Below are 230686 nucleotides of genomic sequence, written 5' to 3'. Positions count from 1 at the left end.
AACTCCGTGACGCCCACGCACTGCCCGTACTGCGCCCTGCAGTGCGGCATGAACCTGACCCCCGCTCCGGACGGGACCGTCGAGGTGAGCGAGCGCGCGGATTTCCCGGTGAACCGGGGCGCGCTGTGCGGCAAGGGCCGTACGGCGCCCGCGGTGCTCTCGTCCCGGGTGCGCCTGACCTCCCCGTTGGTGCGCTCCGGGGGCACGCTGGTGCCCGCGACCTGGGACGAGGCCCTGGACCGGATCGCCGGGGAGTTGTCCCGCACGCGCACGGAGCATGGCCCGGACGCGTGCGGGGTCTTCGGCGGGGGCGGCCTCACCAACGAGAAGGCGTACACGCTCGGCAAGTTCGCCCGGGTCGTCCTCGGCACCTCGCAGATCGACTACAACGGGCGCTTCTGCATGTCGTCCGCGGCGGCCGGCGGCATGAAGGCCTTCGGTCTGGACCGCGGGCTGCCGTTCCCGCTGGAGGACATCCCGAAGTCCGGCTGTGTGATCCTGGTCGGCTCGAATCCCGCCGAGACCATGCCGCCGTCCCTGCGGTTCTTCACCGAACTGCGGGAGAACGGCGGCACGTTGATCGTCGTCGACCCGCGCCGCACCAAGACGGCCGAGCAGGCCGACCTGCATCTGATGCCCCGCCCCGGCACGGACCTGGCTCTCGCGCTCGGGCTGCTGCACCTGGTGGTGGCGGAAGGCCGCACGGACGAGGCGTACATCGCCGAGCGCACGGTCGGCTGGGAGGACGCGCGGGCCGCCGCGATGGCCCACTGGCCGGAGTACGTGGAACGGATCACCGGTGTGCCGGTGCCCCAACTGCGGGAGACCGTACGGCTGTTCTGCGAGCCCGAGTCCGCGATGGTGCTCACCGCGCGCGGGCCCGAGCAGCAGTCCAAGGGCACCGACACGGTGAGCGCGTGGATCAACCTGTGCCTGGCGACCGGGCGGGCGGGACGGCCGTTCAGCGGGTACGGCTGTCTGACCGGGCAGGGCAACGGGCAGGGCGGGCGCGAACACGGCCAGAAGGCCGACCAGTTGCCCGGCTACCGCAAGCTGGACGACCCGGCGGCGCGGGCGCATGTCGCCGAGGTGTGGGGCGTGGACCCCGACTCGCTGCCCGGACCGGGGCGCAGCGCCTACGAGTTGCTCGACGCGCTCGGCACGGACATCAGGTCGCTGCTGCTGATGGGGTCCAACCCGGTGGTGTCGGCGCCGCACGCCGCGCACATCGAGGAGCGCATCAAGTCCCTTGATTTCCTGGCGGTTTGTGACGTCGTCCTGTCGGAGACCGCGGCCCTCGCGGACGTCGTACTGCCGGTGACTCAGTGGGCCGAGGAGACGGGCACGACGACCAACCTGGAGGGCCGGGTGCTGCTGCGCCGGCGGGCGATCACCCCGCCGGACGGCATCCGCAGCGACCTGGAGGTCATGCACGAACTCGCCGACCGCCTCGGGGTGGAGAAGGGCTTCCCGACCGACCCCGAGGAGGTCTTCGAGGAGCTGCGCCGGGCGAGCGCGGGCGGTCCGGCCGACTACTCCGGGATCACCTACCGGCGGCTGGCCGAGGAGAACGGGATGTTCTGGCCCTGCCCGATGCCGGAGAAGGACGTACCGGCCGGTGCTGAGGACGTGCACCCCGGCACCCCGCGCCTCTTCCTGGACCGCTTCGCCACCCCCGACGGCCGCGCCCGCTTCGTCCCCGTCTCGCACCGGGCGATCGCCGAGGAGCCCGACGAGGAGTACCCGGTGCTGCTGACGACCGGCCGGGTCGTGGCCCAGTACCAGTCCGGCGCGCAGACCCGCCGCGTGGACGAGCTGAACGCCGCCGCGCCGGGCCCGTTCGTGGAGCTGCACCCGCGGCTCGCGGAGCGGCTGGGGGCGGCCGAGGGCGACCCGGTGGCCGTGGTCTCGCGGCGCGGGCGGGCCGTGGCACCGGCCCGCATCACGCTCGGCATCCGCCCGGACACGGTCTTCATGCCCTTCCACTGGTACGGCGAGGGCCGCGCCAACACCCTCACCAACCCGGCCCTCGACCCGACGTCACGGATGCCGGAGTTCAAGGCGTGCGCGGTGCGCTTGGAGACGGTGGAGCGGTAGGTCGCCCGAGCAGCCAGTCGCCGCTCTCGATGAGCCTGCCGCGGGCGCGCAGGCGGGCGGCGACGGATGGTGCCGCCACATAGACCCAGGCGCGCACGGGCGTGCCGTCGGCGGTGCGGATCACCTCGCGGGCGACCCGTTCGTACAGGTTGCGCGGGTCCCCGGGGCGGTACTCCTCCAACTCGTCGAGGGCGGCGAGCAGTTCGGCGTAGGCCTCGGCCCGCGGGGTGACGAGTTCCCCCGCGACCGTTCCGCCGGCCCCCTCGACGGCGTACGGGTAGCCGGGGCCGTCGTACAACAGCGCGCCGGGGAGTCGGCCCGGCTCCTCGGAGTGGATGCGGCCGCGCAGGAAGAGGTCGTGGTTGGCCTCGCCGGGGCGGAGGGTGCCGTAGACGAAGAAGGGGCGTCTCGCGGGGGTCACAGAAACGATTCTCTCCTCTCACATACCTGCACGTGACGCGGTATGGACACGGCTTGTCATGGCCTCTTAAATCATCGTCAACGTCCTCGCGCCCCCACCCCCCCACGCGCCCAGTTGGCGCCTTTCAGAGGAGACCGATGAGTCGGATACGGCCGTACGTCCGAGGTGCCCGTTCCCGTCGTCTTGCCACCGCCGGAGTCGCCGCCACCGCCGCCACTCTGCTGGCCGCCGCCCTCTCCCCCGCCGCCGGTGCGGCGGCCAGACCCACCAGGGCCACCGCGCTCGAGAACGCCGCGTCGGTCCTGGCCGACCACGCCTCGGCGCTGGGGCTCGGCTCGGCGCAGCACACGAAGGTCCGGGACGTGATCGTCGACCGCGACGGCACCCAGCACGTCCGCTACGACCGCACGTACCGCCAACTGCCCGTGCTGGGCGGTGACTTCGTGGTCCACCTGACGCCGGGCGGGGCGTACAAGGGCTCCTCGCGCGCCACGAGGAGCGCGCTATCCCTCTCCAGCGTCACCCCGGAACTGTCCGCCCCGAAGGCGGCCGACCTCGCGGCGAACGCCCTCAAGGCGGCCAACCTCGGCGAGACGCTGAAGAAGCTGACGGCCAAGCCTCGGCTGGTCGTCGACGCGCTGCACGGGGCGCCGAAGCTGGCCTGGCAGACCGACGCCGCGGCGCAGGACTCGCTCGGCAACCCGGTCGCGCGCACGGTCCTCACGGACGCCCGCACGGGTACGCAGATCGACGCGTGGGACAGCATCGAGCAGGCGGCCGGCGACGGGAAGTCGCTGTACAGCGGGACGGTCGGGCTGGAGACGACGCAGTCGGGGTCGACGTACCAGCTCAAGGACGCGACGCGCGGAAACACGTACACGGGCGACGCGGCCGACAAGACCGACCTGTGCTTCCTGAACATCTGCATCAGCCGGGCGCCCGCGACCCTGTTCACCGACGCCGACAACCACTGGGGCACGGGGGCGAGTGCGGACCGGGCCACGGCGGCGGTGGACGCGCAGTACGGCACCGACGTCACCTGGGACTACTACAAGAACGTCCACGGGCGGAACGGGATCGGCGGGGACGGCAAGGGCTCGTACAACCGCGTCCACTACGGGAACAAGTACAACAACGCGTTCTGGGACGACAGTTGTTTCTGCATGACGTACGGCGACGGTGACGGGACGCAGTTCGGCCCGCTGGTGTCGCTGGACGTGGCGGGCCACGAGATGTCCCACGGTGTGACGTCGAAGACGGCGGCGCTGACGTACTCGGGCGAGTCGGGCGGGCTCAACGAGGCGACCTCCGACATCTTCGGCACGCTGGTGGAGTTCTACGCGGGCAACTCCTCGGACGCCGGCGACTACCTGATCGGCGAGAAGATCGTCCGCTCCGGCTTCGGACGGGACGCCCTGCGCTACATGGACAAGCCCTCCAAGGACGGCAACTCGGCGGACTCCTGGAGCAGTTCGGTCGGCAACCTCGACGTCCACTACTCCTCCGGCGTGGCCAACCACTTCGCGTACCTGCTGGCGGAGGGCAGCGGCGCCAAGACCGTCAACGGCGTCAGCTACAACTCCCCCACCTCCAACGGCTCCACGGTCACCGGCATCGGCCGCGCCAAGCTGGGCGCCATCTGGTACCGGGCGCTGACGGTCTACATGACGTCCTCCACGAACTACGCGGGAGCGCGCACGGCCACCCTGAACGCGGCGAAGGACCTGTACGGCGCGGGCAGCACCGAGTACAACGCGGTGGGGGCGGCCTGGAGCGCGGTGAACGTGAACTGACGTCCACGGAACGCCGGATGCGCGACACGGCCGCCTCGGGGTTCCGGGGCGGCCGTACCCGTGCGAGGAGGGGGCCACCGTCGCCACCGGGTGCGGGCTGCGGGTGCCGTACGCCATGACCTCGCCGCGACCGGACCGGGTGACGTGCCTGGCCTGCCGCGAGCACGCCCGGTCCGAGCATCTGCGCTTCGCCGACGACATCGAGCGGCTGGGCGCCCTGCCGGGATCGTCCGTCACCCCCGCCGACGCCAGGCGGGCCGCCGAGCGTCATCGCGCGCTCGCCGAGGAGTTCTCCGGTTCACAGGGCTGACGCGGTCCTGAGTCGGTCGGCGGGGTGCGCCCAGTGGACCTAGCCGAAGTCCGGCAGCGTCACCGTGCCGTCCTCCGCGAGCGGGAAGCCCGGGTTGTACGCCACCTCCCAGGCGTGGCCGTCCGGGTCCGTGAAGGCGCTGGAGTAGAAGCCGATCTCGTTCACCGCGGCCGGTTTGGTGACGGTGCCGCCCGCCTCCGCCACGGTCGCGAGGAGGGCGTCGACCTCCGCCCGCGAGCGGACGTTGTGCGCGAGGGCGATACCCCCGAAGCCGTGCGCCGGCCCCGGCTCCAGTCCGCAGTCCTTCGCGAGCTCGTCCCGGCTCCACAGGACCAGGCCGAGGCCGCCCGCCTGGAAGAAGACCGTCTCCTCGACCTCCTGGCCGCGCCAGCCCAGGGCCTCGTAGAAGGCCTTGGAGCGGGCGAGGTCCGAGACGCCCAGGGTGATCAGGGTGATGCGCTGTTCCATGCCCATCACCGCACGGTAGTCCGAGGAGCCGGGCACCGGCACCTCACCGGGCGTAGGGCATCACCGCCCTGCCCTCCCTCAGCACCCTCCCCCACCACACCAACTGGTCCAGCATCGTCTTCGCCGCCGCGTCCGGGCCCGAGGGGTCCTTCAGGCGGCCGTCGGCGAACGAGCCTCCCGCGTTGTGGAAGCTCACGGTGTCCCGGACCGTCACGGCGTGGAGTTCGGCGAAGACCTGGCGGAGGTGCTCCACGGCGCGCAGGCCGCCGGAGATGCCGCCGTAGGAGACGAGGGCCACCGGCTTGGCCTGCCACTCCGTGAAGTGCCAGTCGACCAGGTTCTTCAGGCCGGCCGGGTAGGAGTGGTTGTACTCGGGGGTGAGGACGACGAAGGCGTCCGCCGAGGCGAGTTTGGGCGTCACCGAGGCGAGGGCGGCGGTCGTCTCGGGGGTCGGGGCCATGGACATGGGCAGGTCGGCCCCGGCCACGTCCACGACGTCCGGGACCAGGTCCTCCCGGTCGCGGAGACGGTCGAGGAGCCAGTCGGCCACGACGGGGCCGAAGCGGCCGTGGCGGTTGCTGCCGATGACCAGGGTGACCTTGAGAGGTGCGGTGTCTGTCTGCATGCAGGACAGCCTGGTACCTCGACCAAAGTTGAGGTCAAGCACGGATCGCGGACCCCGGGGTCACCCGTTCACACCCGCGCCCCGCGTCCTTCGGGTTCTCTTCCGCTACCTGCCCGCCGTACGCCGATGACCTGCTGAAACTCCGGCCGACCCGGCGCGGGGCACAGCGATCTGACACCCGTTCACCGCAATTCTGACGCCCTCTCAGGAAGCGGGCTCGGCCCACTGCCACTTACCTCGAAGGCACAGGGACTCATCCGAGAGCTCGAAGGAGCACCATGCGCCCCACCACCCGCCTGCTGACCGGCAGCGCGCTCGCCGTCGCCGCCGCGGGTCTCGTCTGCGCGCCCGCGTACGCCGGGGACACGGACGGGCTCGAGGTGTTCCCGTCCTCCGTGGTGCCGGGTGCGCAGGTCACCGTGAACACGGTGGCGTGCGGGGACGGCGGCACGGCGGCGGGGGACGCCAGCGCGGTGGGCGCGGGCGCCTTCACGCTGGCGCCCAGCACGCACGAGGGTGACGCGATCGGGCAGTTCCGGGTGCCGCCGAGCGCGCAGCCGGGGACGTACGAGATCGTCGCGACCTGCGCGAAGGGCGGCCGGCGGGTGACCGGTGACCTGGTGGTCGCGCTGACGTCCCAGCGTCAGCCGGTGCATCCCAGAGGAAGTGTCAAGACGGGGGTCGGTGGCGCTCTTGGCCCCGATCCCGTACAGACCGCGGCCGGCGTGGCGGCACTCGCCGTCGCCGCCGCGGGCGGTACCTGGCTCCTGCATCGCCGGGCGAGAGGCGACGGGATCTGACGGACACCCTCCGCTGTCCGTCCGCCGGTACCGCATGTCCCCTCCCCCTCCGGGTCCGACGCCCCTCGCGGCCCGGAGGGGGACGGGCAGTCCGGCCGTAGAGGAGGTACCTGTGCGCAACCGCAGCTTCGGCAACACCGCCATAGCGGGCGTCACCGTGGTGGCCCTGTGCACCGGCGCGTGGCTGCTGCGCAGCGGCGCCGAGACGCACGCCCCGCCGCAGCCGTCCGCCGCCCAGGCGCGCACGGCGGGCGACAGCGGGCGGGCCGCCGCGCCCGCGCTGCCGCCGTCCCCGCCCGACCGCGTCCGCATCCCCGCGATCCGTGTGGACGCGCCCCTGATGGCCCTGGCCCTCACCGCGGGCGGCAGCCTCGATGTGCCGCCGGCCTCGAAGAAGAACCTCGCCGGCTGGTACGAGGCGGGCACCGTCCCCGGTGAGACGGGCACCGCGATCGTCGCCGGGCACGTCGACAACGCCGAGGGCCCCGCCGTCTTCTACGACCTCGGTGCCCTGCGCAAGGGCAGCGCGATCGAGGTGGACCGGCGCGACGGAAGCGTCGCGGTGTTCACGGTGGACGCGGTCGAGGTGTACGACGCGAAGAACTTCCCCGACGAGAAGGTGTACGGGGCCGCGAAGAGGCCCGAGCTGCGGGTGATCACCTGCGGTGGCGGCTACTCGCGCTCGACCGGTTACCAGGGCAACGTGGTGGTGTTCGCGCACCTCACGGGGAGCCGCTGACGACCGCCTCGGCGATGGCGCGCGCGCAGTCCAGGGACTCGGTGCGGGTGGTGTCGACCTCGATGTCGTAGACCACGCCCTGGTGGACGATCTCCGCCTGCTTCTCGGCCATCCCCCGGGCCCGGTCGCCCCGGACGATCTCCCGGCCCGCGGCGACGGCGGGCTCACAGCGCACGCCGACCCACAGCACGTCGAGTCCGTCCAGCGACTTGCGCCACCGTTCCTGCGAGTGCGTACCGCCCAGGAACACGTCGTCGACGATCACCCGGGCTCCCGCCCAGGCCGTCGCGGCGACCCCCGCCCGCCAGGCCGCCTCCAGACGTGTGAACTCCTCCCCGACGCTCACGCCGCCGTCCGCCGCGAACTCGATGCCCGAGCCGGAGGACCGGAGGGCGGCGGGCAGCGAGTCGACGAACCCGTCGATCCCGAAGGCCAGCCACGGGTCCGGCAGGACCGCCTGAAGACACCGCACGATGCCGGACTTGCCGGAACTGGAACCGCCGTTGAGCACGATCACCTGAGTCGTCACGGCGCCACCGTAACGTCAGGGGAGTCACTGGTCGTACGCAATATTCGCGTCCGGCGCGGAGGCCGGACCCGAAGGGTGCGCCGAGGCCCGGGCCGCCGGCCACGGCGTCCACCCAGTCGGCCGCGAACGCGGTGAGGCGCAGGACGACGGCCATGGTCAGTGACAGGTCGGGCATGCTCGTGCCCCCGCGGGACGGCGTCCGTGCAGGTTGCACCCACCTGGGCGGTGTCCGGGGCCCGCGTCCTCACAGCGCGCCCCCGACCCCCGTGCCGAACCCTCACACCCACCCCCGGTCCCAGCTGAGGGCAGCGTTCCTCGCGGGAAACAGAGGTGATGCGGTCGGGTAACACCCGCAACGCACGCTCCTGGACATGACCTCGAATACGCGTGTGGTGGTGATCGGCGCCGGGCTCGCGGGCGTCCGGCTCGCCCGGCGGCTCGGAGAGCTCGGCACGCCCGTGACGCTGATCGGCGAGGAGGAGCACCGCCCGTACAACCGGGTGCTCCTCGCCGAGGTGCTGGCCGGGCGGTACACCCCCGACGTGATCGCGCTCCCGGCGCCGGCCGCGCTGACCCGTGCCCGGGTCACCGGCATCGACCGCGGGGCACGGACCGTCGAGTACGCGGACGGTTCGAAGATCGCCTACGACACGCTGGTCCTGGCCACCGGCTCCAACCCCGTCCTGCCACCGCTGCGCGGCCTGTTCACCCCCGACCACGTGCTGCCGGAGGGCGTCCACGCCTTCCGCACCATGGACGACTGCCTGGGTCTGTCCGCGGCGGTCCGGCCGGGGGTGAAGGCGGTCGTGATCGGCGGCGGGCTCCTCGGGGTCTCCGCGGCCCGCGCGCTCGCCCAGCGCGGTGCCCAGGTCATGCTGGCCCAGCAGTCCGAGCGGCTGATGGAGCGCCAGCTCGACCCGAGCGCGTCCAAGCTCGTCCGGCGCCACCTCGGGGACCTCGGCGTCGAGGTCCACACCGACCTGCGCGTGCGGGACGTGCGCTGTGTCGGCGGCGCGGTCCGCTCGGTCGAGATGGCCGACGGTTACGCCCTGGACGCCGAGATCGTGGTCCTGGCCTGCGGGGTCCACCCGCGTGTCGGTCTCGCGCAGACCGCGGGCCTGGAGGTGCGCAAGGGCATCGTCGTGGACGACGAACTGCGCACGTCCGACCCGCACATCCACGCCATCGGCGACTGCGCCCAGCACGACGGCAATGTCTACGGCCTCGCCACCCCGGCACTCGAACAGGCAGACGCACTTGCCGAGTTGCTGGCCGGAAGGACGAACGCCCGTTACACCGGCACCCGTTCGCTGACCCGGCTCACGCTCGCCGGGCAGACCGCCTTCGACCTGGCCGCGTTCGGCGAGACCGAGGCGCTCCCGGGCGACGACGTCGTCCAGCTCACGGACGCCACCCGCGGCACCTACCGCAAGGTCGTCGTCCGCGACGACCGCCTGGTCGGCGGGGTCCTCGTCGGCGAACTCGGCACCGTCGGCGCGCTCGCCCGCGCCTGGGAGGGAGCAGAGCCGCTCCCCGACAACGGCCCGCTGCTCCACCTGCTCACCAACGACGGAGGCTCCTGATGACCGCCACCCCGGAGGCCACGGAGGCCACCCCCACGATCGTCCTCGTCGGCCACGGCATGGTCGGCCAGCGCTTCCTCGAAGCCCTCGCCGAGCGGGGCATGACCGCCACGCACCGCGTGGTCGTGCTGTGCGAGGAGCCGCGTCCCGCGTACGACCGCGTCGCGCTCACCTCGTACTTCTCGGGGAAGACGCCCGAGGAACTCTCCCTGACGGACATGGGGTTCATCGACACGCACGGCATCGAGCTGTACGTCGGCGACCCGGCCGTGACGATCGACCGCGAGGCGAAGATGGTCACCGCGAAGTCCGGGCAGGTGTTCGCGTACGAGACCCTCGTCCTCGCCACCGGCTCCTACCCCTTCGTGCCGCCGGTCCCGAACAAGGACGCCGAGGGCTGTTTCGTCTACCGCACGATCGAGGACCTCCTCGCCATCGAGGAGTACGCGAAGACCCGCACCACCGGCGCGGTGGTCGGCGGCGGTCTGCTCGGTCTGGAGGCGGCCGGTGCCCTGAAGGGGCTCGGACTGACCTCGCACATCGTGGAGTTCGCGCCCCGGCTGATGCCGGTGCAGGTCGACGACGGCGGTGGCGCGGCGCTGCTGCGCACCATCGAGGAGATGGGCCTGAGCGTCCACACGGGCGTCGGCACGCAGGAGATCGTGGTCGACGAGGACGGCGCCGTCACCGGTATGAAGCTGTCCGACGGCAGCGAACTCGCCACCGGCCTGGTGGTGTTCAGCGCCGGTGTCCGCCCTCGCGACCAGCTGGCCCGCGACTGCGGTCTGACGGTCGGCGAGCGCGGCGGCATCACCGTCGACGCGCAGTGCCGTACGGTCGCCGACCCGCACGTGTTCGCGATCGGCGAGTGCGCGCTGGCCGCCGACGGCCGGGTGTACGGCCTGGTGGCCCCCGGCTATGAGCAGGCCGAGACGGCGGCGGCGACCATCGCCTCCGACGAGGCCGCCTTCCTGGGCGCCGACCTGTCCACCAAGCTGAAGCTGCTCGGCGTGGACGTGGCCTCCTTCGGTGACGCGCACGGCGCCACCGCGGACTGCCTGGACGTCGTCTACTCCGACTCCCGCGCGGGTCTGTACAAGAAGCTGGTCATCGGCCGGGACGGCACGCTGCTCGGCGGCATCCTGGTGGGCGACGCGGAGGCGTACGGCACGCTGAAGGCGTTCACCGGTTCGGTCCCGCCGGTCAAGCCCGAGTCGCTGGTGCTGCCGGCCGGTGCCGGGGAGTCGGTCCAGCTCGGCCCGACCGCGCTGCCGGACGACGCGATCATCTGCTCCTGCAACAACGTCCGCAAGGGCACGATCCGTGGAGCGGTCACCGAGCACAACTGCACCACCGTGCCCGAGGTGAAGAAGTGCACCAAGGCCGGTACCACGTGCGGCAGTTGCGTCAAGGTGCTGGGCCAGCTGGTCACCGCCGAGCTGGAGGCGTCCGGCGTCGAGGTCGACAAGGGCCTGTGCGGCTGCTTCTCGCAGACCCGCGAGGAGCTGTACGAGATCGTCCTCGCCCTGCGCATCAACACCTACCAGGAGCTGCTGGACCGCTACGGCCGCGACGGCGCCCGGGGCGGTGACGGCTGCGAGGTCTGCAAGCCGGCCGTCGGCTCGATCATCGCCTCCCTCGCCCCGACGATCGGCGCGAGCGGCTATGTCCTGGACGGCGAGCAGGCGGCCCTGCAGGACTCCAACGACCACTTCCTCGCCAACATCCAGAAGAACGGCTCCTACTCGGTCGTGCCGCGCATCCCCGGCGGTGAGATCACCCCCGAGGGCCTCATTGTGATCGGCGAGATCGCCCGCGACTTCGGCCTCTACACGAAGATCACCGGCGGTCAGCGGATCGACATGTTCGGCGCCCGCGTCGAACAACTGCCCCTCATCTGGACGCGGTTGGTGGACGCCGGCTTCGAGTCCGGGCACGCCTACGGCAAGTCCCTGCGCACGGTGAAGTCCTGCGTCGGCCAGACCTGGTGCCGCTACGGCGTCCAGGACTCGGTCCGCATGGCGATCGATCTGGAGCTGCGCTACCGGGGGCTCAGGTCGCCCCACAAGCTCAAGTCGGCGGTCTCCGGCTGCGCCCGCGAGTGCGCCGAGGCCCAGTCGAAGGACTTCGGCGTCATCGCCACCTCCAACGGCTGGAACCTCTACGTCGGCGGCAACGGCGGCGCGACCCCGCGCCACGCGGACCTGCTCGCCCAGGACCTCACCGACGCCGAACTGATCAAGCTCATCGACCGGTTCCTGATGTTCTACATCCGCACCGCGGACCGCCTGGAGCGCACCTCGACCTGGCTGGAGCGCATCCCCGGCGGCCTGGACCACGTCCGTGACGTGGTCGTGGAGGACTCCCTCGGCATCTGCGAGGAACTGGAGTCCCTGATGACGGCCCACGTCGCGCACTACGCCGACGAGTGGGCGACCACCATCAACGACCCGGAGAAGCTCGCCCGGTTCGTGTCCTTCGTGAACGCCCCGGACACCCCCGACCCGGTCGTGGGCTTCGTCCCCGAGCGCGAGCAGATCAAGCCCGACCTGCCGCTGCTGACCATCGGCCACCGTCCCCTGGAAGGAAGCGCCCAGCGATGACCCTGGCACCCGAGACCACCGACCTGAAGGTCGAACTCCAGCTGAACGGCGACTGGTTCGCGGTCTGCGAGCTGGCCCGGCTGCTCCCCGGCCGGGGAGTGGCGGCCCTGCTGCCCGACGGACGGCAGGCGGCCCTGTTCCGCGACCGCGCGGGCCAGTTGTACGCCGTCGACAACCGCGACCCCTTCGGCGGCGCGGCGGTCCTCTCCCGCGGCCTGACGGGCACCCACCAGGGGCGCCCGTTCGTGGCCTCGCCGCTTCTGAAGCAGCGGTTCGACCTGGAGACCGGGCAGTGCCTGGACGACGAGTCGGTGCGGATCGCCACGTACGAGGTGCGGGCGGCGTAACGAGGTTTCTTGACCGATCGTTCTCGATGGTCCTAGTCTCGCGTTCATGGCCAGGACCAAGGAGTTCGACCCCGAGGCCGCGCTGCAGGCAGCTCTGGAGCTGTTCTGGCGGCGCGGCTACGAGGCGACGTCGATGTCCGACCTGGTGGCACACCTCGGCATCGGACGGGCCAGCATCTACGCGACCTTCGGCAGCAAGCACGAGCTGTATCTGAGGGCGCTGGAGCGCTACCAGGAGTCCTGTGACCCGCAGCTGCTTCGGGAGCTGTCGCAGCCGGGCCCGGCGCTGCCGTCCGTGCGGGCGGTGGTCCGCCGTTTCGCGGCGGAGTCGGCCGACGCGGGCCGCCGCCTGAGCGGCTGTTTCGTGGTCAACACGGCCGCCGAACTCGCCGCGCACGACCCGGCCGCGGCCCGGCGGGTCGAGCACAGCTGGGACCACATCGAGACCCTGCTGCACTCGGCACTGGTCCGCGCGCAGGCGCAGGGCGAACTGCCGGCGGACCGCGATCCGCTGACCCTCGCCCGCATGCTGCTGGTGCTGCTCCAGGGACTGCGGGTCGTCGGCAAGGCGTCCGCGGACCCCGGCAGGGTGCGGGACGCGGCGGAACAGGCGTTGGCGTTGCTCGACTGAACCACTCGGGGCGGGCGGCGCCCTTTTCTTTTGCGGCCGTTCTTTGCCGCCATTCCTCTGTCGCCATACTTCTGTCGCCATACTGAACCGATCGGTCAAGAATCAGGGGAGATCATGACGCGTTTCATCGGCAGGACCGCTCTCGTCACCGGCGCGGGATCGGGGATCGGCCGTGCCGTCGCCCTGGCGTTGGCGGCGGAGGGCGCGCACGTGGTCGCGGCCGGACGCAGGCGGGAGCCGCTGACGGAGACCGTCCGGCTGATCGAGGAGGCGGGCGGCAAGGCGCTCGCGGTGACCGCGGACGTCTCGCGGGCCGCCGAGATCCAGGCCGTCGTGGATGCCGCCGTCGACCTCCCCCACCCTTCGGGCGGGGGGACCCCCATCGGCTCGCTCGACGTGGCCGTCAACAACGCGGGCGTGTTCCGGGGCGGGCAGCCCCTGGCCGACCTGTCGTCGGCCGACTGGCGGGAGCAGCTCGACATCAACCTCACCGGGGTCTTCCTGGCGCTCCGGGCCGAGATCCGCCAGATGCGCTCGCAGCCCTCCGGCGGCGCGATCGTGAACATCGCCTCCACCTTCGGCGCCCACACCCGGGCCCCCGGCGCCACCGGGTACGCCGCCACCAAGGCGGCCGTCTCCGCCCTCACCCGGGGCGCGGCCCTGGACCACATCCGCGACGGCGTCCGGATCAACGCGGTCAGTCCCGGCGCGGTGGACACCCCGATGTCCCTGCGCGCCGGCGAGACCGAGGCGGACCGCGCCGACCGCGCGAAGGCCACCCTCCCCCTGGGCCGGGTCTCGGCCACGTCCGAGATCGCCGCCGCCGTCCTGTACCTGGCCTCGGACGACGCCTCCTCGGTGGTGGGCACCGATCTGGTGGTGGACAGCGGGGCGACGGCCTGAGCGTGCGCCGCGAAAATCGGCTGGAGAGGGAAAGGGCCAGGTGCTTGCATGGGGGCATGGTTCCCACCGACCGTCTCCTCGCCTTCGCGGCCATGTCGTTCCTGCTGATCGTGGTCCCCGGACCCAGCGTGCTGTTCGTGATCGGCCGGGCGCTCGCACAGGGCCGGCGTGCCGCCCTGACCACGGTGGCCGGGAACACGGTCGGCGCCTACGTCCTGGTCCTCGCCGTGGCGTTCGGGGTCGGCTCGGTCGTGGAGCGCTCGGTGCTGGTCTTCACCACGCTGAAGCTCGCCGGTGCCGCCTACCTCGTCTACCTGGGCGTCAAGGCGTGGCGCGGGCGCGGGTCGCTGCGTGCGGTGTTCGCCGAGGACGTGTCGGCGGCCGCGGCGGGGCACGGCGGTCTGCGTACGTTCTGGGAGGGGTTCGCGGTCGGTGTGACCAACCCCAAGACGATCGTGTTCTTCGCCGCGGTACTGCCGCAGTTCGTGGACCGCGGCCAGGGCGGGGTGGCCGCGCAGATGCTGCTGCTCGGGCTGGTGTTCAACGTCATCGCGCTGGTCTCCGACGCCGTGTGGGGGCTGGTCGCGGCGACCGCGCGGGGCTGGTTCGCCCGCTCACCGCGCCGCCTCTCCGCGGTGGGCGGGGTCGGCGGACTGACCATGATCGGCCTGGGTGTGACGGTGGCGGTGACCGGCCGGAAGGACTGAGGGACCGGGGGTCGAGGGGACCGCAGGGACCCAGGAGTCAGACCTTCGGGACGCCGTACGCCACCCCCGTGAGCTCTTCCGAGGCGTCCCAAAGGAGTGAGGCCGCCCGGTCGTCGCGGGTCCAGGGGGCCCGCCAGGAGGAGGCCGGGGACCCGCGCCACCCCGCCAGGGACGGGCCGGTGAAGGAGTCGGGCGGCACCTCGGGGGCGGTGGCCGCGTAGAGGGTGGGGAGGGCCCCCGCCTCAGCGGACTGGGCGAAGAAGCGGTTGCCGACCCGCATGAAGCGTTCCGCTGCCCTGCGCCCGGCCATCTTCGCTCCCGCCGTCTGGAGGTTGGTGGCCGCGTACCCGGGGTGCGCCGCCGCGGCGGTCACGTCCGCGCCGTGGGCCGCCAGCCTGCGGGCCAGTTCGTGGACGAAGAGCAGGTTGGCGGTCTTGGAGCGGGCGTAGGCGACCCAACGCCGGTAGCGGCGCTCGCTGTTGAGGTCGTCGATGTCGATGTTGGCCAACGCGTGCGCCGTGCTGGAGACGGCCACGACGCGGGCGGCGGGGGTCGCGAGGATCGTCGGCAGCAGCAGGCCGGTCAGCGCGAAGTGGCCCAGGTGGTTCACCCCGAACTGCGTCTCGAACCCGTCCGCGGTCGTGCCGTACGGCAGCGCCATCACGCCCGCGTTGTCGACCAGCAGGTCGAGGCGGTCGTAGGGATACGTCGCCGCGAACTCCCTTACGGAGGCCAGGTCTCCGAGGTCCAGCCGGACGAACTCCGCGTCCGCACCCGGCACTTCGCCGACCAGTCGGTCCCGGGCCCCGACGCCCCGCGCCTCGCTCCGACAGGCGAGCAGCACGCGGGCGCCCCGACGGGCGAGTTCCCGCGCGGTGACGTACCCGATGCCGCTGTTGGCCCCGGTGACCACGGCCACGCGCCCGCTCTGGTCGGGGACGTCCTGGGCACTCCAGCCTGACATGGCGGGGCTCCCTCCGCAGACGGGGTGGGTCCAGCGTACGAGCGCGGCCACCGGATTCACCCAGCTCGTGCCGCCGCCGACGCGGACTTGCGGAGAGTTACCCTCCGGTCACGTCACGTTCGCATCACGGGTTCCTCATGTCGCCGACAGCGCATCCGCGCCTCACTAGGTTCGTCACCTCATATCCGGCTGATCGCCACTTCTTGATCACGCGCACGGATATCACCATGAACCTGGAGGGACCTGCTGTGAACCTGCTCCGCAAGCCCGGCGCCATCGTCGTCGCCGCGCTGGCGCTGGCCGTGCTGCCGGGCGCGGCCTCGGCACACGACGGTGACCACCCGTTCGAGAACTGCACCGAGGCGTACGCCGCCGGATACGCGAACATCCCCGAGGGCGACGAGCACTACGGCAGCCATCTCGACCGGGACGGCGACGGCATCGGCTGCGACCGGCCGCCCACGGACTTCAAGGCCCACGACGACCAGGCGGCGGCACCGGCCGGGGACACCGGCAAGAAGGGCACGCACCTCGCCGAGACCGGCGGCGGTGGCGACACCACCGTGTACCTCGCCGCCGCCGGCTCGGCCGTTCTGCTCACCGGCGGTGCGCTGGTGGCGTCGGCACGCAGGCGCCGCGCCGAGCGCTGAGGCGCGGGCACTCCCGGAATCCGGGGCGCGCGGCCCGGTCCCTCGTTCTCAGCCCAGTTGCTCGGCCAGTCCGACGATGACGCCCTCCGGGCCGCGGACGTAGCAGAGCAGATAGCTGTCCGCGAACCGGGCGATCCCGCCGAGGAGTTCGGCTCCGTGAGGGCGCAGGCGGGCGACGGTGTCCTCGATGTCGTCGACGGCGAACATGACGCGGTGCGTGCCCAGGATGTTGTGCGGCCGGTTGCGCGGCTCGGTGCCGATCGCCGCGGGGCTGCGGTACTTCGCCAGCTCGAGCCTGCTGTGACCGTCCGGGGTCCGGACCATCGCGATGTCGCAGTGGACGCCGTCGAGTCCGGTGCACTGGTCGGCGACAGGGCCCTCGACCTCGGCCCTGCCCTCCAGCTCCATACCGAGTTCCACGAAGAACGCGACAGCGGCGTCCAGGTCCTCGACGACGATGCCGACGTTGTCCATCCGCTGAATCGCCATGGCGGTCTCTCCCTCTTCCCGGTGCGGCCGGTGGTGGCCGCCGATGCCCCTGGGACGGAGCCGACCGAACGTTCTCGACATCCGCAGCACGGGTGGTCCGGTGAACCTCCCGGGCCCGGTCCACGTCTTCCCGCGCGACCATCCCCGCACGCGCAGGAGAACAGACCGTGACCAAGGACATCGAGCAGGCCGACGAGCGGGGTGACGGCCCCGGGCCCTGGTGGGCCGACCTCGGGACGTGGGGGGCCATCGCACTGATCGCCCTGGGGGCTCTCGCGGCCGCGTGGGTCTACTTCCGGCTGCCCGGCACCCCGGAGGAACTGGCGGTCGGCTACTACCAGTCCGCGAGGATCATCGCCATCGGCTTGGTGATCGTGGGATGCACCCTGCTGGGCCGCCGTCGCGACAGGGCCGCGGCCACAGAGGAGCCAGAGGAGCCGGAACGCGCCTGACAGCCGATGCACGAGAGGGCGGCACCCCCGCACAGGGTGCCGCCCTCTCTTCGTGCTCCGGAACCGCCGCCCATCGGATGAGGGTCGGGGACGGACAGCGGTTCCGGGGTCCCCATGGCCGTAGCCGTGGCCGTGGCCGTCGGTGGCCTACCGGTGGTCGCTTCCGTTCGCCGTGATCGCCGCGCGCCCCGCCTCAAGACGGGCGACCGGGATGCGGAACGGGGAGCAGGAGACGTAGTCCAGACCCACCTCGTGGAAGAAGTGGACCGACTCCGGGTCGCCGCCGTGCTCGCCGCAGACGCCGAGCTTGAGGTCCGGGCGGGTCCTGCGCCCCGCCTCCGCGGCCAGCTTCACCAGGGAGCCGACGCCGTCCTTGTCGATCGTCTCGAACGGCGACACCCCGAAGATGCCCTTCTCCAGGTAGGCGGTGAAGAAGGAGGCCTCCACGTCGTCCCGGCTGAAGCCCCACACCGTCTGGGTGAGGTCGTTCGTGCCGAAGGAGAAGAACTCCGCCGCCTCCGCGATCTGCCCGGCGGTCAGCGCGGCGCGCGGCAGCTCGATCATCGTGCCGATCGACAGCTTCAGCTCCACGCCCGTCGCCGCCTCGACCTCCGCGACGACCTGGTCGGCCTCCTCGCGGACGATCTCCAGCTCCTGGACGGTGCCGACGAGCGGGATCATGATCTCCGCGCGCGGGTCGCCCTTGGCGTTCTTGCGCTCGGCCGCGGCCTCGGCGATCGCGCGGACCTGCATGGTGAACAGGCCGGGGATGACCAGACCGAGGCGCACTCCGCGCAGGCCCAGCATCGGGTTCTGCTCGTGGAGGCGGTGCACGGCCTGCAGGAGACGCAGCTCGTTCTCGTGCGGCTCCTGGCGGGACTCCGCGAGGGCCACGCGGACCGACAGCTCGGTGATGTCGGGGAGGAACTCGTGCAGCGGCGGGTCCAGGAGGCGGACCGTCACCGGCAGGCCGTCCATCGCCGAGAAGAGCTCCACGAAGTCCTTCTTCTGGAGCGGGAGCAGCGCCTTCAGCGACTCCTCGCGCTCGTCCTCCGTGTCGGCCAGGATGAGCCGCTCGACCAGCTCACGGCGGTCGCCGAGGAACATGTGCTCGGTACGGCACAGCCCGATGCCCTGCGCGCCGAAGCGACGGGCGCGCAGCGCGTCCTCGGCGTTGTCCGCGTTGGCACGGACCCGCAGCCGGCGCTTGCGGTCCGCGAACGCCATGATCCGGTGCACGGCCTCGACCAGCTCGTCGGCGTCGTTGGCGCCCGCGTGCATCCGGCCCTCGAAGTACTCCACGACGGGAGACGGGACGACCGGAACCTCGCCCAGGTAGACCTTGCCGGACGACCCGTCGATGGAGATCAGGTCGCCCTCCTCCACGACATGCCCGCCCGGAACCGTCATCCGGCGCCGCTTGGTGTCGACCTCCAGCTCCTCGGCGCCGCAGACACAGGTCTTGCCCATGCCGCGCGCGACGACGGCCGCGTGGGAGGTCTTGCCGCCCCGGGAGGTCAGGATGCCCTCGGCCGCGATCATGCCATCCAGGTCGTCGGGGTTGGTCTCCCGGCGGACCAGGATGACCTTCTCGCCCGAACGGGACCACTTGACGGCGGTGTACGAGTCGAAGACCGCCTTGCCGACGGCCGCGCCCGGCGAGGCCGCGATGCCCCGGCCGACCTGCGCGACCTTGGTGTTCTCGTCGAAGCGCGGGAACATCAGCTGGGCCAGCTGGGCGCCGGTGACGCGCTGGAGCGCCTCGGCCTCGTCGATCAGGCCCTGGTCGACCAGCTGGGTGGCGATCCGGAAGGCCGCGCCCGCCGTGCGCTTGCCGACCCGGGTCTGGAGCATCCACAGCTGACCGCGCTCGATGGTGAACTCGATGTCGCAGAGGTCCTTGTAGTGGTTCTCCAGCGTCTCCATGATCTGCATCAGCTGGTCGTACGACTTCTTGTCGATCTGCTCCAGCTCCGCGAGCGGGACGGTGTTGCGGATGCCCGCGACGACGTCCTCGCCCTGGGCGTTCTGGAGGTAGTCGCCGTAGACGCCCTGGTGGCCGGAGGCGGGGTCGCGGGTGAAGGCGACGCCGGTGCCGGAGTCGGGGCCGAGGTTGCCGAAGACCATCGAGCAGACGTTGACCGCGGTGCCCAGGTCGCCGGGGATGCGCTCCTGGCGGCGGTAGAGCTTGGCGCGGTCGGTGTTCCAGGAGTCGAAGACCGCGTGGATGGCGAGGTCCATCTGCTCGCGCGCGTCCTGCGGGAAGTCCCGGCCGGCCTCCTTCTTGACGATCTTCTTGAAGGCGGTGACGAGCTTCTTGAGGTCGGCGGCCTCCAAGTCGGTGTCGACCGAGACCTTCTTGGCCTCCTTGGCCTTCTCCAGAGCCTCCTCGAAGAGGTCGCCGTCGACGCCGAGGACGGTCTTGCCGAACATCTGGATGAGGCGCCGGTAGGAGTCCCAGGCGAAGCGGTCGTCGCCGGCCTGCTTGGCGAGACCCTGGACCGACTTGTCGGAGAGGCCGATGTTCAGGACCGTGTCCATCATTCCCGGCATGGAGAACTTCGCGCCCGAGCGGACCGAGACCAGCAGCGGGTCGTCGGCCTGGCCGAGCTTCTTGCCCATGCGCTGCTCCAGCGCGTCGAGGTGCGCACTCACCTCGTCACGCAGTGCCGCCGGCTCCTCGCCGCTCTCCAGGTAGACCTTGCAGGCTTCGGTCGTGATGGTGAAGCCGGGGGGAACGGGGAGTCCCAGGTTGGTCATCTCGGCGAGGTTCGCGCCCTTGCCACCCAGGAGGTCCTTGAGGTCCTTGTTTCCCTCGGTGAAGTCGTAGACGAACTTCGCTACGTGGGGTTCTTTGTTTTCCGACACGGGTCTCGACTCCCTCGAGGACGCGGTGGCTGCCCTGACGGCGAGGAACATACCCAGATCGAAGGCGTCTGGGTACGTCTACTCGGGCGTCATACGCCCGTAACCAGCCGTCCGCCAGCGGATCGAAAGTCAAAGCTTGGCAAGCGACACGGGCCTGATGTTTTCACTTCTTGAACGCAATAACCCTCGCAAGCCGCCAGAATCGCTCATCTGAGCGGCATGCAGCACGCCTGATTTCGATCGATGAACGATCAAGGGGTGGCACTGAGTGCCACCCCTTGGAGAAGTGCAGTCGCCCAAGATCCGCTCATTCGAGCGCGACCCCTATCAAGCGTGGCGAGAATCACGCTGCCACAGCGCACCGGATTTCACCATGCGGACGAGTTTCGGGACCGCAACACGGACGTCATACGCCCATGGCCAGCAACCGCTCCTCGACCCGCTCGGGCGCGTACAGATGCTCCACGACCAGCGCACCCGCCCCGACCAGCCCGGCCCGCTCGCCCAGCCGCGAGGTCACGACCTCCAGGCCGGCGGTGGAGCGCGGCAGCGCCCGCTGGTACAGCAGCTCCCGGACACCGGTGAGGAAGGGAGTTCCGGCCAAATCTCCGGCGATCATCAGGACCCCGGGGTTCAGCAGGGTCACCACGGTCGCGAGTACGTCCCCGACGTGCCGTCCCGCCTCCCGCGCGAGCGCCGCCGCCTCGGGGTGCCCGGACGCCAGCAGGTCCCGCACGTCCGAGCCCGAGGCCGCGGGCACCCCGGCCGCCGCCAGCCGACGGGCCACGGCACCGCCGCTCGCGACGGCGGCGAGGCAGCCGTAGGAGCCGCACCGGCACAGCGCCTCCGCGCCGGCCGGCACCCGGATGTGGCCGAGGTCGCCCGCGCCGCCGTCGATGCCCCGGTAGACCGAGCCGTCGACCACGACTCCGGCGCCGATGCCGGTCGACACCTTGACCAGCACGAACGCCGAGCAGTCGGGGTGGGAGGTGCGCTGTTCGCCGTAGGCCATGAGGTTGGCGTCGTTGTCGACGAGCACCGGGACCGGGCCCGCGCCGGCGTGCTCGGTGAAGGCTCTGGCGAGGCGGCCTCGTATGTCGTAGCCGTCCCAGCCGGGCATGATCGGCGGCTGGACCACCCGGCCGCTCTCCAGGTCGACCGGGCCCGGCACGGCGAGCCCGATCCCGCAGACCTCCGCCGCCCGCTGCCCCGCCTTCTCCAGCAGCTCGGCGAACCAGTGGCCCAGCTCGCCGAGCACGGCGTCCGGGCCGTCCTCGATCACCAGGGTGCCGCTGTGCTCGGCGAGGATCTCGCCGGTCAGGGAGAGCACGGCCGCGCGCGCGTGGCGGGTCTCCAGATCGGCGGCGAGGACCACGGCGTGGGCGTCGTCGAACTCCAGGGTGATGGAGGGGCGGCCGCCCAGCGGGGAGTCCACGGGGCCTCCGGCACCCTCGCGCAGCCAGCCCGCGCGGAAGAGCCGGTCGAGGCGCTGGCCGACGGTCGCCCGGGACAGTCCGGTGGCCTGCTGGAGCGCACCGCGCGTGACGGCTCGCCCGCTGCGGACCAGTTCGAGCAGATCTCCGGCGCCGGTCTGACTCCGTCCACCCATGCGCACCCCCTTGTGTTTCTCAACTCTGCATTACATATTGAGTTTTGCGTGTTAAATAGACGTAACCCTACGGTAGCCCTGACCGAACCGGTCAGCCACACGTCTTTCGGGGAGCCCCGAGTGGATCGCACTGCCCAGCTCATCAGCCGTTCCGCGGAGCGCTCGATCGCATACGATCCGCCGGGTTCGCCGCCTTCCCTGCACGTGAGGGCGGCGCGGGTGCTGGAGGGCAACTGGACCGGCGCCTCGACGGTCCCCTCACGCGGTCTGTACCCGCACCAGTGGTCCTGGGACTCCGCCTTCATCGCGATCGGCCTGCGCCACCTCTCGCCGCTGCGCGCGCAGACGGAGCTGGAGACCCTGCTGACGGCCCAGTGGGGCGACGGGCGTGTCCCGCACATCGTCTTCAACCCCTCCGTACCGCTCGACGCCTACTTCCCGAGCCCCGACTTCTGGCGCTCCTCCACCGCGGGGCGCACGGCGGGCGCCCCGCGCACCGTACAGACGTCCGGCATCGTGCAGCCACCGGTCCACGCCCTGGCCGCGTGGCTGGTCCACCGCGCCGACCCCGGTCTGTCCCGGGCGCGCGGCTTCCTGGCCCGGGTGTACCCGCGTCTGGCCGCCTGGCACCGCTATCTCCTGCACCGCCGGGACCTGGGCGGCGGCGGCCTCGCGTCCGTCGTGCACCCCTGGGAACAGGGTATGGACAACAGCCCCGCCTGGGACCTCCCGCTCTCCCGCGTCACCCCGGCCCCGGCCCGCTCCTTCCGCCGCGCCGACCTCGACCACGGGGCGGCCGAGGACCGGCCGACGGATCTGGACTACGGACGGTACGTCCGGCTGGCGACGGACTACCGGGACGGCGGATACGCCGATGGCGCGGGCGGGTTCGCCGTCGAGGACCCGGCCTTCAACGCCTTGCTCATCGCCTCCGAGCACGCCCTCGCCCGGATCGCCGCCGAGCTGGGCGCACCCGGCACGGCCCGGCACGCGCGCGCGGAGCGGCTCACGGAGGCTCTGGTGGGGCGGCTGTGGGACCCGGCGAGCGGGATGTTCCTGTGCCGGGACCTCAGGGCCCCCGCCCCGGACGGCCGCGGCACCCTGATCCCCGAACGCGGTGTCTCCGGACTGATCCCGCTCCTCCTCCCCGGCCTCCCGCGGACCATCGTCTCGACCCTCCTGCACACCGCGTCCGGCCCCCACTTCGGCCTCGGCACCACCACCCGCCTCCTGCCCAGCTACGACCTCCTCGGCGAGGCCTTCGACCCGCACCGCTACTGGCGCGGCCCGGCCTGGTTCAACACCGCCTGGCTCGTGGAGCGCGGGCTGCGCACCCAGGGGGAGCTCCAACAGGCCGACGCGCTGCGGCAGTCGGTCCTCGAACTCGCCGAGGCGACCGACTTCGCGGAGTACGTCGACCCGTACACCGGCGAGGCCTGCGGGGCGACCGGCTTCAGCTGGACCGCCGCGCTCGCGCTCGACCTGCTGCACAGCGACACCACAGTCACGGCGGACATGGAACTCAAGGGAGGGAACCGGCGATGACGGACCGGCATCATCTGCTCGTGCACGGCGGGACGTTCGCAGCCGTGGGGGACAGCGGCGACATCAGCGGCGTCCGGAGCGCCGGCAGTTCCCCGGACGGGTTGTTCGTCCGCGACGCCCGGCACCTGAGCCGCTGGCAGCTCACGGTCGACGGCGCGGTACCGGAAGCCCTGTCGCCGGTGGCCGACGGCGACACCGCGCGCTGTGTCCTCGTCCCGCGAGGCGGCCGCCAGGAGCCCCCCGCGCACACCCTCTTCCGCGAACAGGCGGTGGGGGACGGCTCGTTCGTCGAATCCCTCCGGATCACCAGCAACCGCCCGGTACCGACGACGGTCCGGCTCGCGGTCACCGCGGACGCCGACTTCAAAGACCAGTTCGAACTCCGCTCCGACCACCGCACCTACACGAAGACCGGCGCGACCCGCACCCGCGAAGTCCTCGACGACGGCGTGGAGTTCGGCTATCAGCGCCGCGAATGGCGTTCCTGTACGACGGTGACGGCCGACCCGGCGCCGGACGGCGTCGAGGAGACGGGCACCGGAGCCAGGCGCCTGGTCTGGACCCTCGACCTGGAGCCGCACGGCACGGCCGAGCTGACCCTGCGCGTGATGGCTCGCCCGCACGGCGACCGGCGGACCCGCCGGGTACCGAGCTCCCCCGCTGCCCTGAACCGTCAACTCCTTGCGATGGAGGGCGAGTTCGTGGAGGGCGTGGCCTTTCCGACCGGCTGGCCCGAGCTGGCCGCCGCCTGCGCCCGCGGTCTCGCCGACCTCGCCTCGCTCCAGGTCCCGGCGACCGGCCCGGACGGCGAGGAGCTGCGCGTCCCGGCCGCGGGAGCTCCCTGGTTCCTCACCCTCCTCGGCCGCGACGCCCTGCTCACCGCGCTCTTCGCCCTCCCCTACCGCCCCCAGCTGGCCGCCGCGACCCTGCCCGCGCTCGCCGCGACCCAGGCCACCGAGGTCGGCGCGGCCTCCGTGGCCCAGCCCGGCAAGATCGTGCACGAGGTGCGGCACGGGGAGCTCGCGCACTTCGAGCAGGTGCCGTACGGCCGCTACTACGGCTCGGTCGACGCGACCCCGCTGTTCCTCGTCCTGCTCGGCGCCTACGTGGAACAGACCGGGGACGCCGCCCTCGCCCGGCGCCTGGAGTCCCATGCCCGCGCCGCGATCGGCTGGATGCTCGACCACGGCGGCCTCACCTCGCGCGGCTACCTCGTCTACCGCGCCGACCAGGGCGGCCTCGCCAACCAGAACTGGAAGGACTCCCCGGGCTCGATCTGCGGCGCCGACGGGACCCGCCCGACCGGCCCGGTGATGGCGGCGGGCGCCCAGGGGTACGCGTACGACGCGCTGCGCCGGACCGCGTGGGTCGCCCGCACGGTGTGGGAGGACGAGACGTACGCGGCCCTCCTCGAACAGGCCGCGGCGGATCTGCGGGACCGCTTCCAGCGGGACTTCTGGATGCCGGACCGCTCCTTCCCGGCCCTCGCACTGGACGGAGAGGGCGGCCAGGTCGACGCGCTGGCCTCCGACGCCGGGCATCTGCTGTGGTCCGGGCTGCTCGACAAGGAGTACGGCGAGCTGGTGGGCCGGCGCCTGCTGGAACCGGACTTCTTCTCCGGCTGGGGCGTACGCACCCTGGCCTCCGGCCAGCCGGCCTACCACCCGCTCTCCTACCACCGGGGCTCGGTCTGGCCGCACGACAACGCGCTGATCACGCTGGGCCTCGCCCGCTACGGCCTGCACGACGAGGCGCGGGCGGTGGCGCACGGGCTGGTGGACGCGGCGACGGCGACCGGGCACCGGTTGCCGGAGGTGCTGGCGGGGTACGGGCGGGAGTCGCACGGCGAGCCGGTGCCGTATCCGCACGCGTGCGTGCGGGAGTCGCGGTCCGCGGCGGCCCCTCTTGCCTTGCTGACGGCGGTCGGCGGCGCCTGATCGGAGGGGAGGACCTGTTGGCCAGGCGTTTGCCCGGTGTTTGCTCTGGCCGGTGAACTGTGGCTCGAAGTGGGCCGTACGGGACTGTGGCGGATCCGAGACCCCATATCGGGTCCGCCTTCCACCACGGACCGTACGGAAGGACCCTCGGGTGTCCGAGACCCTTGCAGAGAGCACGTCACCCGAGGTCGAGGCGGCCGACACGGACCAGCCGTCCCCGCGCGCGAGGTTCGTCCGGTGGCGGGAGGCCCACCCCACCGCCGTACGGAACGTGCGCTGGACCCTGAACATCCTGGCCGCCCTGCTCGTCCTCGGGGCCCTGCTCCTGCCGAACAAGATCGCCTACCTGCAGCCGCGGGCGTTCGTGCGGATTCCGGCCGAGGCGATCATCGGGGCGGCCGTGATGCTCGCGCTGCCGCGCTGGCCGCGGCTGGTGGTGGCCGTGGTGTCGGGCGCGGGGCTCGGCGTGATGACGATCCTGAACCTGCTCGACATGGGCTTCAACGACTACCTCGGGCGGCCCTTCAATCCCGTCCTCGACTGGGAGCTGCTCAACGACGCGCAGTCGTACGTGGCGGACTCGATGGGCGGGGCCGTGGCGGTCGCGGCCGTGATCGGCGTGGTCGTCCTCGTGCTCCTGGTGCCGGCCGTCATGACGCTGGCGATGGTCCGGCTGAGCGGTCTGCTGGTCCTGGACCGCCGGGCCGCCACCCGGGGCACCCTCCTCGCCGCCACCGTCTGGGTCACCTGTTCCGCCCTCGGCCTCCAGGTCCTCGGCATCCCGCTGGCCTCCGAACACACCGCAGCGCTCGCCGCGCTCCAGGCCAAGCGGGTGGTGTACACCGTGCGGGACGAGGCGGACTTCCAGAAGGTGGCCAAGGCCGACGCCTTCGGGAACACGCCGGGCGCCCAGTTGGTGCCCGACCTGCGCGGCAAGGACATGATCTTCACCTTCATCGAGAGCTACGGGCGCAGCGCCGTCGAGGACCCGGGCATCGCGCCCGGCGTCGACAAGACCCTCGACACGAGCACCGCGGCCCTCGCGAAGGCCGGCTTCCACGCGAAGAGCGGGTGGCTCACCTCGGCGACGTACGGCGGCAGCAGCTGGCTCGGCCACTCGACGACCCTCTCCGGCCTCTGGATCGACAACCAGCAGCGCTACCGCACGGTCATGGCCAGCGACCACCTCAGCCTCACCAAGGCCTTCAAGAAGACCGGCGACTGGGACACGGTCGGGGTGATGCCGGGCGTCCAGAAGGGCTGGCCGGAACAGAAGTACTACGGCCTCGACAAGGTCTACAACGCCTTCCAACTCGGCTACCAGGGACCCAAGTTCAGCTGGTCGACAATGCCCGACCAGTACGCCCTGGAGGCCTACCAGAAGCGGATCCACAGCAAGAAGCGCGACAAACCTTTGATGTCCGAGATCATCCTGACCTCCAGCCACCAGCCCTGGGCCCCCATCCCGAAGATGGTCGACTGGAACGACCTCGGCGACGGCTCGGTCTTCAAGGCCATCCAGAAGGCGGGCAACAAAGCCTCCGACATCATCGCCGACCCCACCCGCTCCAAGCAGGAGTACGGCAAGTCCATCTCCTACTCGGTCACTTCACTGACCCAGTGGCTGGAGCGCTACGGCAACGACGACACGGTCCTCGTCTTCCTCGGCGACCACCAGCCGATCGCCCGGGTCAGCGGCGAGAACGCCAGCCGTGACGTGCCGATCTCCATCGTCGCCAAGGACCCCAAGGTCCTCGACAAGATCACGCCCTGGAACTGGACAGACGGCCTCAGGCCGGCCCACAACGCCCCCGTCTGGAAAATGAGCTCCTTCCGAGACCGCTTCTTGAGGGCCTACGGCTCAACTCCGCACCCGTCCGAGGGGTGACGTGCCGGGTTCGGTTGTGGTGCGGCTGCGGGTCCGTCGTGGCTGGTCGCGCAGTTCCCCGCGCCCCTAGGGGGTTGCAGTCGCCCCGGTCAGGATGGGCCGTTCGACACCTTCCCCCGCCACGACCGCGCGCCGGGACGGGCCGGTAGCCGCGTACGGCGGCAAGGGGACGGGGTGGGGGGTGTCCGCCCGCAGCGGCCGGCGTCCGTTACCGAGCCCTGCTCAAGAAGCAGCTACCGCCGGACCGAGGACGGATACCCCCCACCCCGGCCCCGACTCACCCACCAAACCGCACGCGCTACACAAGCCTCCACCGGGGCCGCGCAGGCCGCCGCAGGCATCCAGGGGCGCGGGGAACTGCGCAAAAACGCCCGCCCCCACACACCCGACCCCGCCCCCGCCCCCTCAGCCCCCCGACGTCTCCAACTCCGCGTCCTCCCCAACCCCCGCACAGTCATACGGATCCTTCAACCACCCATCCGGCAGCACCACCCGGTTGTTGCCCGACGTACGCCCACGCGGCCCGTCCGCCCCCGTCGGCCACGGCTGGTCAAGGTCCAACTCATCCAGCCCCGACCGGAGTTCGGACAGCGACGACGTGATCGCCAGCCGCTTGCGCATCTCGCTGCCGACCGCGAACCCCTTCAGGTACCAGGCCACATGCTTACGGAAGTCGATCACCCCACGCGACTCGTCCCCGATCCACTCCCCCAGCAGCGTGGCGTGCCGGACCATGACGTCGGCCACCTCCCGCAGCGAAGGCCGCGCGATGTCGTCCGTACGCCCCTCGAACGCCGCCACCAGATCCGCGAACAGCCACGGCCGGCCAAGGCAGCCCCGCCCCACGACCACCCCGTCGCACCCCGTCTCCCGCACCATCCGCAGCGCGTCCGACGCCGACCAGATGTCCCCGTTGCCGAGCACGGGAATCTCCGGGACGTGCTCCTTCAGACGGGCGATCGCGTCCCAGTCCGCCGTGCCGCCGTAATGCTGCGCGGCCGTCCGCCCATGGAGCGCGATCGCCGTCACCCCCTCCTCGACCGCGATGCGCCCCGCGTCCAGATAGGTGAGGTGATCGTCGTCGATGCCCTTGCGCATCTTCATCGTGACGGGCAGGTCCCCCGCCCCGCTCACGGCCTCCCGCAGGATCGCCCGGAGCAGCGGGCGCTTGTACGGCAGCGCCGAGCCGCCGCCCTTGCGCGTGACCTTGGGGACCGGGCAGCCGAAGTTCAGGTCGATGTGGTCGGCGAGGTCCTCCTCCGCGATCATGCGGACGGCCTTGCCGACGGTGGCCGGGTCGACGCCGTACAGCTGGATCGAGCGCGGCTTCTCGCTCTCGTCGAAGTGGATCAGCTGCATGGTCTTCTCGTTGCGTTCGACCAGCGCCCGAGTCGTGATCATCTCGCTGACGAACAGGCCCTTGCCGCCACTGAACTCCCTGCACAGCGTGCGAAAGGGCGCGTTGGTGATCCCGGCCATGGGGGCGAGGACGACGGGGGGCTGGACGGGGTGCGGACCGATCTGCATTCCCCCATTGTCACGCATCCCTCGCGGCGGCCGACACGGATCGTGCACGGATCATGCATTAACCATTAGTTAGACGCACTATTGAAATCGGCGTACGATGGAGCGCATGCCCGAGCTCAGCCCTCGCCGACGCATGCTGGTCCTCGCGATCTGCTGTATGAGCCTCCTGATCGTGAGCCTCGACACCACGGCCCTCAATGTCGCCCTGCCCGCCATGCAGCGGGGCCTGGGCGCGAGCACCGCGGGCCTCCAATGGACGATCGACGCGTACACCCTGGTCCTCGCCTCCCTGCTGATGCTGGCCGGCTCCACGGCCGACCGGATCGGCCGCAAGCGCGTCTTCATGGCGGGCCTGATCGTCTTCACGATCGGCTCCGCGCTGTGCTCCGCCGCGCCGAACCTGGAGGCCCTGGTCGCCTTCCGGATGGTGCAGGCGGTCGGCGGCTCGATGCTCAACCCGGTCGCGATGTCGATCATCACCAACACCTTCACCGACCCGCGCGAGCGGGCGCGGGCGATCGGCGTGTGGGGCGCGGTCGTCGGCATCTCGATGGCCGCGGGACCGCTGGTCGGCGGGGTGCTCGTGGACTCGGTCGGCTGGCGCTCGATCTTCTGGGTCAACCTGCCGGTGGGGCTCGCGGCCCTGCTGCTCACCCTGCGGTACGTCCCCGAGTCCCGGGCGCCCAGGGCCCGCCGCCCCGACCCGGTCGGACAGCTCCTGGTGATCGCGCTGTTCGGCTCGCTGACGTACGCGATCATCGAGGCGCCGTCCTCGGGGTTCTCGTACGTCCTGCCCTTCGCCCTCGTGGCCGTCCTCGCGCTGGCCGGGCTCCTCTGGTACGAGCCCCGGCGTGACGAGCCCCTCATCGACCTGCGGTTCTTCGGGTCCGCGCCCTTCAGCGGGGCCACGGTGATCGCGATCAGCGCGTTCGCGGGTCTTGGCGGGTTCCTGTTCCTGTCGACGCTGTACCTCCAGAACGTCCGGGGGCTGGACGCGCTGCACGCAGGCCTGTGGATGCTGCCGATGGCGGTGCCGATGTTCCTGTGCGCGCCCCTCGCCGGGCGGCTGGTGGGGAGCCGGGGGCCGAGGCTGCCGTTGGTGGTCGCGGGGTTCGCCATGACGGTGAGCGGGGTGCTCTTCGCGGCCTTCGACGCGGAGACGTCCGACGTGACGCTGCTCCTCGGGTACCTGTTGTTCGGGATCGGGTTCGGGTTCGTCAACGCGCCGATCACGAACACCGCGGTCTCCGGGATGCCGCGCGCCCAGGCCGGGGTCGCGGCGGCCGTCGCCTCCACCAGCCGTCAGCTCGGGCAGACGCTCGGGGTCGCGGTGGTCGGAGCAGTGTTGGCGTCCGGGCTGAGCTCCTCGTCGTACAAGGAGAAGTTCGTGTCCGCCGCGGTGCCGGGGTGGTGGATTCTGGCCGGCTGTGGGCTCGCTGTACTGGTGCTCGGCACGGTGACCAGCGGGGCGTGGGCCCGGCGGACCGCTGAGCGGACGGCTGAGCGGCTGGAGTCGGCGGAGGTTCGCGAGGCGGCGGGGGTCAGCGCGTAGTTTGGCGGCTGACGGCCGGTGGGGGCTTGTCGCGCCCACGCGGCGGAGCCGCATATCGATGCAGCCCCGCGCCCCTGAGTCGGTGACCTCAGCCCAGTCGACTCAGTACCGTTCGCTCCACCGCGGGTACGAACCTCTGACCCGCCACCGCCAGCCCGATCGCCACCCCGACCCCCGCCCACGCCATCGGTCCCAGCGGGGTGCAGCCGAGCAGTTGGCTGACGCCCGGTGTCTCCACCACCGCGAACAGGACCGCCGCCGAACCCAGGGACGTCACGCGGACCAGGGGACTCTCCCGGCGGTCCGCGAGGGTCTGGGCCAGCTGCGTGCCCACCACCGCGCACAGGGCCATCGTCGTCGAGCGGCGGGCCGTGCCCGGGGTGAAGCGGCCGATCAGCCAGGCCACGGTGGCGCCCAGGCAGGTGGTGATCGCGCGGTCGCGGATCTGTCGGGTCAGAGCGGCGCCCAGGATCGCGTCGACCGAGGGCTCGTCCTCCGCCTCCGTGGGTTTCTCCGTCGGTGTCACCGCCACGGCCATCGCCGGGAACAGGTCGGTGAAGAGGTTCACCAGGAGCATCTGGCGGGTGGACAGGGGCGCCGCGCCCGACAGGAGGGTGCCGAGGATGCCGAAGCCCACCTCGCCCGCGTTGCCGCCGATCAGGATGGCGATGGCGTCGGCGACGGAGTGCCACAGGGCGCGGCCCTCGCGGACGGCCTCGATGAGGGCGGTGAGGTCGTCGCCAGTGAGGACGAGGTCGGCGGCGTTGCGGGCGGCGGCCGAGCCGCGGGCGTTGATGCCGACGCCGATGTCGGCGGCCCGGATGGCGGCCGCGTCGTTGGCGCCGTCGCCGACCATGCCCACGACCCGGCCCGCGTCCCTGAGAGCCTCGACGACCTGGAGTTTCTGCTCGGGCGCGACCCGGGCCACGACATCGGCGTCGCGCAGCATCCGGGAGCGGGCCGAGCGGTCGGCGGCGGCCAGTTCGTCGCCGGTGACGACCGTGGCGTCCTCGGGCCAGCCGAGGTCGGTGGCGATGGCGTGGGCGGTCTGCGGGTGGTCGCCGGTCAGCACGACCGGCCGTACGCCCGCCTCGCGCAGTCCGTGCACCAGGTCCGGGGAGGTGTCCCGGGCCACGTCGGCGAGGGCCAGCAGGCCCACGAACTCCAGGTCCCGCAAAGGCTCTTCGAGTACGGCCTCCCGGTCGCCGTCGCTGTCTCCGTCGCCGTCGCCGTCGCCGTCGCCGTCGAGCGGACGCCTGGCCACCGCCAGGACGCGCAGGCCGTCGCGGGCCAGCGACTGGGCCCGGTCGGAGGCGTCGGCGGGGAGGTCGGCGCAGGCGGGCAGGACGGTCTCCGGGGCTCCCTTGAGGACCAGTACCGGGGAGCCGTCGCCGGGGTGTCCGACCGCGGCGGCGTAACCGCGGCCGGCCTCGAAGGCGAGGCCCTCCAGCTGGGTCCACTCCTCGTCGGGGGCGGCCGCGTCCAGGACGGCCTCGTCGGTGGCGTGCGCCGGGCGCTGCCCGGAGTCGCCGTCGAGCTGGGGACAGGCGCGGGCCGCGATGCGCAGCGGGCCGTCCGCGCCGGGCTCGTCGGGGGTGTGGACCGTGCCGTCCGCGCCGGTGACCCGGACCAGGCGCAGCCGGTTCTCGGTGAGGGTGCCGGTCTTGTCGAAGCAGATGGTGTCCATGCGGCCCAGGGCTTCGAGGGTGCGCGGGGCGCGGACCAGGACACCGTGCGCGCTGAGCCGGCGGGCGGCCGCCAGCTGCGCGACCGTGGCCACCAGCGGCAGCCCTTCCGGTACGGCGGCCACCGCGACCGCGACCCCGCCGCTGACCGCCTGGCGCAGGGGTGTGCCGCGCACCAGGGCGAGCCCGGTGACGGCGGCGCCGCCCGCCATCGTCAACGGCAGTGCCTTGCGGGTGAGTTCCTGGAGCCGGGCCTGGACTCCGGCGGCCGCCGGGGTACGGGCGGCGAGCGCGACGGCGCGGGCGGCCTCGGTGCGGTCGCCGGTGTCCACGACGACCGCGCGGGCGTTCCCGGCCACCACGGTCGTCCCCTCGAAGACCATGCAGTGCCGTTCGGCGACGGGGGCGCGCGGGCTCGGGTCGGTGGACTTGTCCACCGGAAGGGACTCGCCGGTCAGCGCGGACTCGTCGACCTCCAGACCGTCCTCCCACAGCAGCCGGGCGTCGGCGGGCACGACGTCGTCCAGCGCGAGCTCGATGACGTCCCCCGGGCTCAGCCTGGCGGCGTCGACCACATGCGGTTCCGCGTCGTCCTCGTCCGCGACCCGGGCCTTCTGCTTCTGCTGGGCCAGCAGCCCGGACAGGGCCCGCTCGGCGCGCAGCCGCTGGAGGCCGCCGACGAGGGCGTTCAGGTCGAGGGCGCCGACCACCAGCAGCGCGTCCATCACGGACCCGAGGATCGCCGACGCGGCCGAGCCGACCGCCAGGACGGGGGTGAGCGGGTCGTCCAGCTCGCCGCGCACGGCCCGGGCGAGCTGCGCCGACCACCTGGCGGGGGCCAGCACGGGCAGTCGTACGACGGCGTCGCCGGCGGTGCGGACCCGTGCGGTCGTCTGCTCGACGAGCGTCGGCTCCGGGGGTGCCTCCTGTTCCAGCCGGTCGCGTACGTCGTCCGGGTGCAGGGCGTGCCAGGCCACCCGGGGACGCGGGTGCGGGAGGCTCGTGGCGGCCACCCGCAGGGCGGCGCGGGTGCCGGTGAACAGGGCGACAGCCGCGGCCGCGTCGACGGGTGCGTGCCGGAGGCCGGGGATGGCCGTACGGCGTCGGCCGCGGCCCGACTCGCCGACGGCGACGAGGAGTCCGGACAGGGCGGCGCCCGAGCGGGCCAGGGTCTGGGAGCGGTGGCCGACCGCGCGGGCCGCCGGTACGGCGGTCAACAGCCGCCAGACGTCGGGCAGTCCGTGCGGGGCGAGGACGTCGGCGCCCCAGGCGACCGCGCTGCCGCCGTCGGTGAGGGAGACGGCCACGTCGCCGCGGAGGAGTCCGGCGACGACGTCGGCGTCCTGGGGGCGGGCGATGGTGAGCACACCGCCTTCGCCATCGCGGAGTTGGTCGACGATGTCCCGCAACGGACGCCCCGCGTCCAGGACTTGGTCGGCGAGGCCGGTGAAGTCCGCCAGCGCGGGGTCGTCCGGGACGACGACGCGGAGTCCGGCGCGGCGGGCCGCGTCCAGCACCGGCTCGGCCCAGGCGTCGGCGCCCGCGCCCGGGGTGCGCAGGGCGCTCGGGTGCAGGAGGACGGTGCCGACGGTCTCCAGCTGCCGCAGCCGGTCCGGGTCGCGCACCAGGACGCCGGAACGCGACAGGGTCGCGCTCAGTACCGCGTGGAAGGCGGCGGGGCCGTAGCGCGCGGCCTTGGGGGAACCCGCGAGGACGGCCTCGGCGGCCTCGGTCACGTCGTGTTTGACGAGGAGCGCGGCGACGGCGCCGCCGAGGCTGCCGGCCGAGGCGTGGCCCGCGTACTCCTGGGCGGGCGAGGGGCGCGGGGGCGGGCGCAGGGCCTGGTCGGCGGGCACGCTGACCCGGTCGGGGACGCACAGGTCGTCGTGGACCGTCTCGAAGGCGGCCGTCCGCACCAGGGCCTCGGCCAGCTGGCAGGTGCGCAGGGTGCCGTCGAGCAGCAGGGAGGTGGGGCTCTGGCCGGCACCGTGCACGGCGGCGTTCACGGCGGCCAGCGCCACGTCCGTCCGCGCGCTCCCGAGTCGCTCCCGCAGCCGGCCTCTGAAGCGGGGGTTCTCCCGCAGCAGCATCGTCACCGCGGTCACCGGCCGCGGCGAGGCGGGCAGCCGCAGCGCGGACCCGGTGACCGCGGCGGCGGCTCCGACGGCGTCGGCGGCGAGCGTCAGGGCGGCGGTGCGCACCGAGCCTGGGTCACCGGGATGGGCGAGCTCCTCGACGTCCTGGTCGTCCGCCACAAGGCCGTACCGCTCGGCGAGCACCGAGACCCGCTTCTCGACGCGCTCGGTGGCCACCCCCTCCACCGCGGTCACGACGAGCCGCTCGAGGCCCTCGTCCCAGTAGGCCAGCGCGATGTCGGGATGTTCGGCGAGGGCGGTGACGAGACGGCGGGCACGGTGTTCGGTGGGGGTGGAGCGGGCGCGGTGCTCCCGACCGTCCCCTCCGTCCGCTCCGGCCGTTCCGTCCGTCTCCGCGCGCAGCGCCATGTGCACCCGGTGGCCCGCTCGCCAGTGCGGGGACGCTCCCGGGAGGGCCGAGCGGGCGGCCCTCGTGGTGCGGGCCGCGAAGTCCGCGGTGCGTACCCCGGCCCGTGCCGTTCCGGCCACCGCTCCGGCGGCCGCGCCGACCGCGGCCGGCGTACCCCGGGCGAGCAGGCGCGGGCCGGCCAGGACAAGGCCCGCGGCGGCTGTCGTGAGTCCTCGGTTCATCGTTCGTCCTCAGTCGCCGGAGCGGGCACGGCGCGCGGTGGAGCCCCCGGGGCCGCGTGGGCCGGCCGGTGCGGCCGTCTCGTGCGGAGGGAGCCTGTCGGAGGGCGTGCGCGACGCGGAGGAGGGTGCCCCGGACGCCTGGTGGGACGCGGTGCCCGGGGTGCCGTGGGACGAGGCCAGCACCCGGGGGGTGGGCCGGGCGTCGTCGACCGGCTCCTCCCGCTCCCCCGGCCTCGGCTGGGTCAGCCACGCCACCGCCGCCCCGGTGACCGCGACGGGCCACTCGACGACGCCCGCGACACCGAGCACCCCGGCCCCGGCGTACACCGCGAGCCGCCGGCCGCGTGGGGACACCGCCCCGACCCGGTCCAGCGCTCCTCCGGCCACCCGGCCCACCGTCCCGGCCCCGGGCACCTTCCCCAGGACCGACACGGCCGCCCGCAACGGCTGCGGAAGCCCCTGCGTCGACGACGGTGACGGTGCCGGTGATCCTGCTACCTGCTGCGACGACTTCTGCTCGGCCATGACTCGCCTCGCATGTGGGGGGGTTCTGTTCGGAATGCCCGAGTTCCCCCACTCCGGACGGTCATCCCCCACGACGACGACGCGTTGCGAGCCCGCTCACGTCCGCGCGGCCGGCATCCTCTCCAGGGCGATCGCGTGCAGCCGCTCCAGCCGTCGCCGGGACTCCTCGTCCGCGGGCGCGTAGGTCACCATGCGCGGGCCCGCCTCGGGACCGAGCCACAGGTCGGTGTGGTCGACGCTGACATGGCCGACGTAGCGGTTCATGAACTCCTTGCGGCGGCCCCGGTGTTCGATGACCTCGTGCCGGTCCCAGACCTCGCGGAACTCCGGGGACTCGGTACGCAGCCGCTTCAGGAGCATCTTCCAGCCGGGCTCCGCGAGGTGGCCGGCCATGATGGCGCGGAAGCGGGCGGCCATCAGGCGCTGCGCCTCCGCCAGGTGGATGATCGAGGAGCGCCAGTCGTCGTTGGTGTAGGAGAGGATCATGCCGTTGCGGTCCTCGGGCGGCACCGCGTCCAGGTCGCAGAGCAACAGGCCGTAGGTGCGGTTGTAGGCGAGGATGTCGTAGCGGCTGTTCTGCACACAGGCCGGGACCGGATCCAGCTGTTCGAGTACCTGCCGGATGGCGGGGGTGATCGACGGGCAGGCGGTGGCCGGTGTCGGGTCGACCGCGCCGGCGAGCTGGAAGAGGTGCGAGCGCTCGCTCGGGTCGAGCAGCAGCGCGCGGGCGAGGGCGTCCAGGACCTGCACGGAGACCTGGATGTCCCGGGCCTGCTCCAGCCAGGTGTACCAGGTGACGCCGACCGCGGAGAGCTGGGCGACCTCCTCCCGGCGCAGGCCCGGGGTGCGGCGTCGGCGACCGCGGGGCAGGCCGACCTGCTCGGGGGTGAGGTGCTCACGGCGGTGGCGCAGGAAGGCGGCGAGCTCATGGCGCCGGACCGCCGAGAGGGACGCGGAAGCGGTCGCCGGTACGGCTGCCTCCTGGGCCATCGTCGTCATGCCTCCAGCCTGCCTGCATCGGGACCCTGTTGCCAGGTGGTTCTTCTACCAGGATAGGAAGACTCTGGTACCCGTCTCGCGGTGGGCGCAGGCTCGACGACGTGACCACCGAAACCACGACTCCACGCCCCCTCCGCGCCGCCGCGCCGGCCGAGCTGGGCGGCCTCGGACTGTTCACGGTGCTGCTCGCCGCGGCACTGCCCCTCATCGACTTCTTCATCGTCAACGTCGCCCTGCCCAGCATCGGCGCGGACCTCTCCGCGAGCGAGTCGGTCCTCGAACTCGTCGTGGCGGGTTACGGGTTGGCGTACGCCGTCCTCCTCGTCCTCGGCGGCCGGCTCGGCGACCTCTTCGGGCGGCGCCGGCTCTTCCTGGGCGGCATGCTGGCGTTCGGGCTGACCTCGCTGGCGTGCGGGCTCGCGCCCACCGCCTGGACGCTGGTCGCGGCGCGGGTCTTGCAGGGCGCCGCGTCGGCGGCGATGCTGCCGCAGGTCCTCGCCACCATCCAGTCGGCGACGACCGGGTCCCGCCGGGCGCGCGCGATGGGTCTGTACGGCGCCACGGCGGGCCTCGCCATGGTGGCGGGCCAGATCCTCGGCGGGGTCCTGGTGGCCGCCGACATCGCGGGCACCAGTTGGCGGGCGGCGTTCCTGGTGAACGTCCCGGTCGTCGTGGTGGGCCTGGTCCTCGCGGTCCGTACGATCCCGGAGACCCGCTCCCCCCGCCCCGAGCCGGTGGACGGCCCGGGCACGGTCCTGCTGGCGGCGACCCTGCTGGCGCTGCTCGCCCCGCTGACCGAGGGCAGGGCGGGCGGGCTGGCCGCTGTGGACCTGGCTGTCGCTGGCGGCGTTCCCGTTCCTGGCGGGGGCGTTCTTCGCGGTGGAGCGCAGGGCGGACCGCGGGGGCCGTACGCCTCTCGTGCCCCCGAGCCTGTTCGCGCTGGTGTCGCTGCGCCGGGGCCTGCTGCTGATCCTGCCCTTCTCGATGGGCTTCGCCGGGTTCATGTTCGTGATCGCGGTGGCCCTTCAGGAGGGCGCGGGCCGCAGCCCCGTCCAGGCGGGTCTCGCGCTGGTCCCGCTCGCGGTGACGTTCCTGTTCACATCGATTGCCGGGCCGCGGCTGATCTCCCGCTTCGGCACCCGGGTGGTGACCGCGGGCGCGCTGATCCAGGGGGTCGGCCTGGGCCTGATGATCCTGGCGGCGCGCTCCTCGTGGCCGGACCTCGGTCTGCTGCCCCTCCTGCCCGGCGGCGCGATCGCCGGAGTGGGCCAGGCGCTCCAGTTGCCCGTGGTCTTCCGGATCGTCCTGTCCGAGGTGCCGCCCGCGCGGGCCGGGGTGGGCAGTGGTGTGATGGTCACCACCCAGCAGGCCTCTCTGGCCCTGGGCGTGGCCACGCTGGGCAGTCTCTTCCTCGCCCTGGTGCCGGGCATGGGCATGCGGGACGCCCTGGTGACGACGCTCCTGGTCCAGCTGGCCGGGGTGGCCCTGACCGGCGTCCTGAGCCTGCGGCTGCCGCGCACGATCGACTGACCGGACCCGACCGGGCTCAAGTCCTGGCGAACGCCCCGTGAAGATACTGCTGTTGATGTTGTTCTTGCTGCACACTCCTAGCCGGAGGCGAGGCACATGTTGCAGATCAACACGAGCAGGGTGAGCCGCTGGGACCAGCACGGCCGCGAACACGTGGTCCAAGTGCAGCGCAAGGGCGCGCAACGCACGATCAGATGTGACACCTGCGGCTGGCACAAGGGAGCGCAGTTCCTGCCCTGGCTGAAGGCGGAGGAGCACCTGGCGGAGGCGCACCAGGCGACGGTGGACCCGTCGCAGACGTAGCGCGGTCAGGCCTTGAGGCCGCGCACCAGCAGGTCCACCAGCGCCGTGAACTCCTCTTGGACGCCGGGCAGTTCCCACTCCCGGGCGTAGAAGGGGTCGTGGAAGCGGCCGGTGGCCTGGAAGAGGGCCCGGGCCGTGACGGCCGGGTCGGCGACGGTGAACGTGCCCGCGTCGATGCCGTCCTGGACGACGCGGGTCAGCTGGTCGGTGAGCTCGGTGAGGTGCTCGAGGACCGCCGCGACGCTCTCACCGGCCAGAACCGAGTAGGTCGCGAACAGCTCCGGATCGTCGCCCGCCTTGCGGCGCTTGGCCTCGAAGAGCGCGGCGAGCCAGTCCCGCAGCCGGGACTCCGGATCGCGGTCCGCCCCGGCGATCGCGGCCAGCACGCCCGTCGTCCGGTCCAGCCACCGCTTCGTCACCGCCTCCCGCAGCGCCGCCTTGGTCCGGAAGTGCCGGTAGACGCTGCCATGGCTGACGCCGAGCGCGCGGGCCACGTCGACCACGGTGGCCTTGGCCGGGCCGTGGCGGCGCAGCACCTCCTCGGTGGCTTCGAGGATGCGCTCGGCGGTCAGGGTCTCGATGGTCGGCGGCATGCCTAGACGGTACCTGGCACGGCGTTCACCGCTGGACGGGTACAGCTCGACCGGCCTGCACTGCACTCACCAAGGGGCGCGGGGAACTGCGCGACCAGCCCCCACCGGCCCGCAGCGACCTACGACAGCCGCCGGCGTCCGGCAGCACGACGTTCACCGCTCGCTGTCCAGCATCGCCATCATCGGCGCCGCATACCGCTCCCCGGCCGCCGCGTCCGCGGGTACGGCGTCCTCGATGGCGGCGAGGTCGGCGGGCTCCAGGGTCACGTCCAGGGCGCCCAGGGCCTCGGCGAGCCGTTCGCGGGTCCTGGCGCCGACCAGCGGCACGATGTCGTCGCCCCGGGAGGCCACCCAGGCGATGGCGATCTGCGCGACCGTGACGCCCTTCTGTTCGGCGATCTTGCGCAGCGACTCGACCAGCGCGAGGTTGTGCCGGAGGTTGTCGCCCTGGAAGCGGGGCGAGTGGGCCCGGAAGTCGTTCGCGGCGAGTCGCCGGTCGGCCGTGAGGTGGCCGGAGATCAGGCCACGGGAGAGCACTCCGTACGCGGTGACGGAGATGCCCAGTTCGCGCAGGGTGGGCAGGATCTCCCGCTCGGGGCCCCGGGATATGAGCGCGTACTCGATCTGGAGGTCGGCGATGGGGGCGGTGGCGGCGGCCCGGCGGATGGTGTCGGCGCCGACCTCGCTGAGCCCGATGTGCCGGACCCAGCCCTTCTCGACCAGTTCGGCGATCGCGCCGACGGTCTCCTCGATCGGCACCTGCGGGTCGAGCCGGGAGGGGCGGTAGACGTCGATGTGGTCGACGCCGAGGCGCTGGAGGGAGTACGCGGCGAAGTTCTTCACCGCGCCGGGGCGGCCGTCGAAGCCGGACCAGCCGCCGTCCGGGTCGCGCAGGGCGCCGAACTTCACGCTGAGCAGCGCGTTCTCGCGCAGGGCGGCCGGCGCGGTGCGCAGTGCCTCGCTGATCAGCAGTTCGTTGTGGCCCATGCCGTAGAAGTCGCCGGTGTCCAGCAGGGTGACACCGGCCTCCAGGGCGGCGTGGAGGGTCGCGATCGACTCGGCGCGGTCCGTCTCGCCGTACATGCCGGACATGCCCATGCAGCCGAGGCCGAGGGCGGAGACCTGGGGACCGGTGGTGCCGAGGTTTCGGGTTGGCATCGTCATGCCGCCCACCCTGCCATGACAGCTGACAGATTTCAATATCTGTCAGCTGTCACCCGCCATCGGCGCCCGTCACCGGCTTCCGTCATCCGTCAGTGGTGGCCAGCTTGGCCCCGAGCAGCACGAACGACCCCGCGAAACCCCGCCGCAGCCAGGCCATCACCCGGGGCCGTGCGATCACATGGCTGCGGACCGAGGCGGCGAGCACCCCGTACCCCGCGAAGACCACGAAGGTCGCCAGCATGAAGACCCCGCTCAGGGCCAGCATCCGGGGCAGCGCCCGCGGCTCGCCCGGGTCCACGAACTGCGGCAGGAAGGCGAAGAAGAAGATCGTCAGCTTCGGGTTGAGGAGGTTGATCAGCACTCCTCGGACGATCACGCGGCCCGCGGACCGGGGCGCGCCGTCCTGGTCGACGTCGATGACCTCCTTGTCCCGCACGGCCGCCCAGGCCATGTACAGGAGGTAGGCGACCCCGGCGTACTTGACCGCCTGGAAGGCCACGGCACTGGCGTTCAGCAGCGCGGCGAGCCCGGTGACGGTGGCCAGGACGTGCGGCACGATCCCGAGGGTGCAGGCGAACGCGGCGACGACGCTCGCGCGCGGACCGCGGGAGAGACCGGCGGCGAGCGTGTAGACGACCCCGGTGCCGGGAGTGGCGACCACGACCAGGGTGGTGAGGAGGAAGGCGAGGCTCATGCGGGCCACCCTGTCGTCGCCGTGGACCGGGATACAGGGCCAATCGCCCACCGGGCAACAGGACCAATGTGCGGTCCGCCGTTCCGTTCGACACGCTTCACGGCAGCCCGGAGAATAGATCCTGTCGGCGTGCAGTCATCCCGGCGGCGCCTGCCGTCGGCCGTGCGGTGATCCAGCGCCGCCCGGGGAGGCCGCGATGGCCGTCCGTATCGGCACCTTCAACACCGAGAACCTCTTCCGTCGTCCCTCCGTGTTCCGCCTTCCGGGCGCGACGGAGCGCAAGAACGTCCTCGACGATTTCGACGCCTTGGTCGCTCTCCTGGACAAGGAGACCTACACCGACGAGGACAAGCAGAAGATCTCGGAGCTCATCCTGAAGCACCGGGCGTACAGCAGCGACCCCGAGAACCCGCCGCTGATCTACGTCAACCAGAACCGCCCCGGGAAGAAGAGCGGGCTCTTCGACACGCCCCCGCCGGGGTCAGAGCCGACAGAGCTGCCGATCCTCGCCGGGGGCCGGGCGAAGTGGGCCGGCTGGGCCGAACTCGGCCAGGACGACCTGGACATGGCCGCGGTCAGCAACACCGGGCGGGTCATCAGAGAGGTGAACGCCGAAGTCCTCCTGACCCCCGAGGTCGAGGACCGGCTCACCCTGGACCGCTTCAACGAGCAGGTTCTGGGCCTGGGCGGGCAGCCGTACCCCGTCGATCTGCTGATCGACGGCAACGACCCGCGGGGCATCGACATCGGGGTCCTCAGCCGCTTCCCGGTCACATCCGTCCGTCCGCACCTCTTCGATCCGGACCCGGAAGACCCGACGAAGCACCTGTTCAGCCGTGACTGTCCCGAGTACGAGATCCAGCTCGGCCAGGAGAGCCTGGTGCTCCTCGGCAACCACCTCAAGAGCAAGTTCAACGACGACCCGGAGCTGCGCCTGCACCAGGCCGAGCGGGTCGCGGAGATCTACCGGGCCGCGCTGGAGCGCACCCCGAACGTCGTGGTCGCCGGAGACCTCAACGACACCCCGGACAGCAAGCCGGTCGAAACGCTGCTGGACGCCGGCCTGCGCGATGTGATGAGTCACCCCTCCTACCAGGGCGACGATCTCGGCACCCACGGCACCTGCAAGCGGGAACGCGACAAGCTCGACTACATCATGCTGTCGCCCGCGCTGTGGGAGAAGGTGCAGAACGTGGGCCTGGAGACGCGGGGCATCTTCGCCCACTCGAACCACTTCAACACCGTCAAGACGAAGATCGACGAGGCATCGGACCACGCCGCGCTCTACGTGGACGTGGCGATGTGACGAAAACGCCCGCCCTCCGGCCGACAGGGTCGGCCGGAGGGCGGGCCTGGAGCGAAGCGGACGTCAGCAGCCCAGCAGGCGCCCGGCCAGGTAGCCCTCGATCTGGTCGAGGGAGACGCGCTCCTGCTTCATGGAGTCGCGCTCGCGGACCGTCACCGCGTTGTCGTCGAGGGTGTCGAAGTCGACCGTCACGCAGTACGGCGTGCCGATCTCGTCCTGACGCCGGTAACGGCGGCCGATCGCGCCGGCGTCGTCGAACTCGATGTTCCAGTTCTGGCGCAGCGCCTGGGCGAGGCCCTTGGCCTTCGGCGACAGCTCGGCGTTGCGGGACAGCGGCAGGACCGCGACCTTCACCGGGGCGAGGCGGTGGTCGAGGCGCAGCACCGTGCGCTTCTCCAGCTTGCCCTTGGCGTTGGGCGCCTCGTCCTCGATGTAGGCGTCGAGCAGGAACGCCAGCATCGCGCGGCCGACACCGGCCGCGGGCTCGATGACGTACGGCGTCCAGCGCTCGCCGGCCTCCTGGTCGTAGAAGAAGAGGTCCTGGCCGGAGGCCTTGGAGTGGGCGGTGAGGTCGTAGTCGGTGCGGTTGGCCACACCCTCCAGCTCACCCCACTCGTTGCCGCCGAACTGGAAGCGGTACTCGATGTCGGCGGTGCGCTTGGAGTAGTGGGAGAGCTTCTCCGCCGGGTGGTCGTACCAGCGCATGTTCTCCTCGCGGAGACCCAGGCCGGTGTACCAGTTCCAGCGCTGCTCCATCCAGTACTCCTGCCACTTCTCGTCCTCGCCCGGCTTGACGAAGAACTCCATCTCCATCTGCTCGAACTCGCGGGTGCGGAAGATGAAGTTGCCGGGCGTGATCTCGTTGCGGAAGGACTTGCCCATCTGCGCGATGCCGAACGGCGGCTTCTTGCGCGAAGCGACCTGCACCTGGGCGAAGTTGGTGAAGATTCCCTGCGCGGTCTCGGGACGCAGGTAGGCCACGGAGCCGGAGTCCTGGGTCGGGCCGAGGTGGGTGGAGAGCAGACCCGAGAACTGCTTGGGCTCGGTGAACTGGCCCTTGTTGCCGCAGTTGGGGCAGTTCACGTCGGCGAGGCCGTTCTCCGGGGCGTGCCCCTTCTTGGCCTCGTAGGCCTCCTCCAGGTGGTCCGCGCGGAACCGCTTGTGGCAGGAGGTGCACTCGGTCAGCGGGTCGGTGAAGGTGGCCACGTGACCGGAGGCGACCCAGACCTCGGGGGCCAGGATCACGGACGAGTCGAGACCGACCACGTCCTCGCGCGACGTCACCATGTAACGCCACCACTGACGCTTCAGGTTCTCCTTGAGCTCGACACCCAGCGGTCCGTAGTCCCAGGCGGCCTTCTGGCCTCCGTAGATCTCACTACAGGGGAAAACGAAGCCCCGGCGCTTGCTCAGGCTGACGATGGTGTCGATCTTGTCGGCGGCCACGGTGCTCTCTTCATGACGAATGGACGGCAGCGAATGCCTCAGGTTACCGGCGCGGCCACCCCCGGTATCAAATCGGTGCGGGACCCGGACTTTGTTGACAACGGTTTCCATATTTGATGAAAATGACTGTCATGAACGTACGCCGACGCCTCATACCCCTGGTCGCTGCCGCAGGCGCCCTCTCCGCCCTCTCCGCCCTCTCCGCGTGCTCCACCGACAGCGCCGCCGCGGGGAACACCGGCAAGTTCGACGTCGTCGCGTCCTTCTACCCGATGGCCTTCCTCGCCGAGCAGATAGGCGGGGACCATGTGCACGTCACCAGCCTGACCGAGCCCGGCCAGGAGCCGCACGACCTGGAGATCAGCGCCAAGCAGACCGCGCAGCTCCAGGAGTCCGACGCGGTGCTCTACCTCAAGAACCTCCAGCCCTCCGTCGACGACGCGGTGAGCCAGTCCGAGATCAAGACCAAGATCGACGCCTCCTCCCTCACCAAGCTGGAGAAGCACGGCAACGAGGTCGGCGGCCACGCGGCCGAGCACGACGACCACGCCGACAGCGAACTCGCGGGTCTCGACCCGCACGTCTGGCTCGACCCGGTGCGCTACGCGCAGATCGCCGAGGGCGTCGGCAAGGCCTTCGAGAAGGCCGACCCGGACCACGCGGCCGCCTACAAGGCCAACACCGCGGCCCTGGTGAAGAAGCTCGACGCCCTGAACACGAAGTTCGAGAACGGCCTCAGGAACACCGGCACCAAGGTCTTCATCACCACCCACGCCGCCTTCGGCTACCTCGCCGAGCGCTACGGCCTCACCGAGGAGGCCATCAACGGCCTCGATCCCGAGTCGGAGCCCAGCGCCGACCGCGTCAAGGACCTTGAGAGGATGGCGAAGGCCGACGGCGTCACGACCGTGTTCTACGAGACGCTCGTCAGCGACAGGACCGCCAAGACCATCGCCTCCGACGCCGGGCTGAAGACGGACGTCCTCGACCCGATCGAGGGCATCACCGCCAAGTCCCGCGGCAAGGACTACTTCTCGGTCCAGGAAGCCAACCTGAAGGCGCTGCAGGGCGCCCTGGGAGCGAAATGACACCGGAGGACGGCATGAGCGAGTCCGTCATCGCGCTGCGCGGAGTCCGCGCCGACCTGGGCTCGCGGCCCGTCCTGCGCGGCATCGACCTCACCGTGCACCGCGGTGAGGTCGTCGCGCTGCTCGGCGCCAACGGCTCCGGCAAGTCCACCGCGATCCGCACGATCATCGGCCAAGTGCCCGTGTCCGCCGGGCAGATCGAGCTCTTCGGCACCCCGCGCGGGCGCTTCCGGGACTGGGCGCGGGTCGGGTACGTCCCGCAGCGCACCACCGCCGCGGGCGGCGTCCCCGCGACCGTCACGGAGATCGTCTCCTCGGGCCGGCTGTCCCGCGCCCGCTTCGGCATGCTCCGCAGGGCCGACCACGAGGCCGTACGCCGGGCCCTGGAGCTGGTCGGCATGGCGGACCGGGCCAAGGACTCCGTGAACGCCCTCTCCGGCGGCCAGCACCAGCGGGTGCTGATCGCCCGCGCGCTCGCCGCCGAGCCCGAACTCCTGATCATGGACGAGCCGATGGCGGGCGTGGACCTGGCGAGCCAGGAGGTGCTGGCGCGGACCCTGAAGGACCAGGTGGCACAGGGCACCACGGTCCTGCTCGTGCTGCACGAACTGGGCCCGCTGGAGCCCCTGATCGACCGGGCGGTCGTCCTGCGTGACGGCTGTGTCCAGCACGACGGTCCTCCCCCGCGCGCCGTCGGCCAGCACGCCCTGCCGGGACACGACCACGTCCACCCGCACTCCCCCGACCACGAGCCGATGCGCACAGGACTGCTGAGCTGATGGACTTCCTCGACTACGCCTTCATGCAGCGGGCCCTGCTCGCCGCCGTCCTGGTCGGCATCACCGCCCCCGCCGTCGGCATCTACCTCGTCCAGCGCCGCCAGGCCCTCATGGGCGACGGAATCGGCCATGTGGCGATGACCGGCGTCGGCCTCGGCTTCCTGCTCTCCTGGTCGCCGGTGTGGATGGCCACCCTCGTCTCGGTTCTCGGCGCGGTCCTCATGGAGCTGATCCGCTGGTACGGCAGGACGCGGGGTGACATCGCCCTCGCGATGCTCTTCTACGGCGGTATGGCCGGCGGCGTGATGTTCATCAACCTCGCGCCCGGCGGCTCCAACGCCAACCTGACGTCGTACCTCTTCGGTTCGCTCTCGACGGTCTCGCAGTCCGACGTGACCGCGATCTGCGTGCTGGCCGCGTTCGTGGTGCTCGTCACCCTCGGCCTGCGCCGGCAGCTCTTCGCGGTCAGCCAGGACGAGGAGTTCGCGCGGGTCACCGGTCTCCCGGTGCGCGCGCTCAACCTGCTGACCGCGGTCACGGCCGCGGTGACGGTGACCGTGGCGATGCGCGTGGTGGGACTGCTGCTGGTCAGCGCTCTGATGGTGGTGCCGGTGGCGGCGGCGCAGCAGCTCACCCGGAGCTTCGCGGCCACCTTCGCGATCGCGGTGGCGATCGGCGTGACGGTGACGATCGGCGGCACCGTGACCTCGTACTACCAGGACGTGCCGCCCGGTGCGACGATCGTGCTGCTGACCATCGGGGCGTTCATCGTGCTGACGGGTCTGGCCACCCCGCTGGCCAGGCGACGGGCCCGGGCGGCCGCCGCCGCGCAACCCGCCCCGGACCCCGCCGAGTGCGCGATTCCGGCCAGTCGGCAGGCGGACGGCCCGGTCGGCGTCTGACTGGGCACAGGCCGGGCTGGCACAATGGCCCGGCAGGCGCCGAACGAAGGAGGAACCCGTGACGACCGCAGGACCGCCCGTGAAGGGCCGCGCGACCCGGCAGCGGGCCGCCGTGGCGGCGGCCCTCGACGAGGTCGACGAGTTCCGCAGTGCCCAGGAACTGCACGACATGCTCAAGCACAAGGGCGACGCCGTCGGTCTGACCACGGTCTACCGCACCCTCCAGAACCTCGCCGACGCGGGCGAGGTCGACGTCCTGCGCACCTCCGACGGCGAGTCCGTGTACCGCCGCTGCTCCACCGGCGACCACCATCACCACCTGGTCTGCCGGGTCTGCGGCAAGGCCGTGGAGGTCGAGGGCCCGGCCGTCGAGAAGTGGGCCGACGCGATCGCCGCCGAGCACGGATACGTCAACGTGGCGCACACCGTGGAGATCTTCGGCACGTGCGCGGACTGCGCGGCCGCCGCCCAGGGCTGACCCCCTGGAAACACACAGCCGAGCCGAGGGATAACCCTTGGCTCGCACTCCTTTGCATGACATGGCCCGGACAACCATGCCACGCTCCCTCCAGCTCTCACGCAGTTCCCGCACGGCACCTCCACCCCGTCGTCGCAGTAGGAGCAGTAGGAGTACGAGTGAGACCCTCCCCACGAAGATCAGCCGTCGCCGCGTCCCTGGTGGCCGCCGCGTCCCTCCTCGCCGTAGGCGTCCAGACGGTGCCCGCCGCCGCGAAGCCCGCCTCCCCCCACCCCAGCCCCCTGCGCACCGGGGGCCTGGAAGCCAAGCTCTCCCCCGCCCAGCGCACCGCGCTGATCAAGAGCGCGTCCGGCAGGGCCGCCTCGACCGCCGGCTCCCTCGGCCTCGGCGCCAAGGAGAAGCTGGTCGTCAAGGACGTCGTCAAGGACAATGACGGCACCCTGCACACCCGCTACGAGCGCACCTACGACGGCCTGCCCGTCCTCGGCGGCGACCTGGTCGTGCACACGCCCCCGGCCGCACAGGCGAAGGGCACGCTCGGCGCGACCTTCAACAACAACCGCCGTACCGTCTCGGTGAAGTCCACGACCGCCACCTTCGGCAAGGCGTCCGCCGAGTCCAAGGCGCTGAAGACCGCCAAGGCGCTCAAGGCCGAGAGCCCCGCCGCGCAGAGCGCCCGCAAGGTGATCTGGGCGGGCTCGGGCACGCCGAAGCTGGCCTGGGAGACGGTGGTCTCCGGCTTCCAGGACGACGGCACGCCCAGCAAGCTGCACGTCATCACCGACGCCACGACCGGCGCCGAGCTCTCCCGCTTCGAGGGCATCGAGACCGGCACCGGCAACAGCCAGTACAGCGGCACGGTCACCATGGGCACCACGCTGTCCGGTTCGACGTACCAGCTGTACGACACCACCCGCGGCGGCCACAAGACGTACAGCCTCAACAACGGCACCTCGGGCACCGGCACGCTGATGACGGACGCCGACGACATGTGGGGCACCGGCTCCGGCTCCAACACCCAGACCGCCGGTGTGGACGCCCACTACGGCGCCCAGGAGACCTGGGACTTCTACAAGAACACCTTCGGCCGCAGCGGCATCAAGAACGACGGGGTCGCCGCCTACAGCCGCGTCCACTACAGCTCGGCGTACGTCAACGCCTTCTGGGACGACAGCTGCTTCTGCATGACGTACGGCGACGGCACCAGCAACACCCACGCGCTTACCTCGCTGGACGTGGCCGGGCACGAGATGAGCCACGGGGTCACCTCCAACACGGCCGGGCTCAACTACACCGGTGAGTCGGGGGGCCTCAACGAAGCCACCTCCGACATCTTCGGCACCGGGGTGGAGTTCTACGCGAACAACTCCTCCGACGTGGGCGACTACCTCATCGGCGAGAAGATCGACATCAACGGCGACGGCACGCCGCTGCGGTACATGGACAAGCCCAGCAAGGACGGCGGCTCGGCGGACAGCTGGTACTCGGGCGTCGGCAACCTCGACGTGCACTACTCGTCCGGACCCGCGAACCACATGTTCTACCTGCTCTCCGAGGGCAGCGGCACCAAGACCATCAACGGGGTCACGTACAACAGCACGACCTCCGACGGTGTCGCCGTCGCCGGGATCGGCCGGGCCGCCGCCCTGCAGATCTGGTACAAGGCGCTGACGACGTACATGACGTCGAGCACCAACTACGCGGGCGCCCGCACCGCAGCCCTGAACGCGGCGGCCGCGCTCTACGGCACCAGCTCCGCGCAGTACGCCGGGGTCGGCAACGCCTTCGCGGGCATCAACGTCGGCAGCCATATCACCGTGCCGTCGACCGGCGTGACGGTGACCAACCCGGGCAGCCAGTCCGCCAAGGTCGGGACGGCCGTGAGCCTCCAGGTCAGCGCGAGCAGCACCAACAGCGGCTCACTGACCTACGCGGCCTCCGGACTGCCCGCCGGCCTCTCGATCAGCAGCTCCACCGGGCTGATATCCGGCACCCCGACCACGGCAGGCAGCTACAGCACCACGGTCACGGTCACCGACAGCACCGGAGCCACCGGGACGGCGTCCTTCACCTGGACGGTCAGCTCGACCGGCGGCGGCACCTGCACCTCCGCGCAGCTGCTGGGCAACCAGGGCTTCGAGTCGGGCAGCACGACCTGGACCGCGAGCAGCGGTGTGATCACCAACTCCAGCAGCCAGGCCGCCCGCACCGGCTCCTACAAGGCCTGGCTGGACGGCTACGGCTCCACCCACACCGACACGCTCTCCCAGTCGGTGACGATCCCGAGCGGCTGCACGGGGACGACGTTCACCTTCTACCTGCACGTCGACACCGCGGAGACCACCACCAGCATGCAGTACGACAAGCTGACGGTGACCGCCGGTTCGACGACCCTGGCCACGTACTCGAACCTGAACGCGGCCTCCGGGTACGTCCAGAAGTCCTTCAGCCTGTCGGGCTTCGCCGGTCAGACGGTCGCCCTGAAGTTCACCGGGGTCGAGGACTCCTCGCTCCAGACGAGCTTCGTGATCGACGACACGGCGGTGACGACGAGCTGATCCTCTGAGCGACGAGGGGCGGTCCCGAGGCTCAGGCCTCCGGGTCGCCCTTCATCGCTTCCTCCATGGCGAGCAGCTCCTCGTTCGGGACGGCACCGCCGAAGCGGCGGTCCCGGGAGGCGAACTCGACGCACGCGCGCCACAGGTCACGGCGGTCGAAGTCGGGCCACAGGACGTCCTGGAAGACCATCTCGGCGTACGCGCTCTGCCAGAGCAGGTAGTTGGAGGTGCGCTGCTCGCCGCTGGGCCGCAGGAACAGGTCCACGTCGGGCATGTCCGGGTAGTACAGGTACTTCGCGAGGGTCTTCTCGTTGACCTTGGCCGGGTCGAGGCGGCCCGCCTTCACGTCCTCGGCGAGGGCCTGCGCTGCATCGGCGATCTCGGCACGGCCGCCGTAGTTCATGCAGAAGTACAGCGTGAGCTTGTCGTTGCCCTTGGTCTGCTCCTGGGCGACCTGGAGCTCCTTGGCCACGGACTTCCACAGCCTGGGCATCCGGCCCACCCAGCGCACCCGGATACCGAGCTCGTCGAGCTGGTCGCGGGTCTTGCGGATGAAGTCGCGGTTGAAGTTCATGAGGAAGCGGACCTCGTCGGGCGAGCGCTTCCAGTTCTCGGTGGAGAAGGCGTACAGCGAGATGTTCTTCACGCCGGCCTCGATCGCGCCCTGCAGCACGTCCAGGACCCGCTCGGCACCGACCTTGTGCCCCTCGGTCCTCGGCAGCCCGCGCTCCTTGGCCCACCGTCCGTTGCCGTCCATGACGATCGCCACGTGCTCGGGGATCAGCTCACCGGGGAGCTTCGGCGCACGGGCACCCGACGGGTGCGGCTCCGGCGCCCTGTACTCGCGCCGCCGGCGCCCCAGGATCCCGTTTACGGCCATGGTGCTGATCGTCTCCCTCTCAGGGTTGCTTCTCTACGTAACGCAAGGACCTGAGCCCGCGTTCCAGATGCCAGTGCAGGTAGGCGGAGACCAGCCCGCTGCCCTCCCTGACGTGCCGCGGCTCGCTCGCGTCCGCGGTCTCCCAGTCTCCCGTAAGCAGCGCGGCGAGGAGTTCCAGGGTCTGCGGCGACGGTACGACGCTGCCGGGCACCCGGCAGTCCACGCAGACCGAGCCTCCCGCGGCCACGGAGAAGAAACGGTTCGGGCCGGTCATGCCGCAGCGCGCGCAGTCGCTGAAGCTGGGGGCGTAGCCGTTGACCGCGAGGGAGCGGAGCAGGAAGGCGTCGAGGACGAGGTGGGGCGCGTGCTCGCCCCGGGCGAGGGTGCGCAGGGCGCCGACGAGCAGCAGGTACTGCTGCACTGCGGGCTCACCCTCGTGGTCGGTGAACCGCTCGGCGGTCTCCAGCATGGCCGTCCCGGCGGTGTACCGGGCGTAGTCGGAGACGATCCCGCCACCGTACGGAGCGATGGTCTCGCTCTGCGTGCACAGCGGCAGGCCGCGCCCGACGAGCTCGCTCCCCCGCGCGAAGAACTGCACGTCGACGTGGGAGAAGGGTTCGAGGCGGGCGCCGAACTTGGACTTGGTGCGGCGCACGCCCCTCGCCACAGCCCGTACCCGCCCGTGACCCCGCGTGAGCAGCGTGATGATCCGGTCGGCCTCCCCGAGCTTCTGCGTCCGCAGCACGACCCCGTCGTCCCGGAAGAGACTCATCGCACACCCCCGCGCGGGGTGCGCGGCACGGTGCCGTCGTAGCGGAACAGACTCATGAGCCCATTCTCGCCTACGTGGAACCGTGCTCGTCGGCGTCCGCGACCACGCCCTCCGCCGGGGTGGCTTCCCGCAGGGCGTCCGGCACCGCGTCCCACTCCCTGCCGCCGCCGTACGGTCTGAGTTGGACGTACGGCCCCTCATGCCCCATCACGACGCCGGACCTCCCGGTACGGGTGTCCACGACGTAAGAACCCACGGGCATTTTCGTCACCGATTCCCTCCCGACTCCGATTCCATCGAAATCCCCCACCTTTCCGAGTTTCACTCTTCTTCTCTCCACAGTGGCGCTCTTTCCCTACACTCGGCAGGAGTCTGTGCGCTACAAGTACAAAGCTGAACAAGGGGGTTGGCCATGGCCAATGGTTCACGGCAGGCGGCATGGGAGTTCTTCGGAACGGAACTGCGGCGACAGCGGGAGGAGGTCGGGATGACCCAGGCTGAGCTGGGGTCACGCGTCTTCGTCTCCGGCGCTTATATCGGGCAGTTCGAGCAGGCCTTTCGAAAACCGCAGCTGGATATCTCCCAGCGGATCGACGCGGTTCTACAAACCGACGGTATCTTCGAGCGCTTGTGCAGGAAGCTCATCGACGACAAGCGGTATGCGGATTATTTCGCGCCGGTCGTGGAGTTCGAACGGACGGCGACGAGGATCTGCGAGTTCGCGCCCACGGTGGTGCCGGGCCTGCTGCAAACGGCGGCTTATGCCGGAGCGGTGACGATCGCCGCGAATCCGTTCGTCACGGACGAGTACGTCGAGGAGATCGTCACTGCCCGCCGGGAACGGGCACAGATCCTCAAGGGCACTACAACACCCGAGTATTGGGTGATCCTGCATGAGAGCGTGCTGCGTGTCCCGGTGGGCGGCGCGCAGGCCATGGCCGAGCAACTGGACTGCATCGCCAGGCTGATGCGGGATCGCACGGTGTGGCTGACGGTGGTGCCGTTCGCGGCTGGAGCCTGCGCCTCGATCGCCGGGATGCTGCAGCTCATGGAGTTCGACGACGCGCCGCCCCTCGCCTATACAGAGACGGCGTTTTCGGGAACGCTCATCGATGATCCAGGCGTGGTGAAACGGGCGCAGCGCACATACGATCTGCTCAGGGTCGCCGCGCTGTCGCCGGAGGCGTCCCTGACCCTGATCGCCTCGGCGGCGGAGGACTTCAGACGATGCGCGAGTACGAACTGAGCAACGCCCGCTGGCGCAAGAGCAGCTACAGCAACGGCGAGGGCGGCAGCTGCGTCGAGGTCACCGACGCAGTACCCGGTGTCATGCCCGTCCGCGACTCCAAACTCGGCACGGACAGCCCCGTCCTCGCCTTCCCCACCGACACCTGGACCCGCTTCCTCGGGCTCCTCAAGTAGTCCCCCGGGGGTAAACCCCCCTGGAGATGCGCCAGTTGACCGGATGGGGCCACACCGCTCACTCCGCGAAGCTCCTCGCATGAAGCAGATGACGAAGAGCCTCGCCCTGATCGCCGCCGCCTCCGGTGTCGTCTTCGGGGCCCTGACCCCGCTGTCCGCCTCCGCCGACTCCCGCACCCCGGCACTGAAGTGGACCAAGTGCGAGGGCAGCGGCCTCGATCCGCGCCAGCGGTGCGCGACCGTCTCCGTGCCCATGGACTACGCCGACCCGGACGGTCCGAAGATCCAGATCGCCGTCTCCCGTATCCGCAGCGAGAATCCGGACGCCCGGCGCGGTGCCCTGCTGCTGATCCCCGGCGGGCCCGGCGGCGACAGCATGAACGACCCGTCGGGCAAGGGGCAGAGGCTGCCGAAGAAGGTGCGGGACGCCTACGACCTGATCGGCTTCGCGCCGCGTGGGATGGCGCCCTCGACGGCCGTGGACTGCGGGCTCGAACACCGGGACCTGGCCCGCACGGCTCTGCTGCCCTGGCCCGCCGCGGACGGCTCGGTCGACGCGAACATGGCCGCCGGGAAGCGTGTCTCCGAGGCCTGCGCGCGCAACGGCGGTGAGCTCATCCGGCACATCAGCACCCTCAACGAGGCCCGTGACCTCGACCGCGTGCGGGCCGCGCTCGGCGAGCGCAAGGTGTCCGCGTGGGGCGTGTCGTACGGCACCTATGTCACCGACGCCTACCTCCAGTTGTTCCCGGGGCGCACCGCCCGTGTCGTCCTGGACAGCAACGACAACCCGGACCCCGTCCTCGCCGAGCGTGCCTGGCTCGCCGCGTTCGAGCGGGGCGCCGAGGACAACTTCCCGGAGTTCGCGAAGTGGGCTTCCGCACCCGGCAACCCGGACCGGCTCGCCGACACGGCCTCCGAGGTCCGGCCCCTGTTCCTGAAGCTCGCCGCCCGCCTCGACCGCGAGCCGATCCCCTGGCCGGGCGCCAACCCCGAGGAGCTGAACGGCAACGTCCTGCGCCAGTCGATGCTCGACTCCTTCTACGACCCGGACGACTATCCGGCCCTCGCCAAGCTGGTCCTCGCCGCCGAGAAGGGCACGGTGCCGCCCGCCCCGGCGGGACCGCCCGAGGCCGTCCTCCAGAACGTCACCGCGGTCGCCGCCGCCACCATCTGCAACGACGTCGACTGGCCGAGCGACCCGGAGGTGTACCGCGAGGGCGTGGCCGAGAGCCGGGCCGAGTTCCCGCTGACCGGGGGCATGCCGCGGAACGCGATGGCGTGCCCCTCCTGGCCGTGGGAGCCGAAGGAGGCGCCGGTGCACGTCTCCGACCGGGGCCCGTCCAACATCCTGATGGTGCAGAACGAAAGTGATCCCGCCACCCCGCTCAGCGGTGCCCTCAAGCTCCGTGAGGCCCTCGGCCGGCGTGCCGTGATGGTCACCAACGACTCCACGGGCCATGACGCCTACCTCGACAACGGCACCGCGTGCGGCGACGCGGCCGTGTCCCGCTTCCTGGCCACCGGCAAGCGGCCCGCCAAGGACCTCTACTGCGGGTGAGCGCAGGGTCCGTACCGGCGGGCCAGCGCGTGGAACGCCTCCTTCGGTTCCCAGTGCCAGTCCGAACGCGGGTCGTCGGGGCGGTCCCTGATCGCCTTGGCGATGCCGTAGCTCGCCATGTCGAGGTCGTGGCGCGGGTCGTCGGGGCGGTGGGGGGCGTCGGCGGTGAGGAACTCGAAGGCCATCGCCGCGTAGAGGCCCATCGACTCGAAGACGTCGAGGAGCTGCGTGAGATACACGGCCTGGGTGTGCTCGCTGCGGACGACGTTCCCCTTGATCTCCGGCGGGTCCTTGTCGTAGTCGACGATGTCCCAGCCCATGCCGCCCGCCTCGGGGGCGCCGACGAACGCACAGGTGCCGAACTCGGTGATGGCGACCGGCTTGCCCCAGCGCAGGTACTGCCTCAACTCGCGTACGTAGTCCTGTGGTTGGCGGAAGTACGAGTAGTAGTCGATGCCGACCACGTCGAACAGGTTCCAGTCGACCTCGTCGTCCTGGGCGGCGGCGTAGCTGAGGCGGCCGTGGAAGACCGAGCGGCCGACCTTGGCCGCCCTCGCGGTGAAGCGGTCCAGTTCGCGCTGCATCCTCACCGGGTCGAAATTGCCCTTCATGCGGTTCTCGACCCGTTCCAGGACCGTGTCCCCCGGCAGGATCCCCGGCACGAACAGCCAGAACTCGCAGCCCACGCTGAGCTCGACGCTCGCGCCCTGCCGGCGCAGCCGCTCCGCGAACCGGCCGCACTCGGCGAGGTGGTCGAGGATGTCCCGCTGCGGGACGTCGCCGAGTGTCGGCTGGAGCCAGACGTGCAGCCCGCGTTCGGCCGCCTCGGCGGCGGTGGCGGTGAGGCGTTCGACGCCGTCGCCGGTGACGTCGACGGTGTCGGCGTGCAGGTCGTCGCGGATGGCCCGGATGTCGCCGCGCATCCGGGCGGCGTTCCAGGCGGTGGCGGGGGTCTCCCCCTCGCCGACGGTGTAGACGACGCCGTGGCGCCTGAGTCCGCGCTGCCGCGCGCCCGCTTCCGCGCGGGCCGCCGGCAGAAGCAGCGCGGCCCCGGCCCCTGCGGCTCCCGCCAGGAACTGCGCGCGGTTGATCCCCGTGGTGATCCCCGTTGTCTTCTCCATGCCGCCACTGTGTCGGCCACGGGCGGTCCTGTCCGTCCGTCGATGGTCTACGTCGGCGCAACCAAGGGATGACCAGCCGCGTCGATCATTGAAGAGATCGATCTGTGCCCCGAGCGAAGGAGAGCAAGATCTTAGGCTCCGGAAAACTGTCCCGACGCACCCTCCTGGCGGCCGGTACGGCCACCCTCGTGACCGGCGCGAGCACGACCGCGTACGCCGCCGACGACGTCACCGCCCGGCTGCGCGCCCTGGAAGAGCGGTACGACGCCCGGCTCGGCGTCTTCGCCCACCACCTCACGACCGGGCGGTCCGTCCGCCACCGCGCCGACGAGCGCTTCCCGATGTGCTCCGTGTTCAAGGCCCTCGCGGCCGCCGCCGTCCTGCGCGACCTGGACCGCCACGGCGAGGTCCTCGCCCGCCGCATCCACTACACCGCGGACGACCTGGTGCAGCCGGGCTCCGACCAGACGGCGGCGCACCTCGCCGAGGGCATGACCATCGCCGAGCTCGCCGACGTCGCCATCACCTACAGCGACAACACGGCCGGCAACCTCCTGCTGCGCGAACTCGGCGGTCCCACCGCGATCACCCGCTTCGCCCGCTCCCTCGGCGACCGGGTCACCCGCCTCGACCGCTGGGAGCCCGAGCTCAACACCGCCGAGCCGTGGCGGCGCACGGACACGACGAGCCCGTACGCCATCGGCCGCACCTACGGCCGGCTGGTCCTCGGCGACGCGCTGACCCGGCGGGACCGGCGGCTGCTCACGCACTGGCTGCTGAACAACACGACCAGCGTCAACCGCTTCCACGCGGGCCTGCCCAAGACATGGACCATCGCCGACAAGACGGGCAGCGGTTCCTACGGCACCGCCAACGACGTGGGCGTCACCTGGACCCACGCCGGCGACCCGATCGTCCTGTCGGTGCTGTCGACGATGCCCGCGCAGGACGCCGTACGGGACGACGCCCTGGTCGCCGACGCGGCCGCGGTGGTCGCCGACACTCTGGGCTGACGGGTCAGAACCGCCGGACGTACCGCCGCTGCCACGGGGTCTCCACCGCCCGCGGGTGGTAGTGCTCGCGCACGTAGGCGACCGCCTCCCGCGGCGGCACGCCGTCCAGAACCGCCAGGCAGGCCAGGGCCGTTCCCGTGCGGCCCCGGCCGCCGCCGCACGCGATCTCGACCCGTTCGGCGACCGACCGTTCCCAGGCGTCGATCAGGACGCCACGGGCCTCCCCGCGGTCCGCCGGCAGCCGGAAGTCCGGCCAGCGGACCCAACGGGAGGCCCAGGGGACCTCCGGTGGGCCGCCGCCGAGCAGATAGACGCCGTACGACGGTGCCGGCGCCGCCGGGTCCAGCGCGTACCGCAGGCCGCGGCCCCGCACCAGGCGTCCGGACGGCAGCCGGAGGACGCCCTGGTCGTGTTCGTCCCACCCCTTCACGACGCCATTCGAACCCGTCATCGACGCTCGGGCAACCGAATCGGCCCCCCTCGTGGTCTGGTGGGCGAGGGAGGGTGCCAGATGCAGGCCGAACAAGAGGACCGGTTCCAGGAATTCGTCAGAGCCAGGTGGTCGCACCTCGTGCGGACCGCCTATCTGCTCACCGGCGACGCGCATCACGCCGAGGACCTGACGCAGACGGCGCTGGCGAAGGCGTACCGCTCCTGGCGGCGCGTGTCGGGCAGCGACAACCCGGAGGCGTACGTCCGGCGGATGCTGGTCACCTGCAACAGCGACCGCTTCCGCAAGCGGCGCGTGAAGGAGTCGCTGACCGACGCGCCGCCGGAGCGGGCGGGCCGCGACGAGGCCGTGGCCCGGGTCGACGAACGCGGGGTGCTGATGGCCGCCCTGGCCCAACTGCCGCCCAGGCAGCGGGCCGTGGTCGTCATGCGCTACTGGGAGGACCTGTCGGAGGCGGAGGCCGCCGAGGTGCTCGGCTGCTCACAGGGCACGGTCAAGAGCCAGGCGTCCAAGGGGCTGGCGAAGTTGCGTACGTATCCGGGGCTCGCGCAGGTCATGGACCGCGCCCCGCAGGGAGGCACGAAATGAGTGAGGAAGAGGAGCGGGACTTCGAGGAGCAACTGCGGGAGCTGCTCTCCGAGGACGCGTACGCGATCCGTCCCTCGCCGGTGCCGTATCCGCAGATCCGCCGCCAGGGCGTGGTCGAGCGGCGTCGGCGGGTGGCGGTGGCCGGGGCGGTTCTGGTGACGCTGGCCGCGGTGCCCGTGGGGGCGTTCGCGGTGGGCGGCGGCGGGACGGGCACGGCCGACACGGCGACGACACCCACGGCCTCCGCGAGCGCCACGCCGACACCGACCCCCTCCCCCGCACCCAGCGGGCCCGCGGGACCGGCCACGGCGGGGCAGCTCCGGGACGGGATCACGCTGGAACAGGCAGCGGACGGGCTCGACAAGTGCCTCGCCTGGGACCGGGACCGCGTGGCCCACGGCGGCATCGCCTCCTCGGACCTCGGCAAGGCCGACGAGTACCGGATCATCCTCGCGCTGAACAGCACCGGTGACTCCAACTCGCCCGGTGACGGCGTCTTCGTGGTCGCCGTGCAGGAGAAGCCGAAGGAGACCCGGCTGATCTGCAACATCAAGGACGGCGAGGCCTCCGGACTCGGCACCAGCGTCGGCAGCGACCGGCAGCCGGACTCACCGCCCGTGCTGGCCGACATCAACGGCAACAAGCTCTACCAGCAGTCGTTCATGGACAAGGGCCACTGGAAGCTGCCCTTCAGCTGGGGCTTCATCGGCACGGTCGAACCGACGGTGGCCAAGGTGACCGTCTCCTACGGCGGCGCCGACAGGGAGGCGGTCCTCGACCACGGCTGGTTCGTCGCCTCCGGCACCCTGACCGAACAGGTCACCAGGAACCCGCGCATCAAGGGCTACGACCAGGGCGGCAAGCTGATCTACGACTCCGACGAGGACACGACGTACCAGCAGGTGCAGTAGCAGGACAGCTCGGGACAGGGGGGGCGCCGTACAGGGGTCGGCGCCCCCCTCGTCCTTTGCGGGAAGATCGGTGGACGGCCGATCCCTAGGAGCCCCGATGATCCTTCCCGCCCCGCTGACCGGAGTCGTCCCGCCCGTCTGCACGCCACTGACACCGGACCGCGAGGTGGATGTCCCCTCGCTGCTCAGGCTCGTCGACCATCTGGTCGCGGGCGGGGTGCACGGCCTGTTCGTCCTCGGTACGACGTCCGAGGCGGCCTTCCTGACCGACACCCAGCGCAGGCTCGTGGTGGAGACGGTGACCGGGCACGTCGGGGGCCGACTGCCCGTGCTGGCCGGGGTGATCGACATGACGACGGCCCGGGTCCTGGACCATGTGCGGGCCGTCACGGCGGCCGGCGCCGACGCGGTCGTCGTCACGGCGCCCTTCTACACGAGCACCCATCCGCGGGAGATCGCCCGCCACTACCGGCTGGTCGCGGCCGGCAGCCCGGTCCCGGTCATCGCGTACGACCTGCCGAGCGGCGTCCACACCAAGCTCCCCGCGGACGTGCTCCTGGACCTGGCCGCCGAGGGCGTGCTGGCCGGTCTCAAGGACTCCAGCGGCGACCTCGCCGGCTTCCGCACGGTCGTCTCCGGCGCCCGCGCCCACCCCGGCATCACCGGCTTCAGCGCGCTGACCGGCTCCGAACTCATCGTCGACGCGGCCCTCGCGGTCGGCGCGGACGGGGCGGTGCCCGGTCTCGCCAACGTCGACCCCGAGGGGTACGTCCGTCTCGACCGCCTGTACCGCGCGGGCGACCTGGACGCGGCCCGGGCCGAACAGGAGCGGCTGTGCGCCCTGTTCGGCATGGTGGCCGTGGGCGATCCGGCCCGCATGGGCGCGTCCTCGTCGGCGCTGGGCGCGTTCAAGGCGGCCCTGCATCTGCGGGGCGTGATCGACTGCCCGGTGACGGCGGAGCCGCAGGTGCCGTTGTCGGCGGCGGAGGTCGAGCGGGTGGGCGCGTTCCTGGCCGGGGCCGGACTGCTCTGAGCCCTACCGGGTCCCCGGCGTCACGGTCCCCGACTCGTAGGCCACGATGACCAGTTGGGCCCGGTCCCGCGCCCCCAGCTTCCCCATGATCCGGCTGACGTGGGTCTTCGCGGTGAGCGGGCTCAGGCCCAGCGTCTCGGCGATCTCCGTGTTGTTCAGGCCCCGCGCGACCAGGGCCAGCACCTCGCGCTCCCGGTCGGAGAGGCACTCGGGCCCGCCGCCCGCCACCGGTACCGAGGGGCTGCGCAGGAACCGCTCGATCAGCCGTGCCGTCGGTCCCGGGGACAGCAGCGCCTCCCCGGCCGCCACCGTGCGGATGGCGTCGAGGAGGTCGGCCGGCCGGGTGTCCTTCACCAGGAAGCCGGAGGCCCCCGCGCGCAGCGCCTCGACGATGTTCTCGTCGGTGTCGTAGGTGGTCAGGACCAGCACCCGCACCCCGGCCAGCTCCTCGTCGGCCGCGATGAGCCGGGTCGCCTCGATGCCGTCGAGGTCGGGCATGCGGATGTCCATCACCACCAGGTCGGGGCGCACCTCCCGGGCCGCGCCCACGGCCTCCCGCCCGCTGCCCGCCTCTCCCACGACCTCCATGTCCCGCGCCGACTCGACGAGCATGGCGAACGCGGCCCGCACCAGGGTCTGGTCGTCGGCGAGCAGTACGCGGATGGTCATACGGTTCCCTCCCCCACGGCGAGCGGCAGCGCCGCCGTCACCTCGAACCCGCCGTCCGGGCGTGGCCCGGCGTCGAGTGTGCCACCGACGCTGCGGGCCCGCTCGCGCATGCCGACCAGTCCGAAGCCGGGGCTGCCGCCCGGGACGGGCCCGGTGCCGTCGTCGGTCACCGACACCCGCAGGGCGCCCGGTTCGTCGTACAGCCTGAGGCGTACGGCGGGTTCGGGTCCCGCGTGCCGGACCGCGTTGGTGAGCGCCTCCTGGACGATCCGGTAGGCGGCGGCGCCGACGGCGGGCGGCGGGTCGGTGCGGATGCGCAGGTCCTGTTCGACGCGGGCACCCGCGAGCCGTGCCGCCGCGACGAGGTCGGGCAGGCCGTCCAGGCCGGGCAGCGGGCCGCGGGTGTCCTGGGGGCCGTGTTCGCGCAGCACCTCCAGCGTCGTACGGAGTTCGCCGCGTGCGGTGCGGCAGGTCCCGGCGATGTCGTCGAGGGCCTTGGCGACCGTCTCCCGGTCCAGGCGCTCGGGGTCGGCGGCCAGGACGTGCGCGGCGACGGAGGTCTGCACACCGATCAGGGTGATGCTGTGGGCGAGCAGGTCATGCAGGTCGCGGGCGATGCGCAGCCGTTCCTCGGCGACCCGGCGGCGGGCCTCCTCCTCGCGGGTCCGTTCGGCGCGGACGGCGCGCTCGACGATGGAGGAGACGTACTGGCGGTAGTAGCGGACGTCGATGCCGCAGAAGAGGACGGCGATGATCCAGCCGGAGGTCTGCAGCAGTTCGAGGGCCCGGTGGGCGTTGACGGTGAGCATCACGGTCAGCGAGACACTCAGCACGACGGCGCCCGTCAGGATCGTCCGCAGGGGGCGGCCGGTGACAGCGACCGTGTAGAGGGCGACGTAGGCGACGAGGGTGGGGGCCGCGTGGTTGTTGTCGAGGGCGTGGTACGGCGCGATCAGCACCACTATCGCGGCCAGCACGAGCAGCGGACGGCGGCGGCGCCACACGAGCGGCACGTGGGCGGCTAGCAGCAGCGTCCAGCCGAGGGCGTCCGGGCGGCGGCCGTCGTCGATGAACAGGCCGGCGCAGACGGCCGCCGCCGCCAGCACGACGGCGAGCAGCGCGTCGTTGCGGGTGCCGTGCGGGGCGGCCCGCGGGTCGCGGTTGACCGCCGTCATGATCCGCTCGCCCAGCCGGGGTCTCGTGGTCTCCTGCACGGTGTCATCTTCCGGGACATCGGGCCGGAAGGCGCCCTTCCAGGAGGGAAGGGCGCCCGGGAACGATCTCGTCACACCGGTTCCGGCTGGCGCTCGGCCTGTACCGGCGGCTCGGGCGCCCGGGACAGCGCCCCCGGCCACCACACCTTCCGCCGCAGCGCGACGGCCGCGCTGGTGACCAGGTAGGTCCGCACGAGGAAGGTGTCGAGCAGCACGCCCACCGCGATCACGAAGCCCAGCTCGACGAGTTGGACCAGCGGCATGTTGGTCAGCACCGCGAAGGTGGCCGCGAGGACGAGTCCGGCGGAGGCGATGACCCCGCCCGTGGTCCGCAGCGCGGTGAGGGCGGCGGTGACCGGTTCGGCGCCGGCCAGGGACTCCTCGCGCATGCGGTGCATCAGGAAGATGCCGTAGTCGACACCGAGGGCGACCAGGAAGACGAAGGACAGCAGTCCGAGTCCGGGATCGGTGCCCTCGAACCCGAACACCGGCCCGAAGACCAGGCCGCCGATGCCGAGGGCGGCGCCCCACACGGCGACCACGGCGGCCACGAGAATCAGCGGCGCGACGAGGGAACGCAGCAGGGCGATCAGGATGAGCAGCACGGAGACGAGGACGATCGGCACGACGATCATCCGGTCACGGCTGTTGGTGTCCTTCAGGTCGAGCTGCTCGGCGCTGGGCCCGCCGACGTAGGAGCCGTCGAGTCGGTCCCGCAGTGCCTTGATGGTCGCGGTCTCCCCTGCGGACTCGGGAGCGTCTTTGGCGGTGACGGAGATCTCGGTCCAGCCGTCTCCGGTACGCCCCTTCTGCGCGCTGTCGACGCCCTGGGTGCCGCGGGCCGTGGCGAGGGTGGCGTCGGCGCGGTCGGCCGGGGTGATGACGGTGACGGGCTGGGTGCCCCGCTCGGGATAGGCCTCGGCCAGCGTCCCCATGGCGGCCACCGCGTCCGGCTTGCTGGTGAAGGAGTCCTCCTGCTTGAGGCTGCCGGGCAGGTTGAGCACGCCCAGTGCGAGCGCCCCGAGCAGCACGGCCCCGCCGGCCAGCACGGTGAGCGGCCGCCGCCCGGCCGAGCTGCCCATCGCGGCGAACAGCGACCGGCGGACCTTGGGGGTGCTGCCGTAGCGAGGTACGAGCGGCCAGAACACCCGGCGGCCGAGCAGCACCAGGACCGCGGGCAGCAGCGTCATCATCGCGGCGAGCGCGACCAGCACCCCGACCGTCCCCAACGGGCCCATGCCGCGGCTGCTGTTGAGGTCGGCGGCGAGCAGACACAGCAGCCCCGCGGCCACGGTCCCGGAGGAGGCGACCACGGCGGGCCCGCAGCCCTTCAGCGCGGCCGCCATCGCGTCGTAGGGCCGCTCGGTCCGCCGCAGCTCCTCCCGGTACCGGGAGACGAGCAGCAGCGCGTAGTCGGTCCCGGCGCCGAACACCAGGATGGTCATGATGCCGCCGCTCTGCCCGGTGACGGAGGTCCCGAACCCCTGGTTGAGCCCGTAGGCGACGGCCCGCGCCAGGAACTCCGACATGCCGGCGACCCCGAGCGGCACCAGCCACAGCAGCGGACTGCGGTAGATGACGATCAGCAGCAGGGCGACGACCGCGGCGGTCGTGTAGAGCAGCGGCCCGCCGAGCGAGTCGTAGACCTCGCCGGCATCGGTGGCGAGGGCTCCTTCCCCGCCGACCTCGACGCCGAGACCGTTCTCGCCCTTCGCGATGTCCCGCACGTCGTTGACGAGGCGGTCGCGGGCCTTCTCGTCCGTGCCCGGCTCGGTGCTGGCGACGGGATACATCACGGTGGTCCCGTCCTTGGAGGCAATGCCCCGCGGCTCGGCGGTGAGCGTGTGCGCGTCCGCGATCCGCCCGATCTGCCCGGCGGCGGTCGCCTTGTCGGCCGCCGTCAGCCCGCCGTCCCGGTGGTAGACGACGACCATCTGCGTGGCCTCGCCCCCGGGCAGCCGTTCCTGGATCTTCGCGACCTGCGTCGAGTCCGCGCTCGCCGGCAGGTAGTCCACGGCCCGGTCCCGCTGCACGTCCGCGAGCTTCGACGCGAACGGCGACACGGCCACCAGCATGACGATCCACAGCCCCAGCACCAGCCAGGGCACGGCACGCCGTCGCCGTGCGCTCATCTTTGCGGCCCCCATCGACGGGCCTCCCTCCGGTCGGACGTCTGGTTCGGTCTCCAGACTCCCGGCGCGGGGGCCGCTGTTCGTCGGTCGGGAGGGCGAGTCGGGGGCTACTGCGTGGGGTGGCCCGGCGCGCGCATTACTCCCCGGGGAGTATCAGGACGGCGTCCGCGCCGCCGCGAGGAGCCGGGTGACGTCGTCCGCGCAGATCGTCAGGGCCGTGCCGACCGTCGTCAGGGCGTCGCGTTCCGCCGGGGTGTACGGGCCGTCCGCGAGGGCGATGCGGGCCGCCTGGAGGAGGATCGACTCGCGGCCCGCCGGGGCGAGGTGGGGGGCGAGCGGGTCGAGGGCCTCGTGGAGCTCTATGGCGAGGCCGGCTCCGCAGGGGCGGTCGTAGACCCGGCCGGTGTCCTCGGCGAGGGCCTCGACCAGGGTTTCCAGCTGGTCCTCCGTGCAGTCGTCGAAGCCCGCCGCGCGGACCGTGACGGCCGCGGTCTCCAGCGAGGTGCGCGAGCAGGTGCCGCCCGCCGCGAGGACCGCCAGCGCGACCGTGTGGACGGCGTCGCGGAGCATCGCCGAGAAGCGGGTCGTGGTGGGGTGGTCGAGGACGTCCGTGCCGAAGTGGCGCCGGCAGGCCGCGCATGCCACCACAGGGCCGGTGTCGCCCCGCGGCAGGACCGGGACGCCGAGCAGAGTGAAGCGGCGGCGGCCGGTCAGGCGCTGGAAGTTGCGGTCGCCCCCGCATCCGGGGCAGAAGAACTCGCCGTCGCCGACGGTCGTCCACGCGGTACGGGTGCCCAGGAGGCGCGCAGGCCTGGCAGCACGGTCGTTTCGTCCCCGTCCTGGCAGCACGTCACACCTCCGCGTAACCCCGCGGCAACATCGCCGCGCTTGCGTGATGTTAGCCACATGAGGGAGGCGGAGTCAGTACCCCTGACGAGACCTGCTCGTGACCTTCACCCTCCGGTGGCCGATAAACGACGGGGCCTTGATCGCCGTATACAGCGACCAAGGCCCCGAAACCGCCGGTCAGAGTGATTATCGAGCGGCCCGGTTGACGGCCGAGACGACCGCCTTCAGGGACGCACGCGTCGTGTTCGCGTCGATCCCGATTCCCCACAGAACCTTGCCGTCGATCGCGCATTCGATGTAGGAGGCGGCCTGCGCGGAGGCGCCCTCGCTCATCGTGTGCTCCTGGTAGTCCAGCAGCCGGGCGTCGATGCCGACCTTGGCCAGCGCGTCGAAGAAGGCCGAGATCGGACCGTTGCCGCTGCCGGTCAGGACCGTGTCGACGCCGTCGACCGTGGCCTCCACCTTCAGGGTGTCCACGCCGTCGGTGTCGGTGGTCGACTGGCCGTTCTTGACCTGGATACGGCCCCACGGGTTCTCGGGGTTCGGCAGGTACTCGTCCTGGAAGACCGCCCAGATGTCGGAGCCCTTGACCTCGCCGCCCTCGGCGTCCGTCTTGGCCTGGATGAGCTTGGAGAACTCGATCTGCATCCGGCGCGGCAGGTCCAGCTTGTGGTCGTTCTTCAGGACGTACGCGATACCGCCCTTGCCGGACTGGGAGTTGACCCGGATCACGGCCTCGTAGGAGCGGCCGACGTCCTTGGGGTCGATCGGCAGGTACGGGACCGCCCACTCGATGTCGTCGACCGTGACGCCCTTGGCGGCCGCGTCGGCCTCCATCGCGTCGAAGCCCTTCTTGATGGCGTCCTGATGGGAGCCGGAGAAGGACGTGTAGACCAGGTCGCCCACGTACGGGTGGCGCGGGTGGACCTCCATCTGGTTGCAGTACTCCCACGTACGACGGATCTCGTCGATGTCGGAGAAGTCGATCTGCGGGTCGACGCCCTGCGAGAACAGGTTCATGCCCAGGGTGACCAGGTCGACGTTGCCGGTGCGCTCGCCCTGTCCGAACAGACAGCCTTCGACGCGGTCGGCGCCGGCCATCAGCGCCAGCTCGGCGGCGGCGACGGCGGTACCGCGGTCGTTGTGGGGGTGGATCGAGATGCACACGTACTCGCGGCGGGAGAGGTTGCGGTGCATCCACTCGAAGCGGTCCGCGTGCGTGGAGGGGGTCGAACGCTCCACCGTGGCGGGCAGGTTGAGGATGATCTCGCGGCCCGGACCCGGCTGGTAGACGTCCATCACCGCCTCGCAGACCTCCAGCGCGAAGTCCAGCTCGGTGTCGGTGAAGATCTCGGGGCTGTACTGGTAGCCGAACTCCGTCTCCGGGCCCAGCAGCTTCTCCGCGTACTCCATCACCAGGCGGGTGCCGTCGACGGCGATCTGCTTGATGTCGTCCTTGGAGCCCCGGAAGACGACCCGGCGGAAGACCGGCGCGGTCGCGTTGTACAGGTGGACCGTGGCGCGCTTGGCGCCCTTCAGCGACTCGACGGTCCGCTCGATCAGGTCCTCGCGGGCCTGGGTCAGTACGGAGATGGTGACGTCGTCCGGGATCGCCCCCGGCTCCTCGACGATCGACCGCACGAAGTCGAAGTCCGTCTGGCCCGACGCCGGGAAGCCGACCTCGATCTCCTTGTAGCCCATCTTGACCAGCTGGTCGAACATCCGGCGCTTACGCTCGGGCGACATCGGGTCGATCAGGGCCTGGTTGCCGTCACGCAGGTCGGTGGAGAGCCAGCGGGGAGCGACGGTGATCCGCTTGTTCGGCCAGGTGCGGTCCGGGATGTCGACCTGCTCGTACTGGCCGTACTTGTGGATCGGCATGGTGCTGGGCTGCTGGCGGTTCGCCATGATTGCGGGGCTCCTCAGGATGTCCGGGAAGGACGGCCGACACGCAACGCGAAGCTCCGCGGGGAGGGAGTCGACCTGGACTACAGGCCCTCGCCGCGGCAGCTAAGAAGAAGCAGCCCGAAACGCATGATGCGCAGCATGCTAGCGGAGCCGCTCCCCGCGCGGGGCGCCGTATCAGTATGCGGGACCCGAGGGGCGAATCGGGCGAAAAGTGCGCTATACCACTTCGTCACGGAGCGTGCGCCTTCGTGTCCGCATATTTCACCAATCATGGTTGCGACTAGTGACACAGTCATGACTCAGTGCAAGGGTGCCGCACATGACGACAAACGGGGGCTTCGAGCCCGTCTTCTGCACGGTCGTACCACCACACGTCCTCGACAAGCTGGCCCGCAACGAGGACCCCGCACTGTCCGGCCCCGCCCAGCGCACCCTGATGCGCGACAGCGAGCTGCGCGGCAAACGACGGGTGACGACCGAGTTCTCCCTCGCCGCGGCGCCGCAGGCGAAGGCACCGTCCGACCAGCCGCTGCGCACGATCTACGACGCCGGGCACACGACCGGCCTGCCCGGCACGAAGGTCCGCGCCGAGGGCTCCGAGCCCGGCCAGGACGCCACCGTCAACCGCGCCTACGCCGGTCTCGGCGCCACCTTCGACCTCTACCTGAACGCCTACGCCCGCCACTCGATCGACGGCGACGGCCTCCCGCTCGACGCGAGCGTCCACTTCGACGAGAACTACAACAACGCCTTCTGGAACGGCGAGCAGATGGTGTTCGGCGACGGCGACGGCGAGATCTTCCTCGACTTCACCATCCCGATCGACGTCATCGGCCACGAACTCACCCACGGCGTCACGCAGTACACCGCGAACCTCACGTACTACGGCCAGTCGGGCGCCCTCAACGAGTCGATGTCCGATGTCTTCGGCTCGCTCATCAAGCAGTACACGCTCGGCCAGACCGCCGCCGAGGCCGACTGGCTGATCGGCGCGGGCCTGCTCGCGCCCAGCGTCTCCGGCAAGGCCCTGCGCTCGATGAAGGAGCCGGGCAGCGCCTACGACGACGACGTGCTCGGCAAGGACCCGCAGCCGGCGACCATGGACGACTACGTCCGCACCGGCCGCGACAACGGCGGCGTGCACATCAACTCCGGCATCCCCAACCACGCGTTCTACCTGGTCGCGAACGCCCTCGGCGGCCATGCCTGGGAGAAGGCGGGACAGATCTGGTACGACGTCCTGACCGGTGGCGAGCTCTCGGACCGGGCCCTGTTCACCGACTTCGCGAAGCTCACGGTCGCGGCGGCGAAGGCCCGCTACAACGAGGGCGACGAACTCCAGGCCGTCTCCAAGGCCTGGGAGCAGGTCGGGGTGCGGATCCTGTGAGTCCGTACTAGACAGGGACCCATGCGTATTCAGGTACGGCGCACGGGCGGCTTCGCGGGCATCGAGCGGCACAAGGAGGTCGACACCTCCGGGCGGCCCGATGCCCACGAATGGCAGGCCCTGGCCGAGAAGGCGGTCGCCGCCGGCCGGGGCACCCCGCCGATCGGGGTTCCGGACGGCTTCACCTACGAGATCACCGTGGACGGCAGAACGGTCTACGCGGCCGACCCCCGGCTGACGGAGGAGCAGCGGAAACTGATCTCGAAGGTACTCAAAGAGGGTGCGTAACTCCTTGTTCACGCCTGCCCGTTGACTTCCCTACCCGCCGGTACCCATGATCCGGCGCATGGCGACTGAAGAGCATGCGATCCCTCGTTTCCCGGCCGGCTTCCTGTGGGGCGTCTCGACCTCGGCCCACCAGATCGAGGGCGCGGCGGACGAGCGCGAGCAGTCCGTGTGGGACACCTTCACGGCCGAACCGGGGCGGGTGAAGGACGGCTCGACGGCGGCGGTGGCCTGCGACCACTACCACCGCTACCGCGAGGACGTGTCCTTGCTGGCCGGTCTGGGGGTGGACGCGTACCGCTTCTCGGTCTCCTGGCCGCGGGTGCGCTCCGAGGGCGGCCTCGACTTCTACGACCGTCTCGTGGACGAACTGGTCGGGGCGGGCATCCGCCCGGTGCCGACGCTCTTCCACTGGGATCTGCCAGTGGCGCTCCAGGGGGAGGGCGGCTGGCTGGAGCGGGACACCGCGTCCCGCTTCGCCGAGTACGTGTCCCTGGTGGCCGGCCGTCTCGGCGACCGTGTCCAGAAGTGGATCACCCTCAACGAGCCCGCCGAACACACCCTGTTCGGCCACGCGCTCGGCGCCCACGCCCCGGGCAGGCAGCTGATGTTCGACGCGCTGCCCGCCGCGCACCACCAGCTCCTGGGCCACGGCCTGGCCGTACAGGCGCTGCGCGCGGCCGGCGCCACGGACGTCGGAATCGCCAACTCGCACGGCCCGACCTGGCCGGCCTCCCGGGACCAACCGGACCTGGAGGCGGCGGACTTCTACGACCTGCTGCTGAACCGGCTGTTCGCGGAGCCTGTGCTGCTCGGCGAATACCCGTCCGGCCTGGGCGAGTTGATGCCGGGCGATGTCGCCGCCGACCTCAAGGTCATCAGCGAGCCGCTCGACTTCTACGGCGTCAACTACTACGCCCCGACCCGCGTGGGCGCCCCGCAGGGCGAGGACATCGAGTTCGGCGGACTGACGATCCCGGCCGAACTCCCCTTCTCCGTCCAGGAGATCGAGGACGTCCCGGTGACGGACTTCGGCTGGCCGGTGGTCCCCGAGGGGCTCACCGAACTCCTCACCACCTTCCACGAGCGCTACGGCGACCGGCTCCCGCCCGTCGTCATCACCGAGAACGGCTGCTCCTACCAAGGAGTCGACGACCAGGACCGGATCTCCTACCTCGACGGCCACGTCCGCGCCCTGCACCGGGCGGTCGAGGCGGGTGTGGACGTGCGCGGGTACTTCGTGTGGTCGCTGATGGACAACTTCGAGTGGGCGGAGGGGTACGCGCGCAGGTTCGGCCTTGTGCACGTCGACTTCGAGACGCTGGCCAGGACCCCGAAGGCGTCGTACGCCTGGTACCGGGACCTGCTCCGGGCCCAGAGGTGAGCACGGCTCTCTCGGAGCCCGTCGACCGGGTCGGCAAGGGCTGGACGGCCTCCCTGTCGCTGGCCAACGTGGCGATCTGGGTGGGCTGGTACGGCCCGCTGCAGATCCTGCTGGCCCGGCAGGCGGAGGACTTCGCGCCCGGCACCGGCATGTCCAAGGAGACGCTGCTGGCCTGGGTGACCGGGGTCGGCGCGGTGGTGTCGCTGGCGGCGAACCCGTTCTTCGGCGCGCTGTCGGACCGCACCACGGCCCGCTGGGGCCGGCGCAGCCCGTGGATCGTGGCCGGTGCGGCGGGCGGCGCGCTGTCGCTGCTGGTGCTCGCCGGCGCGGGCGGCCTGTGGCTCATGACGCTCGGCTGGTGTCTGGTCCAGCTGACCCTGAACGCGGCCTTCGCGGCGGTCACGGCGGCCGTGCCGGACCGGGTGCCACGGCTCCAGCGGGGTGCGGTCGGCGGCTGGATCGGGGCGGCGCAGATCCTCGGCGCGGTCGTCGGCACGGGCCTGGCGACCGCGGCGGGCGGGATCGCGGCGGGCTATGCGGCCTGCGCGGTGTTCACGCTGGCGGGGGTGCTGCCGTACGTGCTGCGCCACCAGGACCTCCGGCTGGCGGTCACGGACCAACCGGCGTGGTCCTGGCGGTCGTTCGCACGCGGCTTCTGGCTGAGCCCGCGCCGCTACCCCGACTTCGCCTGGGCCTGGGTCACCCGCTTCCTGATCAACCTCAGCAACGCGCTGGTGATTCTGTACCTGCTGTACTACCTGCGGGACCGTCTCCACCACGACGACCCCGAGCAGGGCGTTCTGATCCTCACGGCGGTCGACAGCGTGGCGCTGCTGGCCACGGTGGTGGTGGGCGGTGTCTGGTCGGACCGAGTGGGCCGCCGCAAGCCGTTCGTCCGCTGGTCCGGCGTCCTGATGGCGGTGGCGACGGCCCTGCTCGCGCTGTGGCAGACCTGGCCGAGCGCGATCATCGTGGCAGCGCTGCTGGGGGTCGGGCTGGGGGTGTTCATGTCGGTCGACTTCGCCTTGATGACGGACGTACTGCCTACGGCTCTCGATCGAGGGAAGGACCTGGGCGTCATCAACGTGGCCAACGCCCTCCCTCAGGTGGCCGCCCCCGCCTTGGCAGCACCGATCGTCACGCACCTAGGGGGGTACCGAGCGCTGTACGGGTTGGCGGCGGTGCTGGGTTTGGCGGGAGCGATACTGGTCGGCCGGATAAGAAACGTCGACTAGACCGACCCAGGGGCGCGGGACTGTATCGATGTGCGGCTCCGCAGCGTGGGCGCGACCAGCCACGACGGACCCGCAGATCACAACGCTCCCGCCTCCCGAGCCGCATAAACCGACGGATACACCGGCCGATACCCCAGCTCCCGCCGAATCCGCTCCGTGGACGTGATCACCAGCCACGGATCGGGGTCGGTCCGCTCGTACAACTCGGCCGGAATCTCCACCCCGTTGAGCTGATAGAACTCCACCGCCGTCACCGGCGCATCGTCGGCGATGTTGTACACCCGCCCCGCGATCCCCGGCGCATGCAGGATCCGCAACAACCCCTGGGCCACATCCACATGGTGTCCCACCTGGAGCCGCTGGTTCGCCGCCCAGTTCTTCGCCCACATCAGGGACTGGGCGAGATGCGGGTCCCCCTCGCCGTAGACGAACGGCAGCCGCCCGACGCGCACATCCATGCCCTCCATCGCGAGCAGCTGCCGCTCGGCCTCCGCCTTGGACTCGGGGTAGGCGCCCCACATCGCCCCGCCGGGCCGGCTCTCGTCGTCCTCGGTGAGCGGCCGCCCCCGCCCGGTGCCGTACACCAGACCGGTGCTGACCTGCACGAACCGTCGAACGCCCGAGGCCACCGCGGCACGGCCCAGCTCCACGGCGGCGTCCAGGTTGACGGCCCGCGCCTCCTCGTCCGGCACTCCCCGGAAGGCCGCGGCGACGTTCACGACCGCGTCCACCCCGGCGACGGCCTTGCCGAGGACGTCGGTGTCCCGCAGATCTCCTACGACGACCTCGGCACCGAGCTCCGCGAAGGGTTCGCCACGGGCCGCGTCCCGCACCAGCACCCGTACCCGCTCCCCCGGCCGGGACTGCGCCAGCAGCCTCGGCACGAAGCGCCGGCCGACCTGTCCTGTCGTACCTGTCACCAACGTCAGCATGTTCTGCTCCCTTTCGTCCCCACCAGCGTGGGACGGCGGCGCGCGCACCGGGAGAGACCTCTTGATCAGGGGATCGGCAGTCCCTGGATAAGCCGGGCGGGGTGCCGCACGCTGGAGGGGTGAACCGAGCCGAACTCGCCGACTTCCTGCGCCGCGGCCGCGCCCGGCTGAACCCGTCCGACGTGGGTCTGGCGCCGGGCGCCCGGCGCCGCACGCCCGGGCTGCGCCGCGAGGAGGTGGCCCAGCTGGCGGGGATGTCCGTGGACTACTACACGCGCCTGGAGCAGTCGCGCGGCCCCCGCCCCTCCCGTCAGATGCTGACGGCGCTGGCCCGGGCACTGCGCCTGACCGACGTGGAGCAGGACCATCTGTTCCATCTGGTGGGCGAGGAGCCCCCGCGCCGCGAGACGGGGTCGGCGCATGTCCGGCCGGGGCTGCTGCTGATCCTGGACCGGCTGCACGACACCCCGGCGCAGGTGGTGAACGACTGCGGCGAGGTGCTGGCGCAGAACGCGATGGCCAGGGCCCTGGTGGGGGACGTGATGGCCCGCCCGCCCCGAGACCGCAACCTGGTCCGCCGCTTCTTCCTGGACCCGGCCGCCCGCACGCTCTTCCCCGAGGAGGACCTCGCGGACCACGCCCGCACCCAGGTGGCCACCCTGCGCGCGGTGACCGCGGCCCGCCCCGACGACCCGGAACCGACCGCCCTGGTCGCCGAACTCCGGGCGGCCAGCGAGGAGTTCGCGCGCCTGTGGGACGAGCACGAGGTGTCCCAGCGCGACCGGGCGACGAAACGCTTCGTGCACCCCGTGGTGGGACTGCTGGAACTCGACTGCGAGGTAATGGTCAGCCACGAACACCACCACCTCCTGGTCGTCCACACGGCCCGCCCGGGGACGGAGGCGTACGAACGACTGCAACTGCTGAGAGTGGTGGGCCTGCAGGACCTGACCCCGCAGGAGGCGGCCCCCAAAAGCTCCTAGAACCCCAACTTCCGCAACTGCCGAGGATCCCGCTGCCAGTCCTTCGCCACCTTGACGTGCAGGTCGAGGCTGCATCAACTCGCGGCTACCGCCGCGCGGCCGGCGCGCCCAACAGCACCCCGACCTCGCCCAGGCGCCCGCCACACCCTCCGCTCAGAACCCCAGCTTCCGCAACTGCCGAGGATCCCGCTGCCAGTCCTTCGCCACCTTGACGTGCAGGTCAAGGAAGACCGGTGTGCCCAAGAGCGCCTCGATCTGCTTGCGGCTCTTGATGCCGACCTCCTTCAGGCGCTTGCCCTTGGGGCCGATGATGATGCCCTTCTGGCTGGGGCGCTCGATGTAGACGAAGGCGTGGATGTCGAGGAGGGGCTTGTCGGCGGGGCGGTCCTCGCGGGGGATCATCTCCTCGACGACCACCGCGATGGAGTGCGGCAGCTCGTCGCGGACGCCCTCCAGCGCGGCCTCGCGGATCAGCTCGGCGATCATGACCTGTTCGGGCTCGTCCGTGAGGTCGCCCTCGGGGTAGAGCGCCGGGCCCTCGGGAAGCATCGGGATCAGCAGGTCCGCCAGCAGGTCGACCTGCTTGTTCGCGGTCGCCGACACCGGGACGATCTCCGCCCACTCGATGCCCAGCTCCTTGCCGAGCTGGTCGACGGCGATCAGCTGCTCGGCGAGCGTCTTGGAGTCGACGAGGTCCGTCTTCGTGATGATCGCGACCTTCGGGGACTTCTTGATCCCCGCGAGTTCCTTCGCGATGAAACGGTCACCGGGCCCGAGCTTCTCGTTCGCCGGCAGACAGAACCCGATCACGTCGACCTCGGCCCACGTGGTGCGGACGACGTCGTTCAGCCGCTCGCCCAGCAGCGTGCGCGGCTTGTGGAGCCCTGGGGTGTCGACCAGGATCAGCTGGGCGTCCTCCCGGTGCACGATCCCGCGCACCGTGTGCCGCGTCGTCTGCGGCTGGTTGGCGGTGATCGCCACCTTGTGGCCGACCAGAGCGTTCGTAAGGGTGGACTTGCCCGCGTTGGGGCGGCCCACGAAGCAGGCGAAGCCGGCGCGGTGGGGTGCCTGTGACGAGGCCGACGGCTCGGATGACTGACTGCGAACGCTCATGCGCCCCATTCTCCCTGATCCACAGAGCCCCGCCGCACAAGCGCCCGAGCACCGCCCGGACCGTGAGCATCCGGAAACCCGACCGCAATGAAACACACCGGAAACACCCTCGTGCACAGCCGGAAACGCACACCCGTGACCCTCTGACGAGCCCCCACCTCGTTGGAGATCTCCATGTCCCTCGCCGCGCAAGGCATCGACACCGGTGACACCGCCTGGCTGCTCGCCGCCACCGCCCTCGTCCTGCTGATGACCCCGGGGCTCGCCCTCTTCTACGGCGGCATGGTCCGCACGAAGAGCGTCCTCAACATGCTGATGATGAGCTTCGTGTCGATCGCCCTGGTCACGGTGGTGTGGCTGGCCGCCGGCTACTCCCTGGCCTTCGGTGACGACACCTTCGGTGGCCTGATCGGCAACCTGAAGCACGCCGGCATGAGCGGCCTGGGCCCCGACAGCGTCCACGGCACCGTCCCCACCCTCCTCTTCGCCACCTTCCAGCTCACCTTCGCGATCATCACGGCGGCGCTGATCAGCGGCGCGATCGCGGACCGGGCGAAGTTCGGGGCGTGGCTGGTGTTCGTCCCGGTCTGGGCGCTGCTCGTATACGTTCCCGTCGCCCACTGGGTGTGGGGCCCGGGCGGCTGGGTTCTGGACAAGCTCGGCGCACTCGACTTCGCGGGCGGTCTGCCGGTCGAGATCACCTCCGGCGCGTCCGGTCTCGCCCTCGCACTGGTCCTCGGCCCGCGTCTGGGCTTCAAGAAGGACGCCATGCGCCCGCACAACCTCCCCATGGTCGTCCTGGGCGCGGGCCTGCTCTGGTTCGGCTGGTTCGGCTTCAACGCGGGTTCCGCCCTCGGCGCCAACGGCCTCGCCGCCGCCGCCTTCCTCAACACCCTCGCCGCCGGCTGCACCGGCCTGCTCGGCTGGCTCTTCGTCGAGCAGAGGCGCGACGGCCACCCCACCACGCTCGGTGCCGCGTCCGGCGCGGTCGCGGGCCTGGTCGCGATCACACCGTCCTGCGGCTCGGTCTCCCTCCTCGGCGCGCTCGTCGTCGGCCTCGCCGCAGGTGTCGTCTGCTCGTACGCGGTGGGCTGGAAGTTCAGGCTGAACTACGACGACTCCCTCGACGTCGTCGGCGTCCACCTGGTCGGCGGAGTCATCGGCACGCTCCTGATCGGCGTGTTCGCCGTGAAGGAGATGACCGGCGGCACGGAGGGGCTGCTGTACGGCGGCGGGCTCGCCCAGCTCGGCAAGCAGCTGGTGGCCGTGGCCGCCGTGGGGGCGTACGCCTTCCTGGTGACGTACGGCATCGGGAAGCTGATCGACAGGACGCTGGGCTTCCGGGCCGACGAGGAGCACGAGCACACCGGCCTGGACCTTACGGTGCACGCCGAGACCGCATACGATCACGGCGTCCTGGGCCACGGTGCCCCGGTCAGCGCGTCCGCCGTCCCCTCCGCCCAGAAGGTCAAGACCCAGGCATGAAGCTCATCACCGCGATCGTCAAGCCGTACCGCCTCGACGAGGTCAAGACCGCGCTCCAGGAGATCGGCGTCCACGGTCTGACCGCGACCGAGGCCAGCGGGTACGGCCGTCAGCGCGGCCACACCGAGGTGTACCGCGGCGCCGAGTACCAGGTCGACCTGGTCCCCAAGGTCCGCATCGAGGTCGTCGTGGACGACGCCGACGCGGACATGGTCATCGACACGATCGTCAAGGCCGCCCGGACCGGCAAGATCGGCGACGGCAAGGTGTGGGCACTGCCGGTGGAGACGGTCGTACGGGTGCGGACGGGCGAGCGCGGTCCGGACGCGCTCTGAGGTGAGCGCGCCCTGGGCCGGGACTAGACGACCGGTGTCCGTGCCCGCCGTGTCCTGAAGAACAGCACCACCCCCACGGCGGCCCCCGCCCCGAGCACCACCGCGACCAGCCACGGCAGCGCGAAGAAACCCGCACTCGCCGACTCCCGCGTGTCCTTCGCACTCGCCGTCAACTTCACGTCACCCCAGTCGAGTTGCGGCGCCCCGCGCCACGGCTCGCTGAGCCGTACCCGTTGCCCGGGCAGCAACTCGCCGGGAATCTTCACGAGGTCACGCGCCAGCAACGTACGCCCGAACAGCCCCGTCGCCCGCAGCTCGACCTTCGGGTTCAGGGTGACGTTGCCGGTGTTGCGCAAGGTGTAGGAGATCGTCGCCCCGCTGTCCCCCAACCCCGGTACCAGCGGCTGATGATGGCTGACCCGGACGTCCTCGACGGCGATCGCGGGCACGGTCGGTCCGCCCACGCGCAGATAGACCCGCGCGGCGACGGCCCGCTGCACGCCGAGCGCCACCGCTCCGTCGCCCTTGTCGATCCGTTCGTCCAGTGCCACCAACGCGCCGGGGTGGTCGCCCGGTTCGGCACCCTCGGGCACCGACAGCGTGAACGGCACGGTGACCCTGCCGTGCGCGGGGACGGTCACCCGGGTCTTCGCGGGCCTCGCCCAGGCCCCCACCCCGCGCTGCTTCTCCGCGACCGTGCGTACGGCGAAACCGCCGTCGCGGGCGGTGTTGTAGGCGTCGGCGGCGTAGAGCCGGAAGGTCAGGGGCCGACCGGTCCTGTTGCTGACGACCACCTTGTCGTCGATGGTCTGCCCGGGGTCGGCGGAGAGGTAGAAGTAGGGCCGTGCGGCGATCCGGGAGGCGGCGGGATACACGGACCAGCTGCCGTTGTCGGCGGCGTGCGCGGGCGCGGCGGCCGTGGCCGTGGCCGTGGCCAGGAACAGGCTCAGGAGGAGGACGTACAGCTTGCGCATGGGTGCGGACCCCCAAGGAGGCGGACGGGCGGGTGCGGGCGCCCGTACGGTCAGCTGAGCGTGAGGGTGAGAACCCCGGAGTACGTGCCCACCGGCGTGAACGCCGGCACGTTCAGGGAGAGCCCGGCGTCCACGGTGAACTCACCGCCGGTGAGCGCGGAGTTGGGCGTGGACGCGAGCGTCGCTCCCGAGGATCCGACCGCGCCGGCGGAACCGGCCTGGCAGGTGCTCGGGCTGCCCGCCCTGGTGGCACAGGTGGGGCTCCAGCTCAGCGCGCCGGCGTCGATCTTGGCCCCGGCTCCGGTGAAGTCGGTGACCTTGCCGGTGAGGGACCAGCCGGCGGGTCCGCCGCGGAAGTCCTGGACGGTCACCTTGTTCAGGTTGCCGGTCGAGGCCCCGCCCTTGCCGTAGTCCACCGCCGAGAGGCTGACGGAGTCCCCGGCCTGGGACATGGACAGCGTGCCCGCCTTGACGGTGGTGGTGACCTTCTGGCTGCCGGCCGGGACGGGGGTGTCGTCGATGACGACGTACGCCTTCGGTCCGGCGCCCTTGGCGTCGCTCCACGCGCTGCCCTCGTACGCCACGACACCGGTCGTCGTCTTGTCGTTGACGACGAGCGAGCCACTGAAGGCGCCCGAGGAGTTGACCGTGACGGTGGCGGTGTCCGCGGTCTGGGCGGCGCCGGACCGCCCGGCCAGGGTGACCGTCGCGCCCGGGGTGAACTTGCTGCCGGTGACGGTGACGCTCGCACCGGGCTTCCCGGAGGCCGAACCCAGCGCGATGTCCCGCTCGTTGACGGGGTTGGCGTCCGTCGCCGTGACCGTCTCGGAGACCGGGGCGGGCGGGGTGATCACCGTGCAGGGCGTGTCGAGTTCGAGGATGTAGCTGGTGTGGATGTTGTAGTCGCCGGGCGAGAGCGTGATCGCGCCGGGTGAGGTGACCTTGAAGGTGCCGGTCATCGAGAACGACGGGAAGGCGCCGTTGCCCGGCACCGGGTCGTTCTTCTTCGGTCCGGCGACCGTCACGGCGCCGGTCTGGGCGCCGCCGAGGGCGACCTTGCCGGTCGGCGTCATGATGTCGGCCGGCAGCGCGATGGCCGTGGGGTTGCTGGCGGCCGGTTTGACCACCGTGTAGGTCACGGTGACGGTGTCGCCCACCTTGGGGCTGGTGTTGTCCACGGCGATCCTGGCCGTCGTGGTGCCGTCGATCGGTGGGATGCCCGCGACCGCGGGCGGGATGCAGTGCGTGGCGAAGTCCACGTCGGTGGCGGCACCGGCCGGACAGGCCAGTGCGCCACCCGCGGTGACCGCGAGTGCGGTCGCCCCGACAAAGGACGCCAGACGGCGTCTTCGAGTCGTCGAACCCATGGATGTGCCCCCTCCGGAAGCTCCTGAAGTCCTGCGCCGACAGGGGGCATTGATGTGTGGATGGCGTGAGAAGTCAATGGAGTTGCCGCAGAAACCTGACGAGATGTCAGTTCCTGCGGCAACCAAGGGACTTGCTCCGAGGAAGGACGCCGGAGGTCAGTCGAAGACGAACGGGCCCGGGGCCTGCGGACCGGTGGCCGTGCAGGTCACGGTGATCCCGAAGACGACGATCTGGAGTGAACCGCCGTACGACTCCAGGCTGTCGCCGGACGCAACGGTTCCGCTCAGCGGTCCGACGGTGACGGGGTCGCCGGCCGCGATGGCGGGGTTCTCCGTGCCGGTGAAGGTGGTGGTGCCGCCGTTCGCGTTCACGAAGGTGAGGGTCGAGGTGATCGAGTCCTCGGAGAGCGCGAGCGGAGCGTTGATCGCCGAGGTGACGGTGACGGTGGCCGCCGTGCCGTCCTGGGTGGCGGTGAGGGTCGCCTGGCCGCTGCCGTAGAGGCCGCAGTCCGCGTCGATGGTCGCCGTGTCCGGGGTGACGGCCAGGGCGGTGGGCGCGAACGCGAGCCCGACGGCCGCGAGCGTGCCGACCGCCAGTGCCGCACCCGTACGTATGCGCTTGCCTTTCATGGAATCCGGTTCCCTTCCCGTGGTGGGGACTGCCATGTGGGGATGGACGGGGGGTGCATCCCGACGGACGGCAGGGCTTCACGGGGCGTGGTGCGGGACGCCGCGCGAGCTGGAATCTGACGGTCCGTCGGAATTTCCGGTTCCATTGATGCGCGTGGGACGAGGGACGGCAAGCCGGAATTCCGGCCAACTGTTACCGGGAGTATCAGCCGGCGGTCACGGTCTCGCGCACGATGCCGTCGACCCCCGCCACCAGCACCGGAGTCCGCGGCCCGCCCAGATCCCGGACGGCGGCCCGGTCCTGCTCGGAGGCCGATTCCGCCTCCGTCACCACGGCCGCCGCCTCCAGGGACTTCGCCCCGGACGCCACGGCCATGGCCACCGCGGTCTGCAGCGCGCTCAGCTTCAGCGACGCCAGCTCGACGGTCCCGGCCACATAGGTCCGCCCGGTCTCGTCCCGTACGGCCGCCCCCTCGGGCACCCCGTTACGGGCCCGCGCCGAACGCGCCAGGGTGACGATCTTGCGGTCCTCGGGGTCAAGCGCACTGTTGTCGGTCATGACAGGAGCATACGAAGCACACCCGTGGCCGGGCGCGTCACCCCGCCACCGGATACATCGCCCCGCGCCGCCCCTCCGGCGAGGCCAGCCACTCCAGTTTGGCCGCGGTGCGGGCCTCGTCCAGCGGGGTGTGCAGGACGACCGTCAGGTCGGGGCGCGCCGGTACCCGCATCGCCGTGGACTCCACGCACAGCAGTCCGACCAGGGGATGGTCGAGTTCCTTGCGGATGACGCCGGCGTCCTCGATGTCCCGCCGCTCCCACAGCTCGGTGAACTCGGCGCTCGCCGACCGCACCCGGGCCAGCACGTCCTGGAACCCCTCGTCCTCGGGCCGCGCCGAGGCGGCCGCCCGGAACTGGGCGACGACGGTGCGCGCGTTCTGTTCCCAGCTGTGCGATCGCGACCGGTACAGCGCGTCGGTGAAGAAGTCGACGAGGCAGTTCTGGGTGTTCTCCGGGCGCATGCCGAGCACCCAGCCGGCGGCGTCGTTGTACATCACGCAGTTGTAGTACGCGTCCATGATGTGCGCCGGATACGGCATCCACGCGTCGATCAGCCGCCGCAGCCCCTCGCAGCCGTGGTCGGCCGCCGGTTCCGGCGCGGGCGGGTTCAGCCCGGCGAGCACGTACAGATGCCGCCGCTCGGCGTTGCTGAGCCGCAGCACCCGCCCGACGGAGTCGAGGACCTGCGGCGACACCGAGATGTCCCGCCCCTGCTCCAGCCACTGGTACCAGGAGGCGCCCACCCCGGCCAGCACGGCGACCTCCTCGCGCCGCAGCCCCGGCGTCCGCCGCCGCGCCCCGCCGTCCGGCAGCCCTGCCTCGGCGGGCGAGACCCGGGCCCGCCGGCTCATCAGAAACTCCCGCAGCTCACGATGCCGCTCACTCTTGGGTACGACCTCGGGCACGAACGCATCCCCCTCGTTGTTGCCTGGTGGTGCCACCACCAGCACAACTTGCGGCTCCCCACGGCTATTCCGGTGCCCGCAGGCTCTTGCCCATGGCGATCGACACCACAAACCCCCTCCCCGATTCGCTCGACACCCCCCGGCTGTCGACGCGCGACAAGCTCGTCCTGTTCGTCCTGTGCGCCGCCCAGTTCATGGTCGCGCTGGACTTCTCCGTCCTGAACGTCGCCCTGCCCGTCCTCGGCGCCGACCTCGGCATGAGCCCCTCCGCCCTGCAGTGGGCGGTCACGGCGTTCGCCCTCCCGTCCGGCGGCTTCCTGCTCCTGTTCGGCCGCATGGGAGACCTGTACGGCCGCAGGAAGCTCTTCCTGTCCGGTCTCGCCCTGTTCGGCGCGGCCTCACTGCACGCGACCCTCGCCTGGGACCCGGCCTCCTTCCTCGCCGGACGCGCCCTCCAGGGCCTCGGCGCCGCGGCGATCGTGCCGACCGGCATGTCCCTGCTGACCACGACCTTCCCCGAGGGCCCCGCCCGCGACCGCGCCCTGGGCATCTCCGGCACCCTGCTCTCGCTCGGCTTCACCGTCGGCATGGTGGCCGGCGGCACCCTCACCGACATCCTCGGCTGGCGCTCCACGATGGGCCTGCTCACCCTGTTCGCCCTGATCGTGCTCCCGCTGGCCCCCGCCCTGCTGCCGGAGTCCCTCCCCCATAGCCTTAAGGGCAGGGGAGGTACCCCCATCCCGGACCGCCCGCGCCTGGACGTGCCCGGCGCGATCACGGTCACCGGCGGGCTGCTCGCCCTCATCTACGCCCTGTCGACCGCCGCCGACCAGGGTTTCGGCCGTGCGGACGTCGTCGCCGGCCTGATCGCGGGCCTGCTTCTCCTCGCCGCCTTCGTCAAGGTCGAGTCCCGTAGCGCCCAACCCCTGGTGTCCCTGCACATGCTGCGCCGCCGCACGGTGGCGTGGGGCAACATCGGCGGTCTCGTCACCTTCTCGATGATGTCGACGGTCGTCTTCGTGCTGACCCTCTACCTCCAGGAGATCCTGCACCTGTCCGCCTTCGAGACCGGCCTGGTCTTCGGTGTCCAGGGCGTCCTCTCTGCGGTGGCCGGCACCTACGCCCCGAGGGTCATCGGCCGCTTCGGCCCGCGCCGCACGCTGGTCGGCTCACTCGTCGGCCAGGGCGCACTGATCGCCGCCCTGCTGGGCCTGGACACCGGGAGCTGGTCCGTCTGGCTCGCCACCGCCGCCGTCGCCCTGGCCAGCATGTGCCACCTCGGCGCGATCATCTCGTACGGCGTCACCGTGACCTCCGGTGTCCCGGACGAGGAGCAGGGCCTGGCCACCGGCCTGGTCACCTCCACCCAGCAGATCGGCATCACCGTCGGCATCCCGCTGCTCGGCGTCCTCGCCACCACTTCGGACGACCTGATGTCCGGCGTCCACACGGTCCTCGCACTGGACACGGCGATCGTGCTGGTGGCGGCGGCGGTGGTCGCGGTGGGGCTGCGGGTGCGCTCAGGGGCGGTCGAGGCGGAGCCGCTCGGCGCGCGGTAGACCGGCCACCACCAGGTCGTACGAGTCCTCCACGAGCTCCCGGACCACACGGTCCGGGAGTTCGCCGTCGGCCGTGACGGTGTTCCAGTGGCGCTTGTTCATGTGGTAGCCGGGGACGATCAGACCGGGATGGTCGGCGCGCAGCCGGATCGCGTCCTCGGGGTCGCACTTGAGATTGACCGTCAGGGGCCGCGCGTCCAGGTTCGTCAGGGCGAAGAGCTTGCCCAGCACCTTGAAGACCGAGGTCTCGGGGTTGAACGGGAAGTCCTCCACCACCGCGTTGAAGGACAGGCAGAGGGCGCGCAGCTCCTTGGGGGTCACTCGGACTCCTTCTTCTCCTCCACGGCGGGTTCGAGCGCGCCCACCGGCTCCACCAGGACCGTCACGATCTTGTTCCGGCGCCCGGCGGCGGCCTCCGCGGTCAGGCGCAGTTCACGCCCGTCCGGAAGCTCGACGACCGCGGACGCCCCGGCGATGGGGACACGGCCCAGCGCCTTCGCCAGCAGTCCGCCGACGGTCTCCACGTCCTCGTCGTCGTACTCGTCGAGCCCGTACAGCTCGCCGAGGTCGGTGATGTCGAGGCGGGCCGTGACCCGGTGGCGGTCGTCGCCGAGGTCTTCCACCGGCGGCAGTTCACGGTCGTACTCGTCGGTGATCTCACCGACGATCTCCTCGAGGATGTCCTCGATGGTGACGATGCCGGCCGTGCCGCCGTACTCGTCGATGACGACGGCGACGTGGTTGCGGTCCTGCTGCATCTCGCGCAGCAGGTCACCGGCGTTCTTGGTGTCGGGCACGAAGGCGGCGGGCCGCATGGCCGTGGACACCAGCTCGCTCTCCGCGTCCCGGTTGATGTGCGTCTTGCGGACCAGGTCCTTCAGATACACGATCCCGACGATGTCGTCCTCGCTCTCCCCGGACACCGGTATGCGCGAGAAACCCGAGCGCAGCGCGAGGGTCAGCGCCTGACGGATCGTCTTGTAGCGCTCGATGACGACGAGGTCGGTCCGCGGGACCATGACCTCCCGCACCAGTGTGTCGCCCAGCTCGAAGACCGAGTGCACCATGCGGCGCTCCTCGTCCTCGATCAGGGACTCCTTCTCGGCGAGGTCGACCAGCGCGCGCAGCTCCGCCTCGGAGGCGAACGGGCCCCGGCGGAAGCCCTTGCCCGGGGTGAGCGCGTTGCCGATGAGGATCAGCAACGACGGGATCGGGCCCATGATCCGGGCCAGCGGGAGCAGGATGTACGCGGCCGCGGTCGCCGTGTTGAGCGGGTGCTGACGCCCGATGGTGCGCGGGGAGACGCCGACGGCGACGTACGACACGAGCACCATGACGCCGATCGCGACCAGCAGGGCGCGGGTGGTGCCCGGGAACTCCTGGAGGCAGGCGTAGGTGACCAGGGCGGCCGCCGCCATCTCGCAGGCGACGCGCACCAGCAGCGCCACGTTGAGATAGCGGGTCGGGTCGGCGGCGATCTGCGCGAGCTTGGCGCTGCCCCGCCGGCCGTTGCGCACGGCTTCCTCGGCGCGGAAGCTGGAGACGCGCGCGAGGCCCGCCTCCGCGCAGGCGGCGAGCCAGGCGACGACGACCAGGGCGATCGCGCCGGAGACGAGGGGCAGGCTCATGAGACGGTCGGCGCGGGGGACGGGCCGGTCAGACCCTTCTCCTGCCGCCAGCCGTCCACGATGGCCGCCTGGAGGCCGAACATCTCGGCCTTCTCGTCCGGCTCCTCGTGGTCGTAGCCGAGCAGGTGCAGCACCCCGTGGACGGTGAGGAGCTGGAGCTCCTCGTCCATGGAGTGCTGCGTCTCGGCCTCCTCGCCCTGCCTCTTGGCGACCTCGGGACACAGCACGATGTCGCCGAGGAGGCCCTGCGGGGGCTCGTCGTCGTCCTTGCTGGGCGGCCTGAGCTCGTCCATCGGGAACGACATGACGTCGGTGGGCCCCGGCAGGTCCATCCACTGGATGTGCAGCTGCTCCATGGCGTCGGTGTCCACGACGATCACCGAGAGCTCGGAGAGCGGGTGGATGCGCATCCGCGCGAGCGCGTAGCGGGCGATGTCGAGGATCGCCTGCTCGTCGACCTCGGTTCCGGACTCGTTGTTGACGTCGATCGACATGGTGCTGGCTTGTCTACTTCCGCTTGTTCCGGCCGCCCTTGTGGGTGCCGTTCTCCGTACCGTTCTCGGTGTCGTACTTCTCGTACGCGTCGACGATACGGCCGACCAGCTTGTGCCGTACGACGTCCTGGGACGACAGGCGGGAGAAGTGGACGTCGTCGAGGCCCTCCAGGATGTCCTGGACCTGGCGCAGACCCGACTTGGTGCCGTTGGGCAGGTCGACCTGCGTCACGTCACCCGTGATCACGATCTTCGAGTCGAAGCCGAGGCGGGTGAGGAACATCTTCATCTGCTCGGGGGAGGTGTTCTGGGCCTCGTCGAGGATGATGAAGGCGTCGTTGAGCGTACGGCCGCGCATGTACGCGAGCGGGGCGACCTCGATCGTCCCGGCCGCCATCAGCCGCGGGATCGAGTCCGGGTCCAGCATGTCGTGCAGGGCGTCGTACAGCGGGCGCAGGTAGGGGTCGATCTTCTCGTAGAGCGTGCCCGGGAGGAATCCGAGCCGCTCCCCCGCCTCCACCGCCGGGCGGGTCAGGATGATGCGGTTGACCTGCTTGGACTGGAGGGCCTGCACCGCCTTGGCCATGGCGAGGTAGGTCTTGCCGGTGCCGGCGGGGCCGATGCCGAAGACGATCGTGTGCTTGTCGATCGCGTCGACGTACCGCTTCTGGTTGAGGGTCTTGGGGCGGATGGTGCGGCCGCGCGAGGACAGGATGTTCTGTGTGAGCACTTCGGCCGGGGTCTCCTGGCCGTCGCTCGTCCCGTTCTCGCTCGCTCGCAGCATGGCGATCGAGCGTTCCACTGCGTCCTCCGTCATCGGCTGTCCGGTGCGGAGCACCAGCATCATCTCGTCGAACAGGCGCTGCACGAGGGCGACGTCGGCCGCCGCGCCGGTAGCGCTGATCTCATTGCCCCGGACATGGATGTCGGCCGCCGGGAAGGCCTTCTCGATCACGCGCAGGAGCGAGTCGCCGGACCCCAGGACCGAGACCATGGGGTGCTGGGCGGGGACGGTGAACTGTGCTCTCGCCTGCCCCTGCGCGGGGCTGTGACCTGTCGGTGTCTGAGTCATGGGCCGGCGCTCAAGGCCTGCGGTTCCTCCTCGTCACGGCCGCACAACTGGAGGCGGCCTCGCGGTTTCAAGAGTACGACGGTGCACTGACAACGCCGTAGGGCTTTTCGAGGAAGAGGGCGCCCTCGATGCAGCGATGAGCCCTGCATGCTCCCCCCGCACCCCAGGGAAGAATGCGCTCGCTACCACGTGTGTTCGAAGACCTCGAGAGCGGCGGTGGCGACGGAGTCCGTCCGGAGAAAGCAGGAAGACCGTGCTGTTGCGTCTGCCCGCCTCCCTGCCCGAGGCCCAGGAGTGCCTGGCCGACGGGGCGACACCCGTCGGCGGCGCCACGCTCGTGTGGGCCGCCTGGCAGCGCGACGGCTTCCCCGAGCAGGCCGTGTCGCTGCGCGAGGTGCCGGAGGCGAACGTCCTCGGGGCGGGGGAGATCGGGGCGGCGGTCCTGCTGCACCGGATCGACGAACGGGCGCCGGAGGTGCTGCACCGGGCCGCGGCCGGCATCGGCACCGGGGCCGTGCGCCGGACCGCCACGGTCGGCGGGAACATCGTCGGCAGCACCCTGCGCTGTCTGCTGCCCGCGGCACTCGTCCTGGGCGCCCGGGCGCGGGTGCTGGCGGCGGAGGGGCCGTTCGAGGCCGACCTCGCCGAACTGCTCGCCAAGAAGCCGCTGCTGCTGAGCCTGCACTGGAACGATCCGCTGGTCAGCGGCTACCGCAAGGTGGCCGAGGCCCCGGGCGGGTCGCCGCCCCTGGTCGTCGCCACCGCCGTGCACCCGGGCGACCGTCCCGTGCTGCGCGTCGCCGTCCGCGACGGCTACGACTTCCTGAGCGAGAGCGTGCCCTGCGACACGCCCGCTGCCACCGTGCTCGACGCCCTGAGCGGTACGGCGATGGGGTCGCTGCCCGCCGAGGCCCGCGAGGTGGTCCGGGAACAGGTGCTGTCGGCACTGGAGCGGGCGGACCAGCACTGACGGTCCCGGCCGGCTCGACGTGCACCCATGGCGGCGGTCCGGCGGCCCTGCCTCCCCGCGCTCGCGGAGACGGGCCACCCGGACGCGGTACCGGTACCACCCGCCCACGGCGCGGCCTCCGTGGTCTCAGGCCGATCTGCCGAAGCCGATCGTCGGCACCGCTCGCCGCAGGGGCCAGCCCGGGGCGGTCTCCTCCGGGATCAGGTCCGCCAGGAAGGCGTACCTGTGCAGCGCGGCGCGGTCCTGGGAGGCGACGGACTGGACCTTGCGCCACCAGGCGCCGATCTCGGACCAGCCCGGCGCGGACAGGGAGCCGCCGAACTCCTGGACCGAGAGCGCGGCGGTCAGGCCGGCGAAGGCCAGCCGGTCCGCCAGTGGCCAGCCCGCGAGGGTGCCGGTGACGAAGCCGGCCACGAAGACGTCCCCGGCGCCGGTGGGGTCGAGCGCCTCGACCTCGATCGCCGGGACCTCGGCGGCCTCCCCGGTACGCCGGTCCACCGCGTACGCGCCCTCCGCGCCGAGGGTGACCACGGCGAGCGGCACGTGCTCGGTGAGCGCGTGGGCGGCCTCGCGGGGGCAGGTGGCGCCGGTGTAGCGCATCGCCTCCTCCGCGTTCGGCAGGAAGGCCTCGCAGTGGGCGAGGTCGGGGAGGCCGGCCAGGTCCCAGGCGCCGGTCTCGTCCCAGCCGACGTCGGCGAAGATGCGGGTGCCCTTGCCCGCCGCCTGGGCGATCCAGGGGGCGCGCTTCCCCGGCTCCAGCGAGGCCACGGCCGCACGCGCGCGCGGGGGGCAGTCCGGCGCGCCCTCTTGGACGAGCACGGCCTCGGGGGGCGGCTCGTGGCCGTGGGAGACCATGGTGCGCTCTCCCTCGTAGGCCATCGACACGGTGACCGGGGAGTGCCAGCCGGGAACCCGGCGCGACGGGGAGAGGTCGATGCCCTCGCCCTGCTCCAGGGCGTCCCAGCAGTACTCGCCGTAGTGGTCGTCGCCGAAGGCCGCGGCCAGCGAGGTGCGCAGCCCGAGCCGGGCCAGGGCCGTGGCCATGTTCGCGACGCCGCCGGGGCTCGACCCCATGCCGCGGGCCCAGGACTCGGTGCCGCGCACGGGGGCGGTGCCGAGCCCGGTGAAGACGATGTCGAGGAAGACGGTGCCGGTGAGATAGACGTCCCAGGGCGGATCACCGGGTGTGCGCACGGCGGCCAGGGGATCGACCTGGGCCTGGCACTGCCCGGCCTTCCCGTTGTACGACGGTCCCTTCCCGTTGGACGCGATCACGGTGAGCTCCCTGCGCGTGGTGCCGATCAGGCCAGTCTGCACCACACCACCGACAACGGGCCGCCGCCCACGTCAGGCTTCCGAGCACCGGTCCGGGCAATCGGTCCCGTCCGGTGTTTGAGGACGAGGCCCCTCCTGGGCCGCCGCGGGGTCTGGGGCGCAGCCCCCGGCGGGGTCGAAGGGGCAGCGCCCCCGGACACGGAAGGGGCAGCGTCCCCGGACACGGAAGGGGCAGCGTCCCCGGGCACGGGAGGGCAGGGGCGGCGGGGCGGGAAATCCCCCCGTCCTACCAGCGAGGCACGCTCGGCGTGACCCACCCCGGCTGGGCCACCCGCATGGCCGCGGCATCGTCCCGCTCCCGCAGCGAACCGTCGTCATCCAGCCACCGCCGATGCAGGAACTCCACCTTCTCCCGGTCGAGTTCGACACCGAGCCCGGGCGCGTCGGAGACCCGTACGGCCCCGTCCTCGAAGACCAGCCGCTCGGTCAGCACGTCCTCCGACTGCCACGGATAGTGCGAGTCACAGGCGTGGTGGAGATTCGGCACGGTGGACGCCACATGCGTCATCGCGGCCAGCGAGATCCCCAGATGCGTGTTGGAGTGCATGGACACCCCGACCCCGAACGTCCGGCAGATAGCGGCGAGTTGCTGGGTGTTGCGCAGCCCGCCCCAGTAGTGGTGGTCGGAGAGCACCACCTGCACGGCATCCCGGGCGAACGCCTCCTTGATCTCCGCGAAGGTCGTCACACACATGTTGGTGGCCAGCGGGACATCGGTCCCGGCGGACACCTCGGCCATGGCCGCGGTCCCCAGCGCCGGGTCCTCCAGGTACTCCAGGACGTCCCCGAGCTCCTCGGCGACCCTCAGCGAAGTCGCGACGCTCCAGGCCCCGTTGGGGTCGAGCCGCAGGGGATGCCCGGGGAACGCCTCGGCAAGAGCCCTGACCGCGGCGATCTCCTCGTCCGGCGGAAAGACCCCGCCCTTGAGCTTGAAGGACGTGAAGCCGTACCGCTCCGTGAACAGCCGGGCCTGCTCCACCACCCCCGCGGGATCGAGGGCCGCCCCCCAGTCGTCCTTCTCGCAGGCGACGCCCTCCGGATGTGCGGCCCACTTGTAGAACAGGTACGCGCTGTACTCGACCGCGTCCCGCACCTTGCCCCCGAGCAGGGCGTGCACCGGCAGCCCGAGCGCCTTGCCCAGCGCGTCGAGACAGGCCACCTCGAACCCGGAGACGACGGACAGCCGCAGCTTGTCGGCGGTCTGCACGCCCCGCAGCCCACCGACGTCGACCTGTCCGGAGACCCGGGAGGAGTCGACCGCCACCTGGTCCGCGACCGTGAACAGCCCGTTCAGGTCCCCGACCTGGCGTCCGATCAGCTTCGCGGCGAACGGCCGGGCCGGCTCCAGGTACTTGGTGTCGCCGTACGTCTCCCCGATCCCCACGACCCCGTCCGCGGTCTCCACCTCGACGATCAGCCGGGGCGTGTACGGCTGGTGCACACCCTGCGTGTTCAGCAGCGGCGGATCGGCGACGAGGATCGGCGTGAGGCGGACATCGGTGATCGTGAGGTTCACAGCGCGGCTCCTACAAGGTCGAGACCGGTGGTCAACAGCAGGCGCAGGTCCGCCAGGTCGGCCTCCGACGGATCGGTGAGCGGTGCGCGCACGGGCCCCACCGGCCGCCCCCGCAACCGCGCCGCCGCCTTCACCAGCGACACCGCGTACCCGGGCACCCGGTCGCGGAGCTCGACGAGCGGGACGTAGAAGTCGCGCAGCAGCTTCTCCACGGCCTTGTCGTCGCCGTCGCGCAGGGCGGTGAAGAAGGCGTTCGCGATCTCGGGGGCGAAGGCGTGGACGGCCGAGGAGTAGGCGGGGACGCCGACGGTGGCGTAGGCGCGGGCCTGGATCTCGGCGGTGGAGGCGCCGTTGAAGAACAGGAAGTCCTCGGGCGCCGCGAGGGTCAGGCGCTGGAGCCGGTCGAGGTCGCTGTGCCCGTCCTTGAGCCCGATGACCCCGTCGATCGCGGCGACCCGCCTGAACGCATCCACGCCGAAGGCGACCTGACCACGCTGGTAGGCGATGAGCGGCAGCCGTGTCCGCGCCGCGATCTGCTCCAGCTGGGCGACCAGGCCGTCCTGCGGGGCGGCGACCAGGTAGTGCGGGAGGACCAGCAGCGCGTCCGCTCCCGCCTCCTCGGCGATCCGGGCGAACCGGACGGCCTGCGCCCAGCCGTAGCCGGTCCCGGCGACGACGGGCACGCGCCCGCCGGCCTCCTCGACGGCGATGGTGACGACCTGCCGGTACTCGTCCTCGTCCAGCGAGAAGAACTCGCCGGTGCCGCAGGCCGGGAAGACCGCGCCGGGGCCGGTGGCGATCTGGGCGGCGACGTGGGCGCGGAAGCCGTCGGGGTCGAGGGTGCCGTCGTCGTGGAAGCTCGTGAGCGGGAACGACAGCACGCCCTGTGCCATGCCGTCCCGCAGTCGTCGGGCCGTGTCCGGGTCGAGGGTCACCCTCACTCATCTCCCCATGTAGACGTTATCTACGTATGAAGATGGAGATTAGATAGGCGAATCCCGTCCGTCAATGGGCCACGCGGGGTTTGGCGGGCCGATTACCATCAGCGCATGTCAGAGACCGGTGGTGTCCGCGAGGTGAAGTCGGCGGCCCGCACCGTCGAACTCCTCGAACTGCTGGCCGCGCGCGGCGACCGCCCGGCCCGGCTCCAGGAACTCGCGGACGAGCTGGGCGTGCCGCGCAGCTCGATGTACGCGCTGCTCCAGACTCTGATCTCGCGCGGCTGGGTCCGCACCGACATCACCGGCTCGCTCTACGGCATCGGCATTCACGCCCTGCTCACCGGCACCAGCTATCTGGACTCCGACCCGCGCGTCCAGGTCGTACGGCCGTATCTGGACGAGGCGTCCCAGGCACTGGGCGAGACGATCCACCTGGGCCGGCTCGACGGCCGGGACGTGGCCTATCTGGCGACGCGCGAGTCGCACGAGTACCTGCGGACCATCAGCAGGGTCGGCCGTCGGCTGCCCGCGCACGTCGGCGCGCTGGGCAAGGCGCTGCTGGCCGAGTGGCCCGACGAACGGCTCCCCGAGGGGCCGTACGAGGCACTCACCCCGAACTCCCACACCACCCGCGACGCCCTGCTGACCGACCTCGCCGAGGTCCGCGCCCGCGGCTACTCGATCGACCGGGAGGAGGGCGTCCTCGGCATCGTCGGCTTCGGCTTCGCCCTGCGCTACGACTCCCCCGCCCAGGACGCCGTCAGCTGCTCGGTCCCGGTCGCCCGACTGACGCCGGACCACGAGCAGCAGATCATCACGGTGATGCGCGAGATCAGGGGCAAGATCGAGGCGACGGCACCGGGCGCGGGAGGCGCTCCCAGCTGGCGTTAGAGGCGGCCACGGAGGGCGCGCTTTTACCCGGCTTCCCTCCCCCCAAACGGAACGTGATCCACATCACGCACCCCGCTCTTCTTCCGCAACCGCGTGCTTGATACAAATTCTTCGCGCGTTCCTGTCCGTCGACGGCCTGCGCCCAACCCCCTTTTCGAGCCGCTTCTTTCGCATGCCCTGGGAACGCCCGTGTTCGCCCGTCGCTCCACCCTGCCCTGGCCCCTCATTGCCCTTTTCACGGCCGGGTACCTCGCCCCCTACCTGCTGCCGACCACCGTCGGCAGACTCGACTCGGGGCTTCCGCTCACCGCCACCGAGGCGGGTGCCGTCGGCAGCGCGCTGCTGCTGAGTTCGGCGGCGGCAGGCTTCCTGCTCGCCGCCCGCGTCGACCGCATCGGCCCCCGCACCCTCGCCCGCATCGGCCTCACCCTCGCCGTCCTCGGCTACGGCGGCGCCGCCCTCGCCCACGCCGTCCCCGCGGTCGTCGTGGGGGCCCTGGTCGGCGGCTTCGGATCCGGTACGTCGACCGCGGTGGCCGCCACCGGCATCGCCGCCCAGCCGGACCCGCACCGCGCCACCACGGTCGGCCTGCTCGGCGTCTCCGCGCTCGCCGGCGCCGTCTATCTGACCGTCCCCCACCTGGGCCCCGGCCACGGCCAGCCGCTCGCCGCGATCGCCCTCACCGCCCTGGCGGTCTGGCCCCTGACGAGCCGTCTCCCGCTGCGCACGGCCCCCGCCCGGAGCCGGGAGACCCGCACCCCGCTCCCCCATCCGCGCGCCGGTCTCCTCCTCGCCGCGACCCTCCTGTGCTGGTCCCTCGCCCAGAACGCCCTCTGGGGCGTCAGCGGCCGCATCGGCCTCACCCAGGCCCACCTCTCCGAGGCGACGGTCGGCGCGGTCTTCGCGCTCGCGCTGGGCGCGGGCCTGCTGGGCGTCGTCGGCGCGGGCGCCCTGGGCCCCCGGCTGGGCCGCGCGCTCCCCATCGGCGGCGGCACGGTCCTCATCGCCGCCTGCATCACCCTCAGCGCCTCCGCGACCGACCTGACGTCCTTCGCCACCGGCGAGATCGCGTGGAACACGCTCTACCCGATCGTCCTGTCGTACGTCATCGGCCTGGCCGCCTCCCTGGACCCCCGCGGCCGCTGGGCGGTCCTGGTCGGCTCGGCGTCGTCGTTGGGGACGGCGGCGGGTCCGCTGACGGGAAGCCTGCTCGCATCTGAGGCCGGTTTCTCCGTGATGGGCACGGTCCTGGCAGCGGGCCTGCTGCTGATCGCGGTGCCGATGACGGTTGTGGCGATGGGGGCGGGGCGGCGGACCTTGCCGGTGGTGGAAATCCCGGTGGAAACCCAGGCCTACGACAAGGCAACGGCTGCGTGAGGGCTTTGGGCTTTTAGGGGCGCGGGGCTGTGTCGATATGCGGCTCCGCCGCGTGGGCGCGACAAGCCACGAAGCACCCGCACCCGACAACGCACCTCAGAACTCGTACGCATCAACTTCCGCGAGATACCGTGCCCGCAGCTCCTCATCGTGCTCCAGGAAGGACGCGAGGAAGGAGTTCCGGGCCAACTCCCGCAACCGATCCTCCCCCAGGCCCAGCGCCGAGCGCACCGCCTCGAAGTTGTCCCCCGCATACCCCCCGAAGTACGCCGGGTCGTCGGAGTTCACCGTGCACATCAACCCCGCCTCCAACATTGCCGGCAACGGATGATCGCCCAGCAGATCGACCGTACGAAGCCGCACGTTGGACAAGGGACACAGAGTCAGCGGAACCCGGTCCCGGACAAGCCGCTCGACCAGCGTCGGAGACTCCACGCACCGCAGCCCGTGGTCGATCCGCTCCACCCCGAGCACGTCCAGCGCCTCGACGATGTACTCCGGCGGCCCCTCCTCCCCGGCGTGCGCCACGCGTCGCAGCCCGAGCGCCGCGGCGGCCTCGTACACCTCGCGGAACTTCACCGGGGGATGCCCCACCTCGGCGGAGTCGAGCCCGACGCCGACGATCCGGTCGAGATACGGCTTCGCGGCCTCCAGGGTCTCCAGCGCCGACTCCGCGGACTCGTCCCGCAGGAAACACATGATCAGCTGCGTCGAGACGCCATGGTTGTGCGCGCTGCTGCCCAGCGCCCGCCACAGCCCCTCCACCACCGTGCCCATCTCCACGCCGCGCGCGAGGTGCGCCTGCGGGTCGAAGAAGATCTCCGCGTGCCGCACCCCCTGCGCCGCGGCCCGGGCGAGATACGCGTTCGCCAGGTCCTCGAAGTCCCGCTCGGTGCGCAGGACGGCCATGAGCTCGTAGTACAGGTTCAGAAAGGACTGGAGATCCTCGAAGTCGTACGCCTTGCGGAGCCCGTCCGTGTCGGCGTACGGCAGCTCGACGCCGTTGCGCGCGGCCAGCTCGAAAGCCAGCTCCGGCTCCAGAGTGCCTTCGATGTGCAGGTGCAGTTCAGCTTTGGGGAGGGACATCAAAGCATCGTACGACCGCTTTATCGCCGTTTCGGAACCGGGACCCTCAGGAGGTCGTGGGCCACGGTCAGCTCGCCCTCGTACCCGGCCGCCCGCGCCTGCCGTTCGAACTCTTCCGGCTCGGAGTAGCGCTGGCTGAAGTGGGTGAGCACGAGGTGCCGTACGCCGGCCTCGCGGGCGACGGTGGCTGCCTGACCGGCGGTCAGGTGGCCGTGCTCGACGGCGAGTTGCTCGTCCTCGTCGAGGAAGGTCGACTCGATGACGAGCAGGTCGCAGCCGTCCGCGAGGGCGTGGACGCCGTCGCAGAGGCGGGTGTCCATGACGAACGCGAACCGCTGGCCGTGGCGGACCTCACTGACGTCGTCGAGGGAGACGCCGTTCAGGGAGCCCTCTCGCTGGAGCCGTCCCACATCCGGGCCCTTGATGCCGTGCGCGGCGAGCCGGTCCGGGAGCATGCGGCGGCCGTCGGGTTCGGTGAGGCGGTAGCCGTAGGACTCGACGGGGTGGGAGAGCTTGCGGGCCTCCAGGGTGTAGCCGCCGGTCCGCGAGATCACCCCGTCCTCGGCGACCGGTGCCTCGGTGAGCCGGACCGTCTCCCGGTACGCCGTCGCGTACCGCAGTCGGTCGAAGAAGCGCTGCCCCGACTTCGGGTAGTGGGCGGTGACCTCGTGCGGGACCCGGTCGAGGTTGATCCGCTGGATCACGCCCGCAAGGCCGAGGGAGTGGTCTCCGTGGAAGTGGGTGACACAGATCCGGTGGAGGTCGTGGGCGGCGACCCCGGCGCGCAGCATCTGGCGCTGGGTGCCCTCGCCGGGGTCGAACAGGAGGCCCTCGCCGTCCCAGCGCAGCAGGTAGCCGTTGTGGTTGCGGTGCCTGGTCGGGACCTGGCTGGCTGTGCCGAGGACGACCAACTCACGTACGGACACGGTGGGTTATCCGGGGGGCCAGTGGAGGCCGCGGCCGCCGAGCACATGGGCGTGGGCGTGCCAGACGGTCTGGCCGGCGCCGCTGCCGGTGTTGAAGACGGTGCGGTAGCTCTCCAGCTTCTCGTCCTCCGCGACGGCCCGGGTCTCGCGCAGGACGTCGGCGGCGAGTTCGGGTGCGGCGGCGGCGAGTTCGGCGGCGTTCTTGTGGTGGGCCTTGGGGATCACCAGAACATGGGTGGGGGCCTGCGGGTTGATGTCCCGGAAGGCGAGGGTGGTGTCTGTCTCGCGGATGATGGTCGCAGGGATCTGACCTGCGACGATCTTGCAGAACAGGCAGTCGTCCTGGGGTTCCCCTGCCATGTCGTTCCTTCCGTAGAGGTCCTGAGGCATCTTAACGAGGCAGCGTCGGCGGAATCTTCGCCGGAGTGGACTCCAGGGCCTCCAGAGCGATCCGCACCGCCTCGTCCAGCTGGGCGTCCCGGCCCGCCGCGTAGTCCTGCGGCCGCTGCAGGACCTCCACGTCCGGGTCGACGCCGTGGTTCTCGACGCCCCACTCGTACCCCTCCAGCCAGAACGCGTACTTCGGCTGGGTGATCAGCGTGCCGTCGACCAGCCGGTACCGGCTGTCGATCCCGATGACCCCGCCCCACGTGCGGGTGCCGACGACCGGGCCGATGCCCAGCGCCTTGATCGCCGCGTTGACGATGTCGCCGTCCGAGCCGGAGAACTCGTTCGCGACCGCCACGACAGGACCGCGCGGCGCGTCCCTCGGGTAGCTGTACGCGCGCATCCCCCGCGGCAGCGCCCAGCCGACGATCTTGCGGGCCAGCTTCTCGACGACCAGCTGCGAGGTGTGGCCGCCGCGGTTCTCGCGGACGTCGACCACCAGACCCTCGCGGGCCACCTCGACGCGCAGGTCGCGGTGGATCTGCGCCCAGCCCGGGGCCTGCATGTCCGGGACGTGCAGATACCCCAGCCGGCCCCCTGACTTCTCGTGGACGTAGGCACGGCGGTCGGCGACCCAGGCGTGGTAGCGCAGGGGCTCCTCGTCGGAGACGGGGACGACCACGGCGTGCCGGAGGTCGCCGCCGCCGGAGGGGGACACGGTGAGCTCGACCGGTTTGCCCGCCGTGCCGACGAGGAGCGGGCCGGGGCCGGTGACCGGATCGACCGGCCGGCCGCCCACCGCGACGATCGCGTCCCCGGCGCGGACCGCCACGCCCGGTGCGGCGAGCGGGGAGCGGGCGGCGGGGTCGGAGGTCTCGGTCGGCAGGATGCGGTCGATGCGCCACTGCGGCGACCCCTGGGGGCCGTCGTCGTGGCGGGAGATGTCGGCGCCGAGCAGACCCTGCCGGGGGCCGTGACCGTGGCCGCCGCGGGGGGTGACGTAGGCGTGGGAGGTGCCGAGTTCGCCGTGCACCTCCCACAGGAGGTCGACGAGGTCGTCATGGGTGGCCAGGCGGTCCAGGACCGGGCGGTAGCGGTCGAGGACGCCGGTCCAGTCGACACCGCTCATGTCAGGCCGCCAGAAGTGGTCCCGCATGATGCGGCCGGTCTCCTCGTACATCTGCCGCCACTCGGCCGAGGGGTCGACGGTCTGGCGGATGCGGCCGAGGTCGACGGAGATGTTCGTGTCGCTGTCGTCGTCGTTCGAGGCGCGGCGGTCGCTCGGTACGACCTTCAACCGGCCGTCGGTCCACAGCAGGACCCGCTTGCCGTCGCCGCTGACGGCGAAGTGGTCGGCGTCGGCGGCGAGGTGTTCGAGGCGCTGCTGTGCGAGGTCGTAGCGCTGGAGGTCGGTCTTGGGGTCGGGGTCGTCCGGGGTGGCCCGGGAGGAGCCGAGGACGCCCTGGACGGGGTGGCGCAGCCACAGCACGCCGTCCTTGGCCGCGCGCAGGTTGGAGTAGCGGCCGGCCTCCACCGGGAAGGGCACGATCCGGTCGGCGAGGCCTTCGAGGTCGATACGGGTGGTCGGGGTGCCCTCGCTGTCGGGGGTCTCGTCCTTGTCGGGGGCCTCGAAGGGCCGGCCGTGCCGCTGCGGGCCGAAGGGGGACGGGGTGGTCGCGGCCAGGGTGATCAGGTGCGGGCGGTCGCCGACCACGAACGCGAGGTCGAAGACGTGCTCGTCGTAGACCGGGTCGAAGGAGCGGTTGGAGAGGAAGGCCAGGTGCTTGCCGTCGAGGGTGAAGGCGGGGGCGTAGTCCTGGAAGCGCAGCGGGGTCGCCTCGGTGACCGACAGGTCGGTGGTGTTGGCGAGGCGGAGCTGGCAGAGCGGGTCGGGGCCGGGGTGCGACCAGGCGAGCCAGGCCGAGTCGGGCGAGAAGGTCAGTCCCCGTACGTCGCCGTCCTCGCTGCGGTCGACCTCGCGGACCTCGCCGGTCTCCCGCTCGACGAGCAGGACGCGGCCGTCGTGCGCGGCGACCGCCGCCCGGCTGCCGTCGGGGGCCATGGCGAGCCCGAGGACCCGGCCGAGGCGGCCCGCGGCGAGGCGGCGCGGGGTGGCGCCGGGGGCGAGTCCGGTGGCGGGCGCGAACTCCAGGGCGTCGTCGCCCTCCGCGTCCGTCACCCAGACGACCCACTCCTCGCCCTCCGTGCGGAAGGTGCGGGGCAGCCGGGCCCGGACGCCGGGTTCGTCGGCGAGCGCGCGGGCCGGGCCCGAACGGTGGGTGACCCAGTGGACGGCGCCGCGCACGGCGACCGCGCTGCCGCGTGCGGTGTGGTCGGGGGCGGCGGAGCCGAACCAGCGGGAGGCGTCCACCGGGAACGGCTGCCGGTCGGCGCGCTGTCCGCCGAGCCGGACCTCAAGGCGGCGCGGTTCGGCGCCGTCGAGGTCGTCGAGGATCCACAGCTCACCGGCGGAGGTGTAGACGACCCGGGTGCCGTCGCCGGCCGCGTGCCGGGCGTAGTAGCCTCCCCCACTCTCGGCTTCGCTCGAGCGGGAGGTGCCCCCATGCGGGGTGTGCCGGCGCAGGTCGGAGCCGTCGGCGAGCGAGGAGTAGACGGCTCCAGTGCCCTCGTGGTCGGAGAGGAAGGCGATCCGGTCGCCCGCCCACACGGGGTACTCCAGGTTTCCGTCCAGGTCGTCGTGCAGCCGTACGAACTCGCCGTCGCCCTCGCGGTCGATCCACAGCTTCCCGGCCGTGCCGCCCCGGTACCGCTTCCACCAGGCGGCCTCCCGGCCCATGGGCGCGGAGAGGATCACGGTCGCGGGGCCGTGGGCGACATGGCCGACGGGGCCGTACGGCAGGGTGGTGCCGGGGCCGCCGTCGAGCGGGACGGTCCGGGCCCAGCTGCGGCGCAGGCTCGCCTGGCCGTGGGTGGTGATCGCGAGGACCTCGCCGTCCGGGGTCCAGCCGCGGACCTGGGTGCGTGCGCTGCCCCAGTGGGTCAGCCTTCGGCCCGGGCCGCCGTCGGCCGGCGCGATGTGCACCTCGGGGGCGCCGTCGCGGGCGGAGGTCCAGGCGACGGTGGTGCCGTCGGGCGAGATCCGGGGGTGGGTGACCGGCACGTTGTCCGCGCTGACCCGCCAGGCGCGTCCGCCGTCGAGCGGCGCGAGCCACACGTCGTCCTCGGCGGTGAAGGCCACCAACTCGCCCTGCAGATGCGGAAACCGGAGATATGCAGACGTCGCAGGCTGTGTCACCCGATTACCCTACGCACGGGCGGTGCTCGTGCACAGAGGTTTCGATCACTTGCCGTCGGGCCAGCACTGCGGGTCGTTCTGGCACCAGATGGTCTTGGTGACGGTCACCGTGACGGTAGGGCCGGGCTGCCCGGGGTTGTTGACCCGCGGGGTGGGTGTGGCGTTGCAGTCGCCGAGCCCGTCGACGTGGAGCCACTGCCTGCCGCCCACGGTGGCGGTGAGGTCCCCGCGCACACACGCGCCGCTGACGGTCCGGGTCACCTTGCCCTTGGCGGTGATGTCCTTGCCGTCCCGCGTCTTGCCCTCGCAGTTCACGGTGGCGACGGTGTTCACGGACGCGCTCGGCGTCCGGTCGCCGTTGTCGTACGAGGCCGTGCAGGTCAGCCAACTCACGTCGGCCTTCTGCCGGTTCAGCTCCTTGGTGACCAACTGGTCGGTGGTGTACGAGACGGTCGCGGAGCTGACCGCGCCGGTCGGATCACACGCGGTGACCCCGCCCACGGCCAGCACCACACCCCCGACCGCACCCGCCACTCGCACCCCGCGCGGCCGACGCCAGTTCCGTCTCAACGCCACCATGGAGGGCAGCCTGCCACCGCGTGCCGTCCGGCGGTAGGGCGCATACGGTCATTGAGCGCGCCGGTTGTGAGTGACCCGGCGTTGACGTGACCGCCGCAGGGGGCTGCCGCCCCCAGCCCCCCGCTTCGGCCCGAAAGGCCTCGTCCTCAAACGCCGGACGGGCTGAATGATGCGGAACCGGCGTCGAGAAGTACCGTCAACCGCGCAGCAGCAGCCACTGCTGGAGTTCCACCAGATTGCCCTCCGGGTCCTTGAGGTGGGCGACGCGCATGCGGTCCGTCATGGGGGACGGGCCGTGCAGCAGGGTGGCTCCGCGGGACGCGATCTGCTCGCAGTAGGTGTCCAGGTCGTCGACGCGCAGTACGACCAGTGAGCGGTGGCCGGTGGCCGTGCCGCCCAGTTCGCCGAGGACCTCCGCCATCATCGACCGGTCCTGGAGGGCGATGCCCGCCGAGCCGGTGGCGGGGCTGAACTTCTCGTACGGCCCGCCCTTCGCCCCCGACTGGGGCGTCAGGCCGAGGACCTCGGCGTAGAAGCGGTAGCAGGCGGCGAAGTCGGTGACGAGCAGGCGTACTTGGGCGAGTTCCACAGCCGTCCTTCCAGGCGTCAGGACCAGCGGCCGGTGCGGCCGAGGAGCAGGGCGGTCGCCGCGGTTCCGGCGGTCGAGGTACGCAGCACTGTGGGCCCGAGGACGTAGGCGCGCGCACCGGCCTCCTCGAAGAGCGCCAACTCGTCCTTGGCGACGCCTCCTTCGGGGCCCACGACCAGCACGATCTCGCCCTCGTCGGGAAGTTCGGCGGTGGCCAGCGGTTCGCTGCCGCGTTCGAAGTCGGAGTGGAGCACGGCGGCGAAGTCGGCTTTGGCGAGAAGTGCGGCAACCTGCTTGGTGGTTGCCGCGTCCGCGATCTCCGGGAAGCGGATCCGGCGGGACTGCTTGCCGGCCTCGCGGGCGGTGGCCCGCCACTTGCCGAGCGCCTTCAGGCCCCGCTCGCCCTTCCACTGGGTGATGCAGCGGGCCGCCTGCCAGGGCACGACGGCGTCGACGCCGACCTCGGTCATGGTCTCGACGGCGAGTTCACCGCGGTCGCCCTTGGGAAGGGCCTGGACGACGGTGATGCGGGGCTGCGCCCGGGGTTCCTCGCTGACCGAGTCCAGCTGGACGATCAGCCGGTCCTTGCCCTCGGTGCCGAGCACCACGCAGTCGGCCCAGCGCCCGGCGCCGTCGGTGAGGATGACGTCCTCGCCGGGCTGGAGCCGCTTCACGGAGACGGCGTGGCGGCCTTCGGGGCCGTCGAGGACGTAGCGTCCGCCGCCGCCCGCGTCGAAGTGCTCGACCACGAACACCGGTGCGGTCATCGCAGGTCCCCCTTGCCTGACAACGCTGTCCTGGCCGCGTCGAGTTCGGCCGCGAGTATCTCCACGAGCTGCCCCGCGGGCAGCTCGCGTGCCAACCGGTGCCCCTGCCCCGCCCACAGCGCCATGCCCTGGGCGTCCTTGGCCTTGGCGGCGGCCTTCCTGAGCGGGGCGGTGAGGTGGTGGACCTCGGGGTAGGCGGCGGGCGCGTACGGTCCGTGCTCGCGCAGGAAACGGTTGACCAGGCCACGGGCCGGTCTGCCGGAGAAGGCGCGGGTCAACTCGGTGCGGGCGTAGAGGGGGTTGGTCAGCGCCTGCTTGTGCACGTCGTGGGCGCCGGACTCGGGCGCGGCGAGGAACGCCGTGCCGAGCTGGGCCGCGCTCGCGCCGGCGGCGAGGACGGCGGCGATCTGGCTGCCGCGCATGATGCCGCCGGCGGCGACGATGGGGAGGCTGACCGTCTCACGGATCTGCGCGACCAGGGAGAGCAGCCCGAGACCCGAGCCGTCCTGCTCGGGGAAGTCACGGTGGGTGCCCTGGTGTCCGCCGGCCTCGATGCCCTGTGCGATGACCGCGTCGGCGCCCGCGTACTGCACGGCGAGAGCCTCTTCGGGGGTGGTCGCGGTGACCAGGGTGAAGATCCCCGCGCGGCGCAGCGACTCCAGGGCGTCGCTGCTCGGGATGCCGAAGTGGAAGGAGACCACCGGCACCGGGTTGTCGAGGAGTACGGCGAGCTTGGCGTCGTACCCGTCGTCACGGCCGCTGTCGGGGTCGCCGAGCTCGGTCTCGTACCAGGTGGCCTCGCCGGCCAGCTGGTGGGCGTAGACCTCGACGGCCGCGGGGTCGGCGTACTCGGGCTGCGGCACGAAGAGGTTGACCCCGAAGGGGCGCCCGGTCAGCCCGCGCAGCTGCTTGATCTCCTGGTACATCCCGTCGGCCGTCTTGTACCCGGCGGCGAGGAATCCGAGCCCGCCCGCATCGGACACGGCGGCGGCGAGCCGCGGCACGGAGACGCCGCCCGCCATGGGGGCCTGCACGATCGGATGAGGGAAGAGATCGGTCAGTGCGGAGGACATGACGGCATGTTGTCACGTCCTCCGAACAAGTCCGAATCCGACCTTCGCACGGCTCACGTACGCCCGTTGAACGCATCCTTCAACCGCGAGAACAACCCTTGCTGCCCCGGCTGGAACTGCCCCGTGGGCCGTTCCTCGCCGCGGAGCTTGGCCAGTTCGCGGAGCAGGCGTTCCTGTTCCGGGTCCAGCTTGGTGGGGGTCTGGACCTCGACGTGGACGATGAGGTCGCCGCGGCCGCCGCCGCGCAGGTGCGTGACGCCCCGGCTGTGCAGCGGGATCGACTGGCCGGACTGGGTGCCCGGGCGGATGTCGACCTCCTCCATGCCGTCGAGGGTCTCCAGCGGGACCTTGGTGCCGAGGGAGGCCGCGGTCATCGGGAGGGTGACCGTGCAGTGCAGGTCGTCGCCCCGGCGCTGGAACTGCGAGTGCGGGAGTTCGTGGATCTCGACGTACAGGTCACCGGCGGGACCGCCGCCGGGGCCGACCTCGCCCTCACCCGCGAGCTGGATCCGCGTGCCGTTGTCCACACCGGCCGGGATCTTCACGGTCAGCGTGCGGCGCGAGCGGACCCGGCCGTCGCCGGCGCACTCCGGGCACGGGGTGGGGACCACGGTGCCGAAGCCCTGGCACTGCGGGCACGGGCGGGACGTCATGACCTGGCCCAGGAAGGACCGCGTCACCTGCGACACCTCGCCGCGGCCGCGACACATGTCGCATGTCTGGGCGGAGGTGCCCGGCGCCGCGCCCTCACCACTGCAGGTGGTGCAGACGATCGCCGTGTCGACCTGGATGTCCTTCGTGGTGCCGAAGGCCGCCTCGTCGAGCTCGATCTCCAGCCGGATCATCGCGTCCTGGCCGCGCCGGGTGCGCGAGCGCGGCCCCCGCTGCGAGGCCGTACCGAAGAACGCGTCCATGATGTCCGAGAAGTTCCCGAACCCACCGGCCCCGAAGCCGCCCGCGCCACCGCCGCCGGCCTGCGAGAGCGGGTCGCCGCCGAGGTCGTAGACCTGCTTCTTCTGCGGGTCCGACAACACCTCGTAAGCGGCGTTGATCTCCTTGAACCGCTCCTGGGTCTTCGGATCCGGGTTGACGTCCGGGTGCAGCTCGCGCGCGAGCCGACGGAACGCCTTCTTGATCTCATCCTGCGACGCGTCGCGGCGCACGCCGAGAACGGCGTAGTAGTCCGTGGCCACTTACGACTCCGCCAGGATCTGTCCGACGTACCGTGCCACTGCGCGTACCGCTCCCATCGTTCCCGGGTAATCCATGCGGGTCGGTCCGACCACGCCGAGCTTGGCGACTGCCTCGTTGCTGCCCGAACCGTAGCCGACCGACACCACCGAAGTGGAGTTGAGTCCCTCGTAGGCGTTCTCATGACCAATACGTACGGTCATGCCCGAATCCCCGGCCTCACCAAGGAGCTTGAGGAGGACGACCTGCTCCTCCAGAGCCTCCAGGACGGGCCGGATCGTGAGGGGAAAGTCATGTCCGAAGCGGGTGAGATTGGCGGTGCCGCCGATCATCAGCCGCTCCTCGTTCTCCTCGACGAGCGTCTCCAGGAGAGTGGAGAGCACTGTCGAGACCGTACCCCGGTCCTCGACGTCGAAGCCTTCGGGCAGGTCCTCGACGAGCTGCGGCACATCGGCGAACCGCCGCCCGGCGATCCGGCTGTTGAGCCGCGCCCGCAGATCGGCGAGCGAGGCCTCCCCGAAGGGTGCCGGGCAGTCGACCATGCGCTGCTCGACACGGCCGGTGTCCGTGATCAGCACGAGCATCACGCGCGCCGGGGCGAGCGAGAGCAGCTCCACGTGCCGCACGGTCGAGCGGGTGAGGGACGGGTACTGCACGACGGCGACCTGCCGGGTGAGCTGCGCGAGCAGCCGCACGGTCCGGGCCACGACGTCGTCGAGGTCCACGGCGCCGTCGAGGAAGTTCTGGATCGCGCGCCGCTCGGGCGCGGTCATCGGCTTGACGCCCGCCAGTTTGTCGACGAACAGCCGGTAGCCCTTGTCGGTGGGGATCCGCCCGGCGCTGGTGTGCGGCTGGGCGATGAACCCCTCGTCCTCCAGGACCGCCATGTCGTTGCGGACGGTCGCCGGGGAGACTCCGAGGTTGTGCCGCTCGGTCAGGGCCTTCGACCCGACCGGCTCCTCGGTGCCGACGTAGTCCTGGACGATCGCGCGCAACACCTGAAGCCTGCGTTCACTCAGCATCGCGCACACCTCCAGAGGTCGTTCCCTTTGCGTCTCGCCTGGCACTCTGTCCGTCCGAGTGCCAGCGCTCCCCGGCCAGTGTACGGCGGTGGGGTAGTCCCTGGGCAAGGCTGGTCCCGGCGTGACGGGTTGTAGGGCTAGCGTCGCGGTATGACGGTGACTTGGGAAGAGCTCGGGTGGGAGCGGGTCGCGACCGGGGTGGGGCGGTGCCGGCTTCCCGGCTGGGACTGTACGGCGGGCCTGGTGATCGGCGAGGGCACAGCCCTGTTGGTCGACGCGGGCTCCGGCCTGGCGGAGGGCGCCCGCCTGCGCGCGCAGGCCGGGGAACTGGCCGGCCACGGTGTGACCCATCTCGCGCTCACCCACCCCCACTTCGACCATGTCTTCGGGGCGGCGGCCTTCGCGGGGGCGGAGGTGTTCGGCGCGGTGGGCGTGGAGACGGTGCTGGCGGGGCGGCTCGGGCGGGCGGAGCTGCGGGCGGACGCGGTGCGGGGCGGACTGGACGCGGCGGTGGCCGACGAGGCGGTGGACGCCCTCGTCACCCCCCGGCACCACGTCTCGGGCGAGTGGACGCTCGACCTCGGCGGCGGCCGCCAGGTCCTGCTGGCGAACGTCGGCCCCGGCCACACGGCCCATGACCTCGCCGTCCTGGTGCCCGGCACCCCGGAGGTCGTCTTCTGCGGCGACCTGGTCGAGGAGTCGGGGGAACCGCAGGCGGGCCCGGACGCCGTACCGCAGCACTGGCCGGCCGCGCTGGACCGGCTCCTCGACCTGGGCGGCGAGGACGCGCTGTACGTGCCCGGTCACGGAGCGGTGGTGGACGCGGCGTTCGTGCGGGCGCAGCGGGACGCGCTGGCGGCCCGTTTCGGCGTGTCGTGGTGATCCCCGGGCCGGTTCTCCTATCGTCATCCGAATGCGCCAGTACTCCGCCGACCTGACCCCTCCGTGGAAGAAGCCCAAGCCGGTGCCGGAGGTGCCCGCCGAGCCCGGCCTGGTGGTCGAGGAGCCGGGCACCGGTTTCTGCGGCGCGGTGATCCGCTGCGAGGCGGGCACGGTGACCCTGGAGGACCGCTTCGGCAAGCACCGGGTGTTCCCGCTGGAGCCCCGCGGTTTCCTTCTGGAGGGCCGGGTGGTGACCCTGGTGCGGCCCTCGTCGCAGGCGCCCGTACGGCCGTCCCGTACCGCTTCCGGCTCGGTGGCCGTGCCCGGCGCACGCGCACGCGTGGCCCGCGCCGGCCGGATCTATGTCGAGGGCCGGCACGACGCGGAACTGGTGGAGAAGGTCTGGGGCGACGACCTGCGCATCGAGGGCGTGGTCGTGGAGTACCTGGAGGGCGTGGACGACCTGCCGTCGATCGTGGCCGAGTTCGCGCCGGGTCCGGACGCGCGTCTGGGAGTCCTGGTGGACCACCTGCTCCCCGGCACGAAGGAGTGGCGCATCGCCCAGGAGGTGACCAGCGAACACGCCCTGGTCGTCGGCCACCCGTACATCGACATCTGGGAGGCGGTGAAGCCGTCGTCCCTGGGCATCGAGGCGTGGCCCCGCGTCCCGCACGGCCAGGACTGGAAGACGGGCGTGTGCAAGGCCCTGGGCTGGCCGTCGGAGAACACGGGCGCGGTGTGGCAGGCGATCCTGAAGCGGGTGGGGTCCTACCGGGACCTGGAGCCGGAGCTGCTGGGGCGGGTGGAGGAGCTGATCGATTTCGTGACGGCGCCTTAGCGGATCCGCGCCGGGCCGCTGAGGCGAGTGCGGCCGGGTGGGCAGTCGACCGACGGCGACCGCAGCCCACCCAGGGGCGCGGGGCTGCATCGATGTGCGGCTCCGCCGCGTGGGCGCGACCAGCCACAACAGACCCGCAGCCGCCGGACGACACAGCCCCCGCCCCCGTGGGCGTTCAGTCCACCAGGTCCCGCACGACCGCGTCCGCCAGCAACCGCCCCCGAAGCGTCAGCACGGCCCGCCCCTCCTCATAGGGCCGGTCTTCGAGCAAGCCCTCTCCCCGTGCCCGGCGAGAAGCGCTCAGCCCCTCCTCGCGCAGCAACGACAACGGCACCCCCTCCCGAAGCCGCAGCTCCAGCAGGATCCGCTCGACCCGCCGGTCCTCGTCCGACAGCAGCTCGCGTCCGGCGCCCGGGGACCTGCCGGATGCCAGCGCGGCCGCGTACGCCCCGGGATGCTTCACGTTCCACCACCGCACCCCGCCCACGTGCGAGTGCGCCCCGGGGCCGGCCCCCCACCAGTCCGCCCCGCGCCAGTACAGCTCGTTGTGCAGGCACCGGGCAGCCTCCGAGGTCGCCCAGTTCGACACCTCGTACCAGTCGAATCCGGCCGAGGACAGAGCCTCGTCCGCGATCAGATACCGGTCCGCGTGCTCGTCGTCGTCGGTCATCGGGACCTCGCCCCGACGGATACGACGAGCCAGCTGCGTGCCCTCCTCGACGATCAGCGCGTACGCCGACACATGGTCCGGGCCGGCCCCGATCGCCGCCTCCAGGGACGCCCGCCAGTCGTCGTCGGACTCGCCGGGTGTGCCGTAGATCAGGTCGAGGTTCACATGGTCGAAGCCCGCCGCCCGGGCCTCCGCGACACACGCCTCCGGCCGGCCCGGGGTGTGCGTGCGGTCCAGCACCTTCAGGACATGCTGCCGCGCGCTCTGCATCCCGAAGGACACCCGGTTGAAGCCGCCCTCCCGCAGCGCGGCCAGATAGGCCGGGTCCACCGACTCCGGGTTCGCCTCGGTGGTCACCTCGGCGTCCGCGGCCAGCCCGAACTCGTCACGGATCGCCCCCAGCATCCGTACGAGATCCCCGGCGGCCAGGAGGGTCGGCGTACCGCCCCCGACGAACACCGTGCGGACCGGGCGCGGGTCGTCGCCGAGGACCTTCCGCGCCAGGCGGATCTCGTCGATCAGCGTCTCGGCGTAGTTGTCGCGGGAGGCCAGCACCCCGCCCGAACCGCGCAGCTCGGTCGCGGTGTAGGTGTTGAAGTCGCAGTAGCCGCAGCGGGTCGCGCAGTACGGGACGTGCAGGTAGAAGCCGAGGGGGCGGTCGGCGGACCCGGCGAGCGCGGACGCGGGGAGCGAGCCGTCGTCGGGGACGGGTTCGCCGTCGGGGAGTGCGGAAGGCATGTCCTCCATTGTCCAGCACCCCGCGGACACCTATTCCGCCTGCAGGACCAGCAGGGCCAGATCGTCCTCCGGCGGCCGTGCCCCGAAGTCGTGCACCAGCCGCCTGATCCGCTCCGCGATCAGTTCGGCGTCCAGCCCGGCGCACCCGGCGAACGCCTCCGCGAGCCCGTCCTCGTCGTCGAACAGCCGGGGGCCGCTGCGCCGCTCCGTCACCCCGTCGGTGACGCACAGCAGGCTGTCGCCGGACCGCAGCTCGAAGGTCTCACTGGTGTACGTCTCGTCCTCGACGACCCCGAGCAGGGTCTGCGGCCGCGCGGCCGTACGGACCTCACCGCCCGCCCCGAGCAGCAGCGGCAGCGGATGCCCGGCGGAGGCGAGGGTGCAGCGCACTCCGCCGTCGAAGGGCGCGAGCTCGCCGTACAGGAGGGACAGGAAGCGGGTCTGCGGGCCGTCGCCGGGGTGCGCGGGGCGTCCGCCCGCGGCCACCAGGGCTCGCGCGGCCGCGTCCGCGGCCTCCGTCGCGTCGTCGAGGAGGAGCTGGTTGAGGCGGTCCAGGACGTCGGCGACGCGGTAGCCCTCGCGGGCCAGCAGCCGGAGCCAGGGCCGTGCCAGACCGATCACCACGGCGGCCTCGGGGCCCTTGCCCTGGACGTCGCCGACGGCGAAGCACCAGCGGCCGTCGTCGGCCGGGAAGAGGTCGTAGAAGTCGCCGCTGGGTCCGCCCTTGTCGCACGGCTCGTACACCAGGGCGCTGCGCACGCCGGGGATCACGGCGACCGCGCCGGGCAGCAGACCGCGCTGGAGCACCGCGCTGATGGTGGCCTGGCGGGCGTACTGGCGGGCCGCGCCGATGGCGAGCGCGACCCGGCGGCTGAGGTCCTCGACGAGCCCGGTGATCTCGTCGGGAAAGGACACCAGCCCGGCCCGGCCGATGACCAGGGTGCCCAGCGGGCGGCCGCCGGCGGTGAGGCGGTAGGCGAGCGCGGAGCCGTGGGTGCCATGCGGGCCGAGGGCCTCGCCGGGCCAGGGGAACCGCACGGGCCCGGGATGCTCCGGCCCCGACGGGCCCGGCGGCTCCTTCTCCAGCGCCCGCCGCAGGTCCTCGATCCGGTTCTCGGAGGAATGCCACACCCGGGCCAGCCGGGGCCCGGACACACCGCTCTCGCCCCAGGCCGTCCCGCCGCTCCGGGCCTCACCGGGGCGAGGGGACCCCCAGCGTCCGGCGACCTCGTCCTCCAGCCACACCGCGCACCAGTCGGCCAGCCGCGGCACGATCAGCTGGCCGGCGAGCGCGGCGACCAGGTTCTCGTCGAGCTGCCCGGCGAGCAGGTCGGAGGCCTCGGCGAGGAAGGACAGGGCGCCTCGGTTGAGCCAGTCCCGGTCGGGCTCGCCGGGGGACGCGGGCTCGGGCGCGGCCGGGGGCCGGGACGGAGGTGGCGCCGGGGCGAGCATCCCGGCGACCCGCAGACCCCGCTCGTGCGCCTGCTCCCCGGCGTACGCCTGGATCCCGTCGAGGGCGTCCTTCCCTCCGGCCGGCAGCTGCGCCCACACGGTCTTGGCGCCGGTGCGGTAGGTGATGCCCCAGGTCTCGGCGAGGGCGGCGACCAGGCGCAGTCCGCGCCCGTGCTCCGGTGTGCCGTACACGGGTTCGAGGTCACCGTCACGGGGGGCGCGCGAGGGGTGGTGGTCGAGGACCTCGACGACGAGCGCTCCGGTGTGCGCCTCCAGGCGGCAGTCCAGCTCGATGTCGGTGCCCGCGTGCACGACGGCGTTGGTGACGAGCTCGCTGCCCACGACCACGGCGTCGTCGGCCTGCCGGTCGCTCAGGAACTCGGCGCCGGGCAGGGCGAGTTCGGCCCACTCGGCGACCGCCGCCCGTATCAGGGCCCGGGCCGAGCCCGGGGCGAGCGGACCGCCGGGGAGGGTGGCGTGGGCGTGCGCCGGGGCGTGCGGGAGCGCGTCGGCACCGCGCGCGGGCGGATCGGACGCATGGGCAACGGACTCCCGTTGCACCGGAATGGCCCCCATGTCCGTCTCCCCGAGCAGTTCGGACGAATACACCTCAGTCGATGCGGACAGAGTGACAGACTGGCCACGCCCATAAGCGCCGAGTTACCGAAGTGGGCCGCCATGAGTGAGAACAGTGGTACGCGTGTGCTCGAAGAAGGACACAATGCCGACCGGATTCGAGCATCGGATCTGCGTCCCCTGCTCGCCGCGATGACCGCTGCCCGGGACGGCGACTTCCGCCGGATGCCGGAGTCCGGGGACGGGATCGTGGCCGAACTGACGGCCGTCTTCAACCAGTTAGTGGACCGCAACGTCCACTTCACCGGCGAGGTCAACCGGGTGAAGCGGGAGCTGGTGCGGCACGGCCGGCTGGACGAACGGCTCTCCCCCAGCCCCGGGCAGGGCACGTGGACCTCCCGGGTCGACGACGTGAACCAGCTGCTCGACGCCCTGGTGGCCCCGGCCGCCAACGCGACCCGGGTCCTGGACGCGGTGGCCGGCGGTGATCTGACCCAGCGGGTCGACCTGCACGACGGCAACCGGCAGCTGCGCGGTGACCTGCGGCGCCTCGGCCGGGCCGTGAACAAGATGGTCGACCAGCTCTCCCTGTTCACCGGCGAGGTGACCCGGGTGGCCCGCGAGGTCGGCACCGAGGGCCGGCTCGGGGGGCGGGCCAAGGTGACCGGCCTTTCGGGCAGTTGGCGCGATGTGACCGAGGCGGTGAACACCATGGCCTCGCGGCTGACCGCCCAGGTCCGGGACATCGCCCTGGTGACCACGGCGGTGGCCCGCGGCGACCTGACCCGCACGGTGACGGTCGAGGCGACGGGCGAGCTGCTCGAACTGAAGCTGACCGTGAACACGATGGTCGACCAGCTCTCGGCCTTCGCCGACGAGGTCACGCGCGTGGCCCGCGAGGTCGGCACCGAGGGGCAGTTGGGCGGCCGGGCCCAGGTGCGCGGGGTGTCCGGGGTCTGGAAGGACCTCACGGACAACGTCAACTTCATGGCGTCGAACCTGACTTCGCAAGTCCGGAACATCGCCCAGGTGACGACCGCCGTGGCCAACGGCGACCTGAGTCAGAAGATCACCGTGGACGCGCAGGGCGAGATCCTGGAGTTGAAGTCCACGATCAACACCATGGTCGACCAGCTCTCGGCCTTCGCCGACGAGGTCACCCGTGTGGCCCGCGAGGTCGGTACCGAGGGCAACCTCGGCGGGCGGGCCCAGGTGCGGGGTGTGTCGGGCGTCTGGAAGGACCTCACCGACAACGTCAACTTCATGGCGGACAACCTGACGTCGCAGGTCCGCAACATCGCGCTGGTGTCGACGGCGGTGGCCCAGGGCGACCTCGGCAAGAAGATCACGGTCGAGGCGAAGGGCGAGATCCTGGAGCTGAAGTCGACCATCAACACCATGGTCGACCAGCTCTCCGCCTTCGCCGACGAGGTCACCCGTGTGGCCCGCGAGGTCGGCACCGAGGGCAACCTCGGCGGCCAGGCACAGGTACGGGGCGTGTCGGGCGTCTGGAAGGACCTCACCGACAACGTCAACTTCATGGCCCTGAACCTGACTTCACAGGTCCGGAACATCGCCCAGGTGACCACCGCCGTCGCCAACGGCGACCTCTCCAAGAAGATCACGGTCGACGCCCGCGGCGAGATCCTCGAACTGAAGGACACCGTCAACACGATGGTGGAGCAGCTGCGCGCCTTCGCCGACGAGGTGACCCGCGTGGCCCGTGAGGTCGGCACCGACGGCCGGCTCGGCGGGCGGGCCCAGGTCCTCGGCGTCTCCGGGGTGTGGCGGGACCTGACCGACAACGTCAACTACATGGCCGACAACCTGACCTCCCAGGTCCGCAACATCGCCCAGGTCACCACCGCCGTCGCCAACGGCGACCTCTCCAAGAAGATCGACGTGGACGCGCGCGGCGAGATCCTGGAGCTCAAGACCGCCATCAACACCATGGTCGACACGCTCTCCTCCTTCTCCTCCGAGGTCACCCGCGTGGCCCGGGAGGTGGGCTCCGAAGGCCAACTGGGCGGCCAGGCAAGGGTCGAGGGCGTGTACGGCACCTGGAAGCGGCTGACGACCAACGTGAACGAACTCGCCCTGAACCTGACCACCCAGGTCCGCGCGATCGCCGAGGTCGCCTCCGCGGTGGCCCAGGGCGACATGTCCCGCTCCATCACCGTGGAGACCCAGGGCGAGGTCACCGAGCTGAAGGACAACATCAACCTGATGGTGGCCAACCTCCGCGAGACGACCCGCGCGAAGGACTGGCTGGAGTCCAACCTGGCCCGCCTGGCCGCCCTGATGCAGGGCCACCGGGACCTGATGGAGGTCGCCGACCTGATCCTGCGCGAGCTGACCCCGCTGGTGAACGCCCAGTACGGGGCGTTCTTCCTGGCCGACCCGGACGAGGACGGCGCCTCCTTGCGCACAACCGTTCCTGCAAAGGGACTGGCGTTCATCGCGGGCTACGGCTCGGCGCAGGGCGCGACCGTCGACACGGGCGGCATGCCGGTCCACGGGCTCGTCCGCCAGGCGGCCCGCGAGAAGAAGCGGATCCTGGTGGAGGAGGCCCCGCCGGACTACATCAAGATCAACAGCGGGCTGGGCGAGGCGGCCCCGAGTAGTGTCGTGATCATCCCGATCCTCTTCGAGGACAAGCTGCTCGGCGTCATCGAGCTCGCCTCCTTCTCCCGCTTCTCCGACGTCCACCTGGCCTTCTTCGACCAGTTCGTGAACACCATCGGCGTCGCCATCAACACCATCATCGCCAACTCCCGCACCGAGTCCCTGCTCGGCGAGTCCCAGCGCCTGGCGATGCAGCTCCAGGAACGCTCGGACGAACTCCAGATGCAGCAGGCGGAGTTGCAGCGCTCGAACGCCGAACTGGAGGAGAAGGCAGCCCTGCTGGCGACCTCCTCGCAGTACAAGTCGGAGTTCCTGGCGAACATGTCGCACGAGCTGCGCACGCCGCTGAACTCCCTGCTGATCCTCGCCAGGCTGCTCTCCGACAACCCGGACGGCCATCTCTCCGACCAGGAAGTGCAGTTCGCGACGACGATCCACCGCTCGGGCTCGGACCTGCTCCAGCTGATCAACGACATCCTGGACCTGTCGAAGATCGAGGCCGGCCGGATGGACGTACGCCCCAAGAAGCTGCCGCTCATCAAGCTGCTCGACTACGTCCACGCCACCTTCCGCCCGCTCACCCTGGACCGGGGGCTCGCCTTCGAGGTGGCGGTCGGCGAGGACGTGCCGCGCGAGATGTACTCGGACGAACAGCGCCTCCAGCAGATCCTGCGCAACCTGCTCTCCAACGCGATCAAGTTCACCGCCTCGGGCCGGGTCGAGCTGCGCGTGAACCGATTCAAGGACCCCGACCACAGGTACGTGCGCGACAGCGACGACGTGGTCGCCTTCGCGGTCTCCGACACCGGCATCGGGATCGCGCGGGAGAAACTCCCGGTGATCTTCGAGGCGTTCCAGCAGGCAGACGGCACGACCAACCGCAAGTACGGCGGCACCGGGCTCGGCCTGTCCATCAGCCGGGAGATCGCGGGCCTGCTGGGCGGCCGTATCGTCGCGGAGAGCGAACCCGGCAAGGGCTCCACGTTCACGCTCTACGTCCCCGTCGTCAGCCCCGGCCACTCGGCGACCGGTCCGACCACCGAGGACGACCCCGAGCCGGCCCCGGAGGACCTGTCCACCGAGCCGTATCCGACCGCCCACGACGCCGAGGACTCCTGGCCGGCCCCCACCAGGCTGGAGGCGTGGAAGTCGGGCCGGGCGGGCCAGGTGCTGTCCGGACGGCGGGTGCTGATCGTCGACGACGACATCCGCAACGTCTTCGCCCTCACCCATGTGCTGGGCCGCGTCGGCATGCCGGTCCTGTACGCGGAGAACGGCCGCGAGGGCATCGAGACCCTGGAGCGCAACCCGGACGTCGAACTCGTCCTGATGGACATCATGATGCCGGAGATGGACGGCTACGAGACCATCGCCGCCATCCGCCGCACCCAGCGCTGGACCGGCCTGCCCATCGTGGCGCTCACCGCGAAGGCCATGCCCGGAGACCGTGAGAAGTCGATCGCGCGCGGCGCCAACGACTACGTACCCAAGCCGGTGGACGTCGACCAGCTGCTGACCGTCGTATGCGCCCTCCTCGACCCCGAGGGCGCTGCGACGCGGGAGCGGACCGACGCCGAGGAGGCGGTGGTACCGCCCACCGACGACTGCATGAGGCAGTCGGATGAACGCTGAGACAAGGACCGACGACGGTGCCGGGATCCTCCTGGTCGACGACATGGAGGACAACCTGATCGCGCTGGAGGCGGTTCTGGGGTCCCTCAACGAACCGCTGGTCCGCGCCCGTTCGGGCGAGGAGGCGATGAAGGCCCTGCTCCGCCGCCGGTTCGCGCTGGTTCTCCTGGACGTGCGCATGCCGGGCATGGACGGCTTCGAGACGGCGGCGAACATCAAACGCCTGGACCAGACGAAGGACGTCCCGATCATCTTCCTCACCGGCACGGACGACGACTCGGGTTACGCCTTCCGCGGCTACGCGACGGGCGCGGCGGACTATCTGACCAAGCCCTTCGACCCGTGGGTCCTCCGCGCGAAGGTCAGCGTCTTCCTGGAGCTGCACAGAAAGAACCAGCAGCTGGAGCGCCTGCTGGCGCGCCAGCGCGCGGATTACCAGGAGGTGGGCAGGCGACTGGCGGCTCTGGAGGACGAGCTGACGGAGACCCAGCGGGTACAGGTGAAGGAACTACGGCACCTTCTGGAGAAGCGGTGAGCTTGTTTCCCCAGGGGCGCGGGGCTGTGTCGATCTGCGGCTCCGCCGCGTGGGCGCGACAAGCCACGACGCACCGCAAGCCGCCAAGCAGCCCCGCCACCCCTCCGCTATGCGCTACGCCTCGCGAGAGCCCACGTACATGTCCTCGATGAGGTGCTTGTACTCCCGCTCCACAACAGGCCGCTTCAGCTTCAGACTCGGCGTGATCTCACCGTGCTCCACGTCGAGATCCCGCGGCAGCAACCGGAACTTCTTGATCGTCTGCCACCGCTGAAGCCCCTCGTTGAGCTGCTTCACATACCCCTCGACCATGGAGACGGTGACGGGCGCGGCGACGACCTCCGCGTACGACTTCCCTTCGAGCCCGTTCTCCTTGGCCCACTCGAGAATCGAGACCTCGTCCAGCGCGATGAGCGCCGTACAGAAGTTCCGGTCCGCCCCGTGCACCAGGATGTTGGACACGTACGGGCACACCGCCTTGAACTGCCCCTCGACCTCGGCGGGCGCGATGTACTTGCCGCCGGACGTCTTGATGAGGTCCTTCTTGCGGTCGGTGATCCGCAGGTACCCGTCGGGCGACAGCTCACCGATGTCCCCGGTGTGGAACCACCCGTCGGCCTCAAGCACCTCGGCCGTCTTCTCGGGCAGCCCGTGGTAGCCCTCCATGATCCCCGGGCCCCGCAGCAGGATCTCCCCGTCGTCCGCGATACGGACCTCCGTGCCGGGCAGCGGCTTGCCGACCGTACCGGTGCGGTAGGCCTCGCCCGGGTTCACGAAGGAGGCCGCGGAGGACTCCGTGAGGCCGTAGCCCTCCAGGATGTGGATGCCGGCGCCCGCGAAGAAGTAGCCGATCTCGGGGGCGAGCGCGGCGGACCCGGAGACACACGCCCGCAGGTTCCCGCCGAACGCCTCCCGGATCTTCGCGAAGACCAGCGCGTCGGCCACCTTGTGCTTGGCGCTCAGCCCGAAGGGCGCGGAGGCGACACCGGTGCGCCGGAAGTTGTCCTGGGTGGCCTTGGCGTACTCGCGGCCCACCTCGGCGGCCCACTGGAAGATCTTGTACTTGGCGCCGCCGCCCGCACGGGCCTTCGCCGCGACCCCGTTGTAGACCTTCTCGAAGATGCGCGGAACGGCCGCCATGTACGTCGGCTGCACGATCGGCAGATTCTCGATGATCTTGTCGACGCGGCCGTCCACGGCGGTGACGTGACCGACCTCGATCTGCCCGGAGGTGAGCACCTTGCCGAAGACGTGGGCGAGCGGCAGCCACAGGTACTGCACGTCCTCGCCGCTGATCAGGCCGGTCGCGGCGATCGCCTTGGCCATGTAGGACCAGTTGTCGTGCGGCAGGCGCACGCCCTTGGGACGGCCGGTGGTGCCTGAGGTGTAGATCAGCGTCGCGAGCTGGTCGCTGGTGATCGCGCCGACCCGCTCCTTGATCAGGTCGGGGTCCTTCTCCAGGCGGGCGGCGCCCCGGGCCTCCAGCTCGGTGAGCGTGAGCACGAAGTCGCTGGTCTCCACGCCCGCCGGGTCGATCACCACGACCTGGGTGAGCGTGGGCAGCTCACCGCGCTTCTCGACCGCCTTGGCGAGCTGGGCCGCGTCCTCCGCGATCAGCACCCGGCTCTCGGAGTCGGAGAGGATGAACGCCGACTCGTCGGCGTTGGTCTGCGGGTAGACCGTGGTCGTGGCGGCACCGGCGCACATGATGCCGAGGTCCGCGAGGATCCAGTCGAGACGCGTCGAGGAGGCGAGGGCGACCCGCTGCTCGGGCTGCACCCCCAGCTCGATCAGCCCGGCCGCGATGGCGTGCACCCGCTCCGCGGCCTGCGCCCAGGTGAGCGACTTCCACTCGTCCGGGCCCTGGCCGGAGGCCGCCGGCACCGGGTAGCGGTACGCCTCGGCGTCCGGTGTGCTCGCAACGCGCTCCAGGAAGAGGGTCGCCACACTCGGCGGGCGGTTCTCGATCAGTGTCTGTGTGTCGCTCACGACATCCTCCGGGCCCGCGACAGTGCGGCTGGCTCTCAGGTTTGCGGCTGTTGTTTAACTCGCGAGTAACTATCGAGCAGAGATCAGAGTAAAGCGCGGCCGACCCGTTCGTAAGGGGCGGCGGCCTGTCACTTCCTACAGAGCGCGACGTTACGCACGCGTAGGGGCCCGCCGCACTTTCGCACGACGGACCCCTTTCCATCCGATTCGACGGGTAACCGGGGGTAACCCGCGGTTACTTCTTGCCCTTGCCCGACCCCGCGCTGTCATCGCTGGAGAGCACCGCGATGAAGGCCTCCTGCGGAACCTCCACGGAACCCACCATCTTCATCCGCTTCTTGCCTTCCTTCTGCTTCTCGAGCAGCTTCCGCTTACGGGAGATGTCACCGCCGTAGCACTTGGCGAGGACGTCCTTGCGGATGGCGCGGATGGTCTCGCGGGCGATGACCCGGGAGCCGATGGCGGCCTGGATGGGGATCTCGAAGGCCTGGCGCGGGATCAGCTCGCGCAGCTTGGCGACGAGCCGAACGCCGTACGCGTAAGCCGCGTCCCGGTGGGTGACGGCGGAGAAGGCGTCGACCCGGTCGCCGTGCAGCAGGATGTCGACCTTCACCAGCTGGGCGTCCTGCTCACCGGTGGGCTCGTAGTCCAGCGAGGCGTAGCCGCGGGTCTTGGACTTCAGGTTGTCGAAGAAGTCGAAGACGATCTCGGCGAGGGGAAGCGTGTAGCGGATCTCGACGCGGTCCTCGGAGAGGTAGTCCATGCCGAGGAGGGTGCCGCGACGGGTCTGGCAGAGCTCCATGATCGAGCCGATGAACTCGCTGGGGGCGAGGATCGTGGCCCGGACGACCGGCTCGAAGACCTTGTCGATCTTGCCCTCGGGGAACTCGCTCGGGTTGGTGACCGTGTGCTCTTTCCCGTCCTCCATGATCACGCGGTAGACCACGTTGGGCGCGGTGGCGATGAGTTCGAGGTTGAACTCGCGCTCCAGGCGCTCACGGATGACGTCGAGGTGCAGCAGCCCGAGGAAGCCCACGCGGAAGCCGAAGCCGAGGGCCGCGGAGGTCTCCGGCTCGTAGACCAGCGCGGCATCGTTGAGCTGGAGCTTGTCGAGGGCGTCGCGCAGCTCGGGGTAGTCGGAGCCGTCCAGCGGATACAGGCCCGAGAAGACCATCGGCTTGGGGTCCTTGTACCCGCCGAGGGCCTCGGTGGCGCCCTTCTCCTTGCTGGTGATGGTGTCACCGACCTTGGACTGACGGACGTCCTTCACGCCGGTGATGATGTAGCCCACCTCGCCGACGCCGATGCCGTCGGCCGGCGTCATCTCGGGGGACGAGACGCCGATCTCGAGGAGCTCGTGGGTGGCGCCGGTCGACATCATCCTGATGCGCTCGCGCCTGTTGAGCTGACCGTCGATGACACGGACGTAGGTGACCACGCCCCGGTAGGAGTCGTAGACCGAGTCGAAGATCATCGCGCGGGCGGGGGCGTCCTTGACGCCGACCGGCGCCGGCACGTCCCGGACCACGCGGTCGAGCAGCGCGTCCACACCGAGACCGGTCTTCGCCGAGACCTTGAGCACGTCCTCGGGCTGACAGCCGATGAGGTTGGCGAGCTCCTCGGAGAACTTCTCCGGCTGGGCGGCCGGCAGGTCGATCTTGTTCAGTACGGGGATGATCTTGAGGTCGTTCTCCATCGCCAGGTAGAGGTTGGCGAGGGTCTGGGCCTCGATGCCCTGGGCGGCGTCGACGAGGAGGACGGTCCCCTCGCAGGCGGCGAGCGACCGCGAGACCTCGTAGGTGAAGTCGACGTGCCCCGGAGTGTCGATCATGTTGAGGATGTGCGTGCTGCCCTGGTCGGGGCCCGTGTTCGGGGCCCAGGGCAGCCGCACGGCCTGCGACTTGATCGTGATTCCGCGCTCACGCTCGATGTCCATGCGGTCGAGGTACTGAGCACGCATCTGGCGCTGCTCGACCACGCCGGTCAGCTGGAGCATCCGGTCGGCGAGCGTGGACTTGCCGTGGTCGATGTGCGCGATGATGCAGAAATTGCGGATCAGAGCCGGGTCGGTACGGCTCGGCTCGGGCACGTGGCTGGGGATCGCGGGCACGCAGGGTCCTGATTCTTGAGGCGTCCGCAGTGTCTGCGGTCTCGGGTCGGATCGATACGTAGCCTCCATGGTCCCACGGGCGGGGACCGGCGACCGGTTTGGGCCACTCGCGGGGCCGCTGGTAGTCTGGGTGGCTGTGTCTCCTGCCCTCTCAGCACGAGGCACAACTCCAAGAAATCACCTGGTGCGGGACCGGGGTCTTCCTTGCTCTTCTGCTCGGAATCCTTCTGGCTCCGTGCCTGAACCTGTAGAGGCTCATTCGTGGCGAACATCAAGTCCCAGATCAAGCGGATCAAGACCAACGAGAAGGCCCGGCTGCGCAACAAGGCCGTCAAGTCCTCCCTGAAGACCGCGATCCGCAAGGCCCGCGAGGCCGCTGCCGCGGGTGACACCGAGAAGGCCACCGAGCTGAACCGCGCTGCTGCGCGCGCGCTCGACAAGGCCGTCTCCAAGGGCGTCATCCACAAGAACCAGGCCGCCAACAAGAAGTCGGCGCTTGCTTCGAAGGTCGCGGGCCTCTAAGCCTTACTTTCTCTGATCTGACCGGTCCCGTTCCACGGGGCCGAACCGCCGGAAGGACCCAGAGCGGGCCCTCTCTCATCCGCTCCCGACCGGCTCCCAGGAGCCACGCGCGGCCTGCGTTCGCCACGCGGGCGTGACTCCGACAGCTTGAACCGAGGACCCCGGTGCGCCCGCCCTTCCCCAGGGCGGGAGACCGGGGTCCTCGTCATGCGTTCTGGGTCCTGTGTCCTGTGTCCTGCGGTGTCCGTGCGCTCACTCCGCCCAGAACTCATTGCTCTTGTCGATGTCCCCAAGACACTCGTCGAGGTCGGTGACCTTGTCCCCGACGATGCGGAAGACGATGCATCCGGTGTCGTCCAGGTGCTTGCCCCGCCGCTCGGCCGTGACCCGGCTCATCCCGACGGCGTGCCCACGCCCGTCGACGGCGATCCCGAGCATCTCCAGACGCATCGAACCGGCGGTCTCCTCCCCGAGCTTCTGATACATGTCGATGATCGCGTCCTGCCCCTTGTAGTCCCCCGAGAGGGAATGACTACCGGGCACGTGATGCGTGGCATCCTTCGCGAGCAGCTCCCGCAGGGTGTCCATGTCCCCACGGGAGAACGCCTCGTACCCCTTACGAATGAGCGCTGCGTGCGGATGCTCGGCCATGATGACCGCCACCTCTCCGCTGTCCGACGATGTTCGGCTGACAGGAACGATTGTCCTCCCGGGGAGCGGGGGGAGCCACTTCCGCGCCCGAGGGGGCGCGGGAACCGCGCGGCCGGCCACGACGAACGGCGCAGGCGAACTACGGCAATACGCCACTACGGCACTACGGGTCACGCTCCGGCTCGCGCCGCTAGCCCCGTCCCCGGGACCGGGCCGCCCGAGCGACGGCCACGACGGCCTTCTCCAGGGCGTACTCGGGATCGTCCCCTCCGCCCTTCACCCCGGCGTCCGCCTCGGCCACGGCCCGCAGCGCGTCGGCGACACCGTCCGGCGTCCATCCCCGCATCTGCTGCCGCACCCGGTCGATCTTCCACGGCGGCATGCCCAGTTCACGCGCGAGATCCGCGGGCCGGCCGCCCCGAGCCGACGACAGCTTCCCGATGGCCCGCACACCCTGCGCCAGCGCACTGGTGATCATGACCGGTGCGACCCCGGTCGACAACGACCACCGCAACGCCTCCAACGCCTCCGCGGCCCGCCCCTCCACGGCCCTGTCCGCGACGGTGAAGCTGGAAGCCTCGGCCCGCCCGGTGTAGTACCGCCCCACGACGGCCTCGTCGATCGTCCCCTCGACATCGGCGACCAGCTGCGACACGGCGGACGCCAGCTCCCGCAGATCGCTCCCGATCGCGTCGCCCAGCACCTGACACGCCTCCGGCGTGGCGGACCGCCCGGTCGCCCGGAACTCCTGCCGCACGAAAGCCAGCCGGTCCGCCGGCTTGGTCATCTTCGGGCAGGCGACCTCGCGCGCCCCCGCCTTCCGCGCGGCGTCGAGCAGCGCCTTGCCCTTCGCCGCCCCCGCGTGCAGCAACACGAGGGTGATCTCCTCGGCGGGCGCCCCGAGATACGCCTTCACGTCCTTGACGGTGTCGGCGGACAGATCCTGCGCGTTGCGCACGACCACGACCTTGCGCTCCGCGAACAACGACGGACTGGTCAACTCGGCAAGGGTCCCCGGCTGCAACTGGTCCGAGGTCAGATCCCGCACGTCCGTGTCCGCGTCAGCGGCCCGAGCAGCGGCGACCACCTCCTGCACAGCCCGGTCGAGCAGCAGCTCCTCCTGCCCCACGGCAAGGGTCACAGGGGCGAGGAGGTCGTCATGAGCAGTCTTCTTGGCCATCGCGTACAGCATGGCACGGGGCACTGACAGCGCCGTTGCCGCGGGCGCCGGTGACCCCCGGACCACCCATCACGGCTCCTCCCGCCACCCGTCCCACTCCCCCACGAACTCCTCCAGTTCCCCGGGATCCAACCGCCCCGCCGCATCCCGCAGCACCACCAGCCACTGCGCGTCCTCCGCGTCGTCCTCCCCCGCCAACGCGTCCCGAACGACCTGCGGCTCCTCATCCACCCCGAACCGCTCCGAGAGCGCCTCGACGACCTCCTCCGCGGCATCTCGATCGGGCAGCACCAGCACATGTCTCACATCACTCACGGCACCATTTTCCAGGCGGCGGGCCCCAGCCCGGAATCCTCGCTACCGCCGGGCTCGGCAACCGGACCGGATCAGCCGTGACGGCCCGCCTTCCGCACCGTCGGCACCCGGCCGAGCTCGATACCGAACTTCTTCCGGTACACCTCCAGCACCTCCTCGTCCGTCTCCAACTCCCGTTCCTCCCGCGCACCGTCGGCAGCTGTCACCTTGACGACGCGCCCGCTGAGCGTGATCCGCCCGCCGTCCTCCGTCACCCTCGAACACACCAGGGACTGCGTGAAGTGCGAGGCCGGCGAGGTGCTGTGCCACCAGGCCCCGGCCACGAAGTCACCTAGCACCCGGGGCCGCACCTCCAGCCGGTACTGACTCCTGCCGCCCACGACGACATCCAGATCCACGGCGTCGCCCCCTCCCTTCTTCACCGCGCCGTCCCCGCTCCGCACCCCCGCCGCGTCGGGCCCCGCCTCGACGATCCGGAAGGTGCCCCCGGGGTCCTCCTGCTCACCCCGCGCCCCGAACGCCAGCGGGTAGTGACTGTGCGCCCCGAACCCGACGTCGGCCAGCCACTCGCCTCCGTCCACCGTCCGTACCCGCAGCGCGAGATGGTCGTACGGGATCCCGAGCCGCCCCCCGTCGCCGTACACCCGGCCCGCGAGCAGCGTGACATCGAAGCCGAGCGCGGCCAGCAACGCCCCGAACGCCCCGTTCAGTTCGTAACAGAACCCTCCCCTCCGGGCCCCCACCACCTTCTCCACCAGCCGCTCCTCCTCCAGCGCGATCTCCTCGCCAAGGTGCACCGACAGGTTCTCGAAGGGCACGGTCTGCAGATGGCGCAGATGCAGTTCCCGCAGGACCTCCACCGTGGGCCACGCCGGGTGCTGGACTCCCAGTCGGCGGAGATATGCGTCAACCTGTGTGGGATTCATGCCTCCAGTCTCGCGCCACCCACAGCTCCCCACCGCCACCGCCACCCTCAGCGTCATGGCTGTCCGCGCCACCATCGTTTCGGCCGCCCCTCCCGGCGACCGCCAGCGCCCCGTCCCGGTCCGTCCGCAGCACCACCGCTCCCCCGGCCCGCAGCGCGGCGACCGTACCGGGAGCCGGGTGGCCGTAGGAGTTGCCGGCGCCGACGGAGATGAGCGCGAGCCGCGGGGCGGCCCGGCGTATCAGCTCCGGGTCCTGGTAGGCCGAACCATGGTGAGCGACCTTGAGGACGTCCACCCCGGCCAGCCGCGTACCCGCAGATGATCTCAACAGCTCCTGCTGGGCGGGGGGTTCGAGGTCACCGAGCAGGAGGAAACGCAGCCCGGCCGACCGTACGAGCAGCGTGACGCTGGCGTCGTTGGGCCCGTCCGACGCCGGCACCGCCGGATCCGCAGGCGGCCACAGCACCTCCCAGGCCAGGGACCCCGTACGCCGCTCCTCCCCGGCCACGGCACGCGTCACCGGGATGCGCCGGGCCGCCGCCTCCCGCCGTACGGACTCGGCCTGGTCCACCGGTTCCTCCAGTCCCGTCGTCTCGATCGCCCCCACCGACCGGCCCCGCAGCACCCCGGCCAGCCCCGCCACATGGTCGGCGTGGAAGTGGGTCAGCACCACGAGCGGCACCTTGGTGATGCCGAGCGCGCGCAGACAGCCGTCGACGAGCTCCGGATCGGGTCCGGCGTCCACGACCACGCCCGTGGCCTCACCGGCCGCCAGCACCATCGCGTCGCCCTGGCCCACGTCGCACATCGCCAGCCGCCAGCCCGGCGGTGGCCACCCCGTGATCACCCGGGCCAGCGGTGGCGGCTGCACGACCGCCACCACGAACACCATCACGCAGCCCGCACACCACCAGGGATGTCTCAGCAACCGCCGCCCGACGAGCAGCAGAATCCCCGTGAGGAGAGCGAGCAGGGCCGCCCCCGTCCAGCTGCCCGGCCAGTCCACTCCCCCGCCGGGCAGCGACGCCCCGGTCCGGGCGACGTCCGCGATCCACCCGGCGGGCCAACTCGCGCACCAGGCCAGCGCCTTGGCCACCGGCATCGCCACGGGTGCCGTCGCCAGCGCCGCGAAGCCCAGCACCGTGGCCGGGGCGACCGCGAACTCCACGAGCAGATTGCACGGCACCGCCACCAGGCTCACCCGCGCCGACAGCACGGCGACCACCGGCGCGCACAGGGCCTGCGCGGCGGCAGCGGCGGCCAACGCCTCGGCCAACCGCGGCGGCACCCGGCGTCGGCGCAACGCCAGGCTCCAGCGCGGCGCGAGCGTCAGCAGGGCCCCGGTGGCCAGCACGGAGAGCAGGAAGCCATAACTGCGGGCCAGCCACGGGTCGTACAGCACCAGCAGCAGTACGGCCGTCGCCAGCGCCGGGATCAGTGATCTGCGGCGTCCGGTCGCGAGGGCGAGCAGTGCGACGGCCCCGCAGGCCGCGGCTCGCAGCACACTCGGGTCCGGTCGGCACACCACGACGAATCCCAGGGTGAGCCCGCCGCCGAGCAGCGCGGTCGTCCGCAGCGACACCCCGAGGCGAGGCGCCAGTCCCCGTCGCTCGACGAGTCGGGCGAGTCCGGGCGGTCCGATGAGCAGGGCGAGCAGGATCGTGAGGTTGCTGCCGGAGACGGCGAGCGTGTGCGCGAGGTCGGTCTCCTTGAATGCGTCGTCCAACTCGGGTGTGATCCGCGCCGTGTCCCCGACGACCAGCCCCGGCAACAGGGCCCGGGCATCCGCCGGCAACCCGTCGGTGGCTTCCCGCAACCCTGCCCGCAACCGCCCCGCGAACCGCTGCGTCCCCGACGCCTCCGCCACGACCTCGGGCCCTCCCCGGTCCCGCACCCGCAGTACGGCCGCGACCCGGTCACCCCCCATCAGCGCCGGCGCGGCACGCGCGGTGACCCGCACCCGCGTGGACGGCAACAACCCGAGCCAGGGCGATCGAGCGGAACCCTCCACGGCGGGCGTCGGGCCGGACGTCACCCCACCGCTCCCGGGACGACCGGCCGCCCCCACCTGTGTGCCCGAGTCGGCCCCCGCGCGGGCGTCGACGATCAACAGCACCGGCGCACGTGTCGCCACCGCCCTCCCGTCCGCCGTCTCCACCCGCCGGACCTCGGCGCCGATGACGACTGCGGTCGGAGCCGCGTGATCCCCCGTGATCCGGGGGCGGGTCAGCCGGGGGTCGGAGCTCACCTGGACCTCGGCGGTCACGGTGGCGTACTGCCGGGCCAGCGCGGGCACCGGCCCCCGCCGCAGATCGGCCCCGTGCAGCCCGGCGGAGGCGGCGGCCGCCGCGACACAAAGCAGCACGGCGGCGACGGGCACCCTGCCGCCCCCACCGAGGCCCCGCACCCTGCCCCAACGTCCTGCCAGCAGCACGCAGGCGAGCCCCAGACAGCCCGCGACCACCCCCATCGCCCACCCCGGGGACGCGTCCAGGGTCACGGCGGCCGTGCCCCAGGCCGCGAGCGCCGCCGGTACCAGTCGCAGATCCGCAGGCCCTTCCTGCCGCGGGTGAGCGTCCCCGAGCCGCTTCCCTGAGACGGCGTGCACAGCTGCCCGTGCCCGCGCCTCGCCCTCACTCCTCCGCCCGGCCCGCGAGTCGTCCCTCATGGCCGTACGAGATTCCGCAGATCGGCGAAGCGGCGGTCGCCGATGCCGTTGACCTCACGCAGTTCGTCCACCGAGCGGAAGCCGCCGCGCCGGGTGCGGTAGTCGACGATGTGCTGGGCCAGCACGGGGCCGACGCCGGGCAGGGTGTCGAGCTGGTCCACGGTGGCCGTGTTCAAGGAGACGGGAGCCGCCGCCGTACCGGCGGGACCGCCGGTGACGGAACCGCCCGTGCCCGGCGCGGGTGCGGGTGCGGGCGGGCCGCCGACGACCACCTGCTCGCCGTCCACGAGGAACCGCGCGCGGTTGAGCGTGTCGGTGTTCGTACCCGGGCGCACACCACCGGCCGCCTTCAACGCGTCGGCGACCCTCGAACCGGCCGGCAACCGCTGGATCCTGGGCTCACGGACCTTTCCACCGACGTCCACGACGATCTCGGCTCCGGGCGCACCCGCCGCGTTCGGGACCCCGCCCGAGACGGTCGCCTCGGCCGCACCTCGCCGTCCGCCTACGGCGCTCTGCCCGCTCTCCGTGCCGCTCTGCCCGAACGGGGCCGCCGCGCGCACCACTTCGGGCGCCTGGACGGACTGCGTCCGGCCCGTCCAGAAGTGCTGGAGGGCGAACACCGCGGCCACGACGAGCAGTACCGAGAGCGCGACCACATTCCGCCGCTCCAGCCCACACCGCGTCTGCAACCACACCGGCATCCGCTCCCGCAGAGCCAGCCCGACCCGTTCCCGCCAGTCCCGGTCCCCGGAGTCGGGGTCCCGCCAGTCGCCACTCCTGGAATCGGTGTCCGGCCGGCCGCGACTACTGCTGTCGGCGTCCAGCCGGCCCTCTTCCCGAGGACCGTCGTCAGGCCGAACCCCCTTCGCGGGACGGCGGTCCCAGCGGGTCCCCTGCGGGGAACCACCGTCCCGCCACCCCTCCTCGGCAGCACCCACCCACCGAGGAGCCCTCTCCACGTACCCGATCGGTTCGGCGGCCGACCCGGCCTCAGCCGCGTCGACGGACTCGGCGACATCGACAGCCCCGGCAGTCTCCAGGCGCTCCGAACCGGCCTCCACCTCCCCGTCGTCCACACCCGGCTGACCCGACCGATCCGACCGACCCGGCGGCGGCCCCTTCCCCGAGTCCCTGCGCTCCCCCGCCCGTTCGGCGAAGAGCACCTCCGCCCGCCGCTGGAGTTCGTCCGCCGAGGCGTCATGCCGACGCCGGACCCGGCCCCTGCCCCGGGCGGCCGCCGGTCGGCGGTGCCAGGAGCGTCCGTCGGAGAGGGGACCGCGGCCCGGCCCGCTGGTCGGCGTCGCTGTACGTGAACCTGATCGAAGTGCCATGCGCCGAGGATCGGACACGTCCGCGCTCTCGCGATGATCTTGGTCAATTCCCGGGGATTACCCACCGGTTGTGGAAAACCCCGCCACCCGGACGAGTGACGGACCCACAAATCCAAGACCCGCAAATCCAAGACCCAGGAATCCAGGACCCGCGAACCCCCCACCCCACGACCTGGCGCCCCAGGTCACCGCGGTGAGACCACGACCCCCAGCAGCCCGGGGCCTGTGTGCGCCCCGATCACCGCCCCGACCTCGCTCACATGCAGATCGGCAAGCCCGGTCACCCGCGCCCGCAGACGGTCCGCGAGGGCCGACGCCCGGTCGGGGGCCGACAGATGGTGGACGGCGATGTCGACCGGCCCGCTGCCGGCCCGGTCCGCGGCGATCTCCTCCAGGCGGGCGATGGCCTTGGACGCCGTCCGCACCTTCTCCAGGGGCTCGATCCGCCCGCCGACGAGCTTCAGCAGGGGCTTGACGGCGAGCGCGGAACCGAGAAGGGCCTGCGCGGCCCCGATCCGGCCTCCGCGGCGCAGATAGTCGAGGGTGTCGACGTAGAAGTAGGCGGACGTGCCCGCGGCCCGCTTCTCCGCGGCCGTGACGGCCTCGTCCATCGTGCCGCCCGTCCCCGCGGTCTCGGCGGCGGCGAGCGCGCAGAACCCGAGAGCCATGGCGATCATGCCGGTGTCGACGACACGCACCGGCACCGGCGCCTCTCGCGCCGCCATGACCGCCGCGTCGTAGGTGCCGGAGAGTTCGGCGGACAGATGCAGCGAGACGATGCCGGTCGCGCCGGACTCGGCGACCTTGCGGTAGTGCTCCGCGAAGGTTTGCGGGCTGGGTCGCGAGGTGGTGACGGGGCGTCGCTTCTGGAGCGCCTGGGCCAGCGACCGAGCGGTGATCTCGGTGCCCTCTTCCAGTGCGCGGTCGCCGAGGACCACGGTCAGGGGTACCGCTGTGATGCCGTGCCGCTCCATCGTCCCCTGCGGCAGGTAGGCCGTTGAATCCGTGACGATCGCGACATGGCGGGACATGAGCTGGAGGTTACCTGCCTTGACATGCTCCTCGCCCTTCAGGGCAAGGATTCTGGGCTTCCTTGAGCGGTTGCGTGCCGCTGTGCGGCACGGTTCCGGTCGGGAATCCGTGGCTTCCTGTTTCTTCGCGCTGCGCCAGAACGGGTTCTGGTCTTACCGGCGCTCCGCAGGCTGATACCGCCAGTCCGGCGGCCTGTTTGATGTTGATCGCGGCGTTGGTGTCCCGGTCGTGGACGGTGCCGCAGGCACTACAGGTCCGCTCCCGGACGTTGAGGGGTTTGGGTCCGTCCACGGCGCCGCAGGTGCAGCAGGTCTGGGAGGTCGGTGTGAACCGGCCGATCCTGACCAGGGTGCGGCCGTACCGCTCTGCTTTGTACGCCAGCATGCCGAGGAAGGAGGACCATCCGGCGTCGTGCACGGACTTGGCCAGCCTGGTGCGGGCCAGTCCCGCCACCGAGAGGTCCTCCACGGCGATCCCTTGGTTCTCGGAGATCAGCCGTGTGGAGAGTTGGATGGGGGTCCCCCCGCGTGAGCGCAGCCGAGCGTGGGGGAGGAACTCGCGGCGTGCGTCAGCAACGGTGGAGTGGGCGCGGGCGACCTTGAGACGGGCCTTTTCGCGGTTCTTTGATCCCTTCTGTTTGCGGGACAGCTCCTGCTGGGCCTTCTTCAGTTTCTTCTCTGCGCGGCGCAAAAAGCGCGGGGAGTTGATCTTCGTGCCGTCGGAGAGGACGGCGAAGTGAGTCAGGCCGAGGTCGATGCCGATGGTGCGGTCGGTCTGCGGCATCCGTGTCGCGTCGGTTGCCGGGTCGGTGTCAATGACGAACGAGGCGAAGAATCTGCCGGCCGCGTCCTTGACGACGGTGACCGAGGACGGCGTGGCAGGCAGGGAGCGGGACCATGTCACCTTCACCGCGCCGATCTTCGGCAGGTTCAGACGGCCACTGCCGGTGATGCTCCAGCGGGCGTTGGCGGTGAACCGGATCGACTGCCGGTTGTCCTTGCGGGACTTGAAGCGGGGCGGGCCTGTTTTCGGGCCCTTGCGGGTGCCCGTGAGGGGGGCGAAGAAGTTGCGGTAGGCGCTCTCGGCATCCCGCAGGGACTGCTGGAGCACCACCGCCGAGACCTCACCGAGCCAGGACCGCTCGGCAGTCCGTTTCGCCTCCGTGATCAGCCGCGTGGACAGCTGACCGGCCGTCGGGAAAGGCTGCCCGGCCTTACGGGCGTCTTCACGGGCACGCACCGCGTCGTTGAACACGACACGGGCGCACCCGAACGCCCGGGCCAGCGCGGCCTGCTGGCCGGGGTCGGGGTACAACCTGAAGGCGTACCGCAGCTGCATGACGATCACACTGGGCACGTCGAACCCATGTCGTCACCGGGAACGTGTGAACGATCCGTCACCGTCGCGAGCAGGGTCCGGCTCCGCCGGAACGAGACCGTGAAGCTCCGCGTCGCAACCACAGGATTCGCTTCACCTCCGGTCTCAAGGCCGGAGCACTGCGAATGAAGTCCGGTAGCGTCCGCGTGGCAGCCCGGCCCCTGGCCCCCAGAGCTGCCGTGCGGGGATCAAGTCGTGCTCTCGGGACGGGGTTTCTTCTGCCAGGGGTAGGTGGGGCGCGGGCCCGGAGGGGTGATGGCGGGCCGCGTCGGTTCCTCGGCGGTGCGGGAGCGGGGCGTCTCGGGCCAGGTCTGCTGCCCGGGACCGGCGTCGGCCGCGGGGGCTTCGGGCCACGGGGGCGGTGTCGCGGCGGGCTCGGTCTTCGTCCAGTGCCGCAGGGCGCCCGACTCGACGTCGATCTGCGCGCTCAGGGTGTCCAGGTCGTCGCCGGCGAAGCGGTGGGCGCGGTCGCGTGCCGCCCAGCGCAGGGAGTCGGCCGACTGTGTGATGCGCTCGGTGCGCTCCCGCAGGTCCGGCAGGCGCTCGGCGAGCTTCGCCCGGTCGGGCTCGGACTCCAGGCGCTTGAGTTCGCCGTCCAGCTCGTGGCCGTGCGCGCTGAGCCGCTGGAAGAGACCGAGGGACTCCTTGAGGGACTCGTCCCCGGCCGCGCCCGCGTGGAGCGCGTCCTGGGTCGCCCGCATCGAGGTGCGCAGCTTGAGCCGGAGCTGGGCCAGTTCGCCCGCCGGACCGAGCTGGGCGAAGGACTTGGCGCGCAGGGTGTGGTCCTCGACCGTGCGCCGGGCCTGGGTGATGGTGCGGTCCACTCCGCGCTTGGCGGCACCGACCACCTTCACCGTGGCGTAGGCGCCGAGAGCCACGAAGAGCACGAAAAGCAGGGCCACGATCGCGATCACTGCTTCCACAACGCTCCTCCTCCGACCGGCACGGCACTGCCCGCGCCGCTCTTCCACGGTAAACGCAACAGGCAGGCCCGGAGTTCCGCGGGAACCCCGAACCTGCCCTCACGCACCCCCTAGGGGGCCGAGACGAAATCCGGCGCACGGCGCCGGACAGGTACTACGCCGGAACGATGTTCACGAGCTTCGGCGCCCGCACGATCACCTTGCGGATGCCCGCTCCGTCCAGCGCCGCCACGACCTTCTCGTCGGCCAGCGCGACCTTCTCCAGCTCGTCGTCGGAGATGGCAGGCGAGACCTCCAGACGGGCCTTGACCTTGCCCTTGACCTGGACCACGCAGGTCACGGTCTCGTCCACGACGTACCGAGGGTCGGCGACCGGGAAGTCCTGGTGGACGACCGAGCCGGTGTGGCCCAGCTTGCGCCACAGCTCCTCGGCGATGTGCGGGGCCAGCGGCGTGATCAGCAGCACCAGCGCCTCGGCGACCGGGCGCGCGACCGGGCCGCCCGCCTTGGTCAGGTGGTTGTTCAGCTCCGTGACCTTGGCGATGGCCGTGTTGAAGCGCAGCCCCTCCAGGTCCTGGCGCACCCCGTCGATCGCCTTGTGCAGGGCGCGCAGCGTGGTCTCGTCGGGCTCGGCGTCGACGACGGTCACCTCGCCGGTGGCCTCGTCGACGATGTTGCGCCACAGCCGCTGCAGCAGGCGGTACTGGCCTACCACCGCGCGCGTGTCCCACGGGCGGGAGACGTCCAGCGGGCCCATCGCCATCTCGTACAGGCGCAGGGTGTCGGCGCCGTACTCCTCGCAGATCGCCTCGGGGGTAACGGCGTTCTTCAGGGACTTGCCCATCTTGCCCAGCTCGCGCTTGACCTGCTCGCCCGCGTAGAAGAGCTGGCCGTCGCGCTCCTCGACCTCGGTGGCCGGCACCGGGAAGCCCCGGCTGTCGCGGTAGACGAAGGCCTGGATCATGCCCTGGTTGAACAGCTTGTGGAAGGGCTCGGCCGACGAGACGTGCCCCAGGTCGAACAGGACCTTGGACCAGAAGCGCGCGTACAGCAGGTGCAGTACGGCGTGCTCGGCGCCGCCGACGTACAGGTCGACACCGCCGTGCGGCTGTCCCTCGCGCGGGCCCATCCAGTAGCGCTCGATCTCGGGGTCGACCAGCTGCTCGCTGTTGTGCGGGTCCAGGTAGCGCAGTTCGTACCAGCAGGAACCGGCCCAGTTGGGCATGGTGTTGGTCTCACGGCGGTACCGGCGCGGACCGCGGCCGTCGCCCAGGTCCAGCGTGACGTTGACCCAGTCCTCGTTGCGGGACAGCGGCGTCTCGGGCTCGGTGTCCGCGTCGTCCGGGTCGAAGGTGCGCGGCGAGTAGTCCTCGACCTCGGGCAGCTCCAGGGGCAGCATCGACTCGGGCAGCGAGTGGGCGATGCCGTCCTCGTCGTAGACGATCGGGAAGGGCTCGCCCCAGTAGCGCTGGCGGCTGAACAGCCAGTCGCGCAGCCGGAAGTTGACGGTGCCCTCGCCGATGCCCTTGCTCTGCAGCCACTCGGTGATGCGCGCCTTGGCCTCGGTCACGCCCAGGCCGTCCAGGGAGATGTCCGCGCCGTGCGAGTTCACGATCTTGGCGTCGTACGAGGCGAAGGCGTCGTCCCACGTCGAGGCGTCGGTGCCGCGGTCGTCGCTGGGCTCGACCACGCAGCGGATCGGCAGCTCGAAGGCGCGCGCGAAGGCGAAGTCACGCGTGTCGTGCGCCGGTACGGCCATGATCGCGCCGGTGCCGTAGCCCATCAGGACGTAGTCGGCGATGAAGACGGGGATCTGCTCGCCGTTGACCGGGTTGGTCGCGAACGCGCCGGTGAAGACGCCGGTCTTGTCCTTGGCCTCGGCCTGGCGCTCGACGTCCGACTTGGAGGCGGCCTGCGCGCGGTAGGCGGCGACGGCCTCGGCCGGGGTGGTGTGTCCGCCGGTCCACACGTCGTGCGTGCCCTCGGGCCAGGCGGCCGGGGTGAACTTCTCGACCAGGGGGTGTTCGGGGGCCAGCACCATGTAGGTCGCGCCGAACAGGGTGTCCTGGCGCGTGGTGAAGACCGTGATCGCCTCGCCGTCGATCGGGAAGTCGACGCGGGCGCCCTCGGAGCGGCCGATCCAGTTGCGCTGCTGCAGCTTGATGGCCTCGGGCCAGTCCAGCTCGTTCAGGTCGTCCAGCAGCCGGTCGGCGTAGGCGGTGATCCGCATGTTCCACTGGCGCAGCTTGGCCTTGAAGACCGGGAAGTTGCCGCGCTCGGAGCGGCCGTCGGCGGTGACCTCCTCGTTGGCCAGCACGGTGCCCAGGCCGGGGCACCAGTTGACGGGCGCTTCGGAGGCGTACGCCAGGCGGTACTCGCCCAGGACGTCGGCACGCTCGGCGGCGGACAGGGCGGCCCAGGAGCGGCCGCCGGGAACCGTGCGCTCACCGGACTCGAACGCGGCGACCAGCTCGGAGATCGGGCGGGCCTTCTTCGCCTGGTCGTCGTACCAGGAGTTGAAGATCTGCAGGAAGATCCACTGGGTCCACTTGTAGTAGTCCGGGTCGATCGTGGCGAACGACCGGCGCTTGTCGTGGCCCAGGCCCAGCCGGCGCAGCTGGGACTTCATGTTGTTGATGGCGGCCTCGGTGGTGACCCGGGGGTGCTCGCCGGTCTGCACGGCGTGCTGCTCGGCGGGCAGGCCGAAGGCGTCGAAGCCCAGGGTGTGCAGGACGTTGTGGCCGGTCATCCGCTGGAAGCGGGCGAAGACGTCGGTGGCGATGTAGCCCAGCGGGTGGCCGACGTGCAGGCCCGCGCCCGAGGGATAGGGGAACATGTCCATGATGAACTTCTTGGGCTTGGCGACCAGCTCGGGGTCACCCGCCAGGTCACCCTTGGGGTTGGGGGCCGCGTAGGTGCCGTCGGCGTCCCAGAAGTCCTGCCAGCGTGCCTCGATCTCGGCCGCGACGGCGGCCGTGTAGCGGTGCGGCGCGGCCACCTCGGCGGGGGCTGCGGGGTTCGTCTCGCTCATGGTCCTCAAAGCTCCATCGATCGTCTCTGCCAGCGGCTGTGTCATCCGGCTGCGACATCCACCAAATGAAAAAACCCCTCGCACAGGAGGGGACGCCGCGCCGATTCCGACCACGTCTTCACCGGTGGTCGGGACTGATCAGCGCGGCTCGCTAAGCAGAAGGCGTACGGCACGCATGGCGTCAGAGTACCGCAGCCGTTGAGCAAGCCGCGACGAACTTACGTATGCCTCTTTGGCACCGGGTGCCGCACTCGCCGCCGCAGTCGAGCCGCACCGTATCCACCCGAGAGGAACTGGAGCAAGGCCAGTGGTTACTTCGCGTAACAGCCACTAAGGGGCATCGCAACAGCCCCACGACCGTTTGATAACAACGCAATAACTCAAACGTCGTACCCATCGGTATGGCGCCACTTAGAGTGCGGCAGCGGGACCGCCTTCCCGAACCGCTCGGAGTTGCCCCCATGAACCCTCGTAGTAACAGCAGCACGCTCCCCAGGACGGGCCGGTCGGCCTACGGGGTGGCGACGGCCGTCTTCCTGCTGGCCATCCCTCTGGTCGTGGTGTACGGAGGTGTCTGGCTCCAGGACTTCCTCAACTTCGGGGCGGGCGTGGTGACGCTTGTCCTCCTCACCTGCTCCGTGATCTGGGGGCTGGTCGCGCAGGACCGGTTGATCCTCAACACCCGGCAGCGGATCGTCGCCCAGGGCGTGCACCGGATCACCGCCGTGGGCTCGATCTCCTTCCTTCTGCTGCACATCGGCATCAAACTGACCCTCGACCACACGACGTGGATCGCCGCGTTCATCCCGTTCGGGCTCGGCTTCAGCAGCAGCGGCGGCCTCATAGGCCTCGGCACGCTGGCCGGCCAGCTCATGATCTTCGTCGGCATCACCGGCGCCCTGCGCAACCGGTTCGCGTCCCCGGCGCCGGTCGCGGCCCGCTGGCGCGCGATGCACATGCTGGCCTACCCGGGCTGGTGCGCCGGGCTGATCCACGGCCTGTACGCGGGCCGCGCGGTGAAGGCCCCGATCTTCACCTACATGTACGCGCTCTGCGTGCTCGGCGTCATAGCGGCCCTCGCCCTGCGCTCGGCGCCGCGCCCGTTCAAACGCAAGGTCACCGACCGGGTCGCCATGCTCCTGGGCGCCGAGGAGCGACCGGGCCGCGAGGAGCTGGAGGCCAGCCGGGCCAGGAGGGCCGCGGAGAGCGCCGCACCGGGCCGCGAGGGCCGCAGGGCACCCGAGTCCGCCGGGCGGCGCCCGGAGTCCGCCCTGCCGGGCTACGAGGGCCTGTCCCAGACCGGTTCCATTCCCGCCTACCAGGCCCCGCCGGCCCCGGAACCCGCGGGCAGCGGGTTCGCCGCCGCCTATCGCGCCATGTCACCGGGCACACAGCAGCCCTTCGACACCGGCCAGACCGCTCGCATGGACATGCCGATGGACATGCAGGCCGCCACCGACCCCATCGCGCGCATGGACGCCGGCGGCAGCACCACAGGCAGCTGGCCGGTGCCCTCCCCGCCGCCGGTCGGCGAAGCACCCCCCTCGGCCTACGACCCGCTCCAGGACACGGGGTACAACATCCCGACCTATGGCGGTAATTCGGGCACCGCCAGCTATCTCTCGGGTGATGTACGCGACACCGGTGAGACAAACACCCTGTACGGCACGTACAACCCGAACGACACGTACAACAGCGGTCCCGCCACTGATCCAACGCCCGGTCAGTCGTACGACTTCGACTCACCGGGATCGGGCGAACCTTGGAACACGCCTTCCGGAGGCTATAGGTGAACGAGGCCCTGCCCGACGTACCAGAAGTCCGCGTGGTCGGTCTTCCCCAACTCACGTCGGGCTTCGACCTTGTCGAACGACTTGACCTGCCCATGCACCTGAAGGTGCACGGGCCGCTCGAACCCATGGGCGGCGAGCAACTCGCGAAGCTCTCCGAAGCCATCAACCTGAAGGGGCGCGGCGGTGCCGGCTTCCCCTTCCACAAGAAGCTGCGCTCGGTCGCCGAAGCGGCGATCAAGCGCGGTGTGCGGCCGGTCGTCGTCGTCAACGGCAGCGAGGACGAACCGGCCTGCCGCAAAGACACGGTGCTCATCAACCGTGCCCCGCACCTCATCCTGGACGGCGCCCTCCTGGCCGCCGAAGCCCTGGGTGCCCGCACGCTCGTGATAGGGGTCACACGGGAGTCCACCCAGCGCTCCATGGAGGCCGCCCTCGCCGAGCGCGGGCTCAGCAACGGCCGCAGATCGGCGCTACGCGCACGCGTGCAGCGCAATCCCGTCCGCATGGTCACCGGAGCGGCGGCCTCGCTGATCCGTTCCATCGACGGCGGTCCGGCCATCCCGCCCGGCCGCAAGGTCAGCGCCTCGCAGAACGGCGTCGGCGGCGCACCGACCCTGCTGTCCAACGCCGAGACCTTCGCGCAGCTGGCGATCGCCGCGCGCATCGGTCCGGAGCGCTACGGCAACACCGGTCTGTACGACGAGCCGGGCACCGTCATGCTCACGGTCTCCGGCGCCGTCGCGCGCCCCATGGTGATCGAGGTCCCCACGGGCGTACCGCTGCGCTACGTCCTGCAGTTGGCCGGCGCCCCGCCGGTCCCGCAGGGCGTGCTGACCGGCGGCTACCACGGCAAGTGGATCGACGCGGCGACGGTCAACGAGGCGATCGTCTCCCGCAACTCCCTGGACGCGGTGGGCGGGGCGCTCGGCGCCGGCGCGATCCTGCCGATCACTCAGGAGACCTGCCCGCTGGGCGAGTCGCTGCGGGTGGCGCAGTGGCTGGCCGAGGAGAGCGCGGGCCAGTGCGGCCCCTGCTACCTCGGTCTGCCGGCCGCCGCGCGCGGCATGGAGGACATCCTCAACGGCGGCGGTCCGGCCGCCCTGGAGGCGCTCAAGCAGGTCGCCAAGAACGTGAAGCGGCGCGGTGCGTGCTCGCACCCGGACGGCTCCGCGATGTTCCTGGAGTCGACCATCAAGGCGTTCACGGACGACCTGGCCGCCCATGTCCTCGGCAACGGCTGCGGACGGCCCGTGGAGGGCGTTCTGCCGCTCTTCGAGGGCGGCAAGATGCCGACGGGCCTCCCGGGCGGCGGCGAGGCCGAGGAGAACGGCCCCAGCCGTCAGAAGATCTACGTCGACTGGACGCTGTGCCGGGGCCACGGCCTGTGCGCCGACATCCTCCCGGAGGTCTTCGAACTCGGCGCCGACGGCTTCCCGACCGTCGCCCAGGCCCAGGTGCCGCGCTACGCCGAGGCGAAGGCTCTACGCGCGGTGCGTCGCTGCCCCGCGCTCGCCCTGCGCCTGGAGGAGGAGAGCCCGCGCGACAAGGGTCCCGCCCGCAACCTGCCGGTCCTCTCCCAGGGCCGCGGAAGGCGTGCGCTGGGCCGCTGAGCCGACGTCAGAAGGGGGCCGCCCGATCCCGGGCGGCCCCCTTCGTCGTATGCGAACAACTCCCCCTGGAAACGCAACAATCCCGCCGGATCGAATGATCTGGCGGGATCTTTGTGGAGCTAAGGAGATTTGAACTCCTGACCCCCTGCATGCCATGCAGGTGCTCTACCAACTGAGCTATAGCCCCGTGCTGCGCTCCGCCCGGTTTCCCTGGCGGCGACGCCAACATTACACGGTCCACCGGGTGGAACACCAAATCGTTTCCCTGCGGGCAGCAGGGACGACGTCACGCGGTCACGAACGAGTAGAACCGCTTCAGCGTGCAGTGTTCTTCGAGGAGACGGCCGTAGATCGGCTCACCCTCCAGTTCGCGGTACGTCTCGATGGGGTCGCCTTTTATGATCAGCGCCCGCGCGCACTCCTCGCACCAGTACTGGTAGTCGGGATTGACCGGCTCCATGTCCCGCACGATCGGCGTCCCGCTGCCGCACCAGTCGCATTTTCGCCTGTGTGCACCCATCGATCAGCTCCAGCTGTGGCCGCAGGCCGTGCACACGTAGGAAACCCCGCCGTTGTCGCCGAGTACTTGGGCCACGTGGACGGAACCGCAGGAAGGGCAGATGAGGCGGACCGTCGTGTCCCTTGTCGACGCCGCTTCGCGGAGGTGGCCGACCTCCGCGAGGATGCTCGCAGGCATCACTACTCCCTCCCGTCGGGCCGCGCCCCCTTCCGGCCGTTTGATTCTGCCACGGCCGGACCAATACGGTCAGCGACGCCTGAGTACCAGTCCGGACACGGCGCCCACCGTGGCGGTCCCGGCCAGCGCGAACATGCACGCTCACAGCGCCTCCGGAGAGGTATACGCCTCAGAGGGGCCCAGTGACTCAAGTCGGTTCAAGAACAGTGTGCCCCGGTGAGCCGGCGGGGCAGGGAGCTCGCGGAGCGGACACACAGAAGATCCCGCCTCCTGAAGGAGACGGGATCCTCGTCGATCGATCTTCGACAACTCGCGGAGTGTCGATCTGTGGAGCTAAGGAGAATTGAACTCCTGACCTCCTGCATGCCATGCAGGCGCTCTACCAACTGAGCTATAGCCCCGGACGCTCCCCCCGCTCAGCGGGGCGAACAAGAAGAACTTTAGCCTGCGACCTGCCGGAAAGTGAAATCCGGTCCGGAGCCCTCCCGGAGCCCTCAGTCGTCGTCGCCGAGCACCGGCTCCGGGAGGGTTCCCGCGTTGTGCTCCAGGAGGCGCCAGCCGCGGGCGCCCTGGCCGAGGACGGACCAGCAGCAGTTGGAGAGACCGCCAAGGCTCTCCCAGTGCCGGGAGTCCAGGCCGAGCAGCCGACCGATGGTGGTGCGGATCGTGCCGCCGTGGCTGACCACGACGAGCGTGCCGTCCTCGGGGAGCTTCTCGGTGTGCCGGAGCACGACGGGGGCGGCGCGGTCGGCGACCTCGGTCTCCAGTTCACCGCCACCGCGGCGGACCGGCTCACCGCGCTTCCACGCGGCGTACTCCTCGCCGTGCCGGGCGATGATCTCCTCGTGCGTCAGCCCCTGCCAGACGCCCGCGTAGGTCTCGCGCAGGCCCTCGTCGTGGGCCACGTCCAGGCCGGTGAGCGCGGCGAGCTCGGCGGCGGTGTTCGCGGCCCGCTGGAGGTCGGAGGCGACGATCGCGTCGGGCTGGAGGGAGGCCAGCAGCCGGGCGGCGCGGCGGGCCTGGCCGACGCCGGTCTCGGTGAGCTCGACGTCCGTGGTGCCCTGGAAGCGGCGCTCCACGTTCCAGGAGGTCTGGCCGTGCCGCCACAGGATGACGCGGCGGCCGCGGCCCTTGCGGTCGGCGGGAGCGGTCAACGCGGCTCCCCGAACTCGGTGTCGTCCTCCTCGGCCCGGAGCTCGGCGTGCTCCTGCGCCTTGCCGCGGGTGGCCTTGGCGTCGGCCGGCAGCTCCAGCTCGGGGCAGTCCTTCCACAGCCGCTCCAGGGCGTAGAAGACGCGCTCCTCGCTGTGCTGGACATGGACGACGATGTCCACGTAGTCGAGCAGGACCCAGCGGGCCTCGCGGTCGCCCTCGCGGCGCACCGGCTTGGCGCCGAGCTCCTTCGAGAGCCGCTCCTCGATCTCGTCGACGATGGACTTGACCTGGCGGTCGTTGGGTGCGGACGCCAGCAGGAAGGCGTCGGTGATCGAGAGGACGTCGCTGACGTCGTAGGCGATCACATCGTGGGCGAGCTTGTCGGCGGCCGCCTGCGCGGCGGTGTTGACGAGCTCGAGAGAACGGTCAGTGGCGGTCACTACAAGGCTTTCGGTCGTCGGTCGATTGACATCAAGGGTCTCACGGACCGCCGACACCACCCCACGTGCTGCTGGAGAGCACATGGGGTGGCGCTCGCGGCCCGGAGCAGGGCCTAGGACGAGGATCCCGGCTTGTAGTCCTGGCCGAGGAGCACGGAGACGTTCGCGCTCGAGGCGATCGTGCCCTTGCCGACGGCGCTGGTGGGCAGGCCGAGGGTCTTGGCGACCTCGGTGGCGTTCGCCTTGTCGGCGGGGTCGGCGTAGACGACCTTGGAGGTGGCCCGGGCCGAGGAGGGCGTGCCGCCGTCGACGAAGGTGAAGCCGCCGTTGAGGAGGACGACGCGGGCCTTCTCGGTGTTGTCCCTGGTGCCGGTGGCGTTCTGGACCGAGACGCTCACCGCCGCGTCCTTGTCGGGGCTCTTCGCCTTGCCGCCGAGGACGTCCTTGACGACACTCGCGCCGGCCTCCGCGCTCAGGGTGCCGTCCTGCTGGACGGGCAGCAGGGCGGTCTTGTAGTCACCGCTCTTGGCGAGGTCGGCGAGCTTGGCGAGGAAGGTGCCGAGGTCCTTGTCCGTGAGGGACGGGTCGAGGATCTGGGCCAGGGTCTGCACGGTGGTGGTCGCTGCCGTCGGGTCGGAGGACAGCTTGCGCAGAACGCCCTGGAGGACCTGGCCGAACCGCTCCAGCTGGGCGTTCTGCGCCTCGCCGGAGGCACGGTAGGTGGCGTAGGCGACGGCCATCTTGCCACTGAGGGTCTGGTCCTTCCCCTTGCTCACCAGGGGCGCCTGACCCTTCTTCGTGGCGGCCGGGTCGGGCACGGCGGCGTTGGTGTCGACGTCGATGTTGCCGACGAGGTCGACCAGGTTCTGCAGATAGGGCGTGTCCAGGCGCCAGGTGCCCTCGATGTCGGTGCCGAGGACGGTGTCGAGGGAGTCGACGGTCCCGGAGGAGCCGTCGTCGTCGACGGACTTGGCGAGGGTCGTCGTGGAGCCGTCGTCGGCCGTCAGGTTGAGGGAGTTGGGGATCAGGACGGTGGTGCCCTGCTTGGTGGTGGTGTTGTCGACGAGCAGCGCCGTGGAGGTGCCGCCCTTGGTGGTGTTGTGCAGATGGACGACGATCACGTCGCGGTTCTGGGCGCTCGCCGCGATCGTGGTGCCCTTCTTGCTCTCGGTGTCCGGCAGGCCGGGCAGCTTCCCGGCGTACCAGAGGTAGCCGACTCCGCCGACCGCCACCAGGGCGAGGACGACGACCAGGGCGACGAGCCGGCTGCGGGCGCGGCGCTTGGCCTCCTCGCGGCGCTCGGTGCGGTTCTCGGTGAAGTTGAGCCAGTCGATGACGTCCTCGGAGTCCGTGTCGGGCTCCTCGACGAACGCGAACTGTGCGGTGTGGTACTGCCGTTCGTCCCCGTCTGCGGCCTCCGCGCCGGCATGGCCCGCACCGGCACCACCCGCTCCGACGGGACCCTCGTCGCCCGCGGGGCGGTAGGCCTGCCCGGCCTGTGTCCCCCCGGCCGGCCCGCCCTGCTGCGGGATGTAGGCGGTCTGCTCGGCGACACGGGGCTGCTGCCCGCTCGCGGCGGCCCGGCCGTAGGGGTCGTACGCCGCCGCCGGACCGCCGCCCTGCCGGCCTCCGTCGGCGTACGGGTCGTAGGGCGGCACGGGCGCCTGCTGACCGGTGTCGCCGGCGCCGTAGGGGTCGTAGGGCGGGACGGGGTTCTGGGTGCCCGTGTCGTACGGCGCGGCCTGCTGTCGGCCCGTGGCGTACGGGTCGTAGCCGTAGCCCTGCTGGGCGTAGGGGTCGTACTGCTGCTGGGCCTGCTGTTGCGGGGCCTGTTGCGGCGGGACCTGCTGGTACACCGGTCGGCCGTAGTCGTCGTAGCCGACGAGCGTGTACTGGTTCTCCTGGTCGTCGCCGTAGCCCGCGTCGTATCGGTCGTTCACCGGTGCCCCTCTCGGCTCACTCGCCGCGGTACAGCTCGCGCTTGTCGATGTAACGCACGACTCCGTCCGGCACCAGATACCAGACGGGGTCGCCCTTGGCGACTCTCGCCCGGCAGTCGGTGGAGGAGATGGCGAGGGCGGGGACCTCGACGAGCGAGACGCCGCCCTCGGGGAGCCCGGGGTCGGCCAGGGTGTGGCCGGGCCGGGTGACCCCGATGAAGTGCGCGAGGGAGAAGAGCTCTTCCGCGTCCCGCCAGGTGAGGATCTGGCCGAGGGCGTCCGCGCCCGTGATGAAGAAGAGGTCGGTGTCGGGGTTGAGGGCCTTGAGGTCGCGCAGGGTGTCCGTGGTGTAGGTCGCGCCACCGCGGTCGATGTCGATGCGGCTGACCGAGAACTGCGGGTTCTCGGCGGTCGCGATGACCGTCATCAGATAGCGGTCCTCGGCCGGGGAAACCTTGCGGTGGGTCTTCTGCCACGGCTGGCCCGTCGGTACGAACACCACCTCGTCCAGGTGGAACTGCGCGGCGACCTCGCTGGCCGCCACGAGGTGCCCGTGGTGGATCGGGTCGAACGTTCCGCCCATGACGCCCATGCGGCGCTTGCCGGGCTTCGACGGGCTGTTGCCCGGGCCGGTAGGCATGTCCTGCTCTCCCATGCGTGCAGACCCTACCGGCCCGTCCTGAGGACCCCGGCCGGCGCAGGCCCGGAGTGCCCCGCTTTGGGCGCTCGGTGCCTCAGCGGTCGCGGTTGAAACGGGTGGTGATCCACAGCAGGAGCAGCAGGATGACGAAGGCGCCGCCGCCGGTCACCAGGGGGTCGAGGCTCTCGTGGTTGCCGCCGTGCTCGCCCTCTGCGGCGAGTGTGGCCAACTGGGCAGCGGTGCTGTGGAAGCTCATCTTCGGCAGGACCTATCCGGTGGGCGGGATAAAGACGTCGGCCCATCGTATGCGGGCCCGGTGAGGGCGATCACGCCGACTCCACCATTGGAGGCCGCCCGCAGGACCGGGGGAACCTTCGCCCTTCCTCAGTCGTCCTTCCGCTTGTACCCCCGCAGCACGAACCACGCGGTGAACGCACAGCCCAGGAACATCACGACCAGTACCACCCGGAGCAGATTCCCGGACCCTTGCTGCTCGGCGGCGCTCGCGGCCTCGGTGAGCCAGGCGGCCCGGGTGTGCTCCATGACGTGGACTCCTTCGCTGTACTGCCGGTCCACGCTATCTCCGCCTAGGCTGGGCTCTGCTTCGGGGGGCGCAAAGGGCCTCACAAGGGTCCGCAAAGGATCACAGGGGCCGAAGAGGCACAGCCAAAGACGCACATGGGGGAAGACATGTCCGACGACGGCCACCAGAACAACGGTCACGAGCACGTGCCGAGCAGGCAGCGCAGGCGTTTCCCGGGTATCTCCTCGCGTGCGTACGAGCACCCCGCCGACCGTTCCGCCCTGGTGGCGCTGCGCAAGCTGAGCGGATTCGACACGGTCTTCAAGGCACTCAGCGCTCTGCTCCCCGAGCGGAGCCTGCGGCTGCTGTTCCTGTCCGACTCGGTGCGCGTCTCCGACCAGCAGTTCGCGTACCTCAACGACATGCTGCGGGACGCCTGTTACATCCTGGACCTGGAGAAGGTCCCGCCGATGTACGTCACCCAGGACCCGCAGCCGAACGCGATGTGCATCGGCCTGGACGAGCCGATCATCGTGGTCACCACGGGTCTGGTCGACCTGCTCGACGAGGAGGAGATTCGGGCGGTCGTCGGCCACGAGGTGGGCCACGCCCTGTCCGGCCACTCGGTCTACCGGACCATCCTGCTGTTCCTGACCAGCCTCGCCCTCAGGGTCGCGTGGATCCCGCTGGGCAACCTGGCGATCATGGCGATCGTGACCGCGCTGCGCGAGTGGTTCCGCAAGTCGGAGCTGTCGGCGGACCGGGCGGGCCTCCTGGTCGGCCAGGACCTGCGGGCCTCGATGCGCGGCCTGATGAAGCTGGCAGGCGGTCACCATCTGCACGAGATGAACGTGGACGCGTTCCTGAAGCAGGCCGAGGAGTACGAGGCCGGCGGCGACCTGCGCGACTCCGTGCTGAAGATCCTGAACGTCCTGCCGCGCTCCCACCCCTTCACCACCGTGCGGGCTGCCGAGCTGAAGAAGTGGGCCGAGTCCCGCGACTACCAGCGGATCATGGACGGCCACTACCCGCGCCGCACGGAGGACAAGGACACCTCGGTCACGGACTCCTTCCGCGAGTCGGCGGCGAGCTACGCGACCAACGTCAAGAGCTCCAAGGACCCCCTGATGAAGCTGGTCAGCGACATCGCGGGCGGGGCGGGCGACCTCGGCGGCAGGGTGCGCAGGGGCTTCGGCGGCTTCACGAACTCGGCACCGCAGGACGGCGAGCCCCCGACGGACCCGCCGCGGGACAACGAGGAGGGCTGAGACTCCGTCCAGGGCGCGGGGGACTCACACCTTCGGCTGCGCGCTGGTGGCCAGCGACCCGCAGAGTGCCGTGGCGCTACCGGTCGCGTAGGGATCGGTCCCGGCCGGTCCGCCGGCCTTCGCGGTCTGCCCGGCCAGCAGCGGGTGCAGCCGGTTCGTGGAGTCCTCCGCGCAGGACAGCGGGCCGGCCTGGACGTACGACACGACCAGCTGGGCCGTGTGCATCCGCAGGTCGTCCCGGTCGAAGCGGAAGTGCAGCTCACGCCGGACGGTGAACAGGGACACCTCGCCCGTGGCGACCGCGCCCGCACCGGCGGCCCGCAGCGCGTACACGAACGTGTGGTCCGCGGTGACCTCCAGCGTCGACGAGTCGGTCTCGGCGGCCTGGAGACTCCCCTGCACCCGGATCCTGCCGTCGGCCAGCCGGGCCTCGGCGGGGTCGAAGCGCACCAGCCAGCCGGTCGGCGCGTGCCGCCCGTCGGCGGCGGGGTGGGCGAAGCTCTGGTCGAACTGGTCGAGTTGGTCCGTGTCGAGGAGCACGCGCACGGAGCGGACCTGGGCGCCGGCGAGGACGTCCGGGTCGAGCGAGGACCGCACGAGGTAGTCCTTGGCCGTGGTCAGCGCGGACACGACCTGGCTGTCGGAGAAGTGCGCGGTGCGCCGGGAGGCGGGCAGCGGGATGCCCTCGGCGCCGACGCGGAACTGGGCGGCGGGGCTGTGCGCGTACAGGTACTCGGCGTCGGCGTGGCCCGGGACCCTGCCCGCGGGGGACAGCGGGATGACCGTCATCCGCAGGGGTTCGACGGGCTGCCGGATCGCGGCGTTCTGGTAGGGGTGCCGTACACCCATGTAGATCGCGGTGCCGAAGGCGACGGCGATCAGCAGGAACAGGATCAGCGCCTGCCGGGACAGTCCCCGGCGCAGTGGCGGGCGGCGGCGGACGGCGGGCGCGTGGTCGGACATGCGCTCCTGCGCGGAGTACTCCTGAAGGCGGGCAGCGCGGACGAACGACTCGTCGAAGACGACGGATCGGTACTCGTCCTCACCACCCACGGGGCCGCCCTCGGGTGTCCCCTCAGGTGGGTCTCCTGGCCCTCCCATATCTTCAGGGTAGGTCTCGGGGAGCTCGGGTAAACGCCCCGCCGTGCGACAAGTTCTGACAGGTTCTCACCAGGACCGTCAGGGAGTTCGCGGGACCGCGGAGGCGGCTGGCTGGGAGTAGTCGGCGGACGCCGAGGGCGTCACTGTGCTCCCCTGTTCCAGACCGGTCGAGGCGGGTGGCGGAACCCGGTCCCGGCTGCCGGAGGAGGAGCCCCGGTAGACCGCCGTGAAGGCCAGCGCGACCATGCCGATGCCCATCACGAGGGCGAGCATCCAGGCGACGGGGCGGTGCCAGCGGACCTGTTTGCCGTACGTCCCGGGGGCGCCGTAGCGGCCTTCGAGGATCTCGGTGTCGTCCAGGTCGTCGAGTTCGGGATCATGGCCGAAACCGCCGGGTCCGTAGCCGTCGTCGTACCGCTCGGCTCTGGGGCGGGCGCGGCGGGCCTCGGCCTCGGAGGCCTCCGCTCTCGCCTGGGCCGCGGCCAGGAGGCGCTCGACGGCGGTCGGCTCGTGCACCACGGCCGCCCGTACGAAGGCCTCGTCGAAGACCACGGAGGCGAACTCTTCGTCCGACACCCCGCGGTCGTGGTCGTCGTCGGGCTCCCAGCCGTCAGGGAACGGCGTGCCCCCCACGTCCTCCGGCACGAATCCAGAGTAGACCTGGGGGGTCAATTTGGGCAGACGGTACGGAAATTCATCCGCCCTGTGAGACACCTCTCGTGCGCCACGGAAGCGGGCCGGGGCGCCTGCCGGGTGCATATGCCCTGGCCGCGCGCCCCCTGGCGCCCCGGCTCAGCGGCGGATGTGACCGTCGCCGGTGACGATGTACTTCGTGCTGGTGAGCTCCGGCAGTCCCATCGGACCCCGCGCGTGCAGCTTCTGGGTGGAGATCCCGATCTCCGCGCCGAAGCCGAACTGGCCGCCGTCGGTGAAGCGGGTGGAGGCGTTGACCGCGACGGTCGTGGAGTCGACCAGCCGGGTGAAGCGGCGGGCGGCCTGCTGGGAGGTGGTGACGATGGCCTCGGTGTGGCCGGAGGTCCACAGCCGGATGTGCTCGACGGCCTTGTCGAGCGAGTCGACGACGGCGGCGGCGATGTCGTAGGAGAGGTACTCGGTGTCCCAGTCCTCCAGGGTGGCCTCGACGACGGTCGCCTTGGTGTCCTTCGCGTACGCCAGCACGCGCGGGTCGGCGTGGACGGTCACACCGGCCTCGGCGAGCGCGTCCAGGGCGCGCGGCAGGAACTCGGGGGCGATGTCCTGGTGGACCAGAAGGGTCTCGGCGGCGTTGCAGACGCTGACCCGCTGGGCCTTGGAGTTGATCAGGATGTCGATCGCCATGTCGAGGTCGGCCTGGGCGTCGACGTAGACGTGGCAGTTGCCGGTGCCTGTCTCGATGACGGGGACGATCGACTCCGTCACGACGGTCTGGATCAGGGAAGCGCCGCCGCGCGGGATGAGCACGTCGACCAGGCCGCGGGCGCGCATCAGCTCCTGCACGCTCTCACGGGACTGGCCGGGCACGAGCTGGATCGCGTCGGCGGGCAGTCCGGCGCCGCCCACGGCGTCGCGCAGGACCCGTACGAGGGCGGTGTTCGACTCGTACGCGGAGGCCGAGCCGCGCAGCAGGACGGCGTTGCCGGACTTCAGGCACAGGGCGGCGGCGTCGACCGTGACGTTGGGGCGGGCCTCGTAGATGATGCCGACCACGCCGAGCGGGACGCGGACCTGGCGCAGGTCGATGCCGTTCGGCAGGGTCGAGCCGCGCACGACCTCGCCGACCGGGTCGGGCAGCGCCACGACGTCCCGGACGTCGGAGGCGATGGCGCGCACCCGCTCCGGGGTGAGGGTCAGCCGGTCGATGATCGACTCGCTGGTACCGGCCTCGCGGGCCTTGGCGATGTCCTTGGCGTTGGCCTCGACGATCTCGCTCGTACGGACCTCCAGGGCGTCCGCGATGGCGAGCAGCGCGTCGTCCTTCTCGGCCCGGGGCAGCGGGGCGAGGTCGGCGGCGGCGGCCTTGGCCCGGTAGGCGGCCTGGACGACCGGGGTCATGGAGTCGTACGGCGAGAGCGAGGTCATAACGGAAGGGTAGTGCGCCCACAGGGGGCGTCCACCGCATGTTCCACAGCGCGAGACGGGATCAAAGGGACACCGGCACGGGGCCGGGATCAGAACGGGTGGGCTCCGACCGGTGAGGCCGGGGGCGGGCCGTACCCCTCGGCGATGCGCTGGTGGTAGGTCTGCCGGTCGATGACCTCCAGGCCGACGATCTCCCAGGGCGGCAGTCCCGCGGTCTGCCGGTGCTCGCCCCACAGGCGCAGGGCGACGGCGGCCGCGTCGTGCAGGTCGCGGGCCTCCTCCCAGTAGCGGATCTCCGCGTGGTCGTTGGCGTAGCGGCTGGTCAGCAGGAAGGGGTGGTCGTGGGCGAGCTGTTCGAGGGCGCGCCGGACCTCTTTCAGCGGGGCCTCGTCGCCGGAGACGCTGAGGGTGACGTGCCACAGGCGCGGCAGGTCCTGGGGCTCCTCGCCCCGGTACCGGTCGCCTGCCGCCACGCTCGTCAGGGCCGCGGTCCCCGCGGACGGACCGGAGCCGACGCGGGACGCGGCCGCCCCAGGGCGCACTCGTCTCACGACGGCCTCCTTCATGCACACGTCGACCCATGGGGTCGGGCGGAATGTGTCCCTGGGACAAAGTTGAGCAGGCCGCAAGGGCTCGTGGGGCGGTTTTGCGGAACGTCCACCTCAGGGCGACGCTCTTGGCAGGGCGTTCACCCCGTTTTCGGGCACACCGGCCCCGCGAGGCATCGGGCGGCCCTCAAGGGTGCAGGATCACCAGATCGTCCCGGTGGACGACCTCCCGCTCGTAGGCGGGTCCCAGTTCGCGCGCCAGCTCCCGGGTGGAGCGGCCGAGGAGCCGCGGGATCTCCTTGGCGTCGAAGTTGACGAGCCCGCGGGCCACGGCGTGCCCGGTGCCGTCGCGCAGTTCGACCGGGTCGCCCGCGACGAACTCGCCCTCGACGGCGGCGATCCCGGCGGGCAGCAGCGAGGTGCGGCGGTCGACGACCGCCTTCACCGCGCCGTCGTCCAGGATCAGCGCGCCCTGCGGGGTCGAGGCGTGCTGGAGCCACAGCAGCCGGTCGGCGGAGCGCTTGCCCGCGGGGTGGAAGTAGGTGCCGGTGTCACCGCCGGACAGCGCCTCGGCCGCGTGGACCGCGCTGGTCAGCACCACAGGGATGCCGGCGGCGGCCGCGATCCGGGCCGCCTCGACCTTGGTGACCATGCCGCCGGTGCCGACGCCCGCCTTGCCGGCGCTGCCGATCTCGACGCCCGCCAGGTCCCCGGGACCGCGCACTTCGGCTATCCGCGAGGTCCCGGGCTTGCTCGGGTCGCCGTCGTAGACGCCGTCGATGTCGGAGAGCAGGACGAGCAGGTCCGCGTGGACCAGATGGGCCACCAGGGCCGCCAGCCGGTCGTTGTCGCCGAAGCGGATCTCGTCGGTGGCGACGGTGTCGTTCTCGTTGACGATCGGCAGGGCGCCCATCGCCAGGAGCTTGTCGAGGGTGCGGGAGGCGTTGCGGTGGTGGGCGCGGCGGCTCATGTCGTCGCTGGTCAGCAGGACCTGGCCGACGCGGACGCCGTAGCGGGCGAAGGAGGCGGTGTAGCGGGCGACGAGCAGGCCCTGGCCGACGCTGGCGGCGGCCTGCTGGCGGGCGAGGTCCCGGGGGCGGCGGCGCAGGCCCAGCGGGGCGAGTCCGGCGGCGATGGCTCCGGAGGAGACGAGGACGATCTCCTTCTCCCCTCCGCTGCGGCTCTTGGCGAGGACGTCGACGAGCGCGTCGACCCGGTCGGCGTCGAGGCCGCCGGCGGCGGTGGTCAGCGACGAGGAACCGACCTTGACGACGATTCTGCGGGCCTCGCCCACGGCCTGCCTTGCCCCTGCCACCTTGTGTCCTGTCCCCTCGCGCCACTGTGGGTACCTCGCCCGCAATGTACGCGAAGGGGACGCGGCGACGCGCATCCGTCCGATCCCCGGACCCGATACCGGACGCCTTCGGGGAGCCGTCCGGTTCCCGTTCCGAGAAAAGCGGAAGTACACCCTCCCATTAATCGGAAGTGAATTCTTTCCGACATTCGGATGTACAACCATCAGCCATCCACCCGTGTCGAACCGGCCATGAACATCCGTCGGCTGTGCGCCGTCCTGCGCGTTCGCGGGAAAACCGAACTTCTCCTGGTGATCCTTTTCGCCGCCGGTTTCGCGGCGCTCCCCGTCCTGGCGCTGCTGCCGTCGCTACGGGGGTTCACGGCGGCGTGGGCCGTGACGTATCTGGCCGACGAGGCACTGCACACGAGGGCCCCGGGATTCGTCCGCCGCCTTGCGACACTGCAGCTCAGCCGCACGATGCGGTTCGCCGTACGGACGCTGATGCTGCTCGCCCTGGCCGACCGGACGGACGCCCCGGACACGGTGCTGATCACCGGACTGGCCGTTCTCAGCGCCCATTTCCTGCTGGTGATGATGTATTCGGCGCTGCATCACGCGATCCGCAGGCGGCGCGTGCTGCCGGTGGTCGTGCGCAATCTCGACATGAGCGGCATCGACATACCCGAACGGCCGCCCGCCTGGCTCTACCGGCGTTTCCTGCGCAAGCTCCTCCACCTCGATCTGCCGGCCCACGCGGGACTGATCACCGCGCTGGCCACCGGAGCCTGGTATGCCGCCTACGCCGGTTACGCGCTGACCATCGGCGCCGCCTCGGTCGCCCTGGCGGCCCTGCTGGGACAGCTCCGCGCGGTCCGCCGGATGCCCGGCCGGGACGCGGTGATCGGCGAGGTCAACCGCCAACTGGCCGCGTACCGGCCCGAGGTGGCCCTGTACTTCAGCTTCGCCGCGGTGTCGCGGGACTTCATGTACCAGGTCAACATGTGGATCGAGACGCTGGAGCAGCTCGACCGGCGCCCGGTGATCGTCCTGCGCGAGCGGGCCTCGTTCCGCTTCCTCGCCCGGACCCGCATCCCCGTGGTCTGCGTGCCCAAGGCCGACGACCTGGCCGAGGTGGACCTGTCCGGCGTCCAGGTCGTGCTCTACCCCGGCAACGCCGGCAAGAACGTCCACATGCTGCGGGTCGCCGAGGCCAAGCACGTCTTCATCGGCCACGGCGACAGCGACAAGCTTGCCAGCAGCAACCGGGTCAGCAAGGTGTACGACGAGATCTGGGTGGCCGGAAAGGCGGGCCGGGACCGCTACCAGAGGGTGCGGCACGCCATCAGTGACGAGGCCATCGTGGAGGTGGGCCGCCCGCAGCTGGCCCCGGTCCGCTCGCACGCCGAGCACGTCCCCGGCCCGGTGCCCGTCGTCCTCTACGCGCCCACCTGGGAAGGCTGGAGCGACGACGACTGCCACACCTCCCTGATCACGATGGGCGTACCGCTGATCGAGGGGCTCCTCGCGGAGAACGTGCGGATCATCTACAAGCCGCACCCCCTCACCGGCAAGCGCTCGCCCGAGGCGGCCGCCGCGGACCGGACCATCAGGGAGCTGTTGCGGGGCGACGAGAAGAAGGGCGCGGAGGCCTCGGAGGCCGCCGGAGCCCGGCTCCAGGAGATCCGGGCCCGGCTGGACGAGATGTCCGGCCGCCACGAGGGCGACGACGCCCAGCAGTTGCGGGACGCGCGGGTCCCGGACGGGGACGGCGCGGCCGAGTGGCAGGAGCTTCGGGACGAGTGGCACCGGATCTTCTGGGCGAGCCGGAGCGGCGCCCGGCACCACGTGATCCTCGAACAGCTCCCCACCCTGTACGAGTGCTTCAACCAGGCGGACCTCCTCGTCAGCGACGTCTCCTCGGTGGTCGCCGACTTCGTGGCCAGCCTCAAGCCGTACGTCCTGACCAACGCCCAGGACCTGCCCGACGAGGAGTTCCGGGCCGCCTACACCACCGCGGGCGGCGCCTATCTGCTCGACCGGGCCTGCACCCGGCTGCCGGAGATCCTGCGCTCGGTCCGCGAGCCCCTGCACGACCCCATGGCCGCGCGGCGCCGCACGCTCAAGGAGTACGTGCTGGGCCCGGACCGTCCGACCTCCATGGAGCGGTTCAACGCGGCCGTCAATGACCTGGCCGACCGGTCGACGGCGGAACGCGCCGAGGACCTGCTGGCCCCGCTCGCCTGACGGCGCCGGTCGCGCCTGCGGGGCGGAGCATCTGATCGACCCAGCCCCGCGCCCCTAGGGGGTCGCCAGCACCCTGCGTGCCTTTCGGAACGCCCGCCGCAGCAACTGGTCCGCCCCCACCTCCCGGTAGCCCGCCACCTCCCGGGCCTCCCTCGGCTCGGCCAGATAGAGGGAGTCCGGGAGGCCCGTCGCGTTGTCCCGGAAGTGCGGGTAGGCGAAATACACCCGGCGGCCGCCCTTCTCCAGCACCGGCTGAGGGATCTTCTTGGCCCTCATGAACTCCAGGACCTCCACCAGGAGGTCCGGGCGGCCCATCGCCACCAGCTGGAGCCGCAGACGTTCGTGGACGCGGAGACGGTGGCCCACCTCGCCCGTCCAGTAGGCGTCCACCAGGGGCTTCGCCAGCTCCAGCTTCTCCTGGCGCACCGCCTCGCCGTCCTTCAGGAACTTCGGACCGAACTGCGGGAGCAGGGTGACGAGGAAGGGCCGGACCATCAGTGCGTCGCGTCTCGCGCCCTGCGGGACCATGTCGGCGACCAGGTTCATCAGGGCGCGCGCGGAGTCGAAGCGCAGAGTGTGGCTGCCGGTCCTGGTGACGTGCTTGCCGTCCTCGCGGCCCACCAGGTAGTAGCAGGTGTGGTCGGCGATCACGGATACGCCGTCGGCCCGCAGATAGGCCTCCATGGTGAACAGGGCGTCCTCGCCGGTCCACAGGGACTCGTCGAAGCGCATGCTGTGCCGTTCGAGGAACGCGCGGCGGAACAGCTTCTGCGCGCTCAGCGTGAACTTGATGTTGGAGGAGAAGACGTCGGTGCGCTCCAGGGTCTGCCCCCACATCGACGTCGGCGGCTTGCGGTTGACGCCCTCGACCCGGCCGAGGACGACGTCCGTGCCGTTGCGGTCGGCCATCGCGACCATCCGCTCCAGGGCCTCGGGGCCGAGCCGGTCGTCGGCGTCGAGGAAGAAGACGTACCGCCCGGTCGCCTTGCCCAGTCCGACGTTGCGCGGGCCGCTGGGGCCGCCGGAGTTGTCCTGCCGGATCACCGTGACGTCGAGTGACGTGCGCGCGGCGAACTCCTCCAGGTACGTGCCGGTGCCGTCCGCCGAGCCGTCGTCGACCGCGATGACCTCGACGCGGGCGTGGCCGATCGTCTGCGTCTCGACGGAGGCCAGGCAGTCGACCAGGTACGGCATCGCCTCGTAGGCCCCGATGACCACGGTCACATCAGGCTGGGCAAGGGACACTGTTCCCCCCTGGGCGCGGTGGGTTGTTCCGACGCCCAGGGGTACGCAGGAAGGGCCCGGTTTTCGGGATCACCCCCGAAAACCGGGCCCTTTCTTTACGAAGGGGAGGTCAGGCCTTGGTCGTGGCCTCGGCCTCCGCCGCGGAGGCCGCCGCCCGTGACTCCTGGCCGACGTTGCGCGCCTCGGCCTTGATCGCGAGGTTGGCCACCGCGGTGTTGAACTGCTCGATGGACGTGGGCTCGTCCGGTCCGAGCAGGTACTGCTTGAGCTCCACCCGGTCCTCGGCCAGCAGGTCGGCCGCCGGGTCGCGGACCGCGTCCAGCAGCTCGCCCAGCTCGGTGGCCTTGTTGGACAGGATCGTGGCGGCCCGCACCGCGGTGTTCTGCCGCTTGAACTCCTCCACACCCAGCTCCGCGGAGTCCGTGACCGCGTACGGCTTGCCGCTCGCGATGAAGTCGGAGACCACGCTGGAGATGTCGGAGACCATCGCGTCGGAGACGTTGAAGCAGTCGTAGAGGCGCGGTTCGGCGCCCGTGACCACCCGGTGCTCCCACACCGGGAAGGCACGCCAGTACGCGTCGTTCCACTCGCCGCGCAGCCGCGCGATCTCCTCGTGCTTGGCCACGTCGACCACACCGTCACGGGTGGCCTCGGCCTCGTCGCCCTTCTCGCCGCCGCTGCCGACCAGGACGGCGAGCCGCGCCTCGATGCGGGCGAGCTCGGCCTTGGCCGCGGCCGACGCGGTCGCGTCGGCCTGGAAGCGGGGGTCCGTGGCGCGCTCGGCGGCGGCCTTCTCGATCAGCGCGGTGACCTTCTGGTGCGCGGCGCCCGCCTTGGGCAGAACCGTGCCGGTGAAGGGGTGCGGCTTGTAGAGGACGCGGACCGGCGGGTCGGCCTTCAGCAGCTTCTTCACGATGTTCTCACCGGCCAGCATCAGCGAGGTGTTGCCCGGGTTGCCGTCCCAGCCCTCCCAGGTGGGCGCGTAGAGCACGGTCGGGCAGTATCCATCAGCGGCTCCGCCGCGGGGATCCTCGGGCACGCCCTGCCCGTTCTGGATCGGCGCCAGCTGCGGGCGGCCCACCTCGACGATGTCCTCGTCGCGGACACCGACGTCGGCGATGGCGTAGCGGTCGCGGCCGGCCCGGCCGGCCACCCACACCTCGTCGTAGGCCTTGCTGAACGGGTTGACGCTCGCCAGCTTGTCGCTGTCGCCGTGGCCGATGAAGACGTGCTTCATGGTGGGCACGCGCAGCAGGTGGATGTTCTTGCCGACGTTCGCCGCGTACAGCGCGACGCGCACCGTGGACAGGTCCATGTTCATCAGGTGCACCCCTCCGGGCACGCAGATGACGGGGACCGTGGTGGGCGCGAGGTTCTGCAGGATGACGCGCTCCCGCAGGATGATCAGCGGCCGGGAGTCCAGCTGCTCCATGGTCTCCAGCCACATGTTGACCTGGTAGACGGAGTCCTTGGAGCCGGAGAAGTAGAGCACCGTCTCCGGCTGGTAGTCGCGCAGCCATTCGTCGACCTTGGCGAGCACCTTGTCCGCGTTCGGCGGGACCTTCTTGCCCCGCACGTACGGCATCAGCGCGAGGACATACAGGGAGCCGAGCACTATCGTCACGCCGATGCCGATGAAGCCCGGCAGGGCCGAGTCCATCGCTGCGGCGACGAGTATGCCGACCACGGCCGCGAGGTCGAGGTGGAGCATCTTCTCGGCCGACCGGTTCAGCAGGCCCAGCGGCGGGGCGTCCGGGATGCGGATGCGGGAGGCCAGGTCGACGTTGCGGGTGGCGACCGGAAGCCGGCGGCGGTTGCGGATCAGGGTGACCAGCGCGCCGTGCGGGGCCTGGAGGCCGTAGAACGCGATGAAGCAGGCGGTGGCGCCGTAGAAGATCAGGTTGTTGGAGAGGTCGAGCCGGGCCAGCAGCAGGATCAGCAGGAGCTGTCTGATCAGGAAGCGGATCGACAGTCCGGCGCGCACCTTGCTGAGGCGGTTGATCAGATAACTGCCCTGGCGGTGCAGATAGTGGTCCGCAAGGTACGTGACCGCGGTCGCGGCCGCGAAGGCGGGGACGCTCGGGATGAGCGCGGCCACCATTATGGCGGGGAAACCCGCCAGCATGAGGACCGCCGCGGCCAGCTCGGCCGCGCTGCCCACCCGGGCGACGCGAATAGCAGTGCTTATCACTGAAAACCTGCTCTGGGAGGGATGCCGGTTGTTTACGAATTAACGGTGCTTAAGGCTTCAGGCCCCTGTGAATGCACCAGGAACGGGCAGCCACAGAGGCCTGAATTTACCGAAAACTAATTGTCCCTGATTATGCCACGCCGTCCTGACGGTCCAGGACACTCGCCAGCGCGGCCTCGAAGCCGGAGGCCTGGCCCGCGGAGGCCGTCGGGTCCTGCTGGCGGACGTCGATGACATGACCGGTCAGCTCGGAGAGCAGCACGTCGAGCGAGGTGCGGGCCACCGCCTCGGAGGACAGCAGGCTGCCCGCGGGCTCCTGCCCGAAGGCCTTGGTGCGCATGGGCGTGGCGGTGCGCTCGGGGTTGATGCAGTTCACCCGGACGCCGTCACCCGCCCATTCGTCGGACAGGGCCTGCGTGAGGTTGACCATCGCCGCCTTGGTCGAGGAGTACAGGCTGTACTCGGCGCGGCCGCGGGTGTAGCTGCTGGAGGTGTACAGCAGCAGCTGGCCCTTGGTCTCCGCCAGGTACTTGTACGAGGAGCGCGCGATCTGCACCGGGGCCAGGTAGTTGACCTTCAGCGCCTCCTCGATGGTGGCGTTGTCGGTCTCCGCCAGCTTGCCGATGCGCAGCACGCCCGCGGTGTTGACGACGTAGTCGATGCGCCCGGTCTCGGCGTACGCCTTGGACAGCGCGTCGTCGACCTCCTCCGGGTTCTCGACGTGGGTGCCGGTGGTGGAGCGGCCCAGCGCGTACACCTTGGCGCCGTAGGCCTCGGCGAGCTCGCCGATGTCCTTGCCGATGCCGTAGGAGCCGCCGAAGACGACGACGGTCTTGCCGGTGAGGAGCTCGCGGTAGGCCTCGTCGCTGACCTGCTCGGGAGCGGCGGTCGAGGCGAGCTGGAAGAGCTTGTCGGCGATGAAGACGTCGACGGGCTGGGTGACCTTCATGTTGTACTCGTCACCCGCGACGACGTGGATCGGCACGTCCGGCAGGTACTTGAGCACGACCGAACAGTCGTCCGTGGCCTGGAAGTTGGGGTCACCGGCGGCGACCTCGTAGGCGCGCTTGATGGTGGACAGCTTGAAGGCCTGCGGGGTCTGGCCGCGGCGCAGCCGGGAGCGGTCCGGGATCTCGGTGATGAACTCGCCGTCGTCGCCGTGCTTGCGCGTGACGATGATCGTGTCCGCGGACGGGATCGCGACGTCGACGGCCTGGTAGCGCTCGAGGGCGACCACGCAGTCGTCGATCACGCGCCGCGAGAGCAGCGGGCGCACGGCGTCGTGGAACAGGACGTTGAGGTCCTCGCCCTCGGCCAGGCCCTCGCCGAGGGCCTCGATGGCGCGCTCGGTGGTCTCGTTCCGGGTGGAGCCACCCTCGATGATCTTCTTGACCTTCGTGAACCCGGCCTTGGCGACGATCTTCTCTATGTCGGGCACGTAGCCGGGCGCCATCAGGACGATGATGTCGTCGATGGAGTCGGCCTTCTCAAAGGTGGTCAGGGTGTGCTCGATGACTGCCTTGCCGGCGATCTTCAGCAGCTGCTTGGGGATCGAGAGACCCACGCGCTGACCGGTACCACCGGCCAGGATCACTGCGGTGGTACGGGGCTTGGCGATGTGCTGGGACACAGAAGACCTACCTCGGGGCGACAGGGAACGGGGAAATGGTCCCACTTGCGGTTACCGCTGTGCAAGGTGACCGCCGTTCACTGCATATGTACGCGCTACCTGTCATTCATCTTGCACTGCCGGTAACGACGACCGTGCGGGAGTTCAGCGCCGGCGCAGCTTCTTCAGGCACCGGTGTCCGAGTACCCGCATCAGCTCCTTCGACGACGTCTGGTGCACCGTACGCGCCTTGGCCGCCGAGGCGAGCGCCCCGTACAGCGCCTGGGCCGCCACCTCCGGGGAGATCCGCGGCGCGGGGATCCCGGCCGGCGCGGGCGGCTTCGGTACGGCGGACAGGAGACCTGGGTCACCGACGATCCGCACGCCCGTGTCCGCGATGTTCCGGGCCATCTCGGCGCCGATCCCGGCAGCGGCTTCCACGGCCCACTTCGGAGTGAGGATCTTCACGTCCTCGGGCGAGGGACTGCACGCGTTCTTCATATGCATGACGGCACCGTTGCGGACGAGCCTGGAATACAACTCGTCGGGCAGTCCATTGCCGCGGAATTGCTTGTTAAGATTCCGCAGCATTTCGGTCTCGGCGAGAGTAAGAGAACGATTCGCGGCGTCCGGGACGGGCTGGAGGAGATTCTCGGGAAGCCCGAGGAGCTGTTCGAAAGTGCGCAGCAGGCCACCACGGTCGCGGTCGTCGACCACGACGACGGTGATCCGCTCGGGACCGACCGCCCGCATCCAGCGCGCCACGAGCCGGTCGTGCCGGTGGCGGCGCCAGAAGGTGGGGTTGGGCTGCTCGTACGGCGCCTTCCGCAGCATGTGGGTGAGCCAGTCCTCGTAGCCCATGCGCAGGCCGTTCTGCACGTACTGCTGCCACTGCGAGGGCATGATCCGCACCAGCGGCCGCAGCGTGACCAGCACGTGCAAGCGGTCCCCGCCGAGCTGCTCGACGATCCGCGCGACCGTGTCGTCGTCCTCGGCGTCGGCGAAGAACTCGCTGCTGATCACCGAGGTCTTCGCGCCGGTGGCCCCGACCTGTTCCAGCAGCCGCGTCCAGTGCTTCTCGGTGGGCGCGGTGTCGCCCATCATCGCGGGCCTCGCGCACGCGGCCAGGGCGGCTTCCATGGGGTGCCTGCTGTGCGCCGGGAAGACGACGCCGTGCTCGGGCAGCTGGTCCTTCGCCGCGAACAGCGCGCCCTGGACGGCGGTCGTGCCGGTCTTGTGGGGGCCGATGTGCAGCAGGCGCGTGCCGACGGGCAGCGGAGCGGTCACCCCGCTCACCGGAAGGTCGTCTCTCGTACAGTCCGTCTCCATAGTCGGAGGACGGTAAGAGAAGTGCCTGAGTGTCACCTGAGAGGAGCGTGGGACTGCGCTGAGGAGCACGCCCCTCTCAGGCGACCCGCGCTCACGCGGGCCTTACCCCCGGCTTGCCCGCGTCCACCCGCAGCTGCGTCAGCGTGCTCGCCGTCGCCTCCGGCCTGACCACCGTGTCCACGGCCCTGACCTGCGCGTCGATGCCGTACCGGTCGATGTCGAAGAGGTGGTAGCCGCGGTGGGCGTCGATGAACTTCCAGTGCGGGTTGTCCGCCATCAGCGGGTCCCACTGGGCGTGGAAGGCGGCCTGGTCCTGGTCGCCGTTGCTGGAGATGGACGTACCGACGAACTCGGCGCCGACGACCCGGGAGGACGGGTCGGCGTAGTCCTCCTTGAGGTCGCTGATCATCGTGAGGTGGCGGTCCCCGGAGAGCACGACCGGGTTGCGCACGCTCCGGAACTCTTCCAGGAGGGCGTTGCGTTCGACCTGGTAGCCGTCCCAGGCGTCGTAGTACCAGAGCTTGCCCTCGCCGGGCAGGATGTCGGTCTCGGCCATCATGATCTGCGAGGCGATGAGGTTCCAGCGGGCCGGTGAGCCGTGCAGCCCGTCCAGGAGCCACTGCTTCTGCTCGGCGCCGAGCATGGTGAGCGAGGGGTCCTGCGCGGCCGCGTGGCTGGTGACCTGGTCGCTGCGGAACTGCCGGGTGTCGAGCACGTTCAGCCGGACCAGCCGGCCGAACTCCAGGCGCCGGTACATCTGGATGTGCGGGCCGTTCGGGACGGCGGTGGCGCGCACCGGCATGTGCTCGTAGTACGCCTGGAAGGCCGCCGTGATCCGGGCCACGAACGCGTCGTGCGGCTGCTTGGCGGGGTCCTGCGGGATCTCCCCCGCCCAGTCGTTGTCGACCTCGTGGTCGTCGAAGGTGACCACCCAGGGCGTGCTCGCGTGGATCTCGGCGAGGTCCGGGTCGGTGCGGTACTGGGCGTACCGGTTGCGGTACTGCGCGAGGGTGTACGGCTCCCCCGTGCCCTCGTGCCGGCGCGGGCCCGCCGAGGACGGCGCCGACTCGTAGATGTAGTCGCCGACGAACAGCACGACGTCCGGGTCCTGGTCCAGCATGTCGGCGTACGGCGTGAAGTAGCCGTTCTGCCAGTTCTGGCAGGAGGCGAGCGCGACCCGGAGGCTGCCGCCGGAGCTGTGCGGGGCGGGGGCGGTGCGGGTGCGGCCGGTGCGCGAGAGCTGGCCGTCGGCGCGGAAGCGGTACCAGTACACACGGCCCGCGCGCAGTCCCCGTACGTCGACGTGGACGCTGTGCCCGTACGCGGGCAGGGCCTGGGCGGTGCCGCGGCGGACCACCTTTCTGAAGCGCTGGTCCTCGGCGAGCTCCCATTCGACCGGCACCACCCGGTCGGGCATGCCTCCGCCGTTCAGCGGATCGGGGGCGAGCCGGGTCCACAGCACGATGCCGTCCGGCAGCGGGTCACCGGAGGCCACGCCGAGGCTGAACACTCCGTCGGGGAGCGGGGGCTCCGCCGCTCGCGCGGTGCCCGGCAGCCACAGCTGGGCGGAGGCGGCGGCGCCGAGCACGGCGGCACCGGCGGTCAGAAAGCGGCGTCGGCCGGGTGATGCTGCTCCGTACATGGGCGAACTCCCTTACGTCGCTGACCTCTTGGGCACCCTGGAAGCTCACGCTTCGGGGTGATCCGTGCGTTGAACCAGAGTGTTCGCGTGCATGACAAATAGGTAGACAACAGAAGAGCCGTTGCGACTCGGATATCACATGATGAACGTGATCCCGGCGCAACGGCCTTCAGGACACTGCCGACTGACGATCTTTTGGGTTCTAGTTGGCGAATTCCGAGCCCAGACGGGCCTTCGCCGCGGTGGTGCCGAGGAGGGTGTGGCCGAAGGTGAACGTGCCGTCAGGCCCCAGAACGGTGGCCGGAATCGGCACCCCACCCGGCGAGACGACGTACTGGCCCCGGGACCGGAAGGGACCACACGGACCCCGCACCAGCGTTCTCGCCGGGCGCGCCGACCGCGACGTCGGCCAGTCCGTCGCCGTTCGCGTCACCCACATGGACGGCCCCGCCGAAGGCGTCGCCCTTCTCGGTGGCCCCCGGGACCCCCGGACTGTCCTGCGTGACCACCTGGTGGGAGCCCGCCCCGGTCAGCCCGTCGGCCCGGCCGCTCAGCACGACGACCGCGCCGGCGTCCTTGACGGAGTTCGGTGCGGTGGCGGGGCCCAGGTCCTCGCCGGGCACGCCGGTGACCACGTCGAGGAAGCCGTCCCCGTCGACGTCCGCGAGCTGCACGTCGGTGCCGAAGCGGTCGCCCTTCTCGGCGGTGCCGGGCACGCCGGGGCTGTCCTGGTTGACGGCCTGCTCCGCCACTCCGTCGGGAGCGCCCGAGGTGCCGGGTATCCAGGTGACCCGGCCGCCCTTGGCCCGGTAGGCGTCGTGGTCGCTCTCGTAGCCGTCGACGGCCCGGCCCACCCACGATGTCGGCGTAGCCGTCCCGGTTCACGTCCCCGACCGCGAGGTTCTCGCCGCCCTGGAGCGCGGCGCCGTCGATGTCCCAGACCAGGGTCCAGGGCGTGAGGCCGTCCTTGGTGCCCCACCAGTACGCGACCCGCCGGGAGTCGAAGGTGTCGGTGCCGGTCTGGGCGGCCACGACGTCGGTGATCCCGTCACCGTTGAGGTCGCCGACGTCGAGGTCGAGGACGCGGCTGTCGTACCTGTCCCGCACCACCTGGCGCTCCCCGGTGGCCGCGCCGGAGCGGGTGAAGGGGCCGCCGGTCGCCACCAGGCCGTACCGGTCCACCGCCGTCAGCAGATCGGTCGCGCCGTCCCCGTCGACGTCGGCCGCAGCGAGGTGGCCCTGGGCGCCGAGCCGGTCGCCGGCCGCACCGGAGGCGAGGGTGGCACCGCCCGCCAGACCGCGGGCACCGCCCCAGACGACCTGCACCCGGCCGGCGCCGCCGTCCTCGCCGCCCACGCCCACGATCAGGTCGGAGTACCCGTCCCGGTCCAGGTCGGCGGTGGTGAGCGCGCTGCCGAAGCGGTCGCCCGCCTCGGAACCGCCCGGGACGCCCGCCGTGTTCTGGCTGAACACCTGCTTCGTCGAGGACTTCAGGCCGCTCGCCGAGCCGTACAGCACGCCGACGAAACCGGCCTTCGCCCGCCCCGCGACGGTCCCGTCGGGCGCGGCCACCGCGAGGTCCGCGTAGCCGTCCCCGTTGAAGTCGTCCCGCACCTGGTGAGGAGCTGCCGCGGCCCCCGCGGTGGCGGGCAGGGCGACCCCACCCCCGACCGCCAGGACGACGGCGAGTCCCGTGCGCCACCCTCTTCGTCGTACGCGCATGCCGCGTCCCTCCTGTGACGGTTGTACGGATTGCTCCGTACGACTCACAGGAGGGACGGTTGGTTGCCCTCACGGATGACGGGACGTCACCCGGCGTTCACTCAGAAGGGTTCGAAGTCGTCGAACTCCTGGGCCGCCTCGTCCCGTTCGGCCTGCTTGTCGCGTCGGCGCTGGGCGGCGGGCCTGGGCTCCTCGAAGCGGTGGTCCTCGCCGCGCCGGCCGAGCATCTCGGCGCCGGCCATGACGGTCGGCTCCCAGTCGAAGACGACGGCGTTGTCCTCGGGGCCGATGGCGACGCCGTCGCCCGAACGGGCGCCCGCCTTCATCAACTCCTGCTCCACACCGAGGCGGTTGAGGCGGTCGGCGAGGTAGCCGACGGCCTCGTCGTTACTGAAGTCGGTCTGCCGCACCCAGCGCTCCGGCTTCTCGCCGCGCACCCGGAACAGCCCGTCCTCCTCGCGGACCACGGTGAAGCCCGCGTCGTCCACGGCCTTGGGCCGGATGACGATCCGGGTCGCCTCCTCCTTGGGCCTCGCGGCCCGCGCCGTGCCGACCAGGTCGGCGAGCGCGAAGGACAGCTCCTTCAGCCCCATGTGGGCGACGGCGGACACCTCGAAGACGCGGTAGCCGCGCGCCTCCAGATCGGGCCGCACCATCTCGGCGAGGTCCTTGCCGTCCGGTACGTCGATCTTGTTCAGGACGACGATGCGGGGACGGTTGCCGAGGCCGCCGTACTCCTTGAGCTCCGCCTCGATGATGTCGAGGTCGGAGACCGGGTCGCGGTCGGACTCCAGCGTGGCGGTGTCCAGGACGTGCACGAGGACGCTGCAGCGCTCCACGTGCCGCAGGAACTCGAGGCCGAGGCCCTTGCCCTGACTGGCGCCCGGGATCAGGCCCGGCACGTCGGCGATGGTGTAGACGGTGTCGCCCGCGGTGACCACGCCCAGGTTCGGGACCAGCGTGGTGAAGGGGTAGTCGGCGATCTTCGGCTTGGCCGCGCTCAGCACCGAGATCAGCGAGGACTTGCCCGCGCTCGGGTAGCCGACCAGCGCCACGTCGGCGACCGTCTTGAGCTCCAGGACGATGTCCTGGAGGTCGCCGGGCACGCCGAGCAGCGCGAACCCGGGGGCCTTGCGGCGGGCTGAGGCCAGCGCCGCGTTGCCGAGGCCGCCGCGGCCGCCCTGGGCGGCGACGTAGGACGTGCCGTGCCCGACCAGGTCGGCGAGGACGTTGCCCTGCCGGTCGAGGACGACGGTGCCGTCCGGCACCGGCAGGACCAGGTCCTGGCCGTCCTTGCCGGAGCGGTTGCCGCCCTCACCGGGCTTGCCGTTGGTGGCCTTGCGATGCGGGGAGTGGTGGTAGTCGAGCAGCGTGGTGACGGACTGGTCGACGGTCAGGATGACGTCGCCGCCCCGTCCGCCGTTTCCGCCGTCGGGACCGCCGAGCGGCTTGAACTTCTCCCGGTGGACGGAGGCACAGCCGTGACCTCCGTTACCCGCGGCGACATGCAGTTCGACGCGGTCCACGAAGGTGGTCATGGTTCGGTGCCTCCAAAAACGGTACGAGTACTACTTCAGTAACACGCGAAAGGCGGACCCGCCTTCCCACCAGGGAAGTGAGGTCCGCCTCGCGAAAGCTTCCGATCAGCTGCCTGAATCAGTTACCTGATGCTTCAGGCGACCGGAACGATGTTCACGACCTTGCGGCCACGGTGGGTACCGAACTCCACCGCACCGGCGTTCAGCGCGAACAGCGTGTCGTCGCCGCCACGGCCGACGCCCGCACCCGGGTGGAAGTGGGTACCGCGCTGGCGGACCAGGATCTCGCCCGCGTTGACGACCTGACCACCGAAGCGCTTCACGCCGAGGCGCTGAGCGTTGGAGTCACGACCGTTACGGGTGGACGATGCGCCCTTCTTGTGTGCCATCTCTCCTCAGTCCCTTACTTCGCAGCCGCGGGGATCTCAGTGACCTTGATCGCCGTGTACTGCTGGCGGTGGCCCTGACGACGGCGGTAGCCGGTCTTGTTCTTGTAGCGAAGGATGTCGATCTTGACGCCCTTGTGGTGGTCCACGACCTCGGCCTGGACCTTGATGCCGGCCAGGACCCACGGGTCGCTGGTCACAGCGTCGCCGTCGACAACGAGCAGGGTCGAGAGCTCGACCGTGTCGCCAACCTTGGCAGTGGAAATCTTGTCAACCTCAACGATGTCGCCGACAGCAACCTTGTGCTGGCGACCACCGCTGCGCACGATGGCGTACACGCGGATCTCACTCTCTCGCTCGGGAACGGCACCCCCGCAGTCCAGCCGCCCGGCAGAACGAGCGGCCTCTCCCGGCCAGAACAGCGACCCGAGAGGAAGAGGTTTACGGGGATGTGGCGTGTCACCAGTGGACACGCCGACGGTCTAGGTTACGGGGCCGCGGCCGAACGGGTCAAACCGGGCCCCGTCGCGTTCAAACCCACGCGTCAGGAGCCGAGGCTCTCCCGGTACGCCACGCACTCCTCGTAGGAGGGCAGCAGCCCCTGCTCACGGGCCTCGGCCAGGGTGGGCGCCTGCTCGTCCTTGGGCGAGAGCAGCGGGGCGACCCCGTCGGGCCACTCGATGCCGATCTCCGGGTCGAGCGGGTGGATGCCGTGCTCACGCTCGGGCGCGTAGCCCTCCGAGCACAGGTAGACCACGGTGGCGTCGTCGGTGAGCGCCATGAACCCGTGGCCGAGTCCCTCGGAGAGGTAGACGGCGTGGTGGTCCTGGTCGTCGAGGCGGACGATCTCCCACTGGCCGAAGGTGGGCGAGCCCACCCGGATGTCCACGATCACGTCGAGGACCGCGCCGCGCACGCACTTGACGTACTTGGCCTGCCCGGGCGGCACGTCGGCGAAGTGGATGCCGCGCAGGGTGCCCCGGCTGGAGACCGACATGTTGGCCTGGGCCAGCCCGAGCGAGTGGCCCGCGGCCTCCGCGAAGACGGGGGCCTTGAACCACTCGTGGAAGCTGCCCCGGCCGTCGGGGAAGACCTTCGGCTCGAACACCCAGGCACCGGTGATGGAAAGGGGTCGCATCGGGGGTCTCAGCCCTTCTTCTGGTTGGTCAGGGCGCGCTTGATACGCCCGGCAGCCCGGCGCCACAGCGGGCGCGGCGCGGCGGCCTTCTTCTTGGGGGCGCTCGGAGCGGCCTTCTTCGTGGCGGACGGCGTGTGCCGGTCGATCACCTTGGCGGCGCCGTCGGCGTCCACCACGACGTCCACGGGGAGCCGGGTCCACTTGCGCTCACCGCGGGCCGCGGAGGGCACGCCGACCCGGACCGCCCAGCGCATGCCGGTGAGCTTCTCCAGCGGCAGCGTGGCGGTGGCGATACGGCCGTCCAGGGTGGCGTCGGCCGGGTACTTGCCGACGTTCTTGCGCTCGAAGCGCAGCTGGACGGTGTCCCCGCCGGTCGCGGCGATGTGCAGCGGCAGGGGCAGCCGTACGGCGGAACCCTCGACGGTTCCCTCGGCGGGCGGCATGAAGGCGACCGCCTCGCCCTCCAGCTTGTTGGTGTGCTGGTCGACGTCGAGCGAGAGGTTGCCCGGTCCGTCGGTCCAGTACGGCAGGACGAGCCGCTGGGCCTCGCCGGTGAGGGCGGCCAGGCGGCCGGCCTCGACGTCCTCGCCGCGCACCGCGCCGAGCCGGGTCTCCTTGCTCCAGCCGCAGGACTTGATCCTGAGGTGCAGGTCCCAGATGCCTTTGTCGAGCGGGGCGCCGGAGGCCGCGGTCTCGGGGTCGAGCTCGGCGCGGGCGGAGATCCGCTGGCGGAGGACCCCGTCCCCGGACGCGATCTCGTGCAGCTCGCTCTTCACGGGCAGGTAGAACTGCCGGGCGTCCTCGCGGTGCCGGACCACCAGGTCCACATCGCTCTTGGCGAGCGGGGCGTCCAGCTTGATGCCCTGGTCGTCGAGGGCCTTGACGGCCTCGTCGGACAGCGGCAGACCGAGCAGCCGGCGCTCGCCCTCCTGACGGAAGCTCATCGGCTCGTCGCCGATGTGCAGTTCGGAGTCGAAGCCGACGTGCAGGGTGCCGTCCCGCCACTCCAGCGAGGTGAGCTCGCCGGTGGGCTTGATCTGGGCCTCCCACTCGGCGAGCGTGCGGATGTCCTGGTAGCGGTCGGCGAAGACCAGCCCGGCGACCACCTTCTGGGTGAGGCCGAGACGGGCGACGACACCGGGCCCGAAGCGCTCGGTGACCACCTTGTGGATCTCGGTGTACAGCTCCTCGGCGTAGTCCTCGGGGAGCTTCAGGAGGCGCTGGCCGCGCAGCCGCTCGACCATCTCGTTGCGCAGCCAGCGGCTGAACAGCTTGTCGCGCAGCGCGCCGGGCTCGGTCAGCGACTCGACGACGTCGAGGGCCTCGCGCAGGTTGCCGAAGTAGCCGACCGGGTCGAAGCGCTGGAAGCCGGCGTTGGAGCCGTCGTCACGGGTGATGTGGTAGTAGCACAGGTAGTCGCCGAGCACGGAGACGTTCTTCGCGCGCAGATAGGTCTCCACGACGAAGACGTGGTCCTCAAGGCGGCGGCGACCCTCCTTGAAACGGATCCCGTGCTCGTTGAGGAACTCCCGCCGGAACATCTTGTGCGGGGTGAGGCTGTCGATCAGCGGCGCGTCGGCGACGGTGGCGCGCGGCCGGTTGACCCGGAACAGCTCCTGCGGGACCGGGCGGCCGATGCCCGCCATCTTCCCGACGACCACATCGGCCTCGTTGGCCTTGCCGTAGTCGTACATCCGCTCAAGGGCCTCGTCGCCGAGCCAGTCGTCGTGGTCGACGAACATGACGTACTCGCCCTGGGCGGCCTCGATGCCGGTGTTGCGGGGCCTGCCCGACCAGCCGGAGGACTCCTGGTGGATGACGTGGAAGTGCGGGTGCTCGGCGGCGAGCTGGTCCAGGCGGGCCGGCGTCTCGTCGGTGGACCCGTCGTTGACGAAGAAGACCTCGAACTCGTCCGGGGTCAGGCTCTGCCGGAGCAGGCCCGTGATGCAGTCCTCGACGTACTTGCCGGGGTTGTAGACCGCGATGACGACGCTGACCTTGACCGTCACGCCGTGTTCTCCTTCAGATGGACCCGGTGGATCTCCGGGAAGGCCTCGGTGAGAGCCGCGCGCCAGTCGCGCAGCGGCTCGATGCCGGCCTCGGCGAACCGGCCGTGACCGAGGACGCTGTAGGCGGGACGGGGGGCGGGGCGTACGAACGCGGCGCTGGTGGTGGGGCGGACCCGGTCCGGGTCGGTGCCGAGCAGGCGGAAGATCTCCTGGGTGAAGCCGTGCCAGGTGGTCTCGCCGGAGCTGGTGCCGTGGTAGACGCCGGCCGGGGCGGTGCCGGCCAGGGCGCCGAGGCCCAGCTCGACCAGCAGACCCGCGAGATCGGCGCTCCAGGTGGGCTGGCCACGCTGGTCGTCGACGACGTCCAGGGTGTCCTTGACGCCCTCCAGCTTGATCATCGTCTTGACGAAGTTGGGGCCACCGGTGCCGTACAGCCAGGCGGTGCGCACGACGTACCCACGCTCGGTCCCGAGGACCGCCTTCTCGCCGGCGAGCTTGGTGCGGCCGTAGGCGCTGCGGGGCGCGGTCGGGGCGTCCTCCGCGTACGGCTCCTGAGCGTCCCCGGCGAACACGTAGTCCGTGGAGACGTGCAGCAGGACGGCGCCGGTGCGGGCGCAGGCCTCGGCGAGATTGCGCGGCCCGTCGCCGTTGATGGCGAGCGCCTCGTCCTCACGGGTCTCGGCGTCGTCGACGGCGGTCCAGGCGGCGCAGTTGACGACCACGGCGGGCCGGTGCTCTTCGAGGGCCGCGCTCACGGCGTCGGCGTCGGTGAGGTCCAGCGCCTTGCGGTCGAGGGCGACGAACCGCTCCCCCGACTGGGCCAGCCGGGCCAGGACGTCCTGGCCCAGCATGCCGCCCGCGCCCGTGACCAGCCAGGTGCGGTTGTCGGTCACAGCGCGGCCCGCTCCTTCAGCGGCTCCCACCAGGCGCGGTTGTCGCGGTACCACTGCACGGTCTCGGCGAGGCCCTGCTCGAAGCTCTTGCGGGGCTCGTAGCCGAGCTCCTCGCGGATCTTCGTGCAGTCGACGGAGTAACGGCGGTCGTGGCCCTTGCGGTCCTCGACGTACTCGACGCTGGTCTCCCAGTCGGCGCCGCACGCCTTCAGCAGCAGCCCGGTGAGCTCCTTGTTGGAGAGCTCGGTGCCGCCGCCGATGTTGTAGACCTCGCCGGCGCGTCCCTTGGTGCGCACGAGCTCGATGCCCTGGACGTGGTCGTCGATGTGCAGCCAGTCGCGGACGTTGCCGCCGTCGCCGTACAGCGGGACCTTCTTGCCGTCGAGGAGGTTGGTCACGAAGAGCGGGATGACCTTCTCGGGGAAGTGGTGGTGCCCGTAGTTGTTGGAGCAGCGGGTCACGCGCACGTCCAGGCCGTGGGTGCGGTGGTACGACAGCGCGATCAGGTCGCTGGACGCCTTCGCCGAGGAGTACGGCGAGTTGGGCTCCAGCGGGTGCGTCTCGGGCCAGGAGCCCTCGTCGATCGAGCCGTAGACCTCGTCGGTGGAGATGTGCACGAAGGTCTTGATGCCCGCGCGGTGGGCCGCGTCGATGAGGGTGTGGGTGCCGACCACGTTGGTGCGCACGAACTCGGCGCCCCCGTCGATGGAACGGTCGACGTGCGACTCGGCGGCGAAGTGCACCACCTGGTCGTGCTCGGCCATCAGCTTGCCGACCAGCTCGGGGTCGCAGATGTCGCCCTGCACGAAGGCGAAGCCGGGGTGCTCGCGCACCTCGTCGAGGTTGGCCGGGTTGCCCGCGTAGGTCAGCTTGTCGAGGACGGTGACCGAGACGTCACCGGGCCCCTCGGGGCCGAGCACGGTACGGACGTAGTGCGAGCCGATGAAGCCGGCACCGCCGGTCACCAGAATCCGAGTGGTCATGAAGAGATCTGCACCTTGCTGTGATCACCGAGCACGAGCCGGTGTGCCTTGGGGTTACGGGGCGCGGGCGTGACCTCGACGTCACGTCCGATGAGCGAGGCCTCCACGCGGCGCACGCCGGTCACGGACGAGCCGCGCAGCACGATGGAGTACTCGATTTCGCTGTCCTCGATCCGGCAGTCCTCCGAGACGGACGTGAACGGACCGATGTACGCGTCGTTGACCACCGTGCCGGCACCGATGATGGCAGGACCGACGATCCGGCTGCCACTGACGCTGGCGCCCGCCTCGATGCGGACCCGGCCGATGATCTCGCTGCTCTCGTCGACCGTGCCCTCGTTCACCGGATCGACGGTCTCCAGGACCGACCGGTTGACCTCCAGCATGTCGGTGACGTTGCCGGTGTCCTTCCAGTAGCCGGAGATGGTCGTGGAGCGGACGTCACGCTTCTGGTCGATCAGCCACTGGATCGCATGGGTGATCTCCAGCTCGCCGCGCCAGGACGGCTCGATGGAGCGGACGGCTTCGTGTATGGCCGGGGTGAAGAGGTAGACACCGACGAGTGCCAGGTCGCTCTTGGGCTGCTTCGGCTTCTCCTCCAGGCCCACCACGCGGCCCTCGCCGTCGAGTTCGGCGACACCGAAGGAGGTGGGGTTGGGGACGCGGGTCAGCAGGATCTGCGCCTCGGGCCGCTCGGCGCGGAACTCGTCCACCAGACCGGTGATGCCACCGACGATGAAGTTGTCGCCGAGGTACATGACGAAGTCCTCGTCACCGAGGAACTCCTGCGCGATGAGGACGGCGTGGGCCAGGCCCAGCGGCGCGTCCTGCGGGATGTAGGTGACCTTGATCCCGAACTGGGAGCCGTCACCGACCGCCGCGCGGATCTCGTCCGCGGTGTCGCCGACGACGATGCCGACCTCGCTGATCCCGGCCTCGGCGATCGCCTCCAGTCCGTAGAACAGCACCGGCTTGTTGGCGACCGGCACCAACTGCTTGGCGGAGGTGTGGGTGATCGGGCGGAGGCGGGTGCCCGCTCCCCCGGAGAGCACGAGAGCCTTCACGAAAGTCCCTATTTGTCTAATTTAAGCGTCAATCTCGGCTCACATCATAACCCTGGGGACAGGACCGGGATTCACCGGCCATTCACATGATCGATCACCGGTTGACAACTTTCCGTCGGACGCAATACCCACAGAATCACGAAATCCGCCCCCGGCGAACCAGGAGCGGATTTCGATCTTCAGACGGCTGAAATTGTGCGGTGCCCGTGCGTCAGGACTCGTCGGCCGGGGTCGACACGGACTGCGGCGACTGCTGCTCGGCCGCCACCGTCTTCTTCGACGCCGCCTTCTTCGCGGTCGTCTTCTTGGCGGCGGTCTTCTTCGCGACCGTCTTCTTGGCAACGGTCTTCTTGGTCGCGGCCTTCTTCGCCGTGGCCTTCTTGGCCGTCTTGCGGGCCGTCTTCTTGGCCGGAGCCGCCTCCTCGGCGGCCTCCTGCGCGTCGACCGGCGCCTCGGCCGACGGCACGACCACGACGGCCGCCTCCTCGGACGCGGTGGGCGCGGTGGCCTTGCGGACGGCACGGCGGCGCGGACGGGCCGGGGCGGCGCTCTCGGCGACGGCCTCGGGCTCGGCCGACGCGACCGGCGAGGCCTCCTCGGCCTGTGCCTCGACCACCGGCGCGGCCTCGGCGACCGTCACCACGGCCGACTCGGCACCCGCCGGGGAACCGGCCGGAGCCGACGCCCTGCGGGTGGCCCTGCGACGCGTGCGGCCCTGGGGAGCGGCCTCGTCGGCAGCGGCGGGCTCGCTCGCGGTCGCGGCCTCCACGACGGGGTCCTCCGCGGCAACCGGCTCGGCCTGGGCCTCGGCGGCCGTCTCCGGCTGCACCGGACGCGCGATCTCCGCCTCGGCCGGTACGGCCTGAGCGGTCGGGACCTCGACGTCCTCGGAGACCTGGCTCTCCTGGTCGGCCGGCGCCTCGGCGCCACCCGGCCTCCGCGACCCGCCGCCCCGCGGGGCACCGGCCGGAGCGGACGCCCGGCGGCTCGCCCTGCGACGGCCACGTCCGCGCGTGGCCGCGGCCTCCGCCTCGGCGACGCTGCTGTACAGCTCCTCGTCGGGGGCGAACTCGGTGGGCGCGAGGGCGATCGGCTCGGCCACCTCGGCGGCGAGCTCCGCCTCGGTCTCGACCTCGATGTCCTCCGGCGCCTCCAGGGCGGCCGCGGCCTCGTGGGTGTGCTCGTGCGTGTGCTCGTGCCCGTCGCCGCCGCGCCCGCGCTTCTTGCGCTTGCCGCCGCCACCGGCGGAGGTCGGCTGCTCCATGTGGACGATGACACCGCGGCCGTTGCAGTGGACGCAGGTCTCCGAGAAGGACTCCAGCAGGCCCTGTCCGACCCGCTTGCGGGTCATCTGGACCAGGCCCAGCGAGGTGACCTCGGCGACCTGGTGCTTGGTCCGGTCCCGGCCGAGGCACTCCAGCAGACGCCTGAGCACCAGGTCCCGGTTGGACTCCAGGACCATGTCGATGAAGTCGATGACGATGATGCCGCCGAGGTCACGCAGCCTGAGCTGACGCACGATCTCCTCGGCCGCCTCCAGGTTGTTCCTGGTGACCGTCTCCTCCAGGTTGCCGCCCTGGCCGGTGAACTTGCCGGTGTTGACGTCGACGACGACCATCGCCTCGGTCCGGTCGATCACCAGCGAACCGCCACTGGGCAGCCAGACCTTGCGGTCCAGTGCCTTGGCGAGCTGCTCGTCGATCCGGTACGTGGCGAAGACGTCGACCTCGGAGGTCCACCTCTGGAGCCGGTCGGCGAGGTCGGGCGCGACGTGCGAGACGTATCCGTGGATGGTCTGCCAGCCCTCGTCACCGCTCACGACGACCTTGGAGAAGTCCTCGTTGAAGATGTCGCGGACGACCCGGACGGTCATGTCCGGCTCGCCGTAGAGCAGCGTGGGGGCGTTGCCGCTCTTGGCCTTCTTCTGGATGTCCTCCCACTGACCCTGCAGCCGCTCGACATCGCGGCGCAGCTCGTCCTCGCTCGCGCCCTCGGCGGCGGTGCGCACGATGACGCCCGCGTCCTCGGGGACGATCCTCTTGAGGATGGTCTTCAGCCGCGCGCGCTCGGTGTCGGGCAGCTTGCGGCTGATGCCGGTCATGGAGCCCTCGGGGACGTACACCAGGTAGCGGCCCGGGAGGGAGACCTGGCTGGTCAGACGCGCGCCCTTGTGCCCGATCGGGTCCTTCGTCACCTGGACGAGCACGGGCTGGCCGGACTTGAGCGCGGACTCGATGCGGCGCGGCCCGTTGGCCATGCCGAGCGCCTCGAAGTTGACCTCACCGGCGTACAGCACCGCGTTGCGGCCCTTGCCGATGTCGATGAAGGCGGCCTCCATCGACGGCAGCACGTTCTGGACCTTGCCCAGGTAGACGTTGCCGACGTACGAGGTGGCCTGCTCCTTGTTGACGTAGTGCTCGACGAGCACACCGTCCTCGAGGACGCCGATCTGGGTGCGCTCACCGCTCTGCCGGACGACCATCACGCGCTCGACGGCCTCGCGGCGGGCCAGGAACTCGGCCTCGGTGATGATCGGGACGCGGCGACGCCCCTGCTCGCGGCCCTCACGGCGGCGCTGCTTCTTGGCCTCAAGACGGGTCGAGCCCTTGATGGACTGCACCTCGTCGGACGGCTCGGCCTTCGCGCGCGGCTCGCGCACCTTGACGACGGTCCGCTCGGGGTCGCCGTCACCGGGCTCGGCGTCGGCGGCCGAGTCACCGGCCCGGCGCCTGCGGCGACGGCGGCGACGGCTGCTGGAACTGGAGCCGCCGGACTCGTCCGAACGGGCGTCCTCGTCGTCCTCGTCGTCGTGCTCGGCGTCGTCCTCGTCCTGCGCGGCCCGCCCGGTCTCCTCGGCGGGTTCGTCGGAGTCCTCCGCGTCCTCGTCAGAGGCCTCGGCGGACTCGCCGCGACGACGGCGACGTCCACCGCGCCGACGGCGGCGCCGCGACCCGGGCTCCTCGGTGTCGTCCCCATCGGCGGAGTCCTCGGCGGCCTCGTCCGTCTCCTCTTCCTCCACGACGGTCTCGGCGGCGGTCTCCCGCACCTCGGGCTCGTCACCGGCACCCCGGCGCCGGCGGCGGCGCCGCGACCCGGTCTGCTCCTCGGCGATCTCCTCGACCGGCTCGACGACGGACTCGACGGACTCGTCCGGCTCGCTGTGCCCGGCCACCGCCTCCGCGGCGGCCTCGGCGGCGGCCCGCTGCGGGGTCTGGAACTGCGGCTCGGTGAAGACGGGCGCCTGGAACACGGCGACCGCGGGCCGCGCGGGCCTACGCGACGCCCCGTCCTCCTCCTCGGCACCGGCAGCGGCACCGCGCCGCGCGGGCTCGGAGAACCCGGTGGCGGCCTGGCGGACGGACCGGCGACGGCCACGACGCGGGGCGGCCTCCTCGACGGGGGCCTCCTCGGTGGGGGCCTCAGTGGTGGGGGCCTCAGCGGCGGGTTCCTGCACGGCGGGGACCTCGGCAACCGGCTCGGACGGCGTGGCCTCGACGGCCTCGCCCTCGGGGGCACCGGCAGGCGCGGAGACGCGACGCGTGGCACGGCGGCGGGTACGACGCGGGCTCGCGTCCTCGGCATCGGCGCTCTCGGCGGGCGCTTGCGCGGCCACCGGCTCGACGGTCTCGGCGACCTCGACGGCGGCAGGCGCCGCGGCCACGGGCTCCGCGGCCTCCGGAGCACCGGCGGGCGCGGCGGCGCGGTGCGAGGCACGGCGGCGCGTACGCCCGGCGGGCGCGGCGGTCTCGGCAGCGGGCGCCTCGTCGGCGCTCTCGGCCACGGCAGGCGTCTCGGCGGTCACCACGGGCACCACGGTCCCGGCGGCCTCAGCGGCCGCGGCCTCACCGGCGGGCGCGGACACCCGACGGGTCGCGCGCCGACGGGTACGCCCGGCGGGCGGAGCCGCGTCCTCGACGGCGGGCGCGCTGTCCGCGGCCGCGGTCTCGGCGGGCGCCTCGGCGGCCACCGCAGGCACCACGGTCTCGGCGGCCTCGGCCGCAGCGGGAGCCCCGACGGGGGCGGACGCCCGGCGCGTCGCACGCCGACGCGGACGCCCGGCGGGCGCGGCGGCCTCGGCCGGCTCCTGCGCCTCAGGGCTCTGGGTGTTCTCGACGTTCTCGTCGAGCTTCTCCTCCTCGTCCGTGACGAGGTCCTCCGCCTCCGCGGCCGGTATGGCCGGAGCGACGACCTCCTCGCCGCCCGGGGCGGCGGCGACCGGCGGTCCCGCCGGCCTGGAGGCGGCACGGCGCCGACGACGCGGCGGCAGGGTGTCGCTCGGAGTGTTCTGTTCGGAACCCTCGATGGGTTCGGTCGGTTCGAGCATGCGGGCTTGTCTCCCGTCAGGCTCCCGGGCGCCGCGCCTGGTCCGGCGAAGATGCCGGTGACGTCCGCGGCTCGCGCGATGCGCGGTGCCGCCGTCCGGGGCGCGGGCGCCGCACGGGAGCTCTCTGTGTCCTGTCTCGCCGGTTCCGTACGCCCTTGTTGGGTACGGCCTGGCGAAAGTCTTGTGGTCAGTGCACTGCCCGACCCAGGTGGCTCCCGAGTCCGAGGGCTGCGCTACGACGCCCGTCCTTCGCGGGACCTTCCTTACGCCGGCGCCTTCGCGGCGGCAGTCGGTTCGGCCTGTGAGTGGGCCTCGGCTGCCTCGCGGTCGGGCGCGAGCGGGTCGGTCACCGTGCCGGTCTCTTCATCGAGCAGCCCCTGCGCCAGCCTGGTCACCGCTGCGGGGACCGGCGGCGCCAGGTCGGCCACGGCGCGGAGACCGGACAGGACGTCGTCGGGTCGTACGGCAGGCGTCACGTGCCGAACAACCAGCCGCAGTATCGCACAGGGCTGCTCGGTCGGCCTATCAGCAGGTTCACTGTGCGTTTCAAGTTGTACGACCGCGGGGCGGGCGTCGAAGGTCCTCAGGCCGTTCTTGGTGGTGCGCTGGACCTCGACCGCCTCGGCGGCGTTGAACGCGGCGACCGCGCGCCCGACCTCGGCCGGGTCCACGCCGTCCAGCCTGAGCTCCCACACGGAAGCGGTGAGCCGGTCGGCGAGTCCCGAGGTGCGGGCCTCGACCGCGTCGACGACGTCCAGCCCGGCGGGCAGCGACTCGTCGAGGAGGAGCCGCAGCTTCTCCGGGTCGCGCGCCTGCGTGAGCGCGATCTCCAGGTACTCCGCCTCACTGCCCGTGCCGGTGGGTGCGGCATTGGCGTACGACACCTTCGGATGCGGCGTGAACCCCGCCGAGTACGCCATGGGCACCTCGGCACGGCGCAGCGCACGCTCGAAGGCGCGCTGGAAGTCACGGTGGCTGGTGAACCGGAGGCGGCCGCGCTTGGTGTAGCGCAGTCGGATGCGCTGCACCGCCGGTGCGGGCGGCGGGCCTTCGGGCTGTCGCTTGCCCAGTGTCGCTCAGTCCTTCGTGAGTGCGGTCGTACTGCTACCAAGAGTACGTGTGTCGGCGGCGGTCGGTTCCCGCCGGGCCACCAGCTCACGCTCACGGGTCTCCGCGTCCGCGCCGAAGAGCATCCGCCGGACGTCGGCCCGGGCCTGCCGTACGGACTCCCGGGCGGAGGCGAGCGTGGCCCGGGTGATCCGGCCCACACTGCGCGCGGCCTCGGCGACGGGACGCAGCACCGTGTCCCGGATCGCGTGTCCGACGGGGGTCAGGATCTCGCGGTACACCCAGCGCACCGGCTCGACGAAGACCCACCGGAAGAGGGTGCCGAGGAACCGGCCGACGGCGAGGGAGACGTGCCCCGCGATCCGCCAGGCGTGCCCGAGCGCGTCCCACACCTCCCGACCGACGACGGCGAGGGCTCTTCCCACGGGCGCGAGGATCCAGCGCCACAGGGCGACGGCGGGCAGCACGAGCAGGATCCGGGCGATCCAGTACAGGCCGACACCGACACCGGTGACCACGGCGCTCGCCAGCCACACGAGCCCCCTGGCGCACCAGACGATCGCGCGCCCCACCGGCGTGAAGATCCAGGCGAGCACGGCTCCGACGCCCTTGAGGAGCCACACGATCCCGTGCCCGAGCGGAGTGAACACGCGCGCGTACACCCACGTCAGCCCGGCCACGAGGCCCCGCAGGACCCACGTGATCCCCCGCAGGACTGCCACGATGCCGTGTCCGATCACTGTGAAGATCCAGACGAGGCCTGCGCCAAGGCCCTTGAGGAGCCACACGATGCCGTGCCCGACCGGAGTGAGCACGCGCGCGTACAGCCACGCCAGGCCGGCACCCACTCCCCGCGCGGTCCAGGCGATGCCGTGCCCGACCGGCGTCAGCACATACCGGTACAGCCACACCAGGGGGACGACAAGGAGCACCTTGCCGAGCCAGCCGACCGCCTTGGCGAGCGGCACGACCAGGTATCGCCACAGGGCCACGCAGGGCCAGACGACCAGTGCCCGCCACAGCGGCCGCAGCACGCTGTCCCGCAGGAAGCGCCCCACCACGACGAACGCGTCCCACACGAGCCGCACGGGCACGACCAGCACGAGCACCACGATGCGTACGGGGATGCGAATCGCGACGGTCAGACATCCCTCGGGCGGGGGTGCCTGCGGCGCGGGCTGCTTCTCCAGGTCCATAACGACGTAGACGCCTCAGTTCCCCGTACGGATCCAGTACCGCAGCTTTACGCCGCGCCGGTCCTCGAATTCTCCGTCATTGGCCTCGATCACCTTACGAGACGCGGTGTTGGTGGCGTCACAGGTCACCAGGGCCCGGTCGATGCCGAGTTGACGGCAGACGGGCAGGGCGGCAGCGAGCATGGCGGTGGCGTGTCCCCGTCGCCGGGCGCCGGGGCGGACCACGTACCCGATGTGGCCGCCGAGTTCCAGCAGGTGCGGGGTGAGCCGGTGCCGTATCGAGAGCCTGCCGAGGAAGGTGTCGTCCTCGACGTACCAGAGGTTCGTCATCGGCACCCAGTCCGGCCGGCGCGGCCGCCGCGTCTCCGCGCGCAGCATGTCCACGAAGGCCGCGAAACCCGCGGGCTCCCGCAACACCTCCGCGTGCGGTCCGATCCACCCGCTCTCCAGCACGGCCGGGTCCTGGCCGGCTTCGGTGAACTCGCGTACGGCGTCGAGGTAGGAGGCGTGGAACCGGACGTCGGGCACGGTCAGCTGCGGCATCACCCCATGATGGCGAGACCGCGGCCCGCCCCGGCCACGGATTTGCGCGGGCCCGCGGTGCCGGCCGCCATGAGAGCCCGTGCACTATGTCCCCATGATTACGCTTACGAAGGAAGACGGCCCCGCCGACCTGGACGGCGTGACCCATCTGTCCATAGGGGCCTCCTGGGACCCCACCGCGGGTGCCAGCGGCGGGGTGATCGGCAAGCTCCGCCGCAAGAGCGGCACGGACCTCGACCTGATCGCCGTCGCCATGCACGACGGCGACCCGGTGCGCCTGGCGGGCCTCGACTCGCTCGACCCCATAGGCAACGGCTCCCTGCTCCACAGCGGCGACAACCAGACCGGCCACGGGGACGGCGACGACGAGACGGTCACCGTCGAGTTCGCGAAGCTCCCGCCGCACATCACCTCGATCGTGTTCGTCGCCGCCGCCTACAAGAAGGGCAGCTCCTTCCAGAAGGCCCGCAACATCAGCTTCAAGGTCTACGACGCCTCCGGCGGCAGCTCCCAGCAGGTCGCCGACATCTGGCCGAGCATGCTCACCACGGACAACGGCTGCGCGGTCGCCAAGGCGGTCCGGGTCGGCACCACCTGGAAGCTCGAAGTCATCAACACCACCGGAAAGATCAAGCAGGGCGACGAACTGGCCCTGATGCGCTTCGCCGTGAGCAAGTAGCGGGTGGGAGCAGCGAGATGCCGAGGGGCAGGGCCACGCCATGAGCGGCCCTCCCCCTCACCTCTTGCTCTCCTCACCGATGAATTCCGAAGCTCCAAAGGGTCTGCCCCCGCACAGGAGAAAGCCGCGTACGCACTCTGTGAGGGACCCATGACCGCACACGCACTGCCTCCCGTCGTCGACGCCGCGACGTGGGAGCGCCGGCTCGGGGAACTGCGAGCCCGGGAGAAGGCCGCGACGCGCGAGCTCGACGCCGTCGCCGCCGAACGCCGTCGCCTCCCGATGGTCGAGATGCCCGACTACACACTGGAGGGCGAGGACGGCCCGGTCCGCCTGGCGGACGTCTTCGAGGGCAAGAGCCAGCTGATCGTCTACCACCACATGTGGTTCGCCGGTCAGGAGTGGCAGTGCCCGGGCTGCACCGGCTTCACCTCGCAGTACACCCGCCTGGAGTTCCTGGACAACTACGACGCACGCTTCGTGATCGTCACCCAGGGCCCGATCGAGGAAGCGCTCGCCTACAAGGAGCGGGTCGGCAACAAAATGCCGTGGTACTCCACCGCGAACAGCCCCTTCGGGACCGACGTCGGCGCCCCGCCCGACGGAGGGTTCGCGGTCAACGTCTTCCTGCGCGACGGCGACACCGTCCACCGCACCTGGCACACCAACGGCCGCGGCACCGAACAGCTCAGCCACACCTTCGCCCTGATCGACCTCCTCCCCTACGGCCGCCAGGAGGAATGGCAGGACTCCCCCGAAGGCTGGCCCCAGTCCCCCACCTACAGCCGCTGGGCCACGTCCAAGGACATCGCGGCGCTCTACGTCCCGAACACGGTCGACGGTCGCTGAGCCCGGCCCCGGGCGGGGGCGCCACGCCCTGCTCCCCTCGCCCGGGCGGTCCATACTGATGGCAGGAGTGACGCCGCCCTTCGCGCGAGGAAGGTGAGTGCGCCCATGTGCCGCTGGATCGCCTACTCAGGTACGCCCGTCCTTCTCAGCCACGTCCTGTTCGAGCCTCGCCACAGTCTGATCGACCAGAGCCTGCACTCCCGCATGGGGGTGGAGACCACCAACGGCGACGGCTTCGGCGTCGGCTGGTACGCGCAGGAGCTCACCACACCGGCGGTGCTACGGGACGTGGGCCCCGCCTGGAACAACCGGAACCTGCAGGAAGTCGCTCACCACGTCCGCTCGGGGCTGTTCTTCGCCCACATCAGGGCGACGACCGGAACAGCCGTCCAGCAGACCAACTGCCACCCCTTCCGCAGGGACCGCTGGCTGTGGATGCACAACGGCATGATCAACGAATTCCATCGGCTCAGACGTGACCTGGCCCTGGCCGTCGACCCGGCCCTCTATCCCGAGATGGAGGGCTCCACCGACTCAGAGCTGATGTTCTACCTGTCCCTGACCTTCGGCCTCACCGAGGACCCCCCGGGTGCCGTGGCCCGCATGGCCGGCCTGGTCGAGGAGACAGCACGCAGACACGGCGTCCCCCACCCCCTCCAGATGACCGTCGCCCTCGCCGACGGCGACCGCCTGTGGGCCTTCCGCTACTCCAGCGAGGGCGCGTCGCGGTCCCTCTTCTACAGCACCCGGGTGGACTCCCTGCGCGCCCTCCACCCGGACGCCGCCTTCCTCCGAGACGTCGGGGAAGAGACCCGCCTGGTCGTCTCCGAGCCCCTGGGCGACCTGCCCGGCGCCTGGAACGAAGTCCCCGAGAGCAGCTACGGCATCGTCCAGCCGGGCGAGGACATCCTCCACCCCTTCCAGCCCCAACTCCCTTAGCCGTAGCGTCGGGGCGCCGCCGTTACCTCCCTGCGCCGGCGGCGGCGTCGTATCGGTCATCGGCGTCTACGGCGGCCTGATCGACAAGTTCCCGGCGGGTGCCTGGATGAACAGGTCCCTGACCCTGCGCACCGGACAGTGCCATGCGCAGAAGTACATGAAGCCGCTGCTGAACCTGATCGAGCAGGACAAGGTCGATCCCACCCGGGTCATCACCCACCAGCTGCCCCTGACCAAGGCACCGACGCCATGAAGGCCGCTCGGGTTCACAGCCCAACGATCAGACGACCTGACATGGTGCGACCTTGCCCGGAATGCGATGTTGCCCCCTCCGGTGAATGCTGGAGGAATGAACTCGCACCACCAGCCCGAGCACACGTTCCAGATCGACAACCGGATCGTCACGATGGGTGCCGTACTCACCGCGGCCGGGGCCCTCCTGTCCGGCGCCGGCATGGCCGTTATGGCATTCGCCGCGGTCAAGGCGGGCAAGCGCATGATCCGCAACATGGACGTGCCTCCCTCCCAGCAGGCGGCCTTGAAGTGGCAGCAGGCCAAGGAGGCCTCCCGAGCGGGCATGGATGCCTGGCACTCCGCGTCCGACGTTCAGAACGCTTCCGGCCGGGGTGGCGTCGGAAGCAATCTGTGAGTATTTCGGGTGGCCTGGCCCGGCTCCCGGCTGAGTCGTTCCTGTCGTGGCAGGAAGCTGACCCCCTCCTCAAGCACTGCCCCAAGCCCACATCCGTCCGCAGTCGACTCGCGCCACGGAGCAGCCGTCGCCATCAGGCCGGCGCAGGCACTGCCCACGCCCTCAGTAGCTGGCAGTCCGGTCAAAGCTGGTGACGTTGAGCTTGATGCCCTTCACGCTCTTGAGCGTCGTGAAGAACTCACCCCGCGCCGTCTGGCCGGGTTGCACGTTGGTCTCGAACTCCGAACCGTCCCCCACGCGAGTGCCGTCGGCGTCGACCGCTTCCCAGTCCCAGGAGTAGTCGGACTTCGCGCTGCTGCTGTTCTTGATCGTCCAAACGAGCCAGATGTCGGTGATGCCGGCTTGCGAGCGGTCGTCGAGCTTGAAGCTGACGAGGTCGGCTCGTTCCCCCTCCGGCTCCGCTGTCCGCCCCTGGTGCCTCTTCGCGGTGGGACTCGTACTGGGCGCAGCGGTGGTGCTCTCATCCTTGTCCCCCGACGCGATCACCAGCACCACGATGAGGATGACGACCATCGCGGTCACGGCGCCGGCGCATCCCCAAAGACACCCACGGCCCCGTCGCTTCTTCCGCGGCGGCTCAGGGGGCGAGGTCCACTGCCCGGGAGGGGGAGAAGCCTGGCCCCGACTTCCCCACCGAGGACTGCCCCCAGACGGCTCGCTCGCTGACATGGCGCCTCCTCCGTAGCGGATATCGCCACGCTAGGAAGCCATGGGACACGTCGCGAACCGAGAGCAGCCACTCAGGCGACACCGAGCCGAGTACGGGACTCTCCTCGGCTCGCAACCCCCAGACCCACGCCGCCTCGGAATGGACAACCGCCGACCCTCTGCGCACCAGGTGCCCTCAGGACAGCAGCCGTCTCCTCCTCGCTTCCGTCCCCGAGGGCACCCACAATGCGCCGCAACCCCTCGCTCACGTCAGTAGGAGTGACCACTCGAAGCCGGTGCCGGACCACCATTCCTGACCGTAAGAGGCAGCAGCTTCTTCCCCTTACATGACCTGACCGCGTCCATCAGCACCGCGACCATGCGCTTGCCGGCAGGAAGTGGGGAAGGTCGTCCATCGCTTCGGAAGGTACGAAGATCGGCCGCGTGAACAGGTGATCACCCGCTCGCTGCACATCGATCACGACGCCCAGAGATTCTGAGACAGGGACGCCAGCGGCCATGTAACTGAGCTCCGTACCGGGCTCACGGGCATCGGCTCGGTCAAGCAACCACTGCTCCAAAACCGAGGGCGCGCGGCCGACCAGAGCCGTGTCGTCAGCGAAGACTTGAGGTCCACGCAGAGCATCCACCACGACACCGGCCAATCGTTGCTGCCGGTAGCAGAGCTTCAGGCCGAACTCTTGGTAGGTACCGCCCTCGACGCTGTAAACGGTCTCCTGCGCAGGCCGACTACGCGTGCACCTCTGCGATTCCGCCGTGACGGGGCTCAGAGCCTCCGAGACCTCGTCGGGGCTCATGCCGAAACTCAGCGGGCCCACGCCTATCAACGGATCCAGGGCCCACTGCTGCCGCTCGTCATCCGGCAGCACATCCCACCACTTCAACATGGCCACGAAGAGTAGGGCAGATTACTCGAACCTCTTTGCCCGCAGTCGACAGACCACAGACGCCAGACGCGCCGGACGGGCCGTGGGTAGGGCCTCAGACCCACTCCACCTCGGAATGGACAGCCGTCGAGGCCCTGGGAGGCGGCAGCGGCGTTCTCTGCGTCTCCCGCACGATCCACCTCCGCCCGCTCTCCACACCAAGTGCCCTGAGGACAACAGCCGCCTCTTCCTCGCTGCCGTCCCCGAGGGCACCCGCAGCAACTTCTTCCCGGTCGGGGCACTGGCGCATCGAGAACCAGCTGTACCCCGCGTCATGGCCGCCTGCACAACCTCGCCATCGGCGTCCACCGTCAAGACGGCCACACCAACAGCGCAGCCGCCCTCCGCCGCATCGCCCGAAACCACCCGCGGCCCCTCATTGCCCTCGGCCTGGCATGACGAACCCGGACACAAGATCACTTCTCAAAGACCCTGATGCAGTGTGGCCCACGGACTGTGCCGCTCGGGCACTTCCCGCCATGCCGTACCGGTACAGCTTCCACACGATCCCGTTGAGCACGGTACGTTCGTCCAACCGCTTCCTGCCCCGCAACGACTCGGGCAGCAGCGGCCGGACGAACTCCCACCCGTTTTCCGACAGTTCATGGCGACGTATAACCCGGCCATGAACCGTCACGCAAGATCATTTCGAAGACGCCGCCTAGGCCGCCGCGGCTGCTCGGTACACCTCCAGCATCCGCGAGGACTTCACATTCGAATCAAACCGGGCACCCATGACACTTGCTTTTCGGGACAGTGTGGCCAGCGCTTCCCGATCATCGATGAGTTCCTCGATCTGCTGAACGAACGTGTCCTCGCCCCCATAGCAGCAACCCGGCCCGAAGAGGTCTCCGTACGCTGCAATGTCACGCAGCAGAATCGGCAACCCGACGGCTGCCGCCTCCAAAACGGCCATGGGGCAGTTCTCCTGCGTTGACGGCAAGAAGAACAGGTCGGCCGCGGCAAGTCGCCAGAGAACCTCCAAGCGGTCGACCGGCCCGACAAAGCTCACATTTTCCGGAGCACGGGAAACAAGCGATCGCATTTCATTGCGGCGGTCCGCGAGCGGACCGAAGATCATCCCCCCCACCCAATGGAACCGGGCCTGCGGCAGAGCCCGGGCACATTCCACGAAGGTGGAAATTCCTTTTCTCGGCTGCACTTGCCCGACTCCCATCACGACGAACTCATCCTCCTTGACACCGAGCCGTTCACGGGACTCCACCCGGAGCCCGCTCAGCTTGCGCACGGCGGCGATGTCCACCGAGTTGGGAACGACGTGAATGGGCTTGACCACTCCCATACTCTTGAGCTCGGTCTCCACACTTCCACTTACAGCTACTACCGCATCGGCAGAATTGTAGGACGCGCGCAGGTGCCTCATAAAAGAGGAGTGCCAGTACCGATCGCCACGAAGGCTGCCCCGCAGCGATCCGGCCGTCAGATGAGCGGTAACGACCCGAGCCCGGCCGGACCTCAGAACACTCATAGCATACGGCCCCACCGTGTGCGCGTGGTGAACATCCGCCCGTCGCAAGCTGTTGGCCAGCACGTCGAGCCCTGGCATGCGGCGGAGCATGGCCACATCCTCGACGTACGCAGTGTGCACTCCGTGGCCACCCACGGTGAAAGCGGATTCCGAAAGGACGTTTACCCTCATTTAAGGGACTTTACATCATGGCGAAGTCGGGACAACGGTCCCGTACAGCGCTTGCGCATTTTCGTACGCCTGACTGCTTGCATTCTTGTTCTCTAGACCGGCCTGCACCACCATGTACGTCGCAAAACAGAGGAAAACAATATTGAGCGTGCTCAAATTAAGAATCCATCCTCCCCAGTACTTCCCATCGGAGTACCTGTGGAAGGTTTCACGTCCACTCAGACAGACCAGGATCAGGAACCCAATTCCATTGACCCGCTGCATCAGCTGGACACTCAGTCGATTACGTTCCACCTGCGAGTTGATCTGCGACTCGAGGAGCACCTGCTTCCCCATCACCTGATTAATCTGATACTCCAGGAACTTCTTGTAGCCGGCCCGCTTTTCTACCTCGGTGTAGACCTGGATCAGGTACGCGAAGGCCATGGCGAGCCCATAGGGAGCGAAGACCAGAGCTAACCAGTTCTTTCCGTGGTCGTGGTTGATTCCCCCAATGGTCAATGCCCCGACGGCAATGATCCCAGTGAAGTTGACGAATCGGTCGGCTGTCATCAGGAATTCTCGCATGGCCTTCGTGAGATCAGCCACCTCGGTGAGCATAATCTGGAGAAGCTGGTCGTCACGCGAGCCGCCGACTTCGACATCAACTGCAAAACGATCACTTGCCGATTGCCCGACTACGATTCTACGTGTCATGAGAGTCCCATGAATCTAGTCCGACCACCTTGAAGTAGACGGCAGCCACCCGGGCCGCGTAACGACTCGGGGTGTATTTTTCAACAGCCTGTCTCGCGTTCACTCCGAGGCGATGTCTGATGTCCGGCGCCCGGATTACTCGTACCAATTGTGCACCGAGTGACGACTCCGAGGTAGCGATATACCCGGTGACCGCGTGCCGAACCGCGAGTTCTGGGTCCAGCACAACGGCGGGAACTCCGGCCAGGGCCGCCTCATCGATGACCAAACCCTGGGTTTCCGACATGGCCGGATGCGCCAGGACGGTACAGGATTTGAGTACATGCCCGACCATCTCCCGCGGAAGAGGCCCGGAGAAAGTGACCGCGTGCGAAATCATCAGTGTGTGCGCAAGGCGCTCGTAGTGGGTTCTGTCCCGCCCTCCGCCGATAACATTCAGCCTGGCGCGCGGATACTCGGGCAAGACATGATGCGCCATCACACGCAAGAGCACATCGAGGTTCTTTTCTTTCGAGAGGCGCCCCACAAAGCAGATGACCGCGTCTCCACCATGCAACAGTTTGCGCAAAGATTTCAGGTGCATATTGGACTCGGCGTCGAGTTCCTGAACCGGAATCGGTGCCGTGGGAATCACGCTCACAGACCCACTGGGCATCAACTCGGCGACGCTCGCTGCAGCTTTGGGCGAGGGAGTGATGAGGTAGTCAAAAAGCGTGAGGGTTCCGCACAACATCTGCCGGTAGTACTCGGCCATCCTTCCTCTGCCGGTCAAAGCGATCGCCGTTCGCAGGAGCAGCCGTGCGACGGCGGTCGGCAAGGGACGCGGAGAACTCGCCAGGTACATCAGAGGGATGCAGAGATTCAGGACGGGGTAGGCCTTGCGATAGGCTTCCAAATCGGTGTGCCACGTAAGCACGCACTTTATTTCGAGGCGCCGGCAATGACTGGCCGCGAGCAGACCCAGAGAACCCAGGGTGTGTACGTGGACTACATCGGGCGCGTAATGCTCGATGATTCTTCTCACCACACCGGCCGACGGCCAGCTGAATCTGTAGTCCCCGTGTCCGGTGGAAAATGAGGGGACGAGGTAGGTCCTGTACCCGGCAGGTGGAATAGGCGTACCAGCTCGCGGGGCGATGACGGCCAACTCGTGCCCCAGCTCACGCAATCCAGCAGCCAGCGAGATGACGGACGCGGCGATCCCGTCCCTGTTCGGTGCATAGTTGTCCGAGACAATCAGCACTCGCATGCAATCGCGTCCTCCTTCCGGCCTCGATGGTAGTGCCGAGTGGCAACACCGGTACCTGGAAGCATTGAATCGGCCCGTGCTGCAGGGGCAAGGTCTTTGAGAAGTGATCTTGTGTCCGGGTTCGTCACCCCAGGCTGAGGGCGGTGAGGGGCCGCGGGTGGTTTCGGGCGATGCGGCGGAGGGCGGCTCCGATGTTGGTGTGGCCGTCTTGACGGTGGACGCCGATGGAGAGGTTGCGCAGGCGGCCATGACTACAGGCCCTCCCCAGGATGTCGGCACAGCCGACCAAGCTCTGGCTGTCCCCACAGCCAGTGGTAACCAATCGACTTAACCAGCAATCGCTGCTACAACCATCAACTTGCTGAAGGCAACTTGCAGCGGCTGTGCCGACAGGTCGGGACACGGTTGCGCCCCCTTCGTAAGGAAGGGGGCGCTCATGGTCGTCACCTAGCCTGTGCGCGGCTGACGAGCCTCAGATCCACTCCCCTTCAGAGCGGATGCTCGACGACTTCCCAGCACCGGCAGGGCGTGCGAGGGCTCTGCTGCGGCGCTGCCCACGGCTCGAAGCTCAGATCCCGACAGCGGCCGACGCAGCCGCCGTCTCGTCCTCGCCGCCGTCCCTCAGGTCACCCACAATGCGCCGCAACGCCTCGCTCACCTCAGTGCGAGTGACCGCTCGAAGCCGGTGTCGGCCCCGCGTTCTTGACCGTCAGAGGCAACAGCTTCTTCCCGGTCGGTCCGATCTGGATCTGCGTGTCCATCTGCGGACACATCCCGTCGTCGAAGCCATGGCCACGTGTCGTCAGGCATGACATCCAACACGGGTCTATGAACAGTCCCTTGCCTGCTTGCACTACCGACCGGAACCGCTCACCGGGGTCTTTGCCATCGGGGAGTCCTGCCCGCCTCCATCAAGGCGGAATGGTGGGTACTCATCGGTCATCAGTGCGGCATAGGCCAACACCCGTGCGGCCCAGCGGGCCAGGCCCAGCAGGAAGTCGAAGAGTTGAACCGGGTAACGGGCGGTGACCGCCAGGATGATCACGGCCACCAGGGAGAGGAAGGGAATCAGGCCCACGCCACGCCAACTGTCCGCTTCTCCCGAGCCCCAGCCACCGACGAACATCCCGACGACGATGTACTGCGGGATCGCCAGCAGCCACCACTTCACCAGGACCAGGCCGCGGGAGAGACGCTCGGGATAGGCGACGTCGAAATGCGCTGGGTAGTCGGGCACATCCGCGAGGGTGAACGGGGGGTACCGGTCGGTGCCGAGCGCGGTGTGGGCGTAATAGCTGACACGCCAATTCCAGCGCATTACGCCGACATTGAAGTCGAAGAGGGACCGAGGGTAGCGGCCGGTGAACAGGATGGCGAAGAACGCGACGACGGTCACGAAGACGAACGCAATCCACAAGAAGAACAGCACGATGTAGTGCGGGACAGCGAGGAGCCACTTCACCAGCCACAGCCATCTGGACAGTCGAGGGTCGAGAAACGCTTCGATACGCACAGATGACGCGGTGACAGGAATCATGTGGCCAACTCCTTTCGAGCGTCCCCGCCCGGCGGCCCCCCGCCCCTACCCTCACGCCAACGGGCAGGTTCCAGGGCGGTCGCCTGATCATGAATTCAGGCTCGCACGCGAGGTGGAAGGCCGCGAGTCGGGCGGGTCCGTTTGCCCGGGAAAGGACTCAGCCTTCCGCACGGCCGCTCGTCGCTCGCTCTCCGCACCGAGTGCCCCAGGACAGCAGCCGTCGCCTCCTCGCTGCCGTCCCGAGGACATCCACAATGCGCCGCACCGCCTCACTCACGTCAGTGCGAGTGACCACTCGAACCAGGTGCCGGACCCGCGTTCTTGACCGTCAGAGGCAACAGCTTCTTCCCGGTCGGTCCGATCTGGATCTGCGTGTCCATCTGCGGCCACGTTAGAACACTCATCCGCTCGCGGCCGTCGTCCCGGGATGGGGCGTGGCATACAACTCAGCGAGGATCGTGATCGACGTGCGGACCATTCCGATGGCGAGGGGCGGGGTCAGCACGGCATGGGTGAGATCCCCGTGCGCATACCTGTTCCGGATCGGCCGTCCGCAGCTATCGAGGAGGTCGTACTGCTCCTCAGTGAGGAGTCCGTCAGCGCGGGCCTTCCTGAGGAGAATGGCTAGGGTGCCCTCGCCGTAGCGGTCGGTTAGCGCAGTCTCGATGGCGATGACTGAGGTCGCTGCGCCGATCATCATGAACTCGTAGCGGTAGTAGCTCATGCGGATCAATTCGCGTGCCGTGGTCAGGACGCTTTCCGCAGACTGGGGGAGACCAGACGGGATTACGAGGTCACGAACCAGGTCGTGCATGTCAGCGAACTGGCTGGCCCAGTGACGTAATCGCTCGTCGGGTACGGGCCACGGCAGCTCGGAGGTGTAGCTCATGCCTCGGATTCTGGCAGCACGCACCCGTAATAACAGTCGAATAAACGGCCGCGCAGTCTGAAATGGCTGCGCTGCCCCCGGGAACGCCACGTCTGGGCCAGGCTTGGCTATGAGGAGTCGGCGTAGGCGAGGTGGGTGCCGCAGACGGTGCAGCGGAAGAGCATGGCGCTTGCGCCCTGCCCCAGGTGAGTCAGGAAACTCTCCAGCTGCGATGCGTCGTGCCACCCGCCCATCCGCAGGTCGGTCCGAAGCTGGTCGAGTGCCTCAGGGTGGGCGGCGAGTTCGGCGTGTCCGACCTCCCCGACGAAGGCAGCCGCGTCTTCACAGTGGACGAGCCAATGCGGGTCCTGCCAGGCATGGAATCCAGGAGTGCGGCGGGTGACATGCTCCAGGATCTCCCCGCTGACCCCGGCGAGCCCGTACGAGTCGGTGAACTCGCCCTCAAATCGTGCAGCGGCACTGCCGTCGGCGATGCACCAGGGACAGAACTGCCCGTCGACGTCCTGGGCCGTGTAGAAGCTCGCGGTGTAGATCCACCCGGTACTGCGCTCGCAACAGACGCAGGTCTCGGTGCCCTCGCGGATGGAACCGCTCGCAACAGGATCAGGGTGATAGCGGAATACGGGCAGGGCAGCGCTCATCAGCGAGCCTTCCTGTGCCGGAAAGGTGACCGTGTTGACGCGGGTGGCCTGAGCGTGGGTGGGCCCGCCTGTGAATCTCAGACCCACTCCACCTCAGAAACGATGCCCATCGAAGCCCCCGGGCCCGGCAGAGGCGTCCGGAAGAGCGTCGGCGGCGCCGACGGACGAGGCAATGAGACGCCGACCGCGGACAGTGCAGCCGTCACCTCGTCATCACCAGCCCCCGCCAGCGCCTCAACCACCCGATCGAGTGCCTCGCTCACCTCAGTGGGAGTGACCACTCGCAGCCGGCGTCGGACCCGCGTTCTTGACCGTCAGAGGCAACAGCTTCTTCCCGGTCGGTCCGATCTGGATCTGCGTGTCCATCTGCGGACACACCCCGCAGTCGAAGCAAGGCGTCCACCGGCAGTCCTCGACCTCCGTCTCGTCGAGGGCGTCCTGCCAGTCCTCCCAGAGCCAGTCCTTGTCGAGGCCGGAGTCGAGGTGGTCCCAGGGGAGGACTTCCTCGTAGGTCTTCTCGCGGGTCGTGTACCAGTCGACGTCCACGCCGAAGGCGGGCAGCGTCTTGTCGGCGCAGGCCATCCAGCGGTCGTAGGAGAAGTGCTCGCGCCAGCCGTCGAAGCGGCCGCCGTCCTCGTAGACGGCGCGGATCACGGCGCCGATACGGCGGTCGCCGCGGGACAGCAGGCCTTCCACGATGCCCGGCTTTCCGTCGTGGTAGCGGAAGCCGATCGAGCGGCCGTACTTCTTGTCGCCGCGGATCTTGTCACGGAGCTTGGCCAGGCGGGCGTCCGTCTCCTCGGCCGAGAGCTGCGGGGCCCACTGGAAGGGGGTGTGGGGCTTGGGGACGAAGCCGCCGATCGAGACCGTGCAGCGGATGTCGTTCTGGCCGGAGACCTTGCGGCCCTCGGCGATCACCTTGGTCGCCATGTCGGCGATCTGGAGGACGTCCTCGTCGGTCTCCGTGGGCAGGCCGCACATGAAGTACAGCTTCACCTGGCGCCAGCCGTTGCCGTACGCCGTGGAGACGGTCCTGATCAGGTCCTCTTCCGAGACCATCTTGTTGATGACCTTGCGCATGCGCTCCGAGCCGCCCTCGGGGGCGAAGGTCAGGCCGGAGCGGCGGCCGTTGCGGGTCAGTTCGTTCGCCAGGTCGACGTTGAAGGCGTCCACGCGGGTGGAGGGGAGGGACAGGCCGATCTTGTCCTCCTCGTACCGGTCCGCCAGGCCCTTCGCGATGTCGCCGATCTCCGTGTGGTCCGCCGAGGACAGGGAGAGAAGACCTACCTCCTCGAAGCCCGTCGCCTTCAGGCCCTTCTCGACCATGTCGCCGATGCCCGTGATGGAGCGCTCGCGGACCGGGCGGGTGATCATGCCCGCCTGGCAGAATCGGCAGCCGCGGGTGCAGCCGCGGAAGATCTCCACGGACATGCGTTCGTGGACCGTCTCGGCGAGCGGGACCAGGGGCTGCTTGGGGTACGGCCACTCGTCCAGGTCCATGACGGTGTGCTTGGACACGCGCCACGGGACGCCCGACTTGTTGGGGACCACGCGGGCGATACGGCCGTCCGGGAGGTACTCGACGTCGTAGAACGCCGGGATGTACACCGAGCCCGTCTTCGCGAGGCGGAAGAGGACCTCCTCGCGGCCGCCGGGCCGGCCCTCCGCCTTCCACTCGCGGATGATCTTCGTCATGTCGAGCACGGCCTGCTCGCCGTCGCCGATGATCGCCGCGTCGATGAAGTCGGCGATCGGCTCGGGGTTGAAGGCCGCGTGGCCGCCGGCCAGGACGATCGGGTCGTCGAGCGTACGGTCCTTGGACTCCAGCGGGATGCCCGCCAGGTCCAGCGCCGTCAGCATGTTGGTATAGCCCAGCTCCGTGGAGAAGGACAGGCCGAACACGTCGAAGGCGCCCACCGGCCGGTGGCTGTCCACCGTGAACTGCGGGACCCGGTGCTCCCGCATCAGGGCCTCCAGGTCCGGCCACACGCTGTACGTGCGCTCGGCGAGGACGCCCTCCTGCTCGTTCAGGACCTCGTAGAGGATCATGACGCCCTGGTTGGGCAGTCCCACCTCGTACGCGTCCGGGTACATCAGTGCCCAGCGGACGTCGCAGGACTCCCACGGCTTGACGGTGGAGTTGAGCTCACCGCCGACGTACTGGATCGGCTTCTGCACATGCGGGAGCAGAGCTTCGAGCTGCGGGAACACCGACGCGGCGGTTTCGGCTGACATCTCGCACTTCCATGGACGGACAGGGGTGACCATCTAGCCTAACGCGGCCGCGACCACCCCCCGTACGCCCGGAAGGTCACAGGGCGCCCGCATCCCCCTTGATCCCGTCCCAGAGTCCGGGCAGCTGCGCCTCCGCCTCCGCCGCCCGCTGCTCCTCGCGCCCGTACAGCAGCCCGTACGTGAAGGCGCTCTCCCCCGCCGCGTGGGCGACCGCGGACAGCTCGCGCAGGGTCTGCCGGGCCATCACGCTGTCCTGGTGCTCCCCCAGCAGGTTCTGGAGTGCCTTCATGGACTTGACGACGGTCTTGGCCGGGTCGCCGAGGGCCGGGCGGGCCGTCTCGGCCGCGTAGCGGGTGCGCTTGGTCTTCTTGCGGGCCTCGTGGATCGCGACGTCCCGGTCGGTGCCGGGCTCCAGTTCCAGGGCGTGCCCGACGAGCCCGGAGACCTTGCGGAAGTCCTTCCGTACGGCCTTGGCGATCACCTTGCGGGGTTTCTTCCCGGCCGCCTTCAGCAGCGGCGGGTCGGCGATCAGCGCGTCCAGGGCGTCGAGCAGGGCGAGATGGCGGCGGGAGTCCAGCACCCCGATCAGGCGCGCGCTCGCCCCGCCCGGGTTGCCCCCGGACCAGACGCCGAGGCGTTCGGCCACGGGTCCCGAGACCAACGTCCCGGGCACCTCGTCGAGGGCGGCCGACAGGCGCTCGCTGAGCACTTCGCGGTCCCGGTCCACGCCCAGCTCGGCGGCCAGCCACTTCAGTTCGTCGCCGATCGGGTCGGTGACGGTCCGGTCGAGGACCTTGCCGTACGACTTGAGGGTGCTGCGCAGTCGGCGGGTGGCGACGCGCATGCTGTGCACGGAGTCCTCGGCGTCCTGGCGGACGGCCGGGTCGAGTTCGACGATCGCGTCCCGCTGGGCGCGGACGTACGCGAGGACGTGGTCGCCGGCGGTCACCGGGTCACCGGTGACCGGGAGCTTCTTCTTGGGCGCGGTCTCCGCGAGGGCCCGGGCCAGCTTCGAGGAGGACCCGGACGGCCGTACGCCCGCCTTGCGCAGTCGCTTGTCCACCTTGTCGAGGAAGGCCGGGTCGCCGCCGTCGGCGAGCTCCACCTCGATCTCGGTCCACTGGGCGTCGCCGACGCCGCCGCTGAGCCGCTCGGCGTGCACGGCGTCCACGCTGACCTCGGCGAGGAGCCCGCCGTCCGCGTCGAGGAGGTGGCGCACGTCGCGGTCCGAACGCAGCCGGACCACGGGCAGCAGCTCGACGCCCCTGACGCGGGAGCGGACCAGTGCGGCCAGTTCGTCGGGGAGGGTGTCGGAGAGGGGTGCCCGGATCTCGTCGCGCACGCCCTCGGAGACGGGGAGCTTCAGGTGCCAGCCCGCGTCCGAGCCGCCCGTGCGGCGGCGCAGGGTGACCGAGGACGCCATGAGGCGTTCGTCGGCCGTGTCGTAGTAGGTGGCGTCCAGGTGTGCGACACCCTTGTCCACGACGGCCTCGACCCCGGCGACTCCGGTCAGATCGGGCAGGCCACTGTCGTCGGACTCATACTTGCGTTCGATCTCCCGCTTCGTGTCCGCCATGATTCAAATCTAGTCCTCGGCCTGGGGTTACGGCAGAGGGCGACATCCAGCGGGCCCACCCCGGCTACGCCGACATCGGCCGCTGCACCTTGATCGACTGCAACAGCCCCACCGCCACCCACACCGCGAACATCGAGGATCCGCCGTACGAGACGAACGGCAGTGGCAGGCCGGTGACCGGCATGATCCCGAGGGTCATGCCGATGTTCTCGAAGGACTGGAAGGCGAACCAGGCGACGATTCCGGCGGCCACGATGGTGCCGTACAGCTCGGTCGTCTCGCGGGCGATCCGGCAGGCCCGCCACAGGACGACCCCGAGCAGGACGATGATCAGGCCCGCGCCGACGAAGCCCAGTTCCTCGCCGGCGACGGTGAAGACGAAGTCGGTCTGCTGCTCCGGCACGAACTGGCCGGTGGTCTGCGAGCCGTGGAAGAGCCCGGCGCCGGTCAGTCCGCCCGAACCGATGGCGATCCGGGCCTGGTTGGTGTTGTAGCCGACGCCCGCCGGGTCCAGGCTCGGGTTGGCGAAGGCGGCGAAGCGGGCGATCTGGTACTCGTCGAGCACCCCGAGCTGCCAGACGGCGAGCGCGCCGAGCGTCCCCGCGCCGAGGAGCCCGAAGACCCAGCGGTTGGAGGCGCCGGAGGCGAGCAGCACACCGAGCACGATGATGACCATGACCATGACCGACCCGAGGTCGGGCATGAGCATCACGATCAGCATCGGGACGGCGGCCAGGCCCAGGGCCTGCAGCACGGTGCGGTGGTCGGGGTAGGGCTTGTCGCCGGCGTCGACCCGGGCCGCGAGGAACATGGCCATGCCGAGGATGATCGTGATCTTCACAAACTCCGAGGGCTGGAGGGAGAAACCGCCGCCGAGCACGATCCAGGAGTGGGCGCCGTTGACCGTGGAGCCCAGCGGGGTGAGGACCAGCAGGAGCAGGAAGACCGAGGCTCCGTACAGCAGGGGCACGGCGGTGCGCAGGGTGCGGTGGCCGACCCACACCGTGCCGATCATCAGGGCGAACCCGATGCCGGTGTTCATGAGGTGGCGGATCAGGAAGAAGTACGGGTCTCCCTGGTTGATCTCGGTGCGGTTGCGGGTCGCCGAGAAGACCAGGATCGAGCCGATCAGGGACAGGGCGAGGGCCGAGAACAGTATCGGCCAGTCCAGCCGGCGGGCGAGCGAGTCGCGGGCCAGCAGCCGGGTCCAGCCCGCGCGTGCGGGGCCGTATCCGGAGACCTGGAAGCTGTTCGCCCCGGTCATGTGAGCATCCTCCGGCTCCCCCTCCTGCGGCGCCGCCTGCGGGTGTCACGGTTCCCGTTGGTCGGCGTGTTCACGGTCGCGCCCTGCTGTGTCTCGTCCGGCTGGGGCGTGGCGTCCTGGCTCGCCCGCTGGTCCTTGGCCGGGTCCTTGGAGATCTTCGGGGACTTGATGGTCCCGTCCGTCTGGACCTTCGGCAGGCTCGTCTGCGGGGTCGGCAGGAGCGCGTTCTTCTTGTTGATGGTGCCGTCGGCCGAGACGCCGTACATGGCGTTGTAGATCTTGCGCACGGCCTCACCCGAGGCACCGGAGCCGGTACCGGCCTGCGCGATCGTCATGACGACCGTGTAGTCCTTGGAGTACGTGGCCAGCCAGGACGTGGTCTGCTTTCCGTAGACCTCGGCGGTGCCGGTCTTGGCGTGCAGCGGGATCTTGTCCTGCGGCCAGCCGCCGAACTTCCAGGCGGCCGTACCGCGGGTGACGACGCCTTCCAGGGCGGCGTCCATGCCCTTGAGGGTGGCCTGGCTGACCGGAAGCCTGCCGGTCGCCTTGGGCTTGATCTCCTGGACGGTCTTGCCGTCGGCGCTGATGATCGCCTTGCCGATGCTCGGCTGGTACATGGTCCCGCCGTTGGCGAGCGCCCCGTAGATCCTGGCCTCCTGGATCGGGGTGACGAGGGTGTCGCCCTGGCCGATGGAGTAGTTGATGGAGTCACCCTCGCGCATCTTGTTGCCTTCGAGGCAGTTCTCGTACGCGATCTTCTCGACGTAGGTGCCGTCCTTCTTGCCGGTCCTGCACCACGCGTCCTTGTTGGCCTTCCAGTACGACTCCTTCCACTGGCGGTCGGGGACGCGGCCGGTGACCTCGTTGGGGAGGTCGAGGCCGGTCTCCTTGCCGAGGCCGAACTGGTGGGCGGCCTTGTAGAAGTAGTCCTTCGGCTCGCCCTTCTTGGGGTTGATGCCGCCGTCCTTCTTCCACTCGCGGTCGGCGAGACCGTAGAAGACGGTGTCGCAGGAGACCTCCAGGGCGCGGCCGAGGGAGATGGGGCCGAAGCTCTCGCCCTCGAAGTTCTTGAAGACCTGGCCGCCCACCGAGTACGAGCTGGTGCAGGGGTAGCCGCCGTCCCACTCGTAGCCGGCCTCGACCGCGGCGGCCGTGGAGACCACCTTGAACGTGGAACCGGGTGCGGACTGACCCTGTATGGCCCTGTTGAGCAGCGGGTAGTCGGAGTTCTTGCCGGTGAGCTTCTTGTAGTCCTTGGCGGAGATACCGCCGACCCAGACGTTCGGGTCGTAGGTCGGGGCGGACGCCATCGCGACGATCCGGCCGGTCTTGGCCTCCATGACGACGACGGCGCCCGAGTCGGCCTTGTAGTTCTCGCCGGTGATCTTGTCGTACTGCTGGCGGGCGATCTTCATCGCCTGGTTCAGCTCGTACTCGGCGACCCGCTGGACGCGGGCGTCGATGCTGGTGACGAGGTTGGCGCCGGGCTGGGCCTCGTCGGCCTCGGCCTGGCCGATGACGCGGCCGAGGTTGTCGACCTCGTAGCGGGTGACGCCCGCCTTGCCGCGCAGTTCCTTGTCGTACTGGCGCTCCAGGCCCGAGCGGCCCACCTGGTCGGAGCGCAGGTAGGGCGAGTCGGTGTCCTGGGCCTTGGTGATCTCCTCGTCGGTGACCGGGGAGAGGTAGCCGAGGACCTGGGCGGTGTTGGCCTTGCCGGGGGCGGCGTAACGGCGCACGGCCTGCGGCTCGGCGCTGATGCCGGGGAAGTCCTCGGCGCGCTCGCGGATCTGCAGGGCCTGCTTGGGGGTGGCCTCGTCGGTGATGGGGATGGGCTGGTACGGCGAGCCGTTCCAGCAGGGCTGGGGCGTCTTCGCGTCGCAGAGCCGGACCTTGAGCATGACGTCCTTGGCGGACATGCCGAGGACCTTGGCCAGCTTGGTGAGGACGGCCTTGCCGTCGTCCTTCATCTTCAGCAGGTCGGTGCGGGAGGCGGAGACCACGAGCCGGGTCTCGTTGTCCGCCAGGGCCACTCCGCGGGCGTCCAGGATCGAGCCGCGCACGGCGGGCTCGACGACCTGCTGAACGTGGTTCCCGGAGGCTTCCTTGGCGTACGCGTCGCCCTCGCGGATCTGGAGGTACCAGAGGCGGCCGCCGAGGGTACCGAGGAGGGACAGCACGAGGATCTGGATGACGACGAGTCGGATCTGGACCCGTGGGGTCCGTCCGGTCTCGGGGATGTTGGTCACTGCGGCTGCCGCCCCCTCTCAGTGTGTGTCTGTGTCATATCCGGCGAACCTGTGAACGCGGCCCGCCGACTCGCGCGGGGTCACAGCCGCTTGACCCCCTTGATGCGGCCCACCCGCGCGGTACGGGTGCGCGCCTTGGTCTTCAGGCTGCCGAGGCCGCCGCGCTGACCGCCGATCTTCAGACCCGTGCCCGAGGAGAGCCAGCCCGAGGAGATGTCGGCCGACTTGGCCGCGGAACCGGCCTCGGCGAGCGGGTCGTTGTCGGCGCGGCGGGCGAGCGCCATGATGCCGGGGACGACGAACGGGGCGAGCAGCAGGTCGTACAGGGCGGCGGTGAACAGCAGGCTGGGCAGGCCCACATGACGGGCGGCGGTGTCGCCGACGAGGGCGCCGACCCCGGCGTACAGCAGGGTGGTGCCGATGGCGGCGGCGGCCACGACGACCATGGGGCCGGTGGCCGACTTGAGTCTGCCGTTCTCCGGTTTGGCGAGCCCGGCGAGGTAGCCGATGACGCACAGCACCAGGGCGTACCGCCCGGCGGCGTGGTCGGCGGGCGGGACGAGGTCGGCGAGGAGGCCGGCGCAGAAGCCGACGAGGGCGCCGCCGACATGGCCGTAGACGAGAGCCAGGCCGAGGACGGTGAGGAGCAGCAGGTCGGGGACGGCGCCCGGGAGGTGGAGACGGGCGAGGACGCTCACCTGGAGGACCAGGGCGACCACGATCAGGGCGGAGGACAGCAGGATCCGGTTGACGCGCATGACTACAGCTCCTACTGCTCTTGCTGGATCTGGCCGCCGACCGACGCATTGGCGGACGGGGTGACGGTGACCGTCACGGTCGGCGTGGGCGTCGGCTTCGGTTTCGCGGGCAGCACCGTGTCGCGCGGATCCTTCTTCGGGGCCTGGACGACGATGCCGACGATGTCGAGCTTGCTGTAGCTGACGTACGGCGTGACGTACAGGGTGCGGGTGAGGTCGCCGCTGGAGGGGTCGACGCGGGAGACCACGCCGACCGGGACGCCGGGCACGAACGGCTTGTCGGCCTGGGAGCCGAAGGTGACCAGGCGGTCGCCCTTCTTCACCTCCGCCTTGCCGTTGAGGAGTTCGACGCGCAGCGGGCGGTCGCCCTGTCCGGAGGCGAAGCCGAGCTCGTCACCGGCCTCCATGCGGGTGCCGACGGTGAAGTCAGGATCGTTGGCGAGAAGCACGGTGGCGGTGTCGGGGCCGACGGTGGTGACGCGGCCGACCAGTCCGTCGCCGTTGAGGACGGTCATGTCGCGCTGGATGCCGTCGTGGGCGCCGACGTCCACGGTGATGGTCCAGGAGAAGCCCTGGGCCGCTCCTATGGCGATGACCTGGGCGCCCTTGATGCCGTACTGGCCCTCGCCGGCGATCTTCAGCATCTTGTCGAGCTGCTTGAGCCGGCTGGAGTTGCGGTCGTCGCTGCCGAGTCTCGCCTTGAGGGCGGCGTTCTCCTTCTCCAGTTCGGCGAGCCGGTCGTGCCGCTCGCCGGAGTCACGGATGGCGGAGACGGCGTTGCCGACCGGGTCGACCGCGGAGGACACACCGTTCTCGATGGGGCCGAACACCGCGGCCGCGCCTTGGCGGGCACCGTCGACCGGTGAGTCCTCCCCACCGCGGATGTCCACCGTGATCAGCGCGAACGCGACGGCGATCAGCAGCACCAGGAGCAGCCGGCTCTCTCGTGTGTCCCTCACGTGCGGCGGCCGTGCCCTTCTTATTGAGGTTGCGTTTGTGGGAGTTTATGCCTCGATATCAACGATCCGCCGCACGAGAGGAGATCATCCCGTACGGCGGAATCGAAGCGTTACGTCATCTGCGCGGCTGGGCGTCCAGCACCTGCTGGAGCGCCTCGAATTCCTCGACGCACTTCCCGGAGCCGAGCGCCACGCTGTCCAGCGGGTCCTCGGCGATGTGGATCGGCATGCCGGTCTCCCGGCGCAGCCGCTCGTCGAGCCCGCGCAGCAGGGCGCCGCCGCCGGTGAGGACGATGCCGCGGTCCATGATGTCGCCGGAGAGCTCCGGCGGGCACTTGTCGAGGGTCGTCTTGACGGCGTCGACGATGGCGTTGACGGGCTCCTCGATCGCTTTGCGCACTTCGGCGGCCGAGATGACGACGGTCTTGGGCAGCCCGGAGACGAGGTCCCGGCCGCGGATTTCGGTGTGTTCGTCAGCGTCGAGGTCGTACGCCGAACCGATCGTGATCTTGATCTGTTCGGCCGTCCGCTCACCCAGGAGGAGCGAGTACTCCTTCTTGATGTGCTGGATGATCGCGTTGTCCAGCTCGTCTCCCGCGACGCGGATGGACTGGGCGGTGACGATGCCGCCGAGCGAGATGACCGCGACCTCCGTGGTGCCGCCGCCGATGTCCACCACCATGTTGCCCGTGGCCTCGTGGACCGGCAGGCCGGAGCCGATGGCGGCCGCCATGGGCTCCTCGATGATGTGCACCTGGCGGGCGCCGGCCTGGGACGACGCCTCGATGACGGCGCGGCGCTCGACGCCGGTGATGCCCGAGGGGACACACACGACGACGCGCGGCCTCGCGAGATACCGCCGCTTGTGGATCTTCAGGATGAAGTAGCGCAGCATCCGCTCGGTGATCTCGAAGTCGGCGATCACGCCGTCCTTCAGCGGCCGCACGGCAACGATGTTGCCGGGGGTCCGCCCGATCATCTTCTTCGCTTCGGCGCCGACAGCCAGGATTCCACCGGTGTTCGTGTTGATCGCGACGACGGACGGCTCGTTGAGTACGATCCCGCGACCCCTGACGTACACCAGCGTGTTGGCGGTCCCGAGGTCGACAGCCATGTCACGGCCGATGAACGACATTGAGTTCCCCATCAGGATTCGTCTGGCCTTCCTGGGAGCTTTTGAGGGCATTTCAGGTCGGCGAAGTGGGTGCTGTGACGTGAAGGCTTCCATCGTAGACGCGCCTGCACGAACACTGCGCGAGGGTCTTCGCCATTGTCAGCAGATCAAACGCCGCCTCGCTTGTGGAGACGGTCCATAGGGGGCACTCGTTCCCCCGATCGGCACGCATATGCCGAGGGACGGCCGAAAATGTACGGCCGCCCCAGGTCAGACGCCAGAGCGGGCTGACGTCCCCTCAGAAAATGCCATCAAACCTCCGCACGGGACCTATGCGCGCCCGGGGAAGAAGATCTTCACCTCGCGCTCGGCGGACTCCTCCGAGTCGGAGGCGTGGATGAGGTTCTCCCGGACGATGACGCCGAAGTCCCCCCGGATGGAGCCGGGCGCGGCGGCGATCGGGTCGGTCGGACCCGCCAGTTGGCGTACGCCCTCGATGACCCGCTCGCCCTCGACGATCAGCGCGACGACGGGGCCGGAGGCCATGAACTCCACCAGCGGCTCGTAGAAGGGCTTGCCCTTGTGCTCGCCGTAGTGCTGCTCCAGGGTGTCCTGGTCCAGGGTGCGCAGCTCCAGCGCGGTGATCTGCCAGCCGGCCTTGCGCTCGATACGGCTGATGATCTCGCCGGTCAGGCCACGACGGACGGCGTCGGGCTTGAGGAGGACGAGGGTGCGCTGGCTCACGAGGGGCTCCTTGCCTGCTGACATGTGCGGTGGGACGAGATTACAGGGCGTGTCGGTGCGCTCGTCACACAGCGTCAGGTGTAGTGGAGCCCGCCGGAGCGGCTGGGGTGGCTTGGGCGGCCTGATCGGCCTGGGCGGCCTGGGCGGCGAATCTCGCCTTCGCCTCGTCGATCTTCCGGCCGTAGTGCACGGAGGCCCACCACAGCGCGGCGAAGATCGCCCCCATGAAGAACATGGTCGGGATGACGAAGCCGGAGGCGATAAGAGCGATCTGGAACGCCCAGCCGAGGGCGATGCCGCCGGGCCGGGTCACCATTCCGCACAGCGCGAGACACAGGAACATGGCGATCCCGCTGACCGTCCACACCGTGGAACCGGCCAGGTCGGGGTCCTTCATCGCGACCAGGGCGGCGAAGCCGACGACGAAGAACTCGCCGATCAGGGTCGATGCACAGAGCGTACGCATGGCCGGTGACTCAGCCCCTTCCGAGCAGCAGCCGGGCCTCGCCGACCGTGATGACCGACCCGGTGACCAGCACACCGCCGCCCGCGAACTCGCCGTCCTCCTCGGCCAGCGTGATCGCCTCCTCCAGCGCGTCCGGCAGCCGCGGCTCGACCTGCACGCGCTCCTCGCCGAACACCTCCACGGCGATCGCGGCGAGCTCGTCGGCGTCCATCGCGCGGTGACTGGAGTTCTGGGTGATCACGACCTCGGCGAGGATCGGCTCGAAGGCCTCAAGGAGCCCCCGCACGTTCTTGTCGCCGCTCGCGCCGACCACACCGATCAGCCGGCTGAAGTCGAAGGCCTCACCGACCGCCTCGGCGGTGGCGCGGGCGCCCGCCGGGTTGTGGGCGGCGTCCAGGACGACGGTCGGGGAACGCCGTACGACTTCGAGGCGGCCCGGGGCGGAGACGGCCGCGAAGGCCTTGCGGACGGTGTCGATGTCGAGGCGGTCCGGGCGCTGGGCACCCACGCCGAAGAACGCCTCCACGGCGGCGAGCGCCACGGCCGCGTTGTGCGCCTGGTACGGGCCGTGCAGCGGCAGGTACACCTCTTCGTACTCGCCGCCGAGGCCGCGCAGGGTCAGCAGCTGCCCGCCGACGGCGACCTGCCGGGACACGATCCCGAACTCCAGCCCCTCGCGCGCGACGGTCGCGTCCACCTCGACGGCCTTCTTCAGCAGGACCTGCGCCGCGTCGACCGGCTGCTGGGCCAGGACGACGACCGCGTCCTGCTTGATGATCCCGGCCTTCTCGACGGCGATCTCCCCGGGAGTCTCGCCGAGCCGGTCGGTGTGGTCCAGGTCGATGGGGGTGACCACGGCGACATCGCCGTCGATGACGTTGGTGGCGTCCCAGGAGCCGCCCATGCCGACCTCGACGACGGCCACGTCGACGGGCGCGTCCGCGAAGGAGGCGTACGCCATGCCGGTCAGCACCTCGAAGAAGGACAGCCGGTACTGCTGCTGCCCGTCGACCATCTCGACGTACGGCTTGATGTCCTCGTACGTCTCGATGAACCGCTCGGCGGAGATCGGGGCGCCGTCCAGGCTGATGCGCTCGGTGACCGACTGGACGTGGGGGCTGGTGTAGCGGCCCGTGCGCAGTTCGAAGGCGCCCAGAAGGGCCTCGATCATGCGGGCCGTCGAGGTCTTGCCGTTCGTCCCCGTGATGTGGATCGAGGGGTACGACCGCTGCGGCTCGCCGAGGACGTCCATCAGGGCGCTGATGCGGCTGACGGAGGGCTCCAGCTTGGTCTCGCCCCAGCGGGTGGCGAGCTCCGCCTCGACCTCGCGCAGAGCCTTGTCGACCTCGGGGTCCTCTGGGCGTGCGGGCACGTCTGCCTCCGGCGGGCCGCCCTGGGTGCGCAGGGTGCGGCTGCCGGCCTCGATGACCGCGAGGTCGGGGTCTCGGTCGGTCTCGGCGGCGACGATCTCGTCGAAGGGGTCGGTCTCACTCACGGGGCCAGTCTACGGAGGCCGACTGACAGAGTGCCCACGGAGTGGGGTGGCTGGTCCTGTTCGGCGGGCGCGGGGAGTCTGTGGCTGGTCGCGCCCACGCGGCGGAGCCGCACATCGATGCGGCCCCGCGCCCCTGAAGGCACTACTGCTGAGGCAGGCCTTCCAGCTGGGCCTGGATCCTCTTGATGTCCTCGTCCGCCTTGGCCAGGCGGCCGCGGATCTTGTCCACCACGTTGTCCGGGGCCTTCGCGAGGAACGCTTCGTTGCCGAGCTTGGCGTTGGCCTGGGCCTTCTCCTTCTCGGCCGCCGCCAGGTCCTTCGCGAGGCGCTTGCGCTCCGCCGCCACGTCGATCGTGCCGGAGAGGTCCAGCGCGACCGTGGCACCGGCGACCGGGAGGGTCGCCGTGGCCGCGAATGCCTCGCCCTCCGGCTGGAGGCGCAGGAGCTGGCGGATGGCGGCCTCGTGGGCGGCGAGGGGGGTGCCGGTGAGCTCCAGGCGGGCCGGGACCTTCTGGCCGTCCTTGAGGCCCTGGTCCTTGCGGAACCGGCGGACCTCGGTGACGACCCGCTGGACCAGCTCGATCTCGAGTTCGGCGGCCTTGTCGCGGAAGCCGCTGTCGGCCGGCCACTCGCCGACGACCAGGGACTCGCCACCGGTGAGGGTGGTCCACAGGGCGTCCGTGACGAACGGGATGACCGGGTGGAGAAGGCGCAGGGTCACGTCGAGGACCTCGCCGAGGACCCGGCCGGAGACCCTGGCCTGCTCGCCGCCCGCGAAGAAGGTCGTCTTCGACAGCTCGACGTACCAGTCGAAGACCTCGTCCCACGCGAAGTGGTAGAGCGCGTCGGCGAGTTTGGCGAACTGGTAGTCGTCGTAGTACGCGTCGACCTGGGCGACCGTCGTGTTGAGCCGGGACAGGATCCAGCGGTCCGTCGCCGACATCTCTGAGGCGTCCGGCAGCGGACCCTCGACCGTGGCGCCGTTCATCAGGGCGAAGCGGGTGGCGTTCCAGAGCTTGTTGGTGAAGTTCCGGGAGGCCTTGACCCAGTCCTCGCCGATCGGCACGTCCGCGCCCGGGTTGGCGCCGTTGGCGAGGGTGAAGCGCACGGCGTCGGAGCCGTAGGCGTCCATCCAGACCAGCGGGTCGACCGCGTTGGGGTTCGACTTCGACATCTTCTTGCCGAACTCGTCGCGGACCAGGCCGGTCAGCGCGATGGTGTGGAAGGGGGCCTGGCCGTCCATGGCGTAGAGGCCGAACATCATCATCCGGGCGACCCAGAAGAAGATGATGTCGTGGCCGGTGAGCAGGACGTCGGTGGGATAGAACTTCCGCAGGTCCTCGGTCTGTTCGGGCCAGCCGAGCGTGGAGAACGGCCACAGGCCGGAGGAGAACCAGGTGTCCAGGACGTCGGAGTCCTGGGTCCAGCCCTCGGCCTCCGTACCGGGCGGCTCCTCGTCGGGTCCGACGCAGACGACCTCGCCGTCGGGGCCGTACCAGATCGGGATGCGGTGGCCCCACCACAGCTGGCGCGAGATGCACCAGTCGTGCATGTTGTCGACCCAGTCGAAGTAGCGCTTCGACATGTCCTCGGGGTGGATCTTGACGCGGCCGTCGCGGACCGCGTCACCGGCGGCCTTGGCGAGCGGGCCGACCTTGACCCACCACTGCAGGGAAAGACGCGGCTCGACCGTGGTCTTGCAGCGCGAGCAGTGGCCGACGGAGTGCATGTAGGGGCGCTTCTCGGCGACGATCCGGCCCTGCTCCTTGAGGGCGCCGACGACCGCCGAGCGGGCCTCGTAGCGGTCCAGGCCGATGAAGGGGCCGTGGACCGTGATGACGCCGTGCTCGTCCATGATCGTCAGCGACGGCAGGTCGTGGCGGCGGCCGATCTCGAAGTCGTTCGGATCGTGCGCCGGGGTCACCTTGACCGCGCCGGTGCCGAACTCGGGGTCGACGTGGGTGTCGGCGACGACCGGGATGGTGCGGTCGGTGAGCGGGAGCTTGATCTGCTTGCCGATGAGGTGCCGGTAGCGCTCGTCGTCGGGGTGGACGGCGACGGCCGTGTCACCGAGCATCGTCTCCGCGCGCGTGGTCGCGACGACGAGGCTGTCCTCGCCCTCGCCGTAGCGGATGGAGACCAACTCGCCCGCGTCCTCCTGGTATTCCACCTCGATGTCGGAGATGGCCGTCAGACAGCGCGGGCACCAGTTGATGATGCGCTCGGCGCGGTAGATCAGCTCGTCCTCGTAGAGCCGCTTGAAGATGGTGAGGACGGCCTTGGACAGGCCCTCGTCCATCGTGAAGCGCTCACGGCTCCAGTCGACGCCGTCACCGAGGCGCCGCATCTGGCCGAGGATCCGGCCGCCGTACTCCTCCTTCCACTGCCAGACGCGCTCGACGAACTCCTCGCGGCCCAGGTCGTGGCGGGACTTGCCCTCCTCGGCGAGCTGCTGCTCGACCTTGTTCTGGGTCGCGATACCGGCGTGGTCCATGCCCGGCAGCCACAGCGCCTCGTAGCCCTGCATGCGCTTGCGGCGCGTGAGGGCGTCCATGAGGGTGTGCTGGAAGGCGTGCCCGAGGTGCAGGCTGCCGGTGACGTTCGGCGGCGGGATGACGATGGTGTACGGGGGTTTGTCGCTCTTCGCGTCGGCGGTGAAGTAACCCTTGTCCACCCAGCGCTCGTACAGCGCCCCCTCTACCTCGGCCGGCGCGTACTGGGTCGGCAGTTCGGTGCTGGGCGCTGTGGGCTGCTGCTGAGCGTTCTCGGTCACGGGGTCAGTTTAGGGGTGTCCCGGGCGTGTCCCGAAACGCGTTTGTTCTGTAACGGTGGAGGCCCCGATGCGGTGTGCTGCCTGTGCCTGAGCCAGGATGTCGGGAACACATAAGCATCTGGAGGGGAACCCAGAGATGAGTCACAACCAGCCGGGCCCGTACGGGCAGCCCCAGCAGCCCGGGCAGCAGCCGCAGCCCGGGCCGTACGGCCAGCCGGGCCCCTACGGCCAGCCGCCGCAGGCGCCCCAGCCCGGCTACGGGTACCCCCAGCAGGCACCGCCGCCCCAGCAGCCGGGACAGCCTCCGCAGCCGGGCTACGGCTACCCGCAGCAGGGTGGCGTTCCTCCGCAGACCCCGCCGTACGGCCAGCCGCAGGCTCCCTACGGCCAGCAGCCGCCGTACGGCCAGGCCCCCTACGGCGTCCCGCAGCCCCCGCCGCCGGGCGGCGGCACTGGCAAGAAGATCGGCATCATCGTCGGCGCGGTGGCGGTCGTGGCCGCGATCGGGGTCGGGGCGTACCTCGTGATCGGCGGGGGCGGGAACGGGGGCGGCGGGTCGGACATCGCGGACGACGGGGCGCACAAGCTGACCGCGCCTGCGACCGTCCTCGACGGGGAGTACAAGAAGGGGTCCGACTCCGCGGCCGCGGGGATGACCGACGACGACATCAAGGACGCGGAGTCCTGGGGTGTGGACAACCCGAAGGACGTCAGCGCGAGTTACACGGCGGGTTCCGGTCTGACCTCGAAGAACCTGACGTTCGCCGGTGTGTACGGCAGCATCGACGACCCGGAGAAGGTCATCGACGCGATGTTCGCCCAGACGAAGTCGGAGGCGTCGAAGAGCTCCTCCGAGGGCGAACTCGTCGGCAGCCCCAAGGAGTTCACGCCCGCCGGTTTCGAGAACGGCGTCCTGAAGTGCCAGGAGATCAAGACCACCGAGTCGGGGCAGACCGTGACGATGCCGTTCTGCGTCTGGGCCGATCACAGCACCGTCACCTATGTGCTGTCGTTCGACCTGGCCGGCCTGGCCGAGGGCAAGAGCACCTCCATGGAGGACGCGGCCGCACTGACGGCGAAGCTCCGCAACGACGTGCGCGTCAAGGCCTGACGCCCGCCCCCTCAACACCGAAGGGGCCCCGGTCGGTTGACCGGGGCCCCTTCGCATGTCCGGGACGGCTACGCCGTCTTCTGCTCGCCCGAACCCCGTCCGCGCGCGTCCCTCGGGATGAGCGTCGGGTTCACGTTGGAGTGGACGACGTCCGCCGTGATGACGACGCGGGCCACGTCCTTGCGGGACGGGATCTCGTACATGACGCCCTGGAGGACCTCTTCCATGATGGCGCGCAGGCCGCGCGCGCCGGTCTGGCGGAGGATGGCCTGGTCGGCGATGGCCTCCAGCGCCTCGCGCTCGAAGTCCAGCTCCACGCCGTCGAGTTCGAAGAGGCGCTGGTACTGCTTCACCAGCGCGTTGCGCGGCTCGACCAGGATCTGGAGGAGGGCCTCACGGTCCAGGTTGTGGACGGAGGTGATGACGGGGAGGCGGCCGATGAACTCGGGGATCATGCCGAACTTGACCAGGTCCTCGGGCATGACGTCCTCGAACTGGTCCTTGGCCTCCAGCTCGCGCTTGGAGCGGATCGTCGCCCCGAAGCCGATGCCCTTGGCGCCCGCCCGGGACTCGATGAGCTTCTCCAGGCCCGCGAAGGCACCGCCCACGATGAACAGGACGTTCGTCGTGTCGATCTGGATGAACTCCTGGTGCGGGTGCTTGCGTCCGCCCTGCGGCGGGACCGAGGCGGTGGTGCCCTCGAGGATCTTCAGCAGGGCCTGCTGCACGCCCTCGCCGCTCACGTCCCGCGTGATCGACGGGTTTTCACTCTTCCGCGCGACCTTGTCGATCTCGTCGATGTAGATGATCCCGGTCTCGGCCTTCTTGACGTCGTAGTCGGCCGCCTGGATCAGCTTGAGCAGGATGTTCTCGACGTCCTCGCCGACGTAGCCCGCCTCGGTGAGCGCCGTCGCGTCCGCGATCGCGAACGGGACGTTCAGCATGCGGGCGAGGGTCTGGGCGAGGAGCGTCTTGCCGGAGCCCGTGGGGCCCAGCAGGAGGATGTTGGACTTCGCCAGCTCGATCGCGTCGTCACGGCTGCTGCCGCCGCCGTTCTCGCCGGCCTGGACGCGCTTGTAGTGGTTGTACACCGCCACGGAGAGGGCCTTCTTGGCCGACTCCTGGCCCACCACGTAACCCTCCAGGAACTCGTAGATCTCGCGGGGCTTGGGCAGTTCCTCCCAGCGCACCTCGCTCGTCTCCGCGAGTTCCTCCTCGATGATCTCGTTGCAGAGATCGATGCACTCGTCGCAGATGTACACACCAGGCCCTGCGATGAGCTTCTTGACCTGCTTCTGGCTCTTGCCGCAGAACGAGCACTTGAGCAGATCGCCGCCGTCACCGATGCGTGCCACGGTGTGCTTCCCCTTCGCCTGGGAGACGCCTAGGTCCAGCGGCTCCTGGTGCTGCCTTATGTCCGACGGTACCTTGCCGGGCCCCCCGTTCGGGCCCCCCTTGGCAGGGTTCACTTTGACGTGCACTGTGCCAAGGGGCGGCATATCCTACGGGGCCGCGTCAGCGGACGGCGGCGTTGTTCATCTTCCGGGTGGAGATGATCTGGTCGATCAGGCCGTACGCCAGGGCGTCGTCGGCCGTCAGGATCTTGTCGCGCTCGATGTCCTCGCGGATCTTCTCGATCGGCGTGGTGGAGTGCTTGGCCAGCAGGTCTTCCAGCTGCGCGCGCATCCGGAGGATCTCGTTGGCGGCGATTTCCAGGTCGGAGACCTGACCGCGACCGGTCTCGCTGTACGGCTGGTGGATCAGCACCCGCGCGTTGGGCAGCGCCATGCGCTTGCCGGGCGTACCGGCGGCCAGCAGGATCGCCGCGGCGGAGGCCGCCTGCCCCATGCAGACCGTCTGGACGTCGGGCTTCACGAACTGCATCGTGTCGTAGATGGCGGTCAGCGCGGTGAAGGAGCCACCGGGGCTGTTGATGTAGACCGAGATGTCCCGGTCGGGGTCCATCGACTCCAGGCACAGCAGCTGCGCCATGACGTCGTTGGCGGAGGCGTCGTCGATCTGCACGCCGAGGAAGATCACGCGCTCCTCGAAGAGCTTCGCGTACGGGTCGTACTCGCGGATGCCCTGCGAGGTGCGCTCGACGAAGCGGGGGATCACATAGCGGGACTCGGCGCGCGGGCCGGTGTACTCGGCCTCGGTGCGGGCGTAGAGGCCGCTGCCGGGGAAGTCGTTCACTGTCTGTCTCCTAGGGGCTTGGGCGGTCGGCTGAGGGGCTGCACGGGGGTGTTGTGACCCCGCATGGGGCTCAGGCCCCGGTGCCGCCGCCGCCCGGCATACCGGCGGCCGTGGCGATCACGTCGTCGATGAGGCCGTACTCCTTGGCCTCGTGGGCGTCGAACCAGCGGTCGCGGTCCGAGTCGCGGGTGATCTGCTCGATGGTCTGGCCGGTGTGCTGCGAGGTGAGCTCGGCCATGCGCTTCTTGGTGTGCAGCAGCCGCTCGGCGTGGATCTTGATGTCCGAGGCCGAACCGGCGAGGCCGGCGGACGGCTGGTGGATCAGGATCTCGGCGTTCGGCAGCGCGAAGCGCTTGCCGGGGGTGCCCGCGCTGAGCAGGAACTGGCCCATGGAGGCCGCGAGGCCCATGGCGATGGTCACCACGTCGTTCTTGATGTACTGCATGGTGTCGTAGATCGCCATGCCCGCGGTGATCGATCCGCCGGGGCTGTTGATGTAGAGGTAGATGTCCTTTTCCGGGTCAGCGGCAAGGAGCAGCAGCTGCGCGGTGATCTTGTTGGCGATGTCGTCGTCGACCGCCTGGCCGAGGAAGATGATCCGCTCGCCGAGCAGCCGGTTGTAGACCTGGTCACCGAGGCCACCACCGATGGAGGGGTCGCCGGCGGCGGAGGGCATCAGATTCGTCACGTATCCACCTGCTCGTCTTACGACGGCGCCGGGGCCGTCTCACGTGTTCCCGTCCGGGGGCTGGGCAGTTCGAGGGACTTCCCTGCCCTGGTACTCATGGACCCTAACGCGCTGGTCCCCTTGGGGAATCCCGGTAAGGGGGGTGTTCGCCGGGGGCGTAGCGCCGTGGTATCGCCGGTTCGGTGCCGGGTGCGGGCGATTCGTGGCTCGCCGCGCGGTTCCCCAGGCCCTGGGCCAGGCCCTCGGGCCCCATGCGGAAGGGCCCCGGAGACATGCGTCTCCGGGGCCCTTCCCACGACGTTCGCCGACGTTCTACGACGTCCGCCGACGTTCTACGGCGTTCGAGATGCCGTGGGCTCAGCCCTCGGTCTTCTCCTCGGCCTCGGCCGGGGTCTCCTCGGAGGCGGCCTCGACAGTCTCGGCCGTCTCGTCCTCGTCGTCGTCCAGGTCGATGACCTCGCCGTTGGTGTCCTTGACCGTGGCGGCCTCGACCACGACGGCCAGGGCCTTGCCGCGGGCGACCTCGCCGACGAGGAGCGGGACCTGACCGCCCTCGACGACCGCCTGGGCGAACTGGTCGGGGGACATGCCGGAGGAGGCGGCACGGCGCATGAGGTGCTCGGTGAGCTCCTCCTGGTTGACGTTCAGCTTCTCGCGCTTGACGAGCTCGTCGAGCACGAACTGGGTCTTGATGCCCTTGACCGCGGCTTCCTTGGTCTCGGTGTCGAACTCCTCGACCGTCTTGCCCTGGATCTCGAGGTACTTCTCGAGGTCGAGGCCCATCTGGCCGAGCTGGTGGTGCTCCAGGTTGTGCTTGCGGGTGTTGATCTCGTCCTCGAGGAGCTTCTCGGGGACGGGCACCTCGACGAGCTCCAGGAGCTTCTCCAGGACGCGCTCCTGGGCCTGGGTGGCCTGGTCGTACTGCTTCATGTTCTCGAGGCGCTTGCGGCTGTCGGCCTTCAGCTCGTCGAGGGTGTCGAACTCGGAGGCGAGCTGCGCGAACTCGTCGTCCAGCTCGGGCAGTTCGCGGGCGGCGACCTGGGTGACCTTGACGGTGACCTCGGCCTCCTTGCCGGCCGCGGAGCCGCCCTTGAGCTCGGAGGCGAAGGTGGCCTCGCCACCGGCCTCCAGGCCCTTCACGGCGTCGTCGATGCCGTCCAGCAGCTCGCCGGAGCCGATGGTGTAGGAGACGCCGCTGGCGACGCCGTCCTCCAGCACCTCGCCGTCGACCTTGGCCTCCAGGTCGATGGTGACGACGTCGCCGTCCTCGGCGGCGCGCTCGACGGGGGACGTCGAGGCGAAGCGCTCACGGAGCTCGGTCACGGCCTTGTCGACGTCCTCGTCGCTGACCTCGACCGCGTCGACCTCGACCTCGATGCCGGAGTAGTCCGGGATCTCGATGGCGGGGCGGACGTCGACCTCGGCGGTGAAGTTCAGCGTCTCGCCGTCCTTCAGCTCGGTGATGTCGACCTCGGGCTGGCCGAGGACGTCGATCTCGGCCTCGTTGACCGCCTCGGTGTAGAACTTGGGAAGCGCGTCGTTGACGGCCTCCTCCAGCACCGCACCGCGGCCGAACCGCTGGTCGATGACGCGGGCCGGGATCTTGCCCTTCCGGAAGCCCTTCACCGTGACCTGCTGGTTGATCTTCTTGTACGCCGCGTCGAGGCTGTCCTTGAGCTCCTCGAAGGGCACCTCGATGCTGAGCCGAACCCGAGTCGGGTTCAGGGTCTCCACGGCGCTCTTCACGGTTCGGTCTCCTTGGGGGCTGACTTCTTGGTTTCTGCCGGAGCCAGAGCGGCTCCGGCGGATTCGCCGCCCGGAGGACTTCCAGTGGAGATCCAGAGGATGAGGCACACGGGCGTGCAGCTTGCATAGTAACGGCAGCGGCGACACGCCCCAAAGGCGATCACGGACTCGGTCACGCGAGCTGATCGCGCAGGTGGTCGGGGTGGCGGGATTTGAACCCACGGCCTTCCGCTCCCAAAGCGGACGCGCTACCAAGCTGCGCCACACCCCGTCTGGTGCGACACGTAGGCTACATGCCCGCAGGCAGCGGGGCTGCCGCATTTCCCTGGCCGCGGCTCGGGAACGGCCTGACACCGCCCACCTGAGCAGCCTCCGAGCAGCCGTGCGGACCCGACGAAACGAACCCGAACGACACACGCCGCGGGCGGCCGACCCGGCACCGACGGGCGGGCGGCGGGCGGACGCGGTTCCGTACTTCACTTCGCGGCGGGCGCGTCGCACGCCGGCCGCTCGGGCCACGGCGGGCGCAGACACGGACCCCCAGGCCCGGAGGCCGCCCCGCAGGGGCCGGGCCTCGGACGGCATCAGCCTCCGGACCCGCACGAGGTCCCACCGGACGACCCGCGGGCCGACCGCACACGATCCGGTGACCGCACACGATCCGGTGACAAACCGCCTCCACGGACGTGGCGCACGCCGCCGGCGACACGTCTCGCCTCGGATCCCCGGCACGTCGGCCCGACGGCCGGGGCGCCCTTTCGTGCGCGGGCCGGGGGCGGGTGTGGCCGGTGTGGCGCGAGGGGCTCACGCGTCGCGCGCAGGTCTGTCCGTGAGTCGGACGGAAGGGATGTGCGGCGAGGGGTGACGACCCGGTACGATGCCTTCGTGCCGTCGGTCACCTGACCGCGGCGCGTGCTGTGCGGGCGTAGCTCAATGGTAGAGCCCTAGTCTTCCAAACTAGCTACGCGGGTTCGATTCCCGTCGCCCGCTCCGAGTAGGCCTCCGGCCCGGTCCCCCAGGGGATCGGGCCGGAGGTCTTTCGGCGTGTCCGCCCCGTGTCGCGGGGGCTAGAACTGGATCGAGTTGATGGTCTCCGCTATCGAGTCCAGGAAGCGTTGGATGTCGTCGGCCATGCCGGTGGAGGCGAGGAAGAAGCCGAAGAGCACCGCGACTATGGCGGGGCCGGCCTTGATGGAGCCTCCCCGCATCAACACCACCAGGATGATCCCCAACAGCAGCACCACTGACAGCGAAATGGCCACAACTGATCACACCCTCGGTCGGTCCCGCTCTCCCGGCCCGGGGACGCGACCCCGCGACCCCCGCCAGAACCATCGTGCCACCAACGCGGCCCGCATATGCGGCCGGTGAGGCAACGTTTGGCCATGCCGATACACGCGCCCCACCCCCTGGCCGGTTCCTTTCGGTCTCCGGTCACCGTGTCCGCACATTCCGTCCGCAGGGAATCCGAAGCATCGACACAGTTGTGCGACAGCCATGGTTATGCGGCATTTCAGGGGGATTAATCCTGACAATACGGCCTGTTGAAGACGGCTCAGAAGTGAACAACCGGTCACGAGACGGCTGGATTTACGGAAACACACAGCCGGGGCTAGGGTGCCTCAGATGTTTCCAGCCGCCGCCGACGCCGTCCCCCGTCCGCGCTCGCCCGAGAGCCCGCAACCCACGCCGCCCGGCAGACAGCGCGACGCCTTCTTCGACAACGCCAAGTACCTGGCGATCGTCCTGGTGGCCGTCGCGCACTCCTGGGAGCCGCTCAAGGGCGACAGCCGGATTCTGGAGGGCGTGTACACGGTCGTGTACTCGTTCCACATGCCGGCGTTCATCGTCATCTCAGGCTTCTTCTCGCGCAGTTTCGACATGCGCCCGGATCGGCTGAAGCGGCTCGTCACCGGCGTCGCGGTGCCGTACATCGTCTTCGAGACGGGCTATTCGCTCTTCAAGCGGTACGCCGACCACGACCCAGGCATGGAGATCAGCCTCCTCGATCCGTGGTTCCTGACCTGGTTCCTGGTGGCGCTGTTCATCTGGCGGCTGACCACACCGATCTGGAAGCTGGTGCGGTGGCCGCTGCCGCTGGCGCTCGGCATCGCGATGCTGGCCTCCGTGACCCCGGACATCGGCGACGACCTGGATCTGCAGCGGGTGCTGCAGTTCCTGCCGTACTTCGTGCTGGGCCTGGTCATGAAGCCCGAGCACTTCCGGATGGTGCGCCGGCGCTCGATGCGGCTCGCGGCGGTCCCGGTGTTCGCGGCCGCCCTCGCAGTCGGCTGGTGGGCGGTGCCGCGCATGGCCACCGACTGGTTCTACCACCGCAACGCCGTCCAGGAGATGGGCGCGCCCTGGTGGACGGGCCCGGTCATGGTGCTGGCCATGTTCGGCAGTTCGCTGCTGCTGACGGCCTGTTTCTTCGCCTGGGTGCCGGGCCGGCGCATGTGGTTCACCGCACTCGGCGCGGACACGCTGTACGGCTATCTGCTGCACGGCTTCCTGATCAAGGGCGCCGGTTTCGCGGGCTGGTTCGACCACGCCTGGCTGCACCGGCCGGCCGGTGAGCTCTTCGTGAGCGCCCTGGCGGCGCTCGCCGTCACCCTGCTGTGCACCGCGCCGGTGCGCCGGGTCTTCCGGTGCGTGATGGAGCCCGACATGAACTGGGCGTTCAAGAAGGACGCTCCCGCCATGGCCCCGGCGCACGAACAGAAGGCGGCGCCTCGCGAGAAGGCCGGCGTCTAGACGGACCCGCGGCTCAGACCGAGAAGAGCACGCATTCCCGCGTACTTCTCGGTCAGTCGTGTGCGGGGCGCCTCGTCGAGGACCGCCAGGCGCGCCGGGTCCGCGTTGTGCGCCAGGTCGGCTTCTTTCACCAGCAACGCGCCCGGGGTCGCCAGAATGCGCCCGGCGTACGCCTCGGGCGGCTCTCCGGCCCGCTTGGTGACGGCGAGCACGATGTCCTTCGTACGGCGACTCAGCGCGGCCTCGTAGAGCCACCGTTCGGAGAGCGCGTCGTCCTCGACGGCGTCGTGCAGCCAGGCCGCCGCGATCTGGTCGTCGTCGCCGCCTCGTGCGCGTACGCCCTCGGCGACGGCCCGCAGGTGTTCGGCGTAGGGCCGGCCGGCCTTGTCGGTCTGGCCCTCGTGTGCGGCGCGGGCCAGGGCCTCGACCTCGGCCAGGGTCAACTCGTCGGTCATTCCTCCAGTGTGTCGCGCCGCAGCGCCGCGCGGGCCGGGAGGCCGGCCGCGGTGAGGCCGAGCACGATGATCGTGCCCGCGAAGGCGCAGTGGACGAGCGGCGGTATGTACGGCCCCTCTCCCGTCAGCCCGTTCATCATCGGGACGAGGGTGGCGAGCGCGATGGCCGTGCCGAGGACGATTCCGGCGAGGGCGACCAGGAGGGCCTCCCATCGGATCATGCGCAGCACCTGGCGGCGGGTGGAGCCGATGAGGCGGAGGGTGCCGAGTTCGCGACGGCGGTCCAGAACGGTCATCACCAGGGTGTTGACGGCGGCGACGGCGGCGAAGCCGCCGAGTACGGCCGCCATCACGGCGTTGGCCCAGGCGTTGAGCTCACGGTCGACCGACTGGGCGGTGGTGTGGGCGGCGCGGTCGAGGACGGTGCCGAGTGACGCGAGGACGGCGGGAGTTCCGCCCTTGGTCCACAGTTCGGTGTCGAAGGCGGAGCTGACGTGGGCGGCGAGGTCGGCGCGGGACATGGTCACCTGGGCGAGGCCCAGGCCGCGTCCGTACGTCGCCACGATGCGCGGCTCGGCCCTGGCGCCGTCGGGAAGGCGGACCGGGAGCCGGTCGCCGATCGCGCGGTTCGCGCTGTCGGCCACGGAGGTGTCGACGGCGATCTCGCCCGGCTTCAGGGACAATCGGCCCTTCTTCACATCCAGGTCCTGCACCGCGGCCAGGTCGCACGCGGAGCCCGTGACACCCTGGGCGGAGGCCTGGGCGAGGCCGCCGCCCGACGCGGGGACGAGCACCGAGGTCTTCAACAGGCCGACGGCGGCGGTGACTTCGGGGGTGCGCGCGGCCTGTCCTACGGCGTCCGGGGTCAGGCCCGGATCCGCGGTGACGATGTGGTCGGCGAGGATGGCCGCGTGCTGCTGCCGTTCGATGGCACGGTCCTCGCTGGTGTGCAGGAAGACCAGGACCGAGGAGAAGGCCATGGCGACGACGACCGGGGTGATCGCGGAGGCCAGGCGGCGGGCGTTGGTGCGGGAGTTGGCGGCGGCGAGGGAGGCCGGGGCGCCCGCGCCGCGCAGCGGGCGTCCGAACAGGCCGGCGCACAGCCGCGCCACCAGCGGGCCCAGCAGGGCGACGGCGAGCATGAACAGCATGACGATGCCGAGGGAGGCGTTGGCCGCGTCCTCGCCGGTGAGTGAGGCGGCCAGGCCCGCGCAGACGGACCCGCCGGCCAGGGCGGCCACGCCCAGCGGGGTGCGGATCCAACCGAACCGCAGCCGCTCCACGGATGCCTCGCGCAGGGCCTCGCCCGGCTTGATGCGCGAGCTGTGTCGGGCGGCCATGCAACCGGCGGCCAGGGCGGTGAGGATGACGGCGCCGACGGTGGTGACGGGGGGATCCAGCCGGGTGACAGGTCGACGGCCTCCGGCACCGCGCCTTTGTCCTTCAACTGCCCCAGCCACCAGGCCGCGAGGCCGATCCCGGGCAGCCAGCCGAGCAGGCCCGCGAGCGGGGCGACCAACAGGGTCTCGGTGGCGATCGTGCGGCGGATCTGGCGGGGAGTGGCACCGACGGCACGCAGCAGGGCGAATTCGCGGTCGCGTTGGCCCACACCGTTGGTGTCCTTTTGAACCTACGGAGGGAAGGGGCGCGGGTGCGATGAGGGCGGCTGGCGGATCCGGGCAGGGGTAAACCCCACCCGCCTACCGCGGCATCGCCTGAGCCGTCGGGCCCTCGCGGCAGATCAGCAGCAGTGCCCGGTCGTCGTTGACGTCCTTCGCCACCGCCTCGATCAGGTGCCAGGCGGCGCCGTGGAAGCCGCCGGCCACATACCGGTCGGCCTCCCCCGTCAGCCGGTCGATGCCCTCGACTATGTCGCGGTCGGACGTCTCCACCAGGCCGTCGGTGAAGAGCATCAGGACGTCGCCGGGACGGAGTGATCCCTTGACGGGGTCGAACTGGGCACCGTCGTAGACCCCGAGGAGCGGACCCTCCGCGGCCTTCTCCTCCCAGCGGCCGCTGCCCGCGCTGAGCTGAAGCCCCGGCGGATGACCGGCCGAGTAGAGCTCGTAGTCGCCGGAGTCGAGGTCCAGGACCAGGTGGATGGAGGTCGCGAAGCCCTCGTCCCAGTCCTGGCGGAGCAGATAGCCGTTCGCGGCGGGCAGGAAGGCGTGCGGGGGCAGCGAACCCAGCAGGCCGCCGAACGCCCCGGACAGCAGCAGGGCGCGCGATCCCGCGTCCATGCCCTTGCCGGAGACGTCCGTCAGGACGACCTCCATCGTCCGGCCGCCGTTCGTACGCGCCGCGACCACGAAGTCGCCGGAGAAGGACTGTCCGCCCGCGGGACGCAGCGCCATCTCCCGGTGCCAGCCCTGTGGCAGGTGCGGCAGCTTGCTCTGCACCCGGATGCGTTCGCGCAGGTCGAACAGCATGGTGCCGCCGCGCCGCCAGGGCACTCCGACCCGGCTGCGGAACTGGGCGATCAGCAGGCCGAAGAAGCCGCAGGCGGCCACGACCAGGACCACGCCCGGGGTGACCCGGGACGGTCCCTCGGTGTACGGCCCGAGCTGCACCGACTCCACGATCAGGGCGGTCGCGGCCGCCGCGTACAGGCCGAGCAGGCTCGCCGGGCGCAGCAGCAGGCCGCCGGCGACGATGGGGAGGACCAGCGCGGCCGGTGAGCACCACACCGAGTTCATCAAGGTGACGGCCGCGATCAGCGGGACGGTCAGGAGCAGACCGGCGAGCGCGACCCAGTCCGAGCCGTCGCCGCGGAAGTAGTCCACGGCGCTTCTGCGCAGGCCGACGCGGACCCGGTGCCACTGCATCCTCAACCGGGCCGTGAACGTCTCGGCTTCCGCGCGCCGCTCTCGTCCTGCTGCCATTAGTTCGGGACCTTATCCGCCGAACCCCCTGCTTGGCACAGGAGGTACGACTTGTCCCCCGTGCGAGGTTCAACTTCACAGCGGTTCAAGGGCCGTACCCGCCCCGGCTCACGACGGAACCGGCGTAATTCCCTCGCCCCTCCCGCAACGCCCTGGTAGGCATGGTTCATGGGGACAGACTTGCGGGTGCTTCGACAGGACGACTGGGCCAAGTGGTACGACAGCCTGATCCGCGCCTTCGGCGGGGTTCCGGAGTCGGCCGAGGAGCGGGAGCTGTGGCGTGAGCTCACCGAGCACGACCGCTCCATCGGCGTCTGGGACGGCGAGCAGTGCGTGGGGACGGCGGGAGCGTTCGACTTCCGGCTGACCGTGCCGGGCGGCGCCTCCGTGCCCGCGGCCGGCGTCACCATGGTCGGCGTGGCCGGCACGCACCGGCGGCGCGGGGTGCTGACCTCGATGATGCGCCGCCAGCTGGACGACGTGCGCTCCTGGGGCGAGCCGCTGGCCGTGCTCACCGCCTCCGAGCCGGTGATCTACGGCCGGTTCGGGTACGGCGTGGGCACCTACCACGTCAACGCCGACATCGACACGACCCGGGTACGTCTGTCCGTGCCGCCCGGCACCGACGACGTACGGCTGCGGTACGCGGCGCCCGCCGACGTGCTCGGCGCGTGCGAGGCGGTGTACGCCCGGCTCGTGCCCCGGCGGCCCGGGATGGTCGCCCGGATCCCGGGCTGGGAGCGGCTGTGGCTGCTCGACCCGGAGAGCGAGCGGGGCGGTGCCTCGCCGCTGCAGTGCGTGGTCGCGGAGCGGGACGGGGAGGTCGCGGGCTTCGTGCGGTACCGGGTCAAGGCGGACTGGGAGCCGGCCGGACCCAAGGGCACGGTGGTGGTCTCCGACCTGGAGGCGCTGGATCCGGCCACGCACGGCGCGCTGTGGCGGTTCCTGTTCGACCTCGACCTCACCTCACGGATCGACGCCCGGCGGCGGCCGGTCGACGAGGCCTGGCAGTACCTGGTCTCCGACGTCCGCCGCTGCTCGCTGCTGGTGCGGGACTCGCTGCATGTGCGACTGGTCGACGTGGGGGCCGCGCTGGAGGCGCGGACCTATCAGACGCCGGTGGACGTGGTGCTGGAGGTCGAGGACGCCTTCTGCCCCTGGAACACCGGGCGTTGGCGGCTCAGCGGGGACGCGAAGGGCGCGTCGTGCGAGCGTACGACGGAGGCGGCCGATCTCGTCCTGTCCGTACGGGAGTTGGGGGCGGCCTATCTCGGCGGCGTGAGCCTCGCCGCGCTGGCGGGGGCCGGGCTGGTGCGCGAGGTGCGGCACGGGGCGCTGGCCGAGGCGGCGGCGGGGTTCGGGTCGGCGGTGGCGCCCTGGCTGCCGCACGGCTTCTAGGCGACGGCCGTCCGGGCTGCCGTCAGGGCTGTCCTCGGGGCTGCCGTCAGGGCTTCTGGCAGGTCGGGCACCAGAAGAGGTTGCGGGCGGCGAGATCGGCGGTGCGGATCTCGCCGCCACAGATGTGACAGGGCAGGGTGGCCCTGCGGTACACGTAGACCTCGCCGCCGTGGTCGTCGACGCGGGGCGGACGGCCCATCGCCTCCGGGGTGTGCTCGGGGCGGACGGTGTCGATGCGGTTGTTCCGCACGCCCTCGCGCATGAGCTCGACGAGGTCGGCCCAGATCGCGTCCCACTCGGCGGGGGTGATGTCCTTGCCCGCGCGGTACGGGTCGACGCGGTGCCGGAAGAGGACCTCCGCGCGGTAGACGTTGCCCACGCCCGCGATGACCTTCTGGTCCATCAGCAGGGCGGCGATCGTCGTACGGCTGCGGGAGATCCGCCGGTACGCGGCATGCGGGTCGGCGTCCTCGCGGAGGGGGTCCGGGCCGAGGCGGTCGTGTATCGACTGCTTCTCGGCGGGGGTGATCAGGGCGCAGGTCGTGGGGCCGCGCAGGTCGACGTACGCCTCGGTGTTCGCGAGGCGGAGGCGGACCGTGTCGGTGGGCGGGGGTGCGGGGGCCGGGCCGAAGGTGACCTTGCCGAAGAGGCCGAGGTGGATGTGGACCCAGTCGGTGTGCCGGAAGCCGAGGAAGAGGTGTTTGCCGTGGGCCTCGGTGCGGGTGAGTTCGGAGCCGGTGAGGAGGGCGGCGGCGTCGGAGAACTTGCCCTGGGGGCTGGTGACGCGGGGTTCCGTGCCGGTGAAAGCTTCGCCGTAGTCCTGTGCCAGGCGGTGGATGGTGTGCCCCTCAGGCACGGTGGCTCCTTCTCGGTCTGCAGGTGGAGGGGGCCATGGGGGTTTCGCCCCCGCCGCCCCTGCCCGTCCCGTCCTCCAGGGACTGCCGCCCCTTCGACCCCGCTCCCAGGGGCTCCGCCCCGGACCCCCGCTCCTCAAACGCCGCAGGGGCTGAATTGCGCGCAGGTGACCCACCCAGGGGCGCGGGGAACTGCGCGACCAGCCCCCACCGGACCGGCACCCGACAGCGAACCCCGCCGCCCCGCCGCCGGAGGCTACTGCTGCGGGTGATGCGCCGGGATCTCCGGCAGGTCGCCCGTCGTCTCGTAGGCGGAGAGCATGTCGATGCGGCGCTGGTGGCGCTCGTCACCGGAGAACGGGGTGGCGAGGAAGGTCTCGACGAACTTCGTCGCCTCCTCCGCGGAGTGCATGCGGGCGCCGACCGCGACGACGTTGGCGTTGTTGTGCTGGCGGCCCAGCGACGCGGTCTCCTCGCTCCAGGCGAGGGCCGCCCGGACACCCTTGACCTTGTTCGCGGCGATCTGCTCGCCGTTGCCGGAGCCGCCGATCACGATGCCGAGGGAGCCGGCGTCGGCGGCGGTGCGCTCGGCGGCGCGGAGGCAGAACGGCGGGTAGTCGTCCTGGGCGTCATAGATGTGGGGGCCGCAGTCGACCACGTCGTGGCCGGCCGCCTTGAGCCAGTCGACGAGGTGGTTCTTGAGTTCGAAGCCCGCATGGTCGGAGCCGAGATACACGCGCATGAGATGAGTGTGACACGGCTGTTTCAGGGCAGCAGCCCCGGGTGTCAGCCAGGAAACAGTGAACCCGACAATGGATCCTCAAGGAAACCTCAAGTAACGATCTGGATTCAAAGGTTCACGAATTTCTTTGCCTCCGATTCACTGGACCGACCCGTACACCGCTCGTACGGGAGCCCCACACCCGGCACGAAGGAATTCCCCGTATGACTGGTCTCCAGGCCGGACTCAAGAACCGCCACCTTTCGATGATCGCCATCGGCGGTGTCATCGGAGCAGGCCTCTTCGTGGGCTCCAGCTCCGGTATCGCCACCGCCGGACCCGGCATCCTGCTGTCGTACGCCCTCGTCGGCACGCTGGTCGTCCTCGTGATGCGGATGCTCGGTGAGATGTCCGCCGCGAACCCGAACTCCGGCTCCTTCTCGGCGCACGCCGACCGGGCCCTCGGGCGCTGGGCCGGTTTCTCCATCGGCTGGTTGTACTGGTTCTTCTGGGTCGTCGTGCTCGCCGTCGAGGCGACCGCCGGCGCCAAGATCCTCGAAGGGTGGATCCCCGCCGTACCGCAGTGGGGGTGGGCGCTGATCGTGATGGTGGTGCTGACCGCCACCAACCTGGTCTCCGTGGGGTCCTACGGTGAGTTCGAGTTCTGGTTCGCCGGGATCAAGGTCGTCGCCATCGGCGCGTTCATCGTCATCGGCCTGCTCGCCGTGTTCGGCGTCCTGCCGGGTGTCGACGCCGACCAGGCGGGGCTCTCCAACCTCACCGACCACGGCGGTTTCCTGCCGCACGGACCCGGCGCCATCCTCACCGGTGTGCTGCTCGTCGTCTTCTCCTTCATGGGCAGCGAGATCGCCACCCTCGCGGCCGGCGAGTCGGAGGACCCGCAGAGGGCCGTGACCAAGTCGACCAACAGCATCATCTGGCGTATCGCGGTCTTCTATCTGGGATCCATCTTCGTCGTCGTCACGCTGATCCCGTGGGACTTCAAGTCCATCCAGGACAACGGTTCCTACGTCGCCGCGCTCGACTCCCTCGGGATCGCGCACGCCGGTCAGATCATGAACTTCATCGTGCTGACCTCGGTGCTGTCCTGCCTCAACTCCGGCCTCTACACGGCCTCCCGGATGGCCTTCTCGCTCGGCGAGCGGGGAGACGCGCCGAAGGCGTTCGCGCGGGTCAACGGCCGGGGTGTGCCGATGGCCGCGATCCTCGCGTCGGTGGTGTTCGGCTTCGTCGCCGTGTTCTTCAACTACCTCTCCCCCGACAAGATCTTCCTCTTCCTCGTCAACTCCTCCGGTGCGGTGGCCCTGTTCGTGTGGCTGGTCATCTGCTTCTCGCAGCTGCGGATGCGGAAGATCATCCAGGCCGAGGCGCCGGAGAAGCTGGTCGTGAAGATGTGGCTGTACCCGTATCTGACCTGGGCGACGGCCGCGTTGATCGTGTTCGTCCTCGGCTACATGCTGACCGACACGGAGCACGACGGGCGGGAGACCGTGCTGTTGTCGCTGCTCGTCGCGGCGGTGGTGCTGGTCATCGCCGTGGTGAAGGAGAAGGTCGGACGCGGGCGAGCGGGTGCCGCGCGGACGGGTGACGTGACGGACAAGGTCTCCGTCTGAACGGATGTGTGAGCAGGGCCCCGTGGCGTGTGCCGCGGGGCCCTTTTCGTGTGCGTTTCCCGTTTCCCGTTCTCCCGTTTCCCGGGAGTGCTCACAGGACGGTGAAGCTCTCTTTCACCTTCTCGTACGTGTTGAGGGCCTGTGTCTCGATGTCCGGCTGGTACCAGGTGTTGATCTGGTACGACTTGTCGCCCACGTTGAAGCCGAGCAGGTGGGCGTGCCAGGGGACGCCGCCGAGGGTGAAGGTGTACTCCCAGACGACGGCGGGGTGGTCGCGGAACCTCGTCTCCTCCAGGCGGATCTTGCGGTAGTCCTGGCCCTGGTGGGCGTTCTGCTCGGAGGTCCTCCAGGTCTCCATCAAGTCCCCTCGGGCGAGCGAGGACTTGGCCGCGAGCTCCTGCTGTCCGTCCGGCGAGGTGTAGTGGACCTCGGCTCCCGTCTTCACGTCCCGCCGCCAGCCGGTGGGGGTCTTCCACGCGAATCCGCCGGCCTCCTCGTGTGCGCCGGGTGGGAGCGAGCGGGGGCGGGCGGTGCCCTCGACGGTGGAGGACGGGGTGCCTCCGGGCGTGGAGGCGCCGGGTGCAGAGGAGGAAGCGGAGGCGGAGGCGGACGTGGAGCTGCCCGCCTTGTCGTCACCGGGTGAGCCGGACGTCGTGGCGAGGATGATCGCGACGACGACGGCACCCGCGGCGACCATGCTTCCGGCGGCGACCAAGGCGGTCCGGCGCCGACCCCTGCGGGGGCCGAGGAGTTCGCCCGGGGGTATGCGGTGCGGGTGGGGGCCCAGGATCAGGGCGGGGTCGGGATCGAGGTCCCGGCCGGGGTGGGGTTGTACGGGGGTACCGGGATCGGTACGGGGGTCGGCGGTGGGTACGTCGCTGCCGGAGCCGGGGTCGGCGGTGCCTCGCGACCCTGATGTGGGGGCGGGACGGGCGGGGCCGGGGTGGTGGGGCCGACGGTGGGTCGGCGGAACCGGACCGACGCGGGTGGGAGCGGAGGCCGCGCGCGAGGGGGTGTCCCGTGTCGGCGCGTCCGGCATCGGGAAGTGCTCCGTGGGGACGCCCGCCGCGAGGGAGTCCTGGGTGGGAGCGCTCGCGAGGGGCGTACTGGTCGTGGTGGCACCTGCCCGGAGCACGGCTCCCCCGGAGTTCCCGGGCGGCGTCTCCGACCGAACCTCCGAACGCTCCTCTGAGACAGCCTCGGTGGAGGCACTGGCGCGATGGTCGGCCGACGGCTCCGGGAGTCGGGGCGGCGTGAACGGCTCGTCAGGGACGCCGAGTTCGGACCTCGCGGCTACGGCCTCGCCGACCGCGTTTGCCGCGTCCGGGGCCGAGTCCGCTGCTCCCGTCCCGTCCGGGGCCGAGCCCCCCGCTCCCCTCCCGTCCGGGGCCGAGCCCTCTACTCCCACCGCGTCCGGGGTCGGGCCCCCTGTCCCCGCCACGTCCGATGCCGTGTGATCGGACGCCACGGCATCCGAGGGCTCCGTCCTCTGGGCGACAGACCGAGCCCCGTCGGACGACGAGCCCGAATCTCGGGCAACACCCACCTCCGAGCAGACATGCCCGAGCGGCACCGCATCCGCAGGCTCCGCACCCTCGGCCACAAGCCCGGACCTCGCCGGCCCTGAGCCCGAACGCCCGCCAACACCTGCCCCCGAAGACCCACGCCCGAGCGGCACCGCATCCGCAGGCTCCGCACCCTCGGCCACAAGCCCGGACCTCGCCGGCCCTGAGCCCGAACGCCCGCCAACACCTGCCCCCGAAGACCCACGCCCGAGCGGCACCGCATCCGCAGGCTCCGCACCCTCGGCCACAAGCCCGGACCTCGCCGGCACTGAGCCCGAACGCCCGCCAACACCTGCCCCCGAAGACCCACGCCCGAGCGGCACCGCATCCGCAGGCTCCGCACCCTCGGCCACAGACCGAGACTCGGCCCGGGCGCTACCCGCACCCGAGAGGCCCGGCACCGCATCCTCCACCTCGGCAGGCTCACCTGTAGCCGCCTCGGTCTCCGGCTCCGGCACCCGCGGATCCCGTACCGCCCGTACGACCCGCGTGTCCAGGTCGGCCGGTGTGGGCGGCTCCTGCTTTGTCCACCGCACCGGCGGGGGTTCCGACGAGCCCGGTCCGGCATCCGACGTGTCCGTCGAGCCGCTGGGCAGCCCCGGTGGAGTACCCGACGCCTCCGGCGGAGTTGTCGCGTCCGGCGACACCGGCACGTCCGGCGCGTCTTCCCGTACGTCGCTCGGGGCTCCAGGCGAGTCCGGTGTTCCCGGGCCGTCCGGCGCACTGGGTCCCCCCGCACCCCCTGAACCACCCGGCGTCCCTGAAGCCCCCGCCGTGTCGGGAGCTTCCGGCCCCCTCGGATCCCTGGGGTCCCTCAGCTCTCCCTGGACCCACGCCGGTGCAGAGGTTCCCGCGCGCTGCGATGTCGATTCCGGTGCTGCCTCCGGCTGCCGCGCCCCGTCAGCCTGTCCGGACTCCGACACCCGCGCAGAGTCCCCCTGTCCGCCAGCCGACGCCTCCCGCCCCGGGTCGGTCCAAGTCCCAGCCCCGGGTCCAGCCCCCCGCTCCTCGACCTCCCGCTCGTCACCAGCCCCACCGGCATCTCCATCCGGCTCCCCCTGCTCCCCCTGTCCCGCCGCCCTGACGTCTTCCCCCGCCTCCATCCGCAAAGTCGGCGTAGGCGCCGGGAACGCCACCGTGTGCAGGGCCGATTCCGCTTCGTCCAGGCTCGGGCGTATCGAGGGGTCCTTCTCCAGCAGGGCCGTGAGGATGTCGGTCAACGGGCCCGCCGCCGCGGGGAGTTCCGGCTCCTCGTAGAGGACGGCGTGCAGCGTGGCCAGGGTGGTGTCGCGGGAGAAGGGGGAGCGGCCGCCCAGGGCCGCACACAGGGTCGCGCCGAGGGACCAGATGTCCGACGGGGGTCCCTGCGGTCGGCCGGAGACCCGCTCGGGGGCCATGTAGTCGGGGGATCCGACGAGCATGCCGACCATGGTGAGCGCCTTGGCGTCCTGCATCGCGGCGATGCCGAAGTCCGTCAGCACGATCCGGCGGCCGGTGCGGTCGCCGGACTCCACCAGGACGTTCCCCGGTTTGATGTCCCGGTGCAGGACGCCCCGCGCGTGGACCTGGCGCAGGGCCCGCACCAGCCCCAGGCCGAGGAGCGCCGTGTCGCGTGGGCCGAGCGGGCCGTCCTCCACGGTCATCCGCTCCAGGGAGCGGCCCTTGACCAACTCCATGACGATCCAGAGGCGTTCGCCCTCGTCCACGACGTCGTAGACCCGTACGACGTTGGGGTGGTCGATCCGGGCCGTGGCCCTGGCCTCGCGCAGGGTCCGTTCACGGCGGGTGCGGGTGTCCTCCGCGTCGAGGCCGTCGATCCGCATCTCCTTGACCGCGACCTGCCGGTCGAGCATTTCGTCGGCGGCCCGCCACACCCGCCCCATTCCCCCCTGACCGATACTCTCGACCAGGCGATAGCGCCCTGTCACCAGGAGCCCTGGTACTCCGCCGCGCCTCGCATTTCCCGTGTCTCCCGTATTCCCCGGCAATCCGCTGCACCCCCTCAACGATGTCCCGAGTGGAACACAATGGTCACACTTCGCGCCGTACCAGCATAGTGCGGAGAAATCTTGTGGTACCTCTTCAAGTACTGCGAATTCAGGCGCAGCCAAGGGGGGCGAACATGAGTTCTCGTCGTATGACGACCATTGCAGGATCGCTGGTCGCGGCATCTTTCTCGACGGTGATGATCTTTTCCTTCACCGCGAGCGCGGACGAGGGACCCGGCAGCAGCAAGGGGGGAAAGGCCGTTGACGAGGCGCCGGCCGGGGTGAAGCTGACGACGACGCTGCCGGAGAAGATCTCCGTCGACAACGGCTCGCAGAAGACCGACCTTACGGCCGGCGTGAAGAACGACGGGAGCAAGGACAGCGGAAAGATCAGGCTCTTGGTCGTCGGTTTCGACGGCATGACGGTCAAAAACGTTCAAGGCTGCTCTCCGATGGAAGAAAACGATCTGCCGGAGGGCTCGAACAGCGGATTCGTCTGCCCCATCGACAATCTCGCGGCCGGTAAGTCGAAGTCGTACGCCGTCGACGCGACATTCGATCTCAAGAAGACCGGAAAGATCTGTCTGCCGGTGCAGACCGGCGACGGGAAGAAGACGTTCTGGCAGCAGGGCCCGGTTCCGTTCGGTACGACGAACCCGTCGCCGAACGCCCCGGCCACCCCGCTGCTCCTGGGCACCGACAACAAGCCGGTGGCACCGGGCGGGGACGCCCCGAGCGAGTTGCCCAAGACCGGCGCGGAACGTGAACTGCTGCCGCTCGGGGCCGCGGGCGCCTCACTGATGGCGGCGGGCATGGCCGGGCTGTGGTGGTCGCAACGGCGGCCGCGGAGCACCGTCTGATCCGGAGCGGAAGACCGGCGGAGACCGGCGGAAGACGGCGGAGGCATAACCTGACGGAAGCTGTCAGGTTATGCCTCCAGCATGTCCGGCATGAACAGCTCGAATCGCGACGAAGTCACCAGTTTCCAGACCGGGTTCGCCCTGCGCCCCGACCTCGTGTTTCCGGTCCGCTCCCCCGACGACGTGGTCGCCGCGGTGCGCCGCGCGGCCGACGCGCGCCTGCCGGTGACCGCGCTGGCCACCGGACACGGACTGCCCGGCCCGGTGGAGGGCGGCGCGCTCATCAGCACCCGGCACCTGGACCGGGTGACCATCGATCCCGGGGCCCGTACCGCGCGTGTCCAGGCGGGTGTCCACTGGGGGCAGGTGGTCGAGGCGGCCGCGCCGTACGGGCTCGCTCCGCTCAACGGTTCCGCACCGGGCGTCGGTGCCGTGTCGTACACGCTGGGCGGCGGACTCGGCATCCTGGCAAGGGAGTTCGGCTATGCCGCCGACCACGTCCGCTCCCTGGACGTGGTCACCGGGGACGGCCGGCTGCGGCAGGTCGCCGAGGGGGACGAGCTGTACTGGGGCCTTCTCGGCGGCGGTCACCGCCTCGGGGTCGTCACCGAGCTGGAGATCGGACTCGTCCCCGTGCGGAGGCTCTACGGCGGTTCGCTCGCCTTCGACGGGCGCGAGGTCGATCCGGCGGCCCTGCTGCGGGCGTACGAGGAGTGGACCAGGACCGTACCGGACACGCTGACCTCGTCCTTCGCGGCCGTACCGTATCCGGACCTCCCGGCGCTGCCGCCGCACCTGCGCGGGCGGTACGTCGTCTCGGTCCGGGTCGCGTACACCGGCACCGACGGGGATCGACTCCTCGCCCCGCTGCGGGAGTTCGGCCCGGTGCCGGCGGACTCGCTGCGTGAGATGCCGTACACCGAGAGCCGCACCATCCACAGCGACCCCGACGCACCGCACAACTACTACGGGGACAGCGCGGTGCTCGGCGAACTGGACGTGGAGCGGGCCGGTGAGCTGCTCGCACGGACCGGGCCCGGCTCCGGGTCCATGGTCGTCGTACAGCTCAACCACCTGGGCGGGGCGCTGGCGCGACCTGCGCCGAACTCGGTGCCGTACCGCGAAGGGCGTTTCCTGCTACGGCTGTTGACCGGCGGCGGGCGTGAGCAAGCGCGTGCACTGCTGGACCCGGCCTTCGATCTCCTCGCGCCCGTCACTCTCGGCCGTACCGTCAACTTCGCCTTCGGGGCCGGGGACCGTACCGAAGGGCTGTACGACGCCGGAACGCGCAAGAGGCTCGCCGAGTTGGAGTCGCGGTACGACCCGGCGAGCCTCTTCAGGAGGGACGTCAGCGCTTGACGAGCTTCCAGGCGGTGGGCAGCACGCCCATCGCCAGGGCCGCCTTGAGGGCGTCGCCGAGCAGGAAGGGCGTGAGGCCGGCCGCGACGGCGGCGGACAGCGACATGTCGGCGGCGTAGGCGAGGTACGGGACGCCGACCGCGTAGATGATCGCCTCGCCGACCAGCATGGCACCCGCCGTCCGCCACACGTTCCGGTCGGCGCCGCGGCGGGCCAGGGCGCCGACGGCGGCGGAGGCCAGGATCATGCCGAGGATGTAGCCGAAGGAGACGGAGAACCCGGAGGTGCCCTGGGCGAACCACGGGAGCCCGGCGAGGCCGGCCAGCGCGTACAGGGCGAGGGAGGCGACACCGCGGCGGGCGCCGAGGGTCGTGCCGACGAGCAGTGCGGCGAAGGTCTGGCCGGTCACCGGCACCGGTGAACCCGGCACGGGCACCGACAGCTGCGCGGCGAGGCCGGTGAGCGCGGCGCCGCCCACCACGAGCGCGACGTCCCGGACGCGGGAGGCGGGGATCAGGTCGGCGAGGACCTGGCCGGTGCGGACGGGGGCGACGGCGGTGCTCATGGGTACTCCGCGGGTGTGAACGACAGGGGACACGGTGACGCTATCCCGGCGCCCTCCGGCCGATCACCGTCAACGGTCGACAAAGCCGGGAACAGGTGCTTGGTGGGCTCCGGACAAAGGGTGTGGGCTACACCCGGTCCGGCGTGACCCCTGTCACTGAGGTGAGGTGGCCGGGGCGACAGAGGCCTCGTTCTCACGGCTGTGGGGAATCACCAAACGAACCCTAGTGGTCTGGTCGGATTCACCCTTCCTGACCTACCCTTCCAGGCATGGTCGCCCAGTCCCGGTACTTCTCGTCGCGTCGCCACGTCGATCTGCGACGCGTGGGCACGGCTGTCTGTCGCCGTCCGATGTGAGGCGGGCTCCGGCGCGCCTCATCCTCCGAGACGTGTCGGCCCCCGTTACCGAGGACGGTCTTCCATGCCCCGTACCGCGGCACCCCCGGTCCCTGTCCCTTCCACCTCCCGGCGCCGGACGAGCGCCAGCGTCGTCCTGCGGTCCGTGCTGGAGCACGGTCCGGTGGCGCGCAGCACCATCGCCCGGCTGACCGGGCTGTCCCCGGCGTCCGTGACGGACTACTGCTCGCGCTTCACCGAACTCGGGCTGATCCGGGAGTCGGAGACGCCCCGGCGCTCCCAGGGTGTGGGCCGGCCCCATGTGCCCCTGGACCTCGACGAGTCACGGTTCGTCGTGGGCGGGGTCCATGTGGCCGTCCCCTATACGACCGTGGCGCTGCTCGATCTGCGCGGCCGGGTGGTTGCCGTACGGGAGCTCCGGCACGACGGGGCCGACGGCGCCGGCGGTGGCGGTGGCGGTGGCGGTGGCGGTGGCGACGCGATCCTGGCGCGTGCCGCCGACGGGCTCGCCGCGCTCCTCGCCCGGTCTCCGCGGCTGCGCTGCCTGGGGGTCGGCTTCGCGGCCGGCGGCTGGGTGGACCGGGACTCCGGGACCGTCGTCGAGCACCCCCTGCTGGGCTGGCACGAGGTGCCGGTGCGGGACGTGCTCGGCGCCCGGACCGGCCTGCCCGTCCATGTGGACGGCCACGCGCGGGCGTTGGTCAACGCGGAGCGGCTGTTCGGGCGGGCGCGCGGCAGCCGGAGCGTGCTGCACCTGTTCGTCGGCAATGTGGTGGACGCGGCGTTCGCCACCAACGACGAGGTGCATCACGGGCCGCGCTCCCAGGCGGGCGCGATCGCCCATCTCCCGGTGCCGGGCGGCACCGAGCCCTGCGACTGCGGGCGGACCGGATGCCTGCAGGCCGAGCTGAGCGAGCGGACGCTGTGCCGGCGGGCCCGGCGGGCGGGGATCGTCGAGGGCGTGAACCCGATGCACGTGGTCGCGGCGGCGGCCGCGGGCGACCCGGTGGCGGCACGGCTGCTGACCGAGCGGGCGCGCGCCGTGGGGCGGGCCGTGCGGCTGCTCCTCGACGTGCTGAACCCGGAGACGGTCGTGGTGACCGAGGTCGGCGTCCTGCACCGGGAGGACTGCCTCGCCGCCCTGCGCGAGGGCGTCGGCGACGACCGTGCGGCGTCGGTCATTCCGTCGAGTTTCCCGGATTCCGTCCTTGCCGTGGCGGGTGGTTCGGTGGCGCTCGACGTGCTCTACCGGGATCCGCTGGCCGCGTCACCTGAGGCTATTTAATTCAGAAACTCCGAATGTTGACAGGGGTTCCCCGGGACCGCGAACATCCTGTTCATGAGCCCGAACCTGCACTGTCGCACCCTTTGTTGCTGACACGTCGCCCCGTGTGACGCGCTCATTCCCCCTGCGTGAACGCATTTCTCCGTGACTTTCTCCTGCACTGATTCAGGGAGCATTCCCATGCCCTATTCCCGCACGTCCGGCATCGACCGGCGGCTGTTCCTCTCCTCGGTTCTCGGCGCCGCGGCCGGTGTCGCCGGCCTCAGCGGCTGCGCAGGCAGCAGTGCCGCCGCGGCCGGCGAGGACGACCTGTCCGCCCCGCTCGCCGCCAAGGTCCCGGCCGGCACGAGCCTGAAGATCGCCTCGTACTCCGGCACCCAGCAACTACAACTGAAACTCGGCAGGTTGGGTGATCCTCCGTTCAAGGTGACGAGCTGGGCCAATATCAGCGCCGGCCCGGATGTCATCAACGCCTTCCGTTCCGGCTCCCTCGACGTCGCCAACAACGCGGGAATCCCGCCGATCCAGGCGCATTTCCAGGGATTCGACGCGAAGATCGTCGCGATCAACATCACCCGCAAGCCGAACTACCTCTTCGCCACCAAGCCCGGCAGCGACATACGCACGGTCGAGGACTTCAGGGGGAAGAAGCTCGCGTTCTCGCAGGGGCAGGCCCAAGGAGTGGTCCTGCTACGGGCGTTGAAGAAGGCCGGGCTCGCCTACGACGAGGTGAAGCTGGTCCCGCTCACCAGCAACCAGTTCCTCACGGCCCTGCAGTCCGGCCAGGTGGACGTGGCCCCGCTCGCCAACAGCCAGGCGCCCGCCTACCTCCAGCAGTACGAGGCCAAGGGCGCCCACGCCATCACCACCGACGTGGTCGACCTGCTCAACCTGCTGTGGGCGCCGACCTCCGTGCTGGGCGACCGCGCGAAGGCCGCCGCGGTCGCCGCCTACATCCCGTACTGGGCCAGGGGCCAGGTGTGGACGTACGAGCACCCCCGACATCTGGAACGAGGAGTTCTACGTCAAGACGCAGAACCTGACCGCCGACCAGGCGAAGTCCGTCACCGCACTCGCCAACAAGCCCCTGTTTCCGCCGAGTTGGGACGAGGCGATCAAGTGGGAGCAGGAGACCGCGGATCTGCTGGCGGAGGGCGGCTTCGTGAAGAAGTTCGACGTGGGCGAGCTGTTCGACCACCGCTTCGAGGGCATCGCCGCGAAGTCCGTACCGGCGGAGTACCAGCGGTGAGCGCCGTGACCACGACGGTCGCCGTCGCCGCTCACGAGGTGAGCACGGAGGTTCGCAGGCGCCGCCGGCTCTCCCCCGGCCGGCGACTGCCCGCGGCCCGGCTCGTCGGGCCGGTCCTCCTGCTCGCCCTGTGGGCCGCCGCCTCCGCCGCGGGACGCCTCGATCCGGCCGCGGTCCCGGCGCCCTGGACGGTGGTGCGGACCGGCGCCCATCTGTGGACCGCCGGAACGCTGCCCACCGACATCCTGACCTCGCTCGGGCGAGCCGCGTCCGGCTTCGCGATCGGTCTCGGGGCCGGTGTCCTGCTGGCCCTGGCGGCCGGGCTCAGCCGGACCGGCGAGGCGCTGATCGACGGGACGGTGAACCTCAACCGGGCGATCCCCACCCTCGGTCTGATCCCGCTGTTCATCCTCTGGCTGGGCATCGGCGAGTCCTTCAAGGTCGCCATCATCGCGATCGTCGTCTACATCCCGATCTATCTGAACACCCATGCCGCCCTGGCCGGCATCGACCACCGCTACGTCGAACTCGCCGAGGTCCAGGGCCTGTCGAGGTTCGCCTTCGTACGGCAGATCGTCATCCCCGGCGCGCTGCCCGGATTCTTCGTGGGACTCCGGCTCGGTGTCACCGGCTCCTGGCTGGGCCTGGTCGTCCTGGAGCAGATCAACGCCACCAGCGGACTCGGCTACCTGATGTTCCAGGCCCAGAACTACGGCCAGAGCGATGTGATCCTCGTCGGTCTCGTCGTCTACGGCGTCTTCGGCCTGGTCTCCGACAGCGCGGTCCGTCTCGTCGAACGGAGGGTGCTGTCATGGCGCCGCACACTGAGCAGCTGACCCGGCCGGCCGTACGACTGCGGGGCCTGACCCGGTCGTTCGGTGGGCGTACGGTCCTCGACGGCGTCGACCTCGACATCCCGGCCGGACAGTTCGTCGCCCTGCTCGGGCACAGCGGCTCCGGCAAGAGCACGCTGCTGCGGGCGGTGGCGGGGCTGGACCACGAGGTGGTGGGCAGCGGGCGGCTGACCGCCCCCGAAAGGGTGTCCGTGGTCTTCCAGGACTCCCGGCTGCTGCCCTGGCGGCGGGTGCTGGACAACGTCCTGCTGGGCACGGACGGCGAGGACAGGGGACGGGAGGCGTTGGCCGAGGTGGGTCTCGCCGGCCGCGAACGCGCCTGGCCGAGCGAACTGTCCGGCGGCGAGGCCCAGCGCGCCGCTCTCGCCCGCTCGCTGGTCCGCGAACCCGAACTCCTGCTGGCCGACGAGCCGTTCGGCGCCCTGGACGCGTTGACGCGCATCAGGATGCACGCGCTGCTGCGGGAGCTGTGGAAACGCCACCAGCCGTCCGTCCTGCTCGTCACCCACGACGTGGACGAGGCGATCGTGCTCGCCGACCGGGTGCTCGTACTCGAAGAGGGCCGTATCGGCCTCGACCTGACCATCGACCGTCCGCACCCGCGTTCCTACCGGGATCCCCTGCTGGGCGAGTACCGCGAACGACTGCTGACCGCGCTCGGCGTCACGGAGGACCACGCATGACCGCACGACAGCTCCACCTCAACGCGTTCCTGATGACCACCGGCCACCACGAGGCCTCCTGGCGGCTGCCCGAGAGCGACCCCTTCGCGCACGTCTCCCTCGACCACTACGTTCACCTCGCCCGGATCGCGGAGCGCGGGACCTTCGACTCGCTCTTCCTCGCCGACGGACCGCAGCTGTGGAGCAGCCTCGCCCAGCGGCCCGCCGGTGCGCTGGAACCCCTCACCCTGCTGACCGCGCTGGCGACGGCCACCGAGCACATCGGGCTGATCGCGACCGCCTCCACGTCCTACAACTCGCCCTACAACCTGGCCCGGAAGTTCGCCTCGCTGGACATCATCAGCGGCGGCCGGGCGGGCTGGAACATCGTCACCACGGCCGGCGCGGAGGCCGCCCGCAACTTCGGTCTGGACGCGGAGCCGGCGCACGCCGAGCGGTACGCGAGAGCCGCCGAGTTCCTCGACGTGGCCCTCAAGCTGTGGGACAGCTGGGAGGACGACGCGATCGTCGGCGACAAGGCGGCCGGCGTCTGGGGCGACGACGCGAAGATCCACCCGCCCCGCCACCGGGGGACGTACTTCAGCGTCGAGGGCGCCCTCAACGTGCCCCGCACACCCCAGGGTTACCCGCTGCTCGTCCAGGCGGGTTCCAGTGAGGACGGCAAGGAGTTCGCGTCCCGGTACGCGGAGGCCGTGTTCACCGCCCAGCAGACCGTCGAGGACGCGCGGGCCTTCTACGCCGACCTCAAGGCACGGACCTCAAGAGCGGGTCGCGACCCCGAGCACATCAAGGTGCTGCCCGGCATCGTCCCCGTCATCGGCGCCACCGAGGCCGAGGCGCTCGCGAGGGAACAGGAGCTGGAGGACCACATCGTGCACCGGCACGGGGTGGCGAACCTTGAGCGGCTGCTGCAACTGCCCGTGGGCACCCTTGAGTTGGACGGGCAGCTGCCCGCCGACCTGCCGCCCGAGTCCGCCGTCGAGGGTGCCAAGAGCCGCTACACGCTGGTCGTGGAGCTGGCCCGGCGTGACCGGCTCACCGTGCGGCAGCTGATCGGACGGCTCGGCGGCGGGCGCGGTCATCTCACCTTCGCCGGCACGCCCGAGCAGGTCGCCGACGCCATCGAGACGTGGTTCACGCAGGGTGCCGCCGACGGCTTCAACATCATGCCCGCGGTGCTCCCCTCGGGCCTGGACGCCTTCGTCGACCACGTCGTCCCGATCCTGCGCAGCCGCGGCCTGCTCCGCACGGAATACGGCCCGCGCCGGACCCTGCGGGAGCGCTACGGCCTTCCCCGCCCCGCCAACCAGCACGTCCAGCCCGCCTACGTCTAGGAAGGACCCCTCCCATGTCCGGTATCGAGATCCGCAAGGTCACCGCGAACATCGGCGCCCAGGTCTTCGGCGTCGACCTAGCCAAGCCGCTCGACGAGGAGACGGCCACGGCTCTTCGTGACGCCCTCAACACCCACAAGGCGCTGGTCTTCAGCGACGTGCACCTCGACGACGAGGGCCAGCAGGCCTTCGCCCGGCACTTCGGCGAACTCACCACCGCCCATCCGACCGTGCCCGCCGTCGACGGCGCCCCGAACGTCCTGCCCGTCGACAGCGAGGGAGGCCGTGCCGCCAACCACTGGCACACCGACGTCACCTTCGTCCTCAACCCGCCCCAGGCCAGCACCCTGCGCAGCCTGACGGTCCCGCCGTACGGCGGCGAGACCCTGATCGCCAACTCGGCGGCCGCCTACCGGGATCTGCCGGAGCCCCTCAGGCGCCTCGCCGACGACCTGTGGGCCGAGCACACCAACGACTACGACTACGCCGTACCGGAGGAGACGCTGGACGAGGAACAGGCAGCCCGGCGCGCCCAGTTCACGTCCATCAAGTTCCGCACGGCCCACCCCGTGGTCCGCGTCCACCCGCTGACCGGTGAACGGGGGCTGTTCATCGGCGGGTTCGCGCAGCGGATCGTGGGCCTGTCGACGGGCGAGTCCCGCAAGCTCCTCGATCTGCTCCAGTCGTACGTGACCCGCCCGGAGAACCTGCTGCGCCACCGCTGGTCGGAGAACCAGCTCGTCCTGTTCGACAACCGGATCACCCAGCACTACGCCGTCGACAACTACGACGGTCTGCCGCGCCGGCTGCACCGGGTGACCGTAGCCGGGGACGTCCCGGTGGGCATCGAGGGCAAGGAGAGCTACTCGATCCAGGGCGACGCCTCGCCCTACACCGCCGTAGCCGCGTAGTCACCGTCAGTCCCGGACGGGTCCGCATCGTGGGCGGTCTCCCCTCTGACCAGGGGAGACCACCCAGACTGTGGGCGTTTTTGCCCGTCTCACGCACTGGACGAACCCGCCCATGCCCAGCACCACCGTCAAGACCCCACAAGGGTCCGACGCCTCCCTGACCCATGGCCTCAAGCAGCGCCACCTGTCGATGATCGCCCTCGGCGGAGTGATCGGCGCCGGACTGTTCGTCGGATCCGGCGCGGGGATCGCCGCCGCCGGCCCGTCGATCGTCCTCGCCTACACGCTCTCCGGTCTCCTCGTGATGCTGGTGATGCGGATGCTCGGCGAGCTGTCGGCCGCACACCCCTCCTCCGGCTCCTTCTCCGCGCACGCCGAGCGGGCGTTCGGCCCCTGGGCGGGCTTCACCGTCGGCTGGTCCTTCTGGATCCTGCTGTGCACGGCCGTGGGACTGGAGGGCATCGGCGCCGCGAAGATCGTGACCGGCTGGCTCCCGGGGACCCCCGAGTGGGCCTGGGTGGCGCTGTTCATGCTGGTCTTCTGCGGCACGAACCTGGCCGCGGTGAAGAACTTCGGCGAGTTCGAGTTCTGGTTCGCGGCCCTCAAGGTGGCCGCGATCGCCCTGTTCCTGATCCTCGGAGTGCTGGCGATCGCCGGCGTCCTGCCCGGTACGGACGCGCCGGGCACCGCGAACCTCACCGGCCGAGGGGGCTTCTTCCCGGGCGGCGGCGAGGGCCTGGTCGTCGGCCTGCTCGCCTCTGTCTTCGCGTACGGCGGCCTGGAGACGGTCACCATCGCGGCCGCCGAGTCGGAGGACCCGGTGCGCGGGGTGGCGAGCGCGGTCCGTACGGCGATGTGGCGCATCGCGCTGTTCTACGTCGGCTCGATGGCGGTCATCGTCACCCTGGTCCCGTGGGACGCGCGGGCGGTCGTGGAGAAGGGGCCGTACGTCGCCGCCCTCGACGAACTGGGCATCCCGGGAGCGGGCCGGCTCATGAACGTGGTCGTCCTCGTCGCCCTCCTCTCCGCGATGAACGCCAACGTCTACGGCTCCTCCCGCATCGCCTACTCCCTGGTCGAGCGGGGCCTCGGCCCCGGCGCCCTGGGCCGCGTCCACGGCGGTGTCCCCCGCCTCGCGGTCCTCGCCTCCAGCGTCTTCGGCTTCGTCTGCGTGGTCCTCAGCCACTGGCGCCCCGACGACGTCTTCTCGTGGCTCCTCAACATGATCGGCGCGGTCATCCTGGTCGTCTGGGCCTTCATCGCCGTATCCCAGCTGCGGCTGCGCCGCGCGCTGGAACGCGAGGCCGCCGAGCGGCTGACCGTGCGCATGTGGGCCTTCCCGTACCTGACCTGGGTCGCCCTGGCCGGCATGGCGGCGATCCTCGTCCTGATGGCCCGGGAGCCTGGCACGCGGGTGCAGCTGTACTGGACGGGCGGCCTGACTCTGGTCCTGGCGGGTGCGGGACACGCGTGGCAGAAGGCGCGCGCCGGGCGGCGGGCGAAAGCCCCCGCGAGGACGTGACTCGCGGGGGCTTCCCGGGTGCGGTCAGGCCTTGCGGGCCAGGCCGCCGTGCTGGCCGATCGGGGCCGGGACCGTGTCGCCGTCCGGGCGCCACAGCGGGACCGACACGACGCCCGGGTCCACCAGCTCCAGGCCCTCGAAGAACGCCTCGATCTTGTCCACCGGACGCAGGAAGTAGGGCACCGCGCCGGTCTCGTTGTAGGCGTCCTGGGCGTGCTCGTAGTCCGGGTCGGTGCCGCGGGAGCCGTCGTTGATGCACAGGTAGCTGCCGGAGGGCAGGCCCGCCACCAGTCGGCCGACCAGCTCGCGGGCAAGGTCGTAGTCGCCGACATGGCCGAGGATGCCGCTGAGGATCAGGGCCGTGGGGCGGGTGAGGTCGAGGGTCCGGGAGGCGGCCTCCAGGATCTTCTCCGGCTCGTAGAGCGTCAGGTCCTCGTACGCCGTCTCGCCCTCCGGGGTGGAGGTGAGCAGGGCGCGGGCGTGGGCGAGGACCAGCGGGTCGTTGTCGACGTAGACGATCTTCGATTCGGGGGCGCTGCGCTGGGCGACCTCGTGGGTGTTGTCGACCGTGGGCAGCCCGGTGCCGACGTCCAGGAACTGGCGGACGCCCGCCTCCTCGACGAGGTACCGGATGCTGCGGCCGAGAAAGGCGCGGCTGCTGCGGGCGATCGTGACGATGCCGGGGAAGACGGCCGTGTAGGCGTCGCCGGCCGCTTCGTCGACGGGGTAGTTGTCCTTGCCGCCGAGCCAGTAGTTCCAGATCCGGGCCGAATGCGGCACCGAGGTGTCGATCTCCGTCATGTTCCTATCGTGCTACGACCGGTCCTGCTCGCACGGCACATTGAGGGAGA

195 protein-coding genes, 4 tRNA genes and 5 pseudogenes (2 of these 204 only partly in view) are annotated in these 230686 nt (G+C 70.7%); 72 read left to right on the top strand and 132 right to left on the bottom strand.

Features of this window, described 5'->3' with window-relative positions; translation table 11 throughout:
• On the top strand, window positions 1-2097 hold the 3' portion of the coding sequence (locus RKD20_RS29955) for a molybdopterin oxidoreductase family protein (RefSeq protein ID WP_424880413.1). 6 nt of this gene lie to the left of the window's left edge; the window shows 2097 of its 2103 coding nt (coding positions 7-2103); its start codon lies beyond the left edge, outside the window; its stop codon occupies window positions 2095-2097.
• On the opposite strand, the gene RKD20_RS29950 is transcribed toward RKD20_RS29955, so the two are convergent.
• Entirely contained in the window at window positions 2057-2518 is a 462-nt protein-coding gene (locus RKD20_RS29950; RefSeq protein ID WP_424880412.1) for a gamma-glutamylcyclotransferase family protein, read from the bottom strand. The two genes, RKD20_RS29955 and RKD20_RS29950, sit on opposite strands and share 41 nt — an antisense overlap.
• A 137-nt stretch (window positions 2519-2655) precedes the next feature.
• Between RKD20_RS29950 and RKD20_RS29945 the strand changes: the two genes are divergently transcribed.
• Complete coding sequence (locus RKD20_RS29945; RefSeq protein ID WP_424880411.1) at window positions 2656-4311, top strand: M4 family metallopeptidase; 1656 nt, start codon at window positions 2656-2658, stop codon at window positions 4309-4311.
• Window positions 4312-4426: 115 nt separating this feature from the next.
• Window positions 4427-4621: a hypothetical protein gene (locus tag RKD20_RS29940; protein ID WP_424880410.1), complete on the top strand. Its 195-nt coding sequence runs from the start codon at window positions 4427-4429 to the stop codon at window positions 4619-4621.
• 39 nt (window positions 4622-4660) lie between these two features.
• On the opposite strand, the gene RKD20_RS29935 is transcribed toward RKD20_RS29940, so the two are convergent.
• Entirely contained in the window at window positions 4661-5089 is a 429-nt protein-coding gene (locus RKD20_RS29935; protein WP_424883359.1) for a VOC family protein, read from the bottom strand.
• A gap of 43 nt (window positions 5090-5132) precedes the next feature.
• Window positions 5133-5714: an NADPH-dependent FMN reductase gene (locus tag RKD20_RS29930; RefSeq protein WP_424880409.1), complete on the bottom strand. Its 582-nt coding sequence runs from the start codon at window positions 5712-5714 to the stop codon at window positions 5133-5135.
• A 278-nt stretch (window positions 5715-5992) separates the two neighbouring features.
• On the opposite strand from RKD20_RS29930, the gene RKD20_RS29925 reads away from it, so the two are divergent.
• Together RKD20_RS29925 and RKD20_RS29920 are read left to right on the top strand one after the other, a co-directional pair.
• A complete protein-coding gene (locus RKD20_RS29925) occupies window positions 5993-6514 on the top strand; it encodes a hypothetical protein (protein ID WP_424880408.1) in 522 nt (173 codons plus the stop codon).
• 112 nt (window positions 6515-6626) lie between these two features.
• Complete coding sequence (locus tag RKD20_RS29920; RefSeq protein WP_424880407.1) at window positions 6627-7253, top strand: class F sortase; 627 nt, start codon at window positions 6627-6629, stop codon at window positions 7251-7253.
• On the opposite strand, the gene cpt is transcribed toward RKD20_RS29920, so the two are convergent.
• Complete coding sequence (cpt, locus tag RKD20_RS29915; RefSeq protein WP_424880406.1) at window positions 7237-7782, bottom strand: chloramphenicol phosphotransferase CPT; 546 nt, start codon at window positions 7780-7782, stop codon at window positions 7237-7239. The genes RKD20_RS29920 and cpt overlap by 17 nt on opposite strands.
• Window positions 7783-8153: 371 nt before the next feature.
• Between cpt and RKD20_RS29910 the strand changes: the two genes are divergently transcribed.
• The 6 genes from RKD20_RS29910 (at window position 8154) to RKD20_RS29885 (ending at window position 14556) form a co-directional block, all read left to right on the top strand.
• Window positions 8154-9365 carry an NAD(P)/FAD-dependent oxidoreductase gene (locus RKD20_RS29910; protein ID WP_424880405.1) on the top strand — a complete coding sequence of 404 codons (1212 nt, stop codon included), beginning with the start codon at window positions 8154-8156 and terminating at the stop codon, window positions 9363-9365.
• On the top strand, window positions 9365-11968 hold the full coding sequence (gene nirB / locus RKD20_RS29905) for a nitrite reductase large subunit NirB (RefSeq protein ID WP_424880404.1): 2604 nt from the start codon (window positions 9365-9367) through the stop codon (window positions 11966-11968). The genes RKD20_RS29910 and nirB overlap by 1 nt, the downstream gene beginning before the upstream one ends.
• Entirely contained in the window at window positions 11965-12315 is a 351-nt protein-coding gene (gene nirD / locus RKD20_RS29900; protein ID WP_424880403.1) for a nitrite reductase small subunit NirD, read from the top strand. Before nirB ends, nirD begins: the two co-directional genes overlap by 4 nt.
• Window positions 12316-12361: 46 nt before the next feature.
• The gene (locus RKD20_RS29895) at window positions 12362-12946 is read left to right on the top strand and encodes a TetR/AcrR family transcriptional regulator (RefSeq protein ID WP_424880402.1); all 585 of its coding nucleotides are present in this window, start codon (window positions 12362-12364) and stop codon (window positions 12944-12946) included.
• A gap of 114 nt (window positions 12947-13060) precedes the next feature.
• The gene (locus RKD20_RS29890; protein WP_424880401.1) at window positions 13061-13849 is read left to right on the top strand and encodes an SDR family NAD(P)-dependent oxidoreductase; all 789 of its coding nucleotides are present in this window, start codon (window positions 13061-13063) and stop codon (window positions 13847-13849) included.
• Between the two features lie 56 nt (window positions 13850-13905).
• Window positions 13906-14556, top strand: a complete 651-nt coding sequence (locus RKD20_RS29885; protein WP_424880400.1) for a LysE family translocator — start codon at window positions 13906-13908, stop codon at window positions 14554-14556.
• A 37-nt stretch (window positions 14557-14593) separates the two neighbouring features.
• On the opposite strand, the gene RKD20_RS29880 is transcribed toward RKD20_RS29885, so the two are convergent.
• Complete coding sequence (locus RKD20_RS29880; protein WP_424880399.1) at window positions 14594-15520, bottom strand: oxidoreductase; 927 nt, start codon at window positions 15518-15520, stop codon at window positions 14594-14596.
• A 227-nt stretch (window positions 15521-15747) separates the two neighbouring features.
• Between RKD20_RS29880 and RKD20_RS29875 the strand changes: the two genes are divergently transcribed.
• Window positions 15748-16170 (top strand): excalibur calcium-binding domain-containing protein, encoded by a 423-nt coding sequence (locus tag RKD20_RS29875; protein ID WP_424880398.1) that lies wholly within the window; start codon window positions 15748-15750, stop codon window positions 16168-16170.
• Between the two features lie 48 nt (window positions 16171-16218).
• Here the strand turns inward: RKD20_RS29875 and RKD20_RS29870 are convergent, their stop codons facing one another.
• Window positions 16219-16659, bottom strand: a complete 441-nt coding sequence (locus tag RKD20_RS29870) for a VOC family protein (RefSeq protein WP_424880397.1) — start codon at window positions 16657-16659, stop codon at window positions 16219-16221.
• 167 nt (window positions 16660-16826) lie between these two features.
• Between RKD20_RS29870 and RKD20_RS29865 the strand changes: the two genes are divergently transcribed.
• Window positions 16827-17111 carry a hypothetical protein gene (locus RKD20_RS29865; protein WP_424880396.1) on the top strand — a complete coding sequence of 95 codons (285 nt, stop codon included), beginning with the start codon at window positions 16827-16829 and terminating at the stop codon, window positions 17109-17111.
• Window positions 17112-17258: 147 nt separating this feature from the next.
• Here RKD20_RS29865 and ppdK read toward each other — a convergent pair whose 3' ends face one another.
• Window positions 17259-19979 carry a pyruvate, phosphate dikinase gene (gene ppdK, locus RKD20_RS29860; protein ID WP_424880395.1) on the bottom strand — a complete coding sequence of 907 codons (2721 nt, stop codon included), beginning with the start codon at window positions 19977-19979 and terminating at the stop codon, window positions 17259-17261.
• Window positions 19980-20385: 406 nt separating this feature from the next.
• Window positions 20386-21588 carry an ROK family protein gene (locus tag RKD20_RS29855; RefSeq protein ID WP_424880394.1) on the bottom strand — a complete coding sequence of 401 codons (1203 nt, stop codon included), beginning with the start codon at window positions 21586-21588 and terminating at the stop codon, window positions 20386-20388.
• Window positions 21589-21708: 120 nt separating this feature from the next.
• Between RKD20_RS29855 and RKD20_RS29850 the strand changes: the two genes are divergently transcribed.
• The 3 genes from RKD20_RS29850 (at window position 21709) to RKD20_RS29840 (ending at window position 26958) form a co-directional block, all read left to right on the top strand.
• Window positions 21709-23133 (top strand): MGH1-like glycoside hydrolase domain-containing protein, encoded by a 1425-nt coding sequence (locus tag RKD20_RS29850; RefSeq protein WP_424880393.1) that lies wholly within the window; start codon window positions 21709-21711, stop codon window positions 23131-23133.
• Entirely contained in the window at window positions 23130-25070 is a 1941-nt protein-coding gene (locus RKD20_RS29845) for a glycogen debranching N-terminal domain-containing protein (RefSeq protein ID WP_424880392.1), read from the top strand. The genes RKD20_RS29850 and RKD20_RS29845 overlap by 4 nt, the downstream gene beginning before the upstream one ends.
• 151 nt (window positions 25071-25221) lie before the next feature.
• Entirely contained in the window at window positions 25222-26958 is a 1737-nt protein-coding gene (locus RKD20_RS29840; RefSeq protein WP_424880391.1) for a CDP-alcohol phosphatidyltransferase, read from the top strand.
• 405 nt (window positions 26959-27363) lie between these two features.
• On the opposite strand, the gene dusB is transcribed toward RKD20_RS29840, so the two are convergent.
• Window positions 27364-28485 (bottom strand): tRNA dihydrouridine synthase DusB, encoded by a 1122-nt coding sequence (gene dusB, locus RKD20_RS29835; protein WP_424880390.1) that lies wholly within the window; start codon window positions 28483-28485, stop codon window positions 27364-27366.
• A gap of 106 nt (window positions 28486-28591) precedes the next feature.
• Here dusB and RKD20_RS29830 point away from each other — a divergent pair, with 106 nt between their 5' ends.
• Window positions 28592-30037 (top strand): MFS transporter, encoded by a 1446-nt coding sequence (locus RKD20_RS29830; protein WP_424880389.1) that lies wholly within the window; start codon window positions 28592-28594, stop codon window positions 30035-30037.
• Window positions 30038-30125: 88 nt separating this feature from the next.
• Here RKD20_RS29830 and RKD20_RS29825 read toward each other — a convergent pair whose 3' ends face one another.
• The 3 genes from RKD20_RS29825 to RKD20_RS29815 form a co-directional block, all read right to left on the bottom strand.
• A complete protein-coding gene (locus tag RKD20_RS29825) occupies window positions 30126-34448 on the bottom strand; it encodes an HAD-IC family P-type ATPase (protein ID WP_424880388.1) in 4323 nt (1440 codons plus the stop codon).
• Window positions 34449-34457: 9 nt separating this feature from the next.
• Window positions 34458-34973, bottom strand: coding sequence for a hypothetical protein (locus tag RKD20_RS29820; protein WP_424880387.1), 516 nt, complete (start codon window positions 34971-34973; stop codon window positions 34458-34460).
• A gap of 96 nt (window positions 34974-35069) precedes the next feature.
• A complete protein-coding gene (locus RKD20_RS29815) occupies window positions 35070-35972 on the bottom strand; it encodes a helix-turn-helix domain-containing protein (protein ID WP_424880386.1) in 903 nt (300 codons plus the stop codon).
• Between the two features lie 101 nt (window positions 35973-36073).
• Here RKD20_RS29815 and RKD20_RS29810 point away from each other — a divergent pair.
• Window positions 36074-37502: pseudogene (locus RKD20_RS29810) on the top strand (MFS transporter).
• Window positions 37503-37598: 96 nt separating this feature from the next.
• Window positions 37599-37805: a hypothetical protein gene (locus tag RKD20_RS29805; protein WP_424880385.1), complete on the top strand. Its 207-nt coding sequence runs from the start codon at window positions 37599-37601 to the stop codon at window positions 37803-37805.
• A 5-nt stretch (window positions 37806-37810) separates the two neighbouring features.
• On the opposite strand, the gene RKD20_RS29800 is transcribed toward RKD20_RS29805, so the two are convergent.
• The 3 genes from RKD20_RS29800 to RKD20_RS29790 form a co-directional block, all read right to left on the bottom strand.
• Window positions 37811-38398, bottom strand: a complete 588-nt coding sequence (locus RKD20_RS29800; RefSeq protein WP_424880384.1) for a TetR family transcriptional regulator — start codon at window positions 38396-38398, stop codon at window positions 37811-37813.
• Between the two features lie 153 nt (window positions 38399-38551).
• Window positions 38552-39562, bottom strand: a complete 1011-nt coding sequence (locus RKD20_RS29795; protein ID WP_424880383.1) for an aldo/keto reductase — start codon at window positions 39560-39562, stop codon at window positions 38552-38554.
• An 82-nt stretch (window positions 39563-39644) separates the two neighbouring features.
• A complete protein-coding gene (locus RKD20_RS29790; RefSeq protein ID WP_424880382.1) occupies window positions 39645-40256 on the bottom strand; it encodes a LysE family translocator in 612 nt (203 codons plus the stop codon).
• 196 nt (window positions 40257-40452) lie between these two features.
• On the opposite strand from RKD20_RS29790, the gene RKD20_RS29785 reads away from it, so the two are divergent.
• On the top strand, window positions 40453-41562 hold the full coding sequence (locus RKD20_RS29785) for an endonuclease/exonuclease/phosphatase family protein (protein ID WP_424880381.1): 1110 nt from the start codon (window positions 40453-40455) through the stop codon (window positions 41560-41562).
• A 63-nt stretch (window positions 41563-41625) separates the two neighbouring features.
• Here the strand turns inward: RKD20_RS29785 and RKD20_RS29780 are convergent, their stop codons facing one another.
• The gene (locus RKD20_RS29780; protein ID WP_424880380.1) at window positions 41626-43008 is read right to left on the bottom strand and encodes a glycine--tRNA ligase; all 1383 of its coding nucleotides are present in this window, start codon (window positions 43006-43008) and stop codon (window positions 41626-41628) included.
• A gap of 131 nt (window positions 43009-43139) precedes the next feature.
• Between RKD20_RS29780 and RKD20_RS29775 the strand changes: the two genes are divergently transcribed.
• The 5 genes from RKD20_RS29775 (at window position 43140) to RKD20_RS29755 (ending at window position 48813) form a co-directional block, all read left to right on the top strand.
• Window positions 43140-44096 (top strand): metal ABC transporter substrate-binding protein, encoded by a 957-nt coding sequence (locus RKD20_RS29775; protein WP_424880379.1) that lies wholly within the window; start codon window positions 43140-43142, stop codon window positions 44094-44096.
• Window positions 44093-44875: a metal ABC transporter ATP-binding protein gene (locus RKD20_RS29770; RefSeq protein WP_424880378.1), complete on the top strand. Its 783-nt coding sequence runs from the start codon at window positions 44093-44095 to the stop codon at window positions 44873-44875. The genes RKD20_RS29775 and RKD20_RS29770 overlap by 4 nt, the downstream gene beginning before the upstream one ends.
• Window positions 44875-45777, top strand: a complete 903-nt coding sequence (locus RKD20_RS29765; protein ID WP_359427780.1) for a metal ABC transporter permease — start codon at window positions 44875-44877, stop codon at window positions 45775-45777. Before RKD20_RS29770 ends, RKD20_RS29765 begins: the two co-directional genes overlap by 1 nt.
• Before the next feature lie 58 nt (window positions 45778-45835).
• The gene (locus tag RKD20_RS29760; RefSeq protein ID WP_424880377.1) at window positions 45836-46255 is read left to right on the top strand and encodes a Fur family transcriptional regulator; all 420 of its coding nucleotides are present in this window, start codon (window positions 45836-45838) and stop codon (window positions 46253-46255) included.
• Between the two features lie 200 nt (window positions 46256-46455).
• Window positions 46456-48813, top strand: a complete 2358-nt coding sequence (locus RKD20_RS29755; RefSeq protein WP_424883358.1) for a M4 family metallopeptidase — start codon at window positions 46456-46458, stop codon at window positions 48811-48813.
• Between the two features lie 31 nt (window positions 48814-48844).
• Here the strand turns inward: RKD20_RS29755 and RKD20_RS29750 are convergent, their stop codons facing one another.
• The 3 genes from RKD20_RS29750 to RKD20_RS29740 form a co-directional block, all read right to left on the bottom strand.
• The gene (locus RKD20_RS29750; RefSeq protein ID WP_424880376.1) at window positions 48845-49693 is read right to left on the bottom strand and encodes an isoprenyl transferase; all 849 of its coding nucleotides are present in this window, start codon (window positions 49691-49693) and stop codon (window positions 48845-48847) included.
• A gap of 19 nt (window positions 49694-49712) precedes the next feature.
• A complete protein-coding gene (gene recO, locus RKD20_RS29745) occupies window positions 49713-50465 on the bottom strand; it encodes a DNA repair protein RecO (RefSeq protein WP_037717107.1) in 753 nt (250 codons plus the stop codon).
• A 70-nt stretch (window positions 50466-50535) separates the two neighbouring features.
• A complete protein-coding gene (locus RKD20_RS29740) occupies window positions 50536-50727 on the bottom strand; it encodes a hypothetical protein (RefSeq protein WP_424883357.1) in 192 nt (63 codons plus the stop codon).
• 150 nt (window positions 50728-50877) lie between these two features.
• Between RKD20_RS29740 and RKD20_RS29735 the strand changes: the two genes are divergently transcribed.
• The 3 genes from RKD20_RS29735 (at window position 50878) to RKD20_RS29725 (ending at window position 53448) form a co-directional block, all read left to right on the top strand.
• Entirely contained in the window at window positions 50878-51711 is an 834-nt protein-coding gene (locus RKD20_RS29735; RefSeq protein ID WP_424880375.1) for a helix-turn-helix domain-containing protein, read from the top strand.
• On the top strand, window positions 51693-51887 hold the full coding sequence (locus RKD20_RS29730; RefSeq protein WP_424880374.1) for a DUF397 domain-containing protein: 195 nt from the start codon (window positions 51693-51695) through the stop codon (window positions 51885-51887). Before RKD20_RS29735 ends, RKD20_RS29730 begins: the two co-directional genes overlap by 19 nt.
• A 79-nt stretch (window positions 51888-51966) precedes the next feature.
• Window positions 51967-53448: an alpha/beta hydrolase gene (locus RKD20_RS29725; RefSeq protein ID WP_424880373.1), complete on the top strand. Its 1482-nt coding sequence runs from the start codon at window positions 51967-51969 to the stop codon at window positions 53446-53448.
• On the opposite strand, the gene RKD20_RS29720 is transcribed toward RKD20_RS29725, so the two are convergent.
• Window positions 53436-54569, bottom strand: coding sequence for an abortive phage infection protein (locus RKD20_RS29720; protein WP_424880372.1), 1134 nt, complete (start codon window positions 54567-54569; stop codon window positions 53436-53438). The genes RKD20_RS29725 and RKD20_RS29720 overlap by 13 nt on opposite strands.
• A 104-nt stretch (window positions 54570-54673) precedes the next feature.
• Between RKD20_RS29720 and bla the strand changes: the two genes are divergently transcribed.
• Window positions 54674-55582: a class A beta-lactamase gene (gene bla, locus RKD20_RS29715; protein ID WP_424880371.1), complete on the top strand. Its 909-nt coding sequence runs from the start codon at window positions 54674-54676 to the stop codon at window positions 55580-55582.
• Between the two features lie 4 nt (window positions 55583-55586).
• On the opposite strand, the gene RKD20_RS29710 is transcribed toward bla, so the two are convergent.
• The gene (locus tag RKD20_RS29710) at window positions 55587-56033 is read right to left on the bottom strand and encodes a protein-tyrosine phosphatase family protein (protein WP_424880370.1); all 447 of its coding nucleotides are present in this window, start codon (window positions 56031-56033) and stop codon (window positions 55587-55589) included.
• A 60-nt stretch (window positions 56034-56093) separates the two neighbouring features.
• Between RKD20_RS29710 and RKD20_RS29705 the strand changes: the two genes are divergently transcribed.
• The 3 genes from RKD20_RS29705 to RKD20_RS29695 all read left to right on the top strand — a co-directional run bounded on the left by RKD20_RS29705 (window position 56094) and on the right by RKD20_RS29695 (window position 58565).
• Window positions 56094-56621, top strand: coding sequence for a SigE family RNA polymerase sigma factor (locus RKD20_RS29705; protein ID WP_351993210.1), 528 nt, complete (start codon window positions 56094-56096; stop codon window positions 56619-56621).
• A complete protein-coding gene (locus RKD20_RS29700; protein ID WP_424880369.1) occupies window positions 56618-57532 on the top strand; it encodes a hypothetical protein in 915 nt (304 codons plus the stop codon). The genes RKD20_RS29705 and RKD20_RS29700 overlap by 4 nt, the downstream gene beginning before the upstream one ends.
• A 97-nt stretch (window positions 57533-57629) precedes the next feature.
• Window positions 57630-58565 carry a dihydrodipicolinate synthase family protein gene (locus RKD20_RS29695; RefSeq protein WP_424880368.1) on the top strand — a complete coding sequence of 312 codons (936 nt, stop codon included), beginning with the start codon at window positions 57630-57632 and terminating at the stop codon, window positions 58563-58565.
• Window positions 58566-58568: 3 nt separating this feature from the next.
• Here the strand turns inward: RKD20_RS29695 and RKD20_RS29690 are convergent, their stop codons facing one another.
• The 5 genes from RKD20_RS29690 to leuA all read right to left on the bottom strand — a co-directional run bounded on the left by RKD20_RS29690 (window position 58569) and on the right by leuA (window position 65337).
• The gene (locus tag RKD20_RS29690) at window positions 58569-59234 is read right to left on the bottom strand and encodes a response regulator (protein ID WP_424880367.1); all 666 of its coding nucleotides are present in this window, start codon (window positions 59232-59234) and stop codon (window positions 58569-58571) included.
• Window positions 59231-60523: a sensor histidine kinase gene (locus RKD20_RS29685; protein WP_424880366.1), complete on the bottom strand. Its 1293-nt coding sequence runs from the start codon at window positions 60521-60523 to the stop codon at window positions 59231-59233. Before RKD20_RS29685 ends, RKD20_RS29690 begins: the two co-directional genes overlap by 4 nt.
• On the bottom strand, window positions 60520-62595 hold the full coding sequence (locus RKD20_RS29680) for an MMPL family transporter (protein ID WP_424880365.1): 2076 nt from the start codon (window positions 62593-62595) through the stop codon (window positions 60520-60522). The genes RKD20_RS29685 and RKD20_RS29680 overlap by 4 nt, the downstream gene beginning before the upstream one ends.
• Before the next feature lie 138 nt (window positions 62596-62733).
• Window positions 62734-63429 (bottom strand): TerB family tellurite resistance protein, encoded by a 696-nt coding sequence (locus tag RKD20_RS29675; protein WP_424880364.1) that lies wholly within the window; start codon window positions 63427-63429, stop codon window positions 62734-62736.
• Between the two features lie 186 nt (window positions 63430-63615).
• Complete coding sequence (leuA, locus tag RKD20_RS29670; protein WP_351993217.1) at window positions 63616-65337, bottom strand: 2-isopropylmalate synthase; 1722 nt, start codon at window positions 65335-65337, stop codon at window positions 63616-63618.
• A 319-nt stretch (window positions 65338-65656) separates the two neighbouring features.
• On the opposite strand from leuA, the gene RKD20_RS29665 reads away from it, so the two are divergent.
• The 4 genes from RKD20_RS29665 to RKD20_RS29650 are packed head-to-tail and all read left to right on the top strand — an operon-like array spanning window position 65657 to window position 69628.
• Window positions 65657-66724 carry a M4 family metallopeptidase gene (locus tag RKD20_RS29665; protein ID WP_424880363.1) on the top strand — a complete coding sequence of 356 codons (1068 nt, stop codon included), beginning with the start codon at window positions 65657-65659 and terminating at the stop codon, window positions 66722-66724.
• A 21-nt stretch (window positions 66725-66745) separates the two neighbouring features.
• Window positions 66746-67012 carry a protealysin inhibitor emfourin gene (locus RKD20_RS29660; RefSeq protein WP_424880362.1) on the top strand — a complete coding sequence of 89 codons (267 nt, stop codon included), beginning with the start codon at window positions 66746-66748 and terminating at the stop codon, window positions 67010-67012.
• A 58-nt stretch (window positions 67013-67070) separates the two neighbouring features.
• Complete coding sequence (locus RKD20_RS29655) at window positions 67071-68393, top strand: GH1 family beta-glucosidase (RefSeq protein WP_424880361.1); 1323 nt, start codon at window positions 67071-67073, stop codon at window positions 68391-68393.
• Entirely contained in the window at window positions 68390-69628 is a 1239-nt protein-coding gene (locus tag RKD20_RS29650) for an MFS transporter (protein ID WP_424880360.1), read from the top strand. The genes RKD20_RS29655 and RKD20_RS29650 overlap by 4 nt, the downstream gene beginning before the upstream one ends.
• 77 nt (window positions 69629-69705) lie before the next feature.
• Here RKD20_RS29650 and RKD20_RS29645 read toward each other — a convergent pair whose 3' ends face one another.
• Entirely contained in the window at window positions 69706-70560 is an 855-nt protein-coding gene (locus RKD20_RS29645) for an NAD-dependent epimerase/dehydratase family protein (protein WP_424880359.1), read from the bottom strand.
• 119 nt (window positions 70561-70679) lie between these two features.
• Between RKD20_RS29645 and RKD20_RS29640 the strand changes: the two genes are divergently transcribed.
• Complete coding sequence (locus RKD20_RS29640; protein WP_424880358.1) at window positions 70680-71543, top strand: helix-turn-helix transcriptional regulator; 864 nt, start codon at window positions 70680-70682, stop codon at window positions 71541-71543.
• 153 nt (window positions 71544-71696) lie between these two features.
• Here RKD20_RS29640 and era read toward each other — a convergent pair whose 3' ends face one another.
• Entirely contained in the window at window positions 71697-72665 is a 969-nt protein-coding gene (gene era / locus RKD20_RS29635; RefSeq protein WP_028807476.1) for a GTPase Era, read from the bottom strand.
• A 165-nt stretch (window positions 72666-72830) separates the two neighbouring features.
• Here era and RKD20_RS29630 point away from each other — a divergent pair, with 165 nt between their 5' ends.
• Entirely contained in the window at window positions 72831-74141 is a 1311-nt protein-coding gene (locus RKD20_RS29630; protein ID WP_424880357.1) for an ammonium transporter, read from the top strand.
• The gene (locus RKD20_RS29625) at window positions 74138-74476 is read left to right on the top strand and encodes a P-II family nitrogen regulator (RefSeq protein WP_351993225.1); all 339 of its coding nucleotides are present in this window, start codon (window positions 74138-74140) and stop codon (window positions 74474-74476) included. The genes RKD20_RS29630 and RKD20_RS29625 overlap by 4 nt, the downstream gene beginning before the upstream one ends.
• A 23-nt stretch (window positions 74477-74499) precedes the next feature.
• On the opposite strand, the gene RKD20_RS29620 is transcribed toward RKD20_RS29625, so the two are convergent.
• From RKD20_RS29620 to RKD20_RS29600, 5 genes are all read right to left on the bottom strand, one after another.
• On the bottom strand, window positions 74500-75450 hold the full coding sequence (locus tag RKD20_RS29620) for a WxL protein peptidoglycan domain-containing protein (RefSeq protein WP_424880356.1): 951 nt from the start codon (window positions 75448-75450) through the stop codon (window positions 74500-74502).
• A 50-nt stretch (window positions 75451-75500) separates the two neighbouring features.
• On the bottom strand, window positions 75501-76817 hold the full coding sequence (locus RKD20_RS29615) for a beta-xylosidase (protein ID WP_424880355.1): 1317 nt from the start codon (window positions 76815-76817) through the stop codon (window positions 75501-75503).
• Between the two features lie 156 nt (window positions 76818-76973).
• Complete coding sequence (locus RKD20_RS29610; protein WP_424880354.1) at window positions 76974-77447, bottom strand: hypothetical protein; 474 nt, start codon at window positions 77445-77447, stop codon at window positions 76974-76976.
• Between the two features lie 205 nt (window positions 77448-77652).
• Complete coding sequence (locus RKD20_RS29605) at window positions 77653-78006, bottom strand: cytidine deaminase (protein ID WP_424880353.1); 354 nt, start codon at window positions 78004-78006, stop codon at window positions 77653-77655.
• A 37-nt stretch (window positions 78007-78043) separates the two neighbouring features.
• Window positions 78044-78859 (bottom strand): helix-turn-helix transcriptional regulator, encoded by an 816-nt coding sequence (locus tag RKD20_RS29600; protein ID WP_424883356.1) that lies wholly within the window; start codon window positions 78857-78859, stop codon window positions 78044-78046.
• 146 nt (window positions 78860-79005) lie between these two features.
• Between RKD20_RS29600 and RKD20_RS29595 the strand changes: the two genes are divergently transcribed.
• On the top strand, window positions 79006-80472 hold the full coding sequence (locus RKD20_RS29595) for an MFS transporter (protein WP_424880352.1): 1467 nt from the start codon (window positions 79006-79008) through the stop codon (window positions 80470-80472).
• Here RKD20_RS29595 and RKD20_RS29590 read toward each other — a convergent pair.
• From RKD20_RS29590 to RKD20_RS29575, 4 genes are read right to left on the bottom strand one after another with little or no spacing between them, the layout of a single operon-like run.
• Window positions 80434-80793 (bottom strand): MmcQ/YjbR family DNA-binding protein, encoded by a 360-nt coding sequence (locus tag RKD20_RS29590; protein WP_424880351.1) that lies wholly within the window; start codon window positions 80791-80793, stop codon window positions 80434-80436. The two genes, RKD20_RS29595 and RKD20_RS29590, sit on opposite strands and share 39 nt — an antisense overlap.
• Complete coding sequence (locus tag RKD20_RS29585) at window positions 80790-82100, bottom strand: hemolysin family protein (protein WP_424880350.1); 1311 nt, start codon at window positions 82098-82100, stop codon at window positions 80790-80792. Before RKD20_RS29585 ends, RKD20_RS29590 begins: the two co-directional genes overlap by 4 nt.
• Entirely contained in the window at window positions 82097-82594 is a 498-nt protein-coding gene (gene ybeY / locus RKD20_RS29580; RefSeq protein ID WP_007381932.1) for an rRNA maturation RNase YbeY, read from the bottom strand. Before ybeY ends, RKD20_RS29585 begins: the two co-directional genes overlap by 4 nt.
• Before the next feature lie 13 nt (window positions 82595-82607).
• On the bottom strand, window positions 82608-83666 hold the full coding sequence (locus RKD20_RS29575; RefSeq protein WP_424880349.1) for a PhoH family protein: 1059 nt from the start codon (window positions 83664-83666) through the stop codon (window positions 82608-82610).
• A gap of 253 nt (window positions 83667-83919) precedes the next feature.
• On the opposite strand from RKD20_RS29575, the gene RKD20_RS29570 reads away from it, so the two are divergent.
• On the top strand, window positions 83920-84636 hold the full coding sequence (locus RKD20_RS29570) for an FAD binding domain-containing protein (RefSeq protein ID WP_424880348.1): 717 nt from the start codon (window positions 83920-83922) through the stop codon (window positions 84634-84636).
• Between the two features lie 126 nt (window positions 84637-84762).
• On the opposite strand, the gene RKD20_RS29565 is transcribed toward RKD20_RS29570, so the two are convergent.
• From RKD20_RS29565 to RKD20_RS29555, 3 genes are all read right to left on the bottom strand, one after another.
• A complete protein-coding gene (locus RKD20_RS29565; RefSeq protein ID WP_106968244.1) occupies window positions 84763-85911 on the bottom strand; it encodes a carbohydrate kinase family protein in 1149 nt (382 codons plus the stop codon).
• 286 nt (window positions 85912-86197) lie between these two features.
• Window positions 86198-87487: a glucarate dehydratase family protein gene (locus RKD20_RS29560; protein WP_424880347.1), complete on the bottom strand. Its 1290-nt coding sequence runs from the start codon at window positions 87485-87487 to the stop codon at window positions 86198-86200.
• A complete protein-coding gene (locus tag RKD20_RS29555) occupies window positions 87484-88380 on the bottom strand; it encodes a 5-dehydro-4-deoxyglucarate dehydratase (RefSeq protein WP_424883355.1) in 897 nt (298 codons plus the stop codon). The genes RKD20_RS29560 and RKD20_RS29555 overlap by 4 nt, the downstream gene beginning before the upstream one ends.
• 156 nt (window positions 88381-88536) lie before the next feature.
• Here RKD20_RS29555 and RKD20_RS29550 point away from each other — a divergent pair, with 156 nt between their 5' ends.
• Window positions 88537-89319, top strand: coding sequence for an IclR family transcriptional regulator (locus tag RKD20_RS29550; protein WP_424880346.1), 783 nt, complete (start codon window positions 88537-88539; stop codon window positions 89317-89319).
• 189 nt (window positions 89320-89508) lie between these two features.
• The gene (locus RKD20_RS29545; protein WP_424880345.1) at window positions 89509-90696 is read left to right on the top strand and encodes an MFS transporter; all 1188 of its coding nucleotides are present in this window, start codon (window positions 89509-89511) and stop codon (window positions 90694-90696) included.
• A gap of 96 nt (window positions 90697-90792) precedes the next feature.
• Here RKD20_RS29545 and RKD20_RS29540 read toward each other — a convergent pair whose 3' ends face one another.
• The 10 genes from RKD20_RS29540 to hrcA form a co-directional block, all read right to left on the bottom strand.
• A complete protein-coding gene (locus RKD20_RS29540; protein ID WP_424880344.1) occupies window positions 90793-91782 on the bottom strand; it encodes an adenosine deaminase in 990 nt (329 codons plus the stop codon).
• 20 nt (window positions 91783-91802) lie between these two features.
• Window positions 91803-92708, bottom strand: a complete 906-nt coding sequence (locus RKD20_RS29535; RefSeq protein ID WP_424880343.1) for a ribonuclease Z — start codon at window positions 92706-92708, stop codon at window positions 91803-91805.
• A 6-nt stretch (window positions 92709-92714) separates the two neighbouring features.
• Window positions 92715-93068, bottom strand: coding sequence for a histidine triad nucleotide-binding protein (locus tag RKD20_RS29530; protein ID WP_020116304.1), 354 nt, complete (start codon window positions 93066-93068; stop codon window positions 92715-92717).
• A gap of 31 nt (window positions 93069-93099) precedes the next feature.
• The gene (locus tag RKD20_RS29525; protein ID WP_424880342.1) at window positions 93100-96351 is read right to left on the bottom strand and encodes a S41 family peptidase; all 3252 of its coding nucleotides are present in this window, start codon (window positions 96349-96351) and stop codon (window positions 93100-93102) included.
• A gap of 45 nt (window positions 96352-96396) precedes the next feature.
• Window positions 96397-96930 carry a hypothetical protein gene (locus RKD20_RS29520; protein ID WP_424880341.1) on the bottom strand — a complete coding sequence of 178 codons (534 nt, stop codon included), beginning with the start codon at window positions 96928-96930 and terminating at the stop codon, window positions 96397-96399.
• A 196-nt stretch (window positions 96931-97126) separates the two neighbouring features.
• Window positions 97127-97519, bottom strand: a complete 393-nt coding sequence (locus tag RKD20_RS29515) for a VOC family protein (protein WP_424880340.1) — start codon at window positions 97517-97519, stop codon at window positions 97127-97129.
• 17 nt (window positions 97520-97536) lie between these two features.
• Window positions 97537-98286 (bottom strand): 16S rRNA (uracil(1498)-N(3))-methyltransferase, encoded by a 750-nt coding sequence (locus RKD20_RS29510; protein ID WP_424880339.1) that lies wholly within the window; start codon window positions 98284-98286, stop codon window positions 97537-97539.
• The gene (locus tag RKD20_RS29505; protein WP_424880338.1) at window positions 98283-99359 is read right to left on the bottom strand and encodes a nitronate monooxygenase; all 1077 of its coding nucleotides are present in this window, start codon (window positions 99357-99359) and stop codon (window positions 98283-98285) included. Before RKD20_RS29505 ends, RKD20_RS29510 begins: the two co-directional genes overlap by 4 nt.
• 53 nt (window positions 99360-99412) lie before the next feature.
• Window positions 99413-100552: a molecular chaperone DnaJ gene (gene dnaJ / locus RKD20_RS29500; RefSeq protein WP_007381949.1), complete on the bottom strand. Its 1140-nt coding sequence runs from the start codon at window positions 100550-100552 to the stop codon at window positions 99413-99415.
• Complete coding sequence (gene hrcA, locus RKD20_RS29495; protein WP_424880337.1) at window positions 100553-101572, bottom strand: heat-inducible transcriptional repressor HrcA; 1020 nt, start codon at window positions 101570-101572, stop codon at window positions 100553-100555. It lies immediately after the preceding gene.
• Between the two features lie 150 nt (window positions 101573-101722).
• Between hrcA and RKD20_RS29490 the strand changes: the two genes are divergently transcribed.
• Both RKD20_RS29490 and RKD20_RS29485 read left to right on the top strand, forming a co-directional pair.
• Window positions 101723-102454: an MBL fold metallo-hydrolase gene (locus RKD20_RS29490; RefSeq protein WP_424880336.1), complete on the top strand. Its 732-nt coding sequence runs from the start codon at window positions 101723-101725 to the stop codon at window positions 102452-102454.
• Window positions 102455-102485: 31 nt separating this feature from the next.
• On the top strand, window positions 102486-103292 hold the full coding sequence (locus tag RKD20_RS29485; protein WP_020116311.1) for a DUF3097 domain-containing protein: 807 nt from the start codon (window positions 102486-102488) through the stop codon (window positions 103290-103292).
• A 175-nt stretch (window positions 103293-103467) separates the two neighbouring features.
• On the opposite strand, the gene hemW is transcribed toward RKD20_RS29485, so the two are convergent.
• Both hemW and RKD20_RS29475 read right to left on the bottom strand, forming a co-directional pair.
• Window positions 103468-104700 carry a radical SAM family heme chaperone HemW gene (hemW, locus tag RKD20_RS29480; protein ID WP_424880335.1) on the bottom strand — a complete coding sequence of 411 codons (1233 nt, stop codon included), beginning with the start codon at window positions 104698-104700 and terminating at the stop codon, window positions 103468-103470.
• Between the two features lie 30 nt (window positions 104701-104730).
• Complete coding sequence (locus RKD20_RS29475; protein WP_424880334.1) at window positions 104731-106728, bottom strand: SpoIIE family protein phosphatase; 1998 nt, start codon at window positions 106726-106728, stop codon at window positions 104731-104733.
• 102 nt (window positions 106729-106830) lie between these two features.
• On the opposite strand from RKD20_RS29475, the gene RKD20_RS29470 reads away from it, so the two are divergent.
• Window positions 106831-110985: a HAMP domain-containing protein gene (locus RKD20_RS29470; protein ID WP_424880333.1), complete on the top strand. Its 4155-nt coding sequence runs from the start codon at window positions 106831-106833 to the stop codon at window positions 110983-110985.
• A complete protein-coding gene (locus tag RKD20_RS29465; protein ID WP_424880332.1) occupies window positions 110975-111520 on the top strand; it encodes a response regulator in 546 nt (181 codons plus the stop codon). The genes RKD20_RS29470 and RKD20_RS29465 overlap by 11 nt, the downstream gene beginning before the upstream one ends.
• Window positions 111521-111634: 114 nt before the next feature.
• On the opposite strand, the gene RKD20_RS29460 is transcribed toward RKD20_RS29465, so the two are convergent.
• Both RKD20_RS29460 and lepA read right to left on the bottom strand, forming a co-directional pair.
• Window positions 111635-113509 (bottom strand): AMP-dependent synthetase/ligase, encoded by a 1875-nt coding sequence (locus RKD20_RS29460; RefSeq protein WP_424880331.1) that lies wholly within the window; start codon window positions 113507-113509, stop codon window positions 111635-111637.
• 235 nt (window positions 113510-113744) lie between these two features.
• Complete coding sequence (lepA, locus tag RKD20_RS29455) at window positions 113745-115619, bottom strand: translation elongation factor 4 (protein ID WP_391170958.1); 1875 nt, start codon at window positions 115617-115619, stop codon at window positions 113745-113747.
• Window positions 115620-115880: 261 nt separating this feature from the next.
• On the opposite strand from lepA, the gene rpsT reads away from it, so the two are divergent.
• Window positions 115881-116141 carry a 30S ribosomal protein S20 gene (gene rpsT, locus RKD20_RS29450; RefSeq protein WP_381331939.1) on the top strand — a complete coding sequence of 87 codons (261 nt, stop codon included), beginning with the start codon at window positions 115881-115883 and terminating at the stop codon, window positions 116139-116141.
• Window positions 116142-116393: 252 nt separating this feature from the next.
• On the opposite strand, the gene RKD20_RS29445 is transcribed toward rpsT, so the two are convergent.
• The 10 genes from RKD20_RS29445 to leuS form a co-directional block, all read right to left on the bottom strand.
• Window positions 116394-116792 carry a nuclear transport factor 2 family protein gene (locus RKD20_RS29445; RefSeq protein ID WP_424880330.1) on the bottom strand — a complete coding sequence of 133 codons (399 nt, stop codon included), beginning with the start codon at window positions 116790-116792 and terminating at the stop codon, window positions 116394-116396.
• 190 nt (window positions 116793-116982) lie between these two features.
• Window positions 116983-117972 (bottom strand): DNA polymerase III subunit delta, encoded by a 990-nt coding sequence (holA, locus tag RKD20_RS29440; protein WP_424880329.1) that lies wholly within the window; start codon window positions 117970-117972, stop codon window positions 116983-116985.
• A gap of 69 nt (window positions 117973-118041) precedes the next feature.
• The gene (locus RKD20_RS29435; protein ID WP_037716977.1) at window positions 118042-118287 is read right to left on the bottom strand and encodes a hypothetical protein; all 246 of its coding nucleotides are present in this window, start codon (window positions 118285-118287) and stop codon (window positions 118042-118044) included.
• A gap of 71 nt (window positions 118288-118358) precedes the next feature.
• Window positions 118359-119213, bottom strand: a complete 855-nt coding sequence (locus tag RKD20_RS29430; RefSeq protein WP_424880328.1) for an arylamine N-acetyltransferase family protein — start codon at window positions 119211-119213, stop codon at window positions 118359-118361.
• Complete coding sequence (locus tag RKD20_RS29425; RefSeq protein ID WP_424880327.1) at window positions 119194-121881, bottom strand: ComEC/Rec2 family competence protein; 2688 nt, start codon at window positions 121879-121881, stop codon at window positions 119194-119196. The genes RKD20_RS29430 and RKD20_RS29425 overlap by 20 nt, the downstream gene beginning before the upstream one ends.
• A complete protein-coding gene (locus tag RKD20_RS29420) occupies window positions 121878-123215 on the bottom strand; it encodes a helix-hairpin-helix domain-containing protein (protein WP_424880326.1) in 1338 nt (445 codons plus the stop codon). Before RKD20_RS29420 ends, RKD20_RS29425 begins: the two co-directional genes overlap by 4 nt.
• Before the next feature lie 185 nt (window positions 123216-123400).
• Window positions 123401-124246 (bottom strand): DegV family protein, encoded by an 846-nt coding sequence (locus RKD20_RS29415; RefSeq protein ID WP_424880325.1) that lies wholly within the window; start codon window positions 124244-124246, stop codon window positions 123401-123403.
• Between the two features lie 10 nt (window positions 124247-124256).
• Complete coding sequence (locus RKD20_RS29410; RefSeq protein ID WP_424883354.1) at window positions 124257-125585, bottom strand: RNA-guided endonuclease InsQ/TnpB family protein; 1329 nt, start codon at window positions 125583-125585, stop codon at window positions 124257-124259.
• A gap of 227 nt (window positions 125586-125812) precedes the next feature.
• Window positions 125813-126547, bottom strand: coding sequence for a hypothetical protein (locus RKD20_RS29405; RefSeq protein ID WP_020116326.1), 735 nt, complete (start codon window positions 126545-126547; stop codon window positions 125813-125815).
• 154 nt (window positions 126548-126701) lie between these two features.
• Window positions 126702-129578, bottom strand: coding sequence for a leucine--tRNA ligase (gene leuS / locus RKD20_RS29400; RefSeq protein ID WP_424880324.1), 2877 nt, complete (start codon window positions 129576-129578; stop codon window positions 126702-126704).
• Between the two features lie 461 nt (window positions 129579-130039).
• On the opposite strand from leuS, the gene RKD20_RS29395 reads away from it, so the two are divergent.
• Window positions 130040-131371: a cytochrome b/b6 domain-containing protein gene (locus RKD20_RS29395; RefSeq protein ID WP_424880323.1), complete on the top strand. Its 1332-nt coding sequence runs from the start codon at window positions 130040-130042 to the stop codon at window positions 131369-131371.
• A complete protein-coding gene (locus RKD20_RS29390; RefSeq protein WP_020116329.1) occupies window positions 131368-132981 on the top strand; it encodes an NADH-quinone oxidoreductase subunit NuoF family protein in 1614 nt (537 codons plus the stop codon). The genes RKD20_RS29395 and RKD20_RS29390 overlap by 4 nt, the downstream gene beginning before the upstream one ends.
• 114 nt (window positions 132982-133095) lie before the next feature.
• Here RKD20_RS29390 and RKD20_RS29385 read toward each other — a convergent pair.
• From RKD20_RS29385 to RKD20_RS29335, 11 genes and pseudogenes are all read right to left on the bottom strand, one after another.
• Window positions 133096-133168, bottom strand: a tRNA-Ala gene (locus tag RKD20_RS29385).
• Window positions 133169-133267: 99 nt separating this feature from the next.
• On the bottom strand, window positions 133268-133501 hold the full coding sequence (locus RKD20_RS29380) for a hypothetical protein (protein ID WP_003976229.1): 234 nt from the start codon (window positions 133499-133501) through the stop codon (window positions 133268-133270).
• A 3-nt stretch (window positions 133502-133504) separates the two neighbouring features.
• A complete protein-coding gene (locus tag RKD20_RS29375; RefSeq protein WP_391170977.1) occupies window positions 133505-133678 on the bottom strand; it encodes a hypothetical protein in 174 nt (57 codons plus the stop codon).
• Between the two features lie 69 nt (window positions 133679-133747).
• Window positions 133748-133891: pseudogene (locus RKD20_RS29370) on the bottom strand (MFS transporter); the annotation flags it as partial.
• Between the two features lie 115 nt (window positions 133892-134006).
• Window positions 134007-134079 (bottom strand) — tRNA-Ala (locus tag RKD20_RS29365).
• 93 nt (window positions 134080-134172) lie between these two features.
• On the bottom strand, window positions 134173-134832 hold the full coding sequence (locus RKD20_RS29360; protein WP_424880322.1) for a histidine phosphatase family protein: 660 nt from the start codon (window positions 134830-134832) through the stop codon (window positions 134173-134175).
• Window positions 134829-135272, bottom strand: coding sequence for a ribosome silencing factor (rsfS, locus tag RKD20_RS29355; protein WP_020116333.1), 444 nt, complete (start codon window positions 135270-135272; stop codon window positions 134829-134831). Before rsfS ends, RKD20_RS29360 begins: the two co-directional genes overlap by 4 nt.
• A gap of 113 nt (window positions 135273-135385) precedes the next feature.
• Complete coding sequence (locus tag RKD20_RS29350; protein WP_424880321.1) at window positions 135386-137212, bottom strand: LytR C-terminal domain-containing protein; 1827 nt, start codon at window positions 137210-137212, stop codon at window positions 135386-135388.
• 16 nt (window positions 137213-137228) lie between these two features.
• Window positions 137229-137867, bottom strand: coding sequence for a nicotinate-nucleotide adenylyltransferase (nadD, locus tag RKD20_RS29345; RefSeq protein WP_424880320.1), 639 nt, complete (start codon window positions 137865-137867; stop codon window positions 137229-137231).
• Window positions 137868-137946: 79 nt separating this feature from the next.
• Window positions 137947-138108 carry a hypothetical protein gene (locus tag RKD20_RS29340; RefSeq protein WP_424880319.1) on the bottom strand — a complete coding sequence of 54 codons (162 nt, stop codon included), beginning with the start codon at window positions 138106-138108 and terminating at the stop codon, window positions 137947-137949.
• A gap of 128 nt (window positions 138109-138236) precedes the next feature.
• Complete coding sequence (locus RKD20_RS29335) at window positions 138237-138395, bottom strand: hypothetical protein (protein ID WP_020116337.1); 159 nt, start codon at window positions 138393-138395, stop codon at window positions 138237-138239.
• 147 nt (window positions 138396-138542) lie between these two features.
• On the opposite strand from RKD20_RS29335, the gene RKD20_RS29330 reads away from it, so the two are divergent.
• The gene (locus RKD20_RS29330) at window positions 138543-139643 is read left to right on the top strand and encodes a M48 family metallopeptidase (RefSeq protein ID WP_424880318.1); all 1101 of its coding nucleotides are present in this window, start codon (window positions 138543-138545) and stop codon (window positions 139641-139643) included.
• Window positions 139644-139667: 24 nt separating this feature from the next.
• Here the strand turns inward: RKD20_RS29330 and RKD20_RS29325 are convergent, their stop codons facing one another.
• The 5 genes from RKD20_RS29325 to proB all read right to left on the bottom strand — a co-directional run bounded on the left by RKD20_RS29325 (window position 139668) and on the right by proB (window position 144665).
• Entirely contained in the window at window positions 139668-140744 is a 1077-nt protein-coding gene (locus RKD20_RS29325) for a hypothetical protein (protein WP_424880317.1), read from the bottom strand.
• Window positions 140745-140822: 78 nt separating this feature from the next.
• Window positions 140823-141389: a hypothetical protein gene (locus RKD20_RS29320; RefSeq protein WP_424880316.1), complete on the bottom strand. Its 567-nt coding sequence runs from the start codon at window positions 141387-141389 to the stop codon at window positions 140823-140825.
• Window positions 141390-141536: 147 nt separating this feature from the next.
• The gene (locus RKD20_RS29315; protein WP_424880315.1) at window positions 141537-142823 is read right to left on the bottom strand and encodes a glutamate-5-semialdehyde dehydrogenase; all 1287 of its coding nucleotides are present in this window, start codon (window positions 142821-142823) and stop codon (window positions 141537-141539) included.
• Between the two features lie 89 nt (window positions 142824-142912).
• Window positions 142913-143365, bottom strand: a complete 453-nt coding sequence (locus tag RKD20_RS29310) for a hypothetical protein (RefSeq protein ID WP_424883353.1) — start codon at window positions 143363-143365, stop codon at window positions 142913-142915.
• 193 nt (window positions 143366-143558) lie between these two features.
• The gene (gene proB, locus RKD20_RS29305) at window positions 143559-144665 is read right to left on the bottom strand and encodes a glutamate 5-kinase (protein WP_424883352.1); all 1107 of its coding nucleotides are present in this window, start codon (window positions 144663-144665) and stop codon (window positions 143559-143561) included.
• Between the two features lie 312 nt (window positions 144666-144977).
• Between proB and RKD20_RS29300 the strand changes: the two genes are divergently transcribed.
• Window positions 144978-146912 (top strand): hypothetical protein, encoded by a 1935-nt coding sequence (locus RKD20_RS29300; RefSeq protein WP_424880314.1) that lies wholly within the window; start codon window positions 144978-144980, stop codon window positions 146910-146912.
• 54 nt (window positions 146913-146966) lie between these two features.
• Here the strand turns inward: RKD20_RS29300 and RKD20_RS29295 are convergent, their stop codons facing one another.
• The 18 genes and pseudogenes from RKD20_RS29295 to RKD20_RS29210 form a co-directional block, all read right to left on the bottom strand.
• Window positions 146967-148157: a glycosyltransferase family 2 protein gene (locus tag RKD20_RS29295; protein ID WP_424880313.1), complete on the bottom strand. Its 1191-nt coding sequence runs from the start codon at window positions 148155-148157 to the stop codon at window positions 146967-146969.
• A 109-nt stretch (window positions 148158-148266) separates the two neighbouring features.
• Window positions 148267-150348: a hypothetical protein gene (locus RKD20_RS29290; protein WP_424880312.1), complete on the bottom strand. Its 2082-nt coding sequence runs from the start codon at window positions 150346-150348 to the stop codon at window positions 148267-148269.
• A 130-nt stretch (window positions 150349-150478) separates the two neighbouring features.
• A complete protein-coding gene (locus RKD20_RS29285) occupies window positions 150479-151978 on the bottom strand; it encodes a D-ribitol-5-phosphate cytidylyltransferase (RefSeq protein WP_424880311.1) in 1500 nt (499 codons plus the stop codon).
• 144 nt (window positions 151979-152122) lie between these two features.
• On the bottom strand, window positions 152123-153286 hold the full coding sequence (locus tag RKD20_RS29280; protein ID WP_424880310.1) for a hypothetical protein: 1164 nt from the start codon (window positions 153284-153286) through the stop codon (window positions 152123-152125).
• 91 nt (window positions 153287-153377) lie between these two features.
• Window positions 153378-154928 (bottom strand): alkaline phosphatase D family protein, encoded by a 1551-nt coding sequence (locus RKD20_RS29275; RefSeq protein ID WP_424880309.1) that lies wholly within the window; start codon window positions 154926-154928, stop codon window positions 153378-153380.
• Window positions 154929-155130: 202 nt separating this feature from the next.
• Window positions 155131-156650, bottom strand: a pseudogene (locus RKD20_RS29270) (FG-GAP and VCBS repeat-containing protein).
• Between the two features lie 101 nt (window positions 156651-156751).
• A complete protein-coding gene (obgE, locus tag RKD20_RS29265; RefSeq protein ID WP_359427661.1) occupies window positions 156752-158188 on the bottom strand; it encodes a GTPase ObgE in 1437 nt (478 codons plus the stop codon).
• 134 nt (window positions 158189-158322) lie between these two features.
• Window positions 158323-158577 (bottom strand): 50S ribosomal protein L27, encoded by a 255-nt coding sequence (rpmA, locus tag RKD20_RS29260; RefSeq protein ID WP_007381992.1) that lies wholly within the window; start codon window positions 158575-158577, stop codon window positions 158323-158325.
• Between the two features lie 14 nt (window positions 158578-158591).
• Entirely contained in the window at window positions 158592-158912 is a 321-nt protein-coding gene (gene rplU / locus RKD20_RS29255; RefSeq protein ID WP_007381993.1) for a 50S ribosomal protein L21, read from the bottom strand.
• A 206-nt stretch (window positions 158913-159118) separates the two neighbouring features.
• Entirely contained in the window at window positions 159119-159712 is a 594-nt protein-coding gene (gene rfbC / locus RKD20_RS29250; RefSeq protein WP_424880308.1) for a dTDP-4-dehydrorhamnose 3,5-epimerase, read from the bottom strand.
• A gap of 8 nt (window positions 159713-159720) precedes the next feature.
• Window positions 159721-161721 (bottom strand): glycosyltransferase family 2 protein, encoded by a 2001-nt coding sequence (locus RKD20_RS29245; RefSeq protein ID WP_424880307.1) that lies wholly within the window; start codon window positions 161719-161721, stop codon window positions 159721-159723.
• Window positions 161718-162614 (bottom strand): dTDP-4-dehydrorhamnose reductase, encoded by an 897-nt coding sequence (rfbD, locus tag RKD20_RS29240; RefSeq protein WP_424880306.1) that lies wholly within the window; start codon window positions 162612-162614, stop codon window positions 161718-161720. The genes RKD20_RS29245 and rfbD overlap by 4 nt, the downstream gene beginning before the upstream one ends.
• On the bottom strand, window positions 162611-163597 hold the full coding sequence (gene rfbB, locus RKD20_RS29235; protein WP_020116357.1) for a dTDP-glucose 4,6-dehydratase: 987 nt from the start codon (window positions 163595-163597) through the stop codon (window positions 162611-162613). Before rfbB ends, rfbD begins: the two co-directional genes overlap by 4 nt.
• Window positions 163594-164661, bottom strand: a complete 1068-nt coding sequence (locus RKD20_RS29230; protein ID WP_351993280.1) for a glucose-1-phosphate thymidylyltransferase — start codon at window positions 164659-164661, stop codon at window positions 163594-163596. The genes rfbB and RKD20_RS29230 overlap by 4 nt, the downstream gene beginning before the upstream one ends.
• 211 nt (window positions 164662-164872) lie before the next feature.
• On the bottom strand, window positions 164873-168985 hold the full coding sequence (locus RKD20_RS29225) for an Rne/Rng family ribonuclease (RefSeq protein WP_424880305.1): 4113 nt from the start codon (window positions 168983-168985) through the stop codon (window positions 164873-164875).
• Between the two features lie 263 nt (window positions 168986-169248).
• Window positions 169249-170013, bottom strand: a complete 765-nt coding sequence (locus RKD20_RS29220; RefSeq protein ID WP_424880304.1) for a TIGR03936 family radical SAM-associated protein — start codon at window positions 170011-170013, stop codon at window positions 169249-169251.
• 48 nt (window positions 170014-170061) lie between these two features.
• On the bottom strand, window positions 170062-171249 hold the full coding sequence (locus RKD20_RS29215) for a hypothetical protein (RefSeq protein WP_424880303.1): 1188 nt from the start codon (window positions 171247-171249) through the stop codon (window positions 170062-170064).
• Between the two features lie 15 nt (window positions 171250-171264).
• Window positions 171265-171792, bottom strand: a complete 528-nt coding sequence (locus RKD20_RS29210; RefSeq protein WP_424880302.1) for a GNAT family N-acetyltransferase — start codon at window positions 171790-171792, stop codon at window positions 171265-171267.
• Window positions 171793-171886: 94 nt separating this feature from the next.
• Between RKD20_RS29210 and RKD20_RS29205 the strand changes: the two genes are divergently transcribed.
• From RKD20_RS29205 to RKD20_RS29185, 5 genes are all read left to right on the top strand, one after another.
• On the top strand, window positions 171887-172471 hold the full coding sequence (locus tag RKD20_RS29205) for a TerD family protein (protein ID WP_424880301.1): 585 nt from the start codon (window positions 171887-171889) through the stop codon (window positions 172469-172471).
• A gap of 150 nt (window positions 172472-172621) precedes the next feature.
• On the top strand, window positions 172622-173320 hold the full coding sequence (locus RKD20_RS29200; protein WP_424880300.1) for a DUF899 domain-containing protein: 699 nt from the start codon (window positions 172622-172624) through the stop codon (window positions 173318-173320).
• A 105-nt stretch (window positions 173321-173425) separates the two neighbouring features.
• Window positions 173426-174259 carry a class II glutamine amidotransferase gene (locus RKD20_RS29195; RefSeq protein ID WP_424880299.1) on the top strand — a complete coding sequence of 278 codons (834 nt, stop codon included), beginning with the start codon at window positions 173426-173428 and terminating at the stop codon, window positions 174257-174259.
• Window positions 174260-174365: 106 nt separating this feature from the next.
• A complete protein-coding gene (locus RKD20_RS29190; RefSeq protein ID WP_424880298.1) occupies window positions 174366-174512 on the top strand; it encodes a hypothetical protein in 147 nt (48 codons plus the stop codon).
• A 96-nt stretch (window positions 174513-174608) separates the two neighbouring features.
• On the top strand, window positions 174609-174908 hold the full coding sequence (locus RKD20_RS29185; protein WP_424880297.1) for a hypothetical protein: 300 nt from the start codon (window positions 174609-174611) through the stop codon (window positions 174906-174908).
• A 162-nt stretch (window positions 174909-175070) separates the two neighbouring features.
• Here RKD20_RS29185 and RKD20_RS29180 read toward each other — a convergent pair whose 3' ends face one another.
• The 19 genes from RKD20_RS29180 to RKD20_RS29090 form a co-directional block, all read right to left on the bottom strand.
• Window positions 175071-175481, bottom strand: a complete 411-nt coding sequence (locus tag RKD20_RS29180) for a hypothetical protein (RefSeq protein WP_424883351.1) — start codon at window positions 175479-175481, stop codon at window positions 175071-175073.
• A 500-nt stretch (window positions 175482-175981) separates the two neighbouring features.
• Window positions 175982-176530, bottom strand: a complete 549-nt coding sequence (locus RKD20_RS29175; protein WP_424880296.1) for a hypothetical protein — start codon at window positions 176528-176530, stop codon at window positions 175982-175984.
• 694 nt (window positions 176531-177224) lie between these two features.
• Window positions 177225-178142 (bottom strand): glycosyltransferase family 4 protein, encoded by a 918-nt coding sequence (locus RKD20_RS29170; protein WP_424880295.1) that lies wholly within the window; start codon window positions 178140-178142, stop codon window positions 177225-177227.
• A gap of 96 nt (window positions 178143-178238) precedes the next feature.
• A complete protein-coding gene (locus RKD20_RS29165) occupies window positions 178239-178919 on the bottom strand; it encodes a hypothetical protein (protein ID WP_424880294.1) in 681 nt (226 codons plus the stop codon).
• Window positions 178909-180168 (bottom strand): glycosyltransferase, encoded by a 1260-nt coding sequence (locus tag RKD20_RS29160; RefSeq protein WP_424880293.1) that lies wholly within the window; start codon window positions 180166-180168, stop codon window positions 178909-178911. The genes RKD20_RS29165 and RKD20_RS29160 overlap by 11 nt, the downstream gene beginning before the upstream one ends.
• Window positions 180169-181021: 853 nt before the next feature.
• Window positions 181022-181705, bottom strand: coding sequence for a DUF4389 domain-containing protein (locus RKD20_RS29155; RefSeq protein WP_424880292.1), 684 nt, complete (start codon window positions 181703-181705; stop codon window positions 181022-181024).
• 400 nt (window positions 181706-182105) lie between these two features.
• The gene (locus RKD20_RS29150) at window positions 182106-182594 is read right to left on the bottom strand and encodes a hypothetical protein (RefSeq protein ID WP_424880291.1); all 489 of its coding nucleotides are present in this window, start codon (window positions 182592-182594) and stop codon (window positions 182106-182108) included.
• Between the two features lie 107 nt (window positions 182595-182701).
• Window positions 182702-183235: a CbrC family protein gene (locus RKD20_RS29145; RefSeq protein ID WP_424880290.1), complete on the bottom strand. Its 534-nt coding sequence runs from the start codon at window positions 183233-183235 to the stop codon at window positions 182702-182704.
• Window positions 183236-183499: 264 nt separating this feature from the next.
• Window positions 183500-185470 (bottom strand): TIGR03960 family B12-binding radical SAM protein, encoded by a 1971-nt coding sequence (locus tag RKD20_RS29140; protein WP_424880289.1) that lies wholly within the window; start codon window positions 185468-185470, stop codon window positions 183500-183502.
• 76 nt (window positions 185471-185546) lie between these two features.
• Entirely contained in the window at window positions 185547-187046 is a 1500-nt protein-coding gene (locus RKD20_RS29135; protein WP_424880288.1) for a CHAD domain-containing protein, read from the bottom strand.
• Between the two features lie 64 nt (window positions 187047-187110).
• Window positions 187111-188310 carry a rod shape-determining protein RodA gene (rodA, locus tag RKD20_RS29130; protein WP_424880287.1) on the bottom strand — a complete coding sequence of 400 codons (1200 nt, stop codon included), beginning with the start codon at window positions 188308-188310 and terminating at the stop codon, window positions 187111-187113.
• Window positions 188307-190556, bottom strand: a complete 2250-nt coding sequence (mrdA, locus tag RKD20_RS29125; RefSeq protein WP_424880286.1) for a penicillin-binding protein 2 — start codon at window positions 190554-190556, stop codon at window positions 188307-188309. The genes rodA and mrdA overlap by 4 nt, the downstream gene beginning before the upstream one ends.
• A gap of 80 nt (window positions 190557-190636) precedes the next feature.
• Window positions 190637-191314, bottom strand: a complete 678-nt coding sequence (mreD, locus tag RKD20_RS29120; RefSeq protein WP_424880285.1) for a rod shape-determining protein MreD — start codon at window positions 191312-191314, stop codon at window positions 190637-190639.
• Between the two features lie 11 nt (window positions 191315-191325).
• Window positions 191326-192273: a rod shape-determining protein MreC gene (gene mreC / locus RKD20_RS29115; RefSeq protein WP_424880284.1), complete on the bottom strand. Its 948-nt coding sequence runs from the start codon at window positions 192271-192273 to the stop codon at window positions 191326-191328.
• Between the two features lie 115 nt (window positions 192274-192388).
• Window positions 192389-193408 (bottom strand): rod shape-determining protein, encoded by a 1020-nt coding sequence (locus RKD20_RS29110; protein ID WP_004931372.1) that lies wholly within the window; start codon window positions 193406-193408, stop codon window positions 192389-192391.
• Window positions 193409-193717: 309 nt separating this feature from the next.
• Window positions 193718-194131, bottom strand: coding sequence for a nucleoside-diphosphate kinase (gene ndk / locus RKD20_RS29105; protein ID WP_007382017.1), 414 nt, complete (start codon window positions 194129-194131; stop codon window positions 193718-193720).
• Between the two features lie 64 nt (window positions 194132-194195).
• Complete coding sequence (locus RKD20_RS29100; protein WP_424880283.1) at window positions 194196-194597, bottom strand: DUF4233 domain-containing protein; 402 nt, start codon at window positions 194595-194597, stop codon at window positions 194196-194198.
• Window positions 194598-194607: 10 nt separating this feature from the next.
• Window positions 194608-196092 carry a bifunctional tetrahydrofolate synthase/dihydrofolate synthase gene (gene folC / locus RKD20_RS29095; RefSeq protein WP_424880282.1) on the bottom strand — a complete coding sequence of 495 codons (1485 nt, stop codon included), beginning with the start codon at window positions 196090-196092 and terminating at the stop codon, window positions 194608-194610.
• Window positions 196093-196234: 142 nt separating this feature from the next.
• The gene (locus RKD20_RS29090) at window positions 196235-198865 is read right to left on the bottom strand and encodes a valine--tRNA ligase (protein ID WP_424880281.1); all 2631 of its coding nucleotides are present in this window, start codon (window positions 198863-198865) and stop codon (window positions 196235-196237) included.
• A gap of 136 nt (window positions 198866-199001) precedes the next feature.
• On the opposite strand from RKD20_RS29090, the gene RKD20_RS29085 reads away from it, so the two are divergent.
• Window positions 199002-199976 carry a hypothetical protein gene (locus tag RKD20_RS29085; RefSeq protein WP_424880280.1) on the top strand — a complete coding sequence of 325 codons (975 nt, stop codon included), beginning with the start codon at window positions 199002-199004 and terminating at the stop codon, window positions 199974-199976.
• A 68-nt stretch (window positions 199977-200044) separates the two neighbouring features.
• Here the strand turns inward: RKD20_RS29085 and clpX are convergent, their stop codons facing one another.
• The 5 genes from clpX to RKD20_RS29060 form a co-directional block, all read right to left on the bottom strand.
• A complete protein-coding gene (gene clpX, locus RKD20_RS29080) occupies window positions 200045-201331 on the bottom strand; it encodes an ATP-dependent Clp protease ATP-binding subunit ClpX (RefSeq protein WP_020116380.1) in 1287 nt (428 codons plus the stop codon).
• A gap of 160 nt (window positions 201332-201491) precedes the next feature.
• Window positions 201492-202172, bottom strand: a complete 681-nt coding sequence (locus RKD20_RS29075) for an ATP-dependent Clp protease proteolytic subunit (RefSeq protein WP_007382023.1) — start codon at window positions 202170-202172, stop codon at window positions 201492-201494.
• Between the two features lie 70 nt (window positions 202173-202242).
• Window positions 202243-202848: an ATP-dependent Clp protease proteolytic subunit gene (locus RKD20_RS29070; RefSeq protein WP_050789879.1), complete on the bottom strand. Its 606-nt coding sequence runs from the start codon at window positions 202846-202848 to the stop codon at window positions 202243-202245.
• Window positions 202849-203217: 369 nt separating this feature from the next.
• Window positions 203218-204606 (bottom strand): trigger factor, encoded by a 1389-nt coding sequence (gene tig, locus RKD20_RS29065; RefSeq protein ID WP_020116382.1) that lies wholly within the window; start codon window positions 204604-204606, stop codon window positions 203218-203220.
• A 194-nt stretch (window positions 204607-204800) separates the two neighbouring features.
• A tRNA-Pro gene (locus RKD20_RS29060) sits at window positions 204801-204877 on the bottom strand.
• 648 nt (window positions 204878-205525) lie between these two features.
• Here RKD20_RS29060 and RKD20_RS29055 point away from each other — a divergent pair.
• Window positions 205526-205596: transfer RNA gene (locus RKD20_RS29055), tRNA-Gly, on the top strand.
• Between the two features lie 77 nt (window positions 205597-205673).
• Here the strand turns inward: RKD20_RS29055 and RKD20_RS29050 are convergent.
• Window positions 205674-205868, bottom strand: a complete 195-nt coding sequence (locus tag RKD20_RS29050; protein WP_007382026.1) for a hypothetical protein — start codon at window positions 205866-205868, stop codon at window positions 205674-205676.
• Window positions 205869-206232: 364 nt separating this feature from the next.
• Between RKD20_RS29050 and RKD20_RS29045 the strand changes: the two genes are divergently transcribed.
• Complete coding sequence (locus RKD20_RS29045) at window positions 206233-207360, top strand: acyltransferase family protein (RefSeq protein WP_424880279.1); 1128 nt, start codon at window positions 206233-206235, stop codon at window positions 207358-207360.
• On the opposite strand, the gene RKD20_RS29040 is transcribed toward RKD20_RS29045, so the two are convergent.
• The 3 genes and pseudogenes from RKD20_RS29040 to RKD20_RS29030 form a co-directional block, all read right to left on the bottom strand.
• A complete protein-coding gene (locus RKD20_RS29040) occupies window positions 207357-207815 on the bottom strand; it encodes an HD domain-containing protein (RefSeq protein WP_424880278.1) in 459 nt (152 codons plus the stop codon). The two genes, RKD20_RS29045 and RKD20_RS29040, sit on opposite strands and share 4 nt — an antisense overlap.
• Window positions 207812-209424, bottom strand: a pseudogene (locus tag RKD20_RS29035) (FtsX-like permease family protein); the annotation flags it as partial. The pseudogene RKD20_RS29035 and the gene RKD20_RS29040, both read right to left, overlap by 4 nt.
• Window positions 209425-209515: 91 nt before the next feature.
• Window positions 209516-210697, bottom strand: coding sequence for a PP2C family protein-serine/threonine phosphatase (locus RKD20_RS29030; RefSeq protein WP_424880277.1), 1182 nt, complete (start codon window positions 210695-210697; stop codon window positions 209516-209518).
• A gap of 168 nt (window positions 210698-210865) precedes the next feature.
• On the opposite strand from RKD20_RS29030, the gene RKD20_RS29025 reads away from it, so the two are divergent.
• Window positions 210866-212095, top strand: coding sequence for a GNAT family N-acetyltransferase (locus RKD20_RS29025; protein ID WP_424880276.1), 1230 nt, complete (start codon window positions 210866-210868; stop codon window positions 212093-212095).
• 46 nt (window positions 212096-212141) lie between these two features.
• Here the strand turns inward: RKD20_RS29025 and RKD20_RS29020 are convergent, their stop codons facing one another.
• Both RKD20_RS29020 and RKD20_RS29015 read right to left on the bottom strand, forming a co-directional pair.
• Window positions 212142-212951 (bottom strand): Fpg/Nei family DNA glycosylase, encoded by an 810-nt coding sequence (locus tag RKD20_RS29020; RefSeq protein WP_424880275.1) that lies wholly within the window; start codon window positions 212949-212951, stop codon window positions 212142-212144.
• A 254-nt stretch (window positions 212952-213205) separates the two neighbouring features.
• Window positions 213206-213691 carry a ribose-5-phosphate isomerase gene (locus RKD20_RS29015; RefSeq protein WP_020116394.1) on the bottom strand — a complete coding sequence of 162 codons (486 nt, stop codon included), beginning with the start codon at window positions 213689-213691 and terminating at the stop codon, window positions 213206-213208.
• A gap of 203 nt (window positions 213692-213894) precedes the next feature.
• Here RKD20_RS29015 and RKD20_RS29010 point away from each other — a divergent pair, with 203 nt between their 5' ends.
• Entirely contained in the window at window positions 213895-215304 is a 1410-nt protein-coding gene (locus RKD20_RS29010; RefSeq protein WP_424880274.1) for an amino acid permease, read from the top strand.
• A gap of 91 nt (window positions 215305-215395) precedes the next feature.
• Here RKD20_RS29010 and RKD20_RS29005 read toward each other — a convergent pair whose 3' ends face one another.
• Window positions 215396-218752: a protein kinase domain-containing protein gene (locus tag RKD20_RS29005; protein ID WP_424883350.1), complete on the bottom strand. Its 3357-nt coding sequence runs from the start codon at window positions 218750-218752 to the stop codon at window positions 215396-215398.
• Window positions 218753-218991: 239 nt separating this feature from the next.
• Between RKD20_RS29005 and RKD20_RS29000 the strand changes: the two genes are divergently transcribed.
• Window positions 218992-219717 (top strand): LPXTG cell wall anchor domain-containing protein, encoded by a 726-nt coding sequence (locus tag RKD20_RS29000; RefSeq protein WP_424883349.1) that lies wholly within the window; start codon window positions 218992-218994, stop codon window positions 219715-219717.
• Between the two features lie 81 nt (window positions 219718-219798).
• Window positions 219799-221076 carry an FAD-binding oxidoreductase gene (locus tag RKD20_RS28995; protein WP_424880273.1) on the top strand — a complete coding sequence of 426 codons (1278 nt, stop codon included), beginning with the start codon at window positions 219799-219801 and terminating at the stop codon, window positions 221074-221076.
• Here RKD20_RS28995 and RKD20_RS28990 read toward each other — a convergent pair.
• On the bottom strand, window positions 221066-221641 hold the full coding sequence (locus RKD20_RS28990; RefSeq protein ID WP_007382035.1) for a biotin transporter BioY: 576 nt from the start codon (window positions 221639-221641) through the stop codon (window positions 221066-221068). The two genes, RKD20_RS28995 and RKD20_RS28990, sit on opposite strands and share 11 nt — an antisense overlap.
• A gap of 269 nt (window positions 221642-221910) precedes the next feature.
• Here RKD20_RS28990 and RKD20_RS28985 point away from each other — a divergent pair, with 269 nt between their 5' ends.
• The 8 genes and pseudogenes from RKD20_RS28985 (at window position 221911) to RKD20_RS28950 (ending at window position 229835) form a co-directional block, all read left to right on the top strand.
• Window positions 221911-221997 carry a putative leader peptide gene (locus RKD20_RS28985; protein ID WP_424883348.1) on the top strand — a complete coding sequence of 29 codons (87 nt, stop codon included), beginning with the start codon at window positions 221911-221913 and terminating at the stop codon, window positions 221995-221997.
• A gap of 64 nt (window positions 221998-222061) precedes the next feature.
• Complete coding sequence (locus RKD20_RS28980) at window positions 222062-223282, top strand: ROK family protein (RefSeq protein ID WP_424880272.1); 1221 nt, start codon at window positions 222062-222064, stop codon at window positions 223280-223282.
• 180 nt (window positions 223283-223462) lie between these two features.
• Window positions 223463-224531: pseudogene (locus tag RKD20_RS28975) on the top strand (ABC transporter substrate-binding protein).
• Window positions 224528-225367, top strand: a complete 840-nt coding sequence (locus RKD20_RS28970; protein WP_424880271.1) for an ABC transporter permease — start codon at window positions 224528-224530, stop codon at window positions 225365-225367. The pseudogene RKD20_RS28975 and the gene RKD20_RS28970 overlap by 4 nt, the downstream one beginning before the upstream one ends.
• Window positions 225343-226068, top strand: coding sequence for an ABC transporter ATP-binding protein (locus tag RKD20_RS28965; protein WP_424880270.1), 726 nt, complete (start codon window positions 225343-225345; stop codon window positions 226066-226068). Before RKD20_RS28970 ends, RKD20_RS28965 begins: the two co-directional genes overlap by 25 nt.
• Window positions 226065-227402, top strand: a complete 1338-nt coding sequence (locus tag RKD20_RS28960) for an LLM class flavin-dependent oxidoreductase (RefSeq protein WP_424880269.1) — start codon at window positions 226065-226067, stop codon at window positions 227400-227402. Before RKD20_RS28965 ends, RKD20_RS28960 begins: the two co-directional genes overlap by 4 nt.
• 14 nt (window positions 227403-227416) lie before the next feature.
• Window positions 227417-228313: a TauD/TfdA dioxygenase family protein gene (locus RKD20_RS28955; RefSeq protein ID WP_424880268.1), complete on the top strand. Its 897-nt coding sequence runs from the start codon at window positions 227417-227419 to the stop codon at window positions 228311-228313.
• 112 nt (window positions 228314-228425) lie between these two features.
• Complete coding sequence (locus RKD20_RS28950) at window positions 228426-229835, top strand: amino acid permease (protein ID WP_424880267.1); 1410 nt, start codon at window positions 228426-228428, stop codon at window positions 229833-229835.
• A gap of 24 nt (window positions 229836-229859) precedes the next feature.
• Here RKD20_RS28950 and RKD20_RS28945 read toward each other — a convergent pair whose 3' ends face one another.
• Together RKD20_RS28945 and RKD20_RS28940 are read right to left on the bottom strand one after the other, a co-directional pair.
• On the bottom strand, window positions 229860-230636 hold the full coding sequence (locus RKD20_RS28945) for an SAM-dependent methyltransferase (RefSeq protein ID WP_020116407.1): 777 nt from the start codon (window positions 230634-230636) through the stop codon (window positions 229860-229862).
• A gap of 12 nt (window positions 230637-230648) precedes the next feature.
• Window positions 230649-230686 carry the 3' end of a histidine phosphatase family protein gene (locus RKD20_RS28940; RefSeq protein ID WP_424880266.1) on the bottom strand. Its footprint extends 586 nt past the window's final position, so 38 of the gene's 624 nt are visible here — the last part of the coding sequence; the start codon falls outside the window, past its right edge; its stop codon occupies window positions 230649-230651.

Origin of the sequence: Streptomyces sp. SLBN-8D4 (assembly GCF_049739545.1) — a bacterium.
In the GTDB taxonomy this organism is placed as follows: Bacteria; Actinomycetota; Actinomycetes; order Streptomycetales; family Streptomycetaceae; genus Streptomyces; species Streptomyces canus_C.
This window is presented reverse-complemented; position numbering and strand designations above follow the sequence as displayed.

Excerpts from the sequence above, each read along its gene's own strand:
- RKD20_RS29945 (WP_424880411.1), top strand. The coding sequence starts at position 2,656 with ATGAGTCGGATACGGCCGTACGTCCGAGGTGCCCGTTCCCGTCGTCTT.
- RKD20_RS29940 (WP_424880410.1), top strand. The coding sequence starts at position 4,427 with ATGACCTCGCCGCGACCGGACCGGGTGACGTGCCTGGCCTGCCGCGAG.
- RKD20_RS29935 (WP_424883359.1), bottom strand. The coding sequence starts at position 5,089 with ATGGAACAGCGCATCACCCTGATCACCCTGGGCGTCTCGGACCTCGCC.
- RKD20_RS29930 (WP_424880409.1), bottom strand. The coding sequence starts at position 5,714 with ATGCAGACAGACACCGCACCTCTCAAGGTCACCCTGGTCATCGGCAGC.
- RKD20_RS29925 (WP_424880408.1), top strand. The coding sequence starts at position 5,993 with ATGCGCCCCACCACCCGCCTGCTGACCGGCAGCGCGCTCGCCGTCGCC.
- RKD20_RS29910 (WP_424880405.1), top strand. The coding sequence starts at position 8,154 with ATGACCTCGAATACGCGTGTGGTGGTGATCGGCGCCGGGCTCGCGGGC.
- nirB (WP_424880404.1), top strand. The coding sequence starts at position 9,365 with ATGACCGCCACCCCGGAGGCCACGGAGGCCACCCCCACGATCGTCCTC.
- nirD (WP_424880403.1), top strand. The coding sequence starts at position 11,965 with ATGACCCTGGCACCCGAGACCACCGACCTGAAGGTCGAACTCCAGCTG.
- RKD20_RS29895 (WP_424880402.1), top strand. The coding sequence starts at position 12,362 with ATGGCCAGGACCAAGGAGTTCGACCCCGAGGCCGCGCTGCAGGCAGCT.
- RKD20_RS29890 (WP_424880401.1), top strand. The coding sequence starts at position 13,061 with ATGACGCGTTTCATCGGCAGGACCGCTCTCGTCACCGGCGCGGGATCG.
- RKD20_RS29885 (WP_424880400.1), top strand. The coding sequence starts at position 13,906 with ATGGTTCCCACCGACCGTCTCCTCGCCTTCGCGGCCATGTCGTTCCTG.
- RKD20_RS29880 (WP_424880399.1), bottom strand. The coding sequence starts at position 15,520 with ATGTCAGGCTGGAGTGCCCAGGACGTCCCCGACCAGAGCGGGCGCGTG.
- RKD20_RS29875 (WP_424880398.1), top strand. The coding sequence starts at position 15,748 with ATGAACCTGGAGGGACCTGCTGTGAACCTGCTCCGCAAGCCCGGCGCC.
- RKD20_RS29870 (WP_424880397.1), bottom strand. The coding sequence starts at position 16,659 with ATGGCGATTCAGCGGATGGACAACGTCGGCATCGTCGTCGAGGACCTG.
- RKD20_RS29855 (WP_424880394.1), bottom strand. The coding sequence starts at position 21,588 with ATGGGTGGACGGAGTCAGACCGGCGCCGGAGATCTGCTCGAACTGGTC.
- RKD20_RS29845 (WP_424880392.1), top strand. The coding sequence starts at position 23,130 with ATGACGGACCGGCATCATCTGCTCGTGCACGGCGGGACGTTCGCAGCC.
- dusB (WP_424880390.1), bottom strand. The coding sequence starts at position 28,485 with ATGCAGATCGGTCCGCACCCCGTCCAGCCCCCCGTCGTCCTCGCCCCC.
- RKD20_RS29830 (WP_424880389.1), top strand. The coding sequence starts at position 28,592 with ATGCCCGAGCTCAGCCCTCGCCGACGCATGCTGGTCCTCGCGATCTGC.
- RKD20_RS29825 (WP_424880388.1), bottom strand. The coding sequence starts at position 34,448 with ATGAACCGAGGACTCACGACAGCCGCCGCGGGCCTTGTCCTGGCCGGC.
- RKD20_RS29820 (WP_424880387.1), bottom strand. The coding sequence starts at position 34,973 with ATGGCCGAGCAGAAGTCGTCGCAGCAGGTAGCAGGATCACCGGCACCG.
- RKD20_RS29815 (WP_424880386.1), bottom strand. The coding sequence starts at position 35,972 with ATGACGACGATGGCCCAGGAGGCAGCCGTACCGGCGACCGCTTCCGCG.
- RKD20_RS29805 (WP_424880385.1), top strand. The coding sequence starts at position 37,599 with ATGTTGCAGATCAACACGAGCAGGGTGAGCCGCTGGGACCAGCACGGC.
- RKD20_RS29800 (WP_424880384.1), bottom strand. The coding sequence starts at position 38,398 with ATGCCGCCGACCATCGAGACCCTGACCGCCGAGCGCATCCTCGAAGCC.
- RKD20_RS29795 (WP_424880383.1), bottom strand. The coding sequence starts at position 39,562 with ATGACGATGCCAACCCGAAACCTCGGCACCACCGGTCCCCAGGTCTCC.
- RKD20_RS29790 (WP_424880382.1), bottom strand. The coding sequence starts at position 40,256 with ATGAGCCTCGCCTTCCTCCTCACCACCCTGGTCGTGGTCGCCACTCCC.
- RKD20_RS29785 (WP_424880381.1), top strand. The coding sequence starts at position 40,453 with ATGGCCGTCCGTATCGGCACCTTCAACACCGAGAACCTCTTCCGTCGT.
- RKD20_RS29775 (WP_424880379.1), top strand. The coding sequence starts at position 43,140 with ATGAACGTACGCCGACGCCTCATACCCCTGGTCGCTGCCGCAGGCGCC.
- RKD20_RS29770 (WP_424880378.1), top strand. The coding sequence starts at position 44,093 with ATGACACCGGAGGACGGCATGAGCGAGTCCGTCATCGCGCTGCGCGGA.
- RKD20_RS29765 (WP_359427780.1), top strand. The coding sequence starts at position 44,875 with ATGGACTTCCTCGACTACGCCTTCATGCAGCGGGCCCTGCTCGCCGCC.
- RKD20_RS29750 (WP_424880376.1), bottom strand. The coding sequence starts at position 49,693 with ATGGCCGTAAACGGGATCCTGGGGCGCCGGCGGCGCGAGTACAGGGCG.
- recO (WP_037717107.1), bottom strand. The coding sequence starts at position 50,465 with ATGAGTCTCTTCCGGGACGACGGGGTCGTGCTGCGGACGCAGAAGCTC.
- RKD20_RS29740 (WP_424883357.1), bottom strand. The coding sequence starts at position 50,727 with ATGCCCGTGGGTTCTTACGTCGTGGACACCCGTACCGGGAGGTCCGGC.
- RKD20_RS29735 (WP_424880375.1), top strand. The coding sequence starts at position 50,878 with ATGGCCAATGGTTCACGGCAGGCGGCATGGGAGTTCTTCGGAACGGAA.
- RKD20_RS29730 (WP_424880374.1), top strand. The coding sequence starts at position 51,693 with ATGCGCGAGTACGAACTGAGCAACGCCCGCTGGCGCAAGAGCAGCTAC.
- RKD20_RS29725 (WP_424880373.1), top strand. The coding sequence starts at position 51,967 with ATGAAGCAGATGACGAAGAGCCTCGCCCTGATCGCCGCCGCCTCCGGT.
- RKD20_RS29720 (WP_424880372.1), bottom strand. The coding sequence starts at position 54,569 with ATGGAGAAGACAACGGGGATCACCACGGGGATCAACCGCGCGCAGTTC.
- RKD20_RS29710 (WP_424880370.1), bottom strand. The coding sequence starts at position 56,033 with ATGACGGGTTCGAATGGCGTCGTGAAGGGGTGGGACGAACACGACCAG.
- RKD20_RS29705 (WP_351993210.1), top strand. The coding sequence starts at position 56,094 with ATGCAGGCCGAACAAGAGGACCGGTTCCAGGAATTCGTCAGAGCCAGG.
- RKD20_RS29700 (WP_424880369.1), top strand. The coding sequence starts at position 56,618 with ATGAGTGAGGAAGAGGAGCGGGACTTCGAGGAGCAACTGCGGGAGCTG.
- RKD20_RS29695 (WP_424880368.1), top strand. The coding sequence starts at position 57,630 with ATGATCCTTCCCGCCCCGCTGACCGGAGTCGTCCCGCCCGTCTGCACG.
- RKD20_RS29690 (WP_424880367.1), bottom strand. The coding sequence starts at position 59,234 with ATGACCATCCGCGTACTGCTCGCCGACGACCAGACCCTGGTGCGGGCC.
- RKD20_RS29680 (WP_424880365.1), bottom strand. The coding sequence starts at position 62,595 with ATGGGGGCCGCAAAGATGAGCGCACGGCGACGGCGTGCCGTGCCCTGG.
- leuA (WP_351993217.1), bottom strand. The coding sequence starts at position 65,337 with ATGGCGAACCGCCAGCAGCCCAGCACCATGCCGATCCACAAGTACGGC.
- RKD20_RS29665 (WP_424880363.1), top strand. The coding sequence starts at position 65,657 with ATGACGACAAACGGGGGCTTCGAGCCCGTCTTCTGCACGGTCGTACCA.
- RKD20_RS29660 (WP_424880362.1), top strand. The coding sequence starts at position 66,746 with ATGCGTATTCAGGTACGGCGCACGGGCGGCTTCGCGGGCATCGAGCGG.
- RKD20_RS29655 (WP_424880361.1), top strand. The coding sequence starts at position 67,071 with ATGGCGACTGAAGAGCATGCGATCCCTCGTTTCCCGGCCGGCTTCCTG.
- RKD20_RS29645 (WP_424880359.1), bottom strand. The coding sequence starts at position 70,560 with ATGCTGACGTTGGTGACAGGTACGACAGGACAGGTCGGCCGGCGCTTC.
- era (WP_028807476.1), bottom strand. The coding sequence starts at position 72,665 with ATGGGGCGCATGAGCGTTCGCAGTCAGTCATCCGAGCCGTCGGCCTCG.
- RKD20_RS29630 (WP_424880357.1), top strand. The coding sequence starts at position 72,831 with ATGTCCCTCGCCGCGCAAGGCATCGACACCGGTGACACCGCCTGGCTG.
- RKD20_RS29625 (WP_351993225.1), top strand. The coding sequence starts at position 74,138 with ATGAAGCTCATCACCGCGATCGTCAAGCCGTACCGCCTCGACGAGGTC.
- RKD20_RS29620 (WP_424880356.1), bottom strand. The coding sequence starts at position 75,450 with ATGCGCAAGCTGTACGTCCTCCTCCTGAGCCTGTTCCTGGCCACGGCC.
- RKD20_RS29615 (WP_424880355.1), bottom strand. The coding sequence starts at position 76,817 with ATGGGTTCGACGACTCGAAGACGCCGTCTGGCGTCCTTTGTCGGGGCG.
- RKD20_RS29610 (WP_424880354.1), bottom strand. The coding sequence starts at position 77,447 with ATGAAAGGCAAGCGCATACGTACGGGTGCGGCACTGGCGGTCGGCACG.
- RKD20_RS29605 (WP_424880353.1), bottom strand. The coding sequence starts at position 78,006 with ATGACCGACAACAGTGCGCTTGACCCCGAGGACCGCAAGATCGTCACC.
- RKD20_RS29600 (WP_424883356.1), bottom strand. The coding sequence starts at position 78,859 with ATGAGCCGGCGGGCCCGGGTCTCGCCCGCCGAGGCAGGGCTGCCGGAC.
- RKD20_RS29595 (WP_424880352.1), top strand. The coding sequence starts at position 79,006 with ATGGCGATCGACACCACAAACCCCCTCCCCGATTCGCTCGACACCCCC.
- RKD20_RS29585 (WP_424880350.1), bottom strand. The coding sequence starts at position 82,100 with ATGAGCCTGCCCCTCGTCTCCGGCGCGATCGCCCTGGTCGTCGTCGCC.
- ybeY (WP_007381932.1), bottom strand. The coding sequence starts at position 82,594 with ATGTCGATCGACGTCAACAACGAGTCCGGAACCGAGGTCGACGAGCAG.
- RKD20_RS29575 (WP_424880349.1), bottom strand. The coding sequence starts at position 83,666 with ATGACTCAGACACCGACAGGTCACAGCCCCGCGCAGGGGCAGGCGAGA.
- RKD20_RS29555 (WP_424883355.1), bottom strand. The coding sequence starts at position 88,380 with ATGGCACAGGGCGTGCTGTCGTTCCCGCTCACGAGCTTCCACGACGAC.
- RKD20_RS29550 (WP_424880346.1), top strand. The coding sequence starts at position 88,537 with ATGTCAGAGACCGGTGGTGTCCGCGAGGTGAAGTCGGCGGCCCGCACC.
- RKD20_RS29540 (WP_424880344.1), bottom strand. The coding sequence starts at position 91,782 with ATGTCCCTCCCCAAAGCTGAACTGCACCTGCACATCGAAGGCACTCTG.
- RKD20_RS29530 (WP_020116304.1), bottom strand. The coding sequence starts at position 93,068 with ATGGCAGGGGAACCCCAGGACGACTGCCTGTTCTGCAAGATCGTCGCA.
- RKD20_RS29520 (WP_424880341.1), bottom strand. The coding sequence starts at position 96,930 with ATGGTGGCGTTGAGACGGAACTGGCGTCGGCCGCGCGGGGTGCGAGTG.
- RKD20_RS29510 (WP_424880339.1), bottom strand. The coding sequence starts at position 98,286 with ATGACCGCACCGGTGTTCGTGGTCGAGCACTTCGACGCGGGCGGCGGC.
- RKD20_RS29505 (WP_424880338.1), bottom strand. The coding sequence starts at position 99,359 with ATGTCCTCCGCACTGACCGATCTCTTCCCTCATCCGATCGTGCAGGCC.
- hrcA (WP_424880337.1), bottom strand. The coding sequence starts at position 101,572 with ATGCTGAGTGAACGCAGGCTTCAGGTGTTGCGCGCGATCGTCCAGGAC.
- RKD20_RS29490 (WP_424880336.1), top strand. The coding sequence starts at position 101,723 with ATGACGGTGACTTGGGAAGAGCTCGGGTGGGAGCGGGTCGCGACCGGG.
- RKD20_RS29485 (WP_020116311.1), top strand. The coding sequence starts at position 102,486 with ATGCGCCAGTACTCCGCCGACCTGACCCCTCCGTGGAAGAAGCCCAAG.
- hemW (WP_424880335.1), bottom strand. The coding sequence starts at position 104,700 with ATGCCTTCCGCACTCCCCGACGGCGAACCCGTCCCCGACGACGGCTCG.
- RKD20_RS29475 (WP_424880334.1), bottom strand. The coding sequence starts at position 106,728 with ATGGGGGCCATTCCGGTGCAACGGGAGTCCGTTGCCCATGCGTCCGAT.
- RKD20_RS29470 (WP_424880333.1), top strand. The coding sequence starts at position 106,831 with ATGAGTGAGAACAGTGGTACGCGTGTGCTCGAAGAAGGACACAATGCC.
- RKD20_RS29465 (WP_424880332.1), top strand. The coding sequence starts at position 110,975 with ATGAACGCTGAGACAAGGACCGACGACGGTGCCGGGATCCTCCTGGTC.
- RKD20_RS29445 (WP_424880330.1), bottom strand. The coding sequence starts at position 116,792 with ATGGCCGAGCATCCGCACGCAGCGCTCATTCGTAAGGGGTACGAGGCG.
- holA (WP_424880329.1), bottom strand. The coding sequence starts at position 117,972 with ATGGCCAAGAAGACTGCTCATGACGACCTCCTCGCCCCTGTGACCCTT.
- RKD20_RS29430 (WP_424880328.1), bottom strand. The coding sequence starts at position 119,213 with ATGAATCCCACACAGGTTGACGCATATCTCCGCCGACTGGGAGTCCAG.
- RKD20_RS29425 (WP_424880327.1), bottom strand. The coding sequence starts at position 121,881 with ATGAGGGACGACTCGCGGGCCGGGCGGAGGAGTGAGGGCGAGGCGCGG.
- RKD20_RS29420 (WP_424880326.1), bottom strand. The coding sequence starts at position 123,215 with ATGGCACTTCGATCAGGTTCACGTACAGCGACGCCGACCAGCGGGCCG.
- RKD20_RS29415 (WP_424880325.1), bottom strand. The coding sequence starts at position 124,246 with ATGTCCCGCCATGTCGCGATCGTCACGGATTCAACGGCCTACCTGCCG.
- RKD20_RS29410 (WP_424883354.1), bottom strand. The coding sequence starts at position 125,585 with ATGCAGCTGCGGTACGCCTTCAGGTTGTACCCCGACCCCGGCCAGCAG.
- leuS (WP_424880324.1), bottom strand. The coding sequence starts at position 129,578 with ATGAGCGAGACGAACCCCGCAGCCCCCGCCGAGGTGGCCGCGCCGCAC.
- RKD20_RS29395 (WP_424880323.1), top strand. The coding sequence starts at position 130,040 with ATGAACCCTCGTAGTAACAGCAGCACGCTCCCCAGGACGGGCCGGTCG.
- RKD20_RS29380 (WP_003976229.1), bottom strand. The coding sequence starts at position 133,501 with ATGGGTGCACACAGGCGAAAATGCGACTGGTGCGGCAGCGGGACGCCG.
- RKD20_RS29375 (WP_391170977.1), bottom strand. The coding sequence starts at position 133,678 with ATGCCTGCGAGCATCCTCGCGGAGGTCGGCCACCTCCGCGAAGCGGCG.
- nadD (WP_424880320.1), bottom strand. The coding sequence starts at position 137,867 with ATGGGAGAGCAGGACATGCCTACCGGCCCGGGCAACAGCCCGTCGAAG.
- RKD20_RS29340 (WP_424880319.1), bottom strand. The coding sequence starts at position 138,108 with ATGAGCTTCCACAGCACCGCTGCCCAGTTGGCCACACTCGCCGCAGAG.
- RKD20_RS29335 (WP_020116337.1), bottom strand. The coding sequence starts at position 138,395 with ATGGAGCACACCCGGGCCGCCTGGCTCACCGAGGCCGCGAGCGCCGCC.
- RKD20_RS29330 (WP_424880318.1), top strand. The coding sequence starts at position 138,543 with ATGTCCGACGACGGCCACCAGAACAACGGTCACGAGCACGTGCCGAGC.
- RKD20_RS29325 (WP_424880317.1), bottom strand. The coding sequence starts at position 140,744 with ATGGGAGGGCCAGGAGACCCACCTGAGGGGACACCCGAGGGCGGCCCC.
- RKD20_RS29315 (WP_424880315.1), bottom strand. The coding sequence starts at position 142,823 with ATGACCTCGCTCTCGCCGTACGACTCCATGACCCCGGTCGTCCAGGCC.
- RKD20_RS29280 (WP_424880310.1), bottom strand. The coding sequence starts at position 153,286 with ATGGAGACGGACTGTACGAGAGACGACCTTCCGGTGAGCGGGGTGACC.
- RKD20_RS29275 (WP_424880309.1), bottom strand. The coding sequence starts at position 154,928 with ATGTACGGAGCAGCATCACCCGGCCGACGCCGCTTTCTGACCGCCGGT.
- obgE (WP_359427661.1), bottom strand. The coding sequence starts at position 158,188 with ATGACCACCTTCGTGGACCGCGTCGAACTGCATGTCGCCGCGGGTAAC.
- rpmA (WP_007381992.1), bottom strand. The coding sequence starts at position 158,577 with ATGGCACACAAGAAGGGCGCATCGTCCACCCGTAACGGTCGTGACTCC.
- rfbC (WP_424880308.1), bottom strand. The coding sequence starts at position 159,712 with ATGCGACCCCTTTCCATCACCGGTGCCTGGGTGTTCGAGCCGAAGGTC.
- rfbB (WP_020116357.1), bottom strand. The coding sequence starts at position 163,597 with ATGACCACTCGGATTCTGGTGACCGGCGGTGCCGGCTTCATCGGCTCG.
- RKD20_RS29225 (WP_424880305.1), bottom strand. The coding sequence starts at position 168,985 with ATGCTCGAACCGACCGAACCCATCGAGGGTTCCGAACAGAACACTCCG.
- RKD20_RS29215 (WP_424880303.1), bottom strand. The coding sequence starts at position 171,249 with ATGGACCTGGAGAAGCAGCCCGCGCCGCAGGCACCCCCGCCCGAGGGA.
- RKD20_RS29210 (WP_424880302.1), bottom strand. The coding sequence starts at position 171,792 with ATGCCGCAGCTGACCGTGCCCGACGTCCGGTTCCACGCCTCCTACCTC.
- RKD20_RS29205 (WP_424880301.1), top strand. The coding sequence starts at position 171,887 with ATGATTACGCTTACGAAGGAAGACGGCCCCGCCGACCTGGACGGCGTG.
- RKD20_RS29200 (WP_424880300.1), top strand. The coding sequence starts at position 172,622 with ATGACCGCACACGCACTGCCTCCCGTCGTCGACGCCGCGACGTGGGAG.
- RKD20_RS29195 (WP_424880299.1), top strand. The coding sequence starts at position 173,426 with ATGTGCCGCTGGATCGCCTACTCAGGTACGCCCGTCCTTCTCAGCCAC.
- RKD20_RS29190 (WP_424880298.1), top strand. The coding sequence starts at position 174,366 with ATGAACAGGTCCCTGACCCTGCGCACCGGACAGTGCCATGCGCAGAAG.
- RKD20_RS29185 (WP_424880297.1), top strand. The coding sequence starts at position 174,609 with ATGAACTCGCACCACCAGCCCGAGCACACGTTCCAGATCGACAACCGG.
- RKD20_RS29180 (WP_424883351.1), bottom strand. The coding sequence starts at position 175,481 with ATGGTCGTCATCCTCATCGTGGTGCTGGTGATCGCGTCGGGGGACAAG.
- RKD20_RS29170 (WP_424880295.1), bottom strand. The coding sequence starts at position 178,142 with ATGCTCCGCCGCATGCCAGGGCTCGACGTGCTGGCCAACAGCTTGCGA.
- RKD20_RS29165 (WP_424880294.1), bottom strand. The coding sequence starts at position 178,919 with ATGACACGTAGAATCGTAGTCGGGCAATCGGCAAGTGATCGTTTTGCA.
- RKD20_RS29160 (WP_424880293.1), bottom strand. The coding sequence starts at position 180,168 with ATGCGAGTGCTGATTGTCTCGGACAACTATGCACCGAACAGGGACGGG.
- RKD20_RS29155 (WP_424880292.1), bottom strand. The coding sequence starts at position 181,705 with ATGATTCCTGTCACCGCGTCATCTGTGCGTATCGAAGCGTTTCTCGAC.
- RKD20_RS29150 (WP_424880291.1), bottom strand. The coding sequence starts at position 182,594 with ATGAGCTACACCTCCGAGCTGCCGTGGCCCGTACCCGACGAGCGATTA.
- RKD20_RS29145 (WP_424880290.1), bottom strand. The coding sequence starts at position 183,235 with ATGAGCGCTGCCCTGCCCGTATTCCGCTATCACCCTGATCCTGTTGCG.
- RKD20_RS29140 (WP_424880289.1), bottom strand. The coding sequence starts at position 185,470 with ATGTCAGCCGAAACCGCCGCGTCGGTGTTCCCGCAGCTCGAAGCTCTG.
- RKD20_RS29135 (WP_424880288.1), bottom strand. The coding sequence starts at position 187,046 with ATGGCGGACACGAAGCGGGAGATCGAACGCAAGTATGAGTCCGACGAC.
- rodA (WP_424880287.1), bottom strand. The coding sequence starts at position 188,310 with ATGACCGGGGCGAACAGCTTCCAGGTCTCCGGATACGGCCCCGCACGC.
- mreD (WP_424880285.1), bottom strand. The coding sequence starts at position 191,314 with ATGCGCGTCAACCGGATCCTGCTGTCCTCCGCCCTGATCGTGGTCGCC.
- RKD20_RS29110 (WP_004931372.1), bottom strand. The coding sequence starts at position 193,408 with ATGTCGTTCATCGGCCGTGACATGGCTGTCGACCTCGGGACCGCCAAC.
- RKD20_RS29100 (WP_424880283.1), bottom strand. The coding sequence starts at position 194,597 with ATGCGTACGCTCTGTGCATCGACCCTGATCGGCGAGTTCTTCGTCGTC.
- RKD20_RS29085 (WP_424880280.1), top strand. The coding sequence starts at position 199,002 with ATGAGTCACAACCAGCCGGGCCCGTACGGGCAGCCCCAGCAGCCCGGG.
- RKD20_RS29070 (WP_050789879.1), bottom strand. The coding sequence starts at position 202,848 with ATGCCCTCCGCCGCCGGCGACCCCTCCATCGGTGGTGGCCTCGGTGAC.
- RKD20_RS29045 (WP_424880279.1), top strand. The coding sequence starts at position 206,233 with ATGTTTCCAGCCGCCGCCGACGCCGTCCCCCGTCCGCGCTCGCCCGAG.
- RKD20_RS29040 (WP_424880278.1), bottom strand. The coding sequence starts at position 207,815 with ATGACCGACGAGTTGACCCTGGCCGAGGTCGAGGCCCTGGCCCGCGCC.
- RKD20_RS29030 (WP_424880277.1), bottom strand. The coding sequence starts at position 210,697 with ATGGCAGCAGGACGAGAGCGGCGCGCGGAAGCCGAGACGTTCACGGCC.
- RKD20_RS29025 (WP_424880276.1), top strand. The coding sequence starts at position 210,866 with ATGGGGACAGACTTGCGGGTGCTTCGACAGGACGACTGGGCCAAGTGG.
- RKD20_RS29015 (WP_020116394.1), bottom strand. The coding sequence starts at position 213,691 with ATGCGCGTGTATCTCGGCTCCGACCATGCGGGCTTCGAACTCAAGAAC.
- RKD20_RS29010 (WP_424880274.1), top strand. The coding sequence starts at position 213,895 with ATGACTGGTCTCCAGGCCGGACTCAAGAACCGCCACCTTTCGATGATC.
- RKD20_RS29005 (WP_424883350.1), bottom strand. The coding sequence starts at position 218,752 with ATGGGGCGGGTGTGGCGGGCCGCCGACGAAATGCTCGACCGGCAGGTC.
- RKD20_RS29000 (WP_424883349.1), top strand. The coding sequence starts at position 218,992 with ATGAGTTCTCGTCGTATGACGACCATTGCAGGATCGCTGGTCGCGGCA.
- RKD20_RS28995 (WP_424880273.1), top strand. The coding sequence starts at position 219,799 with ATGTCCGGCATGAACAGCTCGAATCGCGACGAAGTCACCAGTTTCCAG.
- RKD20_RS28990 (WP_007382035.1), bottom strand. The coding sequence starts at position 221,641 with ATGAGCACCGCCGTCGCCCCCGTCCGCACCGGCCAGGTCCTCGCCGAC.
- RKD20_RS28985 (WP_424883348.1), top strand. The coding sequence starts at position 221,911 with ATGGTCGCCCAGTCCCGGTACTTCTCGTCGCGTCGCCACGTCGATCTG.
- RKD20_RS28980 (WP_424880272.1), top strand. The coding sequence starts at position 222,062 with ATGCCCCGTACCGCGGCACCCCCGGTCCCTGTCCCTTCCACCTCCCGG.
- RKD20_RS28965 (WP_424880270.1), top strand. The coding sequence starts at position 225,343 with ATGGCGCCGCACACTGAGCAGCTGACCCGGCCGGCCGTACGACTGCGG.
- RKD20_RS28960 (WP_424880269.1), top strand. The coding sequence starts at position 226,065 with ATGACCGCACGACAGCTCCACCTCAACGCGTTCCTGATGACCACCGGC.
- RKD20_RS28955 (WP_424880268.1), top strand. The coding sequence starts at position 227,417 with ATGTCCGGTATCGAGATCCGCAAGGTCACCGCGAACATCGGCGCCCAG.
- RKD20_RS28950 (WP_424880267.1), top strand. The coding sequence starts at position 228,426 with ATGCCCAGCACCACCGTCAAGACCCCACAAGGGTCCGACGCCTCCCTG.
- RKD20_RS28945 (WP_020116407.1), bottom strand. The coding sequence starts at position 230,636 with ATGACGGAGATCGACACCTCGGTGCCGCATTCGGCCCGGATCTGGAAC.